229 protein-coding genes, 1 pseudogene, 1 riboswitch and 1 other annotated feature (2 of these 232 running past the window's edge) are annotated in these 230,686 nt (G+C 35.9%); of the genes and pseudogenes, 76 read left to right on the top strand and 154 right to left on the bottom strand.

The genetic code is table 11. The features are described 5' to 3' along the window. From ileS to KI338_RS03375, 26 genes are all read right to left on the bottom strand, one after another. A protein-coding gene (ileS, locus tag KI338_RS03500; RefSeq protein WP_212919571.1) for an isoleucine--tRNA ligase crosses the window boundary here: on the bottom strand, positions 1 to 1,967 show its 5' portion. The gene continues 790 nt to the left of window position 1, outside the view; 1,967 of the gene's 2,757 nt are visible here — the first part of the coding sequence; it begins with the start codon at positions 1,965 to 1,967; the stop codon falls past the left edge of the window. A 63-nt stretch (positions 1,968 to 2,030) separates the two neighbouring features. Further along, positions 2,031 to 2,256, bottom strand: a binding site (T-box leader). Between the two features lie 55 nt (positions 2,257 to 2,311). Beyond that, on the bottom strand, positions 2,312 to 2,815 hold the full coding sequence (locus KI338_RS03495) for a DivIVA domain-containing protein (RefSeq protein WP_212919570.1): 504 nt from the start codon (positions 2,813 to 2,815) through the stop codon (positions 2,312 to 2,314). 163 nt (positions 2,816 to 2,978) lie between these two features. Then, positions 2,979 to 3,758, bottom strand: a complete 780-nt coding sequence (locus KI338_RS03490; protein WP_212919569.1) for a YlmH family RNA-binding protein — start codon at positions 3,756 to 3,758, stop codon at positions 2,979 to 2,981. 13 nt (positions 3,759 to 3,771) lie between these two features. Then, positions 3,772 to 4,050, bottom strand: coding sequence for a YggT family protein (locus tag KI338_RS03485; protein WP_212919568.1), 279 nt, complete (start codon positions 4,048 to 4,050; stop codon positions 3,772 to 3,774). Between the two features lie 8 nt (positions 4,051 to 4,058). Next, entirely contained in the window at positions 4,059 to 4,484 is a 426-nt protein-coding gene (locus KI338_RS03480) for a cell division protein SepF (RefSeq protein WP_212919567.1), read from the bottom strand. 18 nt (positions 4,485 to 4,502) lie between these two features. Beyond that, entirely contained in the window at positions 4,503 to 5,174 is a 672-nt protein-coding gene (locus KI338_RS03475) for a YggS family pyridoxal phosphate-dependent enzyme (RefSeq protein WP_212919566.1), read from the bottom strand. A gap of 26 nt (positions 5,175 to 5,200) precedes the next feature. Next, positions 5,201 to 6,010 (bottom strand): peptidoglycan editing factor PgeF, encoded by an 810-nt coding sequence (pgeF, locus tag KI338_RS03470; protein WP_212919565.1) that lies wholly within the window; start codon positions 6,008 to 6,010, stop codon positions 5,201 to 5,203. 40 nt (positions 6,011 to 6,050) lie between these two features. Continuing rightward, on the bottom strand, positions 6,051 to 6,311 hold the full coding sequence (locus KI338_RS03465; protein WP_212919564.1) for a YlmC/YmxH family sporulation protein: 261 nt from the start codon (positions 6,309 to 6,311) through the stop codon (positions 6,051 to 6,053). A 1,037-nt stretch (positions 6,312 to 7,348) separates the two neighbouring features. Then, positions 7,349 to 8,131: an RNA polymerase sporulation sigma factor SigG gene (gene sigG, locus KI338_RS03460; RefSeq protein ID WP_212919563.1), complete on the bottom strand. Its 783-nt coding sequence runs from the start codon at positions 8,129 to 8,131 to the stop codon at positions 7,349 to 7,351. A gap of 121 nt (positions 8,132 to 8,252) precedes the next feature. Next, positions 8,253 to 8,957 (bottom strand): RNA polymerase sporulation sigma factor SigE, encoded by a 705-nt coding sequence (gene sigE, locus KI338_RS03455; RefSeq protein WP_373306330.1) that lies wholly within the window; start codon positions 8,955 to 8,957, stop codon positions 8,253 to 8,255. Between the two features lie 35 nt (positions 8,958 to 8,992). Further along, a complete protein-coding gene (gene spoIIGA / locus KI338_RS03450; RefSeq protein WP_212919561.1) occupies positions 8,993 to 9,913 on the bottom strand; it encodes a sigma-E processing peptidase SpoIIGA in 921 nt (306 codons plus the stop codon). A 474-nt stretch (positions 9,914 to 10,387) separates the two neighbouring features. After that, a complete protein-coding gene (ftsZ, locus tag KI338_RS03445) occupies positions 10,388 to 11,518 on the bottom strand; it encodes a cell division protein FtsZ (RefSeq protein ID WP_212919560.1) in 1,131 nt (376 codons plus the stop codon). 66 nt (positions 11,519 to 11,584) lie between these two features. Further along, positions 11,585 to 12,868: a cell division protein FtsA gene (ftsA, locus tag KI338_RS03440; protein WP_212919559.1), complete on the bottom strand. Its 1,284-nt coding sequence runs from the start codon at positions 12,866 to 12,868 to the stop codon at positions 11,585 to 11,587. 210 nt (positions 12,869 to 13,078) lie between these two features. After that, the gene (locus tag KI338_RS03435) at positions 13,079 to 13,867 is read right to left on the bottom strand and encodes a cell division protein FtsQ/DivIB (RefSeq protein WP_212919558.1); all 789 of its coding nucleotides are present in this window, start codon (positions 13,865 to 13,867) and stop codon (positions 13,079 to 13,081) included. A gap of 151 nt (positions 13,868 to 14,018) precedes the next feature. Further along, a complete protein-coding gene (gene spoVE / locus KI338_RS03430) occupies positions 14,019 to 15,131 on the bottom strand; it encodes a stage V sporulation protein E (protein ID WP_212919557.1) in 1,113 nt (370 codons plus the stop codon). Between the two features lie 71 nt (positions 15,132 to 15,202). Beyond that, a complete protein-coding gene (gene murD, locus KI338_RS03425) occupies positions 15,203 to 16,552 on the bottom strand; it encodes a UDP-N-acetylmuramoyl-L-alanine--D-glutamate ligase (RefSeq protein WP_212919556.1) in 1,350 nt (449 codons plus the stop codon). Continuing rightward, complete coding sequence (gene mraY, locus KI338_RS03420; protein ID WP_373306324.1) at positions 16,549 to 17,535, bottom strand: phospho-N-acetylmuramoyl-pentapeptide-transferase; 987 nt, start codon at positions 17,533 to 17,535, stop codon at positions 16,549 to 16,551. Before mraY ends, murD begins: the two co-directional genes overlap by 4 nt. An 87-nt stretch (positions 17,536 to 17,622) precedes the next feature. Then, positions 17,623 to 18,981: a UDP-N-acetylmuramoyl-tripeptide--D-alanyl-D-alanine ligase gene (locus KI338_RS03415; RefSeq protein ID WP_212919555.1), complete on the bottom strand. Its 1,359-nt coding sequence runs from the start codon at positions 18,979 to 18,981 to the stop codon at positions 17,623 to 17,625. Positions 18,982 to 18,983: 2 nt separating this feature from the next. Then, positions 18,984 to 20,459, bottom strand: a complete 1,476-nt coding sequence (locus KI338_RS03410; RefSeq protein ID WP_212919554.1) for a UDP-N-acetylmuramoyl-L-alanyl-D-glutamate--2,6-diaminopimelate ligase — start codon at positions 20,457 to 20,459, stop codon at positions 18,984 to 18,986. A gap of 159 nt (positions 20,460 to 20,618) precedes the next feature. Further along, positions 20,619 to 22,568 (bottom strand): stage V sporulation protein D, encoded by a 1,950-nt coding sequence (locus KI338_RS03405; RefSeq protein WP_212919553.1) that lies wholly within the window; start codon positions 22,566 to 22,568, stop codon positions 20,619 to 20,621. Between the two features lie 86 nt (positions 22,569 to 22,654). Then, on the bottom strand, positions 22,655 to 24,901 hold the full coding sequence (locus KI338_RS03400) for a penicillin-binding protein (protein WP_212919552.1): 2,247 nt from the start codon (positions 24,899 to 24,901) through the stop codon (positions 22,655 to 22,657). Between the two features lie 15 nt (positions 24,902 to 24,916). Next, positions 24,917 to 25,285, bottom strand: a complete 369-nt coding sequence (gene ftsL / locus KI338_RS03395) for a cell division protein FtsL (RefSeq protein WP_212919551.1) — start codon at positions 25,283 to 25,285, stop codon at positions 24,917 to 24,919. After that, complete coding sequence (rsmH, locus tag KI338_RS03390; RefSeq protein WP_212919550.1) at positions 25,285 to 26,262, bottom strand: 16S rRNA (cytosine(1402)-N(4))-methyltransferase RsmH; 978 nt, start codon at positions 26,260 to 26,262, stop codon at positions 25,285 to 25,287. Before rsmH ends, ftsL begins: the two co-directional genes overlap by 1 nt. 32 nt (positions 26,263 to 26,294) lie before the next feature. After that, positions 26,295 to 26,726 (bottom strand): division/cell wall cluster transcriptional repressor MraZ, encoded by a 432-nt coding sequence (mraZ, locus tag KI338_RS03385; protein WP_212919549.1) that lies wholly within the window; start codon positions 26,724 to 26,726, stop codon positions 26,295 to 26,297. A gap of 226 nt (positions 26,727 to 26,952) precedes the next feature. Next, on the bottom strand, positions 26,953 to 28,563 hold the full coding sequence (bshC, locus tag KI338_RS03380) for a bacillithiol biosynthesis cysteine-adding enzyme BshC (protein ID WP_212919548.1): 1,611 nt from the start codon (positions 28,561 to 28,563) through the stop codon (positions 26,953 to 26,955). 88 nt (positions 28,564 to 28,651) lie between these two features. Beyond that, positions 28,652 to 29,032: a DUF3397 domain-containing protein gene (locus tag KI338_RS03375; protein WP_212919547.1), complete on the bottom strand. Its 381-nt coding sequence runs from the start codon at positions 29,030 to 29,032 to the stop codon at positions 28,652 to 28,654. A gap of 188 nt (positions 29,033 to 29,220) precedes the next feature. Here KI338_RS03375 and KI338_RS03370 point away from each other — a divergent pair, with 188 nt between their 5' ends. Beyond that, the gene (locus KI338_RS03370) at positions 29,221 to 29,700 is read left to right on the top strand and encodes an N-acetyltransferase (protein WP_212919546.1); all 480 of its coding nucleotides are present in this window, start codon (positions 29,221 to 29,223) and stop codon (positions 29,698 to 29,700) included. 127 nt (positions 29,701 to 29,827) lie between these two features. On the opposite strand, the gene KI338_RS03365 is transcribed toward KI338_RS03370, so the two are convergent. The 4 genes from KI338_RS03365 to KI338_RS03350 form a co-directional block, all read right to left on the bottom strand. After that, positions 29,828 to 30,313, bottom strand: coding sequence for an RsfA family transcriptional regulator (locus KI338_RS03365; RefSeq protein WP_212919545.1), 486 nt, complete (start codon positions 30,311 to 30,313; stop codon positions 29,828 to 29,830). A 90-nt stretch (positions 30,314 to 30,403) separates the two neighbouring features. Then, a complete protein-coding gene (locus KI338_RS03360; protein ID WP_244853320.1) occupies positions 30,404 to 31,165 on the bottom strand; it encodes an enoyl-CoA hydratase/isomerase family protein in 762 nt (253 codons plus the stop codon). An 84-nt stretch (positions 31,166 to 31,249) separates the two neighbouring features. Next, entirely contained in the window at positions 31,250 to 31,423 is a 174-nt protein-coding gene (gene rpmF / locus KI338_RS03355; protein ID WP_212919544.1) for a 50S ribosomal protein L32, read from the bottom strand. A gap of 47 nt (positions 31,424 to 31,470) precedes the next feature. Then, complete coding sequence (locus KI338_RS03350) at positions 31,471 to 31,998, bottom strand: YceD family protein (protein ID WP_212919543.1); 528 nt, start codon at positions 31,996 to 31,998, stop codon at positions 31,471 to 31,473. Between the two features lie 248 nt (positions 31,999 to 32,246). Here KI338_RS03350 and KI338_RS03345 point away from each other — a divergent pair, with 248 nt between their 5' ends. Continuing rightward, entirely contained in the window at positions 32,247 to 33,461 is a 1,215-nt protein-coding gene (locus KI338_RS03345; RefSeq protein WP_212919542.1) for a nucleotidyltransferase, read from the top strand. Between the two features lie 76 nt (positions 33,462 to 33,537). Here KI338_RS03345 and KI338_RS03340 read toward each other — a convergent pair whose 3' ends face one another. Next, positions 33,538 to 34,560 (bottom strand): SepM family pheromone-processing serine protease, encoded by a 1,023-nt coding sequence (locus KI338_RS03340; protein WP_212919541.1) that lies wholly within the window; start codon positions 34,558 to 34,560, stop codon positions 33,538 to 33,540. 219 nt (positions 34,561 to 34,779) lie between these two features. On the opposite strand from KI338_RS03340, the gene spoVV reads away from it, so the two are divergent. Next, complete coding sequence (gene spoVV / locus KI338_RS03335; protein WP_212919540.1) at positions 34,780 to 35,988, top strand: dipicolinic acid transporter SpoVV; 1,209 nt, start codon at positions 34,780 to 34,782, stop codon at positions 35,986 to 35,988. A gap of 46 nt (positions 35,989 to 36,034) precedes the next feature. Here spoVV and coaD read toward each other — a convergent pair whose 3' ends face one another. From coaD to KI338_RS03300, 7 genes are all read right to left on the bottom strand, one after another. After that, positions 36,035 to 36,520 carry a pantetheine-phosphate adenylyltransferase gene (gene coaD / locus KI338_RS03330; RefSeq protein ID WP_212919539.1) on the bottom strand — a complete coding sequence of 162 codons (486 nt, stop codon included), beginning with the start codon at positions 36,518 to 36,520 and terminating at the stop codon, positions 36,035 to 36,037. A gap of 21 nt (positions 36,521 to 36,541) precedes the next feature. After that, the gene (rsmD, locus tag KI338_RS03325) at positions 36,542 to 37,099 is read right to left on the bottom strand and encodes a 16S rRNA (guanine(966)-N(2))-methyltransferase RsmD (protein WP_212919538.1); all 558 of its coding nucleotides are present in this window, start codon (positions 37,097 to 37,099) and stop codon (positions 36,542 to 36,544) included. Between the two features lie 550 nt (positions 37,100 to 37,649). Continuing rightward, on the bottom strand, positions 37,650 to 37,925 hold the full coding sequence (locus KI338_RS03320) for a YlbG family protein (protein WP_212919537.1): 276 nt from the start codon (positions 37,923 to 37,925) through the stop codon (positions 37,650 to 37,652). A 76-nt stretch (positions 37,926 to 38,001) separates the two neighbouring features. After that, on the bottom strand, positions 38,002 to 38,442 hold the full coding sequence (locus tag KI338_RS03315; protein WP_212919536.1) for a YlbF/YmcA family competence regulator: 441 nt from the start codon (positions 38,440 to 38,442) through the stop codon (positions 38,002 to 38,004). Positions 38,443 to 38,496: 54 nt separating this feature from the next. Next, positions 38,497 to 38,730, bottom strand: a complete 234-nt coding sequence (locus KI338_RS03310; protein ID WP_212920035.1) for a YlbE-like family protein — start codon at positions 38,728 to 38,730, stop codon at positions 38,497 to 38,499. An 8-nt stretch (positions 38,731 to 38,738) separates the two neighbouring features. After that, positions 38,739 to 39,134 carry a YlbD family protein gene (locus KI338_RS03305; RefSeq protein WP_212919535.1) on the bottom strand — a complete coding sequence of 132 codons (396 nt, stop codon included), beginning with the start codon at positions 39,132 to 39,134 and terminating at the stop codon, positions 38,739 to 38,741. A 249-nt stretch (positions 39,135 to 39,383) separates the two neighbouring features. Continuing rightward, entirely contained in the window at positions 39,384 to 40,454 is a 1,071-nt protein-coding gene (locus tag KI338_RS03300) for a CAP domain-containing protein (RefSeq protein ID WP_212919534.1), read from the bottom strand. A gap of 266 nt (positions 40,455 to 40,720) precedes the next feature. Between KI338_RS03300 and KI338_RS03295 the strand changes: the two genes are divergently transcribed. Continuing rightward, entirely contained in the window at positions 40,721 to 41,089 is a 369-nt protein-coding gene (locus tag KI338_RS03295) for a YugN family protein (RefSeq protein ID WP_212919533.1), read from the top strand. A 180-nt stretch (positions 41,090 to 41,269) separates the two neighbouring features. Next, a complete protein-coding gene (gene ytvI, locus KI338_RS03290; protein ID WP_212919532.1) occupies positions 41,270 to 42,313 on the top strand; it encodes a sporulation integral membrane protein YtvI in 1,044 nt (347 codons plus the stop codon). Positions 42,314 to 42,350: 37 nt separating this feature from the next. Here ytvI and KI338_RS03285 read toward each other — a convergent pair whose 3' ends face one another. The 6 genes from KI338_RS03285 to coxB all read right to left on the bottom strand — a co-directional run bounded on the left by KI338_RS03285 (position 42,351) and on the right by coxB (position 47,835). Continuing rightward, positions 42,351 to 42,806, bottom strand: a complete 456-nt coding sequence (locus KI338_RS03285; RefSeq protein WP_212919531.1) for a DUF420 domain-containing protein — start codon at positions 42,804 to 42,806, stop codon at positions 42,351 to 42,353. Positions 42,807 to 42,872: 66 nt separating this feature from the next. Continuing rightward, entirely contained in the window at positions 42,873 to 43,790 is a 918-nt protein-coding gene (gene ctaG, locus KI338_RS03280; protein WP_212919530.1) for a cytochrome c oxidase assembly factor CtaG, read from the bottom strand. Between the two features lie 153 nt (positions 43,791 to 43,943). Further along, positions 43,944 to 44,258, bottom strand: a complete 315-nt coding sequence (gene ctaF / locus KI338_RS03275; protein ID WP_212919529.1) for a cytochrome c oxidase subunit IVB — start codon at positions 44,256 to 44,258, stop codon at positions 43,944 to 43,946. Between the two features lie 3 nt (positions 44,259 to 44,261). Then, positions 44,262 to 44,882: a cytochrome (ubi)quinol oxidase subunit III gene (locus tag KI338_RS03270; protein WP_212919528.1), complete on the bottom strand. Its 621-nt coding sequence runs from the start codon at positions 44,880 to 44,882 to the stop codon at positions 44,262 to 44,264. Positions 44,883 to 44,884: 2 nt separating this feature from the next. Beyond that, positions 44,885 to 46,735, bottom strand: a complete 1,851-nt coding sequence (gene ctaD / locus KI338_RS03265; protein ID WP_212919527.1) for a cytochrome c oxidase subunit I — start codon at positions 46,733 to 46,735, stop codon at positions 44,885 to 44,887. Between the two features lie 47 nt (positions 46,736 to 46,782). Then, complete coding sequence (gene coxB, locus KI338_RS03260) at positions 46,783 to 47,835, bottom strand: cytochrome c oxidase subunit II (protein WP_212919526.1); 1,053 nt, start codon at positions 47,833 to 47,835, stop codon at positions 46,783 to 46,785. A 739-nt stretch (positions 47,836 to 48,574) separates the two neighbouring features. Between coxB and KI338_RS03255 the strand changes: the two genes are divergently transcribed. Beyond that, entirely contained in the window at positions 48,575 to 49,531 is a 957-nt protein-coding gene (locus tag KI338_RS03255) for a COX15/CtaA family protein (RefSeq protein ID WP_212919525.1), read from the top strand. A 40-nt stretch (positions 49,532 to 49,571) separates the two neighbouring features. Here KI338_RS03255 and pyc read toward each other — a convergent pair whose 3' ends face one another. The 3 genes from pyc to KI338_RS03240 all read right to left on the bottom strand — a co-directional run bounded on the left by pyc (position 49,572) and on the right by KI338_RS03240 (position 54,624). Continuing rightward, complete coding sequence (gene pyc / locus KI338_RS03250) at positions 49,572 to 53,012, bottom strand: pyruvate carboxylase (RefSeq protein ID WP_212919524.1); 3,441 nt, start codon at positions 53,010 to 53,012, stop codon at positions 49,572 to 49,574. Beyond that, positions 53,000 to 54,184 carry a putative lipid II flippase FtsW gene (ftsW, locus tag KI338_RS03245; protein ID WP_212919523.1) on the bottom strand — a complete coding sequence of 395 codons (1,185 nt, stop codon included), beginning with the start codon at positions 54,182 to 54,184 and terminating at the stop codon, positions 53,000 to 53,002. Before ftsW ends, pyc begins: the two co-directional genes overlap by 13 nt. Before the next feature lie 158 nt (positions 54,185 to 54,342). Further along, positions 54,343 to 54,624: an Fpa/YlaN family protein gene (locus tag KI338_RS03240; RefSeq protein WP_212919522.1), complete on the bottom strand. Its 282-nt coding sequence runs from the start codon at positions 54,622 to 54,624 to the stop codon at positions 54,343 to 54,345. Between the two features lie 233 nt (positions 54,625 to 54,857). Between KI338_RS03240 and KI338_RS03235 the strand changes: the two genes are divergently transcribed. Both KI338_RS03235 and KI338_RS03230 read left to right on the top strand, forming a co-directional pair. Beyond that, complete coding sequence (locus KI338_RS03235) at positions 54,858 to 55,328, top strand: hypothetical protein (RefSeq protein WP_212919521.1); 471 nt, start codon at positions 54,858 to 54,860, stop codon at positions 55,326 to 55,328. Between the two features lie 117 nt (positions 55,329 to 55,445). Next, on the top strand, positions 55,446 to 56,060 hold the full coding sequence (locus KI338_RS03230) for a YhcN/YlaJ family sporulation lipoprotein (protein ID WP_212919520.1): 615 nt from the start codon (positions 55,446 to 55,448) through the stop codon (positions 56,058 to 56,060). Between the two features lie 109 nt (positions 56,061 to 56,169). Here KI338_RS03230 and KI338_RS03225 read toward each other — a convergent pair whose 3' ends face one another. Then, positions 56,170 to 56,418, bottom strand: coding sequence for a YbyB family protein (locus KI338_RS03225; protein WP_212919519.1), 249 nt, complete (start codon positions 56,416 to 56,418; stop codon positions 56,170 to 56,172). A 109-nt stretch (positions 56,419 to 56,527) separates the two neighbouring features. Between KI338_RS03225 and KI338_RS03220 the strand changes: the two genes are divergently transcribed. Beyond that, positions 56,528 to 56,731, top strand: a complete 204-nt coding sequence (locus KI338_RS03220) for a YlaI family protein (RefSeq protein ID WP_212919518.1) — start codon at positions 56,528 to 56,530, stop codon at positions 56,729 to 56,731. Between the two features lie 116 nt (positions 56,732 to 56,847). Here the strand turns inward: KI338_RS03220 and KI338_RS03215 are convergent, their stop codons facing one another. Together KI338_RS03215 and KI338_RS03210 are read right to left on the bottom strand one after the other, a co-directional pair. Then, complete coding sequence (locus KI338_RS03215) at positions 56,848 to 57,126, bottom strand: hypothetical protein (protein WP_212919517.1); 279 nt, start codon at positions 57,124 to 57,126, stop codon at positions 56,848 to 56,850. Positions 57,127 to 57,304: 178 nt separating this feature from the next. After that, the gene (locus KI338_RS03210; RefSeq protein ID WP_212919516.1) at positions 57,305 to 57,628 is read right to left on the bottom strand and encodes a YlaH-like family protein; all 324 of its coding nucleotides are present in this window, start codon (positions 57,626 to 57,628) and stop codon (positions 57,305 to 57,307) included. Between the two features lie 145 nt (positions 57,629 to 57,773). On the opposite strand from KI338_RS03210, the gene KI338_RS03205 reads away from it, so the two are divergent. Continuing rightward, positions 57,774 to 57,950, top strand: a complete 177-nt coding sequence (locus KI338_RS03205; protein WP_212919515.1) for a DUF5325 family protein — start codon at positions 57,774 to 57,776, stop codon at positions 57,948 to 57,950. 6 nt (positions 57,951 to 57,956) lie between these two features. On the opposite strand, the gene KI338_RS03200 is transcribed toward KI338_RS03205, so the two are convergent. Together KI338_RS03200 and KI338_RS03195 are read right to left on the bottom strand one after the other, a co-directional pair. Next, positions 57,957 to 58,766 carry an inositol monophosphatase family protein gene (locus tag KI338_RS03200; RefSeq protein ID WP_212919514.1) on the bottom strand — a complete coding sequence of 270 codons (810 nt, stop codon included), beginning with the start codon at positions 58,764 to 58,766 and terminating at the stop codon, positions 57,957 to 57,959. Between the two features lie 138 nt (positions 58,767 to 58,904). After that, positions 58,905 to 59,096, bottom strand: a complete 192-nt coding sequence (locus KI338_RS03195) for a YkzI domain-containing protein (RefSeq protein WP_212919513.1) — start codon at positions 59,094 to 59,096, stop codon at positions 58,905 to 58,907. 213 nt (positions 59,097 to 59,309) lie between these two features. Here KI338_RS03195 and KI338_RS03190 point away from each other — a divergent pair, with 213 nt between their 5' ends. Continuing rightward, positions 59,310 to 59,927 carry a YktB family protein gene (locus tag KI338_RS03190; RefSeq protein WP_212919512.1) on the top strand — a complete coding sequence of 206 codons (618 nt, stop codon included), beginning with the start codon at positions 59,310 to 59,312 and terminating at the stop codon, positions 59,925 to 59,927. Positions 59,928 to 59,988: 61 nt separating this feature from the next. Here the strand turns inward: KI338_RS03190 and KI338_RS03185 are convergent, their stop codons facing one another. The 9 genes from KI338_RS03185 to KI338_RS03145 form a co-directional block, all read right to left on the bottom strand. Next, positions 59,989 to 60,255, bottom strand: coding sequence for a UPF0223 family protein (locus KI338_RS03185; protein ID WP_212919511.1), 267 nt, complete (start codon positions 60,253 to 60,255; stop codon positions 59,989 to 59,991). Then, on the bottom strand, positions 60,252 to 61,226 hold the full coding sequence (locus KI338_RS03180) for an NAD(P)H-dependent flavin oxidoreductase (RefSeq protein WP_212919510.1): 975 nt from the start codon (positions 61,224 to 61,226) through the stop codon (positions 60,252 to 60,254). Before KI338_RS03180 ends, KI338_RS03185 begins: the two co-directional genes overlap by 4 nt. 103 nt (positions 61,227 to 61,329) lie before the next feature. Beyond that, a complete protein-coding gene (locus KI338_RS03175; RefSeq protein WP_212919509.1) occupies positions 61,330 to 61,446 on the bottom strand; it encodes a GapA-binding peptide SR1P in 117 nt (38 codons plus the stop codon). Between the two features lie 131 nt (positions 61,447 to 61,577). After that, positions 61,578 to 62,483 (bottom strand): polysaccharide deacetylase family protein, encoded by a 906-nt coding sequence (locus KI338_RS03170; RefSeq protein WP_212919508.1) that lies wholly within the window; start codon positions 62,481 to 62,483, stop codon positions 61,578 to 61,580. A 165-nt stretch (positions 62,484 to 62,648) separates the two neighbouring features. Beyond that, positions 62,649 to 64,055, bottom strand: coding sequence for a dihydrolipoyl dehydrogenase (lpdA, locus tag KI338_RS03165; protein WP_212919507.1), 1,407 nt, complete (start codon positions 64,053 to 64,055; stop codon positions 62,649 to 62,651). A 5-nt stretch (positions 64,056 to 64,060) separates the two neighbouring features. Next, a complete protein-coding gene (locus KI338_RS03160; protein WP_212919506.1) occupies positions 64,061 to 65,332 on the bottom strand; it encodes a dihydrolipoamide acetyltransferase family protein in 1,272 nt (423 codons plus the stop codon). 21 nt (positions 65,333 to 65,353) lie between these two features. Next, positions 65,354 to 66,331 (bottom strand): alpha-ketoacid dehydrogenase subunit beta, encoded by a 978-nt coding sequence (locus KI338_RS03155; RefSeq protein WP_212919505.1) that lies wholly within the window; start codon positions 66,329 to 66,331, stop codon positions 65,354 to 65,356. Between the two features lie 3 nt (positions 66,332 to 66,334). Beyond that, entirely contained in the window at positions 66,335 to 67,378 is a 1,044-nt protein-coding gene (pdhA, locus tag KI338_RS03150; RefSeq protein WP_212920034.1) for a pyruvate dehydrogenase (acetyl-transferring) E1 component subunit alpha, read from the bottom strand. 411 nt (positions 67,379 to 67,789) lie between these two features. Continuing rightward, positions 67,790 to 68,452, bottom strand: a complete 663-nt coding sequence (locus KI338_RS03145; RefSeq protein ID WP_212919504.1) for a YkyA family protein — start codon at positions 68,450 to 68,452, stop codon at positions 67,790 to 67,792. Positions 68,453 to 68,663: 211 nt separating this feature from the next. Between KI338_RS03145 and def the strand changes: the two genes are divergently transcribed. The 3 genes from def (at position 68,664) to rnjA (ending at position 71,929) form a co-directional block, all read left to right on the top strand. Continuing rightward, positions 68,664 to 69,215, top strand: coding sequence for a peptide deformylase (gene def / locus KI338_RS03140; RefSeq protein ID WP_212919503.1), 552 nt, complete (start codon positions 68,664 to 68,666; stop codon positions 69,213 to 69,215). An 833-nt stretch (positions 69,216 to 70,048) separates the two neighbouring features. After that, complete coding sequence (locus KI338_RS03135) at positions 70,049 to 70,258, top strand: DNA-dependent RNA polymerase subunit epsilon (protein ID WP_212919502.1); 210 nt, start codon at positions 70,049 to 70,051, stop codon at positions 70,256 to 70,258. Positions 70,259 to 70,261: 3 nt separating this feature from the next. Beyond that, positions 70,262 to 71,929: a ribonuclease J1 gene (gene rnjA, locus KI338_RS03130; RefSeq protein WP_212919501.1), complete on the top strand. Its 1,668-nt coding sequence runs from the start codon at positions 70,262 to 70,264 to the stop codon at positions 71,927 to 71,929. A gap of 101 nt (positions 71,930 to 72,030) precedes the next feature. Here the strand turns inward: rnjA and KI338_RS03125 are convergent, their stop codons facing one another. The 8 genes from KI338_RS03125 to fadH form a co-directional block, all read right to left on the bottom strand. Next, complete coding sequence (locus tag KI338_RS03125) at positions 72,031 to 72,696, bottom strand: potassium channel family protein (RefSeq protein WP_212919500.1); 666 nt, start codon at positions 72,694 to 72,696, stop codon at positions 72,031 to 72,033. Positions 72,697 to 72,948: 252 nt separating this feature from the next. Continuing rightward, complete coding sequence (locus KI338_RS03120; RefSeq protein WP_212919499.1) at positions 72,949 to 74,790, bottom strand: ABC transporter ATP-binding protein; 1,842 nt, start codon at positions 74,788 to 74,790, stop codon at positions 72,949 to 72,951. A gap of 13 nt (positions 74,791 to 74,803) precedes the next feature. Beyond that, the gene (locus tag KI338_RS03115) at positions 74,804 to 76,552 is read right to left on the bottom strand and encodes an ABC transporter ATP-binding protein (RefSeq protein ID WP_212919498.1); all 1,749 of its coding nucleotides are present in this window, start codon (positions 76,550 to 76,552) and stop codon (positions 74,804 to 74,806) included. A gap of 204 nt (positions 76,553 to 76,756) precedes the next feature. Continuing rightward, a complete protein-coding gene (locus KI338_RS03110) occupies positions 76,757 to 76,999 on the bottom strand; it encodes a YkuS family protein (RefSeq protein WP_212919497.1) in 243 nt (80 codons plus the stop codon). A 66-nt stretch (positions 77,000 to 77,065) separates the two neighbouring features. Further along, complete coding sequence (locus KI338_RS03105; RefSeq protein WP_212919496.1) at positions 77,066 to 78,202, bottom strand: N-acetyldiaminopimelate deacetylase; 1,137 nt, start codon at positions 78,200 to 78,202, stop codon at positions 77,066 to 77,068. A gap of 12 nt (positions 78,203 to 78,214) precedes the next feature. After that, positions 78,215 to 78,934 carry a 2,3,4,5-tetrahydropyridine-2,6-dicarboxylate N-acetyltransferase gene (gene dapD, locus KI338_RS03100; protein ID WP_212919495.1) on the bottom strand — a complete coding sequence of 240 codons (720 nt, stop codon included), beginning with the start codon at positions 78,932 to 78,934 and terminating at the stop codon, positions 78,215 to 78,217. Positions 78,935 to 79,116: 182 nt separating this feature from the next. Continuing rightward, the gene (gene cbpB / locus KI338_RS03095) at positions 79,117 to 79,566 is read right to left on the bottom strand and encodes a cyclic-di-AMP-binding protein CbpB (protein WP_212919494.1); all 450 of its coding nucleotides are present in this window, start codon (positions 79,564 to 79,566) and stop codon (positions 79,117 to 79,119) included. Between the two features lie 578 nt (positions 79,567 to 80,144). After that, positions 80,145 to 80,912 carry a 2,4-dienoyl-CoA reductase gene (gene fadH / locus KI338_RS03090; RefSeq protein ID WP_212919493.1) on the bottom strand — a complete coding sequence of 256 codons (768 nt, stop codon included), beginning with the start codon at positions 80,910 to 80,912 and terminating at the stop codon, positions 80,145 to 80,147. Positions 80,913 to 81,045: 133 nt separating this feature from the next. Between fadH and KI338_RS03085 the strand changes: the two genes are divergently transcribed. The 3 genes from KI338_RS03085 (at position 81,046) to KI338_RS03075 (ending at position 83,234) form a co-directional block, all read left to right on the top strand. After that, a complete protein-coding gene (locus KI338_RS03085) occupies positions 81,046 to 81,897 on the top strand; it encodes a metallophosphoesterase (protein ID WP_212919492.1) in 852 nt (283 codons plus the stop codon). 107 nt (positions 81,898 to 82,004) lie between these two features. Continuing rightward, positions 82,005 to 82,583 (top strand): SCO family protein, encoded by a 579-nt coding sequence (locus KI338_RS03080; RefSeq protein WP_212919491.1) that lies wholly within the window; start codon positions 82,005 to 82,007, stop codon positions 82,581 to 82,583. 177 nt (positions 82,584 to 82,760) lie between these two features. Beyond that, positions 82,761 to 83,234 (top strand): YkyB family protein, encoded by a 474-nt coding sequence (locus tag KI338_RS03075; protein ID WP_212919490.1) that lies wholly within the window; start codon positions 82,761 to 82,763, stop codon positions 83,232 to 83,234. Positions 83,235 to 83,313: 79 nt separating this feature from the next. Here KI338_RS03075 and KI338_RS03070 read toward each other — a convergent pair whose 3' ends face one another. Then, entirely contained in the window at positions 83,314 to 83,667 is a 354-nt protein-coding gene (locus tag KI338_RS03070; protein WP_212919489.1) for a hypothetical protein, read from the bottom strand. Positions 83,668 to 83,795: 128 nt separating this feature from the next. Here KI338_RS03070 and KI338_RS03065 point away from each other — a divergent pair, with 128 nt between their 5' ends. Both KI338_RS03065 and KI338_RS03060 read left to right on the top strand, forming a co-directional pair. Continuing rightward, on the top strand, positions 83,796 to 84,719 hold the full coding sequence (locus KI338_RS03065) for a DMT family transporter (RefSeq protein ID WP_212919488.1): 924 nt from the start codon (positions 83,796 to 83,798) through the stop codon (positions 84,717 to 84,719). After that, positions 84,703 to 85,863 carry an aminotransferase A gene (locus KI338_RS03060; protein WP_212919487.1) on the top strand — a complete coding sequence of 387 codons (1,161 nt, stop codon included), beginning with the start codon at positions 84,703 to 84,705 and terminating at the stop codon, positions 85,861 to 85,863. Before KI338_RS03065 ends, KI338_RS03060 begins: the two co-directional genes overlap by 17 nt. Before the next feature lie 67 nt (positions 85,864 to 85,930). On the opposite strand, the gene KI338_RS03055 is transcribed toward KI338_RS03060, so the two are convergent. Beyond that, positions 85,931 to 86,131 (bottom strand): aspartyl-phosphate phosphatase Spo0E family protein, encoded by a 201-nt coding sequence (locus tag KI338_RS03055; protein ID WP_212919486.1) that lies wholly within the window; start codon positions 86,129 to 86,131, stop codon positions 85,931 to 85,933. 193 nt (positions 86,132 to 86,324) lie between these two features. Between KI338_RS03055 and lepB the strand changes: the two genes are divergently transcribed. The 3 genes from lepB to KI338_RS03040 all read left to right on the top strand — a co-directional run bounded on the left by lepB (position 86,325) and on the right by KI338_RS03040 (position 89,488). After that, on the top strand, positions 86,325 to 86,849 hold the full coding sequence (gene lepB, locus KI338_RS03050; protein ID WP_244853317.1) for a signal peptidase I: 525 nt from the start codon (positions 86,325 to 86,327) through the stop codon (positions 86,847 to 86,849). 323 nt (positions 86,850 to 87,172) lie between these two features. Then, the gene (locus KI338_RS03045) at positions 87,173 to 88,330 is read left to right on the top strand and encodes a zinc ribbon domain-containing protein (protein ID WP_212919484.1); all 1,158 of its coding nucleotides are present in this window, start codon (positions 87,173 to 87,175) and stop codon (positions 88,328 to 88,330) included. 21 nt (positions 88,331 to 88,351) lie between these two features. Next, complete coding sequence (locus tag KI338_RS03040) at positions 88,352 to 89,488, top strand: S1C family serine protease (RefSeq protein WP_212919483.1); 1,137 nt, start codon at positions 88,352 to 88,354, stop codon at positions 89,486 to 89,488. Between the two features lie 86 nt (positions 89,489 to 89,574). On the opposite strand, the gene KI338_RS03035 is transcribed toward KI338_RS03040, so the two are convergent. Then, on the bottom strand, positions 89,575 to 91,524 hold the full coding sequence (locus tag KI338_RS03035) for a sensor domain-containing protein (protein WP_212919482.1): 1,950 nt from the start codon (positions 91,522 to 91,524) through the stop codon (positions 89,575 to 89,577). A 28-nt stretch (positions 91,525 to 91,552) separates the two neighbouring features. Continuing rightward, positions 91,553 to 92,917: a TrkH family potassium uptake protein gene (locus KI338_RS03030; RefSeq protein ID WP_212919481.1), complete on the bottom strand. Its 1,365-nt coding sequence runs from the start codon at positions 92,915 to 92,917 to the stop codon at positions 91,553 to 91,555. Between the two features lie 246 nt (positions 92,918 to 93,163). Between KI338_RS03030 and KI338_RS03025 the strand changes: the two genes are divergently transcribed. The 3 genes from KI338_RS03025 to KI338_RS03015 all read left to right on the top strand — a co-directional run bounded on the left by KI338_RS03025 (position 93,164) and on the right by KI338_RS03015 (position 97,098). Next, positions 93,164 to 94,270 carry a CdaR family transcriptional regulator gene (locus tag KI338_RS03025; protein ID WP_212919480.1) on the top strand — a complete coding sequence of 369 codons (1,107 nt, stop codon included), beginning with the start codon at positions 93,164 to 93,166 and terminating at the stop codon, positions 94,268 to 94,270. 93 nt (positions 94,271 to 94,363) lie between these two features. Next, positions 94,364 to 95,776, top strand: a complete 1,413-nt coding sequence (gene glcD, locus KI338_RS03020) for a glycolate oxidase subunit GlcD (protein ID WP_212919479.1) — start codon at positions 94,364 to 94,366, stop codon at positions 95,774 to 95,776. Then, positions 95,773 to 97,098 (top strand): (Fe-S)-binding protein, encoded by a 1,326-nt coding sequence (locus KI338_RS03015; protein WP_212919478.1) that lies wholly within the window; start codon positions 95,773 to 95,775, stop codon positions 97,096 to 97,098. Before glcD ends, KI338_RS03015 begins: the two co-directional genes overlap by 4 nt. 14 nt (positions 97,099 to 97,112) lie before the next feature. On the opposite strand, the gene KI338_RS03010 is transcribed toward KI338_RS03015, so the two are convergent. Next, the gene (locus KI338_RS03010) at positions 97,113 to 97,547 is read right to left on the bottom strand and encodes a YwpF-like family protein (protein WP_212919477.1); all 435 of its coding nucleotides are present in this window, start codon (positions 97,545 to 97,547) and stop codon (positions 97,113 to 97,115) included. Between the two features lie 172 nt (positions 97,548 to 97,719). Here KI338_RS03010 and KI338_RS03005 point away from each other — a divergent pair, with 172 nt between their 5' ends. From KI338_RS03005 to KI338_RS02955, 11 genes are all read left to right on the top strand, one after another. Continuing rightward, positions 97,720 to 98,448 (top strand): hypothetical protein, encoded by a 729-nt coding sequence (locus tag KI338_RS03005; protein WP_212919476.1) that lies wholly within the window; start codon positions 97,720 to 97,722, stop codon positions 98,446 to 98,448. Positions 98,449 to 98,612: 164 nt separating this feature from the next. Further along, the gene (locus KI338_RS03000) at positions 98,613 to 98,819 is read left to right on the top strand and encodes a DUF1657 domain-containing protein (protein ID WP_212919475.1); all 207 of its coding nucleotides are present in this window, start codon (positions 98,613 to 98,615) and stop codon (positions 98,817 to 98,819) included. 93 nt (positions 98,820 to 98,912) lie between these two features. Further along, on the top strand, positions 98,913 to 99,374 hold the full coding sequence (locus tag KI338_RS02995; RefSeq protein WP_212919474.1) for a YhcN/YlaJ family sporulation lipoprotein: 462 nt from the start codon (positions 98,913 to 98,915) through the stop codon (positions 99,372 to 99,374). Positions 99,375 to 99,405: 31 nt separating this feature from the next. Then, the gene (spoVAC, locus tag KI338_RS02990; protein WP_212919473.1) at positions 99,406 to 99,885 is read left to right on the top strand and encodes a stage V sporulation protein AC; all 480 of its coding nucleotides are present in this window, start codon (positions 99,406 to 99,408) and stop codon (positions 99,883 to 99,885) included. Continuing rightward, entirely contained in the window at positions 99,885 to 100,901 is a 1,017-nt protein-coding gene (spoVAD, locus tag KI338_RS02985) for a stage V sporulation protein AD (RefSeq protein ID WP_212919472.1), read from the top strand. Before spoVAC ends, spoVAD begins: the two co-directional genes overlap by 1 nt. Next, on the top strand, positions 100,898 to 101,248 hold the full coding sequence (gene spoVAE / locus KI338_RS02980) for a stage V sporulation protein AE (RefSeq protein WP_212919471.1): 351 nt from the start codon (positions 100,898 to 100,900) through the stop codon (positions 101,246 to 101,248). The genes spoVAD and spoVAE overlap by 4 nt, the downstream gene beginning before the upstream one ends. Positions 101,249 to 101,263: 15 nt before the next feature. After that, positions 101,264 to 101,467, top strand: a complete 204-nt coding sequence (locus KI338_RS02975) for a DUF1657 domain-containing protein (protein ID WP_212919470.1) — start codon at positions 101,264 to 101,266, stop codon at positions 101,465 to 101,467. Positions 101,468 to 101,481: 14 nt separating this feature from the next. After that, complete coding sequence (locus tag KI338_RS02970; protein WP_212919469.1) at positions 101,482 to 102,339, top strand: DUF421 domain-containing protein; 858 nt, start codon at positions 101,482 to 101,484, stop codon at positions 102,337 to 102,339. Positions 102,340 to 102,444: 105 nt separating this feature from the next. Then, the gene (locus KI338_RS02965; RefSeq protein ID WP_212919468.1) at positions 102,445 to 103,974 is read left to right on the top strand and encodes a spore germination protein; all 1,530 of its coding nucleotides are present in this window, start codon (positions 102,445 to 102,447) and stop codon (positions 103,972 to 103,974) included. Beyond that, entirely contained in the window at positions 103,974 to 105,077 is a 1,104-nt protein-coding gene (locus KI338_RS02960; RefSeq protein ID WP_212919467.1) for a GerAB/ArcD/ProY family transporter, read from the top strand. The genes KI338_RS02965 and KI338_RS02960 overlap by 1 nt, the downstream gene beginning before the upstream one ends. After that, the gene (locus KI338_RS02955; protein WP_212919466.1) at positions 105,058 to 106,317 is read left to right on the top strand and encodes a Ger(x)C family spore germination protein; all 1,260 of its coding nucleotides are present in this window, start codon (positions 105,058 to 105,060) and stop codon (positions 106,315 to 106,317) included. Before KI338_RS02960 ends, KI338_RS02955 begins: the two co-directional genes overlap by 20 nt. A 311-nt stretch (positions 106,318 to 106,628) precedes the next feature. On the opposite strand, the gene KI338_RS02950 is transcribed toward KI338_RS02955, so the two are convergent. From KI338_RS02950 to KI338_RS02920, 7 genes and pseudogenes are all read right to left on the bottom strand, one after another. Then, positions 106,629 to 108,044, bottom strand: coding sequence for a hypothetical protein (locus KI338_RS02950; protein ID WP_212919465.1), 1,416 nt, complete (start codon positions 108,042 to 108,044; stop codon positions 106,629 to 106,631). Between the two features lie 79 nt (positions 108,045 to 108,123). Then, a complete protein-coding gene (locus KI338_RS02945; RefSeq protein ID WP_212919464.1) occupies positions 108,124 to 109,320 on the bottom strand; it encodes a DUF4871 domain-containing protein in 1,197 nt (398 codons plus the stop codon). Then, entirely contained in the window at positions 109,310 to 109,873 is a 564-nt protein-coding gene (locus KI338_RS02940; protein WP_212919463.1) for an RNA polymerase sigma factor, read from the bottom strand. The genes KI338_RS02945 and KI338_RS02940 overlap by 11 nt, the downstream gene beginning before the upstream one ends. Before the next feature lie 521 nt (positions 109,874 to 110,394). After that, entirely contained in the window at positions 110,395 to 110,976 is a 582-nt protein-coding gene (gene thiT, locus KI338_RS02935) for an energy-coupled thiamine transporter ThiT (protein ID WP_212919462.1), read from the bottom strand. A gap of 118 nt (positions 110,977 to 111,094) precedes the next feature. Then, a riboswitch (TPP riboswitch) is annotated at positions 111,095 to 111,197 on the bottom strand. 63 nt (positions 111,198 to 111,260) lie between these two features. Continuing rightward, positions 111,261 to 113,047 (bottom strand): annotated as a pseudogene (locus KI338_RS02930) (M3 family oligoendopeptidase). A gap of 151 nt (positions 113,048 to 113,198) precedes the next feature. After that, positions 113,199 to 114,629 (bottom strand): N-acetylmuramoyl-L-alanine amidase family protein, encoded by a 1,431-nt coding sequence (locus tag KI338_RS17670; protein WP_244853315.1) that lies wholly within the window; start codon positions 114,627 to 114,629, stop codon positions 113,199 to 113,201. Next, complete coding sequence (locus KI338_RS02920; RefSeq protein WP_212919461.1) at positions 114,626 to 114,880, bottom strand: phage holin; 255 nt, start codon at positions 114,878 to 114,880, stop codon at positions 114,626 to 114,628. Before KI338_RS02920 ends, KI338_RS17670 begins: the two co-directional genes overlap by 4 nt. 265 nt (positions 114,881 to 115,145) lie before the next feature. On the opposite strand from KI338_RS02920, the gene KI338_RS02915 reads away from it, so the two are divergent. After that, complete coding sequence (locus tag KI338_RS02915) at positions 115,146 to 115,679, top strand: YceI family protein (protein WP_212919460.1); 534 nt, start codon at positions 115,146 to 115,148, stop codon at positions 115,677 to 115,679. A 41-nt stretch (positions 115,680 to 115,720) separates the two neighbouring features. Here the strand turns inward: KI338_RS02915 and KI338_RS02910 are convergent, their stop codons facing one another. Together KI338_RS02910 and KI338_RS02905 are read right to left on the bottom strand one after the other, a co-directional pair. Continuing rightward, positions 115,721 to 116,578: a VanW family protein gene (locus KI338_RS02910; protein ID WP_212919459.1), complete on the bottom strand. Its 858-nt coding sequence runs from the start codon at positions 116,576 to 116,578 to the stop codon at positions 115,721 to 115,723. Positions 116,579 to 116,846: 268 nt separating this feature from the next. Beyond that, positions 116,847 to 118,058 (bottom strand): NAD(P)/FAD-dependent oxidoreductase, encoded by a 1,212-nt coding sequence (locus KI338_RS02905; RefSeq protein ID WP_212919458.1) that lies wholly within the window; start codon positions 118,056 to 118,058, stop codon positions 116,847 to 116,849. A 158-nt stretch (positions 118,059 to 118,216) separates the two neighbouring features. Between KI338_RS02905 and KI338_RS02900 the strand changes: the two genes are divergently transcribed. Then, positions 118,217 to 118,660 (top strand): DUF2663 family protein, encoded by a 444-nt coding sequence (locus KI338_RS02900; protein WP_212919457.1) that lies wholly within the window; start codon positions 118,217 to 118,219, stop codon positions 118,658 to 118,660. A 94-nt stretch (positions 118,661 to 118,754) separates the two neighbouring features. Here KI338_RS02900 and KI338_RS02895 read toward each other — a convergent pair whose 3' ends face one another. Continuing rightward, positions 118,755 to 119,969, bottom strand: a complete 1,215-nt coding sequence (locus tag KI338_RS02895; RefSeq protein ID WP_244853312.1) for a SpoIID/LytB domain-containing protein — start codon at positions 119,967 to 119,969, stop codon at positions 118,755 to 118,757. Positions 119,970 to 120,299: 330 nt separating this feature from the next. On the opposite strand from KI338_RS02895, the gene uraA reads away from it, so the two are divergent. Beyond that, positions 120,300 to 121,574, top strand: a complete 1,275-nt coding sequence (uraA, locus tag KI338_RS02890) for a uracil permease (protein ID WP_212919455.1) — start codon at positions 120,300 to 120,302, stop codon at positions 121,572 to 121,574. 30 nt (positions 121,575 to 121,604) lie between these two features. On the opposite strand, the gene KI338_RS02885 is transcribed toward uraA, so the two are convergent. Continuing rightward, positions 121,605 to 123,761: a type IA DNA topoisomerase gene (locus tag KI338_RS02885; RefSeq protein WP_212919454.1), complete on the bottom strand. Its 2,157-nt coding sequence runs from the start codon at positions 123,759 to 123,761 to the stop codon at positions 121,605 to 121,607. A 161-nt stretch (positions 123,762 to 123,922) separates the two neighbouring features. On the opposite strand from KI338_RS02885, the gene KI338_RS02880 reads away from it, so the two are divergent. Further along, positions 123,923 to 124,399: an SRPBCC family protein gene (locus KI338_RS02880; protein ID WP_212919453.1), complete on the top strand. Its 477-nt coding sequence runs from the start codon at positions 123,923 to 123,925 to the stop codon at positions 124,397 to 124,399. 17 nt (positions 124,400 to 124,416) lie between these two features. Here the strand turns inward: KI338_RS02880 and dacB are convergent, their stop codons facing one another. Further along, positions 124,417 to 125,811 carry a D-alanyl-D-alanine carboxypeptidase/D-alanyl-D-alanine endopeptidase gene (dacB, locus tag KI338_RS02875; protein WP_212919452.1) on the bottom strand — a complete coding sequence of 465 codons (1,395 nt, stop codon included), beginning with the start codon at positions 125,809 to 125,811 and terminating at the stop codon, positions 124,417 to 124,419. Positions 125,812 to 126,042: 231 nt separating this feature from the next. Here dacB and KI338_RS02870 point away from each other — a divergent pair, with 231 nt between their 5' ends. Together KI338_RS02870 and KI338_RS17815 are read left to right on the top strand one after the other, a co-directional pair. Further along, positions 126,043 to 127,305: a helix-turn-helix domain-containing protein gene (locus KI338_RS02870; RefSeq protein WP_212919451.1), complete on the top strand. Its 1,263-nt coding sequence runs from the start codon at positions 126,043 to 126,045 to the stop codon at positions 127,303 to 127,305. Positions 127,306 to 127,320: 15 nt separating this feature from the next. Further along, positions 127,321 to 127,455: a hypothetical protein gene (locus KI338_RS17815; RefSeq protein WP_280530717.1), complete on the top strand. Its 135-nt coding sequence runs from the start codon at positions 127,321 to 127,323 to the stop codon at positions 127,453 to 127,455. Positions 127,456 to 127,718: 263 nt separating this feature from the next. Here the strand turns inward: KI338_RS17815 and abc-f are convergent, their stop codons facing one another. The 3 genes from abc-f to KI338_RS02855 all read right to left on the bottom strand — a co-directional run bounded on the left by abc-f (position 127,719) and on the right by KI338_RS02855 (position 132,016). Next, positions 127,719 to 129,290 (bottom strand): ribosomal protection-like ABC-F family protein, encoded by a 1,572-nt coding sequence (gene abc-f / locus KI338_RS02865; protein ID WP_212919450.1) that lies wholly within the window; start codon positions 129,288 to 129,290, stop codon positions 127,719 to 127,721. 372 nt (positions 129,291 to 129,662) lie between these two features. After that, positions 129,663 to 131,387: a methyl-accepting chemotaxis protein gene (locus tag KI338_RS02860; protein ID WP_212919449.1), complete on the bottom strand. Its 1,725-nt coding sequence runs from the start codon at positions 131,385 to 131,387 to the stop codon at positions 129,663 to 129,665. 272 nt (positions 131,388 to 131,659) lie between these two features. Next, complete coding sequence (locus tag KI338_RS02855) at positions 131,660 to 132,016, bottom strand: YuzC family spore coat inner layer protein (protein WP_212919448.1); 357 nt, start codon at positions 132,014 to 132,016, stop codon at positions 131,660 to 131,662. 156 nt (positions 132,017 to 132,172) lie between these two features. On the opposite strand from KI338_RS02855, the gene KI338_RS02850 reads away from it, so the two are divergent. Then, positions 132,173 to 133,423, top strand: a complete 1,251-nt coding sequence (locus KI338_RS02850; RefSeq protein WP_212919447.1) for a DNA polymerase IV — start codon at positions 132,173 to 132,175, stop codon at positions 133,421 to 133,423. Positions 133,424 to 133,540: 117 nt separating this feature from the next. Here KI338_RS02850 and coaW read toward each other — a convergent pair whose 3' ends face one another. Further along, the gene (gene coaW / locus KI338_RS02845) at positions 133,541 to 134,344 is read right to left on the bottom strand and encodes a type II pantothenate kinase (protein WP_212919446.1); all 804 of its coding nucleotides are present in this window, start codon (positions 134,342 to 134,344) and stop codon (positions 133,541 to 133,543) included. 253 nt (positions 134,345 to 134,597) lie between these two features. On the opposite strand from coaW, the gene KI338_RS02840 reads away from it, so the two are divergent. Continuing rightward, positions 134,598 to 136,199 (top strand): BCCT family transporter, encoded by a 1,602-nt coding sequence (locus tag KI338_RS02840; protein ID WP_212919445.1) that lies wholly within the window; start codon positions 134,598 to 134,600, stop codon positions 136,197 to 136,199. A gap of 279 nt (positions 136,200 to 136,478) precedes the next feature. Then, the gene (locus tag KI338_RS02835; protein WP_212919444.1) at positions 136,479 to 138,443 is read left to right on the top strand and encodes an acetate--CoA ligase; all 1,965 of its coding nucleotides are present in this window, start codon (positions 136,479 to 136,481) and stop codon (positions 138,441 to 138,443) included. A gap of 39 nt (positions 138,444 to 138,482) precedes the next feature. On the opposite strand, the gene KI338_RS02830 is transcribed toward KI338_RS02835, so the two are convergent. After that, complete coding sequence (locus KI338_RS02830; protein ID WP_212919443.1) at positions 138,483 to 139,694, bottom strand: S8 family peptidase; 1,212 nt, start codon at positions 139,692 to 139,694, stop codon at positions 138,483 to 138,485. Between the two features lie 232 nt (positions 139,695 to 139,926). On the opposite strand from KI338_RS02830, the gene KI338_RS02825 reads away from it, so the two are divergent. From KI338_RS02825 to qoxD, 8 genes are all read left to right on the top strand, one after another. Continuing rightward, on the top strand, positions 139,927 to 140,757 hold the full coding sequence (locus tag KI338_RS02825) for an alpha/beta fold hydrolase (protein ID WP_244853309.1): 831 nt from the start codon (positions 139,927 to 139,929) through the stop codon (positions 140,755 to 140,757). A gap of 106 nt (positions 140,758 to 140,863) precedes the next feature. After that, positions 140,864 to 141,325 (top strand): Hsp20/alpha crystallin family protein, encoded by a 462-nt coding sequence (locus tag KI338_RS02820; protein WP_212919442.1) that lies wholly within the window; start codon positions 140,864 to 140,866, stop codon positions 141,323 to 141,325. Between the two features lie 110 nt (positions 141,326 to 141,435). Beyond that, entirely contained in the window at positions 141,436 to 142,227 is a 792-nt protein-coding gene (locus KI338_RS02815; protein ID WP_244853306.1) for a DUF2268 domain-containing putative Zn-dependent protease, read from the top strand. Positions 142,228 to 142,394: 167 nt separating this feature from the next. Continuing rightward, a complete protein-coding gene (locus tag KI338_RS02810; protein ID WP_212919440.1) occupies positions 142,395 to 142,523 on the top strand; it encodes a YjcZ family sporulation protein in 129 nt (42 codons plus the stop codon). Between the two features lie 399 nt (positions 142,524 to 142,922). Further along, positions 142,923 to 143,834, top strand: a complete 912-nt coding sequence (gene qoxA / locus KI338_RS02805) for a cytochrome aa3 quinol oxidase subunit II (protein ID WP_212919439.1) — start codon at positions 142,923 to 142,925, stop codon at positions 143,832 to 143,834. 72 nt (positions 143,835 to 143,906) lie between these two features. Next, on the top strand, positions 143,907 to 145,862 hold the full coding sequence (gene qoxB / locus KI338_RS02800; RefSeq protein ID WP_212919438.1) for a cytochrome aa3 quinol oxidase subunit I: 1,956 nt from the start codon (positions 143,907 to 143,909) through the stop codon (positions 145,860 to 145,862). Further along, positions 145,852 to 146,448: a cytochrome (ubi)quinol oxidase subunit III gene (locus KI338_RS02795; RefSeq protein WP_212919437.1), complete on the top strand. Its 597-nt coding sequence runs from the start codon at positions 145,852 to 145,854 to the stop codon at positions 146,446 to 146,448. The genes qoxB and KI338_RS02795 overlap by 11 nt, the downstream gene beginning before the upstream one ends. Before the next feature lies 1 nt (position 146,449). Then, complete coding sequence (gene qoxD, locus KI338_RS02790; RefSeq protein ID WP_212919436.1) at positions 146,450 to 146,734, top strand: cytochrome aa3 quinol oxidase subunit IV; 285 nt, start codon at positions 146,450 to 146,452, stop codon at positions 146,732 to 146,734. 33 nt (positions 146,735 to 146,767) lie between these two features. Here the strand turns inward: qoxD and KI338_RS02785 are convergent, their stop codons facing one another. Beyond that, on the bottom strand, positions 146,768 to 146,992 hold the full coding sequence (locus tag KI338_RS02785) for a hypothetical protein (protein ID WP_212919435.1): 225 nt from the start codon (positions 146,990 to 146,992) through the stop codon (positions 146,768 to 146,770). A gap of 206 nt (positions 146,993 to 147,198) precedes the next feature. Here KI338_RS02785 and KI338_RS02780 point away from each other — a divergent pair, with 206 nt between their 5' ends. Together KI338_RS02780 and floT are read left to right on the top strand one after the other, a co-directional pair. Beyond that, positions 147,199 to 147,741, top strand: coding sequence for an NfeD family protein (locus KI338_RS02780; protein WP_212919434.1), 543 nt, complete (start codon positions 147,199 to 147,201; stop codon positions 147,739 to 147,741). Between the two features lie 46 nt (positions 147,742 to 147,787). Beyond that, positions 147,788 to 149,368 carry a flotillin lipid rafts scaffold protein FloT gene (gene floT / locus KI338_RS02775; RefSeq protein WP_212919433.1) on the top strand — a complete coding sequence of 527 codons (1,581 nt, stop codon included), beginning with the start codon at positions 147,788 to 147,790 and terminating at the stop codon, positions 149,366 to 149,368. Between the two features lie 180 nt (positions 149,369 to 149,548). Here floT and KI338_RS02770 read toward each other — a convergent pair whose 3' ends face one another. Both KI338_RS02770 and KI338_RS02765 read right to left on the bottom strand, forming a co-directional pair. Continuing rightward, positions 149,549 to 149,902, bottom strand: a complete 354-nt coding sequence (locus tag KI338_RS02770) for a DUF1360 domain-containing protein (RefSeq protein ID WP_212919432.1) — start codon at positions 149,900 to 149,902, stop codon at positions 149,549 to 149,551. A 110-nt stretch (positions 149,903 to 150,012) separates the two neighbouring features. Then, entirely contained in the window at positions 150,013 to 150,645 is a 633-nt protein-coding gene (locus KI338_RS02765; protein WP_212919431.1) for an RlpA-like double-psi beta-barrel domain-containing protein, read from the bottom strand. 176 nt (positions 150,646 to 150,821) lie between these two features. On the opposite strand from KI338_RS02765, the gene KI338_RS02760 reads away from it, so the two are divergent. The 4 genes from KI338_RS02760 (at position 150,822) to KI338_RS02745 (ending at position 152,657) form a co-directional block, all read left to right on the top strand. Beyond that, positions 150,822 to 151,031, top strand: coding sequence for a hypothetical protein (locus KI338_RS02760; protein WP_212919430.1), 210 nt, complete (start codon positions 150,822 to 150,824; stop codon positions 151,029 to 151,031). Positions 151,032 to 151,364: 333 nt separating this feature from the next. Beyond that, positions 151,365 to 151,658, top strand: coding sequence for a hypothetical protein (locus KI338_RS02755; protein ID WP_212919429.1), 294 nt, complete (start codon positions 151,365 to 151,367; stop codon positions 151,656 to 151,658). Between the two features lie 12 nt (positions 151,659 to 151,670). Then, a complete protein-coding gene (locus KI338_RS02750) occupies positions 151,671 to 152,108 on the top strand; it encodes a hypothetical protein (protein ID WP_212919428.1) in 438 nt (145 codons plus the stop codon). 114 nt (positions 152,109 to 152,222) lie between these two features. Then, positions 152,223 to 152,657 (top strand): YndM family protein, encoded by a 435-nt coding sequence (locus tag KI338_RS02745; protein ID WP_212919427.1) that lies wholly within the window; start codon positions 152,223 to 152,225, stop codon positions 152,655 to 152,657. Between the two features lie 67 nt (positions 152,658 to 152,724). Here the strand turns inward: KI338_RS02745 and KI338_RS02740 are convergent, their stop codons facing one another. Next, positions 152,725 to 155,460, bottom strand: coding sequence for a UPF0182 family membrane protein (locus tag KI338_RS02740; protein WP_212919426.1), 2,736 nt, complete (start codon positions 155,458 to 155,460; stop codon positions 152,725 to 152,727). 88 nt (positions 155,461 to 155,548) lie between these two features. Then, on the bottom strand, positions 155,549 to 156,340 hold the full coding sequence (locus KI338_RS02735; RefSeq protein WP_212919425.1) for a phosphotransferase family protein: 792 nt from the start codon (positions 156,338 to 156,340) through the stop codon (positions 155,549 to 155,551). 119 nt (positions 156,341 to 156,459) lie between these two features. Between KI338_RS02735 and KI338_RS02730 the strand changes: the two genes are divergently transcribed. Together KI338_RS02730 and moaC are read left to right on the top strand one after the other, a co-directional pair. Further along, positions 156,460 to 157,053 (top strand): DNA-3-methyladenine glycosylase, encoded by a 594-nt coding sequence (locus KI338_RS02730; protein ID WP_373306323.1) that lies wholly within the window; start codon positions 156,460 to 156,462, stop codon positions 157,051 to 157,053. A gap of 84 nt (positions 157,054 to 157,137) precedes the next feature. Further along, entirely contained in the window at positions 157,138 to 157,617 is a 480-nt protein-coding gene (gene moaC, locus KI338_RS02725; protein ID WP_212920031.1) for a cyclic pyranopterin monophosphate synthase MoaC, read from the top strand. A 234-nt stretch (positions 157,618 to 157,851) separates the two neighbouring features. Here the strand turns inward: moaC and KI338_RS02720 are convergent, their stop codons facing one another. The 13 genes from KI338_RS02720 to KI338_RS02660 all read right to left on the bottom strand — a co-directional run bounded on the left by KI338_RS02720 (position 157,852) and on the right by KI338_RS02660 (position 170,374). After that, positions 157,852 to 158,367: a MogA/MoaB family molybdenum cofactor biosynthesis protein gene (locus tag KI338_RS02720; RefSeq protein ID WP_212919424.1), complete on the bottom strand. Its 516-nt coding sequence runs from the start codon at positions 158,365 to 158,367 to the stop codon at positions 157,852 to 157,854. 24 nt (positions 158,368 to 158,391) lie between these two features. After that, positions 158,392 to 158,973, bottom strand: coding sequence for a molybdenum cofactor guanylyltransferase (gene mobA / locus KI338_RS02715; protein ID WP_212919423.1), 582 nt, complete (start codon positions 158,971 to 158,973; stop codon positions 158,392 to 158,394). Then, positions 158,973 to 159,467, bottom strand: a complete 495-nt coding sequence (gene mobB, locus KI338_RS02710) for a molybdopterin-guanine dinucleotide biosynthesis protein B (protein WP_212919422.1) — start codon at positions 159,465 to 159,467, stop codon at positions 158,973 to 158,975. The genes mobA and mobB overlap by 1 nt, the downstream gene beginning before the upstream one ends. A 1-nt stretch (position 159,468) precedes the next feature. Continuing rightward, entirely contained in the window at positions 159,469 to 159,702 is a 234-nt protein-coding gene (gene moaD, locus KI338_RS02705; RefSeq protein WP_212919421.1) for a molybdopterin converting factor subunit 1, read from the bottom strand. Between the two features lie 7 nt (positions 159,703 to 159,709). Further along, on the bottom strand, positions 159,710 to 160,177 hold the full coding sequence (locus tag KI338_RS02700) for a molybdenum cofactor biosynthesis protein MoaE (protein WP_212919420.1): 468 nt from the start codon (positions 160,175 to 160,177) through the stop codon (positions 159,710 to 159,712). Beyond that, positions 160,170 to 161,486 (bottom strand): molybdopterin molybdotransferase MoeA, encoded by a 1,317-nt coding sequence (locus KI338_RS02695; protein ID WP_280530725.1) that lies wholly within the window; start codon positions 161,484 to 161,486, stop codon positions 160,170 to 160,172. Before KI338_RS02695 ends, KI338_RS02700 begins: the two co-directional genes overlap by 8 nt. Positions 161,487 to 161,493: 7 nt before the next feature. Continuing rightward, entirely contained in the window at positions 161,494 to 162,504 is a 1,011-nt protein-coding gene (locus tag KI338_RS02690; RefSeq protein ID WP_212919418.1) for a MoeB/ThiF family adenylyltransferase, read from the bottom strand. 24 nt (positions 162,505 to 162,528) lie between these two features. After that, positions 162,529 to 163,536, bottom strand: a complete 1,008-nt coding sequence (gene moaA / locus KI338_RS02685) for a GTP 3',8-cyclase MoaA (RefSeq protein WP_212919417.1) — start codon at positions 163,534 to 163,536, stop codon at positions 162,529 to 162,531. Positions 163,537 to 163,630: 94 nt separating this feature from the next. Beyond that, on the bottom strand, positions 163,631 to 164,434 hold the full coding sequence (fdhD, locus tag KI338_RS02680) for a formate dehydrogenase accessory sulfurtransferase FdhD (protein WP_212919416.1): 804 nt from the start codon (positions 164,432 to 164,434) through the stop codon (positions 163,631 to 163,633). Positions 164,435 to 164,446: 12 nt separating this feature from the next. After that, complete coding sequence (locus KI338_RS02675; RefSeq protein ID WP_212919415.1) at positions 164,447 to 166,798, bottom strand: FdhF/YdeP family oxidoreductase; 2,352 nt, start codon at positions 166,796 to 166,798, stop codon at positions 164,447 to 164,449. Between the two features lie 85 nt (positions 166,799 to 166,883). After that, positions 166,884 to 168,173, bottom strand: coding sequence for an L-lactate MFS transporter (locus tag KI338_RS02670; RefSeq protein ID WP_212919414.1), 1,290 nt, complete (start codon positions 168,171 to 168,173; stop codon positions 166,884 to 166,886). A gap of 526 nt (positions 168,174 to 168,699) precedes the next feature. After that, positions 168,700 to 169,242 (bottom strand): helix-turn-helix domain-containing protein, encoded by a 543-nt coding sequence (locus KI338_RS02665; protein ID WP_280530724.1) that lies wholly within the window; start codon positions 169,240 to 169,242, stop codon positions 168,700 to 168,702. Positions 169,243 to 169,468: 226 nt separating this feature from the next. Next, positions 169,469 to 170,374, bottom strand: a complete 906-nt coding sequence (locus tag KI338_RS02660; RefSeq protein WP_212919413.1) for a hydroxymethylglutaryl-CoA lyase — start codon at positions 170,372 to 170,374, stop codon at positions 169,469 to 169,471. A 353-nt stretch (positions 170,375 to 170,727) separates the two neighbouring features. Between KI338_RS02660 and KI338_RS02655 the strand changes: the two genes are divergently transcribed. After that, entirely contained in the window at positions 170,728 to 172,311 is a 1,584-nt protein-coding gene (locus KI338_RS02655) for a peptide chain release factor 3 (protein ID WP_212919412.1), read from the top strand. Between the two features lie 202 nt (positions 172,312 to 172,513). Beyond that, a complete protein-coding gene (locus KI338_RS02650; protein WP_212920069.1) occupies positions 172,514 to 172,714 on the top strand; it encodes a hypothetical protein in 201 nt (66 codons plus the stop codon). A gap of 251 nt (positions 172,715 to 172,965) precedes the next feature. Here KI338_RS02650 and KI338_RS02645 read toward each other — a convergent pair whose 3' ends face one another. Beyond that, the gene (locus KI338_RS02645; protein WP_212919411.1) at positions 172,966 to 174,213 is read right to left on the bottom strand and encodes an EAL and HDOD domain-containing protein; all 1,248 of its coding nucleotides are present in this window, start codon (positions 174,211 to 174,213) and stop codon (positions 172,966 to 172,968) included. Between the two features lie 291 nt (positions 174,214 to 174,504). Continuing rightward, positions 174,505 to 175,365, bottom strand: a complete 861-nt coding sequence (locus KI338_RS02640) for a DUF421 domain-containing protein (protein WP_212919410.1) — start codon at positions 175,363 to 175,365, stop codon at positions 174,505 to 174,507. A 93-nt stretch (positions 175,366 to 175,458) separates the two neighbouring features. On the opposite strand from KI338_RS02640, the gene KI338_RS02635 reads away from it, so the two are divergent. Continuing rightward, positions 175,459 to 175,797, top strand: coding sequence for a DUF4363 family protein (locus tag KI338_RS02635; protein ID WP_212919409.1), 339 nt, complete (start codon positions 175,459 to 175,461; stop codon positions 175,795 to 175,797). A 73-nt stretch (positions 175,798 to 175,870) separates the two neighbouring features. On the opposite strand, the gene KI338_RS02630 is transcribed toward KI338_RS02635, so the two are convergent. The 7 genes from KI338_RS02630 to KI338_RS02595 form a co-directional block, all read right to left on the bottom strand. Next, entirely contained in the window at positions 175,871 to 176,917 is a 1,047-nt protein-coding gene (locus KI338_RS02630; RefSeq protein WP_212919408.1) for an FUSC family protein, read from the bottom strand. A 219-nt stretch (positions 176,918 to 177,136) separates the two neighbouring features. Then, positions 177,137 to 182,323 (bottom strand): S8 family peptidase, encoded by a 5,187-nt coding sequence (locus KI338_RS17665; RefSeq protein WP_244853301.1) that lies wholly within the window; start codon positions 182,321 to 182,323, stop codon positions 177,137 to 177,139. Between the two features lie 601 nt (positions 182,324 to 182,924). Then, positions 182,925 to 183,821, bottom strand: a complete 897-nt coding sequence (cyoE, locus tag KI338_RS02615; RefSeq protein WP_212919407.1) for a heme o synthase — start codon at positions 183,819 to 183,821, stop codon at positions 182,925 to 182,927. A 448-nt stretch (positions 183,822 to 184,269) separates the two neighbouring features. Then, entirely contained in the window at positions 184,270 to 184,887 is a 618-nt protein-coding gene (locus tag KI338_RS02610; RefSeq protein ID WP_212919406.1) for an NUDIX hydrolase, read from the bottom strand. Beyond that, positions 184,877 to 185,362 carry a GNAT family N-acetyltransferase gene (locus tag KI338_RS02605; RefSeq protein ID WP_212919405.1) on the bottom strand — a complete coding sequence of 162 codons (486 nt, stop codon included), beginning with the start codon at positions 185,360 to 185,362 and terminating at the stop codon, positions 184,877 to 184,879. The genes KI338_RS02610 and KI338_RS02605 overlap by 11 nt, the downstream gene beginning before the upstream one ends. Positions 185,363 to 185,381: 19 nt before the next feature. After that, positions 185,382 to 186,263 (bottom strand): aminoglycoside 6-adenylyltransferase, encoded by an 882-nt coding sequence (locus KI338_RS02600; protein WP_212919404.1) that lies wholly within the window; start codon positions 186,261 to 186,263, stop codon positions 185,382 to 185,384. Positions 186,264 to 186,276: 13 nt separating this feature from the next. Further along, on the bottom strand, positions 186,277 to 187,494 hold the full coding sequence (locus tag KI338_RS02595; RefSeq protein ID WP_212919403.1) for an MFS transporter: 1,218 nt from the start codon (positions 187,492 to 187,494) through the stop codon (positions 186,277 to 186,279). 217 nt (positions 187,495 to 187,711) lie between these two features. Between KI338_RS02595 and KI338_RS02590 the strand changes: the two genes are divergently transcribed. After that, a complete protein-coding gene (locus tag KI338_RS02590; RefSeq protein ID WP_212919402.1) occupies positions 187,712 to 188,242 on the top strand; it encodes a cysteine hydrolase family protein in 531 nt (176 codons plus the stop codon). 84 nt (positions 188,243 to 188,326) lie between these two features. On the opposite strand, the gene KI338_RS02585 is transcribed toward KI338_RS02590, so the two are convergent. The 11 genes from KI338_RS02585 to KI338_RS02535 form a co-directional block, all read right to left on the bottom strand. Next, complete coding sequence (locus KI338_RS02585) at positions 188,327 to 188,473, bottom strand: hypothetical protein (RefSeq protein WP_212919401.1); 147 nt, start codon at positions 188,471 to 188,473, stop codon at positions 188,327 to 188,329. 189 nt (positions 188,474 to 188,662) lie between these two features. Then, on the bottom strand, positions 188,663 to 189,118 hold the full coding sequence (locus KI338_RS02580; protein ID WP_212919400.1) for a DinB family protein: 456 nt from the start codon (positions 189,116 to 189,118) through the stop codon (positions 188,663 to 188,665). Positions 189,119 to 189,218: 100 nt separating this feature from the next. Continuing rightward, the gene (locus tag KI338_RS02575) at positions 189,219 to 190,325 is read right to left on the bottom strand and encodes a PcsB-like coiled-coil domain-containing protein (RefSeq protein WP_212919399.1); all 1,107 of its coding nucleotides are present in this window, start codon (positions 190,323 to 190,325) and stop codon (positions 189,219 to 189,221) included. A gap of 271 nt (positions 190,326 to 190,596) precedes the next feature. Beyond that, entirely contained in the window at positions 190,597 to 191,403 is an 807-nt protein-coding gene (locus KI338_RS02570) for a DUF6612 family protein (protein WP_212919398.1), read from the bottom strand. A 201-nt stretch (positions 191,404 to 191,604) separates the two neighbouring features. Further along, positions 191,605 to 191,880 carry a hypothetical protein gene (locus KI338_RS02565; RefSeq protein ID WP_212919397.1) on the bottom strand — a complete coding sequence of 92 codons (276 nt, stop codon included), beginning with the start codon at positions 191,878 to 191,880 and terminating at the stop codon, positions 191,605 to 191,607. Positions 191,881 to 192,014: 134 nt separating this feature from the next. Further along, positions 192,015 to 192,740: a DsbA family oxidoreductase gene (locus tag KI338_RS02560; RefSeq protein ID WP_212919396.1), complete on the bottom strand. Its 726-nt coding sequence runs from the start codon at positions 192,738 to 192,740 to the stop codon at positions 192,015 to 192,017. 112 nt (positions 192,741 to 192,852) lie between these two features. Further along, a complete protein-coding gene (locus tag KI338_RS02555; RefSeq protein ID WP_212920028.1) occupies positions 192,853 to 194,226 on the bottom strand; it encodes an MATE family efflux transporter in 1,374 nt (457 codons plus the stop codon). Between the two features lie 151 nt (positions 194,227 to 194,377). Beyond that, positions 194,378 to 194,944, bottom strand: coding sequence for an NADPH-dependent FMN reductase (locus tag KI338_RS02550; RefSeq protein ID WP_212919395.1), 567 nt, complete (start codon positions 194,942 to 194,944; stop codon positions 194,378 to 194,380). Continuing rightward, entirely contained in the window at positions 194,941 to 196,014 is a 1,074-nt protein-coding gene (locus KI338_RS02545; RefSeq protein WP_212919394.1) for an LLM class flavin-dependent oxidoreductase, read from the bottom strand. The genes KI338_RS02550 and KI338_RS02545 overlap by 4 nt, the downstream gene beginning before the upstream one ends. Positions 196,015 to 196,827: 813 nt before the next feature. Then, complete coding sequence (locus tag KI338_RS02540; RefSeq protein ID WP_212919393.1) at positions 196,828 to 198,042, bottom strand: DUF819 family protein; 1,215 nt, start codon at positions 198,040 to 198,042, stop codon at positions 196,828 to 196,830. Between the two features lie 163 nt (positions 198,043 to 198,205). Next, complete coding sequence (locus KI338_RS02535; RefSeq protein WP_212919392.1) at positions 198,206 to 201,286, bottom strand: efflux RND transporter permease subunit; 3,081 nt, start codon at positions 201,284 to 201,286, stop codon at positions 198,206 to 198,208. A 107-nt stretch (positions 201,287 to 201,393) separates the two neighbouring features. Between KI338_RS02535 and KI338_RS02530 the strand changes: the two genes are divergently transcribed. Beyond that, on the top strand, positions 201,394 to 202,230 hold the full coding sequence (locus KI338_RS02530) for a TetR/AcrR family transcriptional regulator (protein WP_212919391.1): 837 nt from the start codon (positions 201,394 to 201,396) through the stop codon (positions 202,228 to 202,230). A gap of 109 nt (positions 202,231 to 202,339) precedes the next feature. Next, positions 202,340 to 203,233 carry a proline iminopeptidase-family hydrolase gene (locus KI338_RS02525; RefSeq protein WP_212919390.1) on the top strand — a complete coding sequence of 298 codons (894 nt, stop codon included), beginning with the start codon at positions 202,340 to 202,342 and terminating at the stop codon, positions 203,231 to 203,233. Positions 203,234 to 203,238: 5 nt separating this feature from the next. Here the strand turns inward: KI338_RS02525 and KI338_RS02520 are convergent, their stop codons facing one another. From KI338_RS02520 to KI338_RS02500, 5 genes are all read right to left on the bottom strand, one after another. Beyond that, positions 203,239 to 203,784, bottom strand: a complete 546-nt coding sequence (locus KI338_RS02520; protein ID WP_212919389.1) for a hypothetical protein — start codon at positions 203,782 to 203,784, stop codon at positions 203,239 to 203,241. Then, positions 203,781 to 204,713: a hypothetical protein gene (locus tag KI338_RS02515; RefSeq protein ID WP_212919388.1), complete on the bottom strand. Its 933-nt coding sequence runs from the start codon at positions 204,711 to 204,713 to the stop codon at positions 203,781 to 203,783. Before KI338_RS02515 ends, KI338_RS02520 begins: the two co-directional genes overlap by 4 nt. A gap of 127 nt (positions 204,714 to 204,840) precedes the next feature. Then, entirely contained in the window at positions 204,841 to 205,704 is an 864-nt protein-coding gene (locus KI338_RS02510) for an NAD-dependent epimerase/dehydratase family protein (RefSeq protein ID WP_212919387.1), read from the bottom strand. A 90-nt stretch (positions 205,705 to 205,794) separates the two neighbouring features. Then, positions 205,795 to 206,022: a hypothetical protein gene (locus tag KI338_RS02505; RefSeq protein ID WP_212919386.1), complete on the bottom strand. Its 228-nt coding sequence runs from the start codon at positions 206,020 to 206,022 to the stop codon at positions 205,795 to 205,797. A 141-nt stretch (positions 206,023 to 206,163) separates the two neighbouring features. Beyond that, a complete protein-coding gene (locus KI338_RS02500) occupies positions 206,164 to 206,325 on the bottom strand; it encodes a hypothetical protein (RefSeq protein WP_212919385.1) in 162 nt (53 codons plus the stop codon). 317 nt (positions 206,326 to 206,642) lie between these two features. Here KI338_RS02500 and KI338_RS02495 point away from each other — a divergent pair, with 317 nt between their 5' ends. Together KI338_RS02495 and KI338_RS02490 are read left to right on the top strand one after the other, a co-directional pair. After that, entirely contained in the window at positions 206,643 to 207,482 is an 840-nt protein-coding gene (locus tag KI338_RS02495; protein WP_212919384.1) for an FtsZ/tubulin family protein, read from the top strand. A 452-nt stretch (positions 207,483 to 207,934) separates the two neighbouring features. Further along, entirely contained in the window at positions 207,935 to 208,534 is a 600-nt protein-coding gene (locus KI338_RS02490) for a YqaA family protein (RefSeq protein WP_212919383.1), read from the top strand. 49 nt (positions 208,535 to 208,583) lie between these two features. Here the strand turns inward: KI338_RS02490 and KI338_RS02485 are convergent, their stop codons facing one another. The 7 genes from KI338_RS02485 to KI338_RS02460 all read right to left on the bottom strand — a co-directional run bounded on the left by KI338_RS02485 (position 208,584) and on the right by KI338_RS02460 (position 214,398). After that, positions 208,584 to 209,726, bottom strand: coding sequence for a glycerate kinase (locus tag KI338_RS02485; protein ID WP_212919382.1), 1,143 nt, complete (start codon positions 209,724 to 209,726; stop codon positions 208,584 to 208,586). Positions 209,727 to 209,823: 97 nt separating this feature from the next. Beyond that, a complete protein-coding gene (locus KI338_RS02480; RefSeq protein ID WP_212919381.1) occupies positions 209,824 to 210,033 on the bottom strand; it encodes a hypothetical protein in 210 nt (69 codons plus the stop codon). A 78-nt stretch (positions 210,034 to 210,111) separates the two neighbouring features. After that, a complete protein-coding gene (locus tag KI338_RS17660) occupies positions 210,112 to 210,237 on the bottom strand; it encodes a DUF6254 family protein (protein ID WP_244853299.1) in 126 nt (41 codons plus the stop codon). A 27-nt stretch (positions 210,238 to 210,264) separates the two neighbouring features. After that, the gene (locus KI338_RS02475; RefSeq protein WP_212919380.1) at positions 210,265 to 210,429 is read right to left on the bottom strand and encodes a hypothetical protein; all 165 of its coding nucleotides are present in this window, start codon (positions 210,427 to 210,429) and stop codon (positions 210,265 to 210,267) included. 72 nt (positions 210,430 to 210,501) lie between these two features. Continuing rightward, the gene (locus KI338_RS02470; RefSeq protein WP_212919379.1) at positions 210,502 to 211,197 is read right to left on the bottom strand and encodes an OmpA family protein; all 696 of its coding nucleotides are present in this window, start codon (positions 211,195 to 211,197) and stop codon (positions 210,502 to 210,504) included. Continuing rightward, entirely contained in the window at positions 211,187 to 213,016 is a 1,830-nt protein-coding gene (locus KI338_RS02465) for a MotA/TolQ/ExbB proton channel family protein (RefSeq protein ID WP_212919378.1), read from the bottom strand. Before KI338_RS02465 ends, KI338_RS02470 begins: the two co-directional genes overlap by 11 nt. A 173-nt stretch (positions 213,017 to 213,189) precedes the next feature. Next, a complete protein-coding gene (locus tag KI338_RS02460) occupies positions 213,190 to 214,398 on the bottom strand; it encodes an alanyl-tRNA editing protein (protein WP_212919377.1) in 1,209 nt (402 codons plus the stop codon). A gap of 167 nt (positions 214,399 to 214,565) precedes the next feature. Here KI338_RS02460 and KI338_RS02455 point away from each other — a divergent pair, with 167 nt between their 5' ends. After that, the gene (locus tag KI338_RS02455; protein WP_212919376.1) at positions 214,566 to 214,796 is read left to right on the top strand and encodes a heavy-metal-associated domain-containing protein; all 231 of its coding nucleotides are present in this window, start codon (positions 214,566 to 214,568) and stop codon (positions 214,794 to 214,796) included. A gap of 55 nt (positions 214,797 to 214,851) precedes the next feature. On the opposite strand, the gene KI338_RS02450 is transcribed toward KI338_RS02455, so the two are convergent. Beyond that, positions 214,852 to 215,022, bottom strand: coding sequence for a hypothetical protein (locus tag KI338_RS02450; RefSeq protein ID WP_212919375.1), 171 nt, complete (start codon positions 215,020 to 215,022; stop codon positions 214,852 to 214,854). Positions 215,023 to 215,158: 136 nt separating this feature from the next. On the opposite strand from KI338_RS02450, the gene KI338_RS02445 reads away from it, so the two are divergent. Further along, entirely contained in the window at positions 215,159 to 216,076 is a 918-nt protein-coding gene (locus tag KI338_RS02445; protein WP_212919374.1) for an SDR family oxidoreductase, read from the top strand. A 51-nt stretch (positions 216,077 to 216,127) separates the two neighbouring features. Here KI338_RS02445 and KI338_RS02440 read toward each other — a convergent pair whose 3' ends face one another. Next, positions 216,128 to 216,664 (bottom strand): STM3941 family protein, encoded by a 537-nt coding sequence (locus KI338_RS02440; RefSeq protein ID WP_244853297.1) that lies wholly within the window; start codon positions 216,662 to 216,664, stop codon positions 216,128 to 216,130. A 250-nt stretch (positions 216,665 to 216,914) separates the two neighbouring features. On the opposite strand from KI338_RS02440, the gene KI338_RS02435 reads away from it, so the two are divergent. Next, positions 216,915 to 217,952, top strand: a complete 1,038-nt coding sequence (locus KI338_RS02435) for an ArsR/SmtB family transcription factor (protein ID WP_212919372.1) — start codon at positions 216,915 to 216,917, stop codon at positions 217,950 to 217,952. A 10-nt stretch (positions 217,953 to 217,962) separates the two neighbouring features. On the opposite strand, the gene KI338_RS02430 is transcribed toward KI338_RS02435, so the two are convergent. After that, positions 217,963 to 218,421, bottom strand: a complete 459-nt coding sequence (locus tag KI338_RS02430) for an NUDIX hydrolase (protein ID WP_212919371.1) — start codon at positions 218,419 to 218,421, stop codon at positions 217,963 to 217,965. A 31-nt stretch (positions 218,422 to 218,452) separates the two neighbouring features. Beyond that, positions 218,453 to 219,109 (bottom strand): RNA polymerase sigma factor, encoded by a 657-nt coding sequence (locus KI338_RS02425; RefSeq protein WP_212919370.1) that lies wholly within the window; start codon positions 219,107 to 219,109, stop codon positions 218,453 to 218,455. Between the two features lie 102 nt (positions 219,110 to 219,211). Between KI338_RS02425 and KI338_RS02420 the strand changes: the two genes are divergently transcribed. Further along, entirely contained in the window at positions 219,212 to 219,619 is a 408-nt protein-coding gene (locus KI338_RS02420; RefSeq protein WP_212919369.1) for a VOC family protein, read from the top strand. Positions 219,620 to 219,649: 30 nt separating this feature from the next. Here KI338_RS02420 and KI338_RS02415 read toward each other — a convergent pair whose 3' ends face one another. Further along, complete coding sequence (locus KI338_RS02415) at positions 219,650 to 220,423, bottom strand: PepSY domain-containing protein (RefSeq protein WP_212919368.1); 774 nt, start codon at positions 220,421 to 220,423, stop codon at positions 219,650 to 219,652. Between the two features lie 626 nt (positions 220,424 to 221,049). Continuing rightward, positions 221,050 to 221,190, bottom strand: a complete 141-nt coding sequence (locus tag KI338_RS02410) for a YpzI family protein (protein ID WP_081755960.1) — start codon at positions 221,188 to 221,190, stop codon at positions 221,050 to 221,052. 132 nt (positions 221,191 to 221,322) lie between these two features. Here KI338_RS02410 and KI338_RS02405 point away from each other — a divergent pair, with 132 nt between their 5' ends. The 3 genes from KI338_RS02405 to KI338_RS02395 are packed head-to-tail and all read left to right on the top strand — an operon-like array spanning position 221,323 to position 223,864. Then, positions 221,323 to 222,303 (top strand): ABC transporter ATP-binding protein, encoded by a 981-nt coding sequence (locus KI338_RS02405; RefSeq protein WP_212919367.1) that lies wholly within the window; start codon positions 221,323 to 221,325, stop codon positions 222,301 to 222,303. After that, on the top strand, positions 222,300 to 223,076 hold the full coding sequence (locus tag KI338_RS02400; protein WP_212919366.1) for an ABC transporter permease: 777 nt from the start codon (positions 222,300 to 222,302) through the stop codon (positions 223,074 to 223,076). Before KI338_RS02405 ends, KI338_RS02400 begins: the two co-directional genes overlap by 4 nt. Next, on the top strand, positions 223,076 to 223,864 hold the full coding sequence (locus KI338_RS02395) for an ABC transporter permease (RefSeq protein ID WP_212919365.1): 789 nt from the start codon (positions 223,076 to 223,078) through the stop codon (positions 223,862 to 223,864). Before KI338_RS02400 ends, KI338_RS02395 begins: the two co-directional genes overlap by 1 nt. Positions 223,865 to 223,915: 51 nt before the next feature. On the opposite strand, the gene KI338_RS02390 is transcribed toward KI338_RS02395, so the two are convergent. The 7 genes from KI338_RS02390 to KI338_RS02360 form a co-directional block, all read right to left on the bottom strand. Further along, positions 223,916 to 224,680, bottom strand: a complete 765-nt coding sequence (locus KI338_RS02390; RefSeq protein ID WP_212919364.1) for a MerR family transcriptional regulator — start codon at positions 224,678 to 224,680, stop codon at positions 223,916 to 223,918. Between the two features lie 121 nt (positions 224,681 to 224,801). Next, complete coding sequence (locus KI338_RS02385) at positions 224,802 to 226,037, bottom strand: MFS transporter (protein WP_212920027.1); 1,236 nt, start codon at positions 226,035 to 226,037, stop codon at positions 224,802 to 224,804. A gap of 162 nt (positions 226,038 to 226,199) precedes the next feature. After that, positions 226,200 to 226,685, bottom strand: coding sequence for an RDD family protein (locus tag KI338_RS02380; protein WP_212919363.1), 486 nt, complete (start codon positions 226,683 to 226,685; stop codon positions 226,200 to 226,202). A 163-nt stretch (positions 226,686 to 226,848) separates the two neighbouring features. After that, complete coding sequence (locus KI338_RS02375) at positions 226,849 to 227,889, bottom strand: hypothetical protein (protein ID WP_212919362.1); 1,041 nt, start codon at positions 227,887 to 227,889, stop codon at positions 226,849 to 226,851. Between the two features lie 66 nt (positions 227,890 to 227,955). Next, the gene (locus KI338_RS02370; protein ID WP_212919361.1) at positions 227,956 to 229,254 is read right to left on the bottom strand and encodes a Tle-like phospholipase domain-containing protein; all 1,299 of its coding nucleotides are present in this window, start codon (positions 229,252 to 229,254) and stop codon (positions 227,956 to 227,958) included. Between the two features lie 202 nt (positions 229,255 to 229,456). Next, entirely contained in the window at positions 229,457 to 230,173 is a 717-nt protein-coding gene (locus KI338_RS02365) for a hypothetical protein (RefSeq protein ID WP_244853294.1), read from the bottom strand. Between the two features lie 32 nt (positions 230,174 to 230,205). After that, positions 230,206 to 230,686, bottom strand: partial view of a Tad domain-containing protein gene (locus tag KI338_RS02360; RefSeq protein WP_212919360.1) — the 3' portion only. The gene runs 284 nt beyond the window's last position; the window shows 481 of its 765 coding nt (coding positions 285-765); its start codon lies off the right edge, out of view; the stop codon is at positions 230,206 to 230,208.

Raw genomic sequence — 230,686 nt, 5'->3', positions numbered from 1 at the left:
GCAAGCATAAAACGGAATGTGTTTCGAATCTTACGGTATGCTTCTGATGTTTGTTTTAATATATCATCCGAAATTCTTACATCTGCTTGGTAGTCAACCGATGCTACCCATAGACGCAAAATATCTGCACCTAATTGCTTTAGAACCTTACTAGGTACAATAACATTACCTAATGATTTACTCATTTTACGACCATTTCCATCCAATGTAAATCCATGGCTAATGATAGTTTTATAAGGTGCTTTCCCTGTTACTGCGACAGCAGTTGATAAGGAAGAATTAAACCATCCACGATACTGGTCACTTCCTTCTATATAAACATCAGCAGGCCTTCTATGGTCTTCACGACGAAGTAATACACCAGCATGTGATGAACCAGAGTCAAACCAAACATCCATAATATCCGTTTCTTTTGTGAAGATACCATTTGGACTATGCTCTGATGTAAATCCTTCAGGTAATAAATCTTTTGCCTCTCGTTCAAACCAAACATTGGAACCAAACTCAGCAAATAAATTTGCGACATGTTCAATCGTTTTATCGGTAATTATTGCAGTTCCATCTTCTCCATAGAAAACAGGAATAGGAACTCCCCATGCACGCTGACGAGAGATACACCAATCCTCACGATCACGAACCATATTATATAGTCTTGTTTCTCCCCATGAAGGATACCATTTCACTTGTTTAATTTCTTCTAGAATATTTTCACGAAAATCCTTAATAGATGCAAACCACTGTGCTGTCGCACGGAAAATGGTAGGCTTCTTCGTTCTCCAATCATGTGGATAAGAGTGAGTAATGAAGGTTAATTTTAATAATGCGCCTACTTCTTCTAGCTTTTCTGTAATCGCTTTGTTTGCATCATCATAAAACATGCCTTCAAATCCTGGGGCTTCACTCGTGAATACGCCTTTTTCATCCACTGGGCAAAATGCCTCAATTCCATAACCTTTCGATACATAAAAGTCGTCTTCCCCATGACCTGGTGCTGTGTGAACACAACCTGTACCAGCATCTGTTGTAACATGTTCACCAAGCATTACTAATGATTCACGATCATAGAATGGATGCTTTGCAATTACACGATCAATAGCTTTACCTTTAAATGTCTTTACAACTGTAGGATTCTCCCATTCTAATTCTTGGGAGACCGGCTCCAATAAATCTTCTGCTACTACAAATTTGTCACCTTTTACTTCAACTACTACATAATTAAACTCTGGATGAACACTAATACCTAAGTTTGCTGGGATTGTCCAAGGTGTTGTTGTCCAAATAATAATTTTGTCTCCCATATCCAATACACCTTTACCATCTTGTACTTCAAAAGCAACGTAGATGGACGCAGATCGCTTATCATAATACTCGATTTCTGCTTCAGCAAGTGCAGATTCTGAAGAAGGTGACCAATAAACTGGTTTTAAGCCTTTGTAAATATAGCCTTTTTTAGCCATTTCACCAAAAACTTTAATTTGTTCTGCCTCATAGTCTTTTGTTAAAGTAATATATGGGTTATCCCAATCCCCTCGAACACCTAGCTGCTTAAATTGAATACGTTGATTATCAATTTGCCCCATCGCATATTCTGCACATAATTGTCTAAATTCTGCTACAGATAGCTTTTTACGGTCTACTTTTTTATTTTTCGTCAAAGCAGTTTCAATTGGAAGTCCATGAGTATCCCAACCAGGTATATATGGCGCATGGTATCCTGACATTGACTTGTAACGAGTAATAAAATCCTTTAGAATTTTATTCATCGCATGTCCAATATGAATGTCTCCGTTAGCATATGGTGGTCCATCATGTAGAATAAAAAGAGGCCTACCTTTTGTTCTTTGTAAAGATTTTTCATATAGATGAGATTCTTCCCATTTTTCCTGACGCTCTGGTTCCTTATTTGGTAAATTCCCACGCATAGGAAATTCCGTCTTCGGCATTAATAAGGTTTCTTTATAATCCACTTTAGTTCCTCCTTATGTGCTACTACTAATTAGCAATAAAAAATAAAAAATCCTCTCAATCCCAAAAGGGACGAGAAGACTCGCGGTACCACCCTTAAAAATTCAACACGAAAATCATGTCAAATTCACTCGGTATTCGTAACGTGAATAAGCCGTCCATGTCTACTAATAATGATTCGAATGGATACTCAAGAGTGATTTTCTAAAAACCTGCTGTGCTAGGCTTTCACCAGCCCTAGCTCGCTTTAACAGCATTCCGCTTTTATACTGTCTCTGTCATCGTATTTTCATATTTTATCCTATTGTGTAAGCATTATATGTAACTTTTTTAAAAAGGTCAAGGTTTATGACTCGTGGTTGGTTAGCTCTAGCTCTTTCCCCATTTCAAGATCAAATAAATCTTCCCAATCATCGGAGCCTATCATATCTAATTGCGCTTCAACTAGCATTCTGAGTCGAGTGCGAAAGACCTTTGATTGTTTCTTTAATTCTTCCACCTCGATAGAAATTTTACGGGACTTATTTAATGCTTCGTTAATAATCCGATCAGCATTCTTCTCTGCTTCTTTAATGATTAGCTTCGATTCTTTAGTAGCATTTCCCTTTAATTCTTCTGCGGTTTCTTGTGCAATTAAGATAGATTTATTCAATGTCTCTTCAATATTAGTAAAGTGGTTTAATTTTTCTTTCATTTGATCAAGCTTTTCTTTTAATTCCTTCTTTTCCCTAATAACAATTTCATAGTCCTTGATTACTTGATCTAAAAATTCATTGACCTCATCTTCATCGTATCCGCGAAAACTCCTTGTAAATTCTTTGTTGTGAATATCAAGTGGCGTTAGTGGCATGATAGTCAACCTCCCTAGTTTATATGTATCTTATAAGTGCAATTTAAGTATAACAATAATATTCGACAAAAAGTAAGGATTTCCTGCAACTTCTGATAATTTTTATTTGTACCAAAAGAACTACTCCTTGATACCCATTATATATCAGAAAGTAGTTCCTTTTCTATACCTCTAGCCGGGCAGCTGTGATCTTATATTTATCCTTTTTGGTTTGTCCATTAATACCGACCAACTTACTTCTCCCTTTACCACGTAAAGAAATCATATCACCTTCTCGTAGTACAAATTTACTGTCATCCACTGTTCGAAAGTTTACTTTTACTAGACCCTTATGAATAAAGTCCTGTGCAGCAGTACGTGAGACAGAGTAAATTTCCTTCAAGATGGTATCAAGCCGTAATGATGAAACCGTTCGTTCCATATTCAGCCATATGGATTCTTTTTCGAGTAGGTTTGATAAAGGAACCTCTGCAAATTTTATTGTTGCACGTTTAATTCCTGTTAAGTTCATTAAAACAAAAGGCGATATTTCCTGATCAATAATGATTTGTATTTTACCAGATTCCACAACAATATCGCCTGCTTTTTGCCGTTTAATTCCTAAAGACAAAAATGCTCCTAACACATCACGATGTGATATAGATATAAACTTTTCATGAAAAGAGGCTTCTAGTAATATTAATTGAAACGATGCATTTGTAATTTCTTCATAATATGGTGCGATGATTGCCCTTTTTCTCTCGGAATAATTTCCACCACCATAGAAGGTTAAGGTAAGATCTTCTCTGCTAGTTCCGATCAACATCTCCATGATTTGTTGTTCTCGCGGATCAAGAAAATCAGTCAACCTAGGTTGATACGTACGTTCCACCTGTTCAATCCACGATAATGCTTGGTCGATAAAGCCCTGTTCTTCCTTACGAAAATGTTGATAAATATCCATTGTAAGCACCTGTTTAGATCCAGTTTAGAAGCATGGAAAAAAGTGCAACTAAACCTCTTCCAGCGAGCTGTAGAACTAAAATAGCAACTACCGGAGAAAAGTCAATCATACCAATTGTTGGTATAAATCGACGGAACGGCTCTAAATAAGGTTCGCAAATCTTCGCAAGAAAATTTCCAAACGATGTATCTCGTGCTCCTGGAAACCACGACATAAAAATATAAATAATCAACCCTATGCTATACACTTGTAAAGCAGTTGCAAGAAAATTGTATACATATACAAGCCACATATATTATCTTACCATCCTTTATTAAAGTCCTCTTCCAATGTTTCAGAAATTGATCCAGTGATATCCATATTATCAGGGGCACATAGGAACGTTTGTGCACCTATTCGTTGTATTACACCGTTAACTGCATATATCGTCCCACTTAAAAAGTCTATGATTCTTTTTGCATCCTGATGATTCACACGTTGCAAATTAATTACAACTGCACGCTTACTCACAATATTATCAGCTATTTGCTGTGCCTCATCGAATGTCCTTGGTTCATATAGAACCATTTTAGTAGCGGAAGCTTTAACACTTTTTAAATCAATCACATTGGAAGATGTTTGTCTGATTTGATTTGGTTGAGTAGAAGTTACTTCTTCTTCAATATATTCATATTCATACTCATCGTCCATCGTAAAAAATGTTTTAATCTTATTTTTTATACTCATGGTCTCCACCTCACTTATTTAAGATCCAACCAATTTTGAGCCGATTCTTACATGGGTTGCGCCTTCCTCAATGGCAATTGGATAATCATTACTCATTCCCATTGACAAAAATTCACAAGGTGCGTGTTGCAGATTACTCTCTTTTACCTTATCACGTAATATACGAAGCTCTCGGAAAACATTATGTAATAATTCTTTGTCATCAGTATTTGGTGCCATTGTCATTAAACCAACGACACTTATTTTCGTAAGATGTGCAATGTCATTTATAAATGACATTACTTCATCTGGCTTCAAGCCATGCTTCGATTCCTCTCCACTCACATTTACCTGAACAAAGCATTTTACAGGCTTCTGTGCTCTTTTTTCAATTTCTTCTGCTAATGATAGCCTGTCCAAAGAATGAAGATAATCAATCTTATCAATAATATCTTTTACTTTTCTCGTTTGTAAACTTCCAATAAAATGCCAAATTGCTTCATTACCAAAATGCTGGTATTTTTCACGAAAGCCCTCAAGACGATTTTCGCCAAGGTTTATGATTCCAGACTGAAGCGCTTCCCTCGTTCTTTCTATTGTAACATATTTCGTAACGCCTATGATGGTTATTTCTTCAAAATTTCGATTGCTTTTTTGACAGGCAGCTTTCATCTCTGTTTGTATCTGCTGTAAATTTTGTGTGACATCCATAACTACCTGGTCCTCCCTATATTATTTTATTTACTGTATCCGATATATCCTAACATTCGACCTGTATTCCCATTATCGCGACGATGAGAAAAAAATAAATATTCATCACGAAATGTGCAATATTTTGATACATCTATATTATTACGAAATACTCCAGATTGCACAAGAATTTCTACATTTAATTGTTTTAGATCCAATAAATAGTGCTCATTCCCAACTGGTGTTAGAACTTTATCTTGAAATTCCACTGGTATCCGTTCTTTTACATAGCTGTCTACCTCATAATTATCCTTTGAAATACATGGACCGACTGCTACGAATAAGCTTTTTAAATCAACACCCAAATCTACTAACTTACTCGTCATGACCTCAGCAATTCTGGCAACAGTCCCTTTCCAGCCAGCATGAGCAATTCCAACATAACCAGTTTTTGAATCAAAGAAAAATATAGGTACGCAATCCGCAAAAAATGCTGTACATAAAAGTCCCTTTTCATTCGTAATTAATCCATCTATTCCTTTAAGAGCAGTATCTAAGGAGGTTGAACCTTTACCAGCATCCTCTTTATCTACAACATGAACAGCTCCTTGGTGAACTTGTTCCGCCGCAATCCAGTTTTCAACTGGTATATGAAGGGAGGAAGCAAGATTAAGTCTATTCGTTAAAACATCCTCGTATTTATCAGAAACATGTAACCCAAAATTATTACTTTCAAACTGGGCCTTGCTAACTCCACCATTTCGAGATGTAAATCCAACTTGAAGTGCTGGTGCCATGTCTGACCATTTTCTAATATGTAATAATGACTTTCCGTCATACTCAAAAATATCTTCCATCTTGTAATCCCCCTAAGAACGAATGAAATGATTCGTAGTATTATTCCTCTAGGTAAAGCTTAGGCCCATCAATATCCTTTACGAGTATAACATCAGAACCTATCGTGACGATTTGTTCCCAATATATCATTAATTCGTCTGGCTTTCCAAAAAAACCACCTTTTTTCTCACGCAAGTAAATGACTAATGCTATTATTCTACCACGGTCTGGATCAATTTCTAAATCAGAAATATGACCTAGTCTTCTTCCGTCATTAACAACAATCACTTCTTTCACTTGAAGCTCTGACAACTTAATCATCGAATACACCCCACCTTTTAGAAAATGTATATGCACTAGGCGGTTACTTCATTCAGTTAAGAAAGAAAGAGGAAGCAGGAAGCTATTCTTTCTATTTCTATCAAAAAATCTGGGGAGTATGGGGTTGATTATCACATTACAAGTAAAACAAATGCTTAACTTTCTTGCTGAGTTTATGTGTTTTTGTGAGGTAATTGCTGTTATGGTGCGTGATTAAAGGAAGAGATTAACTTTTTTCGGGAAGTAACAGCTTCTTTGGGGACCGTTTAGCTTGGGTTTTACTTTTTTCGGGAAGCAATAGCTTCTTTGGTGACCGTTCAGCTTAGGATTAACTATTTTCGGTAAGCAATAGCTTCTTTGGGGACCGTTCAGCTTAGGATTAACTATTTTCGGTAAGCAATAGCTTCTTTGGCGACCGTTTAGCTTGGGTTTTACTTTTTTCGGGAAGCAATAACTTCTTTGGGGACCGTTCAGCTTAGGATTAACTATTTTCGGTAAGCAATAGCTTCTTTGGGGACCGTTCAGCTTGGGTTTTACTTTTTTCGGGGCACAATAGCTACTTTGGGGACCATTCAGCTTGGGTTTTACTTTTTTCGGGAAGCAATAACCTCTTTGATGACCATTCAGCTTGCGATTTACTTTTTTCGGTAAGCAATAGCTTCTTTGGTGACCATTCAGCTTGCGATTTACTTTTTTCGGGACACAATAGCTCCTTTGCTTACCGTTTAGCTTGGGTTTTACTTTTTTCAGGACACAATAGCTCCTTTGCTTACCGTTTAGCTTGCGATTTGATTTTTTCGGGACACAATAGCTCCTTTACTTACCGTTTAGCTTGCGATTTGATTTTTTCGGGAAGCAATAGCTTCTTTGCTTACCGTTTCTCTAGTGAATCTCGTAAATTCGGCAGTAATATCAACCATCAACAAAAAACTTGTTTACCTCGTTATAACTCCCTAGTTAAGCAGCAGTAACTTTCAATCTAAGGATAAAAAGTAAAAAGAACAGACGTCATTGTCTGCTCTTTTGACCACATCATATTATAATTCAAACATCTGTTTATTCATTTGACTAATTGCAGCTTTTTCTAGACGTGAGACTTGTGCCTGTGAAATCCCGATTTCTTCTGCAACCTCCATCTGTGTTTTGCCCTGGAAAAAGCGCTTGTTTAGAATCATTTTTTCACGTTCATTTAATTGAACCATGCCCTCTTTTAAAGAAAGCTTGTCAACCCAAGTATCATCCTTATCCTTATCATCTTTTATTTGATCCACAACATAAATTGGATCCCCACCATCATTGTAAATTGGTTCAAACAATGATACTGGATCTTGTATCGCATCCATAGCAAAGACAACATCTGAATGGGGAACACCCATCTCCTCAGCTATTTCTGCAGGTGTCGGTTCTTTTGAGGTTTTGTTTATAAGCTTTTCTCTTACTTGTAATGCTTTATAAGCAATATCACGTAATGATCTTGAAACACGGATTGGATTATTATCTCGTAAATATCTACGGATTTCACCAATAATCATTGGAACTGCATAGGTTGAGAATCTAACATTATGACTTAAGTCAAAATTATCAATTGATTTCATTAACCCAATACAACCAACCTGAAACAAATCGTCAACATATTCTCCACGATTATTAAATCGTTGAATAACACTTAGAACAAGACGTAAGTTTCCATTCACTAATTCCTCTCTTGCAAGTAAATCCCCTTCCTGCATTTTAACAAACAGCTTTCGCATTTCTTCATTTGTTAGAACAGGTAGTTTCGATGTATCAACACCACATATTACAACTTTATGTCTAGTCATTCTGTACCCTCCCAGTTGGAGATGCTGTTCATGGACAGTATCTCCCCTAGAAGGGAAATTTATGCAGGGGAAAATTGCTAAAAAAGAGTGCTATAACCTAGCAAATGTAGTGCTACCAAGGCTATACCATTTTATTAAATTCTTTTTTTAAGCGTCGAATAATTTTCTTTTCTAAACGTGAGATATAGGACTGAGATATTCCTAACATATCTGCTACGTCTTTTTGTGTTTTTTCCTCTTCACCAACCAAACCAAACCTCAATTCCATAATTTGCTTTTCTCTAGCATTTAATTGAGCCAGGGCATTTTGAAGTAAGTGCTTATCAACCTTTGTTTCTAAATTCTTCGTAATGATATCATCATCTGTACCTAAAACATCAGATAGTAGAAGTTCATTACCGTCCCAGTCTATATTTAAAGGCTCATCAAAAGAGATTTCAGATTTTATCTTATTATTTCTTCGTAAATACATTAAAATCTCATTTTCTATACATCTTGAGGCATATGTAGCAAGCTTAATCTTTTTTTCTGGATTAAATGTATTCACAGCTTTTATTAATCCGATAGTTCCAATACTAATTAAATCCTCTATGTTAATTCCAGTATTTTCAAACTTACGTGCAATATATACCACCAGCCTGAGGTTACGCTCTATTAGAATAGAACGTGCGGTAGAATCTCCCTTCGTTAATAAGACAAGTAATTCGCTTTCCTCTTCCTTAGAAAGGGGTGGGGGTAATGCTTCACTTCCTCCAATATAATAAATCTCCTCAGACTTTATTCCTAGCTTTCTTAATAATTTATACCACCAAATCCGCATCTTCATTTTAAGTTTTACCACAGATATCGCTCCTTTTTACTTTATGCTGAATGAATAGTTGCCAGTTTTATAATTTGTGGGTGAAGTAGACAGTGATAGCTCTGATCCTTTGTTAGTGTTGAAAATTGGATTCCCACTAAGAATTTTGTTGCTATAATTTTTTGTTCACCATACCTTATGGATAATTCTTCTGGTTTTAGAGCAAATAAAAAGTTACTCTTTCCTTCTACACCATGAAATGGAACTATTTGAATATACTTCTCCCAACTTACCGGAATCTTATCGATATCAAAATTTTCAAATGCCCCTTTTAACTTTATCCAATCATCCTCCTGAAACCATTGCTGTAAAAATGATTCATCACAGATAATGACTGGTTTTTTGGTTAGAGGATCTACTAATTGATTTCCACTATCTACATATCCAGTAGTGGAAAAACGTATCCCTCTGATTTGGAGTGTAACATCATAAATCTGATCATATCGGATTTTATCAACGACGTGCTTGTCCATACGGCTTTTCGTAAACCAAAATGCAATTGGAAATCCTATGATGATAAATATCCAGCTTACCGGGTCTCCTAAACCACTGCTAAAGGTTAATATACCGTTTACGGATAAGGCTACTGGGTTTTGTAGCAAATAATGTGCAGCAAATAGCCCACCTCCGATGGAAAATGTAACAAAATAGAACATTAGCAGTTGTTTTAGGAATAGCCTTATGGTTGTAAACTGGAATGTTACCAAGATGATTAGAATAGAATAAAGTAACTTACCATATACCGTATTCAGAAAAGCACTTGGATAATAAATTGTTGCTGGTACAATTAAGGATGCAACTATGGCCCCAATAACCAGTCTCCTTTTCAGTGTGTACACTCTACTTAGTGCCTGTGTTAGCATTAACAGCATTAAATCTAGCAGAAGATTAAGCACCCAAACGGCATCCAGGTAGATGGTCATGCATTTTCTTCCTTTCTAGAACAGAGAACTCACATAAATATTTCATTAATGACTGAGATTATACTGACCTCTAATCTTCGGTAAAAACTGATTCCTAATAGAAACGCTATCGCTTATCCCTATGCATAGAAGGATACTTCCGGGTAAGGTACTACCTGCAACTTTGCAATTGCACTACTTCCTTTCATACTTGCAGGTACTAGGAACGCCATTTTACATATGAAGGAGTATCTATCTTTTTGTCTAATCTACCAAGAGAAAGTTGCCAGTAGAGAGTAATTTTTAAGATAAGCTATAAAGTGAAGTATAAACTAGTGAATCAGCGAAGTCTGTCACATCCTGTGTGAAAATTTGTGCTAATTTCAACTAGTTATGTCGAGGAAAATTTTGGAGTAGCAGGTTGATTATTACGTTTTAAAAGATACAACAAAAAAACGTATAACTTAATCAGTTATACGTTTTCTCGTTTTTCATTTAGCGATTTCTATTTCTATTTCGTAAAAATGTAGGAACATCTAAGTCATCTTCAACTTGAGGACGAGATGGTTGTTCTCTAGTATCCCTCACAAATTCTTGACTTTCTCTTGTAGCAGCATGTTGATGTGTCTGATTAGTTGCAGGACGCTGTCTTACTTGAGGTTCTACTTTTTTGTTTTCGTCAAACCCTGTTGCAATTACCGTCACGATTATCTCATCTTTTAAGTCCTCGTTAATTACAGAGCCAAAAATAACATTTACTTCATCATCTGCAGCATTTGTGACTAAATCTGCAGCTTCTTGAACCTCATAAAGACTTAAATTCGTACCACCTGTTATATTCATCAAAATTCCATGTGCACCATCAATAGAAGTCTCTAGTAATGGAGAAGAAATAGCTTTTTTAGCTGCTTCTGTTGCACGGTTCTCACCAGTTGCGATACCTATTCCCATTAATGCAGAACCTTTGTTGAACATAATTGTTTTAACGTCAGCAAAGTCAACATTAATTAAACCTGGTTTTGCAATCAAATCAGAAATACCTTGTACACCTTGACGTAAAACATTGTCTGCTTCTCTAAATGCTTCAAGCATTGGAGTATTTTTATCAACAATCTCAAGTAAACGGTCATTTGGAATAACTATTAGTGTATCTACATTATTCTTTAATGCTTCAATTCCTGAGATAGCTTGGGTAGATCTTCTACGTCCTTCAAAAGAGAACGGACGAGTCACAACACCTACAGTTAGAGCACCTAAGTCTTTAGCTATTTGAGCAATGACAGGGGCAGCACCGGTTCCAGTACCTCCACCCATTCCTGCAGTTACAAAAATCATATCAGCACCTTGAAGTATCTCTTCAAGTTGTTCTCTACTTTCTTCAGCTGCTTTCTTACCAACCTCTGGATTGGCTCCAGCCCCAAGACCTCTAGTTAGCTTTCCGCCGATTTGAATCTTCGTCTCTGCTTTGGAAAGGTTCAAGGCCTGTGCATCTGTATTAGCAGCAATAAATTCAACACCTTCTACGCCATGGTCAATCATACGGTTTACTGCGTTATTTCCGCCTCCACCGACACCGATAACCTTAATCGTCGCTAATTGATCAATACTTGTATCAAACTCTAACATTTTCGTTCCTCCTAATATGCAAATTACAAGATTTCTAGAAGCTAATTTTTAGTTTGGGAACGCCGATTAATCGAAGAAATACTTAAACAAATTAGCAATTCCAGATTCTTTTTTCTCGCTCTCACCTGAATTAGTCGTTTTAATCGGTTGTTTTTTCATTCGTTTTACTTTAGGTTCTTCTATTGCTTGTGTGATAGCCGGGAATAATTGTTTTCCCTGAATTTTTGCATTATGATATGCAAATTGTAAGATACCAACACCAGCTGTGAATTGTGCTTCTCTTACGCCTATGTAATCTGGGATTGCAATGCGAACATTCGCTTGGAAACAATCACTAGCCAATTCTAAAGCACCAGGCATTTTCATCGTACCTCCAGTTAAAACATATCCCCCTGGAAGCTCTCTATAGCCCATACGACGAATTTCTCTTTCGGCAAAAGCATATATTTCTTCTAGTCTTGCCTCAATCATATCTGCGATTTGTAATTGATTAAAGGACTGTCTTGTATTACTACCAATAATAGATGCTTCAAACACTTCGTCTTCTTGTGCATCATTATAAAAAGCATGACCATGATTTAGCTTAATATCCTCTGCTTCCTCAGTGGTGGTGCGAAGCCCAATGGATAGATCTTTCGTTATATTATCTCCACCAAGAGGTATCACACTAGTTGCAGCAATATGGTCGTTTTCAAATACAGAAACCGTAGTACAACCTCCACCCACATCGATAAGAGCAACACCAAGATTTTTCTCATCTTTTGATAGTGCAATTGTACCTGCAGCTAATGGCTGAAGGGAAATATCTGCAACTCTTAGATTTGCTCGCTCAACACATTTTAAAATATTATGTAAAATAGTCTTTGAGCAAGTAATAATCGTACCTTCCATTTCCAATCGCACACCAATCATACCTCTAGGATCAGTGATTTCATCTAGTCCATCAACTATAAATTGTTTTGGAATAACATCAATAATTTCTCTTTCTGGTGGAATAGAAATAACTTGAGCACCATCAATGACGCGTTTCACATCTTCATCTGTAATTTCACGATTTTCACTTTGTACAGCAACTACCCCATGGCAAGGCAGTAATTGAATATGATTACCACTTATTCCAACTACAACACTGTCAATATGCATACCAACCATACGCTCTGCCTGCTCAACCGCACTCCGAATAGAGTGAACGGTTTGATCAATATCAACAATTGCACCTTTTTTCATACCATTTGATTTTGCAGTACCTACGCCAATAATGTTTAGGGAATCATTTAAAACTTCGCCAATTATTACTTTAATTTTTGTTGTACCTATATCAAGACTGACAAGTATGTCATTGTTGTTCAACAAAGGCACCTCCTAGTTCAAAAGCTCCAAAAAAAATAATCTGTATTCATAAAAACCATGATAATAACTTAAATAGTAGATTAACTTACTATAATCTATTATTTTAAAGGATTTTGTATAAAAAAGAAACATATATCTAGCATTTACCTAAAAACTAATCATATTTTAATAGAATAGTAATATAATTGAATAAAACGATTTAAATAATCTCTATTCAACATTTTCATTCATTAACTTCTCATCATCGGTTAATTCCTTGTTAAACGGCTCAAAATAAGCCCCAACACCGATGTGAATAATTCCTTCCATAGCTGGATCAAGCTGGGTAACAATCGAAGGATATACAGACATTTTCTCAGCAAAATTACGAATTGATGACTCCACCATAAATCCGTCTGTCATATAAAGCGTAATCGCGTTTTTGTTTTTGTCAGATGGTGTCCAGTGTAATTCGGAAATAAGGTTAAAAATATTGACTGGTAGCTTACTTAATTCCTTAGACATCTCCATAAGTGCCTTTTCATCTTGAAAACCAACTAATAATGGAGCATCTCCTGCCATATCTTTTTTACTGTCAGAGAATACCAATCCGTTTGATAGAATTGGATGATATTGATTGTCCTTCTTTATGTAGCCTATTCGCTTATGCTCGACAACTTGAATCTCAACAGTCCACGGAAGCTTTGTCTCCACTGAAACAGTATTAATCAAAGGATTTCTTCTCAATTTATGTATAATATCCTCTTTATCAATTGTCCAAATATTGGTATCCTTTTTAATTCCACTCTGTTCAATAATTTCTTTATCAGGCAAAAATGAATTTCCTGAAACGTTTATTGTTTTAACATCGCTGAGTGGAGATTGCAGGTAGACAATGATAGATATTAAGAAGAAAAAAATAGTTAAGTAAAATACAAGGCGTCTATTAGCCTTCTTTTTACGAGCTTGCTTCAATTTTGGAATACGATCCTCTATCGAAACAATTTTTTCTTTCGTCATTCTATTCTATCCTTTTTGAAAAATTAACACATGAAAACGGCATACGTGATGCCGTTTATCCCCTGCGTTATTTTGATTATATCATACAATAGATAAAAACAAATAGTAGACTTACACAAGAATTAGTATAAAAATATCAACAGCTCTTCAATTACACTCTTGCATTTCTACTAATGTTTAATAATATTCCGACAGAACATAAAGTAAGTGTTAAAGAAGAACCACCATAGCTAAGAAATGGGAGTGTTATTCCTGTAACAGGTATGAGACCAATAACAACACTGATATTAATCATAACTTGAACTGTTAGCATTGATACAATTCCTAGTGCTAAAAATCTCCCAAACGAATCCGGTGCTTCTATAGATACTCGAACACCTCTCCAGAACAAAAGAATAAACAAAAGGAGTAAAATAGAGCCGCCGATAAAACCTAATTCTTCTCCTAAAATAGCAAAGATAAAATCTGTTTGTGGCTCTGGCAAATAGAAATATTTTTGTAAACTATTCCCTAAACCTACTCCCATTAATCCCCCCGGACCAATTGCGTATAAAGACTGAATAATTTGGAATCCATCACCAAGTGGATCTTCCCATGGATTAAGATAGGCGGTAATTCTACTGATTCGATACGGAGCAGATAAGATTAAAAGTGCGAAGCCTCCTAAACCTAACAGCCCTAATCCTATAAAGTGAAGTATTCGTGCACCAGAAACAAAAATCATAATCATGCAGGTTAATACAAGTACCATACCAGTTCCAAGGTCTGGTTGTAACATAATTAACCCAAATGCAGTAAAGACCAGGATCAATGATGGCAGAAATCCTTTTTTAAACGAGGTGATGTATTTTTGATTCGTAGATAAATAGACAGATAAAAATATAATTAAGCCCAGTTTCATAAATTCAGAAGGCTGTATACTAAATGCACCTACTCCAATCCAGCTCTGCGCTCCCCCTCGAACAAGCCCTACACCTGGAATAAGTACTAGTAATAACAGACCAAAGCACACTAGCAAGATTACTCTAGCATACTTTGCCCAATTATAATATGGAATGGTCATAAAGAAAAACATGCCTGCTATTCCCACACCAGCAAATAATAGCTGTCTTTTTACAAAGTACATGGAATCTGCATATTTATATTCTGCCCAAACATAAGAAGAGCTATATACCATTACTATTCCGATCAGAAGCAATAGTAGAATGATGGTTAATAAAAAGTAATCCGGCTTGTCCTTTACCGATAATTGCTTTTCAAACAAAAAAAACACCCCTAACTTTGTTTGTTTAGGGGCGAGCGTAAAATATTCTATTATGTTATATATACAAGCCCCTACTTAATTGTATGCACGGCTTGTATAAACATGTCTCCTCTTTCTTCAAATGTCTTATATTGATCCCAGCTAGCACATGCTGGAGATAATAATATTACATCACCCTTTTCTGAAAGGGCATAGGCTTTGTGCACAGCGTCTTGCATATCGTTTGCATGTTCTATTATGGCTACTCCTGCTTTTTCTGCAGATGCTTTTACCTTGTCAGCTGTCTGACCAAACACAACCATTGCCTTCACATTACTTAAGTAAGGAATTAATTCATCAAAGCCATTCCCTCGATCTAGACCACCTGCTAAAAGAACAATTGGCTGTTGAAAAGCTGATAAGGCCTTTTGAGTGGCAAGAATATTTGTGGCTTTTGAATCATTATAGAAAATCCGTTCATTAATCTTATCCACATATTGAAGACGGTGGTGAACACCAGAAAATGTCGTCAACACCTCATAGATTCCTTCATTTGTTGCTCCGGCAAGCTTCGCTGCACTTACAGCTGCTAGAATATTTTCTAGATTGTGTGCACCTACTAATACAATATCTTCAATAGCAATTATCTTTTCCTCTTGAAAATAAATGAATACTTCATCCGTCCATGCCCCATCAACTAATTTCTGTGAAATGGAAAATGGCACTCTTACAGATTTAATATCCTTACTTACTTCTAGTACGTTTGAATCATCAGCATTATATACGAGAAAATCATCTTCGGTTTGATTGATAAATATATTCGCCTTTGCCTCTTTATAATTCGAAAACGTTTTGTGATAGTCTAAATGTGCTTCATAAATATTTAAAAGCACTGCAATTTTCGGACGGAACTTCCTTATGCCCAAGAGCTGAAAAGAGGAAAGCTCCAGTACCATTTTTTCATCTGTTGCTAATTCTCTAGCTACATCTGTTGCAACAATTCCAATATTTCCCGCAACTTTAACTTTTTCGTCACTTGCTTTTAGCATCTCATATAATAATGTTGTTGTTGTTGTTTTTCCATTAGAGCCAGTTATTCCAATAATGGTTCCTTCTGCTAACATTCCAGCTAATTCAATTTCTGTAATTATCGGAATAGCTCTTTTTTCTGCTTCAGATAAGATAACATTTTCATAAGGTATTCCTGGATTTTTAATTACTAAATCAATACCTTCTAGTGCTGACAGTGGATGGGACCCGACAATTACTTCTGCTCCCATTGCTTGTAAGTGGATTACTGCTTCATCATGCGCACTTGCCTTATAATCATTCACTCGAACCTTAATGCCACTCTCAAGCAGTACAGTTGCTGCTGCTGTTCCACTTTTGGCTAGTCCTAAAACAAGAACATGACGATAAGGAAAATCAATTAATTTGTTCAACCTAACCACACCTCGATGTATATACCTAGAGCAGCAAAAACAAGCCCCATGAACCAGAACGTTGTTACAACTCTCCATTCAGACCAACCAACAAGTTCATAGTGGTGATGTAGTGGACTCATTTTAAATACCCTTTTTCCGGTAGTTTTAAAAGAAATTACTTGGATAATTACCGATAGAGTTTCCATAACAAAGACTCCACCAATAATAACCAATAGAATCTCAAGTTTTGTTAAAATAGCAACTGCTGCAATTGCTCCACCTAAAGCTAGAGAACCTGTATCTCCCATAAAGACCTTAGCAGGATGTGCATTAAATACAAGAAAACCTAATAATGCGCCAACAACAGCTAATGCAAAGATAGAGACTTCACTTTGCGAATTAATGTACCAAGCTAGTATACCAAATGCACCAAATGCAATTGCTGCTGTGCCTGCTAATAGCCCATCCAAACCGTCAGTTAGATTGACGGCATTAGAAGCTCCAACTAGCATAAAAATAATTAATAATGCATAACCAATTCCTAAATCCCATTGAATATCAGTTCCAGGTATTTGTATATAGGTTGGAAACTCGTTTTTCTTTAAAATAATATAAAAGATTATTGCAATTATCAGTTGTCCTATTAATTTTTGCCTAGAAGTTAGACCTAGATTTCTTTTCAGGGCAACCTTTATATAATCATCTAAAAATCCTAATAGCCCATATCCTATAAGGACAAATAGGAGAAGCCCTATTTCATAACCTATATCTCCTTGACCATATTTATAACCCATAATTAGCGATGTAGCTATTATACTTAGAACAATCATGATACCTCCCATTGTAGGAGTACCTTTTTTCTTCATGTGAGACTTTGGTCCCTCTTCCCGTATGCTTTGTCCAAACTTTAAACGCCTTAAAAACGGAATTAAAATTGGAGACAATAGGACGGCAATTAAAAACGCTATCGCTAATGTTATGATTAGTACAATTATATCCACAATTCTTCCTCCTTATATTACCAACCGTCCAACCAAAAAAACTGTATCTATTCTATGGATCGTCGTGTTGTAATTCCCATTGATGCACTACTTTATTTTGTCAATTATTGATTCTAGCTCCATTCCTCTGGAAGCTTTAAATAATATAAGTGAATCCTTGCTTAAAAAACGTTTCAGCTCAGGTAGAATGTCCTCTTTTTGATGGAAATGTTTCACCGTAAGATTAGGATATTTTTTTCGAACTATTTCGGCTATCACTGAAGAATCCTCACCAACCGTATATACAGCTGTAGGACTGTCATCAATTACTTCTGCGACAGTTTTATGAAGAGTGCGAGAGTCTTTCCCTAACTCATAAATATCACCTAATACTAATACTTTATGTTGAAAACCACTCATTTCCTTTACTACTTGAATTGCAGCTATCATAGAAGTAGGAGATGCATTATAGGCATCATTAATAATAGATACGCCATTCTCTCCTGTTAACATTTCAAAACGCATGCCTGTTACAGTAAGGGATGATAATGCATGCTGTATCTGTTCTACGCTAATGTCTAATAGTTTCCCTAGTACAATACCATATGAAGCATTTTTGGCATTGTGCTTACCAAGTAATGAAACCGTATAAGAATTCTCATCAGATGCTGAAAAGGTAGTTTGATGATGGTGCAGCTGAATATTAGTGATAACAAAATCATTATCCTCACTAAACCCTACCTTTTTAACATTGGAATTGGCATGGACATGAGAGAGTAACGCCTCATCTCCATCAATGATTAACTTTCCAGTTGGTTTAAGACCACTAGTAATCTCTAATTTCGCCTTCGCAATCCCTTCACGTGATCCTAAATATTCAATATGGGATTCCCCAATATTAGTGATAATGGCATAGTCTGGTTTCGCTATTTTGGAAAGCAATTCAATTTCACCAAAACTACTCATCCCCATCTCTAATACTAGAACTTCCGTATCTCTGTCCATAGAAAGGATCGTAAAAGGTACACCAAACTCATTATTGAAATTACCATTTGTAAAATGTGTTTTATATTTCTCTTTCGTAATAGAAGATACAATGTCTTTCGTTGTTGTCTTACCATTGGATCCTGTTATACCAATAACAATTGGATTTACTTCATCACGGTAACAACTTGCCAAATGCTGTAATGCTTTTGTAGTATCCTCAACATAAAAAATAGGAAAATCCCTAGGTAATTGATCTGGTACAGACTTTTTCATGTCCCATAATGCTGCAGTAATACCATTTTCATAGGCTTGTAAAATGAAATCGTGTCCGTCAAAATGCTCACCTATTATTGGTATAAATAATGCATCACTTGTTTCGATTCTGCTATTTGTAATAACTTGTTTTATTTCTGTATGTCCAGTAATTTCTCCATTCGTATTCGGAAAAATTGTCTGAAGCCAATTCAAAGTAAATAACATCTTCATGTCTCCTTAGCTATCAATGCTTCTTTGGCAACTTCTCGATCATCAAAATGATACTTCGTATGCCCAACCAGTTGATATGTTTCATGTCCCTTTCCAGCAATTAGAATTACATCGTCCTCTTTCGCTTGCTGGATGGCATAGAAGATTGCCTTTTTCCGGTTAATTATAACCTCATAGCTTCCAAATGAATCTGGAAGACCTTCTGTCATATCGGATAAAATGTCATTCGGATCCTCTGTACGAGGATTATCGGATGTGAAAATTGCATTATCGGCATATTTTATTGCTATCTTTGCCATTAAAGGCCTTTTTGTTCGATCACGGTCGCCGCCACAGCCAACTACCACATATACCTTTTGTTTTGCAAATTCACGGATAGTCTTTAATACATTTTCAAGCGAGTCTGGTGTATGTGCATAATCTACAATCACTGAAAAGGGATGTTGATGCTGAACCAGCTCAAACCGTCCATGAACACCTTTTATGCTTTCTAATGCTTTTTTTATCGTCAATAATGGTACTCCTGTAACTAGTGCCGCACTACTCGCAGCTAACATATTCGACACATTAAATTTACCGATTAAATTACTCCTGATTTCCACATTTCCTCTAGGGGTACATAATAAAAACTGCGTTCCAGATGGAGTTAGACGAATGGATTTTGCCATAATCAAAGAATCTTTTTCTATTCCATACGTAATTATTGCTTGTGAGGTTGCACGTTTTAATTTTTTACATGCTGGATCATCATGATTGATGATGGCATATTTCCTATCATTTAATCGATATGCATTGCCCATTTGAGCAAATAAAAGACTTTTTGCCCGGAGATAGTCCTCCATCGAATCATGATAATCTAAATGATCTTGTGTCAGGTTAGTGAAAATGGCTATATTATAATCGCAACCATATACCCTTCCTTGGTCAAGTGCATGGGAGGATACCTCCATTATGATCCGGTCTACTCCTTCGTCAACCATTTTTCGAAAGGTTTTCTGTAAGAATAATGCATCAGGAGTTGTATTATCTACTGGATATACTTTTTCTGCAATCTTCATATGGATTGTGCCGATAACTGCTGTTTTATTTGCATGAAGTTGAAATATTTTTTCTAGAAGGTATGTAACGGTAGTTTTTCCATTTGTTCCAGTAACACCAATTAGCGGAACCGAATTAGTGGGAAAGTCATAATATTTTGCGGCTGCCATTGCTAAAAATCTAATCGTGTCAGAAACGACTATAACTGGAACAGAAGCTGTGATATTTTTTTCTGCTACAATTACTACAGCTCCATTGGTAATTGCTTCATTAACATAATCATGTCCATCCACCGTAAAACCACTTATACAAACAAATAAGTCTCCTTTGGTTATCTCCCTAGAATCCATTTTGATTTCGTTGATTTCAATGTCATAGGTATCAGAGAATTGTTCCGAAAATGGATATAAGGAAAGAATTTCTTTCAGTCTCATATATGACATCCTTCCTTTATTTCTCCATTATACGATTCTCTCATGAATATATAAGAGGGAGGTACCCTCTTATATATTCAATCTTATCCATTATAACAAAAATGAAAGTCTTTCTGAATCATTTTCTTTTCTTCTTAGACATGAATTTTCTCGTACAAACTATTCGTTATCTTTTTTGTCTTTATTATCGTCTGACAGGTAAATTCGAATTTTTGATCCTGCATCTACCTTTGTTCCTGGGTCAGGGTCCTGATTAATAATATAGTCACCCTTACCACTAGATTCAATGGAAAGATCTGACATCATCTTAACTAACTCACTTTTAGGCAACCCAATTAAGTCTGGAACCTCTACCTTTGGTTGTTCTGGCCAAATATATTCTTTATCTAATCCATCTTTTCTAGGTTTTACCCCCATGACTGGCAAGCTATCACCAATAATAGTTCCGACAATTGGTGCTGCAACTGTTCCACCAAATTGTCGAACTCCTTTTGGATTATCGACCGCCACATATACTACAATTTGCGGATCATCTGCTGGTGCAAAACCGATAAAGGAAACAATATGGTTATTTTCCAAATATCCACCATTTGGACCTACCTTTTGAGCAGTTCCTGTCTTTCCTCCTACCCGATAACCATCAACATATGCAGGTCTACCAGTTCCTTTTGCAACAACACTCTCTAGTGCCTTGCGAATTTCATCAGAGGTCTCACTAGAAATAACTCGACCTCTTAATTTCGGCTCTATCTTTGATACTACTTCTTTTGTTTGAGGATTTAGCCATTCCTTTGCAATATGTGGCTCATACAGATATCCACCGTTTATCGTTGCAGAAACAGCCATGACCTGTTGAATTGGTGTAACTGAAACTCCCTGACCAAATGCTGTAGTAGCTAGTTCCACAGGGCCAACATTCTCTTCTTTAAATAGAATCCCTGACCCTTCACCTTGAAGATCAATTCCCGTTTCAGATCCAAAACCGAATTTTTTAATATAGCTAAATAGCTTTTCCTTTCCTAATTCCTCACCTAGATGAACAAAGCCGGGGTTACATGAATTTTGAACAACTTCTAGGAACGTTTGGCTACCGTGTCCACCAGGTTTCCAACACCGAAGTCTTGCTCCCCCTACTTCCACATGACCTGGATCATGGAAGTGGTCATTTTGTAAATCTACAATTTTTTCTTCTAATGCCGCTGCAAGTGTAATAATTTTAAAGGTGGAACCAGGTTCATATGTACTCCATATTGGTAAATTTCGGTTATAAACGGTTGAATCCACCTCTTGATAATTTTCAGGATTAAAATTAGGTCTTGATGTCATCGCCAATATACCACCAGTTTTGGGGTCTACGGCAATCGCTAAAGCACCATCAGGATTGTATTTTGCGACTGCTAAATCCATCTCTCTTTCCATAATCGTTTGAATCCTAGAATCAATTGTGGTAACCAAGTCAAAGCCATCTTTTGGTGGTTTATACACATCGGCCAACTGGTTTAAACGCCTACCTTTTGCATCAGAATAGAAGGACAAGCTTCCTTCTTCACCATCAAGCATATCATCATAATACAACTCTAGACCCATAAGACCCTGATTATCAATTCCCGCAAAACCTAATACATGCGCTAAATCGTCACCGAACGGGTAATGCCTAATGGAATCCTTTGCTAAATATACACCTTCTAAATTTAAGGTTCGGACAGCTCTTTCCTGTTCTTCCGTTAATTTTCTTCCTTCTGGATGAATATTAACAGAACTAGCTGATTTCGTAACATATTCGAATGCTTTCTTCTCAGGCATGTCCAAGATTTCAGCTAACTTCTTTGCAGTATCCTCCGGGTTTGTGATCTGCCTAGGTACCACTACAACAGAAGGTGCAGTAACGTTTTCTGCCAAAATTTCTCCATTCACATCCAAAATGTGTCCTCGTTCAGGTTGAAAAGCAATATTTCTACTCCATGATTCGTCGGCTTTTTCCATAAGCTGATCACCGAGTACAAATTGAACATAGCCTAATCGAAGATCGATTATCCCAAATACAATTAAACCAATAAGAAAAACAGCGACTAATCGTTTTCTAACTGTTACCGTTGATACTCGTTTCATCTTCCATCTCCTTCACATACATAGGTAGGCTTGTATCAACTATATGTTTAAAAAAACTGATTAGAACACTGTTTTTCTATGGTAAACTATTCAAATGTGTCGTTAGATTGTGCTTGATTGTTTTTACTATTATCGTTTGGTTTCGTTTTCTTTACTTCCATTGGCGTTTTCAGTTCTACTCCTAGATAACTATTTTCTCCTAGTTTAGTGCCCTCCGGAATACTTTGTGAGGTAACATATCCGTTTCCAATAATTTCTGTCTTAAGTCCTACCATTTCTCCTAGCTTTAGAACATCTCGCTGTGACCAGCCAATAATGTTTGGCATGGCAGGATCGTTAGTAAGAAGTAAAACACGCTCATTCGGTAAGACTTTATTGCCCTCTTCTACACTCAACTTCACAACCTTATTACCAGATCCAATCACACTATAGCTTACTTTCGCAGAATTTAAAATACCTTTAACTTCTTCTGTAGATTTATTGATTAAATTAGGAATCTTATAATCTGATACCTCGGTTATCTCACCTTTATCAGGTTCGATATTCCAATAATGTAAGGCATTCTCCATCACATTATTAAAAATAAAGGATACTGGTACTGAACCCGATTCAATTCCAGATTCGAATTCTAGGGTTGGCTGTTTAATAGATACATACATCATTAGCTCTGGATCATCTGCTGGTGCCATTCCTAGAAAGGAGAATACGTAATTTTCTTGACCACGTAAATAACCCCCACCATCTGGATTAGGAATCTGAGCTGTACCAGTCTTACCTCCAACAGAATAATCGTCTAACTTAAATCTACTTCCGGTTGCACGTTCCGATTGAACTGCTTGAATTAGTAAATTTCTAACTTGTTTAGCAGTATCCTTAGAGATAGGTTCTCCGACCACCTCTGGTTTATGCTGCTCTATTACTTTCCCAGTATCGGAATCTACTATTTTATCAATAATATAAGGTTTTACCATTTTCCCATCATTGACGATTGCAGTTGCAGCCTTCATAATCTGAATGGGAGTGGTGGTGCTTCCCTGTCCAAAAGCAGTTGTAATTTGTTCGATAGGATAATTGTATAAAATTTGGCCTTCTACTTCACCAGGGAGATCTATATCTGTTTCCTTATCAAAATCAAATGCTTTTAAGTACTTTAGAAACGTATCAGGTCCCATCTTCTCCCAAACTAGTTTACTCGCAGCTACGTTTGAGGATAATGCAAAACCTTCGTCATAGGAGATCATACCCCATCCTTTTCCACCATTAAAGTCACCAACAGGTTTATTGTTTCCAACTTTATATTGACCAGATTTATACTGTTCTCCCCCATTATAAACACCTGATTCTATTGCCGCGGCCCATGTAAACATCTTCATTGTTGATCCAGGCTCAAACGGAGTAGAAATGGCATCGTTATACCAGTTTTTCACATTTTCAGGATTGTTCGGATTATAGCTAGGACGATTACTCATAGCAACTATCTCCCCTGTTTTAGGGTTCATCACAATTGCCGACATCCGTTCTGGTTTATATTTATTATCCACCTGTGTCATGACATCCTCAAGAAGTGTTTGTATCTTTTGATCAATAGTCAAATATACATTGTCACCATTATCTGGCATCTGAATCACTTCATTAGGATCTAAAAGTTTTTTATTATAAATATCTCTTTGATAAGATATATATCCGTTAGCGCCCTTTAACAAATCGTCCATCTCATGTTCGATACCAGTTACTCCCACTATTTCATTTTTTATACCATTCTCTGTTTTGTTTTCCTTTTCTCTAGCAAAACCTATGATATGGGAAGCAAATACCCCATTCGGATAATATCGAGAATTTTCTTTAATGAACTTTATACCAGGTAACTTTAATGCATCAATTTTTTCTTTCGTTTGTATTGATATTCCTTTCCCTGCAGAACCAAATTCTATTTGTGATTGCCCATTTTTAACACCATTATTTAAGCGTTCTAACAAATAGGCTTTATCAACATTTAACAAAGGAGCCAGTTGTTCTGCTGTACCTTCAGGGTCAACTACATGCTGTGGCTCCTCACTATCCTTTGAATATTTATCTGTCACAATAGCATACATTCGAAAAGTAGGCATGTCATAAGCTAGTGTCATGCCATTTTTATCAAAAATCTTTCCTCGTTCTGAATCTAGTGTATAAGTGGTTGTCCTAACATTATCCGCCCACTCGTTAAGTGAAACTCCAGCTACTGAACCTGAAGCTTGAATGTATAAAAAGCGCCCGGATATCAATAAAAAGGCCACGACAAATAAAATCATTAAAATACCCGCCATGGCATGTGTCGTTTTATTTTTTTTCATAATTTATCACCTGGATTAATGATTGTATGAATTAGCCTGCTTTACCTCTGCTGCTTGAATGGTCAAACCATGTTCTTTTGCATATTGTATAATTCTCTCTGGTCTACTTAATTCTTTTATTTCAAAGCCTAGACCTTCGTTTACGACTTGCTGATTAGTTATCTTTTGTTCTACAGATTGTATATTTCGATTCAATGTGTCCAAGGAGGATGAAAATGATACGATATACCATAATGCAACGAGTATGCAGACAGCTACAACAGAATATAATATTTTTTCACCCTTTGTAATCCAGCCCGCTTTACGTACTACTACTCTTTTCTCGACTTGTGGCCGATACGAAGTATATGAATTCTCCCAACTTCTTGCATGATTTGCTGCCATTACTTATTCCACCCTTCCTCATATTTAAAATCATCAGACCATGGGTTCACTTTTTCTACAATTCGTAGCTTTGCTGTTCGTGATCTTCGATTTTCTTCTAACTCTTCATTACCTGCTACGATTGGTTTTTTACTAACCATCTTAAATGGTGCTTCATATTCTTTTGGTATTATTGGTAGATTTCTCGGTGTTTCTTTTGGTGTACTCCATTTTTTAAATGCTTGTTTACAAATTCGATCCTCTAATGAATGAAAGGTTATAACCGCTATCCTACCATTCATATCTACTAGACGCGCAGCTTGATGTAGTGCATCATTAAACGCATTTAGCTCATCATTAACAGCAATTCGTATGGCTTGAAATATTCGTTTTGCTGGATGGCCACCTTTTCTTCTAGCAGCTGCAGGAATTCCTTCTTTTATAATATCTACTAATTCAAATGTTGTTTCTATTGCCTTTATTTTACGATGCTCTTCAATTTTTCTAGCAATTTGTTTAGAAAATTTCTCTTCTCCATATTGAAAAAAAATCGAGACTAACTGATTGTATGACCAATCATTAACAATTTCATGGGCTGTTAATTCTTGCTCTTGATTCATCCGCATGTCCAATTTTGCATCATGCTGATAGCTAAAACCTCTATCACCTCTATCTAGCTGTGGAGAAGAAACTCCTAAGTCAAATAGAATTCCATCTACCTTTGAAATAGAGTGCTTGTCTAGTTCTTCAGTCAAGTTACGGAAATTATTGTGGATAAATAGGATTCTATCCTGATATTGCAAAAGTCTTTCATTAGCGGCATTTATGGCGTCAGCATCTTGGTCAAACGCAATTAATAAGCCATCTTGATCGAGATGAGAGACTATTTTTTCTGAATGACCTCCACCACCTAGTGTACAATCCACATATGTACCATTTGGTTTTATCTGTAGTCCTGTGATGGATTCTTCTTTTAGTACTGTATAATGTTTGAACATAACTACACCTACTTCAGCGATTTCGTTTTCGGTTATATATCAAAATCCATTAAATTCTCGGCAATTTCTGCAAATGACTCCTCGGAATCAGTAAAGTAATCATCCCAATTTTCGCTAGCCCAGAATTCAATTCGATTGGATACACCGATTACCACACACTCTTTGTCTAAACCTGCATAATTACGTAGAGGCTGTGGTATGTTTATTCTTCCCTGCTTATCAACTTCGCATTCTACAGCTCCAGAGAAGAAAAATCGCGTAAAGGCTCTAGCATCTTTTTTTGTGAGTGGGAGTTTTTTTAACTTTTCTTCCAATATAGTCCATTCGCTCATGGGGTAAGCAAACAAGCATTTATCAAGACCACGGGTGACAACAAAACGCTCTCCAAGCTCTTCTCGGAACTTAGAAGGTACGATAATTCTTCCCTTTGTATCAAAGTTATGCTGAAATTCACCCATGAACATTTACAATGCCCCCACTTTCATAAATCAATATTACCACATCCCCCCACTTTTCACCACCATTTTTTTAATATAACGGATTATTATTGATAAAAAGTGGTTAAAAACAAAAAAATAACCGCCTTATAACCATGAGCAGCACTTGAAAACACCTGATTAAATAAGGGTTTTCACTGATACTGCAATGAATAAGACAGTTATTCAAATAAGTGGTGGGAGGTGGTGGGGACTATAGATAGATAATAAAATGCTCTTCTTCCACCGAACACTCTTTACAGCAGATTTCTCTAAAGAAGTCTAATCCATATTCGTTTAGAAAAGGTAACGGATTCCAAACTCTTTCCTGTAAACCATCAGGATGTAATAGATTTTCTAACAATGAGAAATCTTCTAGCTCTTTATGATATTTTTCCTTTAAGGCATTTTCAATTCGCTTTTCTAAAAATTCGATATCCCGAATTAAATAAGCCAAATTTTTATGTGCTAATTCACCAACATCTGAACGAGTTTTTTCAGCTATCTGCAGCAATGGCCGATGGATTTCGGTGATACTACGTTTGATTTGACTTGCAGTTTCGCCTACTGGAGGTTCCATTTTAGCTTGAAACCATTTATCGCGAATAGCCACTACCCCGTGATTAACAGCTACTTCAATTGGTATGTTATATTTTTGCATAATCTTTTTAGCCTTTGGTTCTAAATAGGTAAACGATAGTCGAGGAACTACAGGTGGCATTTTAATACCTAACCCGTGAAAAGCAGGTTTTAACACAGACCAATAGCTAATTTCTCCTGGCCCACCTATAAACGCTAAAGTAGGAAACAATAAGTCTTGCATTAATGGACGTGTAATAACATTATTGCTTAATTGCTCTGGATGTTGTTTTGCCACATGAAGAATTTCTTCCACACTAAGAATAATTTCATTCTGCTTTCCAATCCAATTACCTTCTGCATCTTTGTTTAACAGTATTCTTTCTCCATTCAAATGATAAAATAGATTACCACTTTCAAGTGATACATCGAGATCAATGGTATACCCTTTATTCGTTAATTTCTCAATACTTTCTACAACACCTGCACTGATTTCTTCTTGCTTCATAATCATTTGTGCAAAATATTCACTCTCTAGCTCTCGTACTTGTTTATTACCGGAATCTATTAGGACAAGGCCTTCCTCTGGAAATAGGCGAAAAATAAGCTGCGCAAAGAAATCTACATAATTATTGGAGTGCTCCAAGCAATCTACTATCATGTTATTTAATTCATTCGTAAATTTAGTTTCTGATATTTGATTAAGAATTGTTTTGAGCCAGTCCTGTACAACCTTATGATCTATATCCATTTGCGAAATGGACAACTTTTCGTCGTTTCGTATTGGAAGCTTATATTTTTTAAATGATTTACGCCCCATGTATACATGATTAATTTCTTCAAAATCATGATCTTCACCTGCTATCCAAAAAACAGGAATTACTGGAATACCTAATTCCTTTTCTTGTTGTCTTGCCAACTGAATAATAGATATTACCTTGTTTACCGAATATAACGGACCAGTTAATAATCCCGCTTGCTGACCGCCTACCACTACAACACTTCTAGCCTCTTTTAATCTTTCTATATTCGAAAATGTGGCAGAAGTCGCACCCCACATTTCATTTAATTGTTTAAGCACATGGGCTAACTGTTCACGATTATAGGTACGACTTGATATTTCATTTACTCTCTTTTGAAAATCCAACATACCATAATCGAAATGCTCCATGATGGATAATTTAGCATCACGATAATCGCGAATCAATTTATTTTGGTTATCGATATGTATCGGTTCAATTTGCATGCATTACGTACTCCTTTAGGTGTTCTATTTAAAATTATTGTACAGGATAAAGACCGTTTTTTCATGTAATCTGTTTTGGAACAAAAGGTTAACCTATTATCCTTTCAATAATTCCATACAACACAAGAACGATATAGAAGCAAAAAAATATTAGAAAACATAGTCTCCATGATAGCTTCAATGCTTTTTTTATATCAACCTCTGTATGTTTTTTCCACTGAAAGGTAATAAGTATCGTTAATAATAAAAGTAAAAAAACAATAATATAGCCTATGTAATTGCCATTAAATAAATTGGTTAATAGTACATTTCCAGCAATAATGTGTAGAATTGTGGTCCAGTTTACTGCCTTATGAAGTGCTCTAATTGGATTACCATATACTAATTTCAAGATAAAATATAATCCAACCGTTGCAACAATGGGTATCGTAATAATAAACGCTACTATAAATAATACAAAATCAAACATTTTCTGATATGTCCCTTCACCATGAACGTTATTCCATTTCTTAATTGTAACAAAATATTTATATTTTGCATTTTATTTAGAATCCAGATTTTATAAAGTAGTCTGCATGTTAAGTTTAATTATGCAGGCATTTATATTATAATTAAATAGATCAACCATTTTAGCTTTTGCAAAGGGGGAGCTTTACTATGAATGAAGTTAGTGTACAAAAGCTGTTAATAAACTATAAAACATTAGAAGAATTTAAGCTCTTTAAGGAATATGGAAACCAAGAATTATCGATGTTAGAGGATCTACAAAATAACTTTGTGGAAAATGACAGTGAATCTCCTTTCTATGGAATATATTATGGGGAAACATTAATAGCCAGAATGAGCTTATATAAGGTAGAGAAGAAGTACGATAAGTATTTTGAACCAAGGCATGATTACTTAGAGTTATGGAAGCTTGAGGTACTGCCTCATTATCAAGGTAAGGGCTATGGTGAAAAATTAGTAAACTTTGCAAAATCATATCAGCTTCCTATTAAGACTAATCCTCGTATTAATTCACATGGATTTTGGGAGAAGATGGGTTTTCAGAAGGCTAAATACGAAATGGAAAGAGATTTTGGCCAAAACCCATTAATTTGGCTTCCTGAAGGAATACACGAAAAAAATATTCATTAAAAATGTAAGCTATTTCATTTTTTTATTACAAAACTTTAAAAGTGTCTATCCCTTTGGAGTAGACACTTTTTTAGCTTCATAATTTTCATCTTTCCAGTAAAATATAGTATGATTGCTTAGGGAAGGATTAACCATTATGCTTATCTTTAATCCACTTCCATAGATTTCCCATCTCTTCCCAAGCATTTTCATATCGTTCCAATTGAGATTTCAATTTATTATTTTCATCCTCTAATTTCTTAATCAGCTTTTCCTGTTCGCGTTTAGCTAAATCTTGGTGATCTGCAAAGGTTGATTTCATTTTTTCAAGTAAAATGATAGCTGATTCGATTGTATCTTTTTCTTCATTCGGCTTCAGATTATTAGAATTCCATAAAGATTTTCTTCCACCAAGCTTTCTTTCTTCTTTGGCTCTCATTATTTCCTGTTGATAATGTTTACGAATGGTAGCATTCCATCGAAATCCACAAGCAGCCGAAGTTCTAGACAATTGATTAGCAACTTCCTTAAAGGCTTCAAGCTGTGTTTTCCCTTCCCGAATATAACGTAGCACTGTTTCAGCTAATATAACATCTTCATCTTCCGTCCAGGCATCCTGCCTCGTTGCATTCATAACATCACTCCTTATCTATTTGCTATCAATGTATGCACAAACTAGGAGTGATAGAATACACATTATGATAATTTTCAAATTACAGGATTACTAATCTCGATTTAAAAATGCCTCTACCGCATGTCTATGCTCTTCTGTTTCCCATAGTGACGCACACTTCTTAACTTCATTCATCATCCTATCCTTTAAACCTATTACTCCTATCTCCTCTAGGTATTGGCTCTTAAAAATTTTCATTTGCTGAAATGATTTCGCTATATACGGAGCTAAAACCTCATCCTTATCCTGCCAATCCTCATTATTAATCAATCTATGCAGCCAGCCTTTCGCTTCCAATTCTTCCGCTTGATATACTGTACCTTCCATAATCCATCGAAAAGCAAAGCTAGTATGTACTCTTTTTGCTAATAGGATTCCCCCTCCCCAGCCAGGCATAATTCCCAGACTCGACTGAATGAACCCAAACTTAGTTGACCGTCTAGCGATACGAATATCACATGCTGTCGCTAATTCACACCCTCCACCAGCAGCTCCACCATTTAATAAAGCAATAGTTGGCACTGGAAAAACGGCAATCTCATGAAGCACCCCCATCATTGTCAATAGTCTTCGTTCCGCCTCTTCCACTGACAAATTTCCATGTAAGTCATTCAGATCACCGCCTGAGCAAAACATCCTATCCCCTGCTCCTGTAATGACAAGAAATTTGATAGAGTCTTTTTTTGCTTTTTCGATAGCAGTCATCAGCTCTTCTGCCATTCTTAAGGAGATAGCATTCCGCTTCTCTTCACGATTAATCGTAATTACACTGTAATCCTTGTCGCTCATATACTGGTACGTAATAACCCCCACTACGTCTCATCCCTTCGATAATTTTTTTGTATATAAAAAAAACAGACCACAAACATTCGGTTAGTGATCTGTCTTCATTCTAGATTAGTTGCTAACAACTTCTTTTCCATCATAATGCCCACATGATTTACATACATGGTGTGGCTTTGTTAATTCACCACAATTTGAACATTCTACCATGCCAGGCACGTGTAATTTTTTATGAGTACGACGTTGTCTTTTAACTTTTTTAGAAGTTCTTGTTTTAGGTACTGCCATGACTTACACCTCCTTCAATTGCGAAAGCAAAAACAATGAAACGATTCTTATTTTTCTTTCTCGGTATCTTTGAATAATGACTCCAGTTTTTGAAAACGTGGATCAATTTTCACTTCTTCTGTTTTTTCGGAAAGTACTTCCCAACCATTTCCCGCTCGAGGTGCATCTTTCTCAAAATCTACCTCATCAGAAAATACTCGAAAAGGAACCTCCAATAGAATATTTTCCTTTATATACGGCATTAAGTCAAGCACTTCTCCATGAATTGAGTGGATTTCGTTATCATCTTCCTCATTGATATAAGGTGAGGTCGTAAAAATCTCCTCTGCCTTAATGGTAAACGGATAAGGAACATCAACAAGAGTACGCGCACAAGGTAATATCATTTTACCAGTAATAGTAAATGTAAAAAAGAATTGATCACCTTGCATCGTACAGCTTCCTTGTACATGAACAGGAGTAATATCGCGAATATCCGTATTCATGGTTGCTAACACAGAAACATCCACTTCTCTTGAAAATTCAAAGGGCTTATTAAAAGCATTTTTCTTTAATTGTGCAATTGTAAATTTCATTGATTTCACCTCAAGGCAACAAGAGTTATTTTAAAAGGAAATTGCTCTTTTGTCAATATTTTTTCTTTACAGTGAAAAAAATAATAGAATTATTCCTTATCGGTAGCATTCCCAAAGGATATTTTCTATAATCAACCATTATAGGTAATAATTATGAATGCTAGTCTGAATCTTCAACAAAAGTAATAAGGCTAAGCTTTTGTATGTATCAGCTAAAAGATAATTTATCTATTATTGGAGGTGTTCATGTGAATGTTTGTGGCTTAATTGTAGAGTATAACCCATTTCATAACGGGCATGCATATCATATTGATCAAGCCAGAGAAATAGCTAATGCAGACTACGTTATTGCAGTGATGAGCGGTTCTTTCCTACAACGAGGAGAACCGGCAATAATGGATAAATTTCATCGTGCCCGTGCTGCCTTATCAGCTGGGGTTGATATCGTCGTTGAGCTTCCCTATGTTTATGCTGTACAAAGTAGTGAGTTATTTGCAAAGGGTTCCGTGCAAACACTACATGAACTAGGAATAAATCGTATCTGTTTTGGCAGTGAATCCGGTGATATCCAGGCTTTCACGAAAGCTTATCACGAATTTACGGAGAATCAAAATCAGTTCCAATTACAAGTAAAACAATCCTTAAAAGAAGGACTTTCATTCCCTGAGGCAAGTAGAACCGCCTATGAATTAATTGGCCTTACTAGTAAAGAGATGGATTTATCTAAGCCAAATAATATTTTGGGTTTTAGTTATGTTCGCACAATATTTGATAATAATTTACCTATTGAACCCTTAACTATTAAACGTATAAACAGCAACTACCACGATACAGAAATTACTAGCCCTATCGCCAGCGCTACTAGTATTCGGAAACAAATATTTGAAGCGCAAACTTCTATAACTGATCTTAAATTTACTATGCCCTCATCTACTTTAGTAGAATTAGATGCTTATCAAATTAAGGCAGGTCTTTTACATAGCTGGGAAGAATATTTTCCTTTCTTACAATATCGGGTTCTAACAATGCCTACTGCTGAATTAGCTTCTATTCATGGGGTAGTTGAAGGAATGGAACACCGAATTAAGAAAACCGCAAAAGAGGCACGAACCTTTTATGACTGGGTAGATCGAATGAAAACAAAACGATATACATGGACTCGAATACAGCGGATTTTTGTCCATCTCTTAACAAACACCAAAAAAGCAGAAATTGAATATTTTACAACACTTCCTTCTGTACCATATGTTCGCTTACTAGGATTCACACGGAAAGGGAGGGAGTATATAAATACGATAAAAAAACAACTAAATGTCCCATTATATTCAAAGCTATCACGGAATATTCACCCTATGCTAGAAATTGAAGAAAGAGCATCGAATGCATATTACAGTATAATACCTACCCTAAAACGCAGTGAATTGCAGAAGCAGGAATTGATAGGACCTGTTCTTCATACATAAGAGGGAAAGCCCGATTAGATTCATCTTTTTTAAAAATGAGTAGAAACTAATCGAGCTTTTTTCTTTGTCACTTTCCTTATTGAACTTTTTCTTGTAAATACTTCAATGCTTCATCAAAGGTATCAACTGGAACTATTTTCATATCACTACCGATTTCTTCGGCTGTTTTCTTTGCCACTTCGTAGTTGGAGTCTCCTCCACGTCCACCTTCATATGGTGCGAAGAATATCTCTATACCCTCTTTATCTGCTGCAACAACCTTTTTATCAATTCCACCTATTCTTCCTACATTGCCATCATAGTCAATTGTACCAGTACCAGCTATCTGATGTCCCTTCGTTAAATCTCCCTCTGTTAGCTGATCATATATTTCTAAGGAGAACATTAACCCTGCACTTGGACCACCTATTCCTCCACTGGAGAACGTAATGTTAGGTTTTACTCGAACATCCCGATCTGTTACTAGCGTGATACCAATTCCAATTTGTTTCGTACTCTCATCTATTGTTTCAAGGGTAAGGCTTTTCTTTAGCTGCTTATCCTTCCGCAAAATTGTAAGCGTTACAGTGTCACCTGTTTTTTTCGATTCGATATAGGAGATTAAATCATTGGACTCTTTAACCTCTTGATCATCAATTCCAACGATGTGATCACCAACTTCTAGAACACCATCTGCTGGTGCACCAGATTTAATACTGACTACATATACCCCTTTATAGTCAATTTTTATTTCTTTATTTGCTGCAGTATACGCAACTACTGTGGAAGCCTCTTGAGAGCTTTCCATCATTTGAAACTGTGTGTGGAGATAATCATCCTCGGAAATCCCTTCCGGTCGTATATCTTCTATATCAACAATTTCATGATGTGGCAAAATTTTTGCGAGCGCATATTGTAGTGGTGTTGCTTGCCCGCCTCGAACTGTTACTAAATGAAAGTCCCCTTTACTCTCCTCGGCATTATCCACATGTACGATTGGACTTAACGCATCTGCACCACCTGGTTTTTGAATATAGTATGGCATTTTGTAAGTAGATAGAAGTACAGCTATGATTACAGCTACTATAATGGATAGCAACTGTCCCTTAAAAAGTTTCATTTGATAGACCCCCTTCTTTACCTTGTAACAGGCCTTTATCATACCAGTTTCAGAAATATTCTTTAAGCATAAAAGTCTATGGCATAATTAGGCAATGTATGTGCGTATATTGGTATAGATATTTAAAAACTTGTCCTATTTCAACGATAATACATATCCCATATTTTACTACTATCAAAAAAATAAGTACAGTTTAGCAAGTTTTTAGGAGGCAGCGTATTGAAGCAAATACTTAAATCATTCATGTTAGCAGGAATAACAATTTTCTTTGCATTCACATTAATTAAATATCCAAATGATGCATTAGAGGCAAGTATCCGTGGCTTGGATATGTGGTGGGAAGTTGTCTTTCCATCACTTCTACCATTTTTTATAACCGCAGAATTACTTCTAAGCTTTGGTGTTGTTCGATTTTTAGGTGTTATTTTCGAACCAATCATGAGACCACTCTTTAATGTCCCTGGTGTCGGTAGCTTTGCTTGGATAATGGGAATGGCTAGTGGTTATCCTACTGGAGCAAAAATCTCAGTTAGACTACGGGAGGAAAATCAACTAACACGTTTAGAAGCAGAAAGACTGGTTGCCTTTACCAATTCCTCCAGTCCTTTATTTATCTTTGGAGCAATTTCTGTCGGTTTTTTTCATGATGCTAAGCTTGGTCTTTTATTAGGTGTTTGCCATTATCTTGGCAATACTTTTACTGGAATTTGTATGCGTTATTATGGACGAACTGTGGATAAGTCTACCGTAAAGGAAAATCATAAAATTTCACTTAGAAAGGCCTTTCTTGCGATGCACGAAACAAGATTAAAGGATAAAAGACCGTTCGGTGAAATTATGGGGGACGCTGTACTTAATTCCATTAAAACGCTTGTTATGGTTGGAGGTTTTATTATATTATTCTCTGTTATTAATAAAATGCTCTTTCTGATTGGAATAACACCATGGATATCTTTAGCTTTTCAACATGTCTTTCAACTATTGTCACTTCCATTGGAGCTATCATTACCATTTATATCAGGTCTATTTGAAATTACGTTAGGGGCAAACATGATTTCCAAAGAAAACATTGATCCCCTATTATCAAGCTTAATCACCATCAGTTTCATTTTAGGCTTTAATGGATTTTCCATTCAAGCTCAAGTTGCAAGTATCATATCAAAAACAGATATCCGTTTCTATCCATATTTTTTCGCAAGAATCCTTCACGGGTTTATTGCTAGTCTTCTCACCATTTTTCTATACAAGCCTCTGTATTTAGATAGACAAGTTTTTGATTTAGAAAATATGCCCGTAATTAATCCAGTTGGTAGCAATGGTTGGATGAATACCCTATTCTTTTTGGAAGAAATTGGCCCTATCATTACTATAGGCTCCTTTGCCATTGCTGTAACCATAATATATAAGCGGATACGGAATAATTCCTAATAAAAAGCTAACCTAGAAGAGATTCCCCTCTAAGCTAGGTTAGCTTTTACTTCGATTGATATTTTTCCTTTAGTGCTTCAGCAACTACTACAGGTACTAAATCCGTTACATCTGCTTTGTATTTAGCTACTTCCTTAACGATACTCGAGCTTAGGAATGAATATTGATTATTCGTCATCATAAACAACGTCTCAATCTTAGAATCTAATTTGCGATTCATTGCCGTAATCTGCATTTCATATTCGAAATCACTAACAGCTCGTAAACCACGTAAGATAACTTGAGCATTTTTTTCTTCTGCATAATCAATTAATAACCCGTCATTCGAATCAACTGATACATTTGGGATATGCTTTGTTGATTCTTTAATCAGAGCAATTCTTTCCTGTACAGAAAATAGTGGGGATTTTGCTTGATTATTAAATACCGCAACAATCACCTCGTCAAAAATCTTTGCTCCTCTTTGGATAATATCTAAATGACCGAAAGTTATCGGGTCAAAGCTCCCTGGGCAAATTGCCAATCTAGTCATTACTACACCCCTCTGTGAACATTAATTTTCCTTTTGAAAAATAGTAATCGCAATAGTGCCACCATAATTGGTATGTTTCTTCATCGAAAACCCTGGCAAAGTTTCTGGTAAAATATCATTTGCATCATGCTCACAATAAATAACTCCACCAGATCGAAGTAATTGTTCTTTCTCAATTGACTCTATTAATTCTAAGTAATCCACCTTGTTATATGGCGGATCTAAAAATATTAAATCAAAGGATAAACCACGCTTGCCTGCAGCAGATAATGCTCGATAAGCTTCAGCCCGAAATATTTCTACATGGTCATTTAGCTTTAGCATACTAACATTTTCTCTTACGGTTTGAATGGCTTTAGGATGTTTATCGACAAAAACACATGTCTCCATTCCGCGACTTAATGCTTCGATTCCTAATGAACCGCTTCCTGCAAATAAATCTAAGCAACTACCACCTTGAAAAAAAGGACCAAGTATTTGAAATACTGCTTCTTTAACCTTATCTGTTGTTGGTCTTGTATCCTTACCTGGTACAGCTTTTAATTGTCTTCCTTTATGTATTCCCGCTATCACACGCATTATTAACACCTCACGACTACCATCATTACGTTTCCATCCTACCATAAAGGAAATAGATTAGAAAACAGAAACATTTCATAGAAAAAAATAGGGAACTGATGTATATTATTTTTTCCAATGTACATAATAGCATAATGGAACAGCTAATGCGTAGCTTGGTTGTTTCAAAACACGGAGAAGACTTACACTTCCCCATAAGTTCTCCTCCGGTTTCTCCTCTCCCTTTGCCTTTTTGTTTTCTACAAGAAAACAAAGGGACCTGCAGAATAATTTCTGCAGGTTTTTTTATTTTCTATTTGAACAACGTCTATTAACTATACTTTACTACCTCTCGGTCAATTAGACTAATGCTCTTATCTCTATTTACAAATAGTATTAATTCTCCATTTCTAGGCTTTTCGGTTATTTAACTTACTTTATAAGTTTACTTAAAAGAAATGCTATCAAGTACCGATATTCTGTTAGTATCAAAATTAGAAACAATTTAGCGATACCAATTCTATACTGATTATGATTATATACAAAAAAACCCCTTGCATATGCAAGGGGTTTAAATTCCCATCTTATAATCATATTGCTTGGCTTTATCTGGCTTTGCATTTTCGTATTCCGTACGAACGAAAGGCTTATAGGAACGATCTACCTTTGAGATAAACGGGTATTTTAGTAATTTCTTTTCAATTTCTTCAATTTCGTCTTGTTCCACATACATTACGGCGTACTTCATTCTTTTAGATGTATATAATATATGTCCTAAACGCTTCAATTGTTTTATGTTCTTTGTATGCTGGAACCAAACAATTAATCCTTGACGATTCGTTCTCATAAAAAAATCCTCACCATTACAAGTTATTTTCAACTAGTTTATCAGAATACTTTACAAAATACAATGGAGTAGATGCCTAGGATGCCTTGCACCCGCAGCTCCCTCCACTACCACAGCCACAGCCACTATCTGTTAGTGCTGCACCATCTTTTGGTACTTTAATATGATCACTTACACTAAGAGCAATATATTGACTGATTTCATCTAGCAGACCTTGAAAGCTTCGCTCAGCAATCTTATATGCTGCTACTTTATCATTTAAGTCCATCGCACGTTTTTTCGTACGGACTAATTTCATTATCTCGGAATAATCGGGATGATATCTACCAAAACGTTGTACGTCTTCATATAGATCCTTAACATTATTAAAATCCTTTATAAGCCGGTTGGCCTCATCATCATTATATAAAGCTAGCTTTGCATCTCTATACGCTTCATAAACCTCTGACTTAAGAACCATTTTCCCCAGCATCTCGGATTTATCTAGTATCTCGACATATTCAAGGGTAGCTATCATAGTTATTCACCTCCACCATTAGTTTATCATCATTTTGGCGAAAATGAAAAACAATTAATCTTTCATCATTTCTGCAAATTGCAATAGCACTCCGACCATCTGAACATTTTGATTTACTTTTTCAAGCCTTTGGGAGAAGGTTCTTCCGTAAAATCGCTTCGCTTCTAATTCGCATTCACTAATTCTCGAAGGATCCCTAGTTAAATATCGATACCATTCTGGATTATGTCGAATGAAATGAAGTAGCTCCTGGCTACTTTTTACATAATAATATACTTCCTTCTGCATTGTAATCACTAATCCCTGCCCCAACCAAATGGCTGGCGATTATTCATTGGGCGTGCTCCACCTTTAGATCCTTGATATTGATCAATTAATTCCTGAACTGTCGATATAGTACCACTTAATTGATGAATCTGTTTTTGTACTTTTTCAATATCAATATTTTCCGTAAGCTTTACAAGTTGTTTAAATAAATCTGCCTTGCTATCATCCTTCTTAGTTGTTTTTTCCTCACTAGAATCTTTTTTATATACATCCCAGAATTCATCATCTTCACCAAGTAAGGACCATTTTTCATAATATTCTTGCCAAGTCCTACCTGTACGCCTAATTTCTTTTCTTAAGCTCGGATGTCTGTTAATAAAATCTCGAAACTGGCGAACAGTCGGATGCAACTGATTATCACTCATCATCATTCACCTCATTCATCAAGCATTCTCAACCAAAATACGATGATATTAACTATTAATAATTTATGCTTATGTGAATGTGACTGTGCATAATGCCTAATCCCAGGAAAGCAAAAGACGAAGACAATAGTATTTAGTCAAGATTAAATCCGATAAGTATAGTACAAACACCACACCGAAAATATAGTATACTTATTCTTCGCTCAGTCAACCCGTTCCCTGGGACTTAGCCTCCCTGTAGATTAACCGTTAAAAAGGCTTCGTCAAAAAGTTTTGGGTGTAATATAAATGGTATACCCCTACACCTAAATGTGTATAATCATCATGCAGCAATGCTTCCCGATGACCTTCACTATTTAACCACCCTTCTACAGCGGCAGGGGCATCGATATATTGTGCTGCAATGTTTTCTCCAGCAGCAAAATAGTTCACATCCTCTTTGTCTAACCTTTCCTTCAACCCATCCCCGTTTTGACTATAATGGGAAAAATAATGATTTTCCGCCATATCTTTACTATGCAAAAAGGCAACTTCACTTACTTTATCTTCCCAAACTAAGCTGTCTTTTTGAAAACGATATCGGATAATATTTGTCAAATCAAAAATTTGTTGTTCCATACCATATTCTACTTTTTTCCATTCATCATCTGATAATACTATACTTTCCGGTAATTCCCCGCGGTAACGTAATCCATATGGCCTTTGCTTCAGCAACATATCTCCTGTCATCAATCGAATGGATGATAATTCGTTAGTAAAGGTATCAAAATATAACTGTAAAAATAGATCATTTGTAACTTTTACTAATGGCCGCATTCTCATATCCTCTTTGTCTAATTGAAAGGTATATGACGAAATATCCTGATTATAGGTCACTTCATTTGCAAATTGAAGCTCTGTATTCACTGATTCATATGTCGCTCCAATTGATAAGGGTTCAATCTTGATATCTTTCCCGGTCGCAAATACTGTTACAATTCTATCATCTAAGATACCGAATTGGATATATTGTGTTTTATGGTTAGTATAAACCCACCAAGTATAACCATAACTGCTCAAATCCTTACGTATAGGTTCACCAATTGCCGCTAATAATTCGCTAGTATTTTTACCAATCCACTGGTAGATTTCACCTTGAAATTTTTGATTGCCAATAATATTCTCTGGTACCGATTTATCCGCAATTTCATTTTTCTTCTGCGTAATCATATGACTTATTCTTTCTATCGCCTCATCAGGTTCAATGTCCTTCTTATCTAATATATAAAACGTTATTAGTGCAACAATAGTAAATAATACTAATCCCCTAAAAAAACGCATTTCGATAAACTCCCTCTATTAAATCTTATATTTAACACTATGTTCTACTATATAAGAACATGCATCATATCTATTAAAATAATTATCATTTGCTATAACAAGTTATGACCATGCTATATAGGTAATTATACAGGCTTTGGAAAAAAATCGTTACAATTTAATGGCGGAATGGAATGGCTGTACGTCAAATTTTTACCATTACCATTGCAAGTTATGGGAAATAATACTATTATTAAATTAATGAGCAAAAATGTGAGGTGAAATAAATGAAATTAGAAAATTTAGGAATTGAAGATACAGTTGTAGACCTTAAACCATTAGATCATATTATGGGAAAACACGCATTTATTCGTGCTGGTCAGTGGGATTATGAGCGTGTTACATATGATTATAAGATTGGTTCTAACGAAACAAATGTTACATATTATATCCGTGTTCAAGGATATGCACTAGAAGGTGATGTGGACCGGAAGGATGCTGTCATTAAACTTCTTACCCCTTTACTAGGTAAACATTATTACCCACACGGTATCGAGTATGGCGAAGAAGAGAACTTCCCAGAAAATTTAGTAGAACGGGCAAGAAAGATTTTACAAAGTCTTAGTGAAGAATTACAATCACTTAAAGGTGAATAAGTTACAACGAAATGAATCATATAAGAACCTGGTATACTCTTATTTCGAGGATAACGGGTTCTTTTTTTGTAAACAATACCAATTTATAATTATTTAGTCCTATTCATTGGAATAGTTTCATGCTATATTTTGTATAGATAGTATATAACCATTCCCTTTAATCGAAAGGAGTACAATTTTTTGTTTCGGAAAATTTTTATCTTCCTAATCGTCGCAGCTCTCTTAATCGTAGGATTTTATGTTCTATCATTATCCATACCACTTATTATTGCAGTACTTACAGCACTTTCTTTGAATCCATTAGTAAGGCTAATTCAGAATAAGGTTAAGCTATCTAGAAAATCAGCTGTAATTATTGTTTTTCTTTCGTTCATCATTATAGCAGGTATAGCAGGTTCCTTTTTAGTTACAAAGGCCGTCGGACAAACAATTAATTTTGTTGAAGATGTTCCATCCCATATTAATAAAATAAACAGTATCTATGAAGATTTAGAAAAAAAGTTTAGTGAATATGGTAAAAATCTGCCTACTGAATTTGTCCAAACAGTAACCGATAGCTTTGATAATTACATTAGTCAGCTAAGTGATACTATTAAAGAAAAATTAACGATTAATAAGGTTGCAAAGATCTTTGCGGAAGTACCCCAGTATATTGTTAGTATATTAGTCTATCTAATTGCACTGTTTTTATTTATGCTAGAGTTGCCTATACTTAGAAAAAAGATATATCAATTATTCACAGAGGAAACAGCGAAAAAAGTCGCCTTTATGAATAGTCGGATTAAAAGTGTTATTGTAGGATTCTTTAAGGCACAATTTTTGGTAAGCTTATTAATTTTTGCAGTTTCTTTAATTGGCTTATTTATAATTGCTCCAGATGTAGCGCTTATTATGTCTTTAATTATATGGGTTATCGACATCATACCAATTATCGGCTCCATCATCATACTTGGACCATGGGCACTAATTATGTTTTTAGCAGGTGATGTTCAAACCGGTATCGAATTATCTATTCTAGCAATCATATTATTAGCGATTAGAAGAACAGTAGAACCTAAAGTAATGGGTAAGCATATGGGACTTTCCCCACTAGCAACCTTAATTTCTATGTTTTTAGGTCTTAAAATCTTTGGTATTTTAGGTTTTATTATCGGACCATTAATCATTATTATTTATAATTCTGCACGAGAAGCAGAAATTATCCGTATTAATATTAAAATATAAAAAAAATGTGATAGCTAATTCGCTATCACATTTTTAATTATGTACCCAATATTGCTTTAATTAAGCTCGTGGTTTGACCACCATGAAAAAACACATAAAGCAATAAATAAACTGCGATACCTGTTATCGCACTACCAAACCATATAACAGCAGTTATAGGGCCGATTTTTCGATGCTTCGAGATTTTCCGTTTAAATGCCAAATATAATGTAACAATCCCGAAGACCGCACCGGTAGTCGCTAAAAAGATATGGAATATTAAAAATATCGTATAATAAATTTTTATGTTTTCCGGACCACCAAAGCTAGTGTTCCCCGCAAATACTGTACGAGACATATAAATAATAAAAAACAATAGTGCACTAATTGCAGCAGCAATCATCACTCTCTTATGAGCTTTTGGTTTATTGGTTACAATAAGTCTCCAACCAATTGCTACTAGAATAGCGCTTAATAAGATAAAAGACGTACTTAATGTAGGTAAGATTTCCATCTATTGTATTTCCCTCCCTAATTATAAAAAAGAGATGAAAAGGAGGTTCTATCCCTCCTTTCCGCTCTAACTTCCTTCATGTATTGGTTTTGGTGGAAGTGGATCAATCTTTAATGTTTCAGGACTGAACCAAGCATAAAATACTTTTGCTAAGATGATTCCATAGGTAATTTCCTGCATTATTTTCATGATAATTCCACCAAGCTGTTGATCCTCTAATGTGCTTAGAGCAGAAAACATTTCGGGACCCGACAACTGGATGGTCGACGCAAGACCATTTAATACATCACCAGGTACACACAATGCTAAAGCTTGAAGCCAAGCGCCACTAGAGCTATATGCAGCATAAAGTGGGACATCTGAGAAAATTATAAGAACACAAGCAGGTGTTATAAGAACACTATTACCAAAAATATAAAATATTTTTACTAGTGGATGCTTAATTGGACCAAACTCTTCTACTGGTGACATGACTGGAAACCAAACTAAAAAACCAAAAATTAAAAGTACTAAATGAATCGCAATATGTGCAACATCCGACGATTTTGTCAAATCAAAGATGGACGGTAAATGATAGAATGAAAAAGCTCCGTTAAAAAGCACAATTGCGATAAGAGGAAAGGTCAATACTTTTAGAATTGGTTTTACCACTGGTTTTAATAAAATCCTCTCCCATATCCATTTAGGAATTCCTTTTATCATTAAAATTGGAAATACCAATATGTATATTGCCATTTGCGCCATATGTGCGGAAAGCATAATATGGGTTAACAAATCCACTGGAGATCCCTTTACAATATAAAGTAAGAATAAACCTATATAAAAGAACCAGTATTGTTTTATGGTCGGTTTATCTACAACTCCAAATTTATGTCGAAGTGGACCTGTAATTAAATAGTAAGCAACACCTAAAGCAACAACAAATAAAAAGAAATATGGGCTCCATAATGCACGGAAACCAAAAATTTGTAAATTAAGCCACATGCTATTCACTCCATAGATATCCTATTATATACCTTTTCATTATAACCTATTTGATAGACTGAAACACAAAGATTATGTGACAACTTTTTAACTCTCAAAAAGTTTATATAATAACCTCATTAAAAAAGACCGGAGTTTCCCCCGGTCTTTATTTTACCACCATATTACTAAAGTAAGAGCCATCACAGTTAGGAATGCGGCCCATACGCCACCATATATCATGACTGCAGCCATTCCATGTCCTTTATCTTTCAAGTGCATGAAATAATAAAACTGAAATCCTACTTGAATTAAAGCTAGTACTAGTAATAATGGGATAGCAACCATCTTGCTCATCATCTCTGTTCCTACAATCAGAAAAGCTAGGATTGTAAAGATAATCATTAAGGCAAATGTGATAAGTTGCTTTTTCATTTCCTCTTTACTTTGTTGTTTATGAAATTCATTGGATTTGGTGTTTTCTGCCATAACTTATCCCACCTTTCCCATTAGGTAAACAACCGTAAAGATGAATACCCAAACAACGTCAATAAAGTGCCAATATAAACTGAATGTATTGAACTTTGGTGCATTGTACAGATTTAAGCCACGTTTTGCATTTCTAATCATTAATGCTGATAACCAGCAAAGACCAAACAATACGTGCCCACCATGGAAACCAACTAATGTATAGAATGCAGAACCAAATGCTGAAGATCGGAATGTGAATTCAAAGCTATGAATGTAATGGTAGAACTCATAAATTTCACAGCCTAAGAATCCTACACCAAGTAGACCTGTAATTCCTAGCCAAAGCATCATCTTCTTAAAATTATTATTTTTCATATGATACATTGCATAAACACTTGTTAAAGAACTAGTAAGTAATAGCATTGTCATAAGAAAAACTAATTCAAGTCCGAAGAGCTCTTGTGATGACGGACCTCCTGCAGTTGAATTTTTTAACGCAAGGTACGTACCAAAAAGGCTGGCAAATAATACTGTTTCTCCACCTAAGAAAAACCATAACCCTAGGAATTTATTTTTCCCTTCAAGCGTTGCCTTTTCTGGGTGTTGTGGCATATTTTCAGGAGTTAAGGAGTGATCTGCCATTATTAATCAGCCTCCCTTTCAAGTTCTTCTTTGTGAATATGGTAACCATGATCATCCTTCAATGATCTAATTAACATACACACTAATGCAAGCGCCATACCACCAAATAGTAGGATATACGCTAAATTATTGTCCATATGATAAATAAAGCCAAGTCCAGCAATAAAGAAGCCTACAGACATAATAAATGGTAGGATAGAACCATTTGGCATATGAATGTCACCGATTGGTTCTGCTGGAGTTAATTTACCATTTCCTTCTGTCTTTTCAATCCATAGAGGATCAAGACCACGAACTAATGGAAGCTGCTTAAAGTTGTAATGTGGCACTGGTGTAGCTACAGCCCATTCTAATGTACGTGCATCCCAAGGATCATGTGGTGCTGGTTTTCCTTTAATACCACTGTAAATTGCATTAATTACAAATACAATTACACCAAATGCCATGAAGAATGCTCCGATACTACTAATTAAGTTTCCAAGGTCTAGTTCTTGATTCTTTAAGAATACCCAGTAACGACGTGGCATACCCATTAGACCTAAGAAATGTTGGATAAAGAATGTTAAATGGAATCCGATAAAGAATGTCCAGAAAGCAAGCTTACCTAGTTTTTCATTTAGAATTCTATTGAACATAAGCGGCCACCAATAATGTAGTGCAGCCAAAATTCCAAATACAGTTCCACCAACAATTACATAGTGGAAGTGAGCAATTACAAAGTATGTGTCATGATATTGGTAATCTGCTACAGATGTTGCAACCATGACACCAGTCATTCCCCCAATCGTAAAGGAAGGGATAAATGCTAATGACCATAACATTGCAGAGTTAATGGTAATATTACCTCCCCATAGGGTGAGTAACCAGTTAAAGATTTTAATACCAGTCGGTACAGCAATCGCCATTGTTGCAACCGCAAAGATGGAGTTAGCAACAGGTCCCATACCTACTGTAAACATATGGTGTGCCCAAACCATGAATCCTAAAAATGCAATTAAAATGGTAGCAAATACCATTGCAGTGTAACCGAATAAACGTTTCTTAGAGAATGTAGCAAAAATTTCACTAAAAATACCAAACGCTGGCAGAATTAAGATATACACTTCTGGGTGTCCAAAAATCCAGAATAAGTGTTGCCATATAATGGAGTTACCTCCAAGAGCAACATCAAAAAACGCCGAGCCAAACATACGGTCAAACATCATTAAGAATAGTCCAACAGTTAACGCTGGGAATGCAAATAATATTAATACACTTGCAACAAACGTAGTCCATGAGAACAACGGCATACGCATAAATGTCATACCTGGTGCACGCATATTTACAATAGTGACTAGGAAGTTAATACCCCCCATTAATGTACCGGCACCAGATATTTGCAGACCTAAAACGTAATAGTCTACGCCATGTCCTGGCGAAAGCGTGGAGAGTGGTGCATATCCTGTCCAACCTGCATCTGGAGCACCAGTTAACCAACTTACATTTAGCATGATTCCACCAAATAAGAATAACCAAAAACCTAAAGCGTTAACAAAAGGAAATGCCACGTCACGTGCCCCAATTTGTAGTGGCATGACCGCGTTCATTAACCCTAGTAAGAGCGGCATGGCCGCGAAGAAAATCATGGTAGTACCATGCATTGTAATCATTTCATTATATAAACCAGCGGAAATAAAGTCATTCTCTGGTTTTATTAATTGAATACGAATAATCATAGCCTCTATTCCACCAAGTAGGAAAAAGAAACCTCCACCATAAAGATAAAGTTTACCAATCTTTTTATGGTCAACAGTGGTTAAATAATCCCACAAAACGGCAGCGAAGCTTCTTTTCTGAGCAATTGCAGTACTCACAAAGATAAACCTCCCTTTTCAATCTCTTGAAACCCTATATCAAAAACTTACTTACCAGCATCTTCTGTTGTAATTTCAGAAGGCTTTAACTGCATTAAGTATTCCGCAATTAATGAAGCATCTTCTTCACTAAGTTTTGGATATGCACCAGTCATCTTGTTACCTGGTTTAATTTTCTCTGGGTTTAAAAGCCATGCAACGATATTTTCCTTTGTCATGTCTTTGACTCCAGCTAGTTTCGTACGATTTCCGAAATCAGTTAAGTTCGGACCTACCGCAACAGGTGAAGAACCAATCGCATGACAGCCTATGCAATTATTCTCTTGGAATAATTCTCTACCTTGTGCAGCCATTTCATTATCAGGCACTGCCTCTGGGTCAACACTTTGCATATCAGCTACCCACTGTTCAAACTCTGTTTTACTAACTGCTACAATTTTGAAATCCATTAATGAATGTGAAGGTCCGCATAACTCAGCACATTTACCCCAGTATACGCCTTCCTCATACGCTTCAATGTAGAATGTATTTTCGTTTTCAGGGTTTACATCTAACTTACCAGATAGTGTTGGAACCCAGAACGAGTGAATAACGTCTGAAGATAACATATTTAAGTATACTTTTTCTCCAACAGGGATATACAAATCCTGGCTTGTTTGAATATCCATACCATCATAATTAAAATGCCACCAATATTGATTACCAGTTACACCAATGTTGATGTGATCCTTCGCATCCGCTTTATCTGCTAAAACAAATGTATACCAAACAGTTGGTACTGCGATGATGATAATTAACAGAATCGGGATAATAGTCCAAACAGTTTCTAGCGTTTTGTTTCCCTCAACCTGCTTAGGAATGAAGTCTTCCCGTCCTTTTCTTTTACGGAAACGGACAAGCGCAATTGTAAAGATAACCATTACAACAAGAAAAACAAATGACATTATCACTGTAGGTAGAATTATTAGATCTAAAGATTTTTCTGCTCCATAACCTTTTGGATCTAATGCAGTTAAGTTTTCCTTACCGCAGGCTGATAAAAATAGCGCTACAAAGCCTAACAGGGACAAAACTTTAAATTTTCCCATCCAACCTTTCATGTATTCATACCTCTCTTTCTATATTTCCTTCCTTTATCATAATTGGAGTAAGGACAAAATAATACCAAGTAGAGATTTACCCCCTACCTCAATTGTAAAAAACAGCGTTCAAGTTGAATATGTTCCATTCATCATAACATACTGTTTTTTCTTCCAATGATACATTAGCATTCCCGTTCTTAAGGAAGTCATTTCTGTTCTCTCCATCTTGCATATCCCCCCTTTTAACTTCCATAATAAGGGACATAGTGAAAGAAGCATACTTAATTAATAACCTCTCTGTTACTATTCCCAGAAAGTATGCTATCTATGATGCCAGATGTATCATGGTTTAATATTTTATTTTACTTACACTTGGGTTCATCTGATTCATCAACGAGTAACTTCTGACTATTTTGTGAATTCTGTAAAGAAAATAAATAAAAGGCTTTTGCCGCCTTTATGATTGCTAACTATTATGTATCTTCCACAAAATTTATATCATTGTTTTTCGTTAAACTCAGAATTTCCCCTACCTTATTTCTAGCAGACAATGAATAACTTTGCAAGGTTTTTTTATTGAAGTCTGATACAACAAGGATTATTTCCATGATAGTTTAACAATTCTGTGTCAAATATCATTTTATTGTCATATTTATTTGATTTATAGTGACGAAAAAGCTTATCATGGAGAGTGGAATATTATCAGAATACAGGTAGTTGGAATGTTACAACAAGTTATAAAGTGAGGAAAATAGAAATGATTAAAACATTGAAATGGCTTTCTGTTTTTACCACCATCGGAATGATATTTGTTTTAATTGGCGGGGCGCTTGTCACAAAAACAGACTCTGGTGATGGATGTGGTGATAGTTGGCCATTATGTAAAGGGGAACTTATCCCTAGTCAGATAGATATGGAATTAATTATTGAGCTAAGCCACCGATTAGTTTCAGGAGGAGTAGGGATATTTCTTATTCTATTAGTAATCCTATCATGGAAGCATATTGGACATATTAGAGAAGTGAAATTTCTTTCCCTGCTGTCCATTATTTTTCTTGTTTTACAGGGGCTAATTGGGGCAGCGGCAGTTATATGGGGCCAGTCTGACTTTGTATTGGCAGCACATTTTGGTATATCACTTATTTCCTTTGCTTCTGTCTTTTTACTTATGCTATTAATTTTTGAAATTGATCGGAAATTTGATGCCGATTCCTTACATATTAAAAAGAAGCACCGAATAGAAATATACGCACTGACAGGCTATACTTTGTTAGTAGTTTATACAGGGGCGTTAGTTCGGCACGTAAATGCAAACTTAGTTTGTGGTGATTGGCCATTTTGTACCAATTCGTCTCCATTAGATTTTGGCTCCTATAGCTTTGAACAGTGGGTACAAATGGGACATCGACTTGCTGCGGGAATATTATTTATTTGGACACTTAGCTTATTTATTCGGATTCTTAGACAATACCATCATAGTAAAGTAATGACCTGGGGATGGACAACTACGTTTACTTTAATTACTTTGCAGGTTTTCTTTGGTGCCATGATTATCTTTACTATATTAAATCTAATCGTCGCTTTAATGCATGCTTTAGTCATCACCTGCTTCTTTGGTATGTTGAGTTACTTTATCCTTCTGTCTACTAGAAGTGCTGTAAAAGAAAGAAGAAATATAGACATCGAGGAAATCATTAATTCTAATATTAAGTAAATTGCTAAGCAAAAAGGCGCCTTATTGGGCGCCTTTTCTGTTATTCTAGCTCAATCAGTAAATCATTCACCTCAATAGCATCGCCATCTCGAACAAAAATATCTTTCACCACACCAGAAAATGGCGCTTGAACAGTAGTTTCCATTTTCATTGCTTCTGTAACAACTAGCTGATCACCTTTTTCAACCCTTTGTCCCCGTTCACATGCAACCTTCAAAACAGTACCAGGCATCGTTGCTCCAATCTGCTTTTCGTTATTTTTATCAACCTTTTGTCTTAATGTGATGGTCGTTTTGACACTCTTATCACGGACAATTACTTGACGTGCCTGTCCATTCAATTCGAAATAAACAACCCTGGTTCCATCTTCACGTGGTTCTGAGATGGATACAAGTTTTACAATTAAGGTTTTTCCCTGTTCAATTTCGACTTCAATTACTTCCTCTATATTCATTCCATAGAAGAAGGTCGGTGTGTCAAGAACTGATACGTCACCGTACATCTCATAGAAATGGTAGTAATCCATAAACACCTTTGGATAGAGAGCATAGGAAATCATGTCAAAGCTAGTAACTGGTTGATCTAGTGTCTTTTGTAAAGTTTCCTTCAAATGATCAAAATTAATCGGATCTAGTAGTTTTCCTGGTCTTTCTGTTATTGGTTTTTTGCCCTTTAATATGATGCGCTGTAATTCTCTAGGAAAACCTTGATATGGTTGACCTATATAACCACTGAAAAATTCTATTACTGAATCTGGAAAGTCTATTGTCTCCCCTCTTTCATAAATATCGTCCTCAGAAAGGTCGTTTTGTACCATGAATAATGCCATATCTCCAACCACCTTAGAAGAAGGGGTTACCTTGACAACATCACCAAACATGTCATTGACTCTCCGAAACATCGCTTTTACTTCATTCCAACGCTCTCCTAAACCAACCGCCTTAGCCTGCTGCTTGAGATTACTATATTGACCACCTGGCATTTCATGCTCATAGATTTCACTGTGTGGTGCCTTCATCCCACTTTCAAATTCCTGATAGTAATCCCGAACTCCTTCCCAATACGAGGATAGTTTTTCATAAGAGTGAATGTCTACCTTTGGTTGACGTTCATTCCCTACTAAAGCATGGTAAAGCGTTTGTGCACTTGGTTGTGAGGTTAAGCCGGCCATTGAGCCACAAGCTACGTCTACAACATCAACTCCAGCATCAATAGCCCGCGCATACGTATAGATTCCATTTCCACTTGTATCATGGGTATGCAAATGTATTGGTATATCGACTGTCTCCTTTAATTCAGATATTAATTGATAGGCTGCCTCTGGCTTTAATAAGCCGGCCATATCCTTAATGCCTAATATATGCGCTCCAGATTGTTCTAGCTCTTTTGCAATAGTCTTATAGTAAGACAAATCATATTTAGTTCGATTCGGATCGAGAATATCACCAGTATAACAAATAGCTGCCTCAGCAATTTTATTCTGATTCCGAACTGCCTGTATAGCAGGCCTCATTCCCTCAACCCAATTCAAACTATCGAATATACGGAAAACATCAATTCCTTCTGTTGCACTCTTTTCTACAAATTCTTCAATCAAGTTATCCGGATAATTCGTATATCCAACAGCGTTACTTGCGCGTAGTAGCATTTGAAATAATACGTTCGGTACATTTTCTCTTAGCTTACGAAGTCTTGCCCATGGGTCTTCCTTTAAAAATCGATATGCGACATCAAAGGTGGCACCCCCCCACATTTCAATAGAGAAAAGTTCAGGCAATAAACGGGATGTTGGCTCTGCTATTTTTACTAGGTCCTTAGTCCGAATACGTGTAGCTAGTAAAGATTGGTGAGCATCGCGAAAAGTTGTGTCAGTTAATAATACTTTATTTTGCTCCTTTAACCAGCTTGCCAATGCATCTGGACCTTGTTCATCTAATATTTGTTTTGTGCCAGGTTGTACCGGTACGTTTGCAATAGCCGGTATAGGAGGAGTATCAAATACAGGCTTACTCTTTTTAGACATTCCTTCAAATCCATTAACAGTTGTCTCTCCAATAAACGTAAGCATTTTTGTTCCTCGGTCCTTACGCTTCGGAAAAACGAAGAGTTCAGGTGTTTCATCAATAAATGTCGTATTATACTCACCTGTCATAAATTGTTCGTGCATCATAACATTTTCGAGGAATGGTATATTCGTCTTAATTCCGCGAATACGAAATTCCTTTAAATTTCGGACCATTTTTTGAACAGCTTGTTCAAAGGTAAGTGCCCATGTAGAAACTTTTACGAGCAAGGAATCATAGTGCGGTGAAATTTCCGCACCTTGAAATCCATTTCCCGCATCAAGACGTACCCCAAAGCCACCACCGGAGCGATATGCCATTATTCTTCCAGTATCTGGCATAAAGTTATTTAATGGATCTTCTGTCGTAACACGGGACTGAATTGCATATCCTAATGTTCTTATTTCAGCTTGTTGCGGAATACCAATAGAAGAATCATGTATATTTTGCCCTTCGGCTATTTTTATTTGGGTTTGAACAATATCTACTCCAGTAATAAGCTCTGTAATTGTATGCTCTACTTGGACTCTCGGATTAACTTCGATGAAGTAGAATTGATTATCTTTAACAAGAAACTCTACTGTTCCGGCATTTAAATAATTGACATTCTTCATTAACGTTACTGCCGATTGACAAATTGCGTCCCGTAATTCGTTATTTAGTGAAAGACTTGGTGCTACTTCTACGACTTTTTGATGCCTGCGCTGAATCGAGCAGTCACGTTCATATAGATGAACGATATTTCCAAACTGGTCTCCGATTATTTGTACTTCAATATGTTTTGGATGCTCTATCAGCTTCTCCACATATACTTCGTCACTACCAAAAGCAGCTTTTGCCTCCGATTTAGCCCTTTCATATCCGTCTCGTAAGCTATGTGCATTACGGACGATACGCATGCCTCTTCCACCACCGCCAAGTGCCGCCTTAATAATAATTGGATAGCCGTGTTTTTCTCCAAACTCTTGGACCTCTTCCAAGGAACTGACAGGACCATCACTACCAGGAATTACTGGTAAACCAGCTTTTAAAGCCTGCTCTCTTGCTCTTACCTTATCACCAAACATATGTAAATGTTCACTTGTTGGTCCGATAAAGATAATTCCTTCTTCCTGACACCTTTTTGCAAACTCTATATTTTCTGATAGGAAGCCATAGCCTGGATGAATGGCATCTACTCCTACCCGTTTGGCAATTGCTATAATTCCTTCAACATCTAAATAAGCATCAATTGGTTTTTTTCCTTCCCCGATTAAATAGGACTCATCTGCCTTATAACGGTGATAGGATCCTAAATCCTCCTTGGAATATATCGCTACTGTACGAATATTTAATTCCGTGCAGGCTCTAAAAACACGTATTGCAATTTCCCCGCGATTTGCAACTAAAACCTTTTTGATCTTATTTAACTCGACCATTTTGTTCCTCCTCTATATTGAAATCTATTTTCTGGAATTGGTTCTTCATTTACAGGAACAGGTTCCTGTTCTTTTTTCTTAACTGATCTAGCAATATTATTTAAAATCCCCATAGATACAAGCAGTATTAATAAGGATGAACCACCATAACTGACAAAAGGTAATGTAACACCAGTTATTGGTAATACTCCACTTGCAGATCCTAAATTAATAAACGCCTGAATACCAATCATTGAAGAAATACCAATTGCAAGTAGAGCCCCGAAGCTATCATCACATTTTCTTGAGATAAATATTCCTCTTAAAACAATGGTTGCTAATGAACCAATGACAACAAAAACACCAATAAAACCAAGTTCTTCTGCGATCACTGCCATAATAAAGTCCGTATGAGGGCCAAATAAATACCCTAGTTTCTGAACACTTTGTCCAAGACCTTCTCCGGTTAAACCTCCGACACCTATCGCTAAGTAGGATTGAATTAAATGGTAACCATCATCATCAGGATCTTCAAATGGCTGGTAAGCACCTGTAAATCGTGAAATCCTCTCATCCGTTATCATATGCGGAATCGCAACAGCTACCAATAATAATCCTAATGCTATCAATAAGAATAGATGCTTAAAGCGTATTCCTGAACTAAAAATAACAGAGCAAGCTATTAAAAAGATAATAGAGGCTGTACCAATATCTGGCTGTAATACGATTAAACCAAGAATAAATGCGGTTAAAATTAATGGAGGAAGTACTCCCCTACTAAAATTATTGATATAGGCCTGTTTTTTAGAATAGACAGAGGCTAAATACATAATAATTCCGAGCTTTGCAAATTCTGACGGCTGTATTCTAATCGGCCCTATGCTTAACCATGATTTCGCATTACCACTTACATCCCCAAACAATCTAACAGCTATTAACAATACGATAACACCTAAGATAATTAACTTAATTAGCTTCTGATAATTTCTGTAAGGGAAAAAACTACAAAATACAAATCCAGCTATGCCCAGGACAAACCATTGTAATTGTCGGATTAAATAATAATTGCTTTCATACCCCTCCACAATGGCCAAAACCATACTAGCACTATAAATCATAACTATTCCGAATCCAGTTAAAAAAAGTGGAATAATAATAAGTGTAAAGTCAAAATTCTTAAGTTTGCGTAGCAATTTGTCCCTCTCCCATTAATAAACTAACCCATTTTACTATTGAATCAGTATATAGCAGTTTTTTTCTAATTCTATTGTTTTTAAACAAAAAAACCTTGCCATTTCATATGCAGGCAAAGTTTTATGACAAAATCCTACCACACGAAATTAGTGCAGTCTTACACAGATTTTTGTGATGCTTCATGAAGAATATTAAGCTGCCTCTCTAGGTTTTCAAGAAGTGCTTTTCCTTCATCCTCACTAATTAAATGTAGTCGAACCGCAAAATCAATCTCTCTTGACAGACCAAACATTTGCGTATCTAATACTTCTTCGTATAACGGACATTGTGGCATTGTTAAATTATCAATCTGCACCTCAATTAACCGTAAAATTTTATCAGCATCAGCCTTGAGAAGGGCATAGGCTTTTTCACGATGGTCAATCGTTACCTCTTGCATCAAATTATCCCCTCCGGACAAAACAAACCTACAAGTATAAATGTATAAGCTTGTTTTTCTTTGATCAGATCAATTCTTCTACCATTATATTATCGTTTACTACTATAAAATGCAAATGTTACTTACAAGAACCTGCAAATAAAATTACCACTAGGAACGGTTTTTTTCGTTTTATTTATTATCCATGTCTGCTATTCTTAATAAGTATACATATATTTGAAAGGTGGATACTTATGATTGTTCCGATAATAGGAAATGTAAGGTATCAAATTACCATGGATCCAACCGTATGGATATTTGATGATCGTAAAATAATATTGGAGGAAGCCTTTTCGGTTCAAGAGAAAAATGAGAAGGATCTTCTAGAAGAAGCTGCAAAAAAATGGGAACGTGCAATTGAGAAGCCTCCTGTTAATAAAACATTAACTAGGCATGAACGAGAAGACATTCTTCAATACTCCTATGTTATGCCAATTCATGATTTTTTAAATCATGCTGAGATTAACGATGATGCAAAAGATGCCACACTTATTACGAGCGAAGGTGAAGTTTCTATTTCTATTGATCAGCTCTATAATAGCTATTTACTTTTCGCATTAAATGGAAAGCCACTAAAGGAAGATGGCCCTGTCCATCTACTATATAAAGATGGTACCAATAAAGATAATCCAATAAAAGGGATAAAAAAAATCCAGTTTAATTAAATTGAAAAGCAGCTACATGATGGCTGCTTTTCTTTTATTAGTATAATTTGTTCTCGTCTACTTAAACTAACAGTAAAGTTATTCCCCTTATATTTATTCTACTAGGAGGAGAAATTAATGTTAGTTAAAAAAGCTATCTTAGTCCTTAGTTTACTGTTACTATTCGGCTGTCAGCAAAATAATGCAGACCGCGCCTTACCATCCGAAAAACAGGATCCTAACAATAGAATTGTAAATGTCAAAAATTCTTCACCTGTCCAAGATCAAAACTATTCTAATCAGGAAATTGCCAATCACTTAGCAAGTGTTGCCGATGAGGTACCTCAAGTAAACGATGCAGTAGCAATTGTAGTCGGTCCTTATGCAGTTGTTGGAATTGATGTGGATAAAGACTTAGACCGTTCTAGAGTTGGTACGATTAAGTACTCTGTTATAGAGGCATTACAGCACGATCGCTATGGTAGAACTGCTGTCGTAGTAGCAGACGCGGATATCACACAACGAATTCGTAATATGAATGATAAGATAAGGCAAGGCTACCCAATTCAAGGTGTTGTTGATGAAGTTGCCGCAATCGTTGGTCGATATATGCCTGATTTTCCAATGCCAGAAGATCAACCTGCTGAGCCTAATCAGAACAAGAAGATAATTGATGACAATAATGAGGAAAAAAAAATGGATGACATTATTGATGAACAATCAAAGAATAACCATGATAAGCGTAAGGATTAAAAGTGATGTTTCAGTAGACCTTATGGCTAAATATTTCCTGTTTTTCTTAAAAGAATTCTTTATTAAACAGGAATGAGGTTGTCTTAAGATGAGACAACCTCATTTTCTTTTATTCATTAGCCTTTAACTCATTATAATATTGAACACCAAATTGAGAACCTTCAGATACCATTTTCGCATTTTCTAGTTGTTCAAGTTCTAAATCATCTACTTGATCAGGCTTACCTGCATGAAGTAGAGTTAAATCCTCATCCATTTCCATATCAATTGAATTAGACTGGCTTTTAAACTGCCTCGCCCCTAGTATAAATCCCGCAATACCTGCTCCTAATGCTGAAATAACATAGCCTTTCTTCATATTATCACCCTTTCTACCTTTATCTTAATGTACCTCTCTTTAACAGAAAATAAACATATCTTCATTAGATATGATATAGTAAAAGTATATTTTGATTTGAGGTGGTAAGATGCAAGTAAAGTGTACTCTATGTGATACAGTGGAAAATATAGAAGATTATTCCTTACAAGCTAAACGATTGAGAAACCGTAGAATATATATGTATTTATGTAACAATTGCTATGAAAGAGTTAAGGATAATACGTTAAAACGTCATGCTACAGGAAAGTTCCGTTTATATGAAGAGAAAAAAAAGGAAGACGAGTTAATATAAAAGGCTGTTTTAATATGAATTGTGGTTTTAGGACTGGGTTTATATAATGGGAATAGGAAGTTCATCGTTATCCACGTAAAAACGAACTCCTTCAAGAGTTCGTTTTTACGTAATAGTTATGAGCCTTCCATTTTTAAAGCATCAACATATTGTTTAGCTTCTATCAAGGATAGACCTAATGTTTCTCTAGCTCTTTTTACTCCTTTTACATCTTTTCCTTCATTCAATAGTTGTTTCAATTCGTTATCTAATGCGTTATTAGGCACATCAGCTTGTTTATAAATTTTGTCTAAGGTATATTTCAAACCTTTGACACGACTATTAAGTTTAACGACTTCATTTAGTAAATATAGAACAATAAATAGTATCAATAATTCAGCACAATTAATTTCCACGAAAATGCCTCCTGCAAAATGACCTATTTCATTATTTAGTAGATAATAATCCTATTCGATCTGAATATTCCATATTCAAAAACTCATTAAAATGCAACAATCTTTTAGAAAACAGCCACAAAATAATAATGGGGTCTATACCAAATTAATTCAGAAATAGACCCCGGTTCAAATTTTATTATGAAGCAGTCTTCCCATTTTTGGCTTTTCGTTGTAAATGTAAACGAATTCGATAAATGGCAAGAACGACACAGATTACGAATAGACTTTCCGTTAGTGGAAGAGGCTCACCCGCTAAAACAGCTGGCCACACAATAAACAATAAATAAAGCACCAGAATTCCTAGCGCCAGTAAAATATATACAATAACTGATTTTAATATTGGTAGTTTTTTAGCAAAACCCAATTTATATGCTATTGCAGCTAATACGAGATTTGTTATGTATAATATCGTGAATAAGTTCTCAACACCATAGTTCTCCATTACAAAATTATAAACCATATAAATAAATCCTCCATTAGATGTATTCCAGTTTAACTATACTAAATTTCATATAATCACGCTAGTATGAGGTGTGAAATTAATATTTTGTCCTATCAAATTAGATACGATATACTTAATATGTATACAGTAAGGGGTGACACGAATGAAACAGATAAACATTCCAGCTCTACTATTAGCAATGCTAGTCGTCCTAATGTTTATAGGAGTTGGTTTTGCGATTGCTCTTCGTAGTATTTTGCTTATTCTTTTATTTATCGTACTTGGTTTTTCCATCATGGGCAGTGGATTGGCTTTGAAAAAACGAAAAGTGACTCGCTAAGGCGAGTCACTTTCTTCCTTTTTTTATAAAATCTTCTAAAATTCTCTTATGGACCTCAGGATGTCCTGTAAAAACAGAATCTCTCTTTAAAATATCTAAGACATTCCCATCAAGATTGGTTGATACCCCTCCGACTTCATTTACCAAAATCATTCCTGCGGCAATATCCCAAGGCGATAAACTCATCGTTAAATAGCCCTCTAAAACTCCTTCAGCTACATAGGCAAACTCAAGTGCTGCTGAACCATAGGTTCTCGATCCACGAGCAGTCTGAACTAATTCTTGCATAACCCTTTCATCTACTAGAGGATTCTCACATAACCATAAATGAGTTAATCCAACGATAGATTCCTCTAAAACCACTCCTGATTTTAGAGGTGGTAATTTTTGTCCATTTTTATAAGCACCTTCACCACGTGTTGCTGTGTAAAGAATATCTTCCATAACATTATAAATAAGGCCAATTTCACCAATACCCTCATGATATATGCCAATAGAAATAGCAAAATTTCTTTTTTGTTGAACAAAATTCATCGTCCCGTCTATCGGGTCAATAATCCAAATTGTTCCGTCCACTGTTTGGATATTATCACCAAATCCCTCTTCTGATAACAATAAATGTTTTGGATATTTACTTTTTATCTTATTGACAAAATATTCTTCTGTGCTTCTGTCTACTGAAGTTACAAGATCATTTGGGTTAGACTTAGACCCGATCTCCATTGGTTCATTTATTTTATTGCGAATAATATTACCTGCCTCTAAAATCCAACTTTTAGCAGTGTTAAATATTTCTTCCCGAACTAACTTATCCATCCTAAAGCCTCCAATTAATCTCTACTCTTATACAATAGTATCAGAATATTGGAAGCGAGTATACATGAGAGCCTTATCACAAAAATTCAGAAAAAAGCTCAAAGTAAGTGTTGGAAACCTACCTTGAGATAGAAACTATTAATTATCCTGTAAAACCATCAATTGCTTACGAAGCGTTTTTAATCTTTCTTTTGATTTTATAATTTGAACGGTATCATTGGCTTGTAAGGCATCATATAGGGTTAATAATTCATAATCAATTTCCATACGAAGGACTGGTAGTCTTTCTTTTTCTTCTAAACGTCTTACCTCTTCTAATAAATATTTCAACCATTCCACACCCTTTCAAGAAGCTGGTTTTGAAAAAATACTATGTTGTCCATGTTTTTATGAACATTCTCTTTGTTTTCTTTATATATATGTATTTTTATCGGGATTCGTTCAAAAAACATTTTGTTTTTCAAACGGTATACTTGACTTATTTAAAGTAATTTGTTCATAATAATTAATATAATTAGCTTAAAAAAGAAGGGTTGTTTTTGAATGGGAAGTACTGGTTTTACTAAAAGCGATTTTGATACTTTTAAAATAGATGGATTAGATGCAAGAATGGAGGCAATTCAAACTAACATTCAGCCAAAGTTTCGTGAAATAGGTTATGAATTAGTTGAGTTTTTATCTACAAGACTTGGTAATGAAGTATATTTACATATAGCCAAGCATGCTAGAAGAACTGTTAATCCTCCGAAGGATACATGGTTGGCAATTTCGAATAATAAACGTGGCTATAAAAAGCACCCACATTTTCAGGTAGGTTTATTTGATGACCACCTATTTATTTGGTTGGCTTGTATTTATGAATTAGATTTCAAACAAGCAATCGCCAAAGAATTCTTAAAAAGCTATACCCAAATTAAAAAGTTACCAGCTGACTTTGTCATCTCCTTTGATCATATGAAAAAAGATGCGATTTCTCTTGGCGAATTAGAAAAGAAACATTTAGACCGTTTCCGTGATGTAAAAAAAGCGGAATTCCTTATCGGTAGGAGACTATTACCAAACAATCCTATTGTCTCGGATGGTGAAGCTTTAGTTAAACTGGTTAAAGAAACTTATGAACTATTGATACCATTTTATCAAAAAGCACTACAAGTAAGATAGATAATGGTTAACATAGGGTCTTAAACCAATCCATTGGCTATAGACCCTTTCTATTCTAAAATTACATTCTTATCTTATGTCTGTCCTCTTCCTTTACTTTCTTCATAACTTGATATCCGGAATAGCCTGATTCCCTTTCGAATTCAGTAAATAGTCTCTTCTCTTCACTCTTCGATGGAACGACTTCTTTAAATTTCCGATAACCTGCTAATAAAATATCCCTCTCAATCCCGGATTCATAGGCTCTTTCAACTAAAGTAAAAAACTGTACGACAATAATTATTTCATCCTTTGACCAACTCGTGTCAAAAGGGTAATTGTAACTCAATCTAGAGCACCTCCATCTTTCCATTTATTTTTAATCTCTTCTGCTTCTTTTATCATTCCATCTATTAATTCCTGTACTGTCGGAATATCATGGATACTGACAATTCCTTGACCAGCCCATCCAAATCCGTTTTCAGGGTTACCATCATGAATATAGTTTTTATTGGCAGCTCCACTTATATAATCCCGTAAAACGTCATATCCTCCATCTTGTTTCTCAAGCTCTAAAATTTTCTCTGTCCAGCTATTTTTAAGTGCACGTGCTGGAGCACCTAGTGAGCGTTTAATTACAACTGTCTCATTATCGTCCGCATTTACAATTGCATCTTTGTATATAGGGTGTGCATGGACACACTCCTTTGTAGCAATAAATCTTGTTCCCATCTCTACTCCCTCTGCACCTAGAGCAAGAGCTGCCATTAATCCTCTACCATCGGTGATTCCACCGGATGCAATAACTGGGATAGACACATTATCTACTACTTGTGGCGTTAGAACTACTGTCCCTGTATCGGCTCGTCCTAAATGGCCTCCCCCCTCATGTCCAACAACGATTACTGCATCAGCACCTAGCTCCTCTGCTTTCATTGCCTGACGTTTAGCGGCAACTAAGACCATCGTTTTAATGGGGTGATCTCTAATCATATCGAATACACCTTTAGGATTTCCACCTGTCACAGAAATAACTGGAACTTTTTCCTCAATTACTACTTCTATCATATCTTCAAATGGACGATTATGCTGTCCTATTGCAAAGTTTACACCAAACGGGTTTTTCGTTAATTCTCTAACACGGTTTATTTCACTTCGTAGGCTATCTGGATTTTCCAAGCTCATTGCAGTTATCTGTCCTAAGCCTCCTGCATTAGAAACAGCGGCAGCTAGATCCGCATAAGCCAGATGTGCTAATCCTCCTTGGATTATTGGATATTGAATATTAAACAATTCCGTGATTCGTGTATTCCAGCCCATATTCATTCCTCCATCATACTTTGTATATCCATCCTATCACGCCCCTGGATTCACGACAAAACAAATGGCTGCAAAGTTTGCAGCCAAATGTATGATAGATTATTTATTTTTGCATTTTTTTCGTTTTACAATCAGGACATGTTCCGTAAAGAACGACAACCTTCTCATTTTCATAATGCTCAATTGTTTGCTGACATGTTTGACAAATAATTGTACCCACTATTCCCAGCTCCCTCAATATAATGTATAACACTTATTGTTAATAAAGTATAATACATTTACGATATATCACATAATTAGTATAACATAATTAATAAAAAGTACCAGTGATTTTTCACTAGTACTTGTTTATTAATCAGAAATCGTTTCGATTAAATGCGGATCAACCATCTCGTAGCCTTGTTCACGCAGTCCTACTACAATATCTCCCAGTGCTTCACTTGTCCATTTTCTGTCATGCATTAATAAATTTGCACCTGGATTTAATAATGAATTTGGTTCACGCGCCTCTGGACCTTCCCCAGTAATCATAGCTTTGGTTAATTTTTCTTTATCCATATATGGCTTGAAATAATCATAACCATATGACCAGTTCATTAATACCATCTTTTCTTCCTTGACAAGATTCTTGGAATAATCAGTATTAGCACCATTTGGTGCTCGAAAGAATTTCGGGCGTTCTCCAATAATTTCTTCTACCATATCATTTACACGTATAATTTCATTCTTCTGTTCCTCTTTTGTTAAATCTGGTAACTTTTTATGAGAATATGTGTGATTTCCAATAATGAATCCCATGTCATGAATTTTTTTCAATATTTCTTTGTTTTCAGGAGTTTCTAGAAAATGACCATTTACAAAAAATATTGCCCCTGCATCCAGATCCTTTAGCGTTCTAGCCATTTCTAATGCATACTTATCTGGTGCATCATCAATAGTCAGTAGAACAACTTTTTCATTTATTCCTTCTTTAATCGGGGTAATCGACCAATTATCTGCGATACGATACGCTGCTTCAACTGCTCCCCCCATTTCCTTATCATTATTTGCTTCCTCTTGATTTGAAGCTTCTTGATCTGCACCTTTATTATTCTCGGTATTTTCAGCTATATTACTATCTTCATTCGAATTACTAATTTGTTCTTTCGGTTCATCTTTTATTTGATTATCTTTCGTTTCTTTACTTTGATTCGAATTACTGCATGCTACCAAAGACACCATCAGTAGCACGGAAATTAACATAAAGATTTTTTTCATGACGAATCCTCCTGTTGTATTTTATTACTTGTCCAATACAAGTTTAAACGACAGGACAAAAGAATACAATATGCGAAAACATTTCGATTCACGCAAAAACCCCCAAAAAAAAAATAAGAGTAATGTATCCTTTATGAATACATTACTCTTATTAATTCGTTTCAATTAAAGCATATGGATTGGTGTTCCTAATGCTACTTCAGCTGCTTCCATGGTTATTTCACCAAGTGTTGGGTGAGCATGAATAGTTAATGCGATATCTTCAGCAGTCATACCAGATTCTACTGCTAATCCGATTTCTGAGATCATATCACTTGCATTAGGACCAGCAATTTGACCACCAAGAACAAGTCCATCCTCTTTACGAGTTACTAATTTTAAGAAGCCATCTGTTGCATTAAGTGAAAGAGCACGACCATTTGCACCGAATGGGAATTTTGCTACTTTTACATTGTATCCTGCATCTTTTGCTTCTTGTTCCGTCATTCCTACTGTAGCAAGTTCAGGTTCAACGAAAGCTACTGCTGGCATACCGATATAATCAACTTCAGATTTTTCTCCGCTGATAGCTTCTGCAGCAACCTTACCTTCATAAGATGCTTTATGAGCTAAAGGAGCACCTGCCACAACATCCCCAATTGCATAAATGTTAGGTACATTAGTGCGGCATTGCTTATCTACTTTGATTAATCCTCTTTCATCGACCTCAATACCAACTTGTTCTAAACCAATCTCTCTTGTATTTGGACGACGACCAACTGTAACCAATACGTAATCCGCTTCAACTGTCTCTTCTTTTCCAGCAACTTCATAGCTTACCTTCACGCCGTCTTTTGTTTCTTCGACGCCTTTGGCCATTGCTTCTGTAATAATCGTTGCACCTTTCTTCTTAAGGCCTTTCTTAACTAATTGAGTCATTTGTTTTTCAAAGCCACCAAGGATATCTTTCGCACCCTCTAAGAAGATTACTTCAGTACCAAAATTAGCATATGCAGTACCAAGCTCAGCACCAATGAATCCTGTGCCGATTACTACTAGCTTTTTAGGAACTTCTTTAAGATCAAGAGCAGCTGTAGAATCTAATACACGCTCAGAGAACTTAAATGTAGGAATTTCAATTGGTGATGAACCTGTTGCGATAATGCAGTTTTTAAATGTGTATGTTTGAGAAGTCTTCTCATCCATAACTTTTACAGTATTTCCATCAACAAAATATACTTCACCTTTAACGATGTCGACTTTATTCCCTTTTAATAGGCTCTCAACACCGGATGTTAGTTTATTAACAACGGATGCTTTCCATTCTTGTACTTTAGAGAAATCAACAGTTACATTTTCGGTTTTAATACCAATTGCTTCACTGCCATGAGCTCTCTCTACTGAATGTCCAGCTTCGATTAATGCTTTTGATGGAATACAACCAATATTTAGGCACACGCCACCTAAAGCTCCTTTATCCACGATAGTTACTTTTTGACCTAATTGTGCGGCACGAATAGCAGCTACATATCCCCCAGGGCCTGCACCGACAACAAGTGTGTCTAGTTCAATTGGAAAATCTCCTACTACCATAATCCTTACGCCTCCATCATAATTAATTGTGGATCATTTAATAAACGCTTGATTTGATTTAAGGCTAGCTGAGCAGTTGCACCATCAACAATACGGTGATCGAAGCTCAATGAAACTGCAAGTACAGGAGCAATCACAATTTCTCCATCACGAACTATTGGTTTTTCGGCAATACGTCCGATTCCTAATATTGCAGCTTCTGGATAGTTGATAACTGGTGTGAACCATTGTCCTCCCGCAGAACCGATATTAGAAATTGTACTTGAAGCACCTTTCATCTCATCTGGTGCTAGTTTACCACTTCTAGCTTTATCTGCCAATTCATTAATTTCTTGTGAAATAGCAAAAATTGATTTACGGTCTGCGTTCTTAACTACAGGAACAAGTAACCCTTTATCTGTATCAGCAGCAATACCAATGTTAAAGTAATGTTTTTGCACAATTTCTTCTGTAGCATCATCAATGGAAGCATTTAGAATAGGATATTGTTTCAATGCAGAAACAATAGCTTTAACAACATAAGGTAGGTAAGTTAATTTAATACCTTGATCTAATGCAGTCTGCTTAAATTTCTTACGATGCGCAACTAATGCTGTTACATCTACTTCATCCATTAAAGTAACATGTGGTGCTTTTGATTTTGAGTTAACCATTGCTCTAGCAATAGCTTTGCGAATTGGGCTCATTTTCTCACGTGTTTCTGGGAAGTTTCCTTCTAAAACAGGTGTTTTTGCTGGTGCTGTATCTTGAGCTGCAGTTTCTGCTTCTGCTCTATCTACCACAGGTTGACCACCGTTTACGAAGCTATCAATATCTTCTTTCGTGATACGGCCATTATTTCCAGTACCTGTTACTAGCTTAATGTTCACATCATTTTCACGAGCATATTTGCGCACAGAAGGCATTGCTATAACGCGCTTATTCTCATCTACATCTGTAGTTTGTTGAACAGCCTGTGGAGCTTCTGCTTTTGGAGCTTCTGCTTTTACTGCTTCATTCTTCTCAGCAGCAGGTTCTTCACTTTCTGTACTTTCATAGCCTTCAGCATCAAAAGAAATAAGAGTGTCGCCAACTACTGCAACTTCTCCTTCTTTCACAAAAATCTTCGTAACTGTTCCTTCTACTGGAGAAGGGATTTCAACGACAGCCTTATCGTTTTGTACTTCACAGAGCACATCATCTTCTTTAACCGCGTCGCCCTCTTTAACCATCCATGATACAATCTCACCTTCATGGATTCCTTCACCGATATCCGGTAATTTAAATTCAAAAGCCATTAGAAAAGCCTCCTATCAAAGTTAGAAATTCATTACAGTGTTTACTTTTTCTATGATGTCATTATAATTAGGTAACCAAACGTTTTCCGCTTCAGAGAATGGATATACTGTGTCTGGTGCAGTAACACGTAATACTGGAGCTTCTAAATGTAAGATTGCTCTTTCTTGAATTTCAGAAACAACATTTGCAGCAATACCAGCTTGTCGTTGTGCTTCTTGAACAACTACGACACGATTTGTTTTCTTAACTGATTCCAAAATAGTATCAATATCAATAGGTGAAACAGTACGTAAATCGATAACCTCTACATCAACACCGTTTTTCTCAAGCTCTTCAGCTGCCTTTAGTGATGCATGTACCATAGCACCATATGTTACGATGGTTACATCTTTACCTTCACGCTTAACGTCTGCTTTACCAAGTTCAATTGTATATTCGCCTTCTGGAACCTCTCCACGGAATGAACGATATAATTTCATATGCTCAAGGAAAATAACTGGATCATTATCACGAATTGAAGAAATTAGTAACCCTTTTGCATCATATGGAGTAGATGGAATAACTACTTTTAAGCCTGGTTGCTGTGCTACTAATCCTTCTAAGGAGTCAGCATGCAATTCTGGAGTATGCACACCTCCACCAAATGGTGAACGTACTGTAATAGGTGCATTTTTTGTTCCTCCAGAACGATAGCGCATACGGGCCATCTGACCACTGATTGAGTCAATTACTTCATATACGAAGCCAAAGAATTGAATCTCAGGAACAGGGCGATAGCCTTCTAAAGCAAGTCCAATTGCTAGACCACCAATTCCAGACTCTGCTAATGGCGTGTCAAATACACGATCTTCCCCGAATTCTTTTTGAAGGCCTTCTGTAGCACGGAATACACCACCGTTTTGGCCGACATCTTCACCAAACACTAGCACATTTTCATCATTTTTTAATTCTGTGCGTAGTGCATCAGTGATTGCTTGAATCATTGTCATTTGTGCCATTGTTTATTTCGACTCCTTTGCTTTGTACTCTTCCATTTGTTCTTGTAAATTCTGTGGAAGTGTTTCAAACATATTAGAAATTAAATCAGTAACTTTTTGCTTTGGATATTGATCCGCTTTTTTGATTGCTTCTTTAATATCCTCTTTTGCTTGTTCAATTACTTGGTTTTCGTCTTCTTCTGTCCATAGTTTCTTGCTTTCTAGGAACTTACGGAAACGAACTAGAGGATCTTTTTTCTCCCATTCAGAGTCAAGATCTTGAGAACGGTAACGTGTTGGATCATCTCCTGACATTGTATGAGGACCGTAACGATAGGTCATCGTTTCAATTAACATTGGACCTTCACCAGCTATTGCACGTTCTCTTGCATATTTAGTTGCAGCGTAAACAGCAAGTACGTCCATACCATCAACTTGAATTCCTTCAATTCCAGCAGCAATTGCTTTTTGTGCTAGAGTTTTAGCTGCAGTTTGTTTTTCTCTTGGTACAGAGATAGCAAATCCGTTATTCTGAACGATAAAAATGTTATTAGCACCATATGCTCCTGCGAAGTTCATTCCTTCGTAGAAATCACCTTGTGATGTACCTCCATCACCAGTGTACGTAATCGCTACCGATTTCTTACCACGCATTTTCAGACCTAAACCAACACCAGCAGCTTGCACATATTGTGCACCAATAATAATTTGTGGAGGAAGTGCATTCATACCCTCTGGCATTTGATTTCCATGAAAATGTCCTTTTGAAAATAAGAATGCTTGATATAATGGTAATCCGTGCCAGATTAATTGTGGAACGTCACGGTATCCAGGCAGTATATAGTCTTCTTTTTCTAATGCAAAATGACTACCCAATTGAGATGCCTCTTGACCAGCAGTTGGTGCATAGAAACCAAGACGACCTTGTCTGTTTAATGCGATAGAACGTTGATCAAGCACGCGAGTATATACCATTCTCTTCATTAATTCTCTTAATTCATCATCTGACAAATCAGGCATGTCATCCTTATTGACAATTTTCCCATCTTCATTAAGAATCTGGAACATTTCGAACTGACTTTCAACACTTTCTAAAACGTGTTTCAAAATAGTTCACCTCTTCCTTTCTTTCATCCTTTTGAAATAATCTTTACTATCCTTCCCCAAAACAAGGAAAATCTGTACCGATTTGCTATTATTTGTGTCTTATTTACGTCAGTAAGGTTCATACGATGGAAAGGAACACAAACTGTTACATTTTTCTCGCAAAAAAAACTGGTACAATATATTGAATACAAATAAAGTTTAGCTCAACTAATTCCATTCGGTCAACTACTTTGACTTACATTTCTTGATATGTTGGCATACTCCCTCATTCATCATTATCCAACTGTTATAGTTGATTGTATATTTTGTACTAAAACACCATAAAAAAAGACGCTGTCACATAATAAAATTATGATGTCAGCATCTTTTCACCTACTTATTCTCTACATACTTTACATTTATATTGGCAATCTTATAAAAATCTTTCTTTAATTCGTTGTATTTCGTTGTAAGCTCATTGAATGAATCATTGGCATTAATAACTTCCTGGTATTTAACATTTAATTTTTCGATATGTGCCTGCAAATCCTCTTGTTGTAGATCTTCTATTTGCAGCATTTCATATAATTCTTTTTCCAAGTCTATGGATTCATTGTACACCTTATTCAGAGTCTGATATGCATCATAGCGCTTTTCCATCGTGTCATATAGGGTTGTCGCTTCTTTTTTAACCTCTGTATCCTTTAGTTTATCAATGACGTCCTTTGTTTTCTCAAATTCTTCCTTTGCTTGATCTAAGCTTTCTCTCTCTAATTTGATCTTCTCAGAACGCTTGTCAATAGAAGTAATTGCTTCCTGTGATAATTGCTTAATTTTATCTAGTTCATCAATACCAAGTTCAATAATTTCTTTGTAAATATCTTGTTCTTTCTTCTCCAATCCTGCTATCTCGTCTTGTTGCTTTTTAAATCCATCTTCCAGGTGAACAGCTTCTTCTAGATGGTTATAAATTTGTGTTTCAGGACTATCTCCACACCCTACTAGGAATAGTAGGATTCCAAAGCATATGATGAAAAATGATTTCGATATTTTCACCTTTGATGATCCCCCTCTTGCCTGCTGCAATTGCTAGATTATATTACTGTCATTTAGTATATCATAAAAATAGCTATCTGGATTTATATTTTAATAGCTTGCTCATGGTAAATTTATGCCAGAAGCACAAAATATATGATAAACTATTTAGTTGATTGCACAATGTATATTCGGTAAGAATATGATATAAAAAAGAGATGGAGTGAAATAAATGCTTACAATGGATGATATTGTTCGAGAAGGACATCCTTCCTTAAGAGAAGTGGCCAAGGAAGTGAAGTTACCCCCAACAGAAGAAGAAACTAATTTATTAAAAGATATGCTTGAGTTTCTTATAAATAGTCAAGATGAAAAGGTATGTGCAAAATATAATCTTCGGCCTGGTGTAGGACTAGCTGCTCCTCAACTCGGTATATTAAAGAGAATGATTGCAGTTCATTTTGAAGATTCAAATGGGAAACTTTATAGCTATGGCCTATTCAATCCTAAAATAGTTAGTCATTCCGTTGAAAAGGCATATTTATCGGTTGGTGAAGGCTGTCTATCTGTGGATAGGAATGTAGAAGGTTTTGTACCTAGACATGCACGAATAACTGTGAAGGCGACAGATATAGAGGGAAATCAGTTAAAACTTCGATTAAAGGATTATGCTGCAATCGTTTTTCAGCATGAAATTGATCATTTAAACGGTGTTATGTTCTATGACCATATCAATCAACAAAACCCATTTGCTATACCAGAAAATTCAAAAGCAATTGATTAGCTATCCAGCAACAGTCTCCCCTAACTGTTGTCCTTTTATTATATACCTAGTTCCAATTATGCTTATGTCATGAGGCAAGTATCCGACATTTTTTAGCTTACATGCTATGTATAGAATTTCAGGAAATGAAGAGAATACTCATTAGATACTAGCCCTTATTACCTAGCAAAATTGGGAAGCTTTTCATTTACTGTCAACCGTTTGAATAATATTTTTAAGGAAATTGTTTATTTCTATTTCCAATTTTTTAATTCCATACTATACTATAAGTACAAGGGATTGGACGGTAGAACTTGATAGTGCTTTTCTTTAACCTTCCTGAAAGGAGTGTATGTCCTTATGTTGCGTCGCCTAAAAGAAAAGCTTAAGAAGCGTTGGAGAGATTTTTTAGGCCGGGGACGTGTACCGACAACTTTTAAAGAATAAGCAAAATTAATGGCAGGTAGTATAAACAATAGCCAATCTACCGATAATGAAAATCTGACATTTGTAACCTGCCATTTTGTAAAGTTCCAAAATATTACCATAGGAATAGTAAACGGAAACGGATGCGGAATTATTAAAATAGTTAAGTTATCATTTAAGATCATTTATTAAAATGAATTGAACATATCTCTATGTATGGTCGAAAACTAGACGATAGGATATGTTACATAGAAATACTTAACAAGGATTAAATAGTTTTATTTTCGTACATTGACATCAGTATTAGAAAATAGAAAAAACGTTCATCATGCTTTATGTGAACAAAATAAATACATTTGTACAGGAAAAGTAGATTTACATTCTTTTCTGGCAAAAAGTTTTTTGAAGAGAGAGACAGGAGAGATAACATGATATTCAAAGTAATTTACCAAGAGTCCTCATATGAGGTACCTATTCGTGAGCGTTCTAAGTCGCTCTATCTAGAAGCCGAATCACAAAAAGATGTACGTAAAAAATTAAGTGATCGCGGATACAACATCGAATTAATCCAACCATTAGATGAAGCACATTTGGAATACGAAAAGCAATCTGAAGACTTTAAATTGGAGAACGTGTAAGTTATGAAATTTGTAAAAAATGATCAAGCAGCGGTATTTGCACTTGGCGGACTCGGTGAAATTGGTAAAAATACGTATGGTGTTCAATTCCAAGACGAAATTATTTTAATTGATGCAGGGATAAAATTCCCTGAGGATGAGCTTCTTGGTATTGATTATGTTATTCCAGATTATACGTATATCATCCAAAACCAAGACAAAGTCAAGGGACTATTTGTAACTCATGGACATGAAGATCATATCGGTGGTATTCCCTATTTACTTCGTGAAGTAAATATTCCAATTTATGCTGGCAAGCTTGCAATAGGTTTAATTCGAAACAAATTAGAAGAACATGGACTATTAAGAAATGCAAAATTAATTACAATTCAAGAAGATGATGTCATTAAATTCCGTAAAACTTCCGTAAGCTTTTTCCGTACTACGCACAGTATTCCTGATTCCTATGGGATTGTTATTAAAACACCTCCAGGTAATATTGTTCATACAGGGGATTTTAAATTTGACTTTACCCCTGTTGGAGATCCTGCGAACTTAACAAAAATGGCTGAAATAGGTAAAGAAGGCGTACTCTGCCTTCTATCTGATAGCACGAATAGTGAGGTACCTGGCTTCACCATGTCTGAGAAGGTTGTCGGAGAAAATATTAAAGATATATTCAGTCGTGTTACCGGTAGAATTATCTTTGCTACTTTCGCTTCCAATATCTACCGACTTCAGCAGATGGTAGAAGCAGCGGTTGCAACAAATCGTAAAGTAGCCGTGTTTGGACGTAGCATGGAATCTGCCATTACACTTGGGCAAGAACTTGGATACATCCAAGCACCTAAGGACACATTCATCGATGCGAACGAAATTAATAGACTTCCTGCAAATGAAGTAACCATTCTCTGTACAGGATCCCAAGGTGAGCCGATGGCAGCTTTATCAAGAATTGCAAATGGTACACATAGGCAAATTCAAATTATACCAGGCGACACAGTTGTATTCTCTTCCTCACCAATCCCAGGGAATACGATAAGTGTTGGAAAGACTATTAATTTGCTTTATCGTGCTGGAGCAGAAGTAATTCATGGTAAACTTAATGACATCCATACCTCTGGACATGGAAGTCAGGAAGAACAAAAATTAATGCTACGACTAATGAAACCAAAATTCTTTTTACCTATTCACGGTGAATATCGCATGATCGTAGAACATACAAAACTTGCTGAAATGTGTGGGATAGATTTAGAGAATTCCTTTGTTATGGATAATGGGGATGTATTAGCTCTAAGTAAAGATAGTGCCCAAGTAGCTGGTAAAATTCCTTCTGGCTCTGTCTATGTAGATGGAAGTGGAATAGGTGATATCGGAAATATCGTATTACGAGATCGCCGAATCCTTTCTGAAGAAGGCTTGGTTATCGTAGTAGTAAGTATAAACATGAAGGAATTCAAAATCGCAGCTGGTCCTGATATTATTTCTCGAGGATTTGTATATATGCGTGAATCAGAGGACATGATTAACGAAGCACAGAAGTTGGTCTCAGCTCATTTAAATAAAGTAATGGAGCGTAAAACAACCCAGTGGTCGGAAATTAAAAATGAAATTACCGATACCATTGCACCATTCCTATATGAAAAAACAAAGCGCAGACCTATGATTTTACCAATCATTATGGAAGTATAAAAAAAGGAAGTATCCGAAATCGAAACGGATACTTCCTTTTAATTTTCTTTACTACCGTACACGGTTATATAGAAATTTTATGGCAAAACAACTCTAAATTCTTATTCATCTATGACTAGTTGTCTTTCAAATCTAGCAATATCTTTATCTGCTCCGACAACTATTAAAATATCCCCTATTTTTAGAATGTCTTCGGGGGTTGGTGATACATTAATGTGATTACCCTGCTTAATAGCAACAACCGTACAACCATATTTTGCACGAATGTCAAGTCCTATAATTGATTTACCAATCATTTTCTTCCCTGCTTTTACCTCTACAATACTGTGCTCATCGGATAGTTCTAAGTAGTCAACTATATTATTAGACATAATACTATGGGCTATTCTTCTTCCCATATCTCGTTCAGGATGTACTACTTGATGGGCACCAATTTTATGCAGGATTTTTGCATGATAATCATTTTGAGCTTTAACAGTAATTTTTTCAACTCCGAGTTCTGTAAGCACTACAGTGGTTAGAATACTTGCCTGTATATTATCTCCAATTGCCACAATAACGTGATCGAAGTTTTTAATTCCTAGCTCTTTCAAAGTAGTTTCATCGGTAGAATCCGCAATCACTGCATGAGATGCAATGTTCTTATATTGATTAACACGTTCTTCATCTCGGTCAATTGCTAATACTTCCATACCCTCTTTACTTAACTCCTGACAAATACTCCCCCCAAATCTGCCTAAGCCTATAACAGCAAACTCTTTTTTCATACATGTTCCTCCAAACCAAACGCACTTGTATCTATTACTTTAACAATTGAAATAGAAAAGTGCAAGATGCTCCTATGGAGATGTAGAACTAAAACTAGGGGATCTCGTTGCAGAAATCGTTGACATTTTTAATTTCTTATCAAGAAGTTTGCAGATCAATTGTCGAATCAATACTGTTCTAGTAACTTCCCCTATTACAATGTACAACATAAAAGAAGCAAATTTCCAAAGTAGAAAATTTGCTTCTTTTCACTAAATGGCATCCAACATTTGGAATTGGGAGCGTACTAATTCATAGTATTCACCCTTTTGTTCCATCAATTGCTCATGATTACCACTTTCCAATATTTTCCCTTGCTGCAATACAAAAATATTATCTGCCTCACGAATGGTGGAAAGCCTGTGAGCAATAATGATTGCCGTTCTTCCTTTCAGCAACGTCCGGAGTGCTGCTTGAATTTTTAATTCGGTTTCCGTATCAATACTTGCAGTAGCTTCGTCTAAAATGATGATACTCGGATTAGCAAGTAATGCTCGGGCAAAGGATAATAATTGTCTTTCCCCTGCAGAGAGAATATTTCCTCTTTCTTCAACCTCGGTTTGATAACCTTTTGCTAACCGTGCAATGAAATCATCAGCTCCAACAACTCTTGCTGCTTCCATTACCTCTTCATCTGTTGCACCTGGATTACCAAATCGTATGTTATCCATAATAGTACCAGAGAAAATAAAGGTATCTTGTAAAACGACACTAATATGTTTTCGTAAGCTATTTAAGGATACATCACGTAAATTATGTCCATCAATCTTAACCTGACCTTTGGTTGGGTCATAAAATCTGCTAATTAAGTTGGCGATGGTTGATTTTCCACTACCTGTATGGCCAACTAATGCAATTGTCTGACCTGCCTTCATTTCTAGTGAAACCTCATGAAGGGCAATCCGGTTCTCATCATAGGAGAATTGAACATGGTCAAATTCGATACGTCCTTTCATCTCCTGAAATTCATACGGATTTTCAACCTCATCAACATTAGGTTTTTCATCTAGGTATTCAAATATTCGTTCCGAGGAAGCCATAGCTACTAAGAGCTGATTATACATTTGACCCAAACGAGAAATAGGATCCCAAAACATACCTAGGAAAAACGCAAAGGATACGAAGGTACCTAGCTCAATCCCTCCATTAGAAGGGCCGAGAATGATAAGATGTGCCCCGAATACGATCAAAATGACTGTACCTATAGCATTACTCATTTCCACAAAGGGACGGAACATTGCACTTTTCTTCGTTGCACTAACCCAAGCATTGTACGTATCCGTATTTAACCCATTAAAAAACTCTGTATTTTCTTTTTCCTGAGTAAATGCCTGTGTAATACGAATTCCTTGGATACTTTCGTTCAGGTGGGAATTCATCCGAGATTGTTGTATCCGAACTTCTTGCCATGTCCTACGTATTTTTCTTCTTAGAACAGTAGTTACATAAAACATGAGTGGAATAACTACCATAACAGCTAAGGCTAATTTTGGACTTAGTGTAATTAAGATAGTTACAATTCCCAGTAATGTCGCAATATCCATTAAGAGATTGATTATCCCACTTGAGAATAGCTCCTGTAAAGAGTTTGTATCATTCATGATCCGAACTAGAATAGAACCAGCTGATTTGGAATCAAAGAAATTATTCGATAGCCCCTGAACATGGGTAAACAAATGCTGCCTCAAATCATATATAACATTTTGTCCTAATAAATTTACCCATTTTATTCGAAAATAGTTGGCGACATAGCTAAGTAAATAAAGAATACCAATCGTAATAACTAAGTATAGTAACAAAGTAGTATCTTTTTTAGCGATAGCGATATCAATTGCAGCTTTACCAATTAAAATAGGTATCGCTAAGCGAATTGCTGTTGACACGATCATCGCAATAATTGCACCTAATAAATAGGTTTTCGTATAAGGCTTTAAATAGTATAGTAATCGCCACATTTGCTTCCAGTTAAAGGGCTTCTCAATTGCTTGATCCACTGTATAATAAAATCGTTTTAAATGTCGTTTATTCTCTATTTGTGCTCCCTTGCTTGACATGCTTTTCCCCCCTTTAATTGACAGCATTCATAATGGCGTCATGGTCTTGATATTGGATACTATAAATTCGCTTATATACACCATTATTTGATAATAATTCTTCATGTGTGCCACGTTCTACTACTTCCCCATCATCTAACACGATTATCTCATCAGCATGCTTTAAAGACGAGATACGGTGCGCAATGATAAATGACGTACGGTCTTTCATAACTTCTTTTAATGCCTTCTGTATCTGGAATTCCGTTTCCATATCTACTGCTGATGTTGCATCGTCAAGGACTAGAATACTAGGGTCAGTACATATAGCACGGGCAATTGCAATTCGTTGTTTCTGACCTCCGGATAACCCCATTCCTCTTTCCCCTAATAAGGTATCATAACCCTTTGGCATTTCCATGATAAAGTCATGGGCCTGTGCTCGTTTAGCTGCATCAACAATTTGTTCATCTGTAGCTTCTGGATTACCATAAGCAATATTTTCCTTAATTGTTGTTGAGAACAAGAAGGACTCTTGTAAAACGTAGCCAATGTGCTTCCTTAATGTCTTAATACTATAATCTGTTACTGGTCTTCCATCTACAAGTACATCACCGGCTTCTGGCTCATAAAACCTAGTAATTAATTGTGTGATACTAGTCTTACCTGATCCAGTTGCCCCTATTAAGCCAATTGTCTTACCTGGTGGTGCATCAAAGCTAATATTTTTAAGTGCGGAGTCATCATCTTTTGTATAAGTGAGCGTAACATTGTGAAATGTAACATGCCCCTTAATCGGAGTAGTTATTGGATTATCCTTTTCAACAATATCTTCTTTTGCTTCTAAAATTTCTCTTAATCGTTCTCCAGAAGCTTTTGCTTGTGAGAACATATTCACCACATAACCAACATTCATTAATGGTCCCATGATATACCATACTAAACTAAAGAAGGCAACGAGCTCACCAAGTGCTAATGTCTCATCAATGACAAGGAATCCTCCATAAGCAAGCAACGCTACTGCACAAACATTCCCGATAAATTCCATTAGTGGGAAGAATTTCGCCCATAATTCCGATGTGCTAATATAGTTTTTTCGATAGTCATCATTACTGGTTGAAAACCTATCAATTTCAAAATCCTCACGTGATAAGGACTTCACTGTTTGCATCCCACTTATATTCTCTTGTACCCTTGTGTTTAGTTTTCCAAAAGACTTACGGATTCCGCGAAAGGCAGGATGGGCTCTCTTTTCAAACCTCATAACTACTATTATGAGGAATGGCATAGCAGCCATGGTAACCAATGTGAGTGGTATGGAATAATAAAACATAACACTTAAACTAATACCAATTAATAGAACAATCCGGATAAGTTCCGCAAAGCCAAACGATAGGAAGAAACGAAATCCTTCCACATCTGATGTTAATCGAGACATAATATCCCCGGTTTTTGCATTATCATAATACTTAAAAGACAATACCTGCAGCTTCTTATACAGTGCATCACGAACCTCATACACTGCACTGACTCCAAAAAGGTCACCTAAATATTGATGATAAAATGTAGCTATTCCTTTAATCAGCATTAGAACGACGAAGATGGATGAAATCCATGGAATTAAGTCATATCTCTCTTTTGCGACTACTTCGTCAATCGTTAACTGCAAAATTATCGGATACACAACCGTTATGACCGTTACAAAAAATAAAAAGAATAATGAAGCATAAAAATACTTTCTATAAGGCCAGTAAAACTCTTTTAGCTTTTTAAATGTATCCATTCTAAATCCCCTCCCCCAAGAAGTATTTTCTATAACGTAATTACTAATATAGCGGTTTCCGAAATAAATTGCTACAACTTTTACTTTATTTTTTAAAAATTATTTCTAATTCATCAATAGAAAAAATTTAAACCATAATAAAAACAAGGCCTCCTGCTAGTAGGAGCCTTGTTTTAGTAATTCATATAAACTTTTGTATATTTATTAACTTAATTTATTATTTACCATTTGGCAAATTTCTTCAGCATTTTGTCCATTTGCATTAATCACCGGACCTGAAATGCTAGTATCAGCCATACCCATAACATCCTTATCTAAACCGGAAATTACACAACAATCACAATGAGCTGTATCCGCTTCGGATTTTAGCTCGATTACTTCATGTCCCATTGCCATTAGTGCTTCTTTTACATCAGTAAGGGATTCTTCTACCCCGATTCTAGCCATACTTTTTTCACTCCTCTAAGTATCCATTTTTACATCCTTAGTTTGACCGAAAGTATGGAAGATATTCTAGGATATTTTCCCTTCCATAGACAATTCACGAAGCATATGAATAACAGTATTTACTCCAACCTCTAATGCTTCTTCCCTAGGTTTTAATTTAGCATGATGAAGACCGTAGCTTGAATTTACACCAAGCCAAAACATGAAGCCAGGTATATCCTTAAGCATGAAGCCAAAATCTTCACCTGTCATTGCTTCTTTTGCTTCTGCATAGTGAATACCTATTTTTTTTGTAACATGCTTAAATCGTTGGACGAACTGTTCATCATTATATACCTGATAATAGGATGAACCATAATCTAATTTGATATGACAATCATGCATGATTTCGAAGCCTTTAGCAAGACGTTGCAATAGCTCTTTTACTTGTGACATAACCACCGGATTTAATGTCCGTATCGTTCCCTCTAGTCTAGCGGTTTCAGCTATTGCATTTTGGACATGGCCACTAGTCATTTTGCCAATTGTAATAACAGCACTATCTAGGGGATTTAAATTTCTTGCTATTATTCCTTGTACATGGGAAATGAAAGCACCTGCTGCAACTGCCATATCCTTTGATAAGTGTGGATATGCTGCATGACCACCTTTTCCTTTGAAATTGATAAATAACTCACTCGTATTTGCGAATAGTAACCCAGTTTTACTCGCAACTGTCCCTACTGGATACTCAGGTGCTATATGAAGAGCGAAGATACAATCTGGATACCACTCTAAAAACACATCGGAAAGCATCAGTGGCAATGCTCCGCCTGGTCCCTCTTCTGCTGGTTGAAATATGAATAGTACATCATCTGTGATTCGATGCTCAATAACGCTTTTTAAAGCTCCTAAAGCAATTGTCATATGGAAGTCATGTCCACAGGCATGCATATTGCCAGGATGTTTTGAGGCAAAATCATATCCTGTTTCTTCAAAAATTGGTAGTCCATCAATATCCGTACGAAAACCAATTAATTGTTTTGATTTCGTTCCAGAAACCTTCACTAATATTCCTGTTTTCCACGTTTTCACTTCTACATGATCATTAGCGATTGAGTGGATATAATGAAGTAAATATTCATGTGTCTTGAATTCTTGAAACCCTAATTCAGGAATTTGATGTAATTCACGTCTAATTTTACGCAGCTCAGCCAGATCCATTTTGTAGTCCCTCTATTCATTGTCTAGCTTACGTAGTTCTTGCTTAATTTCCGTCTTGGCTTTCGTTCCTTCATCAATTTCTTTTAAAACTTTTGCAGGTGTACCTGCTACTAGTGTGTATGGAGTAACATCTTTGGTTACGATAGCACCAGCTGCAACGATAGCTCCCTTACCTACAGTTACCCCTTCTAAAACAACAGCATTTGCTCCGATCACTACATCGTCCTCTATAACTACCGGTTTTGCTGATGGTGGTTCAATGACACCCGCTAGAACAGTTCCAGCTCCTATATGGCAATTTTTTCCAACTGTTGCGCGCCCACCAAGCACGGCATTCATGTCAATCATCGTACCATCACCAATAACAGCTCCAATATTGATCATAGCACCCATCATAATTACAACCCCGTCACCAATTTTTACTTGATCACGAATAATCGCACCTGGTTCAATTCGAGCATTAATATTCTTCATGTCCAATAATGGAATTGCTGAATTCCTACGATCATTTTCTACGACATAATCTGCTATAGCTGAACGATTGTTCTTTAAGAAATCAGAAACTTCCTTCCATTCTCCAAACAGTACACCGTTTTTTTGTTCTACAAAAGCTTGGATGTTTCCAAAGTTAAGTCCAGATAACTCTTCCCCTTTTATGTATACTTTTACAGGCGTGCTTTTCTTACTATTCGAGATAAAGCTAATAATTTCTTCTGCATTCATCATACCCATGATCGATCCCCCTTAATTTTTATAATCTTCACTCTATCAGACAGTTTATCTTCAAGCAATACGAAGAGGATACCAAAAATAACTTCCTTTGATATCCTCTTTCCATGACAGGAGAAGCTTGATTCTCAATCTGCGAATCCCTTACTATAAAATTTTTATTCTTAACACTATGTCTTAAGTCATTAATTTTTACTTTTTCCTGAATATATATCCTTTCGTAATTCTTTCAGTAATGCTCTTCTCGTTAAAATACCATCAAAATAGCCTTCTTCATCAACAATGCAAACAAAAGGATAATCAATTAGCGCCTTCAATCCATCAAGGATTGTATCCTCTTTTAAGAGTCTAGGAATATCTGTTACCATAACCTCCTGTACCTGAAGTGTTGATAATCGTTCAATCTCAAATTGTTCTAATCCCAATATTTCATTTAGAATTCTCGTTTTTCCAATTGTACCTTGTAATCTATAAGTTGAATCAAGTACAGGCACAGCAGAGTATCCTGATTTTACTAAAACTAATAAAGCATGTTCTAGTGGATTGTTTAGTTGGACATGTGCAACCTTCTCAGAGGGAATCATTAAATCTCTAATTGTAAGCGATGTCAAATCTCTATCTTGCAATATACTCATATTACCCGCTCCTTTTTATCAAACTAACCTGAAAGACAATTCTAATGAAGGGGCCTACCTTAGATCAGATGAAATATTTTTTCCACCTCAACCTTAGTGTAACATATATGGTAATAATTTAGCATGTACGATATAGAATGATTGAAGATGAACATTAATAAATGCCCGTATTACAGTTATATGTTAAAGAGAATTGAATTTAAGTCCTAAGAAAACCAAAAAATATTTTGGGTATCACAAGTTTTTTCGGTTCTCTTGGTGCTAAAAAGAATTTGAATCACTTCATCTACCTTTCCATATTTTCTGTAACAAAAATTTTGAAGACCTAACCCTGTGAGGATGAACAGATAAAAATGCTTGAAGTATGATAAATGGTGTAAAACTACTTATTTTATCCCTTTATGTATTCTATGAAGGAGTAACTTGTTTTGTTGATTAGCCAAGAGTCGATAGTAAGATTTCATAATAGTCCTTAGAGTTAGTATGCTTAATAGCATTTCTTTTTATTTGATGAAGGTGACTTTAAGAAAATTAAAGGGCCTTTTTTAGAGATACTGTACCAAAGGCCCATAGGACATTTAAAACGGAAATTTATTTAGCCACTGCCCACCGTCCATCGTTACTACTTCTCCATTAATGTAGGAGGCTTTATCAGATAACAAGAAATAAGCTAGCTCTGCTATTTCCTCTGGTTTTCCTAATCGCTTTAATGGTACTGAGTCTAATGTCCGTTTAGCCGCTTCTTCAGACAGAAATAGCTTTTCTGCTCCTCCTGTTCTTTCAATTGGTCCAGGGGCAATTGCATTAACACGAATACCATATTTCGTTCCCCACTCTACTGCTAATGTTCTTGTCATATTGAGTACGCCTGCTTTTGCAGCTGATGAATGGATAACTCCAGCACCTGCATTCCAAGCATATGTAGCTACCATATTAATAATCGTGCCTTGGATATTATTTTCTATCCAGTACCTTCCTACTTCTCTACTACAATAAAAAGTACCATTTAATACTATATCAATGACCGCTTTCCAGCCGTTGACAGATAAATCCTCTGCTGCACAAATAAAATTACCTGCAGCATTATTCACTAAATGGTCTATTCTACCAAATCGATTAACTGTCTCTTTCACCATTCGTTCTATATCTTCTGGATTACGAACATCTAATGGAACTGAAAGGATATCTCCCTTTGCACTTTGTGCAAGCTCTTCTTGTACAGCTAATAATTTTTCCTCAGTTCTACCTGTTAAGACAACATTCAATCCCTCATCAGCAAATTTCTTAGCCATGAATTTCCCCATGCCACTAGAACTTCCTGTAACGATTACTGTCTCTTTAACCATACATTATCTTCCTCTCTATAGTACTATCTTCATACTATTTCTATTATAAGGAAAAGTCAAAAATCATATGTTGTATTACAGATAAAGCTATGTATGATATAATGAATAACACTATTGAATAAAAGGTGAGAGAATGAATAGAAGGTCTTTTCTAAAAAAACTTATTGGCAGTACACTCACATTTTTGGGTTTAACTGGCGGAACATATTATTATGCAAGGAATATTGAACCTAGTATGCTCACCATAAAAAAAGAAACGATTACCCATACAAAAATCCCCGCTTCATTCGATAATATTAGAATAGTACAATTTTCAGATACACACATTGGTTTCCACTACACGCTAAATCAATTTGAAGAGCTAGTTGAGAAAATTAATAAATTAAATCCGGATATAATTGTCTTTACTGGTGACTTAGTAGATGAACCAAATCACTATAATTGGAACCAGAGACTGATCAATTTACTCCACTCACTTCATGCACCATTAGGGAAGTTCTGGATATATGGTAACCATGATCATGGGGGATATGGTACCGAAATTGTCCAAGAGACAATGGAGAAAGCTGAATTTATTCTACTTAAAAACACTCATCATGTAATTGAAAATAATTTAGACAGAATCATCCTTACCGGTATCGATGATGTAATGCTTGGTAAGCCAAATCTAGCGAAAGCACTTGAAAATACTAATTCTGATCTGTTTACTATATTACTTGCACATGAGCCGGATTATGCTGATCATACAATTGACTATCCAGTAGATATTCAACTTTCCGGTCATAGTCATGGAGGACAAGTACGCTTTCCTTTTATCGGTCATTTATATACACCAAAGTTTGCAGAAAAATATGTAGAAGGAAAATATACATTTGAATCCAGCAACTTAATTTTATATGTTAGTAGAGGTATTGGTACAACTAGACTTCCTTACCGATTCCTTTGTGTGCCTGAGATTACATGCTTTACCTTAAAACAAAAATAGTAGACTTTCTTTTATAGTCTCCCATCAAGTTTGTAACAGTTTGTCCATAGTTTCTAGAACGTTTACATGCTAAAATAATGGAAGAATATATTACTGGAGGAAAAACTATGAAAAAAAAGATTTCCGTCGTAATCATGCTTGCACTTGTTGTATTTCTAGCAGCATGTGGACAAAAATATAAAGGGGACTTTTCAAATGAGGTTCAGGACTTTACCTTTACGAATCAGGATGGTAAGGAAGTAAGTAAAAGTGATTTTGACGGAAAAATATGGATTGTAGACTTCATCTACACATCATGTGAAACGGAATGTCCACAAATGACATATAACAAGCAAAAGATTGAACGTGCATTAGAAGATGAAGGAATTAATAATATTGAATTTGTATCATTTAGTATTGACCCCGAGCGTGATACACCAGAGGCTTTAAAAGAATATGGGGAAGTACGTGGAATTGAATTTGATCATTGGACATTTTTGACAGGCTATGATTATGAAACGATTAAAGAGTTTGCTGTTAAGTCTTTCAAAATTCCAATTGAACAACTTGAGGATAATACCTTTATGCACGGTGTTTCGTTTACCATAGTCAGTCCAGAGGGAAACGCAATAAAGAGTTACAATGGCTATTACCTTGAACAAGATCAAATCAAAGAAATGGTAGAATTTATAAAAGATATGCAATAAAGAGCCATATGGTAGTGACCCCAAAAAGATAGATTGTAATTATAGCTTTTGGGATCACAACCTACCGGCTTCTTTTTTTATCTTTATTATTTGAAAAATGGACAAGCTTTACGTTACTATTTATTTTAGATAGTAAGTTTATAACGTACGCCAATACTTATAGAAAGGAGGAGAGCTATGGCCCAACACGAAACAGTATCCATACAGGATTTAGCAAAAGCAATATATACGGTAAATCGTCACGCAAAAACAGCACTTGAGCCACAGCACCTGTATTTTATTAAGAAAGAAACAATTAATCGCCTATTAAAGGAACAAAAAGCAAAAAAAATTGGTCTTCATTTTTCTGAACACCCAAAATTAAGTAATCAACATTCAACACTATTAGTTCAAGTGGATGACTATTTTTTTCACATTCCTCCAACGAAGGAAGACTTTCAAGAACTTAAGCATTTAGGCTCACTTGATCATAATTTTCGAAATCCCCAAACAAAAATGTCTTTAGCGCAGGCAAAAAAAATTATCTATCAATATATAGACTATAGAGAACCAAAAGAGAAAAAAAAGAAAACAAAAAAGTATACTTCAACTTACTACACGCCATCATCACTCGGCAAAATGGAATGGCCCCCCAAGAAAACCTTTCGATAAATTGTTAGCTTGTCTATTGTAATAATTGAGAACCCCCTCATACAAATAAAATTAAGTTTAGTATGAGGGGGTTCTTCATTCATACTCTTTTCTTTCTCTTGCTTATATTACGAAATAGGTGTATCACACAGAGGAACAATCCTAGTATTGCCAAAACCTGTAATGCCAATTTTAATAATTGATAGGTTATTAGTTCAATATGGCCATTCAATAAAACAACAATGAAAAAGAGTACGATAAAAAGTAATCCACTTAAAACGTATCGTAATAACGTTTCAGAACGTATCGATAAAAGAAATACTGAAATTGGTCTAATCAACACATAACATCCAGCAATTCCAAATAGAATAACCAATGTATAAAATAATTCTTCTTCAATGCCTATCGATTGTAGTTGCGATATCTTTATCCAATCTGAAATGGTTAAAAACATTCCCTGCACCCCTCTTCTAGTAACCTAATAAGCATTCTAAACGATTTTAATAGGAACTATACCTACAGGTCTAACTATTTTTGTACGTTTGCTATAATAAAAGATAATTTTATCAGGAGGGGTAGGAAGTGAACAAAGCAGTTACTTATATTTTGCTAGGTGCATCCTTATGGGGAACCATCGGCTGGTTTATAAAAAATCTATATGTATATGGTTTTACTCCTATGGAGGTTGTGACACTTCGAGTAACAACCTCAGCAATTATCTTACTCTTATTTTTGCTAATAACATCTCCACAAAAAGTTAAATTAACTTCCCTGTCTGATATAAAATATTTTATTGGAACGGGAATTTTTAGTATTATATTTTTTAATTATTGTATGTTTACAGCTATAAGCTTGTCCTCCATACCTGTTGCTACTGCACTGCTCTATACAGCGCCTGCATTTGTTGCCATATTATCTTTTTACTTATTTAAAGAGTCCTTTACCAAAAGAAAATCGGTGGCACTATTCGTAACATTAATTGGCACTCTATTCGTCGTACAACTAATACCTTTAAATGTAAATAATTTGCAGCTTGGGAGTATCCTATTTGGTATTGGATCTGGAATTGGTTATGCTTTATATAGTATCATTAGTAAATTTGCATTAAACAAGTACTCAAGTCTAAGTATTACGACCTTTACCTTCGTCGTAGCAGCAATTGCACTAATTCCATTTTTTCCATATCAAGAAAAACTACCACTTCTTCTAGATAAAGAGGTTTTATTCTATGCTTTTGGATTGGGACTCTTTCCAACAGCGATAGCATATATTGTGTATACATATGGCCTAAATCAAACCGAGGCATCAAAAGCTGCTATTTTATCAACAATTGAACCCGTAGTTGCAGCATCAATTGGTATTATTATTTTTAAAGAGACCTTCAACATGTTGCAAATGCTTGGCATGACAATGATTATAGGAGCAGTTATATTAATGCAAACCGAAAACAAGAATAATGCCCAGGTGATTAAATTGAGGGGGAGAACTAGTGGAAAACCGTCTTAATCAATATATACATTCAATAGAGATTTCTGGTATTAGAAAGTTCTTTCAAATGGTTGAGGAAGAAGAGAATATTGTTTCTCTTACAATTGGTCAGCCTGATTTCCATACACCTAGCCATATTAAGGAAGCTGCGATCCATGCATTAAATACGAACAGAACAACCTATACAAATAATGCTGGTATCTTCGATTTGAGAAAAGCTATTTCCGCCTTTTATGAGTCTGCATATCATGTTTATTTTAATCCTGAGAATGAAATTATTGTAACAACTGGTGCTTCTCAGGCTATCGATATCGTATTTCGAACCATATTAAATCCAGGCGATGAAGTAATTCTACCTGGTCCAATTTATCCTGGATATGAACCATTAATTACCTTAGCTGGGGCAAAAGCAGTATATGTCGATACAACAAATACTGAATTTAAATTAACAAATAAGGACTTAGAAAGGGCTATTACTAAACAAACCAAATGTGTCGTACTCCCCTACCCTTCTAATCCAACTGGTGTATCATTGACTGCTACAGAACTAAAAAAGTTGGTTGAGGTTTTAAAAGGAAAGGAAATTTTTGTTCTGGCGGATGAAATTTATAGCGAACTTGTTTATGATTTTAAACATACTTCTATTTCCAGCTTTGAAGAAATTAGGGACCGAGTTGTAGTCATTAATGGCCTATCGAAATCCCATTCCATGACTGGATTTCGTCTTGGATATGTACTAGCACCTAAATGGCTGGCAAGTCACATACTTAAAGTTCATCAATACAATGTGTCCTGTGCTTCCTCTATAAGCCAATATGCTGCACTCGAGGCACTAACAAACGGTTTAAGTGATCCGAAGAAAATGAATGAAGAATATCTTGTTAGAAGAGACTATGTTTACGACCGGTTAGTGAGGATGGGTTTACAAGTAATGAAGCCGAATGGGGCCTTTTATTTTTTTCCAAGATTTGTCATTTCTGAGATGACCTCATTTGAATTAGGTATAGATTTAGTTAAAAAGGCAAGACTTGCACTAGTACCTGGAGATAGTTTTTCATTACTTGGCGAAGGATATATGAGATTATCTTATGCCTATGATTTTCTCACACTAAAAGAGGGGTTAAATCGATTGGAAGAGTATTTACAGAAGCGAAACGTTTAGTCAGTGGATATAGTAATAGAAGGGATAATGCATAATAGCGATATCCCACCTATTAGCTATATGATAGTTAAAAATTAATATTCTCTCTATTTTTTGTGCATACTTCCTTTTTATCATATCTTAGTTTTTCATACATATTTAGCAAACGATCTAATTCTTGACTGAGAGCGATAGATTCTAGGCTTGTTATGCCTTGTGATAGGGCAACAGAACTCATTTGTTCACGAAGCCTTTCTATTTGTTTTAGGAGCTTGTCAGTTTCGTGCATGAATATTTAACAATACCTCCTTTTCTATTTCTATTAATGTAGCACAGAAATGAACCGAATAACAATTATTAATTACATTTTTTGAACTTTTTACTTACATTTAACTATTTTATCTAGGTATAATTGATATAATAGAAGTAACATTATTTTTATTTAGTTGTCAGTTACTTCTGATGAGAAAGGAATGTCTTCTTTGACCGAAACGAAACAAAAAAATGAATGGATAGAATGGGGTAAAGCAATCCTTATCGCCATTATTCTTGCATTCTTATTACGTACATTTATATTTGCAACTTCCATAGTAGAAGGAGACAGTATGGATCCTACATTACAAGATGGAGAACGGGTTGTTTTTAATAAAATTGTATATCTCATCGATGAGCCGAAACGAGGCGATATTGTCATAATCCATCGCCCAGAAAAAAATTATGTTAAGCGTGTTATTGGCTTACCTGGAGAAACAATTCAGATACGGAATCACAAGCTATATATCAATAATGAACTTCATGACCAGACCTTTTTATCAGAGGACGCAAAAAATCACACGGGTAGCTTTGGACCAATAACTATTCCAGAAGGAAGATATTTTGTGATGGGCGATAACCGATCTATCAGTAAAGATTCTAGAAATGGATTAGGCTTCATTACCGAGGATGAAATTATAGGTCGTTCGGAATTTGTGTTTTATCCCTTTAATCAAATGGCTAAAACAAGATAATATAAAAGGCAGTTCAAAGGTTGTGTAACCTTAAATGAACTGCCTTTTTTGTCTTGTTAGTCATTGTTGTATTACTTTTCATTATCAAATATACAGCTTCCAAAATTAAACAATAATATAACAAAGCATAATATTCCTAAAGCTAGTTCCACAGATGACACCTCCCGTAAACTTATGTTATGTATTATTCTACTTTTTAAGTAATCGTAACCGTATTTATCATACCAATATCCACCTTCTAAATAAAGGGAAATATGTTACAATAAAATTAAAATAATTGTTGCTTTTTATCGAAGCTCTATAAGAAGTAGGTGAAAATAGTAATGCACTGTCCCTATTGCGGTTCTATCGTAAAGGAAGAAGAAACGTATTGTATAACCTGTGGTAAAAAATTACCTACCGATATCCATTTACGATCGAAGAAAGAGAAATCGTTCATAAAATTATGGGGCATTCCCATCCTTACATTTGTGCTAGTGTTATTGTCTAGTAGTTTATTCCATACATTTCTTAATGCTCAAGAAGAAGACGCAAAGCATTTCTATGAGCTTGGTGAAAAGAGTTTACTCGCTGAAGATTATCGTGCAGCTAAAGACTATTTTTCAAAAGCTATTGACCAAAAATCAAACTTTACACAGGCACAAATGGCATTAGAATTTATTAATAAATCAGGTGCAATTAAGGAGTATCTACAGAAGGCTGAAAATGAATTAAAGGATAAAAATTTTCAAGCCTCCCTATCACTATTACATGAAGCAGAAGAATTGTTAAAAAATTATGATGGGAAACCAGCTACTAATCTAGTTAATAAAATTGACTCCTATCGTAACACTGTAAAAATTGAACAGTTAAAGAGCCTTTTATCTGAGTTCCCGTCCATTGATGAATTAAAAGCTTTACTATGGGAAGCTGATGCAATAAAAACGGAAGAAGCTCAGGAAATAACAGAAACAATCCGTGAACAAATTATTGATTATGCCTATACAAAAGCTAGTGAAATGTTATCCGATAAACAGTTTGGTGATGCTCAATTTATTGTAGAGGATGGTTTGAAATATGCACCGAATTCAGAGAAACTGCTTAGCTTAAAGACAACTGTTGAAAAGGAAAAAGTATCTTTTGAAATCACGCAAGAACAGCGGATTCAACAGGCAATAGATTCGGCTGAAGAAGAACGGGAAAAGAATGAAAATGATGCAATAAAATTAGTTTCCGTCAAACTTGAAAATGATAAACAGGGAAATTTAGTAGTCAAAGGTGAAGTGAAAAGTGTTGGAACAGTCCCTATTAGTTCTGTTCTAGTAGAATATGCTTTAATGACAAAGGATAAAGAGTTCCTTAAGAATAATGTTTACGTGTATCCAGACACACTTTATCCAAACGAAAATGGAAAATTTGAGTTTACTCATTTTGACATTGATAAGAATGTTAAAAAAATGAATATACGTGTTAAAAAAATAACATGGTATACAAATTATTAAGGATCTTAGCGGAGTGAAACTATGATATTTTTCAAACAAAAGCTACCGATAATTGTTACAATTGTGGTCATTTTATTTGGTGGCCTAGGTTTCTATTATCTTTATTATGTCTGGAATTCAAAGGACATTGTAATCAATAATCCTGTCATAAAACAGATTCAATTAGAAGATGAGACAGTAGACTTAAAATCTATTATTCATGAAGCAGAAAAGAATGTTGTTCAGATTGAGGCAAAGGGTGAACAACAAACCTTAACTGGCTCAGGCTTTCTTTATAATGATCAAGGAGATATTATTACGAATGCACATGTTATAAAAGATGCGGAAACAATCTATATTCGTACAGCAAATGCCCGGACCTATCCAGCTGCAGTTATTGGAATTGGGGATCGAAACGATGTAGCTGTCCTTCGCGTCCCACAGCTTGCAGGTGAAAATGTATTAGAAATAGAAAAGGATAATCTAGCCGAAATTGGTGATGAGGTAATTGCATTAGGTAGTCCGCATGGGTTTCAAAATACGGTCACACTAGGAATTATTTCTGGTACGTCAAGGAATTTTACTTTAGATGGATTTGATTATAAAAATGTATATCAAATCTCTGCACAGATTACTCATGGTAATAGTGGTGGACCTTTAATTAATCGAAATACGGGTAGAATTATAGGTATTAACTCTGTCGGTACAGAAGATGGAACACTTGGTTTTAGTATTCCAATAGTAGATGTAATAAAAGAAATCGAAACTTGGTCTAATGAAGCACGAAATGATCAATTAACGTTTACAAACACGGAAGATATTATTAATTCAATAGATCAAAAGCAGTTTTTACAGGATGCAAACTATGTAGTGGAATACTTTTTGGATAGTATTATCATTCGTGACTATGTCGCAGCTTATTCACTATTAGGCGACTCTATCCTATCAACTACCTCTTATACTGACTTTCGTGAAGATTATATTCAGGTAGTAAATGTAAAATATACGCCTGAAGACCCAACTATGACAGATGAAAGTCATGTATCAATTCGAGTCGATATTGAGCTTACTAAGAATCAACCAAATGAAGAAGAGCTATTGAAAAAAAATGTACATTATCAATTTACTGTAGGATACGAGAATGATCAATTAAAGATAATTCGTTTGAATTACGAGTAGACAACCGAAAATAAAGAGGCTATCCCCCTATTACGTTCAAAGCAACAATTTGAACGTAATAGGGGGATAGCCTCAAATGCATTTATTTAGACAAGGAATTCCATTAGCTTATCAGCTGGCAGTGGTTTACTTACATAGTATCCCTGCATTTCATCACATTTTTCGTTCGTCAAGAAATTCAATTGTTCTATCGTCTCTACCCCCTCTGCAATAACCTTCATGTTAAGTGCATGTGACATATGTATAATTGATCGCACTATTGCTTGATTTTCCCTTTGGAGTCCATTTAAGAACATCTTATCAATTTTTAATTTTGATATCGGGAAAATACTCAAGTATTTTAAGGAAGAATAGCCTGTTCCAAAATCATCAATCGAAACAAGGACACCAAGCTTTCTTAGATCATGTAATGTCTTTAATATTTCTTCTTCATTTGCCATGGCCATGCTTTCCGTAATTTCAAGCTCCAAATACCGAGGTTCCAATCCCGTCTCCTGTAGAGCACATTCAACCTTTTCCAAAAGATTGCGTTGATAAAATTGTTTTGCAGAAAGATTAACACTTACTGTCATTGGGCGAAAGCCTTTATCCTGCCATTCCTTGTTCTGCCTGCATGCTTCCATTAGAACCCAATCACCTATATCAATAATTAATCCAGTTTTCTCCGCCAAAGGGATAAATTTATTTGGACTTATATAGCCTCTATCAGGATGATTCCACCGAATTAGAGCTTCTAAACCAACTACCTCATTATCTATTAGATTCTTCTGTGGCTGATAATAAAGCTCAAATTGCCCGTTTTTTAATGCTTTTCTTAATTCAGATTCCATTGTAAGCATTATTCTAAAATTCTCAGATATAGAGGAATCAAATAAGTTATAGTAGTTTCGCTGTTTCTCTTTTATGATATACATAGCAGAGTCTGCATGTTTAACTAAATCAGATGCTGAATTTCCATTCTCAGGAAAAATACTAATACCAATACTAATTGTAATGTAAATTTCATACTCTTTTATTTGAATAGGTTTTTCAAATTCCGTAATAAGCTTTTCGGCTAGTTTCTTTGCATCTTCCCTCGTTGTATGCCTTTGCAAAATTAAAAACTCATCACCACTCATTCTAGAGATAAAGGTATCTGTTTGCTGAAAGATTCTTAGCCGGTTTGAACAAGCCTTTAAAAGCTCATCCCCAAAAGCATAGCCGAGTGTATCATTTATCTCTTTAAAATAATCTAAATCAAGAAAAAACACTGCAATATGCTCTTCAGTCTCTTTGGCCTGATTGATGGCTTCTTTTAGAACGATATTAAAAAAGTTACGATTCGGTATATCCGTAAGCTCATCATAATATGCTATGTATTCAATTCTTCGTTCATTTTCAACCCGATCCGTCACATCTTTAATACTTGCTGTCCGAAGAATTTTTCCGTTTGTTTGATAAGGATATTCTAGAACCTCTACATAGAATGTTGACCCATCCTTTTTAATTCCTCTAAGCTCTAAAAGCTCTTCTGTTGTCAAGTGCTCCATATCTACTAACTTTTCATAGCTTTTTGGATCAATTAATGCGCTCATTGCTTTTCCGATTATTTCTTTTCTTGTATATCCAAACATTTCGGCAAAGGTCTCATCACAGTCTAAAATTAAAGATTCCCCGTATAAGACAATTCCTTCCGTAGCATTGTTGGAAACTTGATTAATGTATCGCTTAATTTCTTCTACCTTATCTTTGACGGATAACTCATTTAATATCAAACCATATAGATTTTCATTTAGTAGAAGAGACTTTATCTCTAGTAACCCTCCCTTTTCCATCTTACGTTCCATTAGCAAATGAGAGTTTGAAGAGCCTGTTAGTAAAGAAAATTCAATGTAGTCTGTTATAGAATGTCTTAAAGAGGGATCCATATTAAATATTGTGTATGCCACTGGATTCCCTCCTAAAACTGTTCCGTCTCGATGAACAAATAATATTGGATCACTTAATAAAGAAAGCATTTGATTATCCATTGGAAAGGTTAACGCATTATTTTTCATAAGGGTTTCTCCTCACTAGTTATCCATTTTAACCAATACTTATTCGTTCTTTCGGGTAATGATAGCTACCCGTTTTCTTTGTTTTCTTAAACATAAATAGAAATGTAATGATCCCAACTCTACCTACAAACATTAAAAACATGAGAATAACTTTGCTCACAGTAGTTAAGTCTCCAGTAATTCCTAAGGATAATCCTACTGTACCGAACGCAGATGTTACCTCAAATAATATTTTTGTAATAGAAAAAGGTTCTATAGTTGTTATGAATAACACAGAAGCAAAAACAAATATCAATGCCATTAATGTTACGGTAACTGCCTTTAACAGATCGTCCTCATGTACTTCCCTTCTAAAAATTCTTATACTACTACCACCGCGAGCATAGGTAACTATAAAAATTACTACTAGTGCAAAGGTTGTTGTCCGTATTCCCCCTCCGGCACTACTTGGCGAGGCTCCAATAAACATCAAAAATGATAACCACAATTGATTTGATTCTGTTAGTTGACTAACATCCATCGTGGAAAGTCCACCGCTCCTTGTTGTTATCGACTGAAATAATGAATAAAAGAGTGACTCATGCCATGTCTTTCCAGCTAGAAAATGATTCATATCCAACAAATAAAATACAAGTGTTCCAACAACTATTAACACTAAAAACGTAAAAGAAGTTAGCTTAGTAAATAAACTAAAATGAGTTGTTGCCCTTTTATCATTTCTTTTGAACAAATAGTTTTTTACTTCAATTAACACTGGAAAACCTATAGCTCCAAAAATAATTAAAAGCATATAAATAAATTGAACAAAATAATCATCCTTATAAGGAATTAAAGAGCTTCCAGTTATATCGAAACCTGCATTTGTTACAGCACTTATCGTTCCAAAAAAACCATGTAGATAAGCCTCAGATGGCTGTGAGAAGTACTTTAAAAAGTATGTACCTAAAATTAAAAAAGCGAATAATTCTACTGTAAATAATACTAGAACAATTTGCTTTATAAGACGCACCATCCCCTCAAAACTCGTTTGGTTTTGATCCGTCATGATTAATTGTCTTTCCTTAAAGCCAATTTTTTTCCCTAATATAAGCCATATAAAAGTACCAATTGCCATAACACCAACAGCACCAAGCTGCATGATAAAGGCTAATAAGAAAATACCAGATGTACTTAAAGTATCCGCAATGGTAATAGTACTCAACCCTGTAACACTTAAAGCACTAATTGCTGTGAAAACAATATCAATAAAAGGTACTTCTACCCCACCCTGATAGGCAAATGGTAAACATAAAAGCAACGTTGAAAAAATAGCGGCAATAAAATAAAAAAATAAGATCATCCGAACCGGTGATAGCGTATTAAGCCATTGTAGAAAACTTTTTGAAAAAGACATGAGTAAACATACTCCTTAGACTAGCCAGAAATTCAGTAACAGGCTAAAATTCATTTTTTATTATAGCAGTGTTTTGTAAATATTTCCTCTATTTTAAAAAATAAGCAACCAATCTAAAATAGAGTTTAACTCAAGTAGAGTCTTTACAGTCCTTAATCCTACGATAAAATAAACTATAGTACCAAAAAATTATAACGGAAAACATATCGATTGAAAAGACATACCCGTACAATGGAGGTCTAATAGATGGAATTGACTGCCGATCTAGGCGAAAAAATTATTAACGAAACTAAAAAACTAATTAATGAAAATATTATTATTGTAAATAAACAAGCAATCATTATTGCGAGCACCGATCCAAGTAGAATTGGTCATTTTCATGAAGGAGCTTTACTCACAATTGACCGGAATGAAATGACCATTTTATCAGAGGAGCATGTGCGTGTTATGAAGGGTATTCGCCCCGGAATAAATTTACCAATTACAATAAATCATGAAGTAATTGGTGTAATTGGTATTACAGGTAATCCAACAGAGGTAAAGCCTTTTGCTTTTCTAATGCAGAAAATGACTGAACTTCTCATACGGGAAAGCATATATATTCAGGAAACGGAGTGGCATGCTCGTGCAATAGAATCCTTCTTCATGGATTGGGTACAAATGGATCACATTCCAGGTGATTTTCAAACCCGTTCTAGATTAATAGAATTCCAAGTAACCCCCCCGCTTCGTTGTACGATTATCCGTATGGATTCACATGTTGTCCCAGCAAAAAAACTAAGCGATATTTTACATATTCTAAAGTTAAAAATAAAAGGTCAAGCAATACTTTGGGGAGACAAGCGTTTATTATTGGTGACGGAAGAGAGAACATATCCATCCCTTGAATATTTAAAGAATCAATTAGGATCTTTTCAAAACTATATCTCATCAACATTTGATTTAAGCGTTTCGATAGGTGTTGGGATAATTTCTAATAGCTTATTAATTAAAGATTCTTACCAATCAGCATTAAAAGCATTATCTATAGGAGATATAAACGCAATAACGATCTATGAGGATTTACTTTTAGAAATCTGTCTTGATGAAATCCCTTTAGAGGTAAGACGAGAATTCATTAACAAGATAATTCACCTATTAGGGAATGAGAAAAATTTATTAGAGACGCTTAAGGTGTACTTCGCAAACAATTTAAATAGTAAGAGGACTGCAAATGAACTACATATTCATATTAATACATTACATTATCGTTTAAATCAAATAGAAGCATTGACTCAATTAAATCCAAAATCAGCCTACGCTATTACCTTGTTTTATGTTTTATTTTATTTTTTGGATAAAGAAACAAAATAAACAGGCATTTGCCAATATTTTTTGTTGCTTTATACATATCATTCTTCCTGTTTTCCTTTTACAATAAACTTAAAAAATCTTAGGAGAATGTCTATGCTAAGTGAGCAAGTCAAAAATAAGCTGATTACGATTGTCGGAACAGAAAATGTGCAAGATTCAAAAGCAAGTTTACTAGCTTATTCCTATGATGCGACACCTGGTTTTCAGTCCTTTCCGGATATTGTGGTTTCCCCAAAAAATAAACAGGAAATCTCAGAAATTGTAAAGCTATGTAATGAATACCAAATTCCGATTGTTCCAAGGGGTTCTGGATCTAATCTAAGTGCTGGAACTACCCCATTGCATGGTGGTGTGGTGCTATTAATGAAGCATCTTAATAACATAATTGAAATAGATGAGGAGAACTTAACTGTACGAACCCAGCCAGGTGTAATTACACAGGACCTAATTCAAGCTGTTGAGGTAAAAGGATTCTTTTATCCTCCTGACCCAAGTTCTATGAAAATTTCACAAATCGGTGGTAATATCAGTGAAAATTCTGGTGGACTTCGGGGCTTAAAGTATGGTGTTACCCGTGATTATGTCATGGGACTTGAGGTTGTGCTACCAAATGGTGAAATCATACGAACAGGTGGAAAACTAGCAAAGGATGTAGCAGGCTATGACCTTACTAGATTATTCATTGGTGCTGAAGGAACCCTTGGTATTGTAACAGAAGCTACTTTAAAGCTCATTCCAAAGCCAGAAACAAAAAAAACAATGCTCGCTCTTTATCAGGATATAGATGCAGCTGCGAGAACTGTTTCGGCGATTATTGCTAATAGAATTATTCCTGCTACACTCGAGTTTCTCGATCAGCCTACACTAAAAGCAGTAGAAGACTTTGCACAGGTAGGCTTACCTACAGATGTTAAAGCCATTCTTTTAATTGAACAAGACGGGAATGAGAGTGTCGTAAATGCAGATATGGATAAAATAGCTGCCATTTGTAATCAGAATAAAGCCGTCCGGGTAACAATTGCAGAAACAAAAGAAGAAGCAGAAGCATTAACATCTGCAAGAAGAGCTGCCCTATCAGCATTAGCTCGCCTACGCCCTACCACCATACTTGAGGATGCTACCGTTCCTAGATCAGAGATTGCCAATATGGTAAAAGCGATTGAAGAAATAGCTGAACGAAATCAAGTAAATATTTGTACATTTGGACATGCGGGAGATGGAAATCTGCATCCTACCTGTCTTACTGATATTCGTGATAAAGAAGAAATGGCTCGTGTTGAAAAGGCCTTCGAAGAAATTTTCAAGAAAGCAATCGAGCTAGGAGGTACAATTACTGGAGAGCATGGTGTTGGTGCAATGAAGCTACCTTATCTTCACTTAAAGGCGGGAGAAGCTGGGATAGAAGTCATGCGAGGTATAAAGCAAGCTTTAGATCCAAACCAGATCATGAATCCAGGTAAAATCTTTTCCCTATCTGATAGAAATAGAGTGGTGGTACAGAAATGAAACTTGCAGAAAAAGAAAGAATAAGCCAAGAATTTAAAGAAAAAATGGATTATGATGAGCTGCTAAATTGTATGCGTTGTGGTTTTTGCTTACCAAGCTGTCCAACCTATATAGAATCTGGAATGGATGAGTCACATTCACCTAGAGGAAGAATTGCTTTAATGAAGGCAGTTGTTGATGGTGAGATCGAACCTGATGAAGATGTCAAACGCTCCTTAGATTTATGTTTAGGGTGCAGAGCTTGTGAACCAGTATGCCCATCAGGTGTAAAATATGGGCACCTCTTGGAGCAAGCAAGAAATATCATTTATCAAAATAACAAACAAAGTCTTCCTGAAAAAGCTGTTCGAAATATTGTCTTTAACCATCTGTTCCCAAAGCAAAACCGAATGGTTTCAGCAGCTAGCCTACTCGGCTTTTATCAGCGATCCGGCTTACAAAAGGTTGCAAGATCAACAGGAATTATGAACTTCTTCCCTGAGTCATTGCGAACAATGGAAAAGGTTCTTCCATCCGTTCCGAAGAAAAAAGATATGAAAAATCGACCAAATCATCTGCCGGCAATTAGTGTACAAAAAAAACGAGTTGCATTTTTTACTGGATGTTTAATGGATACTGTGTTTATGACAACAAATGATGCTACGATGAAGCTCCTACAATATGCAGGCTGTGAAATTGTTATACCTAATACGCAAAATTGCTGTGGAGTCCTACATGGACACAGTGGCGAAAGAGAAAAGGCGAAAGAGATGGCCAAAAGAAACATTGAAGCATTTGAAGGTATGAATGTTGATTATATCATCACTAATGCAGGAGGTTGTGGTGCGTTCCTTGTGGATTATAACCATTTATTAAAAGACGAACCAGAATGGATGGAACGTGCAAAGAATTTTTCTGAAAAAATTAAAGATATTACGAGTATTTTAGTTGAACTTAATTTTCAGCAGGAACATCTGGAACTAGATAATCAAATCGTAACCTATCAGGACTCCTGTCATTTAAAAAACGGTCAGAAAACATTTATGGAGCCGCGTACTTTATTACAATCAATCAAAGGCGTAAAATATGTAGAAATGAAAGATGCTTCAAGATGCTGTGGTTCAGCAGGTATTTATAATATCGTTGAATCTGAAATGTCCATGCAAATTCTAGATTATAAAATGGAACAAACGAAAAAGACAAAGGCAAAAACAATTGTAACGGCAAACCCAGGTTGTTTATTACAAATGAAACTCGGAATTGAACGTGAAGGGCTTTCAGATACCATGCAAGCTGTGCATATCGTGGACTTTCTACTAGAGGCATATGAAAACACACATTAAAAATATGTGATGGGCTAGGCTTCATGTCTAGCCTTTTTATTTAAGACCTCTTTAAATCTTTCTAACAGGTCTTCTCCTTGATAGCCTTGATCGATAAGCTCGCTGAGCATCTCTTCAATTTTACTCTTTCTTTTATCTACTATCGTACCTAATAAATGAATATCGATATGCTTCCCGATTATATTGATACTATCAATGGAAGTAATAAATGTAGCTGGATGGTTAGTTTCCTTTGTAATACGAACCTCTACCATAACTTGTTCCTCTTTATCCTGTAATTCTTGGAAATAGCTATAGTACTCTTTCTCCACTAATGCTTCAATTAACCAACTATTCTTGTCATCTTCACGATTAATGATTAACCCATCGATTAAAGGAATATTCTTTTTTGTAATTTCATCATGATCACTTTCTAATATTCGTAAATCCTTTAGCAAAAACGTTTTCAATACCATTCCCCCCTTTCTTACTCCCAACTTTTTAACTTAGTGTAACAAAATTTCCAATTTATTGGTATATATATTTTACCATTACAATAAGGTATTAAACAGAAAATTATATCAACCACCCTTTCATCCATGTATAATAAGAAATAAATAGAAACGTTACAGGAGTGTCTTTATGCGTAAAACTCTAATTGTTCCGCTAATTGGATTAATATTCTTAACCGCTTGCTCAAATTCCCAGCCTGCAATTGTTAAGGTAAATACGTCACCAGATAATGCTACAGAGGAGCCAGAGCTAATCGAAGAAATAACAGACAATGAAAAAATTGATGAATTTATTGAATTTCCTTTAGACGATGAAGTAGTCCGGGTGAATTTAAAGCAAATTCCTACTCTATATGCTTATTTACAGGCTACCGCTAATCCTAAATCAGTAATTGAAAAGATGAAAATTGACCGTTTATACAGTAAAGAAAACAATGATATCTATCTTTTAGAATTTTCATGTACGGACATGGGTTGCTCTTACCTCCTTCTTGATGAATCAGCCGATAATACCGGCTTCCTGCTTGCCGATTTAGCATCGTATGAAAATGCAGTAATTTCACCAGATGAGTCTAAGCTATTAGTAAAATTTAACAGAAACCCAGAGATGAAGCCACCTTTATCCGATGTAGTGGTAGTGGACTTGATTAACTGGCAATCGCTAACACTTAAGAATGAAGAAAACGATCATGCTATCCTTGACTTCAATTGGCCAATAATCTCAGCAAGTTGGATTGACAATGAAACCGTTTCTATTTCCGTTCCTGAAACAATACCGCAAGCTAATGAAGTCGAAGGAAATAATGCAAACAAAGGAAACGTTACAACTGTCCAATTTCATGTAACTAATAAAAAGTAATTCCAATTTTTTACGTGGATAAATTTGTATACCAATGTAAATTACTAAAGGTGTTCCTATATGGGACACCTTTTCTTCTTATTATTGGAAACACTTAGTAAGTATATTTCATCATTGTTACACGAAGCTATATAATGAAGGACATCATAAAGGAGGAAAATTCCATGACAGTAGGTAACCAAGTGAAGCAGGCAGTGGCTGGCTTAAAAAGTGTTCAAGCAAGCTTCGAACAGTTCGCCTTACAAACGGAAAACAAGCAAGCAAAAAAGCTTTATGAGCAAGCTGCTCAGCAAACACAGTCTATTTTACAATCCGTAGAGCCTCGTCTACAGCAAATTGAGAGCGAAGAGCCTCAATATAAAGGTTTTTAATAATAAAAGTTCAGGATAATACTCATTCTAGAGCTAGACCTAATTGGGGAGGTTACTCTCCCCTTCTAACATTGACAGAAATAGGTGAAACTGATGCGCAAATACCAATTTCTACTTTTTATTGTATTCATCCTTACTGCTGGCTGCACCTCATCATCGAGTGAGCCTTCTGAAAAAACAAACCCAATCCATATATCCAATGTTTCCACAAAACATTCGTATGATCAATCCTACGCTAACCAGGCAAAATCTACCCTTGCACAAAAGAAAAATGTGACAAAGGTATTCGCTGTAAATTCGGACAAGCTGCTAATGATAGCTATCGATGTACCACATCATGAACGCTTACAATTAAAGAAATATGAAAAGAAACTAACAAAGGAAATGAAAAAGAAATTTAAGAAAACCTCCTTAAAAGTAGAAGTCTCTTCTGATCAGAAAATACTGTGGAAGCTTGAGCAGTTAGAAGAGGAAATACGTAATGGATCGATTTCCAAAAAAGAATTAAAGAAAAAATTAGAAGACATAAGTAAATTGATGAAAGAAAAGACATAAATGAACCAATTAGATGAAAGAAGGGATTCGAATGGCAGATAAAAAAAAGAAGAACCTTCCTCCCCAGGCACAAAAATATCAAGATTTTCAGGAAAAGCGTGAGGTGAAGCGGCCATTACTCAAAAACTGTATAAAAGCATTTCTAGTTGGGGGGTTTATTTGTTTCATTGGTCAGCTTATTTCAACGTTTTACATTTACTTTTTTGATTTTACAGAACAGACAGCTGGAAATCCAACTACAGCAACACTGATATTCCTTACCATGCTACTCACTGGTTTTGGCGTATATGACCGAATCGGACAATTTGCCGGTGCTGGGTCGGCAGTACCAGTCACTGGTTTTGGTAATGCGGTAATAAGTGCTGCAATTGAGCACCGAACCGAGGGCTTTGTTCTAGGTGTCGGTGGGAATATGTTTAAGCTTGCAGGAACTGTCATTTTGTTTGGTGTATTTTCTGCCTTTATAGTGGCATTAATTAAAACAATCCTTATAACATGGGGTGGATTTTAATGCTTGCAGGGCACAGGACGTGGATTTTTGAAAATAAACCAGTAATTATTTCTACTGGAACAGTCGGAGGTCCGTTTGAAGCAAATGGTCGTATTCCCCATGCTTTCAATATATTACATGACGATATGTGGCTGGAACAAGCTTCATTTGAAAAAGCGCAGCAATTGATGATGGAAGAAGCATGTCAATATGCTATTAAAAATAGTCCAATTGAAAAAGAACAAGTCTCTTTTTTTATCAGTGGTGACCTAATCAACCAAATCACCCCTACAAATTTTGCTGCTAAAACGGTAGGAAGTCCTTTTTTTGGTTTATTTAGTGCTTGTGCCACCTCTATGGAAAGCTTAGCTTTAGCAGCTTACATTCTGAATAGTAATGGTGCAGATTATATTCTTAGTGGTACTTCTAGCCATAATGCTGCAGCAGAAAAACAATTTCGATATCCAACAGAATATGGTGGGCAAAAACCTCCAACTGCTCAATGGACAGTAACTGGTGCTGGATGTGCTTTAGTTGCAAAAACCGGTGATGGACCACAAGTAACCTCAGCAACGATTGGGAAAATTGTAGATATGGGAATGACGGATCCTTTTAATATGGGTGGAGCCATGGCTCCCGCTGCAGTAGACACAATCTTAACACACTTAAAAGAAAGAAATGTTGATGCTTCCTATTACGATTTAATAATAACTGGTGATTTAGGACATATTGGAAGAGAGGTTTCATTAGACCTATTAAGGAAAAATGGTGTCAATATCATTGAAAATAATTATCTAGATTGCGGACTGACTATTTATCGTGAGGATCAGCCAGTATTAGCGGGAGCAAGTGGTCCAGCATGCTCTGCAGTGGTAACCTATGGACACTTTTTAGATTTAATGAAAAAAGGAAAACTGGATAAAATACTGGTAGTTGCAACTGGTTCTTTACACTCTCCTCTAAGTGTAAACCAAAAGGATCCTATACCATGTATAGCACACGCAGTCTCTATTGAATCAGGAAGTGATAGAACATGATATTTTTCTGGGCATTCGTTATTGGTGGTTTAATTTGTGTCATTGGCCAAATAATGTTTGATGTTTTTAAATTAACTCCTGGACATACGCTTAGCATACTAGTGGTTGTAGGAGCGATATTAGATGGATTTGGATTATATGAACCATTAATCGATTTCGCTGGTGCTGGAGTAACCGTTCCTATTACTAGCTTTGGTAATTCTTTAGTTCATGGGGCAATGCAGGAAGCAGAAATGCATGGTTTAATTGGTGTTATTACGGGTATGTTTGAAGTTACAAGCTCAGGAATATCCGCAGCCATCATATTTGGTATGATAGGTGCGTTAATTTTTAAACCTAAGGGATGATTGGAGGTCACCTTAATGACAGTTGGGGCCCAAGTAAAAAGTTGTTATGCAAGTATCAAAGGGATAGAAGCTAGTTTACGTATTCTCAGATCCCAGACTAATGATTTAGAGGCACATGACGCATACTTGGAAACAGAACATATCATTCAGGAAATAAAAAAAGATCTTGAAGAGCAAGTACTTTTACTTGCAAGGCAAGAACCGCAATATAATCAGTAGAAAGGAAAATTCTCATGCCAGATTGGTTAGAGATTGTAGTACGATCCGTTTCACTTCTCATCATTTTGTTTTTCTTTACTAAATGGCTTGGGATGAAACAACTTTCACAACTAAATGTTTTTGAATACATTACTGGTATTGTTCTTGGAGGGATTGTCGCAATCCACGTTAGTACACTAGAGAGTCCCTTCTACTTTGCTGTTATCTCCATGTTGATTTGGTTTATTATCCCTTATCTTGTCGAGGTTATTTCCTTAAAAAGCAAAACGTTTCGTAACTTTGTCCAAGGAAAAAGTCGGGTAATCATTCAAAACGGAAAAATTATGGAAGATAACTTAAAAAAGGAACATTATTCCACGGATGATCTATTAGAAAGCTTACGCGAAAAAAATATATTTAAAGTTGCAGATGTAGAATTTGCTGTATTAGAACCTACAGGAAAACTAAATGTACTTCCCAAAACAGATTATCGTCCTTTAACTGCTAAAGATATCGGTTTAAAGCTTGCACCAAGTAAAGAACCACAAACTGTAGTTATGGATGGAAGACCACTTCTAGAGTCTCTTGCTAATCTTTCATTAAATCCAACCTGGTTAGAAACGGAATTGGAAAAAATGAATGTTAGTATTGAAAATGTTTTCCTTGGTCAAGTTGATAGTGATGGACAATTGACAGTAGATCTGTATGACGATAAGCTCACTGTACCAATGCCAACACAAAAACCACTCCTACTTGCTACAATGAGAAAATGCCAAGCAGACTTGGAAATATTTGCCTTAGCAACAGATAATGAGAGATCAAAACAGATGTATCAAGTCAATAGTGAAAAGCTACAAAAAGCGATTGATAAGGTAAAACCATATTTACAGTAAAATCCCACATCTTTTAACCTGTGGGATTTTATTTCGTATATTACATAATTTTAGCAATACGTGGAAACGTAAGATAAGAAGTGATACTGGAGTTGTTCATACAAGATGATTAAATTAAGAAAATCGGTTAAGAAAAAAGATAAAGAGGTAAGCGAATCTCCAAAACAAAATAAAGAAACTACAAACCTAACGATCGATCCAAGTTTAGAACAAACCTTAAAAATCTTTCGTGAAATTTATACTGTACCGACTAACCATGATGTCATTATTCGAAATCTTTCTATTCCCGGAAAAGATAAACCAGCTGCTATTATATTCATCAAGACAATTACCGATCCTCAAATTATAGAACAAAATATTATAAAACCTCTTCAAAGTAGTACAGAGCCATTCCAAAGCATTGAAGACATCGTCTCAGCCCAAACGATATCAACTGAAAACAACATTAATCAAATCGCAACAAAAATTAATAATGGGAATGTTGCTCTCTTTATTGAAGGAGAAGATCTAGCTTTCCTTTTCGATGCTTCTAACTTTGAAAGCAGAACAGTTGAAAAAACAGAGAATGAGAACGTTGTAAAAGGACCAAAAGAGGCATTTAATGAAAAAGCCGCAACTAATATTTCCTTAATTCGAAAGCGAATAAAAAGTGAGAACTTAGTAGTAGAATCCGCAATCGTCTCAAATGAATCAAAAAATGATCTATTTATTATCTATCAAAAGGACTTGGTAAATGAAAAATTATTACAAAATGTTAAAGCACGCGTTAAATCTCTAGATACAAATGCGATTCAAAATCTAAGTTTACTTGAACAATATATCGAGGAACGAAAATATTCCATTTTTCCAACCACATTGTATACTGAACGGCCAGATCGTGCAGCTTCTTTCATTGAGGATGGATATATTATCTTAATCATGGATAATTCACCAGATACCTTAATTATCCCCGCTACATTTTGGTCTTTTTATCATTCAGCAGAAGACCACTATTTACGGTTACCATATGCCAACTTTACAAGGTTACTACGGATATTGGCTTTGTTCATCACCTTATTTGCTTCTGCACTGTATGTCGCCGTTGTTACCTTCCATGCAGAAATGATTCCTCCCGATTTACTGCTAGCCATTGCAGCAACTCGGGAGCGAGTACCATTTCCAGCAGCAATAGAAGTCTTCATAATGGAAATCGCCTTTGAACTAATCCGAGAAGCAGGCTTAAGAGTTCCAAGTCCTATTGGTCCAACAATTGGAATAGTTGGTGCACTAATCTTAGGACAGGCTGCTGTTCAAGCAAATATTGTAAGCCCTATTGTTGTCATTATTGTTGCATTAGGTGGGCTAAGTTCATTTGCGATTGGTGATATCAGTATGAATTTTGCTATTCGTATCAGTAGATTTATGATGCTTTTAAGTGCAAGTATATTCGGTTTATATGGCATTACTTCAATTTTTGTAATGGGGTTATTTTATATGCTTTCTATAAAATCGTTCGGTGTACCTTATTTGGCTCCCATGACTCCTAATTATATATCCTCGGAGGATACAATTATAAGGAGAACCTTACAAAAAGAAATATTCCGGCCAGGCTACGTTAAACCAAAGAATTTAAAGAAGAGACAGGGAGAGAACTAATGGAACAGTCAAAAGGAAAAATTGGGATAAAAGAATTTGTTGCAATCAGCATGATTATCCTTTCGACAAAGTTAACTGATGATACTCCAGCTATTTTGTATGAAAAATTGTACAATGCTGGTTGGATGGCTATTATTATAAACGGTATAGTTACTATCCTCCCTATCTTTCTTTTAATACGAGTCATTACAAATTATCAAGGAAAGGGGCTTATAGAGGTTACGAATCAATTATTCGGAAGGTTCCTTGGTTATATTATCTTATTTGCTCTTTGGTTAGGTATATTGGCTGCCACAATCATAGATACAGCTATTTACACAGATATTGTCAGTAGCATGTATTTTGTCAAAACTCCTACAATTGTCATTTATGGCGTCTTAATGCTGGCAAGTGCTTATGGTGCTAAAAAAGGATTAGAAAAAATAGGATCCGTTGCATGGACCGTTTTTCCCTATTTGCAGGTTCCATTTTTAATCGCTCTAATTTTAACGATAAGGCATGGAAATACATCCTTCCTCTTTCCCTTTTTTGGTCCTGGAGAATGGACAATTATGAAGGAAAGTGTAATGAAATTATCCATTTTTGCGGACTATCTTTATTTATTTATTCTCGTACCATTTTTAAGTACAGCTGCTACTATTAAAAAAGGATCATGGATTTCATTATTTTTTGTTGTAATTAACTTAGTTCTTGCAATGACTAGTTTTGTTTTTTTATTTGACTATAATTCACTTATGCAGATGAACTATCCATTTCATGAGGTAATACGTACGATTTCTGCAGGTTTTATAACCAATATGGAGACATTTTTTTTCCCATTTTGGTTAATCGGTACTTTCGTTCGATTTTCAGTATATTTGTATATTAATGCATTATTATTCGGGCATCTCTTTAAAATTAAAAACTTCGAGTATATTATTCCTTCTCTCGCAACATTAATTATTTTTATAGGAATAATACCAGATACGCCTACCTTCACCATTTTCTATCTGAGAGAAACGGTTCTAAACATATTGTCACCTGTTTTTTTCTTCCTACCTTGCCTGATGTGGCTAATAGCCAAGCTTAAAGGAGATTTTAAACATGAAAAAGCAAATCAATAGAGGAAAGATAATCATTTATCTGATCCCTTTATTCATTCTTTCTGGTTGCTGGGATCAGCGAGAAGTTGAAGAATTTGCTTATGTCATCGCAATGGGTATTGACAAGCCAAAAGATGATGAAAATCTTATAAAAATCACCTATCTTATAGCAAACCCGGAGTCAGGAAACGCTGCAAGTGGTGGTGCTGGGAATGAACCCCCTCGTGAAGTTATTTCCTTTAAAACAGATGACTTTGTTGTTTCGAGAAATATAGCCAATACGGTTATTGCGAAGCAAATTTCTTATGATTTATTAAGAATATTGATAGTTTCAGAAGAATTTGCCAGAGATGAGAATTTTATTAGATGGATATACGATGCTACGAAGGAAATGGAAATTAGAAGGGATGCAAAGCTAATGATAACTAAAGAGGATACGGAAAAATATATACTCAACAATCAACCAAAACTAGAAACGAGACCTCATGAATATTTTCAGATGATTATTGAACGTGGGAATGAAACGGGAATGACACCAACTTCAGATTTAACCACTTTTTTCCGTATTACTGAAGCCGATGCCGATCTTTTTTTAGGAATTTATAGCACAACGGAAAAGGAGGAGCGTTCATCTAATCCTATAAACCCTGATAATTTTAAAGCTGGTGAATTTCAATATGGAGGAGAAACAAATAATACCCAATTTGCAGGATCTGCTGTATTTAAAGAGGGTAAGATGATTGACGTACTAACTATCGAAGAAACCAGACTAACCTTTATGTTAAACCCAACATTAACTGCGCAAGAAATTTTAACAACTTTTCCAGATCCGTTTGATGAAAAATACCGGATTGCAACACGTCTTACAAAAAATGGTACTGAAGATATAAAGATAAACACAAAAAAAAGCACCCCATCAATTGATGTAAATGTACCTATATTAGTGGAAGTTTTAACTAACCACAGTATGGAGCATTACGCAAAAGACTCGCAAAAAAGAAAAACCTTAAATAAAAGCTTTGAGCAAGCTTTAGAAAAGAAGCTAAACGAATTAATTAGAAAAACACAAGAGGAGTATAAAGCAGATCCATTTGGTTGGTCATTAATAGCTCGAAAAAAATTCCTAACGATACCAGAATGGGAGGCATTTGATTGGATGAAAAAATATCCTGAAATGGACATTAATATCACAGTTGATGTAGAGCTTGGTAAATTTGGCAGGCAGGGAGATATACCAAAACTAAAGGAAATTAGGGATTAGCTTGACGTTATTGATCATTATTGCGACATTAACAATTTTTATATATACGATTGGATTCGCAATAACTTTATGGAAAGAAAAAAATAAATTTGGCTCTATTTCTATATCCATTCTGGCTTTAACAATTTTAATTTTACCTTTTTTTACCGCGATAAAATTTTAATCGCACTATTTAGGCGCTCCCTACAGATTGAGCGCCTTTAAAATTATTAGGAAACTATCTTGTTGGTTTTCAATCTTTTAAACAATAGTTGTATCATGATTTCTCTAAATGAAGGATCTCTTTCGACAACACGGCTGTATTCCCTATATCACAGAAAAAATACTGCAACCACTGTCATCCCTAATAATCCTACGATAACAGGTACGAAGTTTTTTCTTACTAATTCCATAACAGATACGCCACAAAACCCAGCAATGGCAATAAGGGATGACCATGCAATTATAGTTCCACCACCAGTCCATATAGCTCCCATTTGTCCAATAGCTGCAAGCGTTTCTGTATCGATACCAGTGGTCTCTAATGATGCAGCTAAAGCTCCAGTCAATGGCAGCCCAGAAAACCCAGATCCGTCAAGTCCTGTAATGATACCAATGATTAACATGCTAAATGCTGCAAATAAAGCACTTTGCGGTAGAAATTCCTGAGTTGCTTCTACTAAGCCAAATAAAAATGTCGGACCTTCCTCTACGCCTAAAATACTTCCAGAAAAATCACCACTACCCAAAAAGAAAAATCCCGCAATAGGAATTACTGGTCCCATTGCTTTAAAGGCAAAAACAAAGCCGTCTGTTATATGATTGGTAATATAGTCTAGCGCATGGTGTTTACCGAATGCGATAGTCGAAAGAAGTAATAAAATAACAGCCACCCCGCCCACAAAAGCGGCACCATCTCCCCCTACTAGACCACCACTTCCTGTATATAGCTTGTTATACATCATATAGATAACGACGACTAATAAAGATAAGGGTACAAAAACAGCAAATACTTTGCTCCATTTTGTTAAATTTTCTGTAATTGCCACATTTTTTGTTTCTTCACTCCTATTAAGTGTTTTTAGGTCGACTTGATTCTGTGGATTGTTCTTTGAACGAATTGATTTTCTATACATCGTGTAGGCTAATAAGATAGCAATACCACCTGCAATAATGGATAGCAATAGCGCTTTATCTGCTACTAAGCTAGTCGATGTACCTGCAGCAGTAGCAGAAAGACTAGGAGCTACCTGGACAATATAGTCTGAGGATAATGCCATTCCCTGCCCTGCTAAAGCAACCGCTACTGCAGCTGTAATTGCTGGAAGACCTGCCCTTACTGCTGCCGGGACTAATAATGCACAAATTAGCGGAACAGCAGGAGTTGGCCAAAAGAACAACGAAATTGTGTAGGTTACTCCAACTAGGACAAAAAAGGAGACATGGCCATTAACCATTACTTTCTGTATTGGTTGAATCATTCTTACATCAGCACCTAAGTCCTTTAATGAATTTAGTAGAGCAAGCATAAAGGTAATAATTAAGAAAATGCTAAATAATTCTTGTGCTGCAACTAGATTCGCATGAAATATAGCTGTAAATCCGTCTACTATATTGCCCTTATATACCCAAGCAATAATAAACGTACCTAATAATGTTGGTAGTACAACCCCTTTACGAAATATCATTGTAATAATAATGACTAAGGTAAAAATACCATATAACCAATGGGTAAACGTTAGCTCCACATTCATCTTCCTCTCTACTATTGTGCTATAGCCTATGCGTGGCCATACACAGCGGTGAGAGGAAGATTTATCAATTGCCCTATTCTTCTACAGTAATGAATAATTCATCATACCATTTGTCTCCAAAGTAAACATCTAATTTCCATTGACCAGCAGAGGGGAATATCATACCAGTATGAAGCCTAATTTCATTTTCATTATTTTGGGAAACAGAATCAATCCCGTATCCAGTATCCCAGGAGGAGTAACCGTTCTTCATTAATACTGGATGTTTTTTGCCGTATTCATCAGTGGCAAACACTTTCAAATTTCCACTCATAGCTTCATCGACCTTCCAAAAGTACCACATATTTTTATTAGGTACGTTTGCGATAAAGTTGTAATATTCCAGTTCCCCCTTCTCCCCAGAACCAATTTGAATGCCAAACTTTCCTTCCTTACCGACCAAACCATATTCTCCCGGGGTTTTCTCCTCCCCGAACTCGACCGGAATAGAAAATTTAGGACTCTCCCTCCATGCTTCCTTCTCAGCAATAGTAGAATTAAGCGTAATATAATCACTTAAGTCAAAACGAGCAATACGATTTTCCCCAAGATAAACAATTACATCCGCATATAATGCGTTATTCTCAAGCTCATTAAGTTTTCCCTTTGGAGGTAGCTTAGGTAATCCTGAAATATCGTCCTCCGTACCTAGTAGATAATAACGTGTAAAGCTTCCTTTTTTATCTGCTTTCAATCTACTATCACCTGTTGCCCCATTACCAAGGTCATTTCCATTTATAATATCCTGTCCGAAAACATCTAGCATACTTTGTCTCAATGGTTCTTGGGGTTCTATTTCGATACGGAGACCTTGTTCCTGATTTTTTTCTTTATCAAAGCTTAGGCTGCCTATACTCTGATTACCTTCATTATGGAGTGTTAATTGGTACTCAATTACTGTGGGGATGTGCTTATCATTTCCAATATCTATGGAGCCAAATTTGGATTCATCAGAATATATTTCTACCTTTACATCAGACAAAGAAAGCACAAAATCCTCTTCTACCGTTCCTTGGTTCTTAATTTCTTGGTTAAAAAATGGAAGTGCTAGTAGGATAAACAGACAAAAGCTAATTGCTACACCAGCATATCGAAAAATTTGAAAAGGATATTTTGGTTTTTTATCATCCCTAATTTGTCTCATAATCCTTTCTTTATCTGTTTGCGTTGGGAGTTCATCATAAGTGGCTTTTAATTTCTTCATTTTTACGTCAAAATTTTTATGTTCCAAATGGAATCCCTCCATTATGATTCGTTTTTTTCCATTCCTCAACCAACATCTTTTTTCCACGGTGTATCCTTACTTTTACTGTAGAAAGCTTGGAACCGGTAACTTTTGCAATCTCCTCATACGTTAAATCATGAAAATAAAAAAGAATTATTGGGATTTTATTCCGATCTGGTAATCGTTGAATACTTTGATGTAATAAAATATCATCTTCTTGTTTTAAAATTTGCATTTCTACTTGCACATACTGTTCTTGTAGAATGTCATGATTATTCTTATATCTACTCTGAATAATCCCTAGACTCTTTTGCTTTCTTCCATAGTCCTTTACAATGTTCATCGTAACTTTATATAACCAAGAGGTAAATGATTGGCCATCAAACCGGTTGCTAAAACGAAATATACGGATAAAGACTTCTTGGGTAATATCAGGTATATCATGGAAAGGCACCCCTAGTTGAAATGCAAATCGTTCTATTAACGGACTATATTTATCAATAAGTTCTTCAAAGGCATGATTATTACCATTCTTAAACGCTATTATCAAACTTTCCACTAGCATCCCCCCTTCTTACTTGGAAAACGTAATGACACTTAAAAAAGTTACAACATTTGGATAATTTAATGTATATGTTCATCAAGAAGAAAATAAATAGAGGTGTAAAAGGAGTACAAAAGAGGCTCTAAACTAAAAGTGTTTTAAGTAACCATAAATTCAAATAGTTAGTTCGGTTAAAAACACTTCAGAAATGACCCACGCTTAAGCAGTGATCAATTTCTGAGTGGTTCATTGCCCTTTCTCTGTATTTCTAATTTTTTATTTTTATTGCTCGGTGCATTTAAAGCAGGTTAGCTTACCATTTTCATGAACGCCGTTTAGAAATCCATTTTCACAATATATCTCCTTATTACACTTAGCACACTTACCAACTAATTCCTTCATTTTCTTACACTCCTTTTTAACTATTATAAGTCAAAACGAATAAATAAGGCCTTTCTAATGCAGGATTAACTACCGGAAATAGATAAAAAGGATAGCCTAATTAGCTATCCTAGTTGGTGAGCGGAAATACTTTTCTATACGGCTGTACGCAATAAAGTTCTTGGCTGCTTACTAAATAAGAAGAATACTATTATCGTACATAATATAAATGATGGGAACATATAGGAAATATTGTAGACTAGTGAATATATCCATATATTACTCCAGCCTTCTGGCATCCATTGAGCGAAGAATACGATTCCTGCATAGAAGTGACAGAGAAAACGTAATGCTGATCCAATAAACACCCCGGCCATAATATAGACAAAACTCTTCTTTATATTTCCTGCTTTAATAGCTTGTTGTACAGGTTTAGAAACTGCACCTGCAAAACCTAATACAGTAAAGGCTAATCCATATTCAATAACAATCTGCCAGAAAAAGTACATATCTGCCACTCCGAGAGCTATTTGTAGTATCCCCCACAAAAAACCCGATAGGAGTCCTCCCTTCATCCCCCAGCGAAAGGCAACGATAAATACCGGAATCATTGCAAACGAAATGGAACCACCTTGACCCCATATTTTAAACGATAAAAATGGTATTATATCCAACAATAAAGCGAATGCAGTAAAAATTGCAACTTCAACTAAAAATAATGTGCGTTTTGAACTCACACCTATTTCCTCCCCTAATGTAATCTAAAAATCTAGTAAATAGATTTTTAAACACAAAAAAAGCAGATGCCAAGGGGAAGCTTCCTGATGGGGAATTCCGCTCACACTGCTTTACTATCCATCAAAAAAGCCACCATCCCTACGCTAGTACTAACTAACAGGTTCAAAGGGTCAGAACAAAATTGTTCACTCTCAGCCATAAGGCTCCCCCTGTGGACTTCATTTTCACTTTTTTTGCTACCGTTATTGTAGCTTAATTTTGTATATTTAGCAATTTTATCTCGTTATAATGAAATAAACTCCTCTACATCTTTAACACAAAGTTCCATTGCAGCTTCCCAGAAGTCAGATTTTGTTAAGTCTACCTTTAGGTGCTTCCATGCAAGATCTTCTACCTTCATCCGACCCGTGTCACGTAGTAATGCAATATAGTTGTCTTCAAAACTCTCATTACTTCTTTTCGCATGTGCATAGATACCTAGGCTAAATAAGTAACCAAAGGTATATGGGAAGTTGTAAAAAGGAGTTGACGTAATATGGAAATGTAATTTTGATGCCCAAAATGAAGGGTCATACTCCTCAAGCGCCTCACAGTAGGTCTCTTTCTGTGCATCTAGCATTAACTCATTAAGTCTTTTAACTGACACGATTCCTTTCTTACGCTCCTCATAAAAACGTGTCTCAAATACGAATCTAGCATGAATATTCATAAAGAAGGCAATACTACGCTGAATTTTATCTTCCAGTAATTCTAGCTTTTCTTGTTTATCTTTAGCATTTAAGACAGATGCATCTGCTACAATCATCTCTGCAAACGTGGAAGCTGTCTCCGCAACGTTCATCGCATACCCTTGATTTAAACCATGTACATCGTTCATGACATATTGATGATATGCATGTCCAAGCTCATGAGCGAGTGTGGAAATATTCGAGGAAGTTCCTGAGTATGTCATAAACACTCGTGTTTGTTCACTGTCTGGAAAGCTTGTACAAAATCCACCAGGTCGCTTTCCTGGACGGTCTTCTGCTTCAATCCATCTTTTTTCGAAGGCCATTTTTGCGAAGTTTGCCATCTTCGGACTAAACTCTCTAAAATGTTTCATTATAAAATTTGCACCTTCCGTGAATGAAACAGTTTTAACTGTTTTCGTTAAAGGGGCATTAATATCATAAATACTTGTTTGTCCTTCCCAAGTAGCTCTGCCTTTTTCGTTAAATACTTTACAAAATGGTGTTTATTTTTTGTTATCGCATTCCACATTGCATCTAAAGTTTCCTGATTCATTCGGTTCATAGAAAGAGGTTCTTTTAATACATTGTCCCATCCGCGATGTTTATACTTTTGTAAACGAAATCCAGCCAAATGATTTAATGTTTGCCCAAATAAATCAATATTTTTCTCCCAAGCCTTACTAATTTGGTCGAATACATATTTACGAAATTCCGGATCTGGACTACTTAATTTATTGGAGGCTTGTCCAATAGAATATAAATTTAGTTCTCCGTTCTCTTCCAATTCTACAGTCATATTCCCTGCGATCGTCTCATACATTTGTCCCCATGCATGGTATCCATCAACAGATAAATCATTCAATAATATTTCTTGTTCAGAGGACAGCAACTCTTGCGCAGCTTCTCGCCTTTCATTTAATACAAAGGAAATATCCTGCAAAGATTCATGGTTTACTATCTCTAACCATTTTTCCTCAGGGATAATTGCTAATTTTTGATTTAGAATGGTTTGTATACTTCCCATCTTGGCACCTAATGTGCTGCGTCTTCCTGTTAATAGATTTGCCCCAACATCCTTTACATTTTGAGCACTCAGACAACTAATGAATGCGAATGATTCTCGTAGTTTCTTCATCGTAGCCTCAAGAATAGTAACAATTTCCACTAATTCAAGTGCTGAATTTTGACCTTTTGGGTCATAATAATTAACCGAGTTTGATAGATCCTTCATTTTGCTTTCTAACTTTTGTAGATAGTCTTCAAATTCCTTTGACTCACTACCTCCAGGAAATATCACGTCTAAATCCCAAGTTTTCTCGTATCCCCTAGTTTCTTGCATCGAATCTCTCCCTAATTTAAAAAATTTAAACTAATTATTATATTAACAATAAATTATTCACTTTTCACTAAAAATACTTTGGAAATCGAAATATTTTTAAACCGAAATAAATCCCTCTTCTATATCCTTAGAAGAGGGCTGTCTTTATTCTTTAGTTTGATACTGTAGCACCAGTACTCGGTCCTGCATAAATTTGAACTCTACCATAATCCTTCGTTTGAATAATATATACATTTGCTTGCGTGCTTCCTAAAATCTGATAGGTTAGTCCACCAAATTTTGCTGGGTTTAAAAATCCTTTTTCATTTCCTTTTACTGGTGCTACACCTATTGGATATACTCTCCACGAGCTCTCAGAGGCAGGTAAGTGCAAATACCTAGTATCGGTAGAATTTTTATTAGCATTTTCACCAGTATGATTATCCTCACTAATTGTTGCACCAGTACTTGGAGCGGCATAAATTTGCACCCTTCCATAATCGCTTGTTTGGATAATATAAACGTTAGACTGGCTCCTCCCTAAAATTTCATATGTTAGACCTCCAAACTTTGCTGGATTTAGGAAGCCAATTTCATTCCCTTTTACTGGTGCTACACCTAACGGATATACTCTCCAAGAACTTTCTTTTTTCGGCAAATGCAAGTGTTTACCAGCATATTGATTAGATTCTGTGTTCGAATTCACAGTTTCTCCCTTACTCTGACTACTGCTCTTATTCACTACGGCTCCAGTACTTGGATGACCATAAATTTGTACCTTTCCAAAATCACTAGTATTGATAATAAATACATTAGGTGTGGTCTGACCTAGTATTTTGTAGGTTAATCCACCAAACTTTTTCGGATTTAAGAAGCCAGATTCATTTCCTTTTGTAGGAGAAACATCAAGTGGATATACTCTCCATGAGCTTGCTGATGCAGGTAAGTGAATATACTCACCTGTTCCTCCAGTATTCCCCCCAGAAATCGGAGGTGGTACCGGTCGAATTGGAATTTCAACCTGATCTATTTCTCCAGAAGGCCTTTTGTACTTGTATCCTGTATATTCGCAAAATGCTTTCACTACCGCCTCTGCAAAATCTAAATGATGATTTTGTAGTTGTTGTACATCATCATTACGAGAATCAGCAAATCCATATTCAATGATATTGGTTACAACAGAACCAGTCTCCCTTATCATAAAATAATAATCTTGGCTAGAATTACCCGGTAATGTTCTAGTAAAAATTCGTCTAATATTCTGTCCTGCTTTCCTTAATTCTTCTCCTATCTTCTCAGCCATGGCTTTTCCATCATAAATCGAATGAATAACCTCAGCACCATCACCGCCACCAGCATTAATATGATTGGAATGACAATATTTCGCCCCACTTTCTCGAACAATCCGAGTTCTCTCGTCAGGTGATAAGCTTTTGTCAGTCGTTCTTGTTATTGCTACTGGCACCCCTAGTTCTTTATAACGCTTATATTGATATAAAGAAATCTTTAATGTTAAATCCTTTTCTTTCCAATATTTATTAGTACCACCACCAGGATCATTACCGCCATGACCAGGATCAATGATTAAGATTGGTTTTATCATTTTTGTTTCCTCTCCTTTGTCTTAATTAATCCCTTTTCTCGTAATGCATCCCTCTGTTCTATACCTCTCTTCGTTATATAGTTATTTTTAAACCACGTAATTAGTGCAGTAATTATCGTAAAAAGTGAAGAAACAACTTGTTCTAATAACTCACTATCAATCGGCAGTGGTGATTTTCCAAAAATAACAAGTATTTGGTTTATAATTGCCACAAACAAAATAGACGTTCTAACCACAGTACCTTTGTCCATTATTCATTTCACCTCCTTTTTTCGTATATAATATTGTTTTCATTTCTCCCCTTAGATGTGTCGACTATTAACCAGAAATGACTTTCTATCAATAAAAATCGTTTTCAAGTCGTCAAAAGTGACAATCGAATCATTAAATCTAGGAATATTTACCCTTAATTAATAATAATTTAATTAAAGACACTTGACTAAATTCCATTATGGTAATATACTTAGTTACATAAAGTAAGTAAGAATTAAAACATAAGTTTAGGAGGAATTTAAAATGACAAAATCAGTATGGACAGTAGACAAAAGTCATAGTTCATTAGAGTTCACTGTAAAGCACATGATGATTTCAAAGGTAAGAGGGGTATTTAACGATTTTGAAGCGGTAGTAGAGGCAGACCCAAATGATTTAACAGATGCAAAGATTGAATTTAGTGTAAACATAAATAGTATAGATACACGAAATGAGGACCGCGACAATCATTTGCGCTCCAATGACTTTTTTGATATGGAGAATCATCCTAAAATGACTTTTGTTGCAACAGAAATAAAGAAAAAATCTGGCAATAATTATGATGTAACTGGTGACTTAACCCTTCGTGGCGTAACTAAGCCAGTTACCTTCGATGTCACTATGGAGGGTGTTAACAAAGACCCATGGGGAAATGAAGTTGCGGGATTTAGCGGGACGAGTAAGCTAAACCGTAAAGATTTTGGCCTTGTATGGAATGCCGCACTTGAAACAGGGGGTGTTCTTGTAGGGGAAGATGTAAAAATTAATATTGAGCTTGAAGCACATAAACAAGCATAATCAAAGGGACTACCCATCTAAATAGCAAAGATGGATAGTCCCTATTCATGTGTTCTTATATGCTCTGATGAAAAAATACGGACAATCATTTTTCCATCGATTGCTTTTGCCCTAATCAAGATAGGATGACTGTATTCATTCCTAAAGATGAAATCAGGTCCCCACCAGCTTACAGTTGCATCCTTGCCAGGAGGAACATATGGAACATTTCGACTGTGCGAATATCGCTCAACAATTTCTATTCCCTTTAAAGAGACAGCATTAAATAAAGTTGAAGAAACTTGACAGATTCCTCCACCAATATCCTCTGATAGCTCTCCTCTTACAATGACTGGTGCACGTAAATACCCTTTCTCCTTTGTACGTTTACCGACAACCTTATTAAAGGAAAAGTTCTCACCTGGAAACACGACTACATTGTTAATTGCTTCTGCTGCTAGCTTTATGTTATGTGAACGCTCTTTATTACTTGGTCGGTAATACGTCACATAACTTCCTATTTCATTTGATCGAATATCGGATAATAATTCGCTATCAACCTTTGGATAGACGTTTTTCTTCGGAATTTTCATCTCAAAGGAGACATCACTATAAAAAAACTCATAAAAAAACTTTTTAAAGTTTATTCGATCTAGTGTTTGGCCATTCTTTTCTGGAATAAGCTTCCAAGAGTCATCAAATTTTGCATTTGTAGGAGGTTGATAAACTTGTTCTTCTAATCGATTCAATAGAACATCCAATTTTTCACGATCAACAAAAATATCATCAAATAGACTTAATGAAAAATCATCTCGTCTAATTGTTTCATTCATGTTTTTATCCGTGATTATTAGTTCATTTGCATGAACCTTATTGGTAAAACATAATAGCAATATGATTAATAAAAGCGTCCTTTTCATCTATTATCCCTCCTACATGTAGTATTCAACTTTTTTTCTTTTTCATGTATAGGAAAAAACACCCTACAAGTTTATGTAAGGTGTCACAAAGCAATTATTATATTTTCATTTGCAATTAATGTATATACAACAATTAATTTCATATTAACGAAAATCCCTTTTATCCTCTAAGGTCTGGCAAGCCCAACGATATCCAATCAGCGCTGCAATAACGGCAGCTATCCAAACAAATACCCTTTTCAAAATTAGTACACCCCTTTTACATCGTTTAAAATGGTCGAATCTTTCCTTTTTTCAAGAGGAGATGTGGGCCGCCTAGTAAAAATAAATAACGATCATCCACAACCTTCTTCATTGCTGCAGCTGTCTTTCCATATAGTTTTTTCCCATTAAAAACTGTACCCATTCCATCTGTAACACCCAAACTAGCAACTGTACCTTTATCATGAAATGTAAATTCCTCTAGTGTACCATTATGAAGAAGTGCTCTGATGTTTTTCGCACATGTTATAGCATGTTGCATAGCAGCCTGTGCTGTAGGCGGGTATGGGCGATTATCCTCTTTGTTCATAACCCATGCACAATCACCAAGAATGAAGACATTCTCATAGCCAGGCGCACGCAAGTCTCCATTTACTGTCACTTTTCCTTTAGTTAGTTCAAAGCCAGACTTACCTAAAACTGAGTTCCCTGTCACACCACCAGTCCAAACAATTGTACCTGCCTTGATAAGCTCATTATTATCGCCAACAATAAATCCTTCTTCCGTACACTCTTGGATTCTAGTACCCTCCATGATTTCTGCTCCACGATCTTGTAATGATTTTTTCGCGTATTGGACCAAATCCGGATCAAAACTCGGTAAAATAGAAGGAGCGGCTTCCACATTAATTATTTTCGCTTTTTTACGTTCAATATCATATTTTCTGCATAAGTTCGGTATTCTTTCGACAAGCTCACCAATAAATTCAATCCCAGTAAAGCCACCCCCTCCAACTAGTATCGTTAAGCTAGATTCATCAGCCTCCGGATGGTTCTTATAGTTGGCGAATTGATATTCGATATGTTCTCGTATCAATTGGCATTGATCAAAACTCTCAATAAAAAAAGCGTGCTCATCCATTCCTTTTATTCCAAAGGTATTCGTTTCAAATCCTAAAGAAATCACCAAATAATCATAAGGTATTTCACTGTTTTCCAGCTTTACTATTTTTTCATCGGTAACGATTTCCTCTACGGTATCATAAATCAATCGAACCCGATTTGGACTTATAATATCGCGGATCATAATACGTACCTGGTTTTGATTAATAGTTCCTGCTGCTACTTCATGTAGCCAAGTCGTTTGATAGTGATAATTATGTTTATTGACTAGCACAATCTCAGCTTCTTCTGGTGAAAGATATTTCATTAGCTTTTTAGTTGTCATCATCCCTGCATAGCCTGCACCTAGTACGACAATACGAGGTGTTGTATTCATATTATCCACCCTTTATTTTATCTTTTCATTAATGAGTTACTATCTAGTAGTATGCTTAACCTACTCATTTTTATCCGATATCTAGTCAGGCATTTCATGAAAATACAGGCTTAATAACAGATGAACAAGCATAAACATGAATGAGGGAGGAATGTAAAATGCCACTAAGAGATATTAAAAATTTATCTTCTGAAACAGAAAACATCTTAAACGCTGTTATTAAGAGGAAAAATAAAAAGGATAAGTATGAGAGACTAAGAGACATGTATCTAATTGTGACATTATTACTTCTTTTAGGATTATTTGTATATCTTAATATGAACGATTTACATACGATGTTAGATCCATTTTCAACATTTGCTAGCATCTTACTAAATCCATTGTATCTTTTTATTTTTAGTATCATCGCATTAACCTTTTCCTATTTTCATTATTATCAAAAAAAGCTGAAGAAAGAAAAGGATAAATTAAATAAAGTCCGTGCTGAAGCAATCGATTATTTAAATGACTCAAAGGATATGAATCTGCAAGACAAGGTACCGATCATCAAGAAAATGATGAAAGGGGAATATAACATCAATTTATATGTTAAAAATAAATAATCATCATCTATCTTCATAAGGTACAGATAATGACTTTTGTTCAACAGCAAAATCTTCATTTACAGAGGAGCATTCTCCTCTGTTTATACTATTTTCATTGGAATTCCTTTATTGTTGTTCCAGGGTAGTAAAAATCGATGATTTCCCTGTAATTTTTACCGTTTTCCCCCATATAGTGTGCCCCCCACTGACTCATTCCAACTCCATGACCATAACCTCTCCCATTCATCGTATACCTTCCGTTCTTATCTTGTAGAGAATCGATTAAATAGCTCTTAAATAGCGTCCCACCTATCATTGGCCGAATACGATTTAAATTTACATCTTCCAATTGGACCTGTTCAAACAAAATAATTCCTGCAACTATTCGTCGCATAAATGTAATCGTTATCGAACCACTTATACTTCTACTAGATGCAAATTTATCACCTGTTAATTCAAATTGCGGAATTGAAAGGAGCTTAATATCACCTGGATATCCATTGCGGTTTAGCCAGTTTTTTATCGAATTAGCTATCTTTATATCCTTCTCTTCGAGCTCATCCCACCAATTCGGTTGATCAAAGTCAATAGTATTAACATCTATTTGTGTTTGATGAAGGGAATATTTCCAAGGATTAACTGGATCATAAGGATCCTCTTTAATAGGAAAATATTTCATCGCTTGGCCGCCCCATACGTTCGCATTATTTTCTGTTATACCACCATTACTGGCTGAGTAGAATGTTTCAATCAATTGGTCACAGTAGGTAATAACCTCCCCACTAGTTTCCTGGACAGCATTTGTTGTTTTTTCATCCCACTGGTAACCACCATATACTTGATAGCTAACCGTATCATCAATTACTTGACCCATTTTCGATACAGCATAGGTTCTAGCGGCTAATGTTTGTGCCTTTAACGTTTCTAATCCCCATGACGAATAAACCTCAAATGGAACAACCCCCTTTAAGTAGTCCTCTAAGGGCAATTGATTGATAGGACGAATAACGTCTTCACCTTCTAACACAAATTCCATTGCTCCTAAATATGGTCGATCATTGATATATATAATATGGTTTTGATTATAGGTTTCCGGGACTAAAATCAAACCACCATGTAGTTGTTGCTTTTTCTCTCCTTTCTGCATGATATACATGCTACCTTTTTCTAGCTGTAGCGTGTAGTTTACTCCCTCCTCTACCTTAAACGTCGGATCCAAACTAAAAAAATCCCCTTCGACTTTAACCGATAATTCATTCGTATTTCCCACATAATTGACAAGCTTTACCATTACCATATCTTCAGCACTTGTCACAGTTGGAATCAAAAAATACAGCATCACTATTAGAAAATATGTAGGGTATCTCATGGGTTTATTTTTTCTTTTGTCTAGTTAAATATACATAAGTAAAAAAATAGATTGACATGGTTGTACTTCATTGTGTATTATCTAGTTAAGTTCATACGGTTACCTTTAATTCAGTCCTGTGAGACTGGCAAGGTGTAATAGACAGCTCGGCTGTCTTATTAACAGAAATGGAATATCCATTTTTGTGTTTTTCATGCGAATGAGCACCTTGCCTATTGTAGGCAAGGTGCTTTTCTAATTATCTCTCACCTGGTAACTGGTGAACAATCTACAAAGGGAGAGAATTACATGGCAAAATATGATGAGATTCAAGTAGACCAACGTTTACCATTTTTTCAAAGTTTACCTTTAAGCTTTCAGCACTTATTCGCAATGTTTGGTTCAAACGTTTTAGTACCTATTATTTTCGGAATTAATCCTTCTACTATTCTACTAATGAATGGTGTTGGAACACTTCTTTACATTATGATTACGAAAGGACAAATTCCTGCATACTTAGGATCAAGTTTCGCTCTAATTGCACCAACAACAATTGTTATCTCTCAATATGGATATGGCTATGCTTTAGGTGGATTCTTAGCAGTAGGTATTATTCTTTCGCTCGTAGGATTAATTGTTAAATTTGCTGGCACTAGTTGGATTGATGTTTTGTTTCCACCAGCGGCGATGGGCGCAATTGTTGCGGTTATCGGTTTAGAGCTTGTTCCAGTAGCTGCAGGTCAAGCAGGCTTAATTGCTAGTACTGCAGGAGATCCAAATTGGACAATGGATCCTACTACTGTCACCGTATCTTTATTAACATTAGGTATTACAGTTATAGGATGGGTCACCTTCCGCGGATTCTTTAAAATTATTCCAATTCTAATTGGATTTATTGCCGGTTATATTATTGCTTATTTCTTTGGATTAGTGGATTTATCAGCTGTTAAGGATGCAGCGTGGATTAAGGTGCCAGAATTCCACCAAATGAAATTTAACTGGTCTGCAATCCTAATCATTATTCCTGCTGCACTAGTACTAATCCCAGAGCATATTGGACATCTATTTGTTACATCGAATATCGTTAAAAAAGACTTGGCAAAAAAACCTGGTCTACACCGTTCTTTTCTAGGTAATGGTATTTCTACTATCATTTCCAGCTTTATCGGTTCAACACCAAACACTACCTACGGTGAGAATATCGGTGTATTAGCAATAACAAGAGTTTATTCAACATGGGTTATCGGTGGAGCAGCTGTTTTCTCTATTTTACTATCGTTTATTGGAAAATTAGCTGCACTTATATCATCTATTCCCACAGCAGTACTTGGAGGGATATCCTTACTATTATTCGGAATAATTGCAGCAAGTGGTATTCGAATGCTAGTAGAAGCAAAGGTTGATTATAGTAAATCACAAAACCTAATACTAACCTGTGTAATCCTTGTTATTGGTATTAGTGGAGCAACCATTCATATTGGAAAAGTTGGGCTATCCGGAATGGGACTTGCAACTGTTGTAGGGATTTCACTAAGCTTACTGTTTAAGCTATTTGATATTGTAAAACTATCAAACGAAAAATAAGAAATGAGAGGGAGGAATCCCTCTCATTTCTTATTTTTCAAATTCCATCTTCCATGAATAATAGTCATTATTAACGTTTTTCTCGTAGCTTAGATAAGCATTAAACTTTTTACCTTGCTTACTAGTTAGCCCCTTTACCAATGCTTTTTTATTTTGCAGAAGGCTCTTCACCATTGTCTTCGTCGGCTTCTTTTTTAACGCTCCTAAGTATTTATCATTTTTCCATATTGCAAATTTACAGCCCTTTTTCCAATTGCTACAGCCAAACCCCTTAGGTCCTTCTACAATATTACCACCGCAATTCGGGCAAGTGCCAAGAACTTCATACCTAGCTTTAGCATGAGTTCCTGTTACTTCATGTATCGTAATTTCTTGGTCTTTTTTAATCGTTGCTACTGACTCCTTAGTAAAATCAAAAATAATGTTTAAAAATCGTTGCTTATTAACCGTTCCTTTTTGTATATCTGACAAAGTCTTTTCCAATCTACCAGTAAATTCTAAGTCAAATAGGGATTTTACCGGAAAAGTTTCAACGAGCTTCTTCCCTAAATCCGTACATGTCAAATTTTTACCTTGTGCGGCTATATAGCCTACATCCTTTAGTTTCTTGATGGTCTCTGCCCGTGTTGCTGGAGTACCAATACTAAAACCCGTTAATATACTGCCAACCATTTCTTCGTTATCTTCCTCTTTAAAACTCTTTCCACAAGTCTCCATGACACGAAGCAAGGTTTTCTCTGTATGTGCTTTTGGTGGCTTCGTTATATGTTTTGTCACCTCAGAATCGACCAGCTGAACAATTTCATTTTCTTCTATTCTTGGTAATAACTTGTCTTTTGAAGCAACACTTTCGACCTTTTTCCAGCCTTCAACTAGCTGCACTCTACCCTTTGATTCAAACACACCTAGTAAATCCACATCCAAGATTTTAGTAGTTAATCTAGTTTCCTCATATTCTGCAATCGGCATAAACTGCATAACGAACCGATTTTTAATGGCATTATAAACTATTTGTTCATCTGCTGTTAAACGCTTCGGCTTTACATAGGTAGGAATAATTGCACTATGGCTTTCTACCTTAGCATTATTAAAGACACGCTTAGTTTTCATAAACTTTACTTCATCTTGATATGGTAAATCCTCTTTTAATGTTGACAAAACCTTTGCTGTCTTCCCTACTAAACTTTCTTCAAGTGCTGTACTAGATGTACGTGGATAAGTAATATATTTTTTCTCATATAAAGACTGTGCAACCTTCAGAACCTTATCTGATGTCCATCCCTTATATTTACTAGTAATATGCCCTTGTAGATTAGATAAGTTAAATAAAAATGGAGGAAATTCTTTTTTAGTTTCAATTTTCTTTTCAATAATTTCCCCTTGCTTTTCTTGAATTGATTCTAGTACCTTTTCTAATACTTCTTTCTGTTTAAATTTTTCCTCTTTGTTCACAACATATGTACCTTCGTATTTACCATTCTTGGCCTGAAAAATTGCCGTCAGCTTAAAATAATCCTCTGGTACAAAATCCTCTATTTCTTTATCTCGATCATAGATAATTTTTAATGTAGGCAGTAACACACGGCCTATATTTAGTGCTTTTCCTTTTCCTTTTTGATACTTCAACGTTGCAACAGAGGTTAAATTGATACCTATTACCCAATCAGCCCATTGTCTACTAACACCAGCATCCTGAAGTGGTCGTAATTCTTCGTTAGGTCTAAGCATAGCTAAACCACGAAGCACCTCGTCCTTTGTCCATTCATTTAATAATAGCCTATAAATTGGTTTATTCGGTTTGGCCCGATAAATAATACTATCGCCAATTAACTGCCCTTCTCGATCGTAGTCACAAGCAGAAATGATACTTTCTACATCCACCCGCTTCATTAGTGAATGAATAATTTGTAATTGTTTCTTTGCTCCTTGATCTGCCCATTGTTTATTTCTCGGACTACTTTTCACTTTATACTCAAACTTCTCCGGTATAAAAGGAAAATTATCCATTTTCCAGCTAGCCATCTTACTATCATAGTCTTTTGCATCATATAGCTGTAATAAATGTCCGAAAGCCCAGGATATAAGGTAACCATTCCCTTCAAAATACCCGTCTTTCTTCGTTCTAATCCCAAGTGCATCCGCAATATTCTTCGCTACGGATGGTTTTTCCGCTAGTATTAACTTCAAGGGGGAACACCTACTTTCTTTGCGTTTGAAAATTGTAAGAGGTACATTAACACAGATTTTATAAGAGGTTCGTAAAACGTGGGTGCATCTATTATACTATAAATAGTTTATTCTTACAGACTAAATCAAGGATAAGAATTCCAGAAAAGGATGGTGGAAATGTGCTTGCAAAAATTGAAAAACAATCCAATCACCATATAGCTACCTTTCATAGACATATCAATTCCCCTTTAGAGGACGTATGGGCTATGCTTACAACAAATGAAAAATTAGCACTATGGTTTGATGAACTGCGAGTAGTAGATCTTGAAAAAGGCGGATACTTCAGCTTTAATTTGGGAAATGGCACTTTCGAAAAAATGACTATCACAGATTATATCGACCATACTGTATTAGAATTTACTTGGGGAGATGATCTTGTACGTTTCGAATTAAAGGAAGTGGATATGACATGTCAACTACTCTTAAAGGAGACCATAAATAAGCTCACTCCTCACACACCAAAGGATTTGGCAGGTTGGCATGTCTGTTTAGATGTCATTACTTCTATTCTCAATCATCAAGAGATTGAAGACCGAATGAAAATCTGGGAATTTTGGTTTGAGAAATATAGTGATGCCTTAAGTAAGCTTTCCTAAAGAAAAAAGCAAAACAATCAAGAAAGGATTGTTTTGCTTTTTTCTTCAACAATAATCTCAAGTAATCTATCAATAATGTCTGGACCATCTTCTTCATCTAATAGATTGTTTAGCATTATTGAAAAGATTAATGTTTCCTCTTCATCTATTATAAGATAGCCAGAAAGTGTACTAACGCCCATAATGGTACCTGTCTTTGCATATACTTGTAATCCTTCCATTCGCTCTCGTAAAGTACCACCGACCATTCTTTTCTTAGCACCAGCAACAGGAAGAGAACGATAAAAATGAGAAAACCATTTTTCATTTTGTATACGAAATAGGAACTTCGAAATCTCATTTGGAGGGATTAACGTCACATGAGAAATTCCTGATCCATCACGAATGACCATACTGGATGTATCAACACCATATTTTTGTAAATTAGTATTCAAGACCTCAAGACCACTGTCCCAACTTCCTTCTCCATTCACAACTCTTCCCAACTCTTTTACAATGATCTCTCCATGCCCATTATTACTAAGCTTCATAAAAGGAATAGACAATTCTTTTAGAGGTATGGATAACCGCGTGTGAAGAAGTGTTGCGGTTTCTTGTGTATTACCTACCATTAGCTCTCCTGACCAGCTAATATTAAGTCGCTTTAAGGCATTCCCAAATAACTCTAACACATAGTTAGTAGGTTCCCATACCGTTACCCATTCATCTATCGGTTCGGATTGAATTGGGATAGTACCACTGACTGTAACGATATTATTGCCATGCCCACGTATTACTGTTATTTCATGTTCTTCCATAGTTGATGCCGCTATCGTGACTGCACGATTAATTATTTTTATGTATTCAGTTTCTGGAGTTAAAGAGATACTAGGTTTTTCTCCAGCGGTTGTTTTTGGAGTTATTGTAAGCTTAACTGTGCCTGAATCATAATCTTCGTTTGGAGACACTGTTAGCGCTGAGACCTGTGATCCATAATAAAAATGTTCATCATTCCAATTTAAATCTTGTGATAGCCGTACATCATCATACCATGAATCATCCCCAATAATGTTGCCTTCAATGTGACATATCCCCTGCTCAGCGAGACATTCCCCAAAAAAATCGATATCACTCTGTAATAAGGTTGGGTCTCCCATTCCTCTTAAGTAAACATTACCAAAAAGTCTCCCATTGCTTACTTCACCATCCGTCCAAAGCTCTGTTTTAAACCTATAATCCTCTCCCAAGACAGCCAACCCAACCGCACAAGTAAATATTTTCATATTGGACGCAGGATGTAAACGAATATCTCCGAGGTGCTCATATAGTAATTCTCCTGTCTGACTACTGCGTATGCTTATTCCCGTTAATGCCCCTTTTAGCTTTGGCTCTGCTTGAAATGCCTCCTCTAATTTTCTCCAAACTTCTCTCATTTTTCACAGCTCCTTATTAAATTTTTTTCAAAAACTATAGTTTATTAAGAAATTTAGTGGACGTGAATTGAAATAAAAACACCATCTCGAGGAAACACCAGGAAATATTTCCTGTTTTTCACCAATTCCATTCGATATTTAGTTAATATTTCCATTTTGTTGAATATTCCCTTTATTATATAGTATTTTACCTTGCTTTTATTTATAATGAAACCCAGAGAGGTGAGAAAAGTGGGAATAGATTTAGGACAAGCTATTAAATTTAATCGATTAAGAGCCAATATGACCCAGGCAGAATTAGCAAATGGAATAATCTCTGTTTCTTATTTATCAAAAATAGAAAACGGAACAGCTGAACCTCCAGAGGAAATCATTGGTTTATTAGGTGAAAGGCTAAATATGAACGCACTAGATTCTACGAATGCTGTTACAGATCAATCGATAATTCGTTGGTTTCATCATCTATTACGAGTAAACATCGATGAATCCATACGGCTATACAATAAAATCAAAAACAATTTAATAAATGGCTATGATAAAAAGCTAACTACTTTAGTTGACATTCACAAGCTCTATTACTTCGTTCTGATTAAAGATTATAAAGAGGCAGAAAATGTTATTGTATCTTTACAAAAAAGCTCAAAAAAATTCTCTGAAAATGAAATGTACTATTATCTAAATTTTCTAGGATGCTATCACTACTCACAGATGGAATACAAAAAAGCATTAGATTTCTTTCAAAATGCTGAAAGATATATCCACTCCGATATTTTTCATAAGGCAGAGGATATTCATAATCTCTACTATTTAATTGGAAGCTCAGCTAGCAAAATAAGACAAACACATTTATGTCTGCTCTATACTTTACGTGCATTGGAGTATTATCAGGGGAAATATGAGTTAAGAAGATGTGCGAAATGTCAAATATTATTAGGGATTTCTTATAGGAGAATTAACAATATTGATAAAGCAAAAGAGAGTTACGGTTTTGCTATAAAGATTGCCCATAAGATTGATGACAATGGCATTTTAGTATTATGCTATCAAAATATGGGGAAGCTATTGTCTTCAATTGGGGAATCATTTGAATCGATCAACCACTATTTAAAAAGCTATGAATTAAGGAAAAATCAATCAATTGAAAAAAAGTTGATTCCTATTTCCAGTTTAATGAATGAATATTATAAGATTGGAGATTTAGAAAATGCTAAAACTTGGATGGAATTAGGATTAGAGTTGAGCAAATCAATAGATCCCTTACAATCTATCCATGTTTACGAATTTAAAGTCTATGAACACTTAATTAATGGAATAAATAATTCATTTGAATCATTAATTACAAAACACATTATACCGTTTTACCACGAAAAACAACTTGTATATGAGGAAGCAAATTATACTAAACTTCTTGCTAAATATTATTTTGACAACCGAAAATACAAACAAGCAGCAATATACTATAAAGCGCTTGATAATATAAACTCTTATTTTTGAAAGGGGGTGAAAACAATGAAACGCTATTGGATTTATGGCTTATTTTCTTTAGCTATAATGCTTTCAAGCATTTCTTTCAGTGGTTTTTTAGCATATCAAGAGTCTGATTTTGCTAATGTTGAAGAACCAGATCCTTTTATTAAAAAGTAATGAAGGCTCTCACCAAATTCATTCTCCAAGTATCTCCATTGCAAGCAGGTATTGGCTTATATAGAAAAATGGCCTTACTTATCCCCGCTTCACTATTCTTTATGAATAACTCAACTTTAAGATGTCGAGGAGAATAATACATCTAAACAGGTTCACGGGAACAAAACTGAACTAATCCAAATCAAATTTGGTTTTATACTTTCCCGTCCATCGCTTTACGTTCGATATAGTAATAGTGGTAAAAAGAGAAGAGTTGTAGACTTCTACAACTCTTCTTGTAATTTCCTCTTCTCCTTCAATAGCTTCTGAAACTCTTCCTCTAATTCTGGAGTGGGACTAATACTTAATCTGCTCAAGACATCGGAAAGCTTTGTCTCAATGATCATTAACTCTTGTTTTGACTCATCTATTTTTTTCGGTTCGTATTCTAGATACGATTTATAATCTCCATTAAATAGTTCCATTTTTTGCTTTTCAATACTTATTATTTTCCTAGCAACTTGATGGATAAACCTCCTATCATGCGATACAAATACTATAGTTCCCCTATATTCATTTAACAAGGTTTCCAGAGCCTCTACAGCAGCAATGTCTAAATAGTTGGTCGGTTCATCTAAAATGATTGTATTTATATCACTCAAAAATATTTTCGCAAATGCTACCTTTACTCGTTCACCACCGCTTAGAACCTCAATGGGTTTATAAACATCATCTCTAAAAAAATGTAATCGTGCTAAAACAGTCCTTACCAAAGACAACTCCTGAGAAGAAAACTTGGTTACATTTTCAAGGATACTTTCCTTTAGATTTAAAATATCAAGATTTTGACTAAAGTAACCCATCTTTACGGACGGTGATACCTCGATTCCTTTTTCACCAGACATTAACTTCTTGATAAATGTTGTCTTTCCTACTCCATTGTTTCCAATTATCGCTACTTTATCTCCAGCATGAATTTGAAAAGGTTTCGTTTTCCACAAAATCCTATTACCAACTCGCCCTTCTACTTCCTTTACACGAATAATCGGCTTATTCCCCAATATTTCTTCATTGATAACACTCATATTTAATGGTGGATCTGTTTTCACCTTTTCTACCTTTTCTAGCTTTTCTAATCGAGTTTTAATCGCATTCGCTGTAGTTTCTAACTTTTTCTGTTTTTTTGCGAAGTAGGGTTTAGCACCAGACAAATTAGCTTCAGAATCTCCTTTTCTTTTGGGAGATTTGATCGCTCTTGCTGCCTTTTTCTTTTTCAGTTCTAAAGCACGCTCTAGGTGCTGTTTCTTGGAAATATAATTCTTATAATCATCGTCCTGTTTCTTAATTTCCATCTCTTTTTGGTCTCGATAATCTGTATAATTACCTTTATATTCTGTGACCCTACTATCTTTCACCTCCCAAATTTTATTGCATAGACTATCTAAAAAAGCTCGGTCATGTGAAACTATCACTACTGAACCATTCCAGCGCTTTAATTGATTTTCTAATGTTTCAATATGTTCCCTATCTAAATTTGTGGTTGGCTCATCAGCAAATAAGATATCTGCCTTTGTTGCTAATGCATCATTAATATACTGTTGAGTAATCTCTCCGCCACTACGCACGCCAGCCATTGGTTTTAATTGTGGTAGAAGCTGAACTGCCACTTCCGTAAGTACAGTTCCTGAATAACTATCTATTTTTCCAGTCAAGATATGAACTAATGAGGTCTTTCCACTACCATTTTTACCAACCACTCCGATACAATCACCTTTTTGAATTTTTAAATTTTCGACATTTAATATTTCCTTGCCTTCTACTTCATATAAAATATGCTGGGCTTCCAATAAAAGCATGCAATCACCCCATTTTTCTCAAATAAAAAAAGCCCCTAATTCACGAAGAAATAGGAAGCAAATAAAAACAAATAAACATATAATACACCCGTATTTTAAAATGGGGAATATCTGTCCAGATGTTAATCCTATTCTTCGTGTCTCGAGAAATTGCAAATATAATTGGGTATTGTTTTTCAAAAAACATACCAAATAAAAGAGCACCTTGCTCTTCTTTTTATGCAATGATTCGATTTACGATTTGAAAATAGGATTAATTAATCATCTGCCCAAAAAACACCCTTTCCGTCTTTATTACGTTAACTATATGCTAATTTATTCTCTAAGTCAATAAGAAAAGGATAATACCTAATCGTACTATCCTATTCCGATTTATATCTTAAATTGCTGTACAAGTGCATTTAATTCTTCTGCTAGTTTAGCTAAATCTTCCGAGCTCCTTACCATTTCTTCCATAGAGCTACTTGTTTGTTGAGAGGAAGCTGACGTTTGCTCAATTCCTGCAGCAGATTCCTCTGAAATAGCTGCGATTTCTTCAATAGATAATCCCATTATCTGTGTCGTTCCAGAAATTTCCAGAAGGTTATCTTTTACGATTTGGATGTTGCCGGTCATTTCTGTAATAGCTTTTTTGATTTGATCAAATGTTTCATTCGTTGTATGAATCTGTTTTGTACCCTGCTGAACCTCTTGATAACCCATTTCTAAGGATTCCGTGACAGTATTTGTTTCAGTTTGAATGGTATGTACTATCGCAGAAATATCGGAAACCGATAATCCTACTTGCTCAGATAATTTTCTTACTTCATCTGCTACGACCGCAAATCCTTTTCCATGTTCACCGGCTCTTGCAGCTTCAATAGCAGCATTTAATGCCAAGAGATTTGTTTGATCAGCGATGTCTCGAATAACAGATACAAGCTTTGTAATTGCTCTAGAGTTTTCCGCCAGTCCTTGAACCTTGTTGACGGCATCCTGCATTATGCCATTAATCTGAGTCATTTGCTTTATCGATGCATGCATCAACTGACTGCCTTGTTTGGATAAATCCAATACAACTGTTGAAGCCTGATGAATCTGTTCTCCATTTTCATTTGCTTCTACTACTCGTTTTGAAAATCCTTGCATCGTATTGGATAAATTACTGGCATTATCAGCCTGTTTTTCAGATCCTGCAGCTAATTCCTGCATCGTTGAAGCAACCTGTTCAGCTCCCAAGCGCACCTCATTGGCTGCATGTGTTAATTCTTCACTTTGACTTGTAACAGTTCCCGAGACACTAGATACTTGTTGAATCATGTTTTTGAGTGAATCACTCATCTTACCAATCGCTAAGGAAAGTTCCCCGATTTCATCAGAACTCTTAACATTTAAATCAGAAACTGAAAGATTCCCCTCTGCAATTTGATTGCTTATGTGAACAACCTTTTTCAGATTTCTTGAGATTGGAATACTGATTAGTAAAAGTAAAGTAACACCAATAACAATGGATATTGAAATAAAGACAGTTTGAATCCTATATGTTTGCTTTTGATTTTCTCTTGCATGATTTATTGCATTTTCCTGGTCGATATTTACTTCATTTACTAATTGATTGAGTAGAGTTATCGTCTCTTCTCTTAGTTCATCGGACTCAGCAACATAGGATTCAGCTGTGCTTAAATTACCATTCTCTATTGCAGATACGATGTAATTTGTAAACTGTCGGTATACTTCTTGATTATTTGATGTAATCTGTTCAAAAATCCTTTTTTGTTCTTCGGAATGAAGATTAGTCCGAACTTTACTCGATAATTCATTATATTGCACCTGATTCTCTTTGAAAGCATCGACATATTTTGGATCCTGTTTTTGTAAATAAGACGTAATATAGATACTCATGTTACGTGTTAATGAACCCATCTCTGACATGCTCATTGCAATATCACTCTTCGTTTCTAAATCATCAATACCCCTACCAACTTTATTGATGGAGTTCGTCACGAGAAGTGATGAACCGATAAATAATACTATGATTACAGCTAGCACAACACCATACTTTATTCCGATTCTGAGGTTTCGGAAAGAAAACTTTTTCAATTTAATTTTTCTAAGCATATTAATCCCCCGAATATATATAGCTAAAAGTAATGTTTATTTCGTTTTTACAATTGCTTAATTTGTATGTATTGTCCACATCATCAATCATAATTGATGATTCGTCAAAATACAACAAATCTCACAAGTATTGTCAATTGTATTATAATTTAACGGAAAGAAATGTACATTTGCTTTCCTAAGATGAAATCGGCGGTGCACCTATACTATTTCCGAATAAAAAAATGATGATACGGACTCCTCTCTCTAAGGAGACGATATCATCATTTTCTCTATCGCCATCTTAGTGCTACAGTTAACTTACAGCATTCTGTATTGGCGACCTTTGATGTAAATACCATTCGTAATCCATCTGGGTTAAACTCCACATCGACATCCGATGTTATTCCAATTGATTTAATTAACCTTTTTACTTCAGCCATATTAGACGCCTGTGCTGCAGCCATGACCTGATTATCAAATTCCTTTGAAGTTGCAAACCGGTCTAACACAATACTTACTTCCTTCATTAACTTTCTGGTTTCATTTGCAGATGCATGAAGTAGTCCTGCATCCACTTTAGGAAATTGGCGATTCATATTATGTTGATGCAGATATGCTGGATATACATATACTGGATAATAATACAATGGCCTTCCCTCCTCCATTCTTCTCTTTTACAACACTATATGCGGAACTAATTAGTCAGGGAATCGTGAGCCCTTTTAATTAGCATAAATTCCCATTGATAATCTTCCTACAAAAGACATACAATAAGAACAAATGTTCTCTAGGTGGTGAATATCATGGACTATTCTTCATTTCCACGTCACGATGTACTTTGTATCGATATGCGTTCCTTTTATGCCAGTGTAGAAGCCGTTAAGTTAGAGCTTGATCCAATGAAAGATCTACTTGCAGTTGTGGGAGATCCAAGCCGTTCGGGAAGTATCGTGCTTGCCGCATCGCCCGCTCTGAAAGAAAAATACGGCATCAGCAATGTCAGTCGTTTTTTTGAATTACCGAAAGACCCAAATATTCATATCGTTCCTGCCCATATGGCAGATTATTTAGAGGTTTCCGTAGAAATTACCAGATTAATTAATCAATATGCCCCAAAGGAGGCCATTCACCAATATTCTGTTGATGAAGTTTGGGTTACACTAAATGGACTTGGTAGGTTATTCGGAGATGCTAGAGAAATTGCCAGACAAATTAAGCAGGACATTCTCGAAAGCTTCGGTATCACTTGCTCAATCGGAATTGGTGATAACAAATTTTTAGCGAAAGTTGTCATGGACTTACATGCCAAAAAGGTTGGTATTGCGGAATGTCGTTATGAGGATGTGGAGGAAAAGCTTTGGCCGTTTCCAGTAGAAAAAATATGGGGAATCGGAAATAGAATGAAAAAAAACCTGAATCGTATGGGAATTATTACTCTTGGTCAGCTCGCAAGGTTTGATTTAAATCATCTGAAGAAACGGTTCGGCATTATGGGTGAACAGCTTTACTGGCATGCGTGGGGAGTTGACTTAAGTCCGGTATATGGAGACTTTGTTAAACATGAACAAAAGGGCTTTCGGCATGGTATTGCTCTTTTACGTGACTATACCAAAGATGACGTTGCTGTTTGTATTTTAGATCTTTGTGAAGAGGTGTGTCGGCGTGCTCGTACAGCGGGAAAAACAGGAAAAACGATTCACCTCGGAATTGCTTATTCTAAAGAAACTGGGGGCGGATTTTCTCGTTCTCGTTCTATTTCCATACCAACTAATGTGACGATGGATGTGTACCATGTTTGTATGCAGCTTTTCCATGAATTCTATGATGGACATAGTAATATTCGCCATGTTTATGTAACACTCGATAATTTATATGAAAAAGCCGAGACCCAATTAAATTTATTTGAAAATCGCTCCAAAAAAACCGACATTGGCTATGTTATGGATGCTATTCGTGATAAATATGGGGCTACTGCCATTCTTCGTGCAAGTAGTTATACCGATGCTGGCGTAACTATTGATCGCAGTAAAAAAATTGGTGGACATCATGCATAATAAAAATGTCTTGAGGAACTTCCTAATGGGGCGAGAAAGATTTTTCTTAGCTACCAAAAAAGGATGGAGAATACTACCATTGAGGAAAGTATTCTCCATCAACTTTGTACATAGACACTAACTAAGTAAGGCTCCAATTGCCCCAGCATGTGACCCTTTTTCTAAAAAGATTGGATCATATGCCAATGCCTTATGAAAACTAGTTAACACTGTTTGTAATGGTTTATTATTTATTAATGTACTGCCAACAAATACTATTCGCTTAACCTGCTTCCTAGTCGCTGCTTGACCAGCAAGTAATACAATTGTCTCTCCAATTAAATGGATAACACTAGCCAAATAATCCTGCTCTGTAGCAGCTTTGTTCAAATGGGCTTTTCCGAAATTAGCTGCAGTCAAATCTCCAAAAATAGGAGGCTCATCAGGGGCATAAATATCTCGGACAAGTAAATCACTATTACGATTATCACCCTTTAAAGCTAGGGAAGTAAATAAATGAAAATCCGTCTCCCCTGTTATTAAGTGGCCAAGCCCCATTAAGGTTCCACCACCAATGCCACTGCCCATTACTCGTTCATAGGAATCCTCTGTCACATGAAAAATAGAGGTACCTGTACCAATATTTACTAAAATGAATTCCTCACCCTGAATACCTTTTTCCTCTTGCAGCAAGTAGCGACTTCCTTTTGTGACTGCACGAAATTCCTCAACGATATGGCAAGTATTCGAGTTAATATTCTTAAAATGTCCCGCTTTTCCTCCCGTTGCGTAGACAATAGCATCAGACAAAAACGGCGATAACCAGGAGATAGCCTGATCCAATTCATGATTTGAAAATGTTTTAATATGTATTTTTTCTTGCTCATGATAAGCGATTTTCACAAGTGATCCGCCAGCATCAATTCCAATCTTTCTAACCAAAACTGGATTCCCCCTCATTTCTATGGGCTTTAGTAATATCAATTAAGGATATGGCCTATTTTACTATAACCACGAATTTTCTACAGCACAGAAGAACTTAATATCTTATAAATAAATTAACCATTACAAGGACGAATAACAATATTTTTAAAATATAGGCTTGGAAAATGGTTTATTCATAATGGGATTAAGGAAAATGTACATATTAAGATTATCATTTAAATTTTGAGAGTCAAAAGGAAGGAATGTCCGCATGAATGCAAAACTGATTGATTGGCCCACATTTATTGGTGCGTTGGTGGTTTTACTAGCGGTCACATTACCATTAATCTTCTTTCCAGAGGCAGGAGAAGCAGCAATTAATATGGCCAATAATTTCCTCACTGGAAAATTCGGGGTTCTCTATTTAGCACTCGGTTTATTCTCGTTAGTTTTTCTCCTTTATGTTGCATTTAGTAAATATGGGAAAATAAAATTAGGTAAGCGTGGAACCGAAAAGGAATTCGGCTCATTTTCTTGGGCAGCAATGCTGTTTTCTGCTGGAATTGGTGCGAGCATCCTCTACTGGGGGATGATTGAATGGGCCTACTATTATCAAGGGCCTCCCTTTGGTGTGACACCAGAAACAAAGGAAGCGATTGAACTAGCAGCAACCTATGGAATATTCCACTGGGGACCTATTGCCTGGGCGATTTATACAATCCCAGCTCTACCAATTGCATATTTTTATTTTGTACGAAAAAAACCAGTACTAAAAATAAGCGCTGCAACTCGACCAGTTATAGGACGACTAGCAGATGGACCAATCGGTACAATTATTGATGTGTTGTTTATTTTCGGGTTATTGGGTGGTGCTGGAACAACACTTGCGCTAGGAACACCAATGATTGCAGAAGGTGTTCACGATATTACTGGCATCCCAGTTAGCCTCGGTCTAAAGACAGGGATTATGGTGCTATGTACATGCATCTTTGCAGCAAGTGCCTATTCTGGGTTAAATAAGGGGATTAAGGTACTAAGCGATGTTAATATTTGGTTGGCAATCTTCATCTTAATCTTTATTTTTGTCTTTGGGCCTACTGTATTTATTAGCGAATCCACGTTTACAAGTCTAGGGGTTTTATTAGATAACTTCTTTCATATGGCTACTTGGTTAGAGCCTTTAGCACAAATCAAAGGTTATCCTGCAACCCATTTTCCAGAATCATGGACAATTTTCTATTGGGCTTGGTGGACAGTCTATGCTCCATTTGTAGGGTTATTTGTTGCCAGAATTTCATACGGTAGAACCATACGAGAGATGATTTTTGGTACTTTAATCTATGGTACACTAGGATGTATTTTGTTTTTCGGCATTTTAGGAAACTTTGGGCTTTACTTACAGCTCTCTGAATCCTTTGATGTCATTAATTTCATGAATGAAAATGGGGCATCTGCAACTATCATTGCAATCCTACATCAATTACCTATCTCAAGCTTTATAGTCATTGTTTTCACGATCCTAGCTATTATTTTTCTCTCTACCACCTTTGATTCAGCATCTTACATTTTAGCTGCTGTCGTTCAAAAACATGTCCCTGGTGGAGAAGCCATGCGTTGGAATCGTTTATTTTGGGCTTTCGCATTATTGTTATTACCACTTGTTTTAATGTTCTATGGAGATCTGGAGGCACTGCAAACCGCAAGTATTGTAGCTGGATTTCCAGTAATGTTTATCATGATATTACTGGGAATATCGTTTATCAAGGCTGCTGGCGAGGATATACGTGCACAAAAGGAATACCGTTCTCCTACCATCTATATTGACAGAAGAAACATAGAGAAAAAGACAAACACGCAGGACAAAGCGGACTAAAGAGGCTATTCATCCTTAGCCTCTTTTTCCTTTTATTAAATCTCCATAAACCATTCACTCCCCTTCTCCTATTCCATACTTTCCCTATGACTAAAATGATAGCTACACTCGAAACTCTATCCCCTAACTCACCTCTATCAGAAAAGATCATTCTAGATAGATTAAAGTAGCAATAAAAATTAGTACCAGGTAATAATTCCTACCAAAGATTCATTTATTTATTCCGAAAATTAATATAATATAAATTACAAATTAGTACTATTTAAGGAGGATAAAAAAATGGATGTGGGTGGAATTTTACAGGTTGTAGAGAACAGTAAGCTTATTCAGCCGGATGAGAATAAGGCAAAAGCAACTACTATTGGCTCACGAAAGGCATTCCAAGAATTACTGATTGCCTCACAAAAAAATCCTGAAGCCTTTTGGGACAATGTTGCTCGTGAATTAGTTTGGTATAAACCGTGGAAAAAAACCATGACAGGTCAGCTTCCCGATTTTCGCTTTTTTGAAGGCGGGATTAGTAATCCCTGTGTGAATCTAATAGATCGTCATGTTGAAGCTGGAGCTGGTAATCGCACCGCATTAATTTGGGAGGGTGAAAATGGTGATACCACATTTTTTACCTATAATATGTTATTAGCTGAAGTAAATCGCTTTGCAAATGCTCTAAAATCATTCGGTGTTTCCAAAGGAGATTGTGTTGCAATATACCTACCTAATTTAGCAGAGGCATTTATTGCTGTACTTGCATGTTTTCGTATTGGCGCAGTATACAACACCATTTTTTCCGGTTACTCTGAAAAATCATTAAAGGATAGATTAACAGCATTTGAACCGAAAGTAATGGTAACAGCAGATGCCACTCAGCGTCGTGGGAAGAAAATTTATTTAAAAGAAAAAGTGGATCAAGTTATTCCTGAAATACCTTCTGTAGAAGCAGTTATCGTTGTTAACCGCTTCAATACCGATATGGATATGCAGCCAGGAAGAGATTATTGGTGGGAAGAGCTAAGATTAAAAATGAGTATGACGTGCGAGCCAGAACATATAGAAGCTAATGAACCTGGAATTGTTTTTTATACTAGTGGGACAACTGGTAAGCCAAAAGGAGTGGTTCATTCTGGAATGGCATTTGTGATTCAAAACTATATATACGCAAAGTATCATATGGCACATCAAAAAGACGATGTATTTTGGTGTTCAGCAGATATCGGGTGGTTAACAATGCATATATGGGGAATTGCGGGTGCCCTTAGTAATGGTGTTACGACTGTCGTCTACGAGGGGGCACCCGACTATCCTACAAAGGATCGTTTTTATCAAATCATGGAAAAATATCGGGTAAATAAATTATTCACTGCTCCTACTGCATTACGGATGCTAAAGAGTCTTGGTAATGAAGTATTAAAAAAATTCGACCTTTCCTGCTTAGACGTAATATCTCTAGTTGGAGAACCGTTTGATCCAGAAACATGGCATTGGACCTATGAAACATTAGGTAAAAAACAAATCTCCGTAAACAATACATGGGGCCAAACAGAAACGGCAGGTTGTCCAATTGCAGGGGCTGCCTGGTTAACACCAATGAAACCTGGATCTGCTGGAGTCCAATTCTTAGGAGCAGATGTCGCTGTTGTCGATAATGATGGCAATCCTGTAAAGCCTGGGACATTAGGAAATCTTGTAATCCGCAAACCATTCCCTATGTTATGTCGAACGCTTTGGAAGGAGCCAGAGAGATATTACCAGGCTTACTTTAGTCAGGTAGAAGGCTGTTACTATGCCTCTGATTTAGCATTAATAGATAATGATGGCTATATTTGGGTAGTTGGTCGGTCTGATGATGCATTTAATGTTGCTGGTCACCGCTTAAGTACTATGGAAATGGAAAGTGCCGTGTTAGAAGTGGAAGGTGTATCTGAGGTGGCAGTGATTGGAATACCTGATTCGATTAAAGGAGAAGTTCCTGTCGTATTTGTCCGACTATCAGAAGGCTATGATGAGTCTCCTAGCCTTCATGAAAATATTAGTAAAAGTATTGTGGAACAAATTGGGGCAATCGCTAGACCTAAGGAAATTATTGTGGCAGAAGCATTACCGAAAACAGTAAGTGGAAAAATAATGCGACGACTACTAAAGGAAATAATTGTAAAAGGAACTGTAACAGGTGATATTACTGGACTAGAGGATCCATCGACAGTTAATATGTTACAAAACTCATTGGACGCACGTACAAAAATTTAGACTAAAAGCGGAACAGAGCTGCCTCTGTTCCGTTTATAATTAATATCTTACTGAGTTATTTACATTAATTAAACCATATTTCACATAAGTACCAACACCACTCATGGATGAAGCTGTATTTTGAATAGCTGCACGCACCTGTGAATTACTTCGATTTTGACCTTTTAGTAATGCTGCTTGACCAGCAACATACGGAGAAGCCATTGAAGTACCTGACATGTAAACATAACGGTTGCCAGGATATGTGGAAGCAATATCAACACCAGGCGCCATAACATCAACCCAAGTCCCCCAGTTAGAGAAGCTAGCCTTTCTATTATTGGAATCAACCGCTCCTACTGCAATAACATTTGCATATGAGGCTGGTTCAAATGTAGTGTTCACTCCATCGTTCCCAGCTGCGGCAACTAGTACAACACCCTTATTCCATGCATAATTAACAGCATTCTCTAATGTTTTTGTAGCGCAATCACAGCCAAGGGATAGGTTAATAACCTCAGCACCAGCGTCTGCAGCATAAATAATGCCATCAGCAATATTGGCTAGAGATCCACTTCCATTTGCATCCAATACGCGTACTGCTAGAATTTTTGTGTTTGGAGCCATTCCTGCAATACCAGTAGCATTATTGGTTTCAGCAGCTGCTATTCCTGCAACATGTGTGCCATGTCCGTTTTGATCCATTGGTGCCATATCATTTTGAACAAAGTCATAGCCACGAATAACCTTGCCATCTAAATCTGGATGATTATAATCAACCCCAGTATCTAGTACCGCAATCTCTTGATTGGAGCTACCCCGCGCTACATCCCAAGCTTGACTGGCATACGTATTGAATAACCCGTATTGGTAGCTAGGGCTGTAATATGGATCGTTTGGTGTCCATGTGGCGTGAAGTAAGTAATTAGGCTCTGCATACTCAACATTGGGATTGTTATTCAATGCCTTAACCACAGCATCAACATTCCCTACCTCAAGCACTAAGAACGGAGATTTAACAATATCCAGATCTGCTTTTACCTTTGCATTTACACTTTTAATCACATTTTCTTGCGATTGAACGGCAACCTTATCCTTGAATTTAACAATAACTTCACTTTTAACAAACTCTTCTTTTTCTACCGCTGGATTCGGATTGACATTAATGGAGAGTTTTTCTAACTTCCCATCATCTGCTTGAGCACTGCCCACAATTGGAAATAACAGCACTAGTGTTGCAAAAATTAACACACCTAACCAAGACTTCTTCATTAAGCTCCTCCTCTCATTCTTACATTTTTCATTATATTCGGAAAATTAAAGGTTGAAAATAAGCAAAGGAGCCTAAAAAAGTTGGGAAATGTGAGTAGACATATTGTGAAAGATTCAGGAAAAATTTCCTACAGAAATCGAATTGCGTTGAATATATAAAGGAATAGAAAAAAAAGTTAATTTCTATTCCAATGTTGACTATACTGTATATACAATTATTATTGGTGGTGAAATGAAGAATAATATGGAATACACCAAAACCTTTATCCGTCTATTAGATACAAATATATATTGTGAATACGTAATTCAGGATAAGCCTCCAATCATATTAATTCATGGCTTTGTTGCATCATCCTATACCTTCCATCGCTTAAAACCATTACTAGCTAATAATTTTTCGGTAATTGCTATAGACTTACCTGGTTTTGGAAAAAGTGAAAAATCAACATCCTTTATTTATTCGTTTAATAATTACGCTCATCTAGTTTTAGAGTGCTTGCACTACTTCTCTATAAAAGAAGCGTACATAGCCGGTCATTCAATGGGTGGGCAAATTGCACTGTATACTGCTAAAAGAGCTCCGAATAGGGTCAAGAGGTTAATACTTTTTAGTAGTTCAGGCTATCTACCAAGAGCTAGATCATTACTTATTTACTGTTCATATCTACCCTTTTTCCATTTACTTGCTAAGCAGAAAATCGGACCTCAAACGGTTATACAAAACTTAAAGAATGTTTTTTATGATCACTCACTTATAACCAATGATCAAATTGAGGAATATGGAAGGCCGCTTCAAGACAAAAATTTTTCGAAAGCACTAGTCAGACTATTACGCCATCGTGAAGGTGATTTACGAAGTGAAGAGCTGCAAAAGATTCATACCCCCACCCTCTTGCTTTGGGGCGAGGAAGACAGGGTTGTCCCCTTAACAATAGGAAAAAAATTAGTAAAGGACCTGCCAAACGCAAGGTTAATTTCATATGAACGAGCAGGTCATCTTATTACAGAAGAAAAACCACTGGAACTTTATCATCAAATACGCTTATTCACTTCTGATAAATAAGTTAAAATTTATTTTGTCTCGTTAAGTGTTACATAAGAAGCCCAGTACTTTTTGTGGCGTTTAGCATAATCTGTTAATAAAAATTAGCCATACTGGGGTGAACTATATGGGTGCAAGAAGGAATAGATTACCGGGACGCTTCGATATTGATATGACCCCTTTACATGACTTTATGAGGCAAATGGATTCCTTTTTCAACCAATCCTTTAAGCAAATGAATGAGCAATTTCAGTTAAAGCCATTCTGGGTAGATATGTATGAAAAGGATTCACACTTTGTTGTCAAAGCAGAGCTAGGAGATTATACGAAGGAACAGATTCAAATCGAAGCTTCAGGTAATCAGCTTCGTATTCGAGTAGATGATAATCGGATAATAAAAGAAGAAGATACGAAACAACAAACTCTATTTAGAAGACAAAGCTTCCATCGCAAGGAGCAAGTTGTTAACCTACCATTTGATATACCGCAAAACAAAATAAAAGCTTCATTCAAAAATCAAATCTTAACGATTACTATTCCTAAACCTGAAAGCATGAAAAGAAGATTAATAGAAATCGATGATTCCTAAAGAAAATCTAGTAAGGATTTGACCACCCTAGTCGAATCCTCTTTTCTTTTTTGTATTTAAACAACTTCACCCACCCTGCAAAACTTATAGCTTTCAAGATATTAAAAGGAGTGAAGCAATTGACTGTTATACGTACTGATAAATGGCTTGAAAAGGCATATCAAAAGCCCGATGAAATTTTTAAAAAGTTATCCAGTTATTTTGATAATGCTGACGAAAAGGATGTTGCAAAGTATTTAACACAGCATGGGATGTATTACAAACCAGTGCGTAATGGAGAAGCGTTGGTTGAATCATTACGAAAAAAGAATGTCTGGGGCATTGTTCAACAAGAAGAAGAAAAATTGTCGAAACTGTGGAAAGGTAATAATATACCGATTTTCATCTTTCCTTCTAATACCTATAACCGTCAAATAATGGAACAATACAATGGAAGATCTGGACTTTCTTTCCGTGATAAGTTATTTCTCTTTATTTCAGATATAAACAGCGAAAATGAAATAAGAGCACTCTTTACCCATGAATATAATCATTGTTGCCGCCTTGCTCATAACCCTAAAGATGAGAAGGACTATTCCCTATTAGATGTGATTGTATTAGAAGGCATGGCTGAACAAGCGGTTAATGAAAGATATGGCAAAGAGCTCCAAGCTCCATGGACGCAATATTATACACAGAAGGAAGCAGAAAAAATTTGGAAATCTATTGTGCAACCAAATGCTGACTTGCCAAAATCATCGCGTCGAGTTACTGAAATTCTTTATGGTAAAAAATTATTTCCTCATATGGCAGGATATTGTGTAGGTTACTATTTAGTTAATCGTTATTGCCAGCAGACTGGTAAGGAAAGCAAAGATTTATTATCGATACCCTCGGAAAAAATTGCTTTTATAGAAAAATAGGCAAATATACAGATTTACTTGTACCTAGGTGTATAACCCAAACACAATTATTTCTAGGTTCATATAGTATTAACAAACACTGATAATAAAAGTGTTTACCCGAGAAGAGCCAGACTAATTTTATATTGCTCTTCAAATTCTGAATAAATGTTAGGAGGGATTTTAGTATGTCATTTGGATACGGCTGTGGTTATGGCGGATACGGCTTCGGAGCTGGCTACGGATATGGCGGAGGATTTGCTTTGATTGTCGTGTTATTTATCCTTCTAATCATCGTAGGTGCTGCTTGGCTGTAATGTGAAACCATTACTCTTTTTCCACCTAAACTATCAACATGGCGGGGAAAAACTTCCCCGTCCTAGGTAGTTAAATTTCTGTACATTCAACCAACAAATGGATTAGATTTGTTACACCAGAAAATTCCCTAGAGGTGGGCTATAAATCGTTTATCCTAAAGGACATTTCATATCATATGTGAAATGTCCTTTTGAATTTCAATTGTACAAGAATTCTGCCCTGTTTCCACAAAAAATACATATTTTCTTGAACAATTTGTGAAGTATTTCTCAAACTATTGTACATTTTATCACATCGTAATAAGATATGATAACGGTACTTTGTGCCATAAAACTAAGTTCAAGTGAACTGTTGTCAATTTCATTATAGTTCAATCATTCTTTGAGAGGAGCGTAATCATGCGATTCAAATGGATAGTTTTTTCATCGTTGTTACTACTTACCACCATTTTAGCTGGCTGTGAGCCCTTGTTAGTATTAAATCCAAAAGGACCACAAGCTGAAACAACTGCATCCGTTATATGGATTTCTATTATTACTATGGCGTTCATTGTTATTATCGTCATAACATTATTAATCATCATGCTGGTCAAATATCGTGCAAGTAAGCAGCCAGATGATTATGAACCACCACATATAAAAGGAAATCCAATATTGGAAGCAATTATTGTAATTGTTCCAGTGTTAATTGTTACATTTTTATCAATAATGTCTGTTAAGTCCACTTATGAGGTAGAATCTGTTCCAGATGGGTATGAGGATCAAGATCCACTGATTATTTATGCTTCATCTTCTAACTGGAAATGGCATTTTAGTTATCCGGAACAGGATGTCGAGACAGTTAATTATGTCTTTTTCCCTACCAATCGCCCTGTTGAATTTCGTTTATACTCTTATGGGCCAATAACAAGCTTCTGGATACCTCAGCTTGCAGGTCAAAAGTATGCAATGGCTGATATGATAACTAAAATAAATCTCGTAGCAGAATCTCCAGGCGATTACATGGGAAGAAATGCAAATTTCAGTGGTAAAGGATTTGCTGAAAATACATTTACTGCTACTGCACTATCACCAGATGAATTTGATAAATGGGTGGGAGAGATTCATTCTACCGCAGAACCGCTTACGGAAGATGAATTCAATAAATTATTAGAACCTGGACATTTAGGAAAAATGACATTTACAGGAACTCATTTATCATTTGCGCCAGCTCCTGAAGGTGAAAATGCTGGTCATCATCACCATATGGAGTCAGATCAAGATCATAGTATGGAATCAGATCAGGATCATAGCGAGCATTCATCTCATTAAGACTATTCGTTCGCTTTCCAATTAAGAAACTATAATTCTAAGAATCAATTATCTTAGAGAGGAGTAAAAAAGATGGAATTCTTTGAACGGTTTGCTATTCCAAATGCTAGTCCTTTAATCTATGCATCAATGGTAGCGATTGGTCTAACGGTTGTTGCCATCGTAATAGGACTTACCTATTTTAAAAAATGGGGTTATCTTTGGAAAGAATGGCTAACCACAGTTGATCATAAACGTATTGGAATTATGTATATCATATCTGCACTATTAATGTTATTCCGAGGTGGAGTAGATGCTGTCATGATGCGTCTACAGACAGCTGTACCGGATAATAGCTTTTTAGATGCACAGCACTATAATGAGGTATTTACTACACATGGAGTAGTCATGATCATGTTCATGGCGATGGCTTTTATCATTGGTATGATGAACTTTGTAGTACCACTTCAAATTGGAGCACGTGATGTAGCATTTCCTCGTTTAAATGCGATTAGTTTTTGGTTATATTTTACTGGGGCAATGCTCTTTAATATATCATTTGTTATCGGCGGATCACCTGATGCTGGCTGGACTAATTACTTCCCACTAGCTGGAACCGACTTTAGTGAAACTGTCGGGATTAATTATTATATGTGGGCACTTCAAATATCAGGTATTGGTACTTTGATGACTGGAATTAACTTCATTGTTACCATTATTAAGATGAGAGCACCTGGAATGAAATTAATGAAAATGCCAATGTTTACATGGGCATCCCTTATTACAAATGCTATTATTGTGTTTGCATTCCCAGTGCTTACAATCGCCCTATTAATGGGAACCTTTGACCGTCAATTTGGTACACATTTCTTCGCGTCTACCAATGGCGGAATGGATATGCTTTGGGCAAACCTTTTCTGGGTATGGGGACATCCTGAGGTATATATATTAATTTTACCTGCATTTGGTGTATATAGTGAGGTTATTAGTACCTTCTCTGGAAGAAATCTATATGGCTATAAATCTATGGTTGCATCGATGGTTCTTATATCATTTATGTCCTTCCTAGTATGGGTACACCACTTCTTTACCATGGGACATGGTGCACTTGTAAATGGAATTTTCTCTATTACAACCATGGCTATCGCAGTTCCAACTGGTATTAAAATATTTAACTGGTTACTGACCATGTGGAAAGGAAAAATTCGCTTTACCGTACCAATGCTCTACTCTGTTGGATTTATTCCTTTATTCACCATCGGTGGAGTAACAGGTGTAATGCTTGCAATTGCGAGTGCCGATTATCAATATCATAATACGATGTTTCTTGTAGCACATTTCCATAATGTTATTATTCCAGGTGTTGTATTTGCGATGCTTGCCGGCCTAACCTACTGGTGGCCAAAGATGTTTGGTTTTATGCTAAATGAACGTATTGGAAAATGGGGATTTTGGTTTTTAAGTATTGGTTTCTGTTTAGCCTTCTTCCCAATGTATATAACAGGATTAGACGGTCAAGCACGTCGTATGTACACGTACTCAGCAGAAACTGGTTTTGGACCACTTAATATGGTCTCCTTCATAGGAGCAGGATTAATGGCAATTGCCTTCATTCTAATTGTGTACAATGTGTATTACAGCTTCCGTCATTCGCCAAGAAATGTTGGGCAAGATCCATGGAATGCGCGTTCATTAGAGTGGGCAACTCCAAACCCAGTTCCACATTATAACTTTGCTGTTGACCCAGTGGTTAATTCATCAGAGGCTTTCTGGGATGCAAAGAAAAATGGACATGTACTATTCCCAGAAAAAATCAAAAAGATTCATATGCCTAACAATAGCGGTTTACCAATTATTTTGGCAGGATTCTTCTTTATCTTTGGATTTTCATTCGTCTTTAGCATATGGGTTGGAGTCATTATTGCAGCTTTAGGAATTATCGGTTGCTTGGCATATCGATCTTTTGAAAAAGACCCGGGACACTATATTTCTCGAGAAGAAATACTAGAGACCGAAAAGAAATTAGGAGGTGCTTCTAATGAAAATTGATCATTCGCAGCCTCTTGAATATAGTACCCAGCAAAACCAAATGAATATATTAGGCTTCTGGATATTCTTGGGTGCTGAAATTATGTTATTTGGAACTCTATTCGCATCATATTTCACACTTAACAATGGTGTTGGATCTGGTCCATCTGGCTCTGAGGTATTTGAAATTACACCAGTGCTATTAGAAACAATCATATTGTTAACAAGTAGCTTTACCATTGGGCTAGCAACACACGCAATGCGAATTAATAATAAAAAAGCAACTTTAGCATTTTTAGCTATTACCCTACTTCTTGGATTATCCTTTCTAGGTGTAGAGGTCTATGAGTTTATCAATTATTATCACGAAGGACTAACCTTACAAACTAGTGCATTTTCAGCAATGTTATTGTTGACATTAGGTACCCATGGTGCACACGTTACCTTTGGTTTATTCTGGGGACTATTTATATTCCTTCAGATAAAAAAACAAGGATTCACAGTAGGCACTACAAATAAGTCCTTTATTTTCTCACTGTACTGGCATTTTCTAGATGTTGTTTGGATCTTTATATTCAGCTTCATCTATTTGAAAGGAATGATGTAGGATGAGAGAACTATTTCCTGCAAAACAGGTAATGGGATTTATTTTCTCCCTTGTTCTAACGGCTATTGCACTGAGCGTTTATTTTACAGATATGTCATTTCAAGTTGGTATGACAATATTGCTTATAACTGCTTTTATTCAAGCAGCATTACAGTTAGTATTTTTTATGCACGCTGGAGAGTCACAGGATAAAAATGCGATCTATACGGGTATCTATTATGGTATTGCCATTGCTTTAGTAACTGTTTTTGGTACACTCCTAACTTTAATATGGGGTTATATGTAAATAAGAGCTCTGTCATAAGACAGAGCTCTTATTTTATAAAAAAGTCTTTTGTTTATGCTTTTCCACCACTTCTTCTGTCGCTACCAAGAAGATTCCCATGATGAAAATAAACACTCCACCCATTGTTATCCCAATTCCTATCCCGATTAGAGCGCTTACATTATTAACAAACAAGCCATAAATAAATAATAAAAGACCAATGGTTATTAAAATACCACTAATAAAGCTTACTGCCCTCAAAATCTTTGATGGATTCATAGTAAACCATCCCCCTCTACATCTATATTATTCATTTGTTCACATTTTTGTCAAATTCTTTTTTCAATAACATTATATTAAGTTTTGTAGAAAACAGTTATAAAGTAGAGTTTTGAAAAAATTATTTATATTTTTTGAAACTTCCTATACAATAGAATCGTATAGTAGGTAATCGGAATTTCGAATCAATAGATAGGATGATGCAAATGACATTATTTGGGGTGGATATTCAGACGATTTACTTGGGTTCACTAATCATTTTTGGATGCCTTACTGTTTTATATCTTTTCTTCGGGGATATAATGGATGGGATTAGTGAAGGTATTCCATTTTTTAATCCAACTCTACTATTAGCCTTCATTGTTTTCTTATCCTCTTCTGGGTATGTTTTAGAGCTAGTTACACCAATGTCAAGTACAGCAATTCTCCTGATTTCTCTCGCTTTTGCTTTTATCATGAGTGCTTTACTCCATTTCTTCGTATTAATTCCACTATCATCAGCAGAGGAATCTATTGCCTTTACCGAAGAATCTTTAAAAGGGAGAGTTGGAAAGGTAATTATTTCCGTACCTATGGATGGATTTGGTGAAGTTGTTATCGATGGAAAGAGCGGGATGGTTACACGACCTGCAACGAGTTATGAAAACAAGCCAATTCCAGAAGGTACAGAGGTTTTAGTTCTAGAAATCAAGGATAGGGTATTATATGTCATTCCATATGATCTAGATTCCGAGATGTCTTTATCCTAATACGGTTATATAAGTCGTATTTAATTTTTTACAAGGGGGATTTTGAATGGATTTAGGTATTATTAGTGGCTTTACCATCCTCATCGCAATCGCTGTTTTTCTGGTCATTGCACTTATTGCAGTCTTTGTTAAGAAATACCGTACTGCTGGTCCGGATGAGGCATTAATTGTGACAGGAAGCTATTTAGGTAATGGTAAAACAGTACATACAGACGAATCAGGTAACAAGATCAAAATTATTCGTGGTGGCGGTACCTTCGTTCTGCCAGTATTCCAACAAGCCGAACCTTTAAGTCTACTATCTAGCAAACTAGATGTTACAACTCCTGAAGTATATACAGAACAAGGTGTACCAGTAATGGCTGATGGTACAGCTATCATTAAAATTGGTGGAACTGTAAATGAAATAGCTACTGCTGCAGAGCAATTCTTAGGTAAAACGAAAGAGGACCGTGAAAGTGAGGCAAAGGAAGTTCTTGAAGGTCATCTTCGTTCTATCCTCGGTTCTATGACAGTTGAAGAGATCTATAAAAATCGAGACAAGTTCTCACAAGAAGTGCAACGTGTCGCGTCCCAGGACTTAGCGAAAATGGGATTAAATATCGTTTCCTTTACAATTAAGGATGTTCGTGATAAGAACGGATACCTCGACTCTTTAGGAAAGCCGCGTATCGCACAAGTTAGACGTGACGCAGATATAGCTACAGCAGAAGCTGATAAAGAAACTCGAATCAAACAAGCAGAAGCTGATAAAGAAGCGAAGAAGGCTGAACTAGAGCGTGCTACTGAGGTTGCTGAAGCAGAAAAAGAAAACCAATTAAAAACTGCTGAATTTAGACGAGAGCAAGATATTGCTAAGGCTCGAGCAGACCAAGCATATGATTTAGAAACCGCACGTGCTAAACAAGAAGTAACTGAACAAGAGATGCAAATTAAGATTATTGAACGTCAAAAGCAAATCGAACTAGAAGAAAAAGAAATCTTACGTCGTGAAAAGCAATATGACTCAGAGGTTAAAAAGAAAGCCGATGCAGACCGATATGCAGTTGAGCAAGCTGCGATTGCTGATAAAACAAAACAAATAGCATCCGCTGATGCAAATCAATATCGAATTGAGTCTGAGGCAAAAGCTCAAGCTGAGAAGATTCGTGTCGACGGTTTGGCGAAAGCAGAAGCACAACGTGCACAGGGTGAATCGGAAGCTGAAATCATTCGTCTGAAGGGTCTTGCGGAAGCTGAGGCTAAGCGTAAAATTGCTGAAGCATTTGAACAATATGGTCAGGCAGCAGTTCTAGATATGGTTGTCCGTATGCTTCCACAGTATGCGAAAGAAATTGCTAGTCCATTAGGAAATATCGATAAAATTACAGTTGTGGATACAGGCGGTAACGGAAAAGATGGAGGTGCAAATAAAGTCACTAGTTATGCTACTGACTTAATGGCATCTCTACAGGAAACCTTAAAAGCCTCCTCAGGAATTGATGTCAAAGAGCTTTTAGAAGGATTAGTTGGTAATAATAAATTACAAGTAGCTGATCGCGACGGTCTGTCCTTTGAACTTAAAGAAACAAAACCAGTTCAGGATGAAACACCTAAAGTAATAGTAGAAGAAGAAATAACGAAATAATAAAGAAAGGCAAAGGAACAACGAGATGTTCGTTCCTTTGCCTTTCTCTATTGTTTTTTTATTCTTCGACCACATCCACATCCAGATTTTTTCAACCTCTTTTGTTGTGGTTTTGATGTGGAGGTATGATTAGTTTCCTTGACTTCTTTGTTCATATGCAACCTCCTTTATAAATCCGGATTAATCTATCAATCGCTGTAAAATTGCCTCACAGATTCCAGCTGCACCAGCAACAGCTAAAAGAACAATTAATACTTCCCCACCAACTGGCCAAAGTAAATAGACGACAATTAAAATTGCTGTACACCATATTCCTGTACACCAATAGCAGCTCAATAGCTCACCTATCCAATGTCGTAATCCCTTCCCCTTTATTTCAATAAAGGTTATTACATCACCATTCGAGTCCACTTCTTCAACTTCTTTATGAAAAGGCTGCCGTATAAATCGTGTTATCTTATCATAAACAATCAGCCTAGTTAATCGAAAGGAAGCAAATACTAATAAGATAAAATCAAACCAACCGTTGATCATTCAGGTCATCCTTATTATTTAATCTATTTGGATTCATAAAATAGTATATTTTTATTCCAATCGTAATGTCACTGTAAAATGCCTATGTCTATAGAAATTCTCTATAACTACTAAATTATTTCTAATTTTAGGGCGGCTATTTGGTCGGATTCTGGATGAAATGACACAGTTCCTCTCACACTATAATCTCCTTCATTTGTTTGGACAAAGAAGTTATAGTTTTCAGTTACGAATGAAGATGTGTCTTCCGTTTTTCCGAGAAAATCATATCCCCTTACATTGGCTTGTGAAAAAGCAGTTTGAACAATTTCCTGTAGGTATTCACCCTTTCTTCCTTCTTCTTCATCTCGAACCGGTTCAATTTCGATATGAAGAATTCCCTGATTTGGATTTGCACCTAACGCTTCAAATGCTCTTCGATGTAAATTTATTCGATTATTTGGAAAGCCATGTACAGTATCGACAACAGTAGCATTAATTGCTTTACCGTTTTCCGGATTTCGCACCCGAATCCTTTGACCACATGTATAAGGTGAATTATTCCCGACAGCAACAGTCATATAATTATTTGTTGACCAAGAAAATCCACATTGAGTACTCTCTCCCCCCATCGTCCACGTCGCCTCACCACTGATTCGTTGAATCTCGTCTGTAGGTATTGGCTCTGGCACTCGATAGGCTGGGACTGGATAAACTGGATAAGGATAGTACCCATAATAATAATTTGGTTGCTGATAATACATTTCATATCCCCCTTGATGTTAACATTGTTTATTTTGTTTGGAGTTATGTTATAAAAGGACATTTATCGCCCTACCATACAAACATATGTCAAAATAAGGTTGACCTGTTACAACCATTTCACGTATAGAAAATTTACCTCATCAAAAACTAAAGAAAACGAAAAGGATGTTTTGCGATGCGCGAATATACACTATTCGTAAACGAGGCAACTACGGAACCAAATATTTATAGAATGGAAGAGATTCTAAATCAACTTACAGGGGTTGAGAGGGTATTAGTAGATACCAATGATGGTGAGGTCAAAATAGAGTATGATGAAAAATTACTGTCGGAGGATACTATTGTAATGACACTAATAGAGAATAATTTTACAATTCTTCCATAACAGAAGAGCAGTATAGCATAAATTACATCTAAAACAGACATGCACATCATTCATATTAATTTCTCCTACAATAAAACACTCTGGGAAATTTTTAAACCCTTTAATATTGTACCGAAAATCAACTTTCCGGTAAATTTACCAGCGAAAACTTGCTCCCTTATCGCTTCAGAAACAAAGGTTAATTTACATTCATTATCTCTTCACAATAAGTTACTATGGATTATCTCTTGATATAAAACTTAGTGCCAGCGCAGGTATACTTGCTTTGATTACCGTTTTTCTATGGATGAGTTGATTTTTGGGAAGCAATATGCACTTTGATTACCGTTTTTTATGGATGAGCTGATTTTTGGGAAGCAATATGTACTTTGGTTACCATTTCTCATGGATGAACTGGTTTTTGGGGCGCAATATGTGCTTTGGTTACCGTTTTCTATGGATGAGCTGATTTTTGGGGCGCAATATGTGCTTTGGTTACCGATTTTCTTGGCTGGACTGATTTTCGGGAAGCAATATGTGCTTTGGTTACCGTTTTTCTTGGCTGAGCTGATATTTGGGAAGCAATATGTGCTTTGGTTATCATTTCTCATAGATGAACTGGTTTTGGGGAAGCTATATGCACTTTGATTACCGATTTCTATGGCTGGGCTGATATTTGGGAAGCAATATGTACTTTGGTTACCATTTCTCATGGATGAGCTGATTTTTGGGAATCAATATGTGCTTTGGTTACCGTTTCTCATGGATGAGCTGGTTTTTGGGACGCAATATGTGCTTTGGTTACCGTTTCTCATGGATGAGCAGGTTTTTGGGACGCAATACGTGCTTTGGTTACCGTTTTTCTTGGCTGAGCTGATTTTTGGGAAGCAATATGTGCTTTGGTTACCGTTTCTCATGATTGTAATGATTTTTGGGTGGAAATCCTGGCTTTTGGGTACCGTTTCTAATGACCTCGCCCAATCTTCGGTAGGTAAATCTTCACATTACCTACCATTCCCAGATCTGTCGGATATTTGGCAAGCAATGCTCCCTGAATTACTTCTGACTAAACGCCACCATATTGATTGTTTATCTTAATAGCGAAATGAAGAAGATGGTTTCAATGAAAATAAATAGAGATACTTTTTAGAATGGAAAAGACATTACTGGGAAATGTAATATCAAGATATTTTTTGAAAGGGGCATCTCGGATTGAAATATGTACCTTCCTTCATCATAAAAATTTTATTCACCACCGTCGCACTTTGGTTCATTCTAGGTATGTTTTACGGTGTCTCATTAGGTGATATATTACTTATTAGCTTTATCCTCAGTACTGTAGCATATCTCGGGGATGCTTTCATATTACCTAACGTGTCTAACTTTTGGGCAACAATTGGTGATTTTGGATTAGCATTTGTTGGAATTTATCTCCTTGGACTAATATTTATCGACAGAAACATTCAACTTGCAGACGATTCCTTACTATCTGGAATCGTTATTGCTGCTTGTGAGATATTCTTTCATCGCTACATGAAAAGGAATGTCATAGAGTATGAAGAAAACCAAGAAATATCTAGGTCAATAACTATTCCTCAACATAAGCTTCAACCGGAAATAAGTAAAGAACTAGATGAGGAAGAATAAATATATTAAAAAGTGGTATTCAGCATGTTTGCTGTATACCACTTTTAGCTTTTTCTACCGTATATAATTATTGTTTTAGCTCTTGTAATATGCTCTCAATTTGAGTCATAAGATCAGCAGCTTTTGTCCATTCACCTTTGGAAAGTGCATCTTGGTATTGATCAAATAAGTCTGATACCTCAAGAAGTATTCCTTCCGCTTCTTTAATAGGTTCATCCTCTTTGTCATTTTCATTTGGTTTGGTTTGACCCTTTTCTTCAGCTACACTGTTTTCAGGATCAACAATTTGAAGAATTCTCTCCATCGCTTTCGTGAAATTCTCTTCCATTACTATATAGTCACCATAAGCTACAACTACTTGTTTCACTTCTGGAAGTGATGTTTCATTAGATGATTCTATATAGATCGGCTCTACATACAGCATTGTGTCCTCAATTGGAATAGCTAAAAGGTTTCCACGAATAACCTCTGAACCTCCTTGAGACCATAGGTTCAATTGCTGGGAGATGACACTGTCTTGATTAATTCGATTCTCGATTTGCTGCGGTCCATAGACATTCTTTTGCTTAGGGAATCGATAAACAAGCATCTCTCCGTAGTGCTCCCCATCATTACGGACTCCCATCCAAGCAATCATATTCTGCCTAGTTTTTGGTGTGAATGGTTGTATCATGATGAATTCCTCTTCTTCATAATCTGGAAGCTTCATCGTCACAAAGTAAGGCTCCATTTCAACATCTTTATTATAATATTTTTCTGTTGGGAAATGCCAAACATCCTCGCGATTATAGAACACCTCTAAATTAGACATATGATAGGTTCCATACTTCGATGCTTGTATTTTAAATAAATGCTCTGGATAACGGAAATGTGCCTGTACATCCTTAGGAATATCTACTGTAAATAATTCTGGAAACATATTTTGATAGGTTTGTAGTAATGGATCACTCGGATCTACCACATAAAAGTTCACTTCTCCTGTATATGCATCAATTACTACCTTCACAGAATTTCGAATATAGTTTTTACCATTTTTATACGGCTCAGCATATGGATAATGTTCTTCCGTTAGGTAAGCATCCATTATCCAAGCCAGACTCCCATCATCTCTTACAAAGATATACGGATCACTATCGTAAGTGAAAAATGGTGCAATCCGCTCTACACGTTCAACAATATTACGTGTTTGAAGTAGCAAGCTATCCTCCGTAATCTGGTCAGAGACTAACATACGGAAATTCCCTGTATTAATAGCAAAGAGCAAGCGATTTAGTCCTGTCATAGGAATACCATTATCTGCTTCAAAGCGTGACGTTGCATTATCTCCACCCTGTGGATAATCAAATTCATCCTTCTTACTTTTTACAATAACTTCATCATAGGATTCCTCACCAAAATATATCTGTGGTCTAGTAATCTCCATCACCCCTTGTGGTGGAAGATTATTTAGCATATATTTTGGCTGTCCCTGTGGGGTCACCTCATTTACATGACTCATCACGACTCCATAGCCATGGGTATAGCGTAAATTCTGGTTTTCCCATGTTTTTGCTTGATCAGACAAGTCTTCTGTTCGTAATTCCCTTGCACTAATAAAAACCTGTTCATACTTTCCATCTACCCAATAACGATCAATATCCACATCATTAAAGGAATAATAAGGACGTATTGTTTGTGTTTGATCATAGACATCCTCTAAAGGACGAACATCATTAATACGAACATTTTCAATTGTCTTTTGATTACGTTCAACCATTTCAACATTTAGGCTATCATTAGCTGGATGCTCCTGCTCTTTAATGTTAGCTAATTTATAGGCAGCCTTCGTATATTCTAAATTATGAGCTAAATAAGGCTCTTCCTTAGAAAATTCATTAGGAGAAACGATAAAGCTTTGTACCACAACACTTGCAAGCTGTCCAGCCACTACTAGTACCAAATATACACCGATTGGGAGTATCATGGAAAAAATCTTGCCGCGATTCATCGCAATAATCATCCAGACAGTTCCTATTACTGCTACACCAGCTAATATATAGGAAGTCGGAATGTTAATCAGTTTATCTGTATAGCTTAGTCCGTAAACCGCACTTTCTTGAAACAAATTAACCTTATTCGTAAGCAATGTTTCGTACGGAGCCAGCATATGCAAACCAGCCAAAAATAATCCTACAAACCCTAACGTAATCCCCATATGAATTTGGGATTTTTTACTTTTTCGATACATACCAAATACAGAGTAGCAACCTGCCTCAATTAAAAAGAATATAACAGCTAACCCTAACAACAAATTGAACATTATTTTTAATAAAGGCAGTGTAAACATATAAAAGGATATGTCCATGCCAAAATACGGATCCTCTACGCCAAAGGAAGCTTGATTCATAAATTTTAATAAAGGCTCCCAGCCAATTTCTTGTACTAAGATACTTCCTATTAATCCAATGACGGCAGCTAATACTAGAATAATTGCATTACTTGTTTTTTTATGAGTCATCATTGGTGGGAGCTTTTCATGTCCTAAATGACCAATGTATGCACTTCTAATCCAGAAAAAAGTAACGGCAGAAAGGATCATAAATACAATAAATCCTAAACCTGCAAGTAATACTTTGCTGCCAAGAACGGTTGTAAATACATTACGAAATCCTAATGAGTCCATCCATATGAGATCAGTAAAGAAATCAACCGATAAAAACCCTACAATCAATAACAAAACGATTACTAATAGTGTTATTGATTTTCCTTTCGATAACTTTTTTCGTTCTTTAGCAGATTTATTTTTAAATACTGTAAAATCCAATGCTGTTCCCCCTATTATTTCAATTATGTTTAAGCAATAATCTAACAAGTAATACGTACTAAAGTCATAATAGTTTCAAGTTTTTCAACTAGAAAAATTCATATAATCCTTCTGCAAAATAGTGGTAAACCTTATCATCAATAATTCGCCCACCATAACCGGCAAAAAATGTATCTCGATCCGCCTCTTTTTCAAATGCCTTTGGTATTTTCCTAATCGCAAGTGCCACATCATAACGAGGATCTCCATATGCTCCACCACTCCAATCGATAATCTTCACGATTACACTATTATGAACCATTACATTGTCTATCGTAAAGTCACCGTGAATAAGTGTTTGCTGGTAATCTTTTGGACGTTTATGGTGAAGCTCTTGAAGTAATTTTTCAGAGCCATCAACCTCATAGTTCTTTAAATTGAAAGCCGCATCTTCTAACATATTATCCAGCCACAAATTATCGGTGATTAGTTTAGGTGGGCACGGGGTGTCATGTAATTTACGAAGGATTTGTCCAAATTGAAAAATTAATTCCTGTCTCTGATCTTCGTTTCTGCAATCTTGAAGTGCTTCCCGCAAAGTTACTCCAGGGATATACTCCATCAAAATCCAGCCCTCATTTTCTTTTGAACGGGAGATAGTCATATAGATTTTCGGGGTAAGATCCGTATGTTTTGAAAGAATTTCCAATACGTCACTTTCCCTCATTAACCAAGCTTTAAATTGTTCATTCTTAGAACGTTTTAAGACAAAGCTTTTTTCTTTATTCGTTAAAACAACAACATCAGAAGTACAGCCTTGTTTTGGAAAATCAAATGCTACTATTTCACCAATAAATTCTAATATCTCCTGCGGTATTTCATTTCTCTCAATTGGAGCCACTTATTTCTCTCCTCCCATACGTTTTCATATTACTATATTATCACAGAACTATTCTTAAGCACTTTCATTATGACGTGATCAGTGATAGGATTATGCTAAGCTAAAGTGAAAGGAATAAGATGATGGATTTAACACTAACCCCACTACCCCAAAGTTTTTATGAAGGACCTACACTTGAATTAGCTAAAAGATTATTGGGATGTATATTAGTGAAAGAAACCGACGAGGGAATTTCCGGAGGTGTGATTGTCGAAACAGAAGCGTACCTAGGCTCGGTTGATCAAGCAGCACATAGTTTTCAAAATCGAAGAACAAAACGTACCGAGATTATGTTTCAAGAACCAGGGCATGTCTACACCTACCAGATGCATACACATACATTGGTCAACGTTGTATCTGGTCCATTAGGGATACCGGAAGCAATTCTTATTCGAGCTATTGAGCCTTCTATTGGGATTGATTTAATGCTTACAAGGCGCCCAGTAAAAAGCCTTCAAAATTTAACAAGTGGGCCAGGTAAGCTAACTAAGGCACTACATATATCAATGGATGATTATGGAAAGACCTTTTATAATTCTTCACTATTTATAGCAAAAGGAAAAAAGCCACTACATATTGAACAAGGCAAACGTATTGGAATTGATAACTCTGGTGAAGCAAGAGATTATCCCTACCGATTTTGGATTTCTGGAAATCCTTTTGTATCAAGGTAAACGCCTCACAGGTAGCAAAATTTGTACAATCTCTTGTCAGTAAAAAAAGCCCTATCATTTATAAAGTCGATTGGAGGTTATATGATGCTAACGCATTTTAATGAAGAAGGTCGAGCAAAGATGGTGGATATTACGGAAAAGAAAATAAGCACTAGAGTAGCGAAAGCAAGGTCTAGTATATTTATGGGAACCGAAGTATATGAAGCAATTAAACTACAAAACATAAAAAAAGGTGATGTTCTGTCCGTAGCTCAGGTTGCCGGTATTATGGCAGCCAAACAGACGCCATCATTAATACCTATGTGCCATCCGATTCCAATAAGCGGGGTAAATATATCCTTTGAATGGGAGAGCTCAGACAAAGATAATATGGAACTCATTATATTAACAGAGGTAAAAACAGTCAGTAGCACCGGAGTCGAAATGGAAGCATTAACGGCAGCTTCCGTAGCAGCCTTAACAGTTTATGATATGTGTAAAGCCATTGATAAAAGCATGACTATAGGATCTACATTCCTGCTTGAGAAAAGTGGAGGGAAAAGTGGCGATTTCAAACGAAAATAAACGATATAGATCTTATAATAAATATGGTCTATTTGAGTCTAACTAATAGACCATTCCTTTTTCGTATCTTTATCCTAAGTCTACCAAATAGCAACTGCACCACCTAAACAGAAGTAATAACTTTATCATTCAAATGATTGTAATTTCTTCCCTGCTTTTTGGTAGACTAAAGCCTTTCTAGTAAATCAAAGCCTAACAAGAAAGCTATAATTGGTAGTATGTGAGCCTCCTCTATTACTCTACCTTATCCTTTCTCAGTTCTTTTACTGCGTGCCCAAGCTCCGGGATAATTAATTTTTCCATTGCTAATTTTACTGCTTTCGTAGAACCGGGTGTCGAGAAAACAATGCGATTGTTGATAACTCCTGCAATAGCACGGGATAACATACTTGCTGATCCTATATCTAGGTTGTAGCTAAGCATCCGAAATAGTTCACCAAATCCAGTAATTTCCTTTGAAAAAAGTGGTTGAATTGCCTCAATGGTTACATCTCGATTGGAAATACCTGTACCGCCGTTCATGATAACTGCCTCTACATTATTATTTGTTGTTGCAGATTTCAATAGTTGCTGTATTACCTCTTTTTCATCCTTTATAATCGTGTACTGCATTACTTGATGTCCGTTTTCCTCAAGCAAATCGATAATTTCCCTTCCACTCGCGTCGGTTTCCTTCGTTCTTGTATCACTGATTGTAATCACTGCACATTGTACGGCTTTTATTTCATGCTGTCGATGTCTACTGAGCATGTCCCAATCCACCTCACTTCTCTGTTATTCAAGAAAGCAATTATACTCTTCTAAACTATTTATATTTGTGAATAGTAAATCATCCTTCATCTCTACATAGGAAACCGTACATTTATCGAAAAGCTGCTTTATGGATAATTCCTTTCTTAGAAGTTGTTCCTTAATTTTATCCTTCATCGTTCCTCGGAAAATAGATAGTAGTGGTTGCAGCCTATCACCAGCAATTGGAGCAATGACATCAGGATTATTACTACGATAAGGAAGAAGCAAGGAAAAAATTCTCTTTTCAATAAAAGGTACATCAACCGGAGCAATTAAATACCATTCTGCCTCAACCTTTTCCATCGCTGTATATATCCCAGCAAGTGGTCCGAGTCCTGCAAAATCCTGATGATCTGTTGTCAACTCTACAGAAAGCTTTTCATTCCGAAACTGTTTAAATAGACTTTCATTTGTTACTAAAACTATCGATTCGACAAGATCATCCATGGCTTGGATAGAATAGAAATAGAATGGAATTCCATTTCTTTCAGCAAATGCCTTAGGGGATCCAAATCTTCTCGATTGTCCTCCTGCTAATACGATACCAACCATCTCTTTTTTCATTAAATTTTCCCCTTTATATTCCTCATAAAGAGCCATTCAACAAGTTCACTTTTATTCTGAAATACTGGATATTCCACCGGTAGCTTTAAATGGAAAGGTGCGTAAATTGCGATAATATTGGTTAATCCAGACAAAATAGATAGGTCTGATTCGTTCCTAACCATCACAATTTTTGGATCAAGCCACTGTTTATAGCCCTCTACCACTAACAGCTCTATTCCTAACTGTTTATAAATTAGTAATAAAATCTCTTTATCCCAATTTGTATGATGAGATAATTGAAATATATGCTCTCCTACAACTCCTGCAATGGTAGCACCGGAATAACGGTGCTGTTCACTGTCTGTATTTTCTAACCCTATTGGTACTCCACCATGACCATGATGCTTCAAGGCACCCACCAGTATATTTCTTTGACCAAAATAAGAAATGATAGCATTTGATAGACTTGTTTTCCCACTATTTTTATACCCAACAATCTGCAATACGTTCATCTTATCCACCACTTACCGGTGGAATAAAGGCAACGACATCACCAGATTTTACCCTATCTGTTGGCAATGCATATTCCTCATTTACAGCGGTCATAACACGATCAATTTGTGGCAAAGAGTATTTTCTTTTCATCCAATCCTTTAATTCTGATACACTCATGTCATTTACTTCAACCTCAATCCGTTCCCTGCCAGTAGCCTCTTGAAGCTCAGCAAATAATAATACAGTAATCATACTCTTACTATCCCCTCTCTATATTCGGCGAACCATTTGGATAAGAAATCTTCTCTAATTGATCCCCAATCCATGTTTCCCCATCCTCCCAGTGCTCTTTTTTCCATATAGGAACAATCTGTTTAATTCTCTCAATCGCGTATTCATTAGCTTCATATGCTGCTTTTCGATGTGGTGATGAGACTGCAATAGCAACAGCAATATCTGAAATATGTAAATGGCCGATACGATGCGTAATAGCAATCTTCGTATCTTTCCATTTTCCCTCCACCTCTTCACCTATTTGTGCCAGCATTTTAATGGCCATCGGCTTATAAGCCTGGTATTCTAAATAAATTGTTTTTCTACCATTTGTCCATTCCCGAACCGTACCTAGAAAGGTGGTAATCGCCCCAGCCTCTCTCCGTGTAACCTTTTCAATTACCTCTTCCATTTGAATTGGGTCTTCCACTATTTCAAAAAGCTTTTTATCCATGGTTTATTCTCCCTCTTACTTTCAATCCTTTACTCGCAAAATCATCATAGATGGTCCCTTCCTGATCCTCCAATAAGAGGACTACAACCTCCATCCCTTTTTCATAACCCCTAGTTCCACCTGGCAATTGAATGAAGATATCTGCTTGCCCCAAGGAAGTCACCACATTAGACTTATCCAGCCCTACAGGATTAGCTACTAATTTGCCATATTCAAAGGTGAGGTGTCCGCGAACAAAACGATCAAAAGGGTTTGGCTTTTTAAAATCAGCCCCTAATATTGCATACTCCTTTTTTAAAAATGGTTTTTTATTATGTAAAAATGCTCTTATCATTGGTCTTGTGAAAAGCTCAAAGCCAACATAGCATGCTGAGGGATTGCCAGATAAGCCAAAAAGAAGTTTCCCGCCTAGTTCAGCTACTGTTGTTACACTACCTGGACGCATTGCTATTTTATTAAATAACACATTTGCACCCAATTTATCATAAATTGCTGGCAGATAGTCATAATCACCAACAGAAACTCCGCCCGTTGTAATTAAAATATCAACCTTTTCAAGTGCTTCATGAACCTGCTGATAACAAGTATCAAAATCATCACTAAACTGTCCTAAATAGTATGGGATCCCTCCAGCCCGTTTAATTTGAGCTAACACCATATAGGCGTTGCTATTACGGATTTTTCCTGGTTCAAGCTCAGCATCCACTTCTAATAGCTCACTACCTGTAGCAATAATCCCGATCACAGGACTATTACTGATTGGAACCTTCCTATAACCAAATGTTGCTAGTAACGCAATAATCCCTGGATTAATATACGTTCCTTTCTTCGCTAACACGGTACCTTTTTTTGTATCCTCTCCTGTAAAGGAAATATTCTCACCAGGCTTCAGACTTCTTTTTAAATCAAACATTGCCTTTCCATCCGCTTCATATTCATTTGCTAGCTCAAGCATAACTACGGCATCACAATTATCCGGAATCTGTGCACCTGTCATAATTCTTACAGCCTGTTGATTTCCTATAGGTCCTTCAAAGACACTTCCTGCACCAATCTCACCAATGACTTCAAAGCTTATTGGATTCTCCCTTGAAGCATGTGCAGTATCCTTAGATCGAACAGCAAAGCCATCATATGGCGAGCGGTCAAAAAAAGGCACATCATGGTCAGCTATTAAATCTTCTCCAAGAAAATGCCCATAGGAATCTTCAATTTCTATGAATTGAGTACTGCCAGTTCTTTTAAAGCGCATGACTCGCTCAATGGCTTCATTCACTTTAATTGGCCTTCTTCTTTCTACCAATCTTATTCCCCCTTTATCCTACCAATTGATAATAAATATTCCTCGCTACGTCTGTAGAATCAGTACCGTGAATTAGAAATCTTCCATCCTGAAAAATAACAACACGATATCCTTGATAAGTTAGGGAAAGTAAAAATTCATTCTGCTTTACAGCACTTATCTTTCTAAGCCTATTGGCTAATTCATCGAGGTATATCTTTCTTTTTGCCCGTACTTGCACCGTATTTCTTCCACAAAGCACTTCCATCTTAGTCTGAGATTCATAGTTTAAGCTTGGATAGCTTGGGTACTCTCCACAAGTAGGACAAGAACCCTTTTTCGCACGTTTTATATCAATAGAATGATAGAAATTATTCCATAAATCAAAGGTTACTAGATTAGATCGTAAAGCAGAGTAGTCCTCTACTAATAATTTAAGCGCTTCTGCTTGCTGATGGGCAACAACCATTTGAACAGCAGGAGCAATTATTCCAACTGAATCACAGGTTGCACCGGAAATTGGAGTCGCATCTAATAAACAACGCAAACATGGGGTTTCTCCAGGTAATATTGTAAAACTCATTCCCGTGCTACCGACACAAGAACCAACAATCCATGGAACCTGATATTGGTGAATTAAGTCATTCATTAGAAATCGAATATCAAAGTTATCTGTAGCATCAATCACTAAATCTACGTCTTGTAATAGTGGAGGTAAGTTGGCAGCTGTAGCATCCATGACATGTGCACGGATATCGACCGTAGAATTGATTTGTTGTAAATGCTTCTTAGCTACAACAGCCTTTGGTAACTCATTGATACAATCTTCTTCTGTGAAGAGCTGTTGTCTTTGTAAATTACTTTCCTCCACATAATCCCGGTCAATAACCGTTAACTTACCGATCCCCCCTCGAACAAGGGATTCAGAATTAGCAGTTCCAAGCGCACCACAACCAAGGACTAAAACATGTTTTCCCCCTATTTTTTCCTGCCCCTTCTCCCCCACATACGTATATAAAATTTGTCGTGAATAACGATTCTTCATTTTCTTCCCTCTATCCTTAAAAAACTAACCACCAATATAAGACATTTCAATCCGATCTTTATTTTTTACTGTTGCTTCCGTACGTTCATCGGAGTAACGGTCTCCACGACTATTCCATATGCCGATAATATTTTCCTCTATTTCCTTATCAGTCTTTCCTGACCGTAGAAGCTCTCTAAAATCAAATCCCTTTGCTGCAAATAGGCATGTATAAAGCTTGCCATCTGCAGCTATTCTTGCTCTTGTACAGGTTGAACAAAATGATTCTGATACAGATGTAATAAACCCAACCTCGGTACTAGTCCCTACATAACGATATCGCTTCGCTACTTCTCCGAGATATGCTGGGTCAATTGCTTCTAATTCAAAATGCTGGTTTAACAAATGGTAAATCTCTTTTTTAGCTATAACCTTACTAAAATCCCAACCATTTGTTTTCCCAACATCCATGAACTCTATAAAACGTAGTGTTATTCCCTTTTCCTTAAAAAAACGAGCCATTGGAATAATTTCATGCTCATTCATACCTTTTTTCACAACCATATTAACTTTTACCTCTAGCCCAGCCTCCATTGCCTTATCTATCCCTCTTAAGACGTGTTCCGTACGAATACCACTATCATTAATCCTCTGAAATAATTCATTGTCTAGCGCATCTAAACTAACATTAATTCGCTTTAGGCCAGCAGCCTTCAAATCTATAGCCATTTTTTCTAATAGAGTTGCATTCGTTGTAAGTCCGATATCTTCTAGGCCTTCTATAGCCGATAATCTAGCTATTAAATCTGGTAAATTCCTTCTTAAAAGTGGTTCTCCACCAGTTAAACGAATTTTTTTAACGCCTAATCTAACAAACAATTTTGCCAGTCTCTCAATCTCTTCAAATGTAAGCAAATCGCTTTTAGGTAAAAAAGGATAGTTTTTTCCAAAAATTTCCTTCGGCATACAATATGTACAGCGAAAGTTACAGCGATCTGTAACTGAAATTCGTAAATCCTGTAAGGGACGACCAAACTTATCCGTGATTTTCATGACTGAACCGCCCTTCTAAAACTTTCTTTTAATCGATGGCACAGAGCTGTATACCATTACTGAATACAGCTCTATGTATTAATAATTCATTTTTTCAAGACTTGATTCCTGCTTCTCGTATTCGATTTGGATGTGTATAGACATTCATTTTATTTTCTCTAGCAAATCCGATTGCTGTTATTCCTAAATCATTTGCCAGGCTTAACGCCAAATCTGTTGGAGCCGATTTAGAAAGTAAGATTCCTACACCTATTTTCGATATTTTTAATAAAACCTCTGAAGAAATTCGACCACTAAAGACAATTAACTTATCCTTTAAGGGGATTTTTTGTTGTAAAATAGTGCCATACACCTTATCCAATGCATTATGCCTACCAATATCACTTCTTACCTCTAACAATCCTTCAGAAGTTGCAAGTGCCGCATTATGCACACCACCTGTCCTTCTAAATTGATCAGAGCGAATCAATAATTCTTTCATTAGATTATAGCACTGTTCTGCAGATATCGTTATTTTGCTTGTTATTGTTTTAGCAGTTTTTACATCACTCTTAAAATAAAATTGTCTACTTTTCCCACAACAGGATCCGATAAATCGTTTGGAATGCTCCGCTAATGATACGTCAACTTCACGATAAAGCTCTACATAAGCAAATCCTCGTTCAGCATCCAATTTTAGGTCTTTTATTTCTTCATATAACCGTATAATTCCCTCTGAAGCAAGAAAGCCTATAACTAATTCCTCTAAATGGTTTGGTGAACAAACCATGGTTGCAAACTCTTCACCATTCAAGAAAATGGTGAGAGGAAACTCACGAACTATTTCCTCTGCAACCTGAACCGGCTCATTTCCGTTAAATCGAATAAATTCCCACTTATCCTGTTTTCCATCACCCATTACGCTCATCCTTTAATGTGGCTCCAATTCAAGCTCTTCTACTCGCTTTTCTACATATTTCGTATCCTTGTGGGCATAATACGTTTCTGCCTTTTCAACAATTACTGCTGTATTATATTCAGGGATTCCCGCATAGTCCTCGTATACACCCTTAGGTATTAATGAATTTCCTTCTGGCCAATGGACCTCAATATTCCCAGGTTTCACAGGCACAAATTTCGCTCTACCTGTAAACGTACCATATTGGTTAAAAACGACGATGGCATCTCCTTCTTGAATGCCTAAACCATTACCATCATCTTCATTGAGAAGCACATCATAACGATCTGCAGCATTAAACGGATCCTTTTCTCCATATATCATTGAATTGAACTGCTTTCCACGTCTAGTCGTTACATAGAAATGTACTTCAGGTTTCCGCAGCTCTGGTATTTCTACAGTAATGAGATTTCCTTTTCCATCTGGTGTCGGACAAATTCCATCCTCACAAAGCCACGCCCCACCCCATTGGAACAAATCTCCTCTATTTTTCAAATGTTGTATACCATCATAATTAGGTGCTGCTTTCGCAATTTCTTCACGAATCTCATGAGTATCCTTGAAATCGATTAATTCCTTTTCTTCAGGCTTTACTCTTTTCGCTAAATCTACATATATTTCCCATTCTGATCTTGCCTCTTCAATTCTCGGACCTTTAATTTCAGGTGAAAAATATACCATCCTCTCTGTAGAGGTTGACGTACCACCACCAGGCTGCTCATAACGAGTCATTGCCGGAAGAATGATAACAGCTTGCTTTGCATCTAATAGTGTTGATGTATTTAGTATAATATCTTGATGTACCCGAATATCGATATTTTCTAGACTTTCTTTTACAAAATCTGGATCTGGCATTGTTTCTAGGAAATTACCACCAGACATATAATAGAGTTTAAGTTTTCGTTCATGTTCATCCGGAAGAAGTGCGTTCTCTAAAGATACTCCAACGATATCCCCTTGCCATTCTGGTATTTTAAAGCCCCAAATTTCTTCCACGCGCTCTCGACTTTCTTTATCAAGGCCACCGCCTGGTAGTGAAAACGGATCTGCTCCCATCTCTCCTGAGCCTTGAACCCCTGAATGTCCACGAATCGGCATTAAGCCACAATGTTCTCTACCAAGAAAGCCTCTAAGTAAAGCCAGATTTGCTACTTGTGATATATTATCGGTGCCAAAGCGATGCTGTGTTAATCCCATTGACCATACAAAAACTGCAGACTTTGAATTTGCTAGAAGCTCTGCTAATTCTCGCATTCGAGCCTTTGTGATCCCTGAAGACTTTTCCAGTTGCTCCCATTCATATGCCATGACCTTTTCCTTTAATTCTTCTATTCCATTAACATGCTCACGGATAAATTCATGATTGAGTGCAGAACCTGGGGTATTTTCTTCCATTTCAAACCAATGCTTCATTACGCCATGCATAAAGGCTATGTCTCCACCAATATTAACTTGATAAAAATCATCAGCAATCTTCGTGCCAAATAAAGCCGATTCTGCTATGGACGGAATCCAATACTTATCCATGGCTGGTTCATGATACGGATTAATAACGATTATTTTGGTTCCTTTTCGTTTAGCAGCATACATGTATTTCGTAGATACAGGTTGATTGTTAGCAGCTACCGAACCCCAAAAAACAAGTACATCTGTGCCAATCCAATCCTTATAGTTACAAGTAGATGCACCAACACCAATCGAACGACTTAAAGCCGTTTTAGAAGGAGAGTGACAAATACGTGATGCATTATCAATATTATTCACACCAAGAAATCGAGATACCTTTGCTAATGTGTAATACACTTCATTTGTGATACCACGAGACGTAGTATAAAAGGCAGCTTGCTTTGGTTGAATCATTTTCATTTTATCTGCTATAGTATCCAATGCTTCATCCCAAGAAATTCGCGTAAATTTACGGTCCCCCGGTTTACGTAATAACGGAAATGGTATTCTACCAAGTTTACGTAATTCCGTACTATCCAATTTTCGAAGTTCATCTATATCTGAGAATAATATGCTATCCTTGATTGGCCCCATCGTATTTAGACGAAGTACATTAAGTCGGGTTGTACACAAATGAGGACCAGTTAACGTTTGATCCCTAAGCCCAGAAACTCCAAGTGCACAGCCATCACACACTCCCTGTGTTAAAATACGAGTGGCATAAGGTAAATTATCTTTATTTTCCCAAACGACCTTCATTGTATCCCTAATATGATGAGGTTTAACCTTCCCTAAACCAAATGGAACCTTACTAACCCATAATTTTGAATCTGGTTTTTTTGGTATTTTAATTGGACCTGTATGCTTTGTATTTCCCAATCTTAAACCCTCCTTGTTCAGAATAAAAATAACCATAAGGGGCTGACTCACCTTCTGATAAGTCCACCCCTATTATTTTTAAAAGTTATTCTTTTGTTGCTGCTGTTGCATGCTGTGTTGTTAATTTTTGTTCCTGTTGTCCTCTTAATCGTCTGATATCAGCTCGTATCCATACAGATAGTCCCAAAGCGATTACGAACATAACAGTAAAAATTGTCATCGTTAACGTGTAGCTTCCTGTATTATCATAGATTAATGATAATAATATTGGTCCAACTACCCCGGCCATGGCCCATGCGGTAAGGATATAACCATGGATTGCACCAAGCTGCTTTGTTCCGAACAGATCTCCTATATATGCTGGAACAGAAGCAAATCCCCCACCATAGCATGTTAAAATTGCAAATAATAAAATTTGAAATAAAAATGGGTTCGATGCAAAAGGTAATATTGCAAATGCAATTACTTGAATAATAAAGAAGGTAGTATAAACATTTGGACGACCGATATAATCACTAATGGTAGCCCAGCCAATTCTACCACCGCCATTAAACATTCCTAATACGCCAACCATGGCGGCTGCGGCGATAGCAGACATACCAGTAATCTCCTGAGCCATTGGTGAGGCAACCGCTAGTATAGCGATTCCGCAGGTTACATTGATAAACAACATAAACCATAACATCCAAAAGCGTCTTGTCTTTATAGCTTCGTTTGCGGTAAGCTGCGACAAATCTGGTCTAATCTTTATCCTTGTTTTACCTGCTTCTTGCTTCTCCACAAAGCCTTTTGGAGTCCAACCTTCAGGTGGTGGAGCTAAATATTGTGCGGATACAGTCATTACTAAGAAATAAATAGTACCAAGAATGAAAAATGTATTCGATATCCCAACAACACCTATTAATCCCTCAATTGCAGGTCCACTAATCATGGCTGCAAAGCCAAACCCCATAATGGCAAGTCCTGTTGCTAATCCCCGCCGATCTGGGAACCACTTAACTAACGTTGAAACTGGTGATATGTAACCGATACCTAGTCCCATTCCACCAATAATTCCGTAAAATAAATATAATAAAACTAATGATTCCAATAATGTTGCTATACCAGATCCAGCAACTCCTATCCCAAAAAACAATGCTGCTAGCATACTAGACTTTTTGGGCCCGTTTTTTTCTACAAACCTCCCCATGAACGCAGCTGAAAACCCTAGGAAGAAAATAGCAATACTAAATGCGGTAGATACCTGTGTCTGACTCCACCCGTATTTGTCAATCATTGGATTCGTAAACACACTCCATGCATACGCAGATCCAATGGATAGGTGGACACCAAGGGCTGATGTAGCAATTAGCCACCTATTTTTAACCTTCTCCATAAAAATCCTCCTTTAAATCAAATATATTGTAAGTCCTCTAGAATATCCTAGAGAGGGACCAACGAAAGTAAGGAATGTGATTTTATGTTTATACAGAGATGGAAAAAATCAATAGAAGCTATTATGTAGAATTTCAGAATCGCAGGTAATTTTTTACATTTAAATCCCTATATTCTATAAATTCTGATAGTTATCGTAACATGAAAACGGTTACATTTCAATAACTAAATAATTTTTAAAGTGAAAATCTTGTGTATCGATGTGTACAACGAAATAGATTTTTAATGGCAAAATGATTGCATACGTATTTGAACCTAAAAAGATTATCTTTTTATAGATGTTGTACTGTTTTAATTGTCAGCGAAAAAGTAATAATACTGCTGCAATTAAAAATAGCACAGTAATTATGGCCCCTAAGACTTAGATATTTTACTCTAACTTTTGGGTGCATTTTCTCACTGTACTATTTTTGACTATCAATTGTAATTACGTTTAGATGCTGTTATTTTCTAATAGAAATCAAGAATTAAATATTGTCCATAAAAAAGGTTAGTACCTGTGCCTCTTTATCATCTACAGGTATAAATAAATGTGGCTTCGAACCTTGGAAACAGGCACTATCGCCCTTTTCCATAAAATATTTTTTTCCATCATAAAATAAATAAATCGATCCCTCTAAAATGTATATAAATTCATCCTGTGAATGCGTATAAGATTCCTCACGTAAATTTAAGTTTTTTGGTGTAACGTGTACGATTGTCGGTTCAAATCGAGATAGTTGGGAACGGTTCGCCAATAATTCATAGGAATAACCCATGTTCTCATCACCAATTCTCGCTCTCCTATTATCCCGTGTTAAAAGAACTAAATCCTGCTCTTCTCGTTCATCTAGTAACCATGAGAGAGAAACCTCTAGTGTTTCACTGATTTTCGATAATGTCGCGATTGCTGAAGCAGTTTGTCCATTCTCAATTTTAGACAGCATGCTCTTGGATATTCCAGAGGCGTCTGCAACCTGTTGCTGGGTGAGTTTTTTTCTTAGTCGCACTTCTTTTATCTTAGTTCCTATACTATCTAAATTGATGATAGTCCTCTCCCCTCTATGATAATCCTGTTATGTTCCTTTAATAATAAATTATTGATTAGATAATGGTCAAGATTAGCATAGATATTGATTAAGTATTTACTATTATTTATAGCCAATTTTTGATTTGCCTTGTAAGATTCTAGACGATGCTTATAGAACAAAAAAAGTGTGATCCAAAAGAATCACACTTGCTCGAGTTGTTTCATTTTTAAGCTGAACCTTCCATAAAGGCTAACGAACGGCTAGGAAGTTTTTTACCGAGTTTGTTTTGAATAAATATAGAGGCTTCCTGAATCTTTTTATCCTGGATACCTGTTTTAATTCCTAACCCATGCAGTAAATAAAGTACATCATTTGTAGCCACATTCCCTGCTGCTCCGGGTGCATAAGGGCAACCACCTAAACCGCCAATCGCTGTATCAAACCTTGTAATTCCATAGTTAAGCGATGTCATAATATTAGCTATCGCCATACCTCTTGTATCGTGAAAATGTAAAATGATTTTATCTTTAGGAAAACGTTTTAAAATCTCATCAAGTAAGCTTTCAACCTGTGATGGAACCGCTGACCCAATTGTATCACCTAAGGAGATATCATCAACCCCATCTTCTATTAGCCGGTCAAAGACTCGAATAACCTGTTCTGGAGAAATGCTTCCTTCATATGGACAATCAAAAACGGTTGAAACATAGCCGGTTACTTTCTTCCCTTCTTCTTTTGCAGCGACAATAACCTCTTTAAGTACCGGAAATGTCTGATCAATTGTCTTGTTAATATTTTTCATATTATGGGTCTCACTTGCTGACATAAAAACTGACGCACGATCTATCCCGGCTTCGATTGCATTTTCAAGTCCCTTCATATTAGGTACAAGAGCAGAGTATCGTACACTTGGATTTCGTTTAATACGTTTTCCAACCTCTTTGGCATCCGCTAGGGCAGGAATCCATTTGGGATTAACGAAGGACGAATATTCAATTTCCGTTACACCAGTATTTGAGAGCATATCAATCCAGGCTACTTTATCTTCTGTTGAAATGAATTTCTTCTCATTTTGTAATCCATCACGTGGTCCAACTTCCTTTAGCTGAACAAAATCTGGTCTATTCTCCATGATCTTCCCTCCTGTAAGGCCATTATTTGAGAAGCCTATTGAATGCGCTTACGTTATCATTGTGAAAAAGTTCTATTATATAATATGCTTGTAATATTGAACGGTTTTCTTAAACGTCAATTCAATTTAGTATCGTTACATTCAACTTTGTTGAATATAGTTTAACGAAGTGTTGCTTCCCTGTCAACAATGAAAATATTTCTTAACTACGTATTGGTTTTGTAACCTGTGCAATCCTTACCCGAATATAGTAATATGGAAAAGTAAAAAACAAATTTATCTTATTATGCTGGCCAAACAGCTAACAACTAGTAAATTTATTTTTGGACTTTAATTTGGAAAGGGAATCATCTATGACAATAAAAGAAGAAGTTGCTAAACGAAAAACATTTGCAATTATCTCCCACCCAGATGCTGGGAAAACAACTTTAACAGAAAAATTATTACTATATGGAAACTTAATCCGCACTGCTGGGACAGTTAAGGGGAAAAAATCAGGGAAGTTTGCAACTTCCGATTGGATGGAAATTGAAAAGCAACGTGGTATATCAGTAACCTCCAGTGTGATGAATTTTCCTTATAAGGATTTTCAGGTCAATATCTTGGATACCCCTGGACATGAAGATTTTAGTGAAGACACTTACCGTACTTTAACCGCTGTTGATAGTGTAGTTATGATAATTGATTCTGTAAAAGGTATTGAGGCTCAGACTATAAAACTATTTAAGGTGTGCCGAATGAGAGGAATTCCTATTTTTACATTTATTAATAAGCTCGACCGTGAAGGGAAAGAACCTCTTGAATTATTGGAGGAAATTGAACAGGTACTAGAAATAGAAACATATCCAATGAATTGGCCAGCTGGTATGGGAAAACGTTTTTTAGGTATTTTTGACCGACATAAAGAGCAATTTATTAAATTCAATGGGAATGAAGAAGAGACCCATATTCCTTATACGAGCTTAAATACATCTGCTTATGAAAACTTGGTTTCCAAATCAGAATTTAAAGCAGCCAAGGACGAACTTGAGCTACTTGATGAGGCTGGCGATCAATTTTCTTTAGATGCTGTTCTAAACGGTGAGCAAACACCAGTATTCTTTGGAAGTGCATTAGCTCCATTTGGTGTCCATGACTTTTTCGATACATTTATCAACTTTGCACCATCTCCGAAACCACGGAAAACAACTGAAGGAATAGTAGCTCCCGAGTCAGAAGAATTCTCAGGGTTTATATTTAAGATTCAGGCGAATATGAATCCAGCTCACCGAGACAGAATTGCATTTGTTAGGGTGTGCTCTGGGAAGTTTGAGCGTGGGATGAGTGTTAAACTATCACGAACTAAAAAAATATTTAAACTTTCCCAATCACAACAAATTGTTGCTTCCTCTAGAGATACAATTGATGAGGCATACGCTGGAGACATAATTGGCATTTATGACCCAAATGTTTATCAAATAGGTGATACGCTTTTAGAAGGAAAAGCAGATTTCGAATTTGATGAGTTACCAAAGTTTCCACCAGAAATCTTTAAAAAAGTAATGGCAAAAAATGTTATGAAATCGAAGCAATTTAAAAAGGGAATTGATCAATTAGTCCAAGAAGGAGCGATTCAATTATATAAAGATAAACGTACAGAATCGTATATTTTGGGTGCTGTTGGAGAGCTTCAGTTCGAAGTATTCAAATATCGTATGGAAAATGAGTACAATGTAGAAGTATTATTTGAAACAATTGGGGAACGCATACCACGTTGGCTAAAAACAGAACAAGTCAAAGAATCTCTATTTGATGATAGGAATATATTAGTTCGTGATCGCGACGATAATTATTTAGTGCTATTTCGGAATGAATTTGCTTTAAATTGGTTTAAGGATAATCATAAGCACATCGAGTTAATTGATTTATTTGAGGTTAACTCCTATGGTCAAATCTAATCAAAAAAATGGAGCTTAAATTATTGCTCCATTTTTTTGTTTTGGTTAAATTGATATTAAAATACCTTTCAAAAATAACATACTGTTTTTTTAGTCCCTATAGAATACTACCTTATACGAATTCCAAGTATATTATCTGTTTCATTCTGTAAATATATGTAAACATGTTGGTGGTATTGGTTTTCGGATGAAGGAGGTAGTTTTGAGAGATAATACAGTTGGAGGTGTTATGATGGATAACAATGAATATCGTGAATATCGTACCGGACAAGGTGTGCCAGTTTCGGGTTCATATATTTGTCAATCCGGTAAGCGCACCAAGCTAAGGAAGGATGATACCTTTCCAGCCTGTCCTGATAGTGGGAATGAAACATTTTGGAAGCATGATACTTTACCATCATAAAATAAAGAGGCTGGGACATAACAAAGAGATTTATTCTAAAAACGAACAATGGCCAAATTAGCTTCGGAAATATACGTAGACTCCTGCGGGAGGAGAGGCATCGGTGAGACCCCGGAGTGCGTAGCACGAGGAGGCTCACCAGCCGCCCGCGGAACGCGAAGTATATTTCCGAAGCGAGTTTACGCTGTAACTATATGAATTGTTCGATTTTTATTTTCAAATAAATTCTTTTGTCCCAGCCTCTTTATCATTCATTTATAGCCTAAATCAGAACCATCCATTACATCTCTCGCCCATTTGATTGCTTGCTGATATAGGTCGTTGAATTTTTCTATTCTTAAGTCTAATTCCTGTAATAAGCTACCCATTTCCTCCCATTTCCCTTTTTCTGCTGCACAAACCAAGTTAGTAATTGGAGTAAGGGATGTCTCTTGCCCACCTATAGTAGCTAGAATTTCTTGGTCTAAAGGTAACTTCTCTAATATTTGCTCCTTTGGTTGTTTGAATATCGTCTCCACTAATGAAAGTAAACCTGTTAAGAAAAAGCTTGAGCTTTCACTCCTCCTACCAATGTTCATCGATACCAGTTCATTTGCTTTCGCTCTAGTTAAGCTAAGTTTAATGATTTCAAGCATAATTTGCTCGGATTTTTCCAGGTGATCTTGAAATGATAGCACATATACCCATTTTTTCAATTCTATAAGTCCAAGTAAAACAATTGCCTGTTTAATAGATTTAATCTTATTTAATAGTCCGATAGCAGGCGAATTAAGCAGCCTAAGTAGCTTATAAGATAAGGATACATCCGATTCAATTATTTTAGTTATTCTTTCAATTTCTGGTTCATCCTTAGATAACTCTGATACTATCATATATAAATTATGATTTAATAATGGAATATCACGCGACGAAAGGATGGTTGGTTTACTAAAATAATACCCTTGAAAATATGTATATCCATCCTTTAAACACTGTTTATATTCTTCGATAGTCTCTACTTTTTCAGCTAAAAATATAACATTATGATTATTTAACCGCTTCATGATTTTTAACTGTTCTAAACGACTTGTTTTTTGAATATCAATTTTTATTATGTCTACTAAGCTTATTAGCTGTTGAAAATTTTGATGACTATCATTCCATTCAAAGTCATCAAGTGCAATTTTATAGCCCTGCGCTTTTAACAATTTACAACTTTCAATAACTTCTTTAGTCGGTTTTACAGTCTCTAATACTTCAACCACCATCAGCTCTGGTTTAAGGAAGGATGGTAATGTGCCAGTTAATAAATTTTCCGTGAAGTTAATAAAAAACGGTTTCCCCTCAGATAAATCTTCGACCCCAATTTGCAGTATACTGTTAATCACTTCTGAGGTAGCAACATCGCTGTCAGTATGGGAATATTTATTAACGTGGTTATTATTTCGATACAAAAGTTCATATCCATATATTTCTTGATTTTTGGTTAATATTGGTTGTCTAGCAACAAAAACTTCCACAATACCACCTCAAAATTTCCTTTGGTAAGTAAAATAATACCACAAAAATTACAAATAAAGACGAAATTCGATAAAATTTTCATTTTTTACTACAAACAATTCATAACTAATGGGAATAGCTTTGGATTAACCAAATAAAACTTTCATTTAATTACAATGTGGTCTATTGCTAGCAATCTGTATCCGCAATTTCTCTACCTCTCTATTTCTTAAATTTATAGTTTTTCCTTTTTACTTTTTCATTGATTATCCTCCTAAGGTCAAATTTTTCTTCGCAATTACTTGAATGAATTATTTTAAATAAGGTGAAATATTATCTATAACATTTTGTAAGTTTTGTGCTTGTTTCTCATACATTTGCTTTGCTTCTTGATTTTCTGTTTGTAGAGAAAAGCTTTCCAAATCTGCCTGCAGTTTTTTTAACGTAGACGCTACTAAGGGACGTGGCTTAACTACTTCTAGCTTGAGATCATCTGAATAGAGGTCTACATAAACATTTCCCATTGAATCCACTTGTGATAGGAATACATCCTCAAAATCTTCAGCTCCTTGAGCTTGGATTTCACCTAATAGCCATTCTTTTGTATACCCTAGTTTTTGTAGACTTTTTTCCATAACTTTGCCATCAGAGATAACAATTGTAGGGCCGTGATCCCTTTCGACTATTGTCCCTAATGTACGTGGAGTAATTGGTAGTTCTTCTGATTTTTTTAAAACACTTAATTGCCCATTTGTTTCAAAAACGGCCATCTCAACATCTGCAATATTGAAAATGTTTTTTTCTCGTAGCATTACCATTAATTCTCTAACCGCCAATTGATTTTTTTTAAGGTTTTTTTCTAAAATTTTACCATTTTCAATGACAACATCTGACTTACCGTCTGTTATTCGCATGATTACAGGTGACTTCAATCCTAACATTCCAATTATAATTGGGATGATGCCCCATATAACCAAGGATACTAATCCATTCGTTATTTTTATGTTTTGGTCTACAGCCATACTTGCAGCGATAGACCCAATAGTTATTCCCACACAATAATCAAAAAAGGTAAGCTGGGATACTTGCTTCTTTCCCATAATTCTCGCCATAACTAGAAGAAGTATAAAAGCAATTATAGATCGAATGATAGTAATTAAATATTCTGGCATACGTTTTACCCCCTACTAAATACCCCAAAAGTGTGTAAACATTTGTTAGTATTGGACAATCTAGAAATAACATACGAAAAACGGAGGGTAACTATGCTCAAAAGGATTTTTATTTTATGTAGCCTACTCTTATGCATTACTGCTTGTAATGATCCCATTGCTGGGCAGCCTTTTTTCGATCGAATTACCGCAATGGAAAAATCAATTAAAGAAGAAGAGTGGGAGATTTCTAAAAAACAATGGAAAGAATTTAACAGTCATTATAAGGACAATACATGGAAGCTACAGCTGATTGGCGATGAAAATGAATATGAGGGGGTGCATGAAAGTTTATTGAGACTAGAAGCAGCCATAAATCAGCATGATTCTACACAAGCTCTAATAGAACTCGCCAACATAAAAGCCTATCTGGAGCAAATTTATTCTATGTGACTCATTTAAAAGAACCAATTAGATTCATGGTAATCATCTAATTGGTTCTTTTGATGCGATAGTTTTGTTGTTGTTAAGATTTTTCTTTACCATCCCTAAATCGAACAAAACGTTCTAACTTATTCAATTCAAAAAATAACTCAATAATACTATTAGAGATAGGAAAAACGGTAGCCCACTTTGAGAATTCGGCACCTTGTAATTCTTCAATTAAATTATTTATAGTTACTTGCATCGCCGCTTTCGTCTCTTTTTGAAGGTCCTTATCTAATATGACTTTATTTTCATATAACAGGATAATATTTTCACTATACGTATTTATTTCCAAAACCAACTTTTTAATTAAATATGATTTATTACCTGGTAACATGTCAATCTCGTTAATGTTCTTTTCCAACTGTCTAATCAATGTGTGTTTTTTACTAAGCACTTGAATCATATGCTTATATATAATAATGTTACGAAAGAAATTCCATCGATTACGGATAAATAAACGATTTCGTTCATCCGAAATAATTTCATAATAATTTTTTGCTTCACTAATACGTTTTTCAATCTCTCGGTCTTCAGCTCGCATTTGTGGAATGCTTAACGTTTTATTGGAAACCACACGCAACAAGAAATTAGTTCGATCAAGCGTATTTTTAATCATATTAAATAGTATTTTTTTATGGTCTGGTGGCATTATCAATGCATTAATTATGAATGCTGCCAAAACACCTATAGCAACGAGTGATAAGCGTTCTATTATATACAGATAATTAATTCCATGATCACCGCTAAGCATCATAGTAATAATGGTTAAAACAGTTAAGCTAACAGTCTTATTTAGTCCTAGTCGGATATTAATTGCGATGGAAATGATGACAATTGCCCCTACAGATAGTGGATGATTCCCAAGTAAAAAATAGCCAGCCAATGCAAAGGTGATACCGATACTATTGGATATAACTACTTCTTTTATATAGGTATAGGATCGCATAATAGATGGTTGCATTGCCAGCACTGCTGCTATTGCCGCCACAATTTCTAAATCTAGGTTTAACAAATCCGTTACTAATAATGTTAGCGCTACAGCAAGACCTGTCTTGACCATTCTTGGGCCAATATTGAACTCCATTTTTTGCACCTCAAGTACTTATAATAAATTACTTTAGAATTTAAGGATAGACTTATTATAGTGTTCACTTCAATAATTTTCAATGAATACTCCTATTTAACCTCTCGACAAAAACAATATTGTATAAAATTAGTTAGAAGATGGGGTGAATATATAGATGCAATAAAATAAAAAGGTGTAGAAGCACATCTGCTCCTACACCTTCATAGTTAATGGTAATTAGTTCTTTCCATTACCTTTGCCTTTGCCATTATTGTTTCCTTTTCCATTACCATTACCTTTATCGTTACCTTTGCCGTTATTTCCGTTTCCATCGGTAATATATAGCTTACCCGCCGCTTTTGCACGAGTTTCATTACCGAAATCATCTTTGGCAATTAATTCGATTTCTGCACCATTTGCTTGAACACCACTAGGTACTGTCCAGTATGCAACATAATGTCCTGCAGTTGTCTCCACAAATGGTAACTCTGTTACATTAGACGACTGAATGTTCGTTAATGGTAAATGAACTGCAAAGGAAGCGTCAAGTCCAGCCTCACTATCAAATGAAATTAATACTGTTTGTCCTGCCTTCAGATGCTTATCTTCATTTGGCGTTATATTTGTGATTTCTGGAGCGGTAAAGTCTGCAAATACAGTTACAACTTTAGTAGTTGTATTTCCTGCTCCATCTGTTGCTACTACTTCAATGACATTTTCCCCTTGATCAAGTAGGATACGTTTTGAGAATGTACCAGATTCGGGTTCAACAGATGCCTGCTGCCCATTAACTGTTACTGTGGAAAGATTAGTATCACTAACGGTACCTTGAACTGTAATCGTTTCACGATTTGTACGGTCACCATCCTTAATATTTGCAATGTTTAGTTCTGGTGCTATCGTATCTAGTGTTACAGTAACTGTCTCCGATTCTGTCGCCTCTTCACCATTAACATACGTAACAGCTTGAAGCGTATTTTCACCCTCAGCTAGCTCGATGTCAATGTTGAATTGTCCATCCTCACCAATATCAGCTGTTCCAACCTCTTCCCCGTTATTCAGTAAACTTATAGAAGTAGTTGGCGAAGCAGTTCCATGAACCGATACAGCAGCCTCATTCGTAAGAGTTCCATTCACAGGGTCAGTAATTGTAGGCTTTGCAACACCATATGCTACCCTAGCTCGAATCATGTAGTTACCTTCGTCAGCAGGAGAAGGCTCCCAAGCTCCACCGACCAGTTGATAGCTTCTCTTTGCATTTGGTCCATTTTCATCTGTCGCTAATCCAGGGGAATTTGGATAAGGAACCGTTTGAATATAAACCATATAGAAGTCACCATCAACTTGAATATTATGTTCTCTTAAATCAACTACAGTCCATTGATTTAGATCACGAATTGCTTCGGCATTAATTGGGCCTGCAAGTTTCTTACCAGGTAGTCCATTTTCACCAGCACTCCATACCTCTACTGCAAAAGGAGTAGCTCCTGGAGATGGCCAATCTGTACCATGGAATTGGAAGACCCCTTCCGTTACAATTGCTTGCTTTTGTCCTTCTGGAAGTGACATCTTAACTGCCCAACCATTGCCGGCATCGTAGAAGGCACGTGCATTTTCTGCAGTTCCATCATCATAACCAATCTCTCCACCTGGTACAGTGAAGAACGGTTCTAAAGCAATATCTAATGACTTATCTTGATCAAATGTAACTTCAATTTCTTGTCCTACGTAATCTTCTGCAAGAACTTTCAATGTATAGGATCCCTCGTAAGCTGTAATGGAAAAGCTTCCATTTTCATCTGTTTGAACTGGATTTACATTCGAATCCTCGACCAGAAGTACTGTTGCTCCAGCAATAGGGTTACCAGACTTTTGACTTGTTACAACACCAGTTACAGTTGCTTTTGGTAATTCTTCTAATACAAAATTAGCTGTCGCTACTTCGTCCGCTCCAACGGTTACTGCTTGCTGCTTTGCACGGTATCCATATGTTTCAGCAACTAACGTATACGAACCAGCTGGAATTACCATAGAATATGATCCGTCCTGCGGGTTAGTTCCCACAGAGCGACCAGTCTCTAATACTGATACAGTTGCATCTAGTGGAATACCACTAACTTTATTCTCTTGTTTTTCAACAGCATGTTCTTTATCTTTAGATGGTTTAGCAACATTTTTCTTGGAAGAAGCATTTGCTTCTTTTTCTAAAGCTGCTTCCTTCTCTTTTTCTGCCTTTTCATCATTTGTAACAATTTTCTTATCTGCTGGGTTCTTAGCTAGATTTAATGATGTATCCGATAAAACGACATCATCTATATACCATCCAGCTTTTGCCACACTACCATCAGAGTAAGCAAAGAATCCAACATATATCGTTTGACCAGCATATGCAGATAAATCAACCTCTGCATCCTTCCAGCCAGCTGAATCACCGTTAAACTGTGCTAAATTGGTCCAATTAACCATATCTGTGGAAACCACCACACGTCCATAATCATATGCTGTTCCAGTAGAAGACTGTTCAAAAATATGCCAGTCCTTAAATTGTAGATATGCTCCATCCTCAGGAACACTCACACCCGGCATAACTAAAGTTCCATTCATATTGGATGGATAATCTCCAGCAAGATTAGTAGCATATACGTTTTCACCGGAAACAGCACCATTTGGTCCAGAGGTAGGTGCACCTAATTCCCATACATTCTTGCTACCAATTAATGTCCAGCCTTCTGGGTTATTCTCAAAGTCCTCCGAATATCCAACAGTAATCCCTTCCGTTAGAGCCACAACATACTCTTCGCTTTCAACAGTATTACGTGCATAATCGCGCACGACCCACTTATATGTGAAAGAATCACCACTTACATGTTCAGCAGGAACAATTACCGCGAACGTCCCTTCTGTTTCATTTCCAGAACTCAACTCTGCCTCAAGCTCTTGCCATTCGCCATCACTATTTAAGAAATGAAGTGTTGCTCCACCAATTCTTAAATCATCTTGAACATCTACACTTAAGCTAAGTGCCATGTTTTTATATGCTTGGCCTGGAGCAGAATGTTCGAAAGTCGGTGCAACAGCATCTTGATTGTACATAGAGTCTTCCGTTAGGGCAACATCATCTATATACCAACCAGGTCTTGTTACACTTCCATCGGAGTAAGTATGGAATCCGACATATAGACGTTGACCAGCATAATCTGATAAGTCAAACTCCTTACTTAACCAACCTTCAGAAGCTCCGACAAATCGTTCTAGGGTTGTCCAATTTTCCATGTCATTCGAAATGACTAATTCACCGTAGTCCCAAGCTGTTCCGGAAGTACTGTATTCAAAGCTGTGCCAGCTCTTAAATTGCAGATAGGATTCGCCTTCTGCAACATCGATTGGTGGCATGATTAGGGATGCATTCATACTACTACTATAGTCACCAGCTAAGTTTGTCGCATAAACGTTTTCACCAGAATATGCTTCGTTAGGTCCAGAAGTTGGTACTCCCCATTCCCACACATTATTGGTTCCCGTTTTTTGCCATCCCATTGGCTTCGACTCGAAGTCATCAAAGTAGCCATTTGTAATCCCTGCCTTAATGTCAACTTGATATGAGTCACTAACTACTTCGTTATTTCCAAAATCATTAATTACCCAGTTATAAGTGAATGTACCTACTTCTAGTGCTTCACCAGGAATTACTACTTGATATTCTCCCGATTTGAAGTTTCCAGACTTACGTGTTGCATCCAATGTCTGGTCACCATACTGTAACTGTACAGACGTTACACTAACATTATCACTCACTTGAATATTTAGTTCTAGATCAAGTCCAGAGTAAGCTTCAGATGGAGCCGCATGTTCAAAGACTGGTGCCTCTGTATCTTCTCCATCCATGGTTACTTGACCTTGCACCTTAGCTAAACCGTCAGCAATAGAAGAAACCGCTGCAAAAGCATCTATCAATCCATATCCATATCCATGGTTAGGGCTATCTGGATATTGACTGTCTGTTCTTGGTACAGCAGTATCTATGATGATTTGCTCAATCTGATCCACCTCTAAACTCTGGTTCGCTGACTTTAATAAAGCTACTACACCAGCAACTGCAGGCGTTGCCATTGAGGTACCATTTGCACTTGCATATCCGCCTCCCGGATAGGAAGATCGAACTGCAACACCAGGTGCTGAGATATCAGGCTTAATCTCTCCATATGGTGATGGACCTCTTAATGAAAAACTAGCAAGCATATCATTAGAATCTGTTGCTCCGACAGCAAATGATTCCGGATAGTTTGAAGGTGATGCTACAGATCCTGGTCCTCCTGGATTTGTTAGTGTTGTATTACCTGCCGCAAATGCAGGGAAAATATCCGCTGCACGCCAAGCTATAACCGTAGGTAAATACCATTCATCGATACCACGGCCACCACCCCATGAGTTGTTGACAACATCTGGAGCCTTGGATGTATCTCCACCAGGAGCCATAATCCATTCTGCTGCAGCAAGTAAATCATCATCATATGCACCATTAGCAGTAAATGCTTGTACAGCAATCCACTTTGCACCTGGTGCAACCCCAACTTGGTTAGAACCACTTGGCTCACTACCAACCATTGTTCCCATCGTATGTGTTCCGTGCCCATCAATGTCATAAGGTGTAGTTCGTCCATTTACTGGGTCGTAGAAGCTATACGTATGGTCTACTTGGCCGGTTGCAGAATTGTAGCCACGATATTTTTCTTTTAAGGCAGGGTGTTCCCACTCTACACCAGTATCAATATTTGCTACGACCACACCTGCACCGTCAACTCCCAATCCCCAAACATCCGGAGCATTGACACGATCTACGTTCCACTCAATACTTTGAGTACCGACTTTAGGAGTTTCTTGCACTTCTAGTCCCTTAAATAACTGACGCTTTTCGTTTGGTAAAATTTTTTCTACCTCAGGAAAAGTTGCTAACTTCTCTGCAATTTCCTTTGTTGCTGTAACGGCCATACCGTTAACTATATAGAACGATTTAATATCCTCTGCATTTCCCTTTTCAGCTTCTGCTTCAAGAAAACTAGTAACCTTCCGTTGTGATTCTATAGCTACTGATTTCAATTCAGAAATAACAGCAGACCGTTGGGCAATTTCTTGATTGAAGGCCGATAGACTTGCCTTTTTAGCATTTGCCCTCGCTTCTTTTGCAACCTTCATTGGGTCTGCTTGTTCTTTAAATTTGATTAAGAAGGTGACTTTTTCGTTTTTAGAAAATGAATCTAGCAGACTTTGATTCACTTTTGCCTGAATCAATTCCTTAGAATCTACTAAGGAGGTGTGAGGTGTTCCTTTTGATTCGGCACCTGCAAAGGCAGGAGTGAATAACGAGAAAATCATCAAGATGATCGCAATAACACTAAATCTTCTTGCTTGTTTTCTTCTTTTCAAAACTATTCCTCCCCATCACAAATATTTTCAATGAATGATAACACACTATCCTCCTTTCAATAAGAATAGATAATATGCCAGGTTGAAGGTAAGGAATCTAGTTGTTAAGGTAACTATAAAACATTAACATTGGAGAATCCTGTCGATTTATGTCCATTTTTTCTGAATATTTAAAAATGAATATTTATACCCATTTCATTCTCTTTAAAAACTATGAAAAAAGTTATATACAGATTTCTAAAACAATAGTTTTTATTATAATATCAATATAATTGTGAATAATTCTTTTTCACTACTATGGAGCTTTCCTAGTTTTGGAAAGAAAAATAATCATATAGTAATGCGTTTTATTGTATTAATATGCAATATAGACATCAATCTACTTGCTTCAACATTTTACTTGGGGAAAATCACAACAATAGACTTAGTATTATTTCTGTTACCTTGTACTATTTTCCTATTTTAACGATAACACGGTTTCGCTCTAGTAATTTCCTATTTCTAGGGTATGTGATTGGAATGAGCCACTTTATAAAGACAAAAAAAGAAAAAGTTCTAATTGGAACTTTTTCCTTCTAAATCATTATACAGATTATTAATTTTATAATTTAAAAATAATACCCATTAAAGAATATATGATAATCGTCATAAACATGATCGACATATATAAAAGCGAGAATAAGAATAGTGATTTAGCCCATTTATTGGAGTCTTCTGGTTGATAACTTGTGATGCTTAAAATCAACCAAAGTCCGCCTAAAAGTAATCCTACTAACATCAGACCAATACTTAATGTACCTAATAGAAAGCTAGCTAAAATCATAATGATAAGATAAAAATTAGTCTGTAGGTAGGTCCTTCTAATTCCTTTGACAACCGGCAACATTGGCACATTCGCTGCCTTGTAATCATCATGCCTTCTAATCGCTATTGCATAAAAGTGCGGCATTTGCCAAAGAATAGCAATCACAAATAATCCTAATAGCGCTGGATGTACTATATTTGGTTCGATTGCTGCCCAACCGATAAGTGGTGGTACAGCACCAGACAAGCTACCTATTTCCGTATTGTAAATCGTTCTACGCTTTGACCACATGGTATATGGGACAACATATAAGAAAAGACCTAAAAACCCTAAAAATGCAGCTAACCATGTCGTAAATGCTAATGCTCCTACCCCAATAATCATCATGATAATCCCTAACCAAAGGGTAGTTTTAAAACCAATTTCTCCTGTTACAGTAGGTCTAACTTTTGTCCTTTCCATGATTGCATCTATATCTCGATCATATAAATTATTAAATGCCCCGGCCGATGCAATGATTAGTGCAGTACCAATAACAGCCAAAATCATTTCAGGAATTTTTTCTGTTAACCCATATCCATATGTAAACATAGCCAAGGTTAAGCCAGCAAACATTGGTATTAAATTCGACACAACAATTCCTGTTTTAACTGTATTTTTCAATATATGCTTTACTTCTTGATAGTTTTTCATGTTACGTCATAAATTCCCTTCTAACATTCCTAATAAAAAAAAGCTCCATCAACTTATATACTTTTTCTATTGTATCATTTTTTTCACATGAATTCCCAATTAATTAGTACTATTTGTTGAACGTAATTATTTATAATGAGATTTTCTGACTTTCTAAATCTAAATAACTCAACTACCGGAAAGCTATAAAGAACATAGAAAAAGAGCAAGAGTGTCTGGAATTATCAGCTAGTTACTCAATTGAGAATGATGTTGTGGACCGGGGCATATGATACTACTAGTAATAAAACTACCACTATTCCACTACAACGATTTCTCCATACTGAAGAATGCTTTTCCTCAAACATTCTCTCATCATACTGCTTGCTAAAGCTTTGCGATTAATTACATGAACAGCAATCTGAATATGCTTAGACCTACAAATTCAATCATAAGTTCACCTTGCCTACTAGTCAAAAAACACTTCCTTATTAGGCCACCTTAAGAAATTAAATAACATTTTAATTTGTGTAGACGTATTTCTCGCCTCCGACAATTCGGGGATATCCTCCTCCGAAAAGAAACCGATTTGACTAGTCTCTAACCCTATTTTCGGGTGTCCACCTATAATCTCACATTGGATAAAAATTTTATAAACATGATAGGCAGAAGGCGGATGGGGATGACACTTTTTGTCTAGAACTCCTAACATTTTTACTGCTCTAACATCATATCCAGACTCTTCCTTTACTTCTTTAATAGCAACTTCACTTGGCGAAAGTCCAATATCTGCCCACCCACCAGGTAAAGCCCACTTATTGTCCGTATTTTCCTTTACCATTAATAGCCTTCTATTGTGAAAAACCACTGCACGAATATCTACCTTTGGCGTAGCATACCCAGTTTCATTGGCAAACAGATTTCTAATTATTTCCTTGTCCAATGTCGTTCGTTCTGCTAACATCTCGATACTAATTTTTCGTATCTCTTCAAACCTTTCCAAATCATATTTATCCTTTGAGTATGTTAAACCAGCCTGGGCAATTGCCTGTAACTCTTTTGCCCACTTAAGCCAATTAGGTTCCATGATAATCCTCCGCTACCTTTTTATAATAGATTAGTGTCGCCTTATCATTTATTTCCTTAGATATTCCAGTGCTGACATAACCCATTTTTTCATACAAGTAACAATTTCTCTCTTCCTCTTGAATCGTAGCTAGTTGCCAAACCTTCGAGTTATGAAACATAGATTCTAATTCTATTAAGACGGCTTGTCCAATTCCCTTCCCATGATATTCAGGCAAAATAAACATTGGACTTATCCACTCATATCCATCTCGATGAGAAATACAAATGGCACCTACTATTTGCTGATCTAGTATTATCTTATAAAAGCCACCATTCCGATTCAAAATCCTCTCCATTACTCTTTCAATCGTTTCGTTTGCAGGATTAACATCGTAGTCCTGATACTTTTCTAATAATGGCATAAATGCTCTCCTTTGCATATTCAATATTATTTCTGCGTCCTCAACCGTTGCTTTTATTAAAGATAGATGCATTTATTCCCGCTCCAATCTATTAAAAAATGTCCACTGCTTCTTTCGGAAGCTCTCTCACTCTCTTTAAGTATCTTGTCATGTTCCTATCTTCTTCATAAAGATATTTAAAGGATAAGCTTTCAGAAACTTCTATCGCTATTAATCGAAATAGTTCACATGCGACAAAAAGCGCCTCCCAAGTTTCTTCATATTCTCCATTAGCGTAAGTACTACGATACATATCCCAATATGGCTTTGGTAAGTAGTTTTCAAAATACTTCCCCATCTTCCCGGGCGAAATTTGGAAATCATGCTGTATTCCAATCCACCAAGAAACTAGTTGATTAATTCTTGGACGAATTGCCGCTTCAAACATCTCCTTTGCATATGGTAGCTCCTCTCTCCATATACCTTTAGCTACGTTCTGCGTACACCACCAAAAATCATTACACGCGCTAAAATATTCTGCTTCTATTGGCATCGTAATCCAGTAATCTTTATCTGATGCATTCGGAATTGGTGGTAAACAGTCATCCTTATCAAGTAAGGGCATCGTTAAGCTATCCCCTTTATAGGTACGTAACATATAGTCTTTCGTTTGGATATGTAGATCAATACGATTCCCATCCGAAAAAAGCATTAAATAACCGTAATTCTGGCTTAAATCCACAGTTTCGCCTATTTCCTTATCCATTTTTTCAGGCTCCTGTACCATTAGTAGCTCACCAAATACGCTAATCCATGGTGCATTATGAATAAATGGTTCCGTCTCTTTCACCACATACACAATATCAAAATCTTGAAATATATCTTTTGGCACATTTGGGTTTGTTCTTGAGCCATTCATATATACTGCGCGGATTCGTTCATCATTTTTTGCTACATCTAAAATTAGATCAAGCATCTCTTTTTCCGTTCTCATCTTAATACTCCTTTTAAGCTTCTTTGAAATACCCTTTCTTTACAGGGTGTAATACCGCTACCGTAATGATTATAGCTACTACTAACATACAAATTGATAGAATAATAATCGTTAGTCGAAGTGGAATTAATTCAGCTACAGCTCCCACTAATAAAACAAATATAATCTGTACACTGCTTTGGAAAAGCTGGAAAATACTCGTTATTCTTCCCATCTTATCCACGGGAATATTATTCTGATAAAATGTGACGATTCCAGTATTTAAGAAAGTGTTAAAAAAACCTAGAATAACAAAACCCGTAGCAATTGATAAAAAAGACCAAGAAAAAGCATAAATTAAATAACCTATTGTTTGCATGATAATACCTGTAATAATTAATAGTCTTATCGAAATACCTTTTGTAAAGATTGACACCAAGAATGCACCAACTATTGCTCCAATACCAGTAATACTAATTAACATACTATAATCCATTTCAGTTAACCCAACAACAAGTTGCGTAAATACAACTTCTTGCGTATCCATGGCAAATGTAAAAATAGTAGTTGCCAAAAAGGAAATATAGACAAATGCCACATAACTATTTTCCCTCATAAAAGTTATGCTTACAGTAAAATCATCCTTTATTTGCTTAAACGATAGCTTGGGTGCAGTATTTTTCTCAAAATTGTCTGTTTCAGGTAGTAAAAGCAATAGAATCGCAGCTAGTAAGAATGCAACTGAATTAATCACCAATGTAATATTGACATTAGTAACGAGAATCAATGCCCCAGCTATTGCAGGTCCCATAATGAAAGCACCAGAAGATGTTAATGAATTTATAGAATTAAAACGCTTTCTAATCTCTTTAGGAATTAATTGTGTTGTATATGTCATGGAGGAAGGTTGGAAGAATGACTGGGCAACACTTAAGAAAACTAAAATGAGATAAATTAACCAAATACTTGGTGAAAAAGGAATGCAAAATACCAAAAAAGCACGGAAAATATAAGTTATAATCATAATCTTGCGCTTACTTCGATAATCTATAAAGCTCCCTGTCCAAAACTTGGTTAACAAATTAACCATCGGTCCAATTACCCACAAACCCGCAACCGCTGCGGCTGAACCAGTCATCTGAAATACTAGGATGTTTATTGCGACTAAATAAATAAAATCTCCAACTCTAGCCAATCCAACGGAGGTTAACAATCGAATAGGATTTTTCCAACTAATAATTATATTATCCACGCTAGTACCCTCACTATAATTCTGACTTTTAAAAATTCTGTTAATCTATTTTATCATGACTTATCCATCAAGATAATAACTATTTATGATAAAGCAGGAATTCTATACTAACTATCGAAATATAAATAGAATAATTATTTACTATTACTAGGAGGCTTAACATCATGTGGTATTCCATCTCTAAAAATTCATAACTAACAAAGAAAGGATTTTATATATGAAAAAAGCCCTATTAGTTATTGATGTTCAATACGGAATTGTAAATTTTCGTGACTTTAAAGAAGAATTATTCTTAATAGAGAGTATAATTCAAAATTGTAAAAGCAAAAAAGAACCTGTTATATTCGTTCAACATTTCGATCAACATGAAGAAAGCCAACTTCATAGGTATTCTGAAGGCTCACAAATCGTTTCCAATCTAAAAGAATATGCAGATTACATTATTGAGAAGGAAACTCCTAGTGCATTTTTTCAAACCAATCTTGCTACCTTACTTGAAGAACTAGGTGTAGAGCATCTTTTCATTACTGGATTTAATACAGAGTTTTGTTGTATGTTCACAGCAATTTCTGCTTATGATCGTGGATATAAGGTTACATTTATTGAAGATGCTACAGGAACTGTAAATACGGATGAAACCTATGAAATGAGAGGTTTAGATATAAGAGATTTTGTAGGAACCGTTTTACATTGGTCTGATGTAATCGAGGTACAGGATTTTGAAGAATATGAAGAAATGTATAAATAACTAGAAAGAAGGTCCCTTTTATTACAATGAGGGACCTCTCTACTATAACTTTGATCATAGCAAACTATTAAATAATAGAGTTAATTAACGTAATAATCTTCGAATAAATTCCAACCAATTTGGGAGTTCGTCCCCTTTTACAAATCCAAACACCGCACAACCAATAAGTAATAGTAGAAACCAAAATAAAAAGTTTTTATAAAATGGGGATCTTTTTTGTTCACTTTCCATTTGCTACTCTCCCTTCAACTTAATCCATTTAATAACTACATATTAATCCATTTAATAACTACATAATTATTTCGACACTTCTTTTCCATTTCCTTTTAATTTTTCTAACTTTTCTTCACCATAACTACTAAATAGCCATAATTCTATAACTAAAAAAATCCAAAGTCGATTTTCCGACTCTGGATGTCTTTATTCAGCCTCCACTACTTGCTTCATCGCTTTCATTCTACCTAAAATTTCTGCCTCACGATGCGCCAGCATTATTAACAAGTCACCGTGTGTTTCCACATGCCCATAAGGAACCTTAAACTTTACATTTGATTTCCAGAAAAACTCATCAAAGTTATTAATACGATTTTGTTGGTCCTCTAAATCATTTATTAGCTGTTCTAGTGATGGTGCTTTTATTGTCCATTCGGACGAAAGAATATCCGAACTAAATAATTGGGCATATTCCTCAGGAAGTTTTCGAGATTGTTTACTAACAAATAACAATTTCTCATCCATAAATAAAGTGTTACCAATATACCAACGAATCGTATTGTCAAAGTAATTTGTTTTCTTGTCCAAAGCTTCTTCATCTAACTCACTTAAAAACGTTAATAGGGATGTTCGTGTTAAATTAAATTGTTTTAATACAGACATTCTATATCCTCCTATACAATCATCCTTCTAGTATAAAGGAATCCTTAGATAAAAAAAAGAGATGTGGCTTTTGTCTAGTAAACAAAAGCACACATCTCTATTACTGTATGGTTACTTTAAGTTTTTTTACTCCCCATTTTAATGCTTTTGCTTGGGAGGATACAAATACATCTATTCTATTGCCCTTTATAGCTGAACCAACGTCACCTGCTATCGCATAGCCATAACCCTCTACATAAACCACTGATCCTAGTGGGATAACAGATGGGTCAACAGCAATAACTTTGGCATTTGGATTAGCTTTTAAGTTTATTCCTGTTTTTGTTACACCAGAGCACCCTTCACAGCTTGCAGTATATGCAGTAGCGGTAACAGTAATGGTTTTACCCTTTACACTCTTGATTGGTTGGCCAGTTCCACTTGACTTTTGTTCCAGTTCTCTTGCTTTTCTAGCTTCTTCAGCAGCAATACTTGCCTTTACATCTGATTCCACTTTTGCAAGGTTACTATCCTTTGACTTCAATTCGTTAATGTTGGTTAGTAAATCGGATTGTTTTTTCTCAAGTTTATGCTTACTATTCTCATTTGCTTGTTTTTTCCCCTGAATAGCAGCAAGATTTTCTTCTTGCTCTTTTCTCATTTCATTTAATTGATCAAGCTTATTTAGAGACTCAAGCTTCTTTTCTTCCACTGTTTTTATATCTGAATCTAATTGATCGATTAGTTCACTATCTGAGTCTGTAATAGTACTTACTATGGCGGCTCGGCTAATAAAGTCCGTAAAGCTTTGCGCTCCAAATAAAACCTCTAGATAGCTTATAGAACCACCCGTTTTTTGGTAGGAAGACATCCTTTTTTCCAGGATATCCTGACGCTTTTTAATATCATCCTGAAGCTCCGCGATTTCCTGCTGAAGCTTCCCAATTTCTTGAACAGTACCTTGTATTTTATTATCAGTCTGATCAATCACTTCTTGTTTTTGAGAAATTTCCTCGTTTACACGTTGAATTTCCTCATTTAAATCGTCTATTTCAGCCATTACATCTGCAATTTTTGCTTGCGCACCTGACAGATTGTTTTTTATATCTTGACGTTGCTTCTGAATATCTTGTAGATCATCCTTCGAATCTGCAAAAACTTGAACACTATTTATTGTACTACCAAATAGTACGGTAACAGCGAAGGTAATTGCGGTTAGTTTTCTCAAGCTTTCCCCTGCTTTCCTCTTATTCTCGTAGTATCTCTTTCTCTTTATTTGAAAATCTACTATGAAGAGTATATCATTACTAGATTTCATCAACTTTAGAGCAACTTTACATTTCTGTATCATAACTTAGTACCTAGCTCTCAAGCCGGTGTTTATTATTGGAAAATTATGATTTATGAATTGAAATAGGGGGAAATAAGGAGATATAGGATATTTCTACAAAAAGGAAGGATTGATCTCTTTAGACCAATCCTTGTTCTTGCTTTTAAAATCAAGAAGCATCAACTGCGTCATCTTTTACTTCCTGTGGAACTTCTATCTTATCAATTGTGTTGATTTTTTTATAGGTTGATTTCACATTTTGGATAATAGAAATCTCTTCGCCTTCAACATTCATTGTCATTTCCATAACGAGATTATATTTCTTCAAGTCGTATGTTTTGTTGTCCAAAACCATCTCAACAGATAATTTTTTAATATCCATCTCTTCTAATAGTGTTGATAAATCACCAATTTCATTTGTAATATCCTCTGGAAGGTATTCCTCTAACATTTGCTGCGTAAGCTTTTTAAAATCCTCACCATCAGCAGTTAGCTTGAATATAAACTCATTATCCTTTTCTTCAAATTCAAGATCCTGAATATAGTCTTCTACCATCTTAAGTTGTTCTGTGACATTTGGTTGATCCGCCGTTAATGTTTCTATAGGTATTAATGAACTATCAGCCTTTATCCATTGATTCGTGAGTGACTCAAACACATACATTTCATCATCCACAAGATAAATCTCTGTATCCATATTAAGTGACTCCTCGCCCTCTAAGGACATAGCCATTTTACCCTTTTGGTGCATTGCTAATGGCTCTAATACCACAGAACCTTCCATATCGCTTTCAATAGTTACTTTCCCCTCATTTGCCATTGATATTTCTTGATTCAAAACTGTACTAACTTCTGCACTTTCCATTTTCTCCGCTGCCTCTAATGCCCTTGTATAGACTTCCTCTGCACTTTCGCTACATGCAGCAAGAGTAAACGAAGTAAAAACGAAAGCAATTCCTACTAACCATTTCTTCAAATAATTCATCCCCTTAATAGATAGTCAACAGTATTACGTCAACTATCTTACGAAGGTTTCGAAAAAAGTCGATATGACAATTTTTGATTCGAAAGTACCATTTCATAAGAGGTTTCTGTTGAGTATAAAGGGTCCTTTTTACTATTTCAAAAACATAATAAGAGGAAGGTATACTTCGAATGAAGCTTTCCTTCCTCATAGTTATGGGATGTCCGCAATATTTTGCTGTGCCTCTTGTACTTGCTGTCGGACATCATGTAATTCCTCAAAAGCCTGTTGGAACTGTGGATTCTCAGTTGCTTCGACTCCAGCTTGATTTTGAACATTTTTTAACTCATTCTCTGCTTGTTTAAGTAAGCTATACGCATGCTCTAACACATGTAGATTCTGACCCTGAGCTTGTATTACAGCCTCTTGGGCATCATTCACCATTTCACTTACCCGTTGTAGCTTTTCATGTAAATTAACCTGTGGCAAAATGTCTACCTCCTAAAATCATATAAAACACTACTTTTATTGTTCCAACCTATCCAGCAATTATGTAGTATTCAAGAGGGATGGTAATTTTATATAGAAAAAATGACCATTGCCTTATCGGCAAGGTCACTTTTCTACTTTTCTGGAGGTATGATACAACCCTCATCAGTGCATACCATATTGGATTCATCTTCAACGAGACTCTGCAATTTTGGCTTTGGCGCTTCTTCTTCCCATACCTGATTTAAAGCACTCAAAAACAGTTCCGTTGGTTGAGCGCCTGAAATAGCATACTTTTGGTTAATAACGAAAAATGGTACCCCAGTTGCTCCAAATGCTTGAGCTTGCATCTCTTCATTACGAACCTCTGTTGCGAATCGGTCTGTATCCTTTAAAACGGATAAAGTCATTTCTCTATCTAATCCTACAGATTCTGCTATCTCCAATAATGTATCATGATTACTGATTAACTTAGCTTCAACAAAATAAGCATGAAGAAGGCTTTCCGTAATCTCTTTCTCTTTTCCGACAGTACTTGCATATTTTGCTAGTCGATGTGCATCAAATGTATTTGTCGGTTTCATACCATCAAAATCATAGTCTAAACCAACTGTCTTAGCTTGCTGGCCCACATTCTCATTAGCTTGTCTCGCCTCATCTAAACTCATTCCATACTTATTTGCTAATGCTTCGTGAATAGATTTACCTGAGTAAATTGCAGCATTCGGATCAAGTTCAAAGCTCCTATATTCTAACTCAACCTTATCACGATAGGGAAATTGCTCTAGAGCATGTTCTAAACGACGTTTTCCTATATAACAAAATGGACATACAAAATCTGACCATATTTCTATTTTCATGCGTACACCTCTTTTTTAGTTATCTGCTATATTGTTGCATAAGTTATGGTTGAAGACAAACCTCATGCTTCATTTCAAAATGCAGCATGAATAGCAAAGCGTAGAGTTCGTTCTATATTAACTGATGAGCATACCATTTATGCCCTTTAAAACGAATATAGAAGATAAGACTACGAACTCCCCATTCAAGAATCATCGCTATCCATACTCCTATGATTCCATAGCCCAATGTAATACCAAAGATATACCCAAGTACAACACGTACAATCCACATCGTAAATAAAGAGGTTACAGAAGTAAATTTAGAGTCACCAGCTGCACGTAATGCCGCCGGTAATAAGAAGCTAAACGACCATAAAATCGGATGAAAAACTGCACTCAATAAAACCATAATGAAAATAGTACCTATGATTTCTACAGGTGGATTAAACATTTTCATCATTAATGGGAATAGCGGCAAAAAGATAATTGCCGAAACCACAAAGAAAATGGCTGAAAGTCCTAAAAACGATTTAATAAACTTCCTAGCATCTTCTATGTCTCTTCTTCCTATACATTGTCCTACTACTGTAACGATTGCAATACAAAGGGAATTAGGCCCGATTTGATAAAGCCAAGCAATTGAATTTGCAATAGCATATGACGTTAAGGAATAGGTACCTAAGAAAACAATAAACGTTTGCGTTAATAATTTACCACCATTAAAAAATAGTTGCTCCGCAGCAAATGGCATTCCGATATACATGATCTTCTTTTGAATAGAAAGATCAATATGCAATGCCTGTTTCAGACGCAGTCGAATCGTTTCATTAAATCTCACCAAATAAACAACGGATGCGATCATCCCTAATGTTCTAGAGACAATAACAGAAATAACTAATCCAACAATTCCCAGATTTAATATCGTTATTAAAAATAGATTCAAGAGAACATTTGTTAGGTTCATAAACAATGATAGTCCAAGTACTGGTTTCGTATCACCTGTTCCACGAAGACCACCACACACCGCTTGGTAAATACCTATCAATGGATAGGATATGGCACTACCTATCAGATATAGCTTTGCATTGGCTAACACATCCGCTTCAGCATTTCCAAATAGAAGATGAATCGTTGGCGAATGAAATACAATGACAAATACACTTAATAATAAGGATAGAATAGTAACAGCGGAAACAGCCTGTGCAGCTGTTTTCGAGACCATTTCCATATTTTTAGTTCCCTTATACTGTGCTACAATAACAGTTCCACCTGTTGCAACTGCAATAAAGACATTTACAAGGAATATATTAAGGGAATCTACCATACTTACAGCGCTAACAGCCGCAACCCCTGATGAACTTATCATGGCTGTATTAAGCATACTCATAAATATTAAGAATGCTTGATCAACAAAAATAGGGATAAAGATGGTTATAATTTCTTTATAACTCATCGATTTCCCTGATAAGTGCTTACTCATTAACGAAGTGAGTTGTTGCTTCATATTTAATTTTGTACTTCTCACAATATACACGCTTCTTTTCTTTTCCTATTTTGTTCAAAAGAATATGATAATTATAATCCTAGCAAATGTAAAAAGTACAGTACTATTTTAAATATATTAAGAAAGAATCTGGTTTCAACACCAGATTCTTTTAAAATCCATATTCTGCCTCTCTCGTCTCTTGCATGGACTGGTATGTCTTGACTAATAAAATAAGATCATCAACTAAACGTTCTAGTCGAAATAATACATCATCATTTGTAATTTCCTTACGATAAAAATCCTGATCTTCAATAAAAACATAGGACTGAACAAGATTTGCTTTCATATACGATAGGATTGGCTTTAATTGTTGCTCAGCAACCAAATAATGCTTAGCCGAACCAGCAGTAATAATTATTCCAACCACTTTATCCATGAACGCACGTTCAGGTAATAAATCAAAAATGTTCTTCAATGTTGCTGGGATAGAAGCTTGAAAAACAGGTGTACCAATTATAATTGCATCCGCTTCCATCAACACCTTAGAAACAAATCCAGTATCTCCTTCATATTCTAAATAATTTCGGCCATCACTAAACTGTATATCATAATCTGCTAAATCAATTAATGTAATCTCCATATCCGGATTTTTTTCTGCTAAAATCTTTATTGTATGTTCCATTGCCGTTCTTGTTTTTGAACCAACAATAGACCCGGATAAGCCTACTATTTTCATGATTGTCCCTCCGATTTCTCCCGAGTATACTTCTTTATTACTGGTAAAATCTTCTCACCAATTAGATCAATATTTCGTTTTAAATTATCGAAAGTAATTCCACCAAAGTCCATCTGTGCAATATATCGCTGATGTCCGAAAACCTCATGCTGATATAAAATCTTTTCAATAATTAGCTCAGGGCTACCAATATTCATCACATCATGAGGATGTGCACCTTGAGCAAAATGCTGCTTCGGAAATCCACGTCCATTGGTTAGCTTCATACCTTCATTAATAAAGTCATATGTTTCTCGTTGTGCTTGCTGTGTAGTCTCAGCAGCATAGAAAAATCCTGCTGTAGCTATTGGAAGTTCATCTGGCTGATGTCCGTTCAGTCTAGCGGCTTCCCTATATGCGTCAATGGAGTGTTTAAAGCTATTGGCAGGTCCACCTAACATAGCGAGAAACATCGGTACACCTCGATAACCAGCCTTAATTGCACTCGAAGGCGGTCCACCAACGGCTCTCCATATCGGTAAGGATCCGTTCACTGGTCTTGGAAGTATTTTTGCATTTTTGAGTGGTGCTCGATATTCCCCACTCCAATTGACAACTTCTTCCTCATTAATTTTGAGTAGCAATTCAAACTTTTCTTCAAATAATTCCTCATAATCTCTTAAATCATATCCTAGCAATTCAAATACACCGACCCTTGATGCTCGACCTGCAACTATCTCTGTACGACCATTAGAAATTAAATCGATAGTAGCAAAATCCTCATAAACACGAACAGGATCCAGTGTACTGATAATCGTTGAAGAGCTGGCTAGTTTAATTTTTTTCGTTGCTTGAGCAATCGCACTTAATACAACAGTGTGTGCTTGTGTTGTGAAATACTCCTGATGGCTCTCTCCTACACTAAAAAAGTCAATACCAGCTTGCTCTGCTAACGATGCCAATTCGATTATTTCATTTATTCGTTGTCTTGCTGAGATTCTTTCTCCTGTATGTGGGTTAGCGATATGATCCCCTAATGTATAAAGACCGAATTCTAGTCCGTTCTTTGGATTAACACGGTATGCTTCCAACAGTTTTCCCTTCTTTCTACTACGCACTGCATATTTCAGACGTTAAATATGATTTTCCAAATATTTGTATAGAACATACGTTACTAATGATAAATGAGATTAGTTCTCATGTAATAGTACAATAAAAGATGCGTGCTTTGCTAATAAACTGCCTAGCTCTTTTCGTTATCCTATTTTGAGCATGTGAAAGCTAATTTTGCTTCTTCCACATTCTTACTTTATTTCAACCTCTGATTAATCGAGCCACAGTGCTTCACTTATACCTATTCTCCCCTTATGTGCCCGTTAAAAATAAACACAGAATAAGAACAACTTTAGTTTTCCACCAAAATGATGTTTAGTTAATCACTAAGATTCATTTTATTGGGTAATCTTCGAGGTGAGTGATGTTTACATGTCCTTTAGAAATCATTTCATTCGTATCCTTCTGCCGAAATGTTGTTTACACGTGCTCTATGCATCATTTCGTTCATATCCTTTTATCAAAATGATGTTTACAGACGCTCTATGCATCATTTCATTCGTATCCATCTGCCAAAATGATGTTTACACGTGCTCTATGCATCATTTCGTTCATATCCTTTTATCAAAATGATGTTTACAGACGCTCTATGTATCATTTCAGTCGTATCCATCTGCCAAAATGATGTCTACACGTCCTCTATGCATCATCTCATTCATAATATCTACCTAAATGATGTTAATCAGCTACCATCTAAATTGTAACTATTTAATGGAGTATCATATCTTCAATAGCAGCTACTAACAATACGGAAACAAAAAAATGGGGCAAAGGCAGACGCCTTTCCCCCATCAAAATAGCCCCAGCCATACCCCAATTGCAGCACCAATATAATTTCCTATTACATACCCAAGTGTACCAACAATTAAAACTGGAGCTACTAGCTTGCTCCACCCTTTGGATATAGCCATTGCTGCTGCTGTTGTTGGACCACCAATGTTGGCATTACTTGCTAGTATTATTTCTTCCAGATTAAATTTAAATAGTTTACCAAAAAGGAAAGAAATAAACATGTTTAATGCAACCATAACAAACACTAATACAAACAATAATGGTGCATTTTGTATAATTACAGGAATGGAGGCAGGTACTCCTATAACGACGAAGAAGATATATATTAAATAGGTTCCTATTTCTTGTGCACCTCGGATTTTTTCAAAGAAACGAGAAAATATGGTCACCGATAATAGGGTGATTGTCGTCAGCATTAAATAGTTATCACCAAAAATTCCGTTTAAAGCTGTTAGAATAAAATTGCCATCAGTAGGAATAAGCTTATCAAATATTTCTGCTAGCTTAAATGAAATGGCTACTAATGCAAACGCAGAACCAACTGCCAATCCTATATCCTGTAATGAAATTTCCTTTCCCTTCCAATAAGATGCAGCTTGGTTTTTGTTTTCTTTGTTTGAAGATTGCTCCACTAGTTCTTGATGTGGCGCCCTAAATCTTTTTCTAAAAAAGGCAATTGTCGGAATGACCATTAACACTAAAAAGTACAGTGCCATCATGAGATTATCTGCTACAACCGTGGCAGAAATTAGTTCTCCTGGTGTTTCAAATCTAGCGGAAAGTGCAGCAAGGTTCACACTACCACCTATGTAAGAGCCTGTCATCATGGCTACAACCTTATATAATTCCGGTATAAGATCCTTTAATAAAAAGAATCCGACAATAGCACCAACAACAGTACCTATCGAGCTGATTAAGAAAATAATCAGTAACCTTCCACTTTCATTCCATATTTTTAATATATTGGATTGAAAGAGAAGTAACGGTATTGCAAGTGGAACAACATAACTCCATACGGTGTCATAAACTGGTGATTCGGTTGGAATAATATTAAAATTAGCCAGTAACATCGCACCTACTAAAGCAACTATCGCACCTGATATTTTTGAAGCCCATTCATATTTTTGTTCCAGATAAATACTGATACCAGCCCAACCTGCTAAAAATGCCCATAATATCCATGTATCATCAGACTGTATGATTGCATAAAACATATTGATTTCCTCCTAAAACACAATATCTCTCCACATTATAATAGAACAAATACCTCTAAGTCACTAATAACTATACATGGTCAAACGTCTTAGCTTATGCATACACTTTTCGTCGTTGGGAACATAAAAAAATGAGGACCTTATTATTGGCCCTCATTTCTCTTTAATTCTCCTGTATTTCCTTACGATTTTTCTTAAACATTTTGGATAGGATTTCATAGACAATTGGTACGACAATCAATGTTAACAATGTGGAGCTCGCAAGTCCACCGATTACCGTAATTGCTAGACCTTTCGAAATCAGACCTCCACCTGCATTACCAAACAACATCGGAACCAGAGCTCCAATTGTTGCAATAGCAGTCATGAGGATTGGACGTAGTCGGGTAGCTCCTGCCTCAAGAATAGCTTCACGCATCTCTAAGCCATCATGTTCCATATGAATAATGCGGTCTACTAATACAATTGCATTCGTTACGACAATACCAATTAACATCAATAGCCCCATCATCACTGTCACAGATATAGTTTCACCTGCAATTAATAAACCTACTAAAGAACCAATGACCGTAAATGGTAGGGAGAATAGTATTGCAAATGGTGCTAGCCCCTCACCAAACGTTACGACAAGGATAAAGTAAACGATTAGAATAGCAGCTAACATAGCAAAACCAAGCTGTGTAAATGTTTCTTCCATATCAGCAGTTACTCCAGATACACCTACAGAAACACCTTTTGGTAGCTCTAACTTATCAACCGCCTTATCAACTTCAGAAGATACCTTTGAAATATCATCTTCTAAAATTGTTCCAGTAACAGATGCATAATACTCACCCTTACTACGGGCTAATGTATTTAGAGTTGTTCCCTCTTCTACTGTTACCAATTCAGATAGTGGCATTGTTGTTCCAAGTGCCGTTTCTACTTCTGTATCTAATAATTCATCGATAGACTTAGGTTTCTCTGTTTGCTGTTCGTGCTGAACGATAACATTCAATTCATTTCCATCTTTTTCGATGGTTGTTAGAACGTCCTCCGTTCGATTAGGATTCAATAGCATAACAATTTGCCCAGTTGTTAAGCCATATTGCAGCAATTCATCCTGGCTTACTTTAAATGTATATTCAACATAGGAGTCCTCTTTGCTGGATGATACATCCTTCAGCCCTTTGTTCTCTTTTAATATTTCTTCAACCTTATCAACTGAATCATTCAGTTTATCTAAGTCTTCACTATATAATGTATAGCTTAGTTCATTAGAAGCAAATGACATCGTTGAGAAGTTTTGACTCTTCCATTCTCCAGACTGTCCAATATTAAATACATACTCCTCAATTTCTTCTCGAACCTTTGGGAAATCCTTCATATCAGGGTCAAAGATTAAATACATCAATGCCCCACCACCGCCAACCATCATGGAAGCCTGTGGATCGTTGTCAGTTATGGAAAGCTGTACAATATCTATATCATCACGTTTTAGCATTTCTTGTTCAACTGCTGTTACATTTTCTAATGTCTCATCTGGTAATTCACCAGTTGCTGGTGTGTACGTTAAGTACATAACTTTTTCTTCTTCACTACCGAGAAAGCTAAATCCAATTAGTGGTGTTAATAATAAACTTCCTACTAATAAAAGAATTGCAACTGTAGAAGTAATTATTTTATGGTTTAGTGTCCACCTTAAAATACTCTTATACCAATTCGCTAATTTTCCAGCTTCTTTATGCTTCACTTCTGTTTTTTCACTGTATAGCTTTTTCTTAAATAGGAAATGAGACAATGCTGGTACTACAGTAATTGCAACAAGAAGTGATCCACCTAATGCAAATGTCATGGTAAGGGCAAATGGCATGAATAACTCACCAACCATGCCTCCAACAAATATCATTGGTGCAAATACCGCAACTGTTACTAAGGTTGAAGAAGCAATTGGCCTGAACATTTCAAGTGTTGCTTCTCGTATTAATGCCCGACCATTAAGTTTCTCAGTCTTTAGATGTAGACGCCGGTATATATTTTCCACGACAACAATGGAGTCATCAATTACACGTCCTATCGCTACAGTGATTGCTCCAAGCGTCATAATATTCAATGTTATATCCATCCAATTTAGTAGCATCATCGCTATGAAAATCGATAATGGGATAGAGATAATAGAAATTATTGTTGATTTAAAATCGCGTAAGAAAAGTAGAATGATAAGCACTGCGATTAATCCACCAAAGACTGCCTTTTCAACCATAGTGGCTACAGATTCTTCAATTGGCTCACCTTGGTCAAGGGAAATATCAACATTTAAGCCCCCAATCTTACCCTCTTCTTCTTTCATTAAGTCTTTAACAGCATTCACCACATCAACAGTATTGGCATCCTGACCCTTTACTACCTGAATGGCAATCGCATTTTCACCGTTAGTACGAGATACTGATTGAACTTTACCTACAACTTCAACCGAAGCAATATCACTAAGCTTCACAAATGGAAGTGGTTGTGTTTCAGAAGGTGTAACAGGGATTAACATGTTTTTCAAGTCATCCTCAGACATGAACTTCCCATCTACTGCTACTGCCTGTTCCCCTTCTTTAAATTCAAACAGTCCTAAGGATACGGACATATCACTTGCCTGAATCATTTGCTTGACATCATCTTCAGTTATACCAAGTGCAGCCATTTTTTCTTCATCATATCGCAACTCAATATCCTCAATATGTTGACCTGTTGTTGTTGCAGATGCAACTCCATCTAATTTTTCTAGATTGGGAAGAATAATATCTTCAACAGTAGAGGTTAAATCAACGATATCCTCCGTATCACTACTAACACTGAGAACAACTACTGGCATCATATCCATGCTAATAGCTGTTATGGTTGGTGCCTCTGCTCCTTCAGGTAATGTCACATTATCAAGTGCAGAATCTAGTGCTCGTTTTGCTTCATCCATATCAATTCCATAATCATACTCTACTTGAATACTTGCCATATTGGAGTACGAATTCGAATAAACTGCTTTTACATCCTCAAGATTCTCAACAATTTTTTCTATTGGAATAGATACTTCTTCCATGACCTTTTCAGGTGTAGCTCCTGGATAAACACCAGTAACCATTAAATAAGGAATAGATATATCTGGGATCATTTCAGTTTTCATCCGAGTACCAGAGTACATACCAGAGAAAATGATAATAATCGTTAATATCCATACCGCTAACTTATTCTTAATTACAAAATTAACAAAATTCTTCACATTTACACCTACCTTATATTGACTATACGAACTCATTTTTCTATACTAATGACTAACCGGTCATTTTGTCAACTATATGTACGTTATTTTAGGAGAGAATTTACAAAATGAATAAAAAACAGTTAATTATGGAAAAAGCACTCGAGCTTTTCGCAAAACAAGGGTTTGAAACTACATCCATCCAACAGATTACAGATTACTGTGGCATTTCGAAGGGTGCCTTTTACTTATCCTTCAAATCAAAGGATGAGTTGATTTTAGCATTAATCGACCATTTTATGCAGGAGCTAACAACCGATATTGACTACCTGGTCAACGGAAGAGACTTACCTGTTACATTGTATCGTTTTTTTTACACTACCTTTGAAACATTCATAAAACATGCAGACTTTGTCAAATTGCTTATGAAAGAACATACACAGTCATTAGACGATGAACTTCTAGAAAAATTACGGTATTACGACCGGAAAACTGATCAGACAATCTTGTCAATAATAGAAAAGGTCTATGGTGATGTAATTACAACGATAAAATATGATTTAGTTTATACTGTTAAAGGATTAATAAACAGTTATTCGAGCTTTCTATTTTTTAATAAGATTGACTTTGATGTCGCATTAATTTCGAAATCCCTTGAAGAGAAAACTGATATATTAGCTAAACATATGACCACACCGTTTATTACGGATGAAAGCTTGGAAATGTTTCAAGAAATTCCAAAGGAAAAAATGCAAAAGGATGTTCTCTTACAGCAAATAAATTCTACAATGGAAAAAATAGAAGATTCTCTTACGAAAGATTCATTGATACTACTAAAGGAACAAATAGGAGAGTTAACATACAATTCTGCTATAATTCATGGACTAATTGGGAATTTAGCGGAGCAACCAGAATGTAAGAGGTTATCATATCTATTAACTAAGTACTTTGATTTCGCTAAGTAGTAAGATTTATCTTTAACAGGACGAGATTCTTTTTTATGTTGGTGCAACAAGTATAATTACAATAATGGTATGATAAAAAACAGACGAAACAGTGGAAGGAGAATAAAGGATGCCAATCACAGAAGGATTTATCGAAGTAACCGGAGGAAAGGTTTGGTACCAGAAGCATGATAATAGTACGAATAACGCACCTGTTTTAATTTTACACGGTGGCCCGGGTTCATCTCACTGGTCACTGCAAGGATTAAAAGAGTTAGCAGATGTAAGACCCGTTATTTTATATGATCAGCTTGGTTGTGGGAAATCAGACCGCCCCGAGGATACCTCTTTATGGAATATTGATCGATTTGTAGAAGAAGTTAAGCAGTTAAAAGATGGTCTTGGATTAGAAGAGTTCCATATTCTCGGACACTCCTGGGGGACTACTTTAGCTGCTGCATATTATTTAAAGAATCCTGAAGGTGTGCAAAGTATTGTTTTTTCCAGTCCTTGTTTAAGTGCCCCATTATGGGCAAAGGATCAAGCTGAAAATATCGAAAAACTACCACATCAGGTTCAGTCAATAATAAAAGAATGTGAGTTAAATGGGGAGACTGAATCCGACGAATACAAGGAAGCTATCAAAGTCTTTAATAATCATTTTGTTTGTAGATTGCCAGAATCTGAAAGACCTGCTTTTTTAAAAGAAGGGGTAAACTATAAAAACCCTGAAATATATAATATAATGTGGGGCTCATCAGAATTTCATGTAGCAGGTAACTTGAAAAGCTTTGACTGTACTCCAGATTTACACAAGATTCAAGTACCAACACTTTATACCTGTGGTCGTTTTGATGAAGCAACTCCAGAGTCAACCGTTTATTTTAGTCAATTGACACCGAACAGCAAATACCACATCTTTGAGAAAAGTGCTCATATGCCTTACATCGAAGAACCAGCAGAATACTTAAAAATTATGAGAAGCTTTTTATCGCAGGAACAAGTAACTATTACAGGGGATTGAACACACTAGTTCAATCCCCTATATTTATAAATTAACACAAGGAACATGATTTCAATTATTAGGACGGCAAGGATTATAAATATTCCCATTACAACAACTATATCAGATACCATATTCATCCCAAACGACTCTACGAGATAGATGGCGATCATAGTAGTCATATAAATACCAAAGAATTTCTTTGTCCACATATATAGTTCTTTCTTTGCAACTTGTTCTGATATGGCAACTAGCAGTTGAAATACATAAAAAATTAAAATCAATTTCAATATACTTAACACAGTATAGTAAATAGACCAAAATGATGGAATTTGTGTTGTCATATGTAAGGAGCTTTGCGAAATAAATATACTTGGTATGGAAAAAATGATTAAGACGATTGACCATGTACTAGCTTTTTTCCCAATAAAATATTTCTTAGCTAACGCCGTTATTCCCGAATATATTAAATAATATCCCAGTGGATCAGGTAGAATATCGATTACCATTATATGTAATTCAAGAAATACAAAAATAAATCCCCAGAAAATTTTTGTAAATGAAGATTTCATTTTATATTACCTCTTTCTTCAATAATTGTATTTATATCCTCCTGTCTTAATTCGGGAATACTATTTATATAAGTTGAACCAACGGTTTTCTTACCGTTTTCGGTTACAGTCATAAAATTTACAGGAAAGTCAAAATAGTAGAATTGGTACGGACGTAACTGGGTATAAATGAGCAGATAATCACCCTTACTCAAAGAAAAAGGTGCTAGATTACTTGAAATTAAAACACCGTTTTGCTTCTCCCATGCCTCATAATTTCCTTTTTCTAACCATTTTGGAGCTTTAACTTTATTATTTTCTGGTAGATTGTTGCTTGATCGAATTTGAATTGCCATCTGATCAAAGAAATCTTTATTAAACGGATTCGTTACGTAAATTATTTCAAGATCCTTATTGGCAGTTAGTGTGGTTTGATTCCATCCACTGCTATCACCTGAACTAGATATCCATTCCAGAGATGTATTTTCCATATTTATCTTTTGGATTATTACTTCACCTATTGGAACTTCCATCAAGTCACCGTTAGTAAATATTACCTCCATCGTATTAAAAGACCAAGTTCCATCTTCGCGAAACGGTATCATATCGAAGGGAATATCAACTGTTACAGGAACTAAATAATGATGATTAAATTCCTGTATGAATTTAACTATCGGTTGATCATCTTGCCAAAATCCCATCTCATCCCAATGTACAAAGCCCTGTACCTCACCGACCCTCATGTAACTTATATCTACTGGATTTTGTTTGTTGGATAAATAATATAACTGAAATTGGACAAGATAATCTTCTTTTTCATTAATTTCTTTAGCTATATAATGTTCAAGAAAAACAGGCCCGTCTAATTGTTTAGAGGAAAAATAAATATAGTTTCCAAGTATTACTAAGATAACTAATCCTATACCTATCCAAAAATGTTTCTCTCTCAATCCTTACACCCCTCTTTAAGAAAGTTTCGACAACAAGCTAACAAAATCCTCTATTTTGTTACATATAAAAAATAAAATGCCAGATATCCTGCAAATAAACAACTTTCGCAGAACATCTGGCACCCTATTATTTTGCTAATTTAGTAACTAACTCAGGCAACCAATCATGTAAATTGCTAAAATGATACCCTAATTTGGTTGCTCTATCATTACTCATTGTCCATGTAGCCCCAACACCATAAGGGGAATTATGTTCTTCATCGGAGACTACAGTCAGGGGCTTTCCAGTTTTTTCGCCAATGAGCTGCATTAAATCTGACATGCTAATCACTCCATTAGCACAAACATTGATAGGACCCGTATAGTCTTTCTCTGCTATCCATGCTAGGAACTCACCAGCTTCTTGTTGATGAACAAATCCCATCTTCGCATCAGGATTTGGAAAAAATACCTTTTTCCCTTCCTTGGAACTTTTGATATAATGCAATAATCTTTCCGTATAATCGTGTTCACCCAGTACAATTGGAATTCGCATTGCTACGACTGGAAAGGTAGCTTTTTGAAAAAAATACGCCTCTGCTTGTCTTTTTCCTTCTTGATATGTAACATCATTCCTGTCAACCATCTTCAGTTCATAGGTATAAGGATCAAAGGTTTCCTCAGCCATATTTACACCTTCATCATAGACAGACAGTGTGGACGTAAAAACATAACGCTTCATCTTATCAGCTAAGGTATTCATTATAATTTCAGCATCGTTGGAAGAATAACAAAGCTGATCAAATACTACATCCCATTCTCTCCCTTGCATGGCAGACTGGATAGACGCTTCCTCAAACCGATCAACCTTAATACGTTCTACCTTGTCTCCAAATGGGTCTTTACTATTTTGTCTTGTTGCAACAGTAACGGAAACACCTTTTTCTACTAATGCATTCACTAAATTCACACCAAAAAATCGTGTTCCTCCAAACACTAGAGCTGTCTTCATATTAATTGCTCCTTTCTATTTATCTAGTAAAATATTTTGGTTTCATTATGTGCGATAGAAATGAATTTAACAAGACAAATATCTCCTACATTATTTGTCATCTAAATTTCTGCTCTCAATCACAATCTCCTCCTCCAAAATATAACCTGTAGAAGGAGTAGGACTCGTTGAAAAATACATGACGATAAGCAAGAATAAGAAAGTAAATAAAGTTGCTAATCCAACTAACCAAAAACCAATACCTTTCACAATATTCTTCTGACCAAAAAACATAAAAGTTACTCCTAATACAATTACTACAGCCAAAAATAATACCATGCTATTCCCCTCACTAACGAACTATTTATCTTATATATAATAGATTCTCTGGAGGTTATTACTGAAATTCTTTTAAAACAAGCTCTCAATAAAAAACAGAAAAAAGGACTACTTCCACTTGGAAGCAATCCTTTACCATTGTTAGCTTACTTTTCTAAAAATATTGGATAGGTGATACTTTTTTATATTTTTACTTTTTGGTAGCTGTTGCTTAGACTCCCTGTATAAATTTGTTTCGAAGGCATATCTTCTCATTTCCCTCATTTTTTCGTCAACAACTATTTTATTTAAAGCCATGTTCATGGTTATTTCCTCCCTTGGATTTCTTACTCCTATCATACTCATTTCTACAGCTAATAACCTCGGAACCGCGACTGATTTTAACAATCAAAAAATCCCTACTTTTTCTGTAGAACATATCAGACTGAAGGCTGAAAACAACCCTTTATCGATACAGACACCATTTTCTGTAAAAATTTGTATCTTTCTGAGCTCAATCTATTATTTACCACGGCTTTCAACAAAACTAGTACTTTTTCTCAACAGAATGTGACATACATTCCTAGGGTTATCTGATATTATGGTGAACATATAGAAATAATAGAGTTGGGAGCGGCGACATGGAAAGATTATTTGGACCATTTAAAATGGATACGGACTTTTCCGATAAAGAGCATTCGATACGTGTTGAGCTTGAGCGTAATGACTTATGCTTTTACCGGTTCATCGGTGGAAATGCTAGTGAAACACAAGAATTAAGACAACAGCTACAGTCACTACGAGAACGAAAGCCTTTACTTATTGGCATTTTCCGCTTTCCATTCCGCTTTGAAGGAAAAAGAAGACAAATGACCGCTAGAGAGCAATATTATATTATGCGAGACTACTGTGATTCTGTAGTCTTCTTTGAAAGCGATGGTTTAATGGAAACAATTGACCCTTCGACACCAATTCATGAGGCTCGAATTGCATTTGACACAATTGAAGATAGAACAATCAATACACTGCGTGAAATGGTAGATGAAACTGGGAAAATTAACATCGACTATCAGGATATTAAAACGTTTATTTTTCGTAAAAGAGGACCATTATTCTTACATTCCATCGAAGGAAGTTCCTTTGATGAGCCATTAAAACATTTAATATCAACACCATATCTTCCAGAAGATTTTACAGAGGCTGAGCAGCTCATTATCAATATTGGATATACGAGAAATGTAGATATGGAAGCATTTAGGCAAATTAATTTGAGATTGAATGACTTATTTGATAAAGCAGAGATTTTTAAGATTGGGTCCTATTTTATTGATGAGCCAGGACATCGTTTTAAAATTACCCTACTGGTAAATGGCATCGAGGATCCTATTGCGATGCCTAGAGAAGTTCAAAAAGAAGCCGCCATTAAATATAAGGGCTTTATGAAAAGATGGCAAAAACTAATAGAAAAGGATGTCAGATAGGTAACTGCATTTCTGACACCTTTGATAAAGCTGGCTCCTCGCGCAATTACTTAGTATACTACATACATTACCCAAAATACGCTCACACTAATCCTATAAAGGAGGGATTAGTGCATGAAGGATAAAAAGAAAAAACACAAGAGCAAAAAAGAGCTAAATGAAATGAAAGGAAAAGAACGTTTTCCTAAAAATAGACAATAACGTTAAAGGTGCCAGTGCTACTATATAGTGCTGGCACCTTTAAGGTTTAGTGTAAATATATCCTTGGTTAGGGTATAGCCAAACAAATAAAAAGTGACATAATTCTACATTTTTTGTGGGATTGTCACTTATTTTTATGATATAATGGCTATAATTATTAGAAAAATTGGAAATTACTTTATATAGACTACTTATTTTAGATTATATAATTTAAAAAATCCTCAATATTCCCTCTCAAAAGGAGATGTGTCATGGTCCAACAGGTTAGTGAGTTTTTTAAAGATTTTGGTTCCATCGGAATGTTTATTCATTCCTTCATCGATGCAGTAATCTTTCCAATACCTGCATTTTTTACGCAAGTATCCTTAAGCATGCTTGAGCCTAAAGAGGCATTATTACTTGCAACTATCGGCTATGTTGCCTGTATCATGGGAACCCCGTTTGGCTATTTAATTGGTAAAATTCTAGGTGAACCAGTACTGCATAAGTTTCTTAAACAGAAATGGGTTGATAAAGCAACCACTTCCTTTAAGAAAAATGGAGAGGCTGCTATTCTAATCGGTGCTTTTACACCTATTCCTTTCAAAGTATTTACCATTTTATCTGGTTGTTTTCATTATTCATTATGGAAGCTAATAGGATATGCAGCTATTGGTAGAGCAGTAAAGTTCTATGTTGTTGGACTCGCCTTTTATTTATACGGCCGCGCATCAGAGGAATTTGTCACACAGTATCTCACATACTTTATGGCAGGGATTGCAGTAATCCTATTCGTCATTTTTTATATAAAAAGAAAAATGGACAAAAAGAAGAAGCTCCGAATTGAAGCACAAAAAAATTATGCTGGTTGATAAAGATAAGGCAGTAAGGAATTTCTTACTGCCTTTTATGCTATCATCATTATTTTTTTATAGCTTTAATCAATTGAAGAATCTGACAAGTAGTAAACCGTAAATTTTGATAAGCAGTATCCAAATCCATTGCCTCCTGGAGCTCCATAGGGCGATTGATTATTGAAAAGCATGCAGTCATCCCGTCTTTGTTTACTGAAAAATCATCCTGTTTGACTGTTCCTGCTAACGCTATAACTGGAGTATTTCTTCTAGCTGCCATATGAGCAACACCACTTGGTGCTTTCACCATTGAAGTTTGTCCATCTAACTTTCCTTCTCCAGTAATTACTAAGTCAACATTTTGTAATTTTGATTCCAAATCGATGAGATCTAGTATTAAATTAATACCGGACCTCATTTCACTATGTAAAAATCCTGAAAAGGCAGCACCTAATCCACCTGCTGCACCTGCTCCTTTTACTTTATGTATATCTATACCCAAATCCTTTCTTACAACCTCAGCCAAATTTCTTAATCCCTTATCTAATTCTTCAACCATTTCTTGCGTTGCACCTTTTTGAGGACCAAATACATATGCAGCTCCATCCTTACCATAGAGATAATTTTGAACATCACAGGCTACTTGAAAGAAACATTGTTCAAGTAATGGATGCTTCTCAGTTGTTTTAATATGAGTAATCTCTGCTAAAACCTTGCCACCAAAGCCAACCTCTTTTCCGTTAGCATCCAAAAACTTGAACCCAAGTGCTTGGAGCATACCCACACCCGCATCATTTGTAGAACTCCCACCTAACCCTATAATAAATTTTCTACAGCCTCTTTCCATTGCATCGATCAGCAATTCTCCAACACCATAGGTTGTCGTTAGTAATGGATTTTGTTCTTTCTCTGTTAGTAATGGCAAACCACATGCTGAAGCTACCTCGATAATTGCTGTTGCTCCATCTTGGGTCATGCCATATACTGCTTCTATCTTTTTTCCCAATGGTCCAACTACTTCTTTTCTGTATAATTGTCCACCAACTGCACGCACGAGAGCCTCGACTGTCCCCTCTCCCCCGTCAGCAAGTGGAACCGTCAATATTTCTGCTTTAGGGTATACTTCCTTTATACCTTCTGAGATTGCACTACTCGCCAGAGTGGAGGAAATGGAACCCTTAAAAGAGTCAACTGCAATAAGTATTTTCATAAAATAAGCACTCCTTAAGAAAAGATCCTATGATTGATATCCCTTTCTTAAGATCATTATACCGTACCCTGAAATACAGTTAACTAAGAATTATGGTTTATTGAACAATCGTATAGCTTAATAAATCTGACTCCTTATCCCAGTCAACCCAAATTTCAACGGATAATCCTTCATTATTTTCAAGGTTAAAATTTGGAATTCCATGCTCACCAGCTATTTTTAGTTGCTCATCAAAGGTGTTCTTGACATTTTCACCAAATAGTTTCGTTAATTGTTCTATCGCTTGTTCATAGGTTAGTTTCTCCATATGTATCTTCTCCTTGTATCACATGATATTGTTTAGAAAGAGCTAGATAATACGTAATATCTAGCTCTAGTTCAAAATTTACTTTGTATTATTTTTCCCTGCTTCTTCTGCTAGCTGGTCAAATGATTTTACTTTACCATGAGGGTTTTTTGCACGTTTATTTGCCTTCCACTGTCTCTCCTTTTCTTTGTTCGATTGGGTCATTGTGGTACGAACTCCTTTATCAATATATTATTTACCTTTTTTATTAGCACGAGCTTTCTTCGCTTTTTCTTTATGAGCTTGATTCGCTTTTGCACTACCAAATTCCTTGGAGAACTCGGTGTCCTGTTTACTGGAATCAAAGCCTTTTTTATTTTTTTGTTGTGGGTCATTTTTCTTTGTTCGTTTTGCCACCTATCTTCCCTCCTTCTCCATTAGTATGGAATGGGAGGAATGTAAATATGCTTCATATGAATGACCACCGTTTCAATCCTGTGCCAATATCTCCCTAGTTCTATTCAAAATTTCCTCATCCTTTAATCGGAACTTAAATTCCACTCTCCTCGAATCCTCTGCACTATATTCGCCATTTTCATCTGTCCGATAATCTGTGTAGGATTTGCTGTTTACTGTCAATTTTTCCGCTAAATGGCTTTGAATTGCTTTATGCGGAAATTCATTACCGAGTATATAAGAGGCCACACTATAGGCACGGTCTTGTGCAAGCTCTAAATTATACAAATAACTGCCACTTTTATCCGTATGCCCTTCAATAATAATTTCCGCTATATAGTCTTCATACCCGCTTGCTAATAGTACATCTAAGTATTTTGGTACAAAATCATCCAAGAATTGATAGGACTCAGATTTCAATTCAGACTCGTCAAACGCAAATAAAATATCTGTATCAAAAATAATCGCTCCCGTTTTCTCATCGATTGTTATCCCAGAGGATGCATCACTAAACTCACGTTTTAATTCATTCACTAATTCGACTCGCACACCCATAATCTGGTCTATGGTGCGCTTCATTTCTTCTATTTGAAATGATTTAATGACCATCATGACAATAAAAAGTAAAATAAAACATAATAAAATTACTGTAAGCACGTCCGTAAAAGACGGCCAAAAATGCCCTTCATCACTTTCCCGTTTAAATAGTCGCTGATATTTAGTATCCATTTTGATTCATTCCTATACCAGTCTGTCTTGTTGGTGCCGGTTGATTTACGACACTAATTTGTCTGATGAGGGCTTGTAATTCTCTTCCTAAATCCTGAAGTAGCTGCTGTGTATATTGCGAATTACTTTGTTGAATCTGTTCATTAATTCGCTTTATTTCTAGAAACTCACGTTTTATTTGGCCCATTGTATTGTCCATGGAATCTGCTATCGTACGGGTAACCTGCTCTAACCGACTACCAAATACATTTTCTAAATTTGTAACATAATTTGTGAAAGTGTCCTTTAAGGTGTTGATACTACTTTCTAATTGGCTATCACGTTGATTAAAGACCTGGTTCAAACAAGATATTTTCGTATCAATTTCTTGAATGAGTTGATTATTTTTAATTCCTACCTGCTCATACGTTTTTGTTGCTTCCCGTAAGTGTCTTTCAAATGCTAAAGAATCTGTTGTATGATCTTTTAAGTGATTACTAAATGTTCGATTGAAATGCTTGAGCTCCTCAAAACGATCTGCAAGTAGATGCCTATATTCTGATTGAGTATTGTTAATAACCTGTAGTGCCTCTGGTAGGCCAGCTAAAGATTCTCCAAAGCGATTGAAATCCTGAGCCAATTCTCCAAGGTATGTCGTAATTCCGGCAAGCCTTGAAGATAAATCACTTCCGAAAATTTGTTTGAATTCTTTGTTATGAAGATCCATTTTTTGCACAAGCTGGTCACTCTGTTGGTTCATTTTCGTAAAGGATTCCTGTATTCCCTTCTGTACGTGTAGTACTGAAGAAGTAAATTGTTTTAAATCCGAAACTACAGTTTCTATTTGGTGTAGACTATTTAGCTGGGTATCCGAAACGTCTTTCATTTTTTCATAAGTACCTTCAACAGTTTGCACCATTTTTTCATGCTTTTCTTCTGCGCGTTGAAAATAAGTAAATAGCGAAGCAAAATTCTCATTCAATCGTGCTGTCCCTTCCCCAAATCCTTCCGTAACTTCTTTCATCTGAGTGAATAGCGTATTAAATTCTGTTAAATTCTTCGATAATCCATCATTAAATAGAGCTAAATCCTTTGCTGATTTTTGTAAGCCTGTTGTATATTCTTTAAATCCAGTAAAGGCTCGTTCAACATTACCAAGTGATTTCTCATTCGTTTCTTTCAGGCTTAGAATGGATTCATTTATTATTTCTGACACATGAATAAGTCGGAATAAATTGCTATCACTTCTACCTTCTAAAGTAGTTTCTACTTTTAGCATAATATCAGTCAGCATATGCTCTGTATTCAATATCTTTAATAAGACAGTCATAATTAAGGAGAAGCCCATCCCAGCAATACTAGTATAGAAGGCAACATCAATTCCAGTTAGTACTGCTGCAATATTCTCGATTAATTGGTCTCCTGTAGTGCTAATGCTTCCTAACGAGATTGTGAGACCAATAAAGGTCCCAAGTACACCAATTAATATGAATACCGAAACTGTCATCTGAATGAGTTTAATTAAACTAATCACAGGTATCCCAAATACCCTCCAGCTTGAAAATCTCTCTTGAACAAATGTTTCAGCTGCCACTGAATCCTCCTGCTGAATCATTTCATATTGTTTCTGAAAAGAAGCCAGTGGTTCCTTATCTAAACGATTCGTCTCCACTATGTAATTACGCAGTCTCCTTAATTTACTGAATAGAGTTAGATGTACAAAAAAAGTGATTAGAAAGCCAAAAATAAGTACTAAAAAGATAAGCTCGATTAATGGGCTTGATAAGATAGCCGTCGCTTTCTCTTCCGTTGTAAAAAATTCCAAAATAAATTGCACCACAATAACCTCTCCCAACCAAATTCATTTTCCTAATTCATCCTATTCCTAACTTGGCTTATTCATGCTCATAAGGTCATTGGGTATTATAGGATACTGTTATTAGCAATCATTAATGGAATAGTCATTTAAAAAAAGGCTACCAGTTTGTGTGGTAACCTGCTTTTGCTATAAAATTACTTTTTGTGAAGGACCGCTTCTGTTAGCATGTCCAACAATTTTTCAGCTGGAATTAGGCTTTCACCTCCGCCCTGTGCGACTGAATCGTTTCCACCACCTCTCCCATTAATTTTTGGTAATACCTGCTTTAAGAGCTGGTTCATACTAATGGAAACATTTCCCCCTCGCGCGCACACAATTTGAACTTTTTCGCTTGTTCCATTAACGAATAAGGCTACGACTTCATCTGACTTTGCAGCAATCGTTTTTGCCAAATGCTGAAGCTCAAGTATGGTTCGATTCGTAAAGCTAGCTCTGATAAGCTGATAGGTTTCTGTCTTCTCGCAATTATTTAAAAGTTCATCTGCTTCATATTCAATAAGCTTTCCTTTCATTTCAGCAATTGTTTTTTCTAATTCCTTTGTATGTTGTAACGCACGACTAGCTGCTTCCACTAATTGTTCTTGTGGAACACTTAACAGGGAGGTTAGGTTTTGAAGAACCTGATGTTTTTCATGAAGCTGTTTTCGAACTCGATCCCCACAAACAAAGTAAACACGAGTATTTTTCTTTTGTTTCTCCCAATGCAAGATTTCAATAGAACCGACTTCTCCAGTTGATTTGGGATGTGTACCCCCACAGCCGTTATAATCAAAATCAGGAATAATGACAAGGCGAATATGATCCTTTACAGCTAGTTTTTTTCTTAGCTTGAATTGGTGAACTTCCTCTTCTTGTACCCACTTCGTTTCAATCGAACGATTTTCGAGGATGATGATATTCGCGATTCTTTCTGCCTCTTTTGCTTCCTTTTCTGTTATCTCATCTACTTCTAAATCAATGGAACATAGCTCTTTTCCTAAGTGAAAGCTAACTGTTTTATAACCAAACTCTTCTTCAAAGGCTGCTGTTATGATATGTTGACCTGCATGCTGTTGCATATGGTCCATTCTTCTTTCCCAATTAATTTCTCCGACACATTCTTGATTCGATTCAATCGGTTCTGATATATAATGGCGAATCTCCCCATCCACTTCTTCTACGTCGTATACTTCTTTATCATTTATCGTTCCCGTATCATGTGGCTGTCCACCACCTGTTGGATAAAATGCAGTTTGATCTAATACGACATAATATCGTCCGTTCACATCTTGAGCTGATTCTTGTACATTCGCTGTAAACCGTCCTAAGTATTGGTCCTGATAAAATAATTTTTCCGTAGGCATGCTTCTTGGTCCACCTTTCCTTGTAGCTTCAACGTATTTCTACCATTAAATATAACTCGAACTTTCCTCGAAGGAAAGTGTGCCTCCAATTAAATACTATACATATATCCTAATGAAAATCCGTATGATGGATTGAAGACAATAAATTTGGAAAGGAGCATATATAAATGGAACAAACTATTTCTTTAGAAATTAAGGGCATGCACTGTCCGAACTGTCCAGCAAAAATTGAACGATCGCTTACGAAGCTAGATGGTGTATCTAAAGTGGAAGTCTATTATGAAGAAGAAAACGGATTTGTAACCTTTGACCCTAGTAAAGTAGATGTTGTACATATTATTAATCGTATTAGTAAATTAGGATTTGACGCGACTACCAAGGTCACCAATCAAGCATAGCTAAAAATGATTAAGATGCCTGCACCACGAATATTAGCGGTGGCAAGCATCTTTTTTATAGTTTAGTATAATAAGGCTGATAGATTGGATTCGTATAAAATGGTGGTCTTGGTCCAATTAATGGTAGCTTAAATCGATTCTGGCTTGCTGTATATGTGACAGTAACCTTCTGATCAGATTGTGGAATAAGTAATAGTCTTACCTCTGGATTATAGTAATACCGCACTTCAATCCCTCCCTTTACTATATCCTATTCGTTGCTAATTAAAATGGGTCTGTACAATGCCTTCTTTAACTAGGCACATTATTCACCTAGTAAGAATAGGGTATCAAAGGAACATATGAAGAGGAGGCTATATGACATGTCTACAGAAAATCCTTATCAAGAAAATTATCCCCAATACCCTAACTACGGTAAGATAACTAAATTTGAAGAAGTGCCGATAACCGTACCTGAGCAGCGCCAATTTGAACAACCGGGGATAGAGAGCGTAATGGTACCACGACCTATCATAGAGAATCCAAATTATAATGGTAGTGGTAAGCTTAAAGGAAAAGTAGCTTTGATTACTGGTGGAGACAGTGGTATGGGAGCAGCAGCCGCAATTGCCTTTGCTAAAGAAGGTGCTGATGTTGCAATAGCTTATTTAAATGAACATGAGGATGCAAATCGTACGAAAGGAAGAATTGAACAAATTGGTAGACAATGTCTTCTTTTACCTGGTGATTTACGAGATAAGAATCAATGCATAGCTATCGTGATAAAAACCGTTGAGAATTTCGGAAAACTGGATATCCTTTGCAATCATGTTGGGGTCCAGTTTCAACAATTAAGTTTACTAGATATTTCGGATGAACAATTTGATGATACATTTAAAGTTAATATCTATTCCCATTTCTACACAACTCGTGAAGCCTTAAAACACTTAAAAGCAGGGAGCTCCATTATAAACACTTCATCTGTTGTAACGTTTAAAGGATATGATCAATTGATAGATTATACAGCAACTAAAGGAGCAGTTATTGGATTTACTCGAGCTCTAGCCAGGAATCTCGCGGATAAAGGGATCCGAGTTAACGCAATTGCTCCGGGAAGAATTTGGACACCATTAATCCCTTCTAGCTTCTCTGCAGATCAAGTGACACAGGTAGAAAACCTTATGGACCGACAAGGCCAACCGTTCGAGGTTGCACCGACCTTTGTCTACTTAGCGTCTAATGATTCCAGATTTGTTACTGGTCAAGTACTCCATGTCAATGGTGGAGAGATATTTGGCTAAGGCAAAAAAGTGCCAGTCCTATAAATTATAGAGAGCTGGCACAAACCTAGTTTATTCGTTTTCATTTATTTCTTGCACGCCATCATTAAAATAATAATTAATTGTTTCTATTAGCTCTTCCATAGAGCAATCAAGAATTTTCACTGGGATATTCACTTGCGTATCCAATAATCCTTTATTCATTTTATTTAGCATACTTTTAAACGAACTTGAACGATTAATGATTAAATCTGGATCATGTGTATAAATACCTAAGAATGTTTGTCCACTTAATTCCACAAAATCGATATCTGAAATCTCTTCCCATTTGATTAATCCTGCTGCAATATATGTAGACTGATCAAGGATCCCTTCTGCCGAAACAATGAGTGCAGGCTTCCGTTGAATAATACTTTTAACCCAATAAACCATGATTAAGCCGAAAAATATGACACAAATAATTCCTATCACCCTAAACTTGAATGCATCACTGCCAGTCTCTGAAAAGCTAACAGCCGTTAAAAATATACCGATTGCAATAAAAATTAAACATAGGATTCCATAGAAAAACATTTTTCCTTTTTTTGCATAAATAATTAATTCTTTCACAAAATATTCTCCTTTCTTCCCTTCCATTAGTATATCCTTTGCACTAGTATGGACAAGGGCATAAAGTCCCTCATTAAAACAGGTCTAAAGTCCATCATGTAACCTATCATTTAGCTGTTCCTAGAACGAGTTTTTTCAATTGGTTATTGCGATAAAAATTGTCAGGTCCAGTAAATCGATATAAAATCAATAGTATTGCTAATAAGATAGCTATCTTATATGATTAAATAAATAATAAAGGAGGTAAATTATGGCCACAGAAAAAGAAGAAAATCAATACACGCCATCCGTGGTAGTAGAGCACATTTACTCTCCTGTAGTAGAAGCAATATCGCTGTTATCTTCATTTGTAAATCCAACCCGACATGAGTTCGCCAAAGCAAGCCATCAAGAACTTTCCCTTGAAATATCGAAGGATTCAAAGAACTTTATTGAGGAGTGGAAAAAGGTTACTGAGTGGGATTTTATGGAGTTACTAAATTTCATTTTGCCGTGCCCATATTTTAATGACATGAAACAATTCTTACATAAGGTCTCAACATTATCTAATGGCGAATATATTTATCATCTTTTATCAGAATTCATCCCAATGGAACAAATTAATCAGCTACTAGATAATCCTTCTTCGATTAACGATTTGGATGCCAACATATTGTGGGAAACGACTAAGAAACGAAATTTTATGATAAGCCTATTCTCCAATATAGAGCGAATTCGTACTAAAACATCTATGCTTCTACTTGAGATTGCAGAATCGAATACATTAAGAAAAGCAGAACCGGAGCATATGCAAATCATCGAAGAGTCGATGATAGAAGTAAAAACATTAAAAATGCAGCCACTTAACCTAGCACAATACGTCATGGGGAAAACATTTAGACGAACAAGCTTATACAAAATGTACATATTTATCCCGTCTTATTATTTCACACCCCACCGAATGCGTATTTTCAATTCCGATATTTGTATTGTTGTTTATGGCTGTGCAACTCCACTTTCGGATTCAAGGGAAACAGGAAAAGAATTAGAAATTAAGCTAAAAGCACTTTCTGATCAAAATCGATTATTAATCCTTAACCTGCTTTCAGGAAAAAAAGAATACGGTGCAAAGTTGGCGGAATACCTAGGAATTACAACTGCAACCGTATCCCATCACTTAGAAATTTTAAAAAAGACAGGCTTTGTAACTGAGGAAAAGGTTGGAAACATAAAATACTTTAGCTGCAATAAAACATTTACGGAAGATTTTTTTCATAGTCTTCAGCATTTTATTTATGTTAAAGACTAAGGGGAGGCCTTTACTTAGACCTCCCCTTTAAATATTCCTGCAAAATAGTGAAGTGACTCCCTACCATATTTTCAGGAAAATCATGTGGATAAAAAAACTCAAAATTAATCGACTCTGTTTGATCGACCTTTAATATACCACTGTATTCATTCGTATAATAAGCGACTGTTACTACATAAAATTCATCACCGTTCTCCGCTTTAATAAAGTGATCCTTTCCTGAATACACGTTGATAAGATGGAGTTCACCAGCAATTAAACCTGTTTCCTCCAGTAGTTCTCTCCTAGCTACTTCCTCTGTCGATTCACCTAATTCCATTAGTCCTCCAGGAATACCCCATTTCCCATTTGGAAATTTACGCTGTTGTAAGAGTATTCTTCCATTATTATCCTCTATAACTAGAACAGCACCGACAAATATCAGTGGTCGATGCCCTACCAATTTTCTCAGGTCTTCTACATAGCCCAAAATTATTCCACCTTCTCTATCGTGTTTCAACTTACGTATTTATTTGAAGAATATTCCCATCAGGGTCTGATAAGAAAATGAAATGTAAATCCTTCACTCTACTTCCCTTAACAGTATAGTTCCTTGTCTCTAATAATCGATAATAATAGAAGATTTTATGTGCATCTTCCTTTTTGATAGCTTGGGTTATTTTTTGAATCATATAACTAGAATTAGATTCTTGTATAGAAACAGATTCATGATCTTCCCTTAACTTTTTCCGAGCACGATGGAGTGCTGTTTTTACCGATTCATTACTGGTTCTAAGCATTTGTGATATTTCTTCGGAGGTATAGTGAAAAACATCCTTTAATGTTATTAACATCGCCTGCCTTAAAGGAAGCTGACTATATAATATCTCAAGTAAGCTGTCCCATTCTGTAGAATCCATTCCACTTCCCAATAATCCATCGAATTCACTTAGGAGGAGTGGTTCTCTTCGTTTCTCATCCATGAATAGGTTTCTAGCAATAGTATAAAGAAAAGTAAGATTCATATCTCGGTTTGGTTCCTTTTGCTTTAATAGAAGTACCTTTATAAGGGTTTCCTGTACTAGGTCTTCTGCATGCCATTTAGATGTGGTTAAAGTTAAACAATAGTGGTAGAGCTTATTTATGATAGACTCTATCCTTAATTCATTAATATTCATTTCATCACCAAAAAAATATTTTTAAAAAATATTATTAAATATGTAACTTTTCATACATTATAATCGTTTATAACTGAAAACAAAAGTGAGGAGTGAAGTAATATGTTTAAGATAGGTGGAATATTTATTCCTGTAACGAATCTAGAACAATCTAAAAAATGGTATGAAGAAAATCTTGGAGTAGTCAAGATTGATGAATGGCAAGAAGATGGAGAGGATCATGGGGTTGATTACTTATTTCCTAAGGATACAAAGGGGCTAACATTAATTAAGGTTGAAAGTCCACAGCCCACTGAATTTACCATTAAAGGGAAACGGAAAAATGTCTATTACAATTTTGTTGTTGATCAAATCGAAGTTGCCTTTCAGCAGCTTCGTGCGAAAGGAATCGAAACAACCGAAATAATGGATTACGGTGTCATGAAGGGGTTCGATTTCTTTGATCCAGATGGGAATTCTTTTAGTATCGTAAGTGAAGAAGAGAGTTCCGTCCACTTTTCACGAGGATAAGAAAAAAGCGCCATATCGGCGCTTTTTTCATTATATTTTCCCATTAAATACTAACCCACCATTGATTTCGATTAGTTTAAGATGGTTAGTAGATTTAATAAAAATCGTTTTATATTTCTCACGGCCATTAGCATCTAGGAATAAAATAATACGTTTACTAGAATTATCTGTTACTAACTGAACCTTTAAATCATCTACATTAATCAGTTTTGATATCTTTTGAAACTCAGTAAATGATTTAGTTTCGCTAGACTGTACAATTTTTTTCTCTTTTACTTCCTTCCGTAGTATTTCACCGGTAATAGCATCTATCTCTATTTCCACCTGGCCATTATCCGTTTTCAATTCCATTTCATAAACATATTGACCATTTGACTTATCTAATTCCATCTCTGTCACGGTTCCATCCATAACACTTTCCGCAATGTCAATTGCCTGCAACTCCGAAATAAGATTAGAAGCAATCGCTTGATTCATTTCAACATCCTCCGAATCGTCCTCGATATCTTCATTCATATGAACAATATCACCAGTATATGCATCTATGTAGATTTCATATTCCTTATCTTTTTGTTCTACTTCTATTTCATAGAATGGGTTTCCATTTTCATCATCAAGCTCTATTGATTTTATTTTTCCATTAACTTTTTTTAGGGCAATTTTTTCTGCATCTTTTATGGATATTAAGGCGTTTTCAGCCATGTCTTCCTTTACCTTATCTGTACCCGCTGTAGCTACTGTCACTCCTGTTGCAATTAATCCAAATGTAAGTGCACCAATTAATAATTTCTTCTTTATCATCATGTGTCCTCCTTCTTTGTATATCTACACTATACCCATTGATTCTGATAGGACAATAATAAGAAGATTAGAATTTGATGAGAAAAAGCAAATAAAATTAATTGCATCTTTCTATTCTTCAATTTGCCGAGAATTATTTTATAAAATGATGTTTAGAGCCACTCTATACTTCATTTCAATCTCACTTATTCTCCGAAATGACGTTTAGAGCCCCTCTATGCTTCTTTTCAATCTCATTTATTCTCCGAAATGATGTTTAGAGACCGTCTATACTTCTTTTCAATCTCATTTATTCTCCGAAATGACGTTTAGATCCCTTCTATGCTTCTTTTCAATCTCATTTATTCTCCGATATGACGTTTAGATCTCTTCTATGCTTCTTTTCAATCTCATTGTTTTTCCGAAATGATGTTTAGAGATCGTCTATGCTTCATTTTAATCTCAGTCATTATCCGAAATGATGTTTACCGCCCTCTACTATTCTTTTCTGTTCAATTTTCTTCCTAAATGACGTTGAGAGAATTCATTTTTGAACTAAATTCTAACTAATAGCTATAACTAAATGACTTGGAAAAATAGGAATGCACACAAAAATCCCTCCATTAATATTGAAGGGATCACGATAACAATTATTTCTTTCCATCATTCAATTCCATAGCCTCTTCTGGACTGGACATAATGGTGGAATTTTTATATTTCAATCCTACATCTCGATCAGATTCGACACGTCTGCTCTTCTTTAGCTTTTTTTCTTGGCGATCTTTGCCCATCTGCACACCTCCTAATACTAAGATGGTTTATTTACGATGAATTATTCCATTCAAAAATTATCTTGACAAATTCAATCGTTATAATACAATCATCTTATAAGATAGTCATCTAATATTATTGAGGTGAATGGAATGAATAATACCATAATTGACGTTTCACATGTAAAAAGATCCTATAAAACAGAAGAAGGTATTATTAAGAAAAAACAAAAAGTAGTAGAAGCATTAAAGGGAATATCTTTCTCTGTTCAAGAGGGAGAAATCTTTGGATTACTTGGACCGAATGGCGCTGGGAAGACAACGATGATAAAAACGTTAACTACCATGCTGACACCAACATCTGGCGAAATTTCAGTTCTAGGCTTTAATCCAGTCACAGAAACGAAACAGTTGAGACCGCATATTAACTTTATTCTTGGAGGAGAACGCAATCTATATTGGCGTTTGTCTGCTTATGATAACTTAGCATATTTCTCTGATCTATATAGGATTCCTAGAGCAGTACAAAAAGCAAAAATCAATGAATTATTAGAGTTGGTTAACTTGCAAGATGTAGCTCATCAACGCGTAGAAACCTTTTCAAAAGGGATGAAACAAAGACTACAGATAGCTAGAGGTTTAGTTAATAATCCTAAAATACTGTTTTTAGATGAACCTTCTATTGGGCTTGATCCTGTCAGTGCCCGAAAGCTGAGGGAGATTATCCGAGAATTAAATAATAGAGGAACTACGATATTATTAACGACACATTATATGTATGAGGCAGATGAACTTTGTGACCGAATAGCATTTATCGACAAGGGAAACTTGGTAGCAATTGACACGCCACAAAATTTCAAGCTAAAAGCGGATAATGTTTCGATCATTGCATTCACTACGTTGGGGACTTCTGAAAAAAACATCCATAGGCTCTCCGATTTGCCAATTATTCACCATGTTCAAGCTGAAAATCGGGGTTATCTAACAAATATTAAACTACATACACATGACCCACAGACAGTTGTTCCTTTTATTTACGAAACTTTGAATGGTGCTGCTATTCAAGATTTAACCATTACAAAGCCAAGCTTAGAGGATGTCTATGTAGAATTAATTGGGGGAAAAGTGTCATGATGCGTGCCTTGTTACGAACGATACGTGTACATATGGGGTTGTCGATGGCACGACCGATGTTTCAATTTATTATATGGGCTTCCCCTTTGTTTTTAGCTACTATCGCTATATTTATTTACAGTTCTCGTTCGCCAGAGGATATTTTTCACTATGTTATTTTAGGATCGGGTTTTATGGCATTATGGTCCTCAATCGTCTTTTCGTCAGCTAGCGATATCAATCGTGAACGCTATTACGGGACATTAGAGATCATCTTTGTCTCACCTGTCCCCTTTTTTATCGTATTGATAGGAAAAATTATAGGTAATACAATTTGGGGATTTTTATCGATGGTAATATCGTTTATTTATTTGGTATTCCTATTTGGTGTTCATATAACCATTCCGAATCCAATGGTTTTCTTCTTGTGCACTCTCTTTGTTTTGTTAGCGTTAACGGTATTTTCATTTTTTCTTTCTCTAGCATTTACACTTTCGAGACAAGCGGAAGCATTGATGAATTTCATTGAATATCCAATATATTTAATTTGTGGATTCATGTTTCCGGTTTCTATTCTACCTATATGGGTGCAACCAATTTCTTATCTATTACCACCTACTTGGGCAATTGAATTACTCCGTGCGGTTTCAACAAATGAATTTTCAATAAATATGATTGAAAAATCGCTAATCGGTCTAGTCGTAGTAACGATGATTTACATGGTACTAGGTATTTTCTGTTATCGTGCAGTTGAAAAGAAGGCAAGAATTTCTGGTAAGTTAGGGGTGTATTAATGGAGGCTACATTAAGATTTTTTAGGCACAGCTTATTATCCTATCGGGCATTATTCGGATGGTTAAATCCCAAGGTCTATATTCTTGTAATGGTGTTAAACCCATTAAGTCAATTGTTATTTTTTGCTGTACTAGTTAATTATGTATATGACGGAAAAGGGCTTGTCGGCTATATTGGTGCTAATGCACTCATACTCTGTGTCATGAGCTCTGTGTTTGGAATTATGACTATTATTACATCTGATAGGTATATGGGTACCCTACAACTCGTCATGGCCTCCCCTGCAAATAAAATTGGATTATTTCTATCACGTTCTATTGCTCACATACTGAATGGTTTGTTCACATCAATGATAGGTTTGATCTTCGGCATACTAATTTTTCAAATAAAGATTCCTATCGAAGCAATACTGCCTTTACTAAGTGTATGGCTCGTTTCCATTTTCTCTGCTTGTGGTTTAGGTTTAATCATTGGTTGCTTTTGCCTTTGGACTCCATCGATGAATTTGATTGCAAATTTACTTGCAAGTAGTTTATTGCTATTAAGTGGTGCTAATTATCCACAATCGATTATGCCAACATGGCTAACATATGTTGCAGACTTCATTCCACTAACTAGAGGAGTGGAATTAACGAAACAAATACTAAACGAAAGAAACTACGAAAATGTTGTACCAATACTCGGGCAGGAATTTTTACTGGGGGTGACCTTTTTTATCATCAGTTTACTCTTTATTAAATATGCAGAATACTTATCTAGAATAAAAGGGACAATGGATCTTGATTAAGGATTCAGGCACCCCCGAGTTTTTAAAAAATCTCTGAGGGTGCCTGGCTATTTATTCTTCTAATCCAAGATATATTCTGATGGCATCTCGTAGAAACTTTGTTCCGCCTTTCACCGCTTTATCATAATAGGCAGTGAAACGCTCATCTGCTACATACATATCAGCGAGTCCAGCATGTGCTTCCTTCGAGTAAGTTGACCAAGAATACATGAGCCATTCCTTATGCTTTTCAGCAACTAACTGTGCCTCAGCTGATGCTGGATCACCTGTATGATAGGCCTTTTCCAATAACACCATAATTTCTTCCCCAAGCTTTGTCATCGCATCATAATCTTCCTGTGACATACCACGTAACTTCGCATTACTTGCTTCAACCGTTTCATCACCATATTTTTCTCGAATTTCTTTACCATATTTCTGTTCATTTTCCTCAATGAGTTTTTCCTTAAACCCTTCGAACTTTTCTATATCTTGCATTGGTGTTCCTCCTTCCATGCTAGCAATTGTTTTCTCAACTGTAGCCATAATTTTGTCTAGGCGGGCTCGTTTTTGTTTCAGATGTTCATAGTGATTTTTCAGTGCTTTACTCCTGTCAAAATTCGGTTGATTGATAATCTCCATGATATCCTCAAGACTAACTTCTAATTCTCGATAAAATAGAATTTGCTGTAATAAATCAACCTCTTGTTGCCCGTATATACGATAACCGGACGAATTTATTCTTGCCGGCTTTAGTAGTCCGATTTGATCGTAATATCGGAGTGTACGGCCGCTTACTCCCGACATACTTGCAAGCTTATTGACGGTATATTCCATTAACTTCACCCCCTGACAATTCTTAGCATAAACCTTTACGCAACGTAAAGGTCAATAGAAAAAATAAAAAAGTTTTAAAGATGTACAGAAGCATGTATCTTTAAAACTTTTTCTTTATTTATTAGGCATTTCCATCAGTCACAGCTATTGGTTTTGGCTGACCGGCTTCTACCAATGTCTTACTTCCGATTAAGAAAAACCCAGCGATAAACATGAAAATGCCAGTGCCTATTAATAGCCACTCAATCGCAATTACATCTGCAATTGGACCAAAAATCAACATACCAAGTGGCATCATCGACGTTGAAATCATTGCCACTACACCAAAGACTCTTCCCAAATAATCTGGTTCTATTTTTTCTTGTAGGAGTGTCGTTGAAGGTGTACTAAAAATTGGCATCGTAATTCCTGTTATTCCCATTACGACTAGATAGATAACAAAATTAGGAATGACCCCAAGACCAACTGTTAAGACACCGAACATCAAGCTCGCTAATGTCATCGTATGGATTTTATTTTTAAATCCACCCCAGGTTGCAATAGAGACTCCGCCGATCATCATTCCAATAGAAAATGCCACTTCTATAGCTGTTAATCGCCACACATCATCCCCAAAACTACGTGCTACTTGTAATGGAGTAAGAAAAGATGGAACAGATGCTAAAATAAAGAATAAGGCAAAGAAAAGGAAAAACTTCTTTAGAAATGCATGTTGGCTAATATAAGTAAATCCTTTCTTCAGGTCATCAAAATAACTGATAGGTTCTTTCTCTTTTGCCTTTTTATGGGCAGGGATCTTTAAGAAAACTATGAAAATGAAAATTGCAATGGCAGCTGTGACCACATCAATAAAGAAGATTATTTCTATCGTCGCCAACCCTAACAATGCACCACTTGCCATTGGGGCAAGTAACATCACCAATGCCTGAATACTACCGTTAAACCCGTTTACCTTAGTTAGTTTATCCTCAGGGACAAACTGTGGAAGGATCGCACCAACAGATGGGGTTTGCACACCAGTCCCCACTGCACGAATAGCAGCTACTAAGAACATAAGCCAAAGTGAATTATATCCTAGCATAAAAACAATCGCTAAAATTAGTGTTACAAAGGCAATGGAGCCATCTGAAATAATAATTAGTTTCTTCCGATCATATCTGTCTGCCCACACTCCAGCAAATGGGGACAATATAAAGGTTGGAATAAAACCGCATAAAATATAAATGGTCATCATAACTCCAGACTGGGTATTCAACACCACATACCACATAATCGCATACTGCACTAAAGATGAGCCAAACATAGAAATCAGTTGGCTACTAAGGAAAAGAACACTATTCCGCTTCCAGTTATCCATAATCGAATTACTATCTATTCCCAACATTTCACATCCATTCCATTATTATCTAAATAATTTATACACTAAAACCACCACTAATACAACTGGAGTACATACCTTTAGAGAAAAAAAGATGAGGGTATAAATCCTCATCTTTTTTAGCAAGGCTATTGTTAGAATTTACCTTTTAATAACTACACACTTCGAAAGCATATCGTATAAAGTCTGCTTATTTTTGAAAAATAAAGCAAGCAGATGCCCAATTCCAAGTAAACATAGGGATACTAATTGTAAAAAAAATCGACCTGATGCATTAGCAAATGATATTTTCTCTTCCTCTTCATTTACCACCTTTATTCCAGCGATCATTTTCCCTATTGTTCCTTGTGTTGATAGACTTTCCATCAATGCAAAATACAACCAAAATACTACCACAACTATAGTAATTTGAATTACCCAATAATTAATATAATATTCATCAACTGGTCTGCTATAAAATAATAGAGATGTTATAGCATTTACTCCATCCGGAATGAGCTTTATAAAGAATATAGAGAAAAAAACGATTACTATATCAATCAACCAAGCAACAAGCCTATTCCAAATGCTTGAATAGTTAAGTACTTCTTTATCTCCTGAAAATTGATAATCCTTTTCTACAATCACTGCGTATCCTCCACTTTTCAGAATGGTAAATTTAATATGATTACTAAAGTTAATTAGATACTTCTCCTCTATATCTGGTGATCATGAATTTTTACTAGTTTTCTCTAACTTTTAGTCAAAAAATAGGATATGTACTTTTTCTAAAACCTTTATTCTTTTTAAATTACTCCAAAGTTATCATGTGTTCTTCCAGATCTTTAATCGAATTAATTTGATTGATTTTATCCTTATTCAGTGAAATAAAATGCGTGGCATATTCGTTATATTTGTAACCAGGCTCTATGTCACTTCCTTCTTTTTCTAGCAACGTTTCATCATAATATTTTACATCAAAACTAGTAACTTGAATTTCCGCATTTTTAAAATAAGTAATAATTTCATATAATTTTTCTAATTCTTGTTCTGGATTATCGTAGTCTTGAAAGACTAATAGTTCTACCCAATAATAATAGTCTTGAGGGTATTTACTTCTTCCTTCATTGAAACCAATTATCTGCTTATTTTCAATTAGGATTTTCTCTTTGGACCCGGCTTTAATTGCGACTTCTACATGATTCATCCAAACATCCTCATATAACTTCTCAATGATTGGAGATACCTCATTTCTCGCCTCTTCTCCCCATAAAGTATCAATGTATGAATCATTAATCTTATCATTCCAATCCTGATATACTCCGAAAACCAAATTAGGATTGGTTTTTGGAGATGCATCTACTAAATAATGACCATAATTTGAATTAAATGTTGCATCACCCAGGGAAAACTCTTCACCATACGTCTCCACTAAATAATCCTCATATATCTTTTTTTCTTCCTGCAACTGTTCGGCAGAGCCTCCCTTGGCATCTGTCATTTGTGTTACTGCTAAATAGTAAGAAATATGAGGAAGAAGAGATGGTAACAGAGCGATTGGTAAAATAATAAGATTTGCCAATCCTACAACTAAAACTGCCCGCCATCCTTTTAGGACGTGTAATTCTTTTTTCCCTTTATAGACTAAATATGCAATGACTGAAGCATCAATAATACTAATCAACCAAATTACACGGTAAATCATCACAACCCATACCTCAGGGGTAGCAAAATATAGGAGACAAAGTTCTATTACGATAAAAGAAATTCCTTTGATCCATTGTCGATTAAATAGCTGACCTATTCCTGGAAAAACTAACGAGAAAAAACCTGCCAGCACAATACGTATCATACTTCTCACCCTTTTCAGTATAAGACCCGATTATTTGTCAAAATCATGCAACCTTTAGTAATAAAACTAACATGGAACCATCATCTCAAAAAATTTATGCATACCATGGTTTGGTAAATCTTTTTTAAAATCATTCCACATCTCCGGTATCTTTTTGGTAGGTAAATCTCTTTTGTGTTTCTCTTTACTATAATCATCACGACATGTTACCGTTCCATCGCTAGCATATGAATAAGTGGTCCCTACATGAATTTGATAGCTCCCAATTGCATCATCTTCCATGATATGATTCTCAACTAAGTTATGTAATAGTCCATTTTCGTTTAAGAATTTCTCTACAGCTATCATGTTTCCATCGCGAAAAAATATTTTCAATGGATTTTCAAAAAAACCATAGTCCCGAGTATCTATCCCTGGAGCATTGTAGGTAATTGCTGGTATTCCCTTATTAATAGCCACATATTGCGCCAAAGCTCCACCAAGTGAATGTCCAGTGATCACGATTTCTTTATCAGGATGTTCCAGCATCATATCATTTACAAATTTAAGTGCCTCTTCAAATTGGTCATCACTGTATCCTAAGGCAAGACGGCCATCTGTTAACAGGTCCTTCATATCATCTGTTTCCGTTCCACCAAATGAAACTACGATTTTACCTTCATCATCATTTTTATATAGACGTGCATGGAAACCAGAATCATATTCTACACTTTCATATTCCTTCCAACCATAAGTTAATAATTTATTATCCTTGTCCAGTTTACCGTCTTTTCCCAAATGGTTTTCAGTATATCCTGATTGTGCAAGTGTTGCCAACACATTATCTGGAATATCAACATCTTGCACAGTTCCATGTGGTCTTTCTAATAATCTAGTAAATTCCGACTTTAGTTTTTGTTTTAGTTTTTCCACTTCTTTTTCATAAGCTTTTTTTGACATAAATAGAGGCTTTTTGACATTATTATCTTTTAGAAATTGCTCTATTGCTTTATCCATCTCTTCCTCAATTGATAAATCAATTTTTTTCCCGTTGGTTCCATCGCAACCACCTTCACCAGGTAAACATAGCTTTTCCTGATTACTTTCGGAGGATTCATTCGTTTCGTTTCCCTCTGTTGAATTGTCATCAGAACCATCTTTATTCATTTCATTACCATTATGGTTTCCATTGATAGGGTTACCGTCCCAAGGTACACCTTCCCATTGCAATTCTCCCGCATCCCATGGCGTTCCTTTCCAAGGGTTTCCCTTCCAGGGTTTACCAGACCATGGAGTAACTGCATTTACCGTTGGAGTTAAAACAGTAAAATAAATTAATATAATGCCAGCAAAAATCGTAAGGACTTTCCCACAGTACCTTTTCAAAATAAATCTCTCCCTATTACATTTTATATTTGGGAATTTTATTTATTAAAATGACTTTAACGAGGAATTAAATTGCTTTATCAATGTGGAGTAAATTGCTTAGTATTTGAAAGAAACTGTAAATTGATATAGGGAAGTGCAATTAATTGAACAAAAGCAAACGCATTGTATTTTCAATGCGTCAACTTTCAATAAATCCTAGTCATGCAACTTCCGTTTCATCACGTGTTTCTAGTACTTTCTGTTCCTCACGCCATTTAATCATACAGGAGCTTAGTAGCATGACAATGAATGGATAGTAGATTAAATTCAGTACGATTTGTGTAATAATTTGTGCAGCAAAGGAATTAGTAATATTAAAAATTTGTGATGTAATCAAAACGCCCGCAATCATTTCAAGTAAACCCGTTACTAATATCAATAAAAAGATTTTCCAAAAGTGCTTCTTTCCAATTCGTATCCCTTCTTTATATGACCTCCATACTGATTTTTTATCAAAAACACTTACATATGGTACTGGTAGGGTAAGAGCTAATATAATAAAACCAGGAATTATAAATAGCGAAAAACCAATGATTGATAAGATTGAAACAATCGTTGCAAATATAAAAACCGTAAAACCTAATACGATGAATTGGAAAATTGCATCTTGAAAACTTCGCTCCATATCGTTGTATTCGTTATAGACAAACCGAACATATGGTACTTGTGCAAAAATATATAATAATATGGTTATTAGTCCATAATAAATGTCTGCAAATGAATATAATGGGTCCATACTAGGAGTGATAGCATAGATATAATTTGTAGCAAATGAATGAACTATTAATAATGGTAGTGTTGTAAATAACATTAATAGCAATACTCTCTCAAATCTTCCAGTATATATCTCCCATGTATTTCGAAAAGGACTTTTCATAATTATCTCCTCTTAATGTTCAAGAATTAACCTCATTCATATTCTAAATAAACTGGTAGTGTCTTTGTCCATATCAAGTTAATAAAATCAATCTTTGGACCAGATGACTCTTGGTAAAGCTTTTCTGTTACACTTTCTACAAAGCCGTCGTAGGCAGTTGATGTAGCTTCAGTAGCTGCTCTAATTTCGATTCGATTATCCCTAATATCTAATGTAGCTTCCTCTAAAATTCCACCATTCTTTTCAATAGTCAGAATTCCCATAGTTATTGCTGCTTGTTGAATGCTATTATTCCCTACTAACAGACCTTCTACTATCTCTTGAAGCAGACGACCATTAGTTAAGGCGCCATTAATTACTACATCAAAAGCTTGTAATTCTAATTCTTTGTCAGACCAGTCACGATATTCCAAACCAGTAAGACCCGCTTTAGCTGAAGCAACATAATTATCAAATAATGTAAAGAACTTATAGACTTCTAGCTTTTCTTCATATTCTTTTAATGCTTCACGA

Origin of the sequence: Ornithinibacillus bavariensis (assembly GCF_018333235.1) — a bacterium.
Classification (GTDB): Bacteria; Bacillota; Bacilli; order Bacillales; family Amphibacillaceae; genus Ornithinibacillus; species Ornithinibacillus bavariensis.
The sequence above is the reverse complement of the archived record's forward strand: the minus strand, read 5'-3'. Positions and strand labels throughout refer to the sequence as shown.

Bases quoted from the DNA above. Each gene is read 5' to 3' on its own strand.
- KI338_RS03365 (WP_212919545.1), bottom strand. From the start codon at position 30,313: ATGAATGCAACGAGGCAGGATGCCTGGACGGAAGATGAAGATGTTATA.
- KI338_RS03180 (WP_212919510.1), bottom strand. From the start codon at position 61,226: ATGGGCTGGAATACACGAATCACGGAATTGTTTAATATTCAATATCCA.
- KI338_RS02765 (WP_212919431.1), bottom strand. From the start codon at position 150,645: ATGTATTATCAGCAACCAAATTATTATTATGGGTACTATCCTTATCCA.
- dapD (WP_212919495.1), bottom strand. From the start codon at position 78,934: ATGGGTATGATGAATGCAGAAGAAATTATTAGCTTTATCTCGAATAGT.
- KI338_RS03160 (WP_212919506.1), bottom strand. From the start codon at position 65,332: ATGGCTTTTGAATTTAAATTACCGGATATCGGTGAAGGAATCCATGAA.
- KI338_RS02530 (WP_212919391.1), top strand. From the start codon at position 201,394: ATGAATAAAAAACAGTTAATTATGGAAAAAGCACTCGAGCTTTTCGCA.
- KI338_RS02860 (WP_212919449.1), bottom strand. From the start codon at position 131,387: ATGCTTAGAAAAATTAAATTGAAAAAGTTTTCTTTCCGAAACCTCAGA.
- KI338_RS02835 (WP_212919444.1), top strand. From the start codon at position 136,479: ATGGATGTGGGTGGAATTTTACAGGTTGTAGAGAACAGTAAGCTTATT.
- mobA (WP_212919423.1), bottom strand. From the start codon at position 158,973: ATGAAAAAAGAGATGGTTGGTATCGTATTAGCAGGAGGACAATCGAGA.
- KI338_RS02635 (WP_212919409.1), top strand. From the start codon at position 175,459: ATGCTCAAAAGGATTTTTATTTTATGTAGCCTACTCTTATGCATTACT.
- KI338_RS02830 (WP_212919443.1), bottom strand. From the start codon at position 139,694: ATGAAGAAGTCTTGGTTAGGTGTGTTAATTTTTGCAACACTAGTGCTG.
- KI338_RS03400 (WP_212919552.1), bottom strand. From the start codon at position 24,901: ATGAAAAAAAATAAAACGACACATGCCATGGCGGGTATTTTAATGATT.
- KI338_RS02955 (WP_212919466.1), top strand. From the start codon at position 105,058: ATGAAAAAGCAAATCAATAGAGGAAAGATAATCATTTATCTGATCCCT.
- pdhA (WP_212920034.1), bottom strand. From the start codon at position 67,378: ATGTTCCAGATTCTTAATGAAGATGGGAAAATTGTCAATAAGGATGAC.
- KI338_RS02390 (WP_212919364.1), bottom strand. From the start codon at position 224,680: ATGGAATATACCGTCAATAAGCTTGCAAGTATGTCGGGAGTAAGCGGC.
- fdhD (WP_212919416.1), bottom strand. From the start codon at position 164,434: ATGGGTGATGGAAAACAGGATAAGTGGGAATTTATTCGATTTAACGGA.
- KI338_RS02490 (WP_212919383.1), top strand. From the start codon at position 207,935: ATGGTCCAACAGGTTAGTGAGTTTTTTAAAGATTTTGGTTCCATCGGA.
- KI338_RS02785 (WP_212919435.1), bottom strand. From the start codon at position 146,992: ATGAATCCATCAAAGATTTTGAGGGCAGTAAGCTTTATTAGTGGTATT.
- KI338_RS02470 (WP_212919379.1), bottom strand. From the start codon at position 211,197: ATGGATACTAAATATCAGCGACTATTTAAACGGGAAAGTGATGAAGGG.
- KI338_RS02975 (WP_212919470.1), top strand. From the start codon at position 101,264: ATGACAGTTGGGGCCCAAGTAAAAAGTTGTTATGCAAGTATCAAAGGG.
- KI338_RS02375 (WP_212919362.1), bottom strand. From the start codon at position 227,889: ATGATACGTATTGTGCTGGCAGGTTTTTTCTCGTTAGTTTTTCCAGGA.
- mraZ (WP_212919549.1), bottom strand. From the start codon at position 26,726: ATGTTCATGGGTGAATTTCAGCATAACTTTGATACAAAGGGAAGAATT.
- KI338_RS02425 (WP_212919370.1), bottom strand. From the start codon at position 219,109: ATGAATATTAATGAATTAAGGATAGAGTCTATCATAAATAAGCTCTAC.
- KI338_RS02500 (WP_212919385.1), bottom strand. From the start codon at position 206,325: ATGAACATGGCTTTAAATAAAATAGTTGTTGACGAAAAAATGAGGGAA.
- KI338_RS02590 (WP_212919402.1), top strand. From the start codon at position 187,712: ATGAAAAAAGCCCTATTAGTTATTGATGTTCAATACGGAATTGTAAAT.
- pyc (WP_212919524.1), bottom strand. From the start codon at position 53,012: ATGGTCGAGTTAAATAAGATCAAAAAGGTTTTAGTTGCAAATCGCGGG.
- qoxA (WP_212919439.1), top strand. From the start codon at position 142,923: ATGCGATTCAAATGGATAGTTTTTTCATCGTTGTTACTACTTACCACC.
- KI338_RS03155 (WP_212919505.1), bottom strand. From the start codon at position 66,331: ATGGCACAAATGACAATGATTCAAGCAATCACTGATGCACTACGCACA.
- spoVAC (WP_212919473.1), top strand. From the start codon at position 99,406: ATGGCAGATAAAAAAAAGAAGAACCTTCCTCCCCAGGCACAAAAATAT.
- KI338_RS02485 (WP_212919382.1), bottom strand. From the start codon at position 209,726: ATGAAAATACTTATTGCAGTTGACTCTTTTAAGGGTTCCATTTCCTCC.
- KI338_RS03490 (WP_212919569.1), bottom strand. From the start codon at position 3,758: ATGGATATTTATCAACATTTTCGTAAGGAAGAACAGGGCTTTATCGAC.
- KI338_RS03270 (WP_212919528.1), bottom strand. From the start codon at position 44,882: ATGGCAGATCACTCCTTAACTCCTGAAAATATGCCACAACACCCAGAA.
- rsmH (WP_212919550.1), bottom strand. From the start codon at position 26,262: ATGTTCAAACATTATACAGTACTAAAAGAAGAATCCATCACAGGACTA.
- KI338_RS03370 (WP_212919546.1), top strand. From the start codon at position 29,221: ATGAATGAAGTTAGTGTACAAAAGCTGTTAATAAACTATAAAACATTA.
- cyoE (WP_212919407.1), bottom strand. From the start codon at position 183,821: ATGAAAAACTATCAAGAAGTAAAGCATATATTGAAAAATACAGTTAAA.
- KI338_RS03340 (WP_212919541.1), bottom strand. From the start codon at position 34,560: ATGAAACTTTTTAAGGGACAGTTGCTATCCATTATAGTAGCTGTAATC.
- KI338_RS03485 (WP_212919568.1), bottom strand. From the start codon at position 4,050: ATGTGGCTTGTATATGTATACAATTTTCTTGCAACTGCTTTACAAGTG.
- KI338_RS03235 (WP_212919521.1), top strand. From the start codon at position 54,858: ATGATTGTTCCGATAATAGGAAATGTAAGGTATCAAATTACCATGGAT.
- KI338_RS02850 (WP_212919447.1), top strand. From the start codon at position 132,173: ATGGACTATTCTTCATTTCCACGTCACGATGTACTTTGTATCGATATG.
- KI338_RS02610 (WP_212919406.1), bottom strand. From the start codon at position 184,887: ATGGAACCTAATTGGCTTAAGTGGGCAAAAGAGTTACAGGCAATTGCC.
- KI338_RS02700 (WP_212919420.1), bottom strand. From the start codon at position 160,177: ATGGATAAAAAGCTTTTTGAAATAGTGGAAGACCCAATTCAAATGGAA.
- KI338_RS02525 (WP_212919390.1), top strand. From the start codon at position 202,340: ATGCCAATCACAGAAGGATTTATCGAAGTAACCGGAGGAAAGGTTTGG.
- KI338_RS03170 (WP_212919508.1), bottom strand. From the start codon at position 62,483: ATGAAAAAAATCTTTATGTTAATTTCCGTGCTACTGATGGTGTCTTTG.
- KI338_RS03375 (WP_212919547.1), bottom strand. From the start codon at position 29,032: ATGTTTGATTTTGTATTATTTATAGTAGCGTTTATTATTACGATACCC.
- KI338_RS03255 (WP_212919525.1), top strand. From the start codon at position 48,575: ATGATTAAAACATTGAAATGGCTTTCTGTTTTTACCACCATCGGAATG.
- KI338_RS02550 (WP_212919395.1), bottom strand. From the start codon at position 194,944: ATGAAAATAGTAGGCTTATCCGGGTCTATTGTTGGTTCAAAAACAAGA.
- floT (WP_212919433.1), top strand. From the start codon at position 147,788: ATGGATTTAGGTATTATTAGTGGCTTTACCATCCTCATCGCAATCGCT.
- KI338_RS03225 (WP_212919519.1), bottom strand. From the start codon at position 56,418: ATGAAGAAAGGCTATGTTATTTCAGCATTAGGAGCAGGTATTGCGGGA.
- KI338_RS02480 (WP_212919381.1), bottom strand. From the start codon at position 210,033: ATGGAGAAACTAACCTATGAACAAGCGATAGAACAATTAACGAAACTA.
- KI338_RS03190 (WP_212919512.1), top strand. From the start codon at position 59,310: ATGGGAAGTACTGGTTTTACTAAAAGCGATTTTGATACTTTTAAAATA.
- KI338_RS02605 (WP_212919405.1), bottom strand. From the start codon at position 185,362: ATGCATCTATCTTTAATAAAAGCAACGGTTGAGGACGCAGAAATAATA.
- rpmF (WP_212919544.1), bottom strand. From the start codon at position 31,423: ATGGCAGTACCTAAAACAAGAACTTCTAAAAAAGTTAAAAGACAACGT.
- KI338_RS03220 (WP_212919518.1), top strand. From the start codon at position 56,528: ATGCAAGTAAAGTGTACTCTATGTGATACAGTGGAAAATATAGAAGAT.
- KI338_RS03105 (WP_212919496.1), bottom strand. From the start codon at position 78,202: ATGGATCTGGCTGAGCTGCGTAAAATTAGACGTGAATTACATCAAATT.
- KI338_RS02825 (WP_244853309.1), top strand. From the start codon at position 139,927: ATGAAGAATAATATGGAATACACCAAAACCTTTATCCGTCTATTAGAT.
- coaD (WP_212919539.1), bottom strand. From the start codon at position 36,520: ATGACTAGATTGGCAATTTGCCCAGGGAGCTTTGACCCGATAACTTTC.
- KI338_RS02810 (WP_212919440.1), top strand. From the start codon at position 142,395: ATGTCATTTGGATACGGCTGTGGTTATGGCGGATACGGCTTCGGAGCT.
- mobB (WP_212919422.1), bottom strand. From the start codon at position 159,467: ATGAACGTATTGCAGATTGTTGGGTATAAAAATAGTGGGAAAACAAGT.
- KI338_RS03315 (WP_212919536.1), bottom strand. From the start codon at position 38,442: ATGATAGCTACCCTTGAATATGTCGAGATACTAGATAAATCCGAGATG.
- KI338_RS03300 (WP_212919534.1), bottom strand. From the start codon at position 40,454: ATGCGTTTTTTTAGGGGATTAGTATTATTTACTATTGTTGCACTAATA.
- KI338_RS03070 (WP_212919489.1), bottom strand. From the start codon at position 83,667: ATGTTTTTAACCATTTCAGATTGGATAAAGATATCGCAACTACAATCG.
- KI338_RS02495 (WP_212919384.1), top strand. From the start codon at position 206,643: ATGGAAAGATTATTTGGACCATTTAAAATGGATACGGACTTTTCCGAT.
- KI338_RS02960 (WP_212919467.1), top strand. From the start codon at position 103,974: ATGGAACAGTCAAAAGGAAAAATTGGGATAAAAGAATTTGTTGCAATC.
- glcD (WP_212919479.1), top strand. From the start codon at position 94,364: ATGCTAAGTGAGCAAGTCAAAAATAAGCTGATTACGATTGTCGGAACA.
- KI338_RS02385 (WP_212920027.1), bottom strand. From the start codon at position 226,037: ATGGATAACTGGAAGCGGAATAGTGTTCTTTTCCTTAGTAGCCAACTG.
- KI338_RS02405 (WP_212919367.1), top strand. From the start codon at position 221,323: ATGAATAATACCATAATTGACGTTTCACATGTAAAAAGATCCTATAAA.
- fadH (WP_212919493.1), bottom strand. From the start codon at position 80,912: ATGGTTAAAGAGACAGTAATCGTTACAGGAAGTTCTAGTGGCATGGGG.
- KI338_RS03465 (WP_212919564.1), bottom strand. From the start codon at position 6,311: ATGATTAAGTTGTCAGAGCTTCAAGTGAAAGAAGTGATTGTTGTTAAT.
- KI338_RS03110 (WP_212919497.1), bottom strand. From the start codon at position 76,999: ATGGCTAGAATCGGGGTAGAAGAATCCCTTACTGATGTAAAAGAAGCA.
- KI338_RS03085 (WP_212919492.1), top strand. From the start codon at position 81,046: ATGAATAGAAGGTCTTTTCTAAAAAAACTTATTGGCAGTACACTCACA.
- KI338_RS02820 (WP_212919442.1), top strand. From the start codon at position 140,864: ATGGGTGCAAGAAGGAATAGATTACCGGGACGCTTCGATATTGATATG.
- KI338_RS03075 (WP_212919490.1), top strand. From the start codon at position 82,761: ATGGCCCAACACGAAACAGTATCCATACAGGATTTAGCAAAAGCAATA.
- uraA (WP_212919455.1), top strand. From the start codon at position 120,300: ATGGCAAAATATGATGAGATTCAAGTAGACCAACGTTTACCATTTTTT.
- KI338_RS02780 (WP_212919434.1), top strand. From the start codon at position 147,199: ATGACATTATTTGGGGTGGATATTCAGACGATTTACTTGGGTTCACTA.
- KI338_RS02560 (WP_212919396.1), bottom strand. From the start codon at position 192,740: ATGAAAATAGAAATATGGTCAGATTTTGTATGTCCATTTTGTTATATA.
- KI338_RS03305 (WP_212919535.1), bottom strand. From the start codon at position 39,134: ATGAGTGATAATCAGTTGCATCCGACTGTTCGCCAGTTTCGAGATTTT.
- KI338_RS02965 (WP_212919468.1), top strand. From the start codon at position 102,445: ATGATTAAATTAAGAAAATCGGTTAAGAAAAAAGATAAAGAGGTAAGC.
- KI338_RS03120 (WP_212919499.1), bottom strand. From the start codon at position 74,790: ATGTCAAGCAAGGGAGCACAAATAGAGAATAAACGACATTTAAAACGA.
- KI338_RS02690 (WP_212919418.1), bottom strand. From the start codon at position 162,504: ATGAAGAATCGTTATTCACGACAAATTTTATATACGTATGTGGGGGAG.
- KI338_RS03115 (WP_212919498.1), bottom strand. From the start codon at position 76,552: ATGGATACATTTAAAAAGCTAAAAGAGTTTTACTGGCCTTATAGAAAG.
- KI338_RS03205 (WP_212919515.1), top strand. From the start codon at position 57,774: ATGAAACAGATAAACATTCCAGCTCTACTATTAGCAATGCTAGTCGTC.
- KI338_RS03350 (WP_212919543.1), bottom strand. From the start codon at position 31,998: ATGAAATTTACAATTGCACAATTAAAGAAAAATGCTTTTAATAAGCCC.
- KI338_RS02510 (WP_212919387.1), bottom strand. From the start codon at position 205,704: ATGAAGACAGCTCTAGTGTTTGGAGGAACACGATTTTTTGGTGTGAAT.
- KI338_RS03230 (WP_212919520.1), top strand. From the start codon at position 55,446: ATGTTAGTTAAAAAAGCTATCTTAGTCCTTAGTTTACTGTTACTATTC.
- KI338_RS03210 (WP_212919516.1), bottom strand. From the start codon at position 57,628: ATGGTTTATAATTTTGTAATGGAGAACTATGGTGTTGAGAACTTATTC.
- sigE (WP_373306330.1), bottom strand. From the start codon at position 8,957: ATGAAGATGCGGATTTGGTGGTATAAATTATTAAGAAAGCTAGGAATA.
- KI338_RS02400 (WP_212919366.1), top strand. From the start codon at position 222,300: ATGATGCGTGCCTTGTTACGAACGATACGTGTACATATGGGGTTGTCG.
- pgeF (WP_212919565.1), bottom strand. From the start codon at position 6,010: ATGGAAGATATTTTTGAGTATGACGGAAAGTCATTATTACATATTAGA.
- KI338_RS17660 (WP_244853299.1), bottom strand. From the start codon at position 210,237: ATGACCCAATCGAACAAAGAAAAGGAGAGACAGTGGAAGGCAAATAAA.
- KI338_RS02920 (WP_212919461.1), bottom strand. From the start codon at position 114,880: ATGGACAAAGGTACTGTGGTTAGAACGTCTATTTTGTTTGTGGCAATT.
- KI338_RS02540 (WP_212919393.1), bottom strand. From the start codon at position 198,042: ATGTTTTATGCAATCATACAGTCTGATGATACATGGATATTATGGGCA.
- KI338_RS03295 (WP_212919533.1), top strand. From the start codon at position 40,721: ATGAAATTAGAAAATTTAGGAATTGAAGATACAGTTGTAGACCTTAAA.
- KI338_RS02395 (WP_212919365.1), top strand. From the start codon at position 223,076: ATGGAGGCTACATTAAGATTTTTTAGGCACAGCTTATTATCCTATCGG.
- KI338_RS03055 (WP_212919486.1), bottom strand. From the start codon at position 86,131: ATGCACGAAACTGACAAGCTCCTAAAACAAATAGAAAGGCTTCGTGAA.
- KI338_RS03435 (WP_212919558.1), bottom strand. From the start codon at position 13,867: ATGACGAAAGAAAAAATTGTTTCGATAGAGGATCGTATTCCAAAATTG.
- KI338_RS02520 (WP_212919389.1), bottom strand. From the start codon at position 203,784: ATGAAATCTTCATTTACAAAAATTTTCTGGGGATTTATTTTTGTATTT.
- KI338_RS03000 (WP_212919475.1), top strand. From the start codon at position 98,613: ATGACAGTAGGTAACCAAGTGAAGCAGGCAGTGGCTGGCTTAAAAAGT.
- moaC (WP_212920031.1), top strand. From the start codon at position 157,138: ATGCTAACGCATTTTAATGAAGAAGGTCGAGCAAAGATGGTGGATATT.
- abc-f (WP_212919450.1), bottom strand. From the start codon at position 129,290: ATGCTTTTATTGGAAGCCCAGCATATTTTATATGAAGTAGAAGGCAAG.
- KI338_RS03015 (WP_212919478.1), top strand. From the start codon at position 95,773: ATGAAACTTGCAGAAAAAGAAAGAATAAGCCAAGAATTTAAAGAAAAA.
- KI338_RS02415 (WP_212919368.1), bottom strand. From the start codon at position 220,423: ATGATGATAAAGAAGAAATTATTAATTGGTGCACTTACATTTGGATTA.
- KI338_RS02900 (WP_212919457.1), top strand. From the start codon at position 118,217: ATGCCACTAAGAGATATTAAAAATTTATCTTCTGAAACAGAAAACATC.
- KI338_RS02630 (WP_212919408.1), bottom strand. From the start codon at position 176,917: ATGGAGTTCAATATTGGCCCAAGAATGGTCAAGACAGGTCTTGCTGTA.
- spoVAE (WP_212919471.1), top strand. From the start codon at position 100,898: ATGATATTTTTCTGGGCATTCGTTATTGGTGGTTTAATTTGTGTCATT.
- KI338_RS03080 (WP_212919491.1), top strand. From the start codon at position 82,005: ATGAAAAAAAAGATTTCCGTCGTAATCATGCTTGCACTTGTTGTATTT.
- KI338_RS17670 (WP_244853315.1), bottom strand. From the start codon at position 114,629: ATGATAAAACCAATCTTAATCATTGATCCTGGTCATGGCGGTAATGAT.
- KI338_RS02460 (WP_212919377.1), bottom strand. From the start codon at position 214,398: ATGCCTACGGAAAAATTATTTTATCAGGACCAATACTTAGGACGGTTT.
- ctaF (WP_212919529.1), bottom strand. From the start codon at position 44,258: ATGGCAGAAAACACCAAATCCAATGAATTTCATAAACAACAAAGTAAA.
- spoIIGA (WP_212919561.1), bottom strand. From the start codon at position 9,913: ATGACCATCTACCTGGATGCCGTTTGGGTGCTTAATCTTCTGCTAGAT.
- rsmD (WP_212919538.1), bottom strand. From the start codon at position 37,099: ATGCGTGTGATAGCGGGAATACATAAAGGAAGACAATTAAAAGCTGTA.
- KI338_RS02420 (WP_212919369.1), top strand. From the start codon at position 219,212: ATGTTTAAGATAGGTGGAATATTTATTCCTGTAACGAATCTAGAACAA.
- KI338_RS03310 (WP_212920035.1), bottom strand. From the start codon at position 38,730: ATGCAGAAGGAAGTATATTATTATGTAAAAAGTAGCCAGGAGCTACTT.
- KI338_RS03495 (WP_212919570.1), bottom strand. From the start codon at position 2,815: ATGCCACTAACGCCACTTGATATTCACAACAAAGAATTTACAAGGAGT.
- KI338_RS03200 (WP_212919514.1), bottom strand. From the start codon at position 58,766: ATGGATAAGTTAGTTCGGGAAGAAATATTTAACACTGCTAAAAGTTGG.
- KI338_RS02585 (WP_212919401.1), bottom strand. From the start codon at position 188,473: ATGGAAAGTGAACAAAAAAGATCCCCATTTTATAAAAACTTTTTATTT.
- KI338_RS02840 (WP_212919445.1), top strand. From the start codon at position 134,598: ATGAATGCAAAACTGATTGATTGGCCCACATTTATTGGTGCGTTGGTG.
- KI338_RS03285 (WP_212919531.1), bottom strand. From the start codon at position 42,806: ATGGAAATCTTACCTACATTAAGTACGTCTTTTATCTTATTAAGCGCT.
- KI338_RS02655 (WP_212919412.1), top strand. From the start codon at position 170,728: ATGACAATAAAAGAAGAAGTTGCTAAACGAAAAACATTTGCAATTATC.
- rnjA (WP_212919501.1), top strand. From the start codon at position 70,262: ATGAAATTTGTAAAAAATGATCAAGCAGCGGTATTTGCACTTGGCGGA.
- cbpB (WP_212919494.1), bottom strand. From the start codon at position 79,566: ATGAGTATATTGCAAGATAGAGATTTGACATCGCTTACAATTAGAGAT.
- KI338_RS02750 (WP_212919428.1), top strand. From the start codon at position 151,671: ATGGCTGGGCTGATATTTGGGAAGCAATATGTACTTTGGTTACCATTT.
- KI338_RS03240 (WP_212919522.1), bottom strand. From the start codon at position 54,624: ATGCAAGAGGTAACGATTGACCATCGTGAAAAAGCCTATGCCCTTCTC.
- KI338_RS02445 (WP_212919374.1), top strand. From the start codon at position 215,159: ATGTCTACAGAAAATCCTTATCAAGAAAATTATCCCCAATACCCTAAC.
- KI338_RS02435 (WP_212919372.1), top strand. From the start codon at position 216,915: ATGGCCACAGAAAAAGAAGAAAATCAATACACGCCATCCGTGGTAGTA.
- KI338_RS02730 (WP_373306323.1), top strand. From the start codon at position 156,460: ATGATGGATTTAACACTAACCCCACTACCCCAAAGTTTTTATGAAGGA.
- KI338_RS02995 (WP_212919474.1), top strand. From the start codon at position 98,913: ATGCGCAAATACCAATTTCTACTTTTTATTGTATTCATCCTTACTGCT.
- KI338_RS03480 (WP_212919567.1), bottom strand. From the start codon at position 4,484: ATGAGTATAAAAAATAAGATTAAAACATTTTTTACGATGGACGATGAG.
- KI338_RS03405 (WP_212919553.1), bottom strand. From the start codon at position 22,568: ATGAAACGAGTATCAACGGTAACAGTTAGAAAACGATTAGTCGCTGTT.
- qoxD (WP_212919436.1), top strand. From the start codon at position 146,450: ATGAGAGAACTATTTCCTGCAAAACAGGTAATGGGATTTATTTTCTCC.
- ftsZ (WP_212919560.1), bottom strand. From the start codon at position 11,518: ATGTTAGAGTTTGATACAAGTATTGATCAATTAGCGACGATTAAGGTT.
- KI338_RS03415 (WP_212919555.1), bottom strand. From the start codon at position 18,981: ATGTTATTTACTTTGAATTGGCTTCAGACAATTTTTCCGAATACGAAT.
- KI338_RS03475 (WP_212919566.1), bottom strand. From the start codon at position 5,174: ATGGATGTCACACAAAATTTACAGCAGATACAAACAGAGATGAAAGCT.
- KI338_RS02640 (WP_212919410.1), bottom strand. From the start codon at position 175,365: ATGCCAGAATATTTAATTACTATCATTCGATCTATAATTGCTTTTATA.
- def (WP_212919503.1), top strand. From the start codon at position 68,664: ATGCTTACAATGGATGATATTGTTCGAGAAGGACATCCTTCCTTAAGA.
- KI338_RS02720 (WP_212919424.1), bottom strand. From the start codon at position 158,367: ATGCTCAGTAGACATCGACAGCATGAAATAAAAGCCGTACAATGTGCA.
- KI338_RS03320 (WP_212919537.1), bottom strand. From the start codon at position 37,925: ATGAGAACGAATCGTCAAGGATTAATTGTTTGGTTCCAGCATACAAAG.
- KI338_RS02600 (WP_212919404.1), bottom strand. From the start codon at position 186,263: ATGAGAACGGAAAAAGAGATGCTTGATCTAATTTTAGATGTAGCAAAA.
- KI338_RS03035 (WP_212919482.1), bottom strand. From the start codon at position 91,524: ATGAAAAATAATGCGTTAACCTTTCCAATGGATAATCAAATGCTTTCT.
- sigG (WP_212919563.1), bottom strand. From the start codon at position 8,131: ATGACTAGACATAAAGTTGTAATATGTGGTGTTGATACATCGAAACTA.
- KI338_RS02555 (WP_212920028.1), bottom strand. From the start codon at position 194,226: ATGAAGCAACAACTCACTTCGTTAATGAGTAAGCACTTATCAGGGAAA.
- KI338_RS02365 (WP_244853294.1), bottom strand. From the start codon at position 230,173: ATGAAAAGTCCTTTTCGAAATACATGGGAGATATATACTGGAAGATTT.
- KI338_RS02580 (WP_212919400.1), bottom strand. From the start codon at position 189,118: ATGTCTGTATTAAAACAATTTAATTTAACACGAACATCCCTATTAACG.
- ftsL (WP_212919551.1), bottom strand. From the start codon at position 25,285: ATGGCAGCAAATCATGCAAGAAGTTGGGAGAATTCATATACTTCGTAT.
- KI338_RS03135 (WP_212919502.1), top strand. From the start codon at position 70,049: ATGATATTCAAAGTAATTTACCAAGAGTCCTCATATGAGGTACCTATT.
- moaD (WP_212919421.1), bottom strand. From the start codon at position 159,702: ATGATTACTGTATTATTATTTGCTGAGCTTCAAGAGGCTACTGGCAGG.
- KI338_RS03025 (WP_212919480.1), top strand. From the start codon at position 93,164: ATGGAATTGACTGCCGATCTAGGCGAAAAAATTATTAACGAAACTAAA.
- dacB (WP_212919452.1), bottom strand. From the start codon at position 125,811: ATGAGAGAAGTTTGGAGAAAATTAGAGGAGGCATTTCAAGCAGAGCCA.
- KI338_RS02670 (WP_212919414.1), bottom strand. From the start codon at position 168,173: ATGGAGAAGGTTAAAAATAGGTGGCTAATTGCTACATCAGCCCTTGGT.
- KI338_RS02795 (WP_212919437.1), top strand. From the start codon at position 145,852: ATGAAAATTGATCATTCGCAGCCTCTTGAATATAGTACCCAGCAAAAC.
- KI338_RS02660 (WP_212919413.1), bottom strand. From the start codon at position 170,374: ATGGAGAATAGACCAGATTTTGTTCAGCTAAAGGAAGTTGGACCACGT.
- KI338_RS02505 (WP_212919386.1), bottom strand. From the start codon at position 206,022: ATGGTATTATTTTTGGCTGTAGTAATTGTATTAGGAGTAACTTTTATG.
- qoxB (WP_212919438.1), top strand. From the start codon at position 143,907: ATGGAATTCTTTGAACGGTTTGCTATTCCAAATGCTAGTCCTTTAATC.
- coxB (WP_212919526.1), bottom strand. From the start codon at position 47,835: ATGAAAGGTTGGATGGGAAAATTTAAAGTTTTGTCCCTGTTAGGCTTT.
- KI338_RS03410 (WP_212919554.1), bottom strand. From the start codon at position 20,459: ATGAGACTGAAAGAAATTCTTTCCTTATATCCATTTTCGGAACAATTC.
- moaA (WP_212919417.1), bottom strand. From the start codon at position 163,536: ATGAAAATCACGGATAAGTTTGGTCGTCCCTTACAGGATTTACGAATT.
- KI338_RS02915 (WP_212919460.1), top strand. From the start codon at position 115,146: ATGACAAAATCAGTATGGACAGTAGACAAAAGTCATAGTTCATTAGAG.
- KI338_RS02410 (WP_081755960.1), bottom strand. From the start codon at position 221,190: ATGGGCAAAGATCGCCAAGAAAAAAAGCTAAAGAAGAGCAGACGTGTC.
- KI338_RS02755 (WP_212919429.1), top strand. From the start codon at position 151,365: ATGGATGAGCTGATTTTTGGGAAGCAATATGTACTTTGGTTACCATTT.
- KI338_RS02970 (WP_212919469.1), top strand. From the start codon at position 101,482: ATGCCAGATTGGTTAGAGATTGTAGTACGATCCGTTTCACTTCTCATC.
- KI338_RS17815 (WP_280530717.1), top strand. From the start codon at position 127,321: ATGAAACGCTATTGGATTTATGGCTTATTTTCTTTAGCTATAATGCTT.
- KI338_RS03045 (WP_212919484.1), top strand. From the start codon at position 87,173: ATGCACTGTCCCTATTGCGGTTCTATCGTAAAGGAAGAAGAAACGTAT.
- KI338_RS02910 (WP_212919459.1), bottom strand. From the start codon at position 116,578: ATGAAAAGGACGCTTTTATTAATCATATTGCTATTATGTTTTACCAAT.
- ctaG (WP_212919530.1), bottom strand. From the start codon at position 43,790: ATGTGGCTTAATTTACAAATTTTTGGTTTCCGTGCATTATGGAGCCCA.
- lpdA (WP_212919507.1), bottom strand. From the start codon at position 64,055: ATGGTAGTAGGAGATTTTCCAATTGAACTAGACACACTTGTTGTCGGT.
- KI338_RS03030 (WP_212919481.1), bottom strand. From the start codon at position 92,917: ATGTCTTTTTCAAAAAGTTTTCTACAATGGCTTAATACGCTATCACCG.
- bshC (WP_212919548.1), bottom strand. From the start codon at position 28,563: ATGCAAATTGAACCGATACATATCGATAACCAAAATAAATTGATTCGC.
- KI338_RS02760 (WP_212919430.1), top strand. From the start codon at position 150,822: ATGCGCGAATATACACTATTCGTAAACGAGGCAACTACGGAACCAAAT.
- spoVAD (WP_212919472.1), top strand. From the start codon at position 99,885: ATGCTTGCAGGGCACAGGACGTGGATTTTTGAAAATAAACCAGTAATT.
- KI338_RS02455 (WP_212919376.1), top strand. From the start codon at position 214,566: ATGGAACAAACTATTTCTTTAGAAATTAAGGGCATGCACTGTCCGAAC.
- KI338_RS02905 (WP_212919458.1), bottom strand. From the start codon at position 118,058: ATGAATACAACACCTCGTATTGTCGTACTAGGTGCAGGCTATGCAGGG.
- KI338_RS03125 (WP_212919500.1), bottom strand. From the start codon at position 72,696: ATGAAAAAAGAGTTTGCTGTTATAGGCTTAGGCAGATTTGGGGGGAGT.
- KI338_RS03040 (WP_212919483.1), top strand. From the start codon at position 88,352: ATGATATTTTTCAAACAAAAGCTACCGATAATTGTTACAATTGTGGTC.
- KI338_RS03005 (WP_212919476.1), top strand. From the start codon at position 97,720: ATGCGTAAAACTCTAATTGTTCCGCTAATTGGATTAATATTCTTAACC.
- KI338_RS02770 (WP_212919432.1), bottom strand. From the start codon at position 149,902: ATGATCAACGGTTGGTTTGATTTTATCTTATTAGTATTTGCTTCCTTT.